This is a genomic window from Pectobacterium atrosepticum (assembly GCF_000740965.1).
GTDB classification, from domain to species: domain Bacteria; phylum Pseudomonadota; class Gammaproteobacteria; order Enterobacterales; family Enterobacteriaceae; genus Pectobacterium; species Pectobacterium atrosepticum.
In genome coordinates, this window is the sequence record NZ_CP009125.1 from 3,631,151 (window position 1) to 3,861,836 (window position 230,686).

Genomic DNA, 230,686 nt, shown 5'->3' on the forward strand with positions numbered 1-230,686 from the left:
CTATCAATGATCTGCATAGTCCGCGAGACAATATCCTGTGCCATCTTGGCATTGAGATGATACGACGCCATTTTTACCTCTGAGAGGAACATTGACAATTGCACCAGCATACCGCCACATGGCGCGCCACACATTGTGCAAATTAACAAAGAAATGGGAATTAGGTTAAATCTGTGGAAGAACTCACAAAAGCACTTTCATGGAGAAGCGAGAAATAGCCGGGCACCTGAGTACCCGGCCAGAAAATCAACGTAATAGTTTGTCTTAAAAGGTAATTATTAACTTACACGCTGAACATTTCGATTACTGAGCCAGCAGATAAATCGTGCTGTCACCTCGACGAACGTTCAACGCCAAGACTGCCGGTTTGCTGTCCAGAATTTTACGCAATTCGCCGATATTCTGAACCACCTGTTGGTTAACGCCGAGAATAATGTCGTCCTTCTTCAGCCCCACTTTAGCCGCCGCGGAACCGGGTTTAACGTTATCCACCTTAACGCCTTTTTTATCGTCAATCTGAGTATTACTCAGTTCAGCACCTTCAATGCCGGAGTAGAGATTACCGGAAGCCACCTGAGCCTGATTGCTCTGTTGCAGCGTCACATCAACCGTCAGCGGTTTGCCATCACGCAGCAGCCCCAGTGCGACTTTGCTGCCCACCGGCAGCGAACCGACCTGCGCACGCAGCGCGGAGAAACTGCTAACCGCTTTGCCATTCAGCGTGACGATCACATCGCCCGCTTTGATACCCGCCGCATCTGCCGCCGATTTCGGCCGCACCTGACTCACAAACGCGCCGCGCTGTGCATCAACCTTCATCGCCTGCGCCAGTTCGGAATTCAACTCCGTACCCGTGATGCCCAGTTCGCCACGCTTCACTTCGCCAAATTCGATAATCTGTGCGACGACACTTTTCACCATATTGCTGGGGATAGCGAAACCGATCCCGATATTGCCGCCGTCTGGCGCAAGAATCGCGGTATTCAGCCCAATCAATTCCCCATTCAGGTTCACCAGCGCCCCGCCGGAATTACCCCGATTAATCGCCGCATCGGTCTGAATAAAGTTCTCGTAGTTTTCAATATTCAAGCCGCTGCGTCCCAGCGCGGACACAATGCCCGATGTCGCGGTTTCCCCCAGGCCATATGGGTTACCAATCGCTACGGTGTAATCACCGACCCGCAGTTGGTCGGAATCCGCAACCTTAATGGCCGTCAGATTTTTAAAGTCCTTCAACTGCACCAGCGCGATATCTGAACGCGGGTCTTTGCCTAGCACTTTACCGTCATACTTGCGGCCATCACTGAGTCGAATCTGAATTTTATCGGCGTTATCCACCACGTGACTATTGGTCACCACGTAGCCTTTTTCCGCATTAATCACTACGCCCGCGCCCAGCGCCTGGAAGTTTTCCTGTTTTGGTTGCGGTTGGCCGCTGTCATCGTCGTCACTATCGCCCTGACACATCGGCGACGACTGGAACGGCGATCCCTCTTGGCAGAACGGCGAGTTTTCACCAAAAAACGGCTGAAGCTGCGGCGGTATACCTTCTTTGCCTGCATTGCTTTCTTTACCCGCATTGGTGGTATGCCCTTCCACATAGATGCTCACCACGGAAGGCATAACATTTTCCAGCATAGGGGCCAGACTAGGTAATTGACCTGATGACGCAGCAGATGCCGCTGACTCAGCCGCATTTGCCGTAGTGGAGCCCATCGCCATCGCCAGACTTAACGCCAGCGCACTCAGAACCAGTGATTTTCTTTTCATAGGAGTATGTCTCATAGTAATCAACACGCGAGTCTTACGGCCCGTGTACCCGACACCGGGTACACTCAGTGGTCGTGCTGTATGAGATAAATATGAACCAACAATGTTCCCGAGGGGAAGAGCGTGAAGCGTAAGGAAATATTGAACGGCTTTACAAAACTCGCGATTTCCGTTGCAGCCTGTTCATCGCTAATCCGCCGCCATCAGCATGCGGTATTCATCGTAGGCGTACAAATCTGTCATACCGCTGATGTAATCCTGAATCAGACGCGCCCGATAATAATATTCACGGATGATGCGCTCGGGTTCAGCGACGCCGTCCAACTCAGTGACCGCTTCACGATAGGCCAGGCAATGCTTGCTGGATAACTTGTGATAAAGCCGCGTTTCAATCGGATAACGCTTATGCGTATCAGCGCTGACAAGCTGGCTGAAATCCTGATAAGGCATGTCGAGCAGCGGGCTATAAATATCCAGCAGGCCGCGAATCACACGGTCGCCCTGTAGCTCCAGTTGCTCAACTTCATGGTGATTAAAAACGTGCTTTAAGGCGACATGCTTGAAAATGCCTAACAGGCGATTCTGCGGGCTGTCGTCCTCAAGCAACGCCTGATTGAACGATCCGGTATAGATTTCCGGCAGGTTGTCGATAAAACGCAGCGCGGCATGTGGCACCATCTGCCCCACGGTATAAACACGGAGATTCATGAAGAACTGGTCATCGTGGCTGCGCCATTGAAAGCGCTCACGCTCTTTGTAGGCACGTTCGATCGTTTTGGCGAAGATGTCTTTCTCTGCGCCTGTGCCCCAATTTTCACGCAGACGATCGTAAAGTTCTTCGATTGTAAGGATATCTTTCTCAACGGCATCTTCTAAATCCGCGATACAGTACGAGACATCATCGGCCGCTTCCATAATGTAGCTCAGAGGGTGGCGATGAAATTCGCCCATATCCAGTTCTTCACGCAGCTTGGCGACAAACGCTTCCTCTGACAGATAATAGCCTGGCTTCTTCATCAAATAGTTGTAATCTGCCGGAAGCTCGCCGTGCCAATACGCGGGGCGGGTATATTTCAGGATACAGGCCACCTGACCGTAGGTCAGATTAAGCTTCAGCAACGTATGCACCAGTCGGATCGCCTGCGCATTGCCTTCAAAATGACTCAGATCCTGTCGGATCTGCCCGCGTAGATCGTCCAGCCCATCCTGCTGCATCCGCAGCGTAGGGACTTTACAATCATCGACGCGTTCCGGAGATTCATTGTCCAGATAATGGCTATCCAGCAATTTCCTGAACCATTGATTAATCGCGGATTCGCCAAAATGGCCAAACGGCGGATTGCCGATGTCGTGCATCAGGCAAGCCATTTCAACCAGACTTTCAAACGGCGTTTCTCTGTCGGCCAGCCCGAGCGATGCCAATCGCTCATCGGCTTGCAGGCGGTGCAAAATCTCTTTTGCGATGTAGCGGCCAACCTGCTGAACTTCCATCGAATGGGTCAGGCGGGAACGGACAGCTGCATTACGTTCCAGCGGAAAGACCTGGGTTTTTTGCTGTAAGCGACGAATGGCGGCGGAGTTAATGATACGACCGCGATCGCTCTCAAACTGACGCACAATCGCATATTCACTCTCGGCCGTTTTAGGTCGGCTAAAATGCCGCTGAAAGCTCATTTTTTTGGCGAAATCGATATCAGACATACGGTTCTCCCTGTCATCCCGCTACAGCACAATAATGCACACTCCATCTCATCCCGCTAGCCATGATAGACTAGCTCCCGCGATATACACCTAATACTGGTCATTTAACGATCGACACGCACGGTGCGACCACTGGGAGAGGCATCCCTGTGTTTCCGCTAAAATGGAACTTCAGTGACCAGCATTAGGTATACATCTTCCATTTATAACAGAATTTACGGGGAACCTTATGAAAGTCGGTATTATCGGCGCGATGGAACAAGAAGTAACGCTGCTACGCGATCGGATTGAAAACCGTCAGACCTTTCAGCGTGCAGGTTGCGAAATCTACACCGGACAAATCAACGGCGTAGAAGTCGCTCTGCTGAAATCCGGTATCGGTAAAGTCTCCGCCGCACTGGGTACCACGCTGCTGCTGGAACATAGTAAGCCGGACGTAGTGATTAATACGGGTTCCGCGGGCGGACTGGCATCCACATTGAACGTCGGTGATATCGTGATTTCTGATGAAGTACGCTACCACGATGCCGACGTCACAGCCTTTGGCTATGAACCCGGCCAGATGGCGGGCTGCCCTGCCGCTTTCCCTGCCGATGAAAAGCTCATCGCGCTGGCGCAGGATGCCATTGACGATTTACAACTGAACGCCGTGCGCGGACTGGTTGTTAGCGGTGACGCCTTCATTAACGGCGCAGAGCCGTTAGCACGCATCCGCACCACCTTCCCGAAAGCAATTGCCGTGGAAATGGAAGCCACCGCGATCGCACATGTCTGCCATCAATTTGGCACACCGTTTGTAGTCGTGCGCGCGATTTCTGATGTGGCCGATAAAGCCTCACACCTGAGTTTTGATGAGTTCCTAAGCGTTGCTGCACAGCAATCAACGCGGATGGTAGAAGCCATTCTGGCCAAGCTGGCTGCCCGCTAATCGATGACCTTCAGGTTCCTCTGCTGGCTGACCGGGCTGCTGCTCTGCACCGCCGCTTATGCCATTCCGCAGCGTGTTATCAGTCTCGCACCACACGCGACGGAAATGGCCTATGCTGCTGGCATGGGCGAACAGCTGATTGCGGTTAGCGCCTGGTCAGATTACCCGCCGGAAGCGAAAAAGCTGGAACAGGTTGCCTCCTGGCAGGGAATCAACCTTGAGCGGATCCTCGCCCTCAAGCCCGATCTTATTCTGGCCTGGCGCGAGGGTAACCCGCAGCGACCGCTGGAACAGCTCGCTAATTTCTCGATTCCCATCGTCTATCTGGATGCAAAAACATTAGACGATATTCCAGCGTCATTGCGACAGTTGGCGACATATAGCCGCCATCCTGAGCAAGCCGAACGGGCCGCGACAGATTTTCAGCAACAAATAGGCGAACTACAGCACGCGGATGAGAAGCATAAGGCGGCACATACAGCGCCATTGCGGGTATTCATTCAATTCGGCACTCAGCCTCTGTTTACCTCTTCAAAAGCGACGCTACAGAGCCAGATCGTTTCACTGTGCGGCGCAGAAAATATCTTTAGTGACAGCACTGTGCCCTGGCCACAGGTAAGCCGTGAACAGGTGTTAAGACGACAGCCGCAGGCCATTATTATTGGCGGTGCGTCAGATAAAATTGCCAATACGCAGGCGTTTTGGCAGCCGCAATTAACGGTTCCGGTTATTACCGTCAATGAGGACTGGTTTAGCCGCAGCGGCCCCCGTTTGCTCTTGGCAGCACAGCAAATTTGTTCTCAATTAGCAGAATTAAAACTCGCGCCTTCATCAGCAAAATGATTGTTAATTAACACCACAGAACCATTTCGATAACAATAGCTTTATTAGTATACAAGTTGTAACACTAGCAGACTTTTATTTCGCCATAATTTGCCGATAATCTGAACATAACGATGGAATCATAGACATCAATAAAGATGTTGATTACCACTCGTAATAAATGAAATTAGAAAATTTTGAACCGGTATCGGTTCCTTTAACACCAGGTAGCTTTAAACATGAAAAATGCGTTGCTTTATGCGGGCTTGCTAATGGCGGCCTGTAGCACGGCATATGCAGGGAGTCAGGGTGGGCAAATTAACGCTCAACTGACGATATTACCGTCGTGTGGCGTAACGCCGCAATCCGGTCAATATCAAATGAACTGTAACGTAGCCTCTGTACCTCAACCTAAAATTACTGAGTCACGTATTCAGGTCGATCAGGCAAAATTTTCATCCTCCGCGACAAAAACGACGCAAGGTATGGAAACACGTTTGATTACGGTCGAATGGTAACCACAGTAAAACACAAGGCGCATTATTCTAATTAACGCTTCTTATGACAGGTTGCTTGTTACTATGCCCTAAATAATTCGAGTTGCATGAAGGCGGCAACCGAGCGAATCCCCAGGAGCTTACACAGGTAAGTGACTGGGGTGAGTAAGGGCAGCCAACGCACAAGCAGCTTGAAGTATGACGGGCATATAAAAAAACCGTGTCTTGGTAATAAGACACGGTTTTTATTTTTTAGTCGGTGAATAACCGCAATACGAGATCAGACGCTGAAAGAGGAACCGCAGCCGCAGGTAGATTTCGCATTCGGATTCGTCACGATGAAGCGGGAACCTTCCAGCCCTTCGGTATAATCTACCGCACCGCCAACCAGATATTGCAAGCTCATCGGATCAACCACCAACGCCACGCCTTGTTTCTCAATGGTCATGTCGCCGTCGTTGATTTGATCGTCAAAGGTAAAACCATACTGGAAACCGCTACAGCCGCCGCCCGTAATATACACGCGCAGTTTCAGCTCTGGGTTCTCTTCATCAGCAATCAGGTTTTTCACCTTGCTTGCCGCCGCATCGGTAAATTGCAGAGGCAGTGCTGCTATATCGTCGCTCATATTTTTACTCCCAACTCAGGGCTTATCAGGTGATAGACCCATATTCATACGCTTATTATCCGGCAGGATTAGAAAACGTTCAAGATTTGACAGCCATACCCTAAATAATCGCCGCATTATGCCGCTTCATATTCCCCCCAGCCAGTACTCTCAGTGGGTATGATGGCGTAAGTTTTCAAGTGAAAACCTGCACAGCGATTTCATAACGGCGGTCAGTTCATTAGAATACCCCTACATTTTACGATCAAGACCAGTCAGGACCGCGTAATGAACAAATCTGAAAGCCTGTATGCTGCGGCACAGCAACTTATTCCCGGCGGGGTGAATTCACCTGTCCGCGCCTTTAACGGCGTCGGCGGCACGCCGTTGTTCATCGAACGGGCAGACGGAGCCTATCTCTACGACGTCGACGAACAGGCGTACATTGATTACGTGGGATCGTGGGGTCCGATGGTACTGGGTCACAATCACCCAGCGATTCGTGATGCAGTCATTGCTGCCGCAGAACGCGGTCTGAGTTTTGGCGCGCCCACCGAAATGGAAGTGCAGATGGCGCGTCTGGTCACCTCGCTGGTGCCTAGCATGGATATGGTGCGGATGGTCAACTCCGGTACAGAAGCCACCATGAGCGCGATCCGTCTGGCGCGTGGCTATACGGGCCGCGATAAAATCATCAAATTTGAAGGCTGCTATCATGGTCACGCCGACTGTCTGCTGGTAAAAGCCGGCTCCGGTGCGCTAACGTTGGGCCAGCCTAACTCTCCCGGCGTTCCGGCCGATTTCGCTCGCCATACACTGACCTGCGTCTATAACGATCTGTCATCAGTACGCACCACGTTTGAACAATACCCTGACGAGATCGCCGCGATTATCGTCGAACCCGTCGCGGGCAACATGAACTGCGTTCCACCGCTGCCAGATTTCCTGCCCGGCCTGCGTGCCCTGTGTGACGAGTTTGGCGCTCTGTTCATCATCGATGAAGTCATGACCGGCTTTCGTGTCGCGCTAGCAGGAGCACAGTCACACTACGGCGTAGTACCGGATCTAACCTGTCTGGGGAAAATCATCGGCGGCGGCATGCCAGTCGGCGCATTCGGCGGTAAGCGTGAAGTTATGCAAGCGCTGGCACCGACCGGACCGGTTTATCAGGCGGGAACGCTGTCTGGCAACCCCATCGCCATGGCCGCAGGCTTTGCCTGTTTGACTGAAGTGGCGAAACCCGGCGTACATGAAAAACTCACCGCGTTGACCAATCAGTTGGCCGATGGCCTGCTGGCTGCCGCGAAAGCCGAAAACATTCCGCTAGTGGTTAATCAGGCGGGCGGCATGTTCGGCCTGTTCTTTACCGATGCCGAGAGCGTCACCTGCTATCAGGATGTGATGAAGTGCGACGTCGAGCGCTTTAAGCGTTTCTTCCACATGATGCTGGAAGAAGGGATTTATCTCGCACCGTCTGCTTTTGAAGCAGGCTTCATGTCGCTGGCGCATACGCCACAAGACATTGAACGCACCATCGAAGCCGCACAGATCTGCTTCTCGCGTCTGTAAACGCGAATTTACTATACGACGGCGTCACTCACTGACGCCGTCGTCTGCACATAAACCAGATTCAGTAGACCCTACAGTTAGCCTTCATTCCCCGGCCCGATACCGCTCATTTCACACGCCAGTGCACCCGCGCGCTTAAGCGCATACGTGTAGCGTTCATCAAACGGGTAGCAGCAAGACAGACGAAGCGCGTGCTTACAGCGGCCGCTCAGCGTGTAGAGTTCGCCGGGCGTGACGCAAATTTTCTCTTGCAGCAGACGATGGAATAACTCAACCCCATCTACACCGCCCGGTAATTCCAGCCAGAAGACGAACCCGCCCTGCGGCTGCGTCGCACGTGTACCCTGTGGAAAATGTCGGGCAATCAGCCCACGCGCCTCATCCATCTGCGCGGCATAGCGGCGACGCAGCGTGCGCAGATGGTGATCGTAACCGCCGGACTCCAGAAACTGCGCCAGCGTTTCCGATAGCAGCGCCGATTCCGCCATTGACGATACTGCTTTCAGCCGTGCCACCTGTGCCCGAAAACGCCCCGACGCCATCCAGCCAATACGAAAATCAGGTGCCAGCGTTTTCGTGAAGCTAGAGCAGTAAATGACCCACCCCTCGCGGTCGAAGGCTTTGACAGTAGGCGACAGCGGCCAGGTAAACTGAAGCTCGCTGTATAGCCCATCCTCAATAAGCGGCACCTGATAGTCGTTCACCAGCTTTGCCAGCCGCTTTTTATCCGCCAGCGTCATGCTACACCCTAACGGATTCTGTGCGTTTGGCATGGCGATAATCGCCTGTAACCGATTTTCTGATAGCAGCAGTTCCAGCGCATCCAGCGAGAGACCACGCTGCGGATCGGTAGGAATCTCCACCGTTTTCAAGCCCAGACTGGCTAGCAGAGGGAAGAGATAAAAATAGGTTGGCGTTTCCAACCCCACACAGTCGCCCGGCTGCGTAACCGTGCGTAGCGCCAGCTGCAGCGCTTCCATGCAGCCGTGAGTGATCGTGATGTCCTCGCGGGTCAATGTCATACCCAAATCCATTGCTCGCCGCGCCACTTCGCGCCGCAGCCGTTCACTGCCCGGCGGCAGCGCATAGCGACCAATCAGTTCAGGCTGTCGCCGCAGCAAGGACGCGGCAATACGGCTGATCTTTTCGGTAGGATAGAAATCGGTATGCTGCGGGCACGCCAGAGATATGTTGGTGTAGTCGGGGTGAGTCTGGGCAGCAAATACGGTATCAATCAGATCCAGTTTTTCACTGCCCGGCACAATCACCTGCGCACGGTGAGGCTTGCTTTCCGTTAGCGACGGCAGACGCCCCCGGACAAAATAGCCGGACTGCGGTCGTGCTTCGATCAAACCGCGATCTTCGAGAATACGCCAGGCATTCAGCACCGTATTCACACTCACCTGATGCGATCCGGCGACACGGCGAATCGACGGCAAGCGGCTTCCCGGCGCTAACGTCCCTTGATGAATGGCCGTTGCGAAGGTTTCCGCGAGCTGTTGATAGAGCGTACTTTCTTGTGAGTCGATGATGGACACAGTTCCCCCGCCAGCCAATGAGTACAGTTAACGATTAATGCATTTTGTACCCATTACAATAATCATTTTGTGTATCTGTAACCATTTATTTTTTCTGCCTACTATAGTGTTCTTCCCCATCATCAGGATAACACCATGCTCGATCCTTCTTTTTTCAGCTACGTCACCGTCATGTCGATCACACCGGGACCGAATAATCTGCTGCTGGCGACGTCAGGCGTCAATTTTGGCCTGCGTCGTACGCTACCGATGCTGATGGGTATTTTAATTGGCTGTGCGCTCCAAACGGCGCTGATGGGCGTGGCATTGGAGCTTTTGCTGAGTTGGATGAGCATGATCCGCCTCCCTCTTACCGTGTTGGGATGCGCCTATCTACTGTGGCTATCGTGGAAAATCGTGCGATCGTCGGCACCAGAATTACAAGGGCGAGTACAGCCGATGACTGTACTGCAAGGAACATTATTTCAGGCGGTGAACCCGAAAGCCTGGCTGATGTCCAGCAACATCGCGCTGCTTTATACCGCCAGCAACGGCATTTTCACCATTATGATCGCCTTTATGGCGCTCAATCTGCCCTGCATTTTAGTCTGGGCGCTACTCGGCGATCGCATCGGCAAACATCTTCAGGAGCCGTGGAAACTGAAAGCCTTCAACGGCATCATGGCGCTTTCTCTGGTGCTCACCACGTTCTGGATGCTGGTCGAAGCCATCAACGTCTCCGGCTAATCACACGGCGTCGGCGAGCTTCCCGCCGACGCTCGCGTTATTTCACCTGCTTGCGCAACAGATAAACAAAGTAAGGCGCACCGATAAACGTCGCGAGCAACCCTGCCGGAATCTGCGCCGGAAAGAGGATCATTCGACCAAACCAATCCGCAATTACCATCAGTGCTCCACCAATCAACGCAGAGCTGGCGATTTGTGGCAACACACGACTAAAGCCCAGCATCCGCGCCATATGTGGTGCCATGAGACCCACAAAACTCATCGGCCCAACCATCATAGTTGCCATTGCGGTCAGCACCGAGGCCAGCAGCAAAACCAGCAGGCGAACCGGCGTGACGGCCACACCAAGCGATCTGGCGGTTGTCGTACCAAGCGGCAGAATACGCAGCCAACGCTGACAGAACGGGACGATCAACAGCAACAGAACGGCGATCGCCGCCGTACGTATCGCGTCTACAGGTTCGACCGCATAGGTTGATCCCGACAGCCAGGTCAGCACCGTGCTCATACGTGGATCGCCACTGGCTAACAGCAGCGCGATCACCGTGGAAAACGCCATACTCAGCGCGATCCCCGCCAGCAGCATGCGCTGCGTGGAGAAACCGCCTCGTCCGGCGATAATCACCATGACCAACAACGTCAATGCCGCGCCCGCGCTACCGGCTGGAAGCAACCATACAAAAGCATTGCCGGGAATGAAGAACAGCAAAATAATGACGCCAAACGATGCGCCAGAGCTAATCCCCAGAACCTCCGGGCTTCCCATCGGGTTACCCGTCAATTTTTGGATTAGCGTTCCCGCCACCGCCAGTATCACCCCAGCAGTTAGCGCCGCCAGAACCCGAGGCCAGCGCCATGAAAGCAATTGCGCTAATACATCACCACCGCCCCACTGCCAGCCTTCCGCATCTTTTCCCAACATCAGTGCCATGAGAACGACCATTCCCAGCAGCATGATGCCGAGCACCAGCCACCTTCCCCACAGGCTACGTTCGAGCGTCGGCGTGCTATTACTGTCGACCAGCGCGTGTTGACCGCTATTACGCAGGCGCGGCAGCAGCCAGAGTAGCAGCGGCGCGCCAATCAACGCCGTCGCCGCGCCCGTTGGTACGTCAAGCCACACCCGACTCAGCCAGATAACCCCCTGATCGGTGACGCCTAGCAGCAGCGCCCCCAATAACGGTGCTAATAAGAGGCGGTGGAATAAGCGCCGCGCACCCAGCATTTTCGCCAGCAGCGGCGCAAACAGGCCGATAAAACCGATAATGCCCGCCGCGTTCACCAATTGCGCACACAGGAAAATACCCAAGCCAAGCGCGCTCAGACGCGCCAGCGACAGCCCAAGTCCCAGATTACGCGCAACGCCGTCATCCAGTCCCAACAGCGTTAACGGACGAATCAGAAGCAGCGCCAGACAGAAACACACCAAAAGGCGCGGGAGAACAAACTGCACATTGCTCCAGTCCTGCTGGTTCAGCACGCCGCTGCTCCACAGGAACAACCCCTGAAGCTGTTCATGATGGAAGAGCACCAGCAGTTGATTGACCGCGCTACAGTAGAAACTCAGCACCAGCCCCGCAAGTATCAGCGTCACTGGTGATAATCGCTTGCCCCAGGCAACGCCAAACACCAGTGCGCCAACCACTAGCGCACCGATCATCGCAGCGGCCTGCTGGATCCATTCGCCGCCGGGCAGCGCCCACAGCGTTACCACTGTGATGCCTAGCTGTGCGCCTGTGGCGATCCCCAGCGTTGACGGCTCAGCCAGCGGATTACGCAAGACCTGCTGGAACAGCACGCCACACAACCCCAGCCCTGCACCAATCAGCGGTGCCAGCGCCATGCGCGGTAACAGGCTGTAGTGGAACAGAAGCTGCTGCATATTATTCAAGGCGGGTTGTGTCAGCGCCTCAAACCACTGTGACACAGGCAATTGCTGCTGCAAATTGTAGCTACCCATCCCCAGAATCACGAACAGCAGAAAACCAATTAAAACAATGGGAAGTACCAACGGGTGCACGGCACGCTTGTGCGCGATAGACAAAGAATTAGGCATGATTTCTCGCCTCCAATGCCTGATTCAATATGCGGCAAAAGCGCATCGCCGAGAGCGTTCCACCATACAGCCAAACGGCAGGCACACGCTGTAAACGCTGTTGACGCACAAATGGCATGGCCTGCCAGAGCGGATTATTATCAAGCTGCGCGCTGATGGCGCTATCGCCATGTTCGAAGCAGAGCACATTGGCATCACCGATTTCCACCAGACGTTCAATGCCCACAATCGTACTGCCCCAGAAGCTGGTTTCACCCTGCCAGGCATTCTCTATCCCGACATGATCCATCACTTCCTGAAAAAGACTGTTCTTGGCGATGATCAGTACATGACGGCTATCGATCAGCGTGATGAGCAACAGCGGCCGCTCCGTGTAAGGCTGAAGCGTGATCTTTTCCTGCTGGAGAAACTGCGCCAACTCCGTCAGATGCCGTTCTCCGGCCGCCTTCATATTTAGCGCATCAGCCAGTTTCATCACTGAGGTCTGTGCCGATGTGAGCGGTTTTCCCTGTTCGCTGCTGAAGCCAAAGCCCAGCAACGGAGAGATACGTGACATTTTCGCGACCGAAGGACCGTAACCTTCAGAATAAAGAATCATGGACGGGCGAATCTGCGTCAGCAATTCAAGATTAGGCTCGGTACGCAGTCCCACATCAATCACCGAGTCTGGCAGCGCGGGCTCTTTTACCCACAGATTGTAATTGTGCTTATCGGCAATCGCGAAGGGCGTGATGCCCAGCGCCAGAAGCAGTTCAACAGGCAACCATTCCAGCGCCACAATACGGTTTAGATCAGGAAAAGCGCTTGTCCCTCCCCTGCTCGCCGCCGAATAAACCAGCGGTGACAGCAGTAGCGCCGTCAGTAAACGACGTCGTAGCGGATCGGGAGAACGCGGGGAAGAAAAAAATTCAGGCATCATTAGCAGGTAAACCGAGTTAACAAACGAAGCTGACCGGTGCGCCACCAGCCGGATGAGGCAGAATGCCCATGGGAATGCCGTAGATATTTTCCAGCACGTCCCCTTGCATCAGCGCAACAGGCTCACCCTGCGCAATCATTTTACCGCCGCGCAATGCCACCAGATGATCGCAGTAGCGGGCAGCCATATTGATATCATGCAACACCGCAATCACGGTGATGCCACGCTCGTGGCTCATGCGCTGAATCAGCGCCAGAACCTCAACCTGATGCGCAATATCCAGCGCGGAAGTCGGTTCATCCAGCAACAGGCAGCGGCTATCCTGCGCCACGGTCATCGCCAGCCAGGCTCGCTGCCGTTCACCGCCGGACAGGCTATCCACCAAACGATTAGCAAACGGCTTTAATCCCACCAGCGTGATGGCTTCTTCGACCTTTTCCCGATCGGCGCTACCGAAACGGCCTAATGCACCATGCCACGGATAGCGCCCCACGGCGACTAGCTCGCGCACGGTCATCCCTTCGGCGGCAGGAAGCTGCTGCGGTAAATAGGCAACCTGACGGGCGAACAATTTGCTGTCCCAGCTTCCTGTCGACTGTTCTCCCAACAGCGCGGTACCGCTGCTGGCAGGCTGATGACGACCCAGAATTTTCAGCAATGTCGATTTTCCTGAGCCGTTGTGGCCAATCAGACCACACACTTTCCCCACAGGAAACGTGATAGATAGCGGATGTAGCAGCGTGCGCCCGGCGACGGAAAAGCTGACGTCATCCAGTCTGAAGGTGGTATCAGGCAGTACAGTTTGATTTTGCATAGTGCTTTTGATTTTTAATGTCACGGACGGAAAGGGGTATTAGCGGCGATCGCTATTCCCGTAACTATCGAACCAGACCCATAACGATCAAGCTAAAAGAGAACGATAATGATTACGATAAAGGCAGCATGATAGGCGCAACGGAATGCCAATCGCAAGACTTTTACCTGTCAACGCTGGAATGGTATAGCAAGAAAAACGACATCTGAAAGGGTGTGACGGTTATCTAAAAATGACAGAGCCTAAAAATGGCAATCACCCACAAATAACCGTCACAAAAGACACCCCCCGGATTAACCGGGGGCTGTGAGAGATTATTGACCAAACATTTCTTTGATCCAGCCAGCGACACCTTCACCGTTTTGCTGGTCCTGCTGCGCTGAAGGCTGCGGCTGGCTAGCCTGACACAATGCCTGAGGGTTATCCGTCCAGACTGGCAATACGCGTCCGGCGCTGCTGCCGTTGCAGACAAAGTTGCCGCTAGCATCCACCGTCATGGTCGTTATGCCTTCCGGCGGCGTCAGCATCAACGGCAGTGGCGTTTGGTTTTCCAGATAGCGGCGATAAATCGTCAGTGCACCGTTCGCCCCGGTCAGTTTAGCCGGGCCGTTGTTATCACGTCCTACCCAGCTAATCGCCACTTCTTTACCATCAATCCCAGCAAACCAGCTATCACGCAGGTCATTGGTGGTACCGGTTTTGGCTGCCAGATGATAATTCGGGAATTTCACCGCCAGTGACCGTGACGTACCACGTTCGACCACCTGCTGCATACCGTATAGCGTCAGATAGGCCGCCTGTGCCGGAACCGCTCGTTCAGCCTGCGGGAAGCTCTGATACAGCATAGTGCCATCTTCCGCAATCACCGAACGCAGTGAGGAAAGTGGAGCACGATTGCCGCCGCTGGCGATCGTCTGGTATTCCTGCGCCACTTCCATCGGCGTTAGACTGATCGCCCCCAACAGCATCGCCGGTACAGTCTGAATCACGTTTTCGGGGATACCTAAACGCTTCAACGTTGCCGTGACCTGATCCAGCCCCACGGCCATCCCCAGATTGACGGTCGGGACGTTCAGCGAGTTTGCCAACGCATCGACTAACATGACGCGGCCACGGAATTCACGATCGTAGTTCTTCGGCTGCCACACTTGTCCGTTAGGTTGCTTGAGCGACAGTGGCTCATCCGCCAGCAAAGTATTCAGACGATAGGTATCCGGCTGGCTCAACGCCGTCAGGTAGGTCGGCGGCTTCGCCAGCGATCCGACAGGACGACGCGCCTGTAGCGCACGGTTAAACCCAGCGTACTGTGTTTGAGCACCGCCAACCATCGCGCGGACTTCGCCACTGAAACGATCGACAATCACCATTGCCGCTTCAAGATCGCTGACGTTACGGCCTGCACGCAGTGCCGGTATACCGACCTCCACCGCTCTTTCCGCTGCATCCTGCGAGACGGGATCGAGCGTGGTAAAGACCTTCACGCCGGAGAGATCGTTAACCTTGTCGCCAAGCCGCTGTTGCAGTTCTTGACGCACCATCTGCATAAATGCCGGTTGAGGGCTGATTACGCCGCCTTTCGGCTGCACGCCCAGCGGACGCGCACTCAGCATGTTGTACAGATCGGCATCAATCACCTGTTGATTCTGCAACAAGCGCAGCACCAGATTGCGTCGCTCTAACGTAATATCTGGGTTACGCCACGGGTTATACAGCGATGCACCTTTCACCATCCCCACCAGCAGCGCCTGCTGATCGAGACTCAGTTCATTCACCGGACGACCAAAGTAATACAGGCTGGCAAGCGGGAAACCACGGATCTGATCGTTACCGCTCTGACCGAGGTACACCTCATTCAGATACAGTTCAAGGATACGATCCTTGCTGTAGCGATAATCCATGATCAGCGCCATATAGGCTTCGTTGGCTTTACGCCACAGCGAACGTTCGTTAGTCAGGAATAGGTTCTTCACCAGCTGCTGCGTCAGCGTACTGCCGCCCTGTACTGCACGTCCCGCCGTAATGTTCGCTAAAAACGCACGACCAATGGAGTACAGGCTGATGCCATCGTGTTCATAGAAATGGCGGTCTTCGGTCGCCACTAAGGTATCCACTAACAGATCGGGGAAACCGGCACGTGGCACGAACAAACGCTGTTCGCCATTCGGCGACTGCATCATGGTGATCAGTTTCGGATCGAGACGGAAAAAGCCGAAGTTACGCTGATTGTCCAGATTCTGGATCTGCGACAGGCGATCGTTGGCAAAGGTCAGGCGCGCCTGAATTTGCCCTTCTTTCCCATCAGGGAAATCAAACGGACGGCGCAGCATATCGATGCTGTTACCACGCACGCTGAATTCACCCGGACGGGTAATACGGCTCACCTGACGGTATTGCATACCTTCCAACAGGCTAATCATCTCTTTCTGGCTATAGGCCATGCCAGGCTCGAGGTTGACCATGCGGCCATAGACGGCGGCAGGCAACTGCCAGACTTTACCTTCGATACGGCTGCGGATCTGGCTGTCGAGATAGACGCCATAGATCGCCATCGCCACAGCAAAGATCAGGAACAGCTTGATCGCCAGCCCCAGCCAGCGCCGTCTTCTCTGCGATTTCCGCGTCATGGTGTCATCGCCGTCATCATCATCGTCGTCATAGTCGTCCTGATAATCGTCATAGTCATCATCATAGTCGTCATCCCTGCGACGTCGTATGGCCTGTTTGCGTTCAGGCTTACGTTTTGGCGCTTTCCCTTTACGTCCGATAGGTTCGCGGTCATCCTGAGACATTACAATAACTTCTCCATCAGGTTGTTCACGGCTATCTGCTCTGCGCTCAAGCCGCCTACTCTGTTTCCAGCTCCTTTTTTGGGAAAGCGGAAACGTCTGAAATTAGTGATTCTGATATTTTTTGGTACGTCTCGTTGGAGCCGTATTTGCCGGATCGTCCGGCCAGATATGCTTGGGGTAACGCCCCTTCATCTCTTTTTGCACCTCACGGTACGTGCCTTGCCAAAACGCCGCTAAATCTCGCGTAATCTGTAGTGGACGCTGTGCTGGCGATAAAAGTTCCAACACCAGCGCCACACGGCCTTCCGCCAGAAGCGGACTCTTCTGCTCGCCGAACATCTCCTGCATCCGTACCGACAGCACCGGTGGCTTATCGTCATAATAAGCGATAGGCAAGCGACTGCCGCCAGGTGCCGTATAATGCGTAGGCAATGCGCTATCCAGCCGCTGGCGCAGCGACCAGTCCAACCGTCGCAGCAGCGCATCGCTCAAATTAATCTGGTGCAGCGCACGTAAATCCCGCACGCCGGACAGCGACGGCTGTAACCAGATATCCAGCGTCGCCAGCAGTGTGTCGTCATCCACTCGCGGCCAGTCAACCTCATTCAACCACTGGTGAGCACACTGTAGGCGAGCGCGTAACTGTAACGCTGCAGCGTCCCAGTTTAATGCCTTGAGCCCCTGCTCCCGAATCCAGGATAACATCGCCTGCTGCAATACCTCATCGGAAGGCTTGTTCAACGGGCGCCTCCGCAGAATCAGGCAACCTATCTGGTCGCGCTGGCTGGCGCGCAGAGTACCCTTTTCTTCGTCCCAGTGCACCACGTTACGCTCATTTATTAATCCAGGCAGTCGCCGTTCCAGCCGCTCAATATCCAGCGGCAACGCCAGCAGGATTCGCGCATCTGCGCTCTGCTTGTTTTGCATTAATCGATCGTTTTGTAATAGCGCGGGTGCCAGCAGCCACTCGTTACCTGACAACGCTTCATCAGCCGACATCATCGCGCCGCTACCGTTAGCGAGCTGGTAACGTCCATCCTGACTGCGCCGCCGGGCGATACGATCAGGGAAAGCCTGTGCCAGCAGCCAATCGGCTTCGCCGCTATCAATATGACCAAAATCAGCAATATGTCCCGAAGCCGTCGATAAACGGCGCGTCAGCTGTTTCGCTCGCCGCAGCCAGTGCGGTAATGGACGATGCAGCCAGTCAGCCAGATTGATCGATCCGCTACGCGGCGGCTCTTCGAGTATCGCCGCCAGACATCCAGCGGTCGCCAACGCCTCTGCACTCTGCTGTGACGCGGCATACAGCATCGTCGCCAGTCGGGCATCGCAGCCGAGTGCTGCGATTTTCCGACCCTCGGCGGTCAACCGACCTTGGTCATCGGTAATACCAAGCTGGCATAGTAGTTGTCGTGCGGCATAAAGCGCGGGGGCGGGGGGCGTATCCAGCCAGGTTAACTGCGCCACATCGGTACAGCCCCACTGTAATAAATCCAGCCAGACGCTGCTTAAATCGCTATTCAGTATCTCGGCTTCGCTTTGAGCCGCCGCACGTTCTGCCTGTTCGCGAGAGCACAAGTGCCAGCAAATACCGGGGCTTAAACGCCCCGCACGCCCCGCACGCTGCACCATTGAGGCCTGACTGATTCGTTGCGTCACCAGCCGAGTTACGCCGCTTTTCACATCGAAGCTCGCTACGCGTTCAAGGCCGCTGTCCATCACCAGTCGAATCCCTTCAATTGTCAGACTGGTTTCAGCTATGTTGGTGGCTAACACCACCTTGCGACGGCCCCGCTCCGCAGGCAGAATGGCCTTTTGCTGTTCCGCCAGCGTCAGTGCGCCATATAAAGGACAAAGGTCGGTCTCGCTCGACACGCTATTTTCCAGCAGTGCCTGCACGCGGCGAATTTCAGCCACACCGGGCAAAAACAACAGCAGCGAACCAGCCTCTTCATTGAGCAAACGTCGCACCTGTCGCGCAACGCCTTCTTCAAAGCGATCCTGGCTATTTAGCGGTGCATAACACCGTTCTACTGGATAGCTGCGACCTTCGGAAACCACGCAGATGGCTTCCGGCAATAGCGCTGATAGCCGCGCATTGTCGAGCGTCGCAGACATAATCAGCAGCGTTAAATCGTCACGCAGCCCCTGTTGCACATCCAGCAGCAGCGCCAATGCCAAATCGGCCTGCACGCTGCGTTCATGAAATTCATCAAGGATGATCAGCCCTACGCCTTGCAGTTCCGCATCCTGTTGCAGTAAACGGGTCAACATCCCTTCGGTGACGACTTCCAGCTTCGTTGCTGCACTCACGCGGCTTTCCGACCGCATGCGATAACCTATCGTTTGACCTAGCTCTTCACCCAACTGTTGCGCCAAACGCCAGGCAACACTCTTCGCCGCCAAACGGCGTGGCTCCAGCATGATGATGCGCCCATTCACGTTGCCCTGTTGCAGCAATTGCAACGGTAGCCAGGTTGATTTCCCCGCCCCCGTTGGGGCATTGAGCAGCACCTGAGGCGCGGTATGTAGCGCCGTTATCACATCATCCAACACGGCGCTAACGGGCGGTAAAATCACAGACATCTCCGTATAAGGTTAACTTTCAGCGGCGAGCATTGTAGCATCTGGATGAATGTAGCATCGGATGGAATCAGAACAGAGAGATCGCCATGTCAGCCACCCGCCGCCTGTTTTTTGCCTTATCACTGCCGGAAACCACACAGCAAGAGATTATCCGCTGGCGTGCCGAACATTTCCCACTGGAAGCAGGCCGTCCAGTGGCTGCGGCCAACCTTCATCTGACGCTGGCTTTTTTAGGCGATGTGAGTGAGCAAAAGGCGCAAGTCTTACAGACCTTAGCAAGCCGCATTCGTCAGCCCGCGTTTACCCTCACGCTGAATGACGCAGGACACTGGCCGCGGCCCGGTGTTGTCTGGCTGGGCTGCCGCCGTGCACCGCGTGGATTGCTACAGCTCGCGGAACTATTGCGCTCTCAGGCGGCGCGCAACGGCTGCTATCAAACAGCATTACCTTTTCACCCACATATTACGTTATTGCGCGGCGCGACTCGTCCCGTGGCGATTCCCCCCGCTACGTTCAGTTGGCAGGCCGACATGACACACTTTTCCCTTTATCAGTCACTTTTCGACAACGGTAAAACCCGCTATCAAAAGCTGGAAAGTTGGTCATTTATTAAATAGACGGTTAGAACAGGATACTTATGGACTATACCCCACGTTTACAGCCCGCCCGGTTGATTAAACGTTACAAACGCTTTTTGGCCGATGTCGTAACGCCGGAAGGCGAGACGCTCACGCTGCACTGTGCCAATACGGGTGCAATGACGGGCTGTGCTACGCCCGGTGATACCGTCTGGTATTCAACGTCCGATAACCCTAAACGCAAGTATCCACAAAGTTGGGAACTGACTGAAACGCAACAAAATCACTGGATTTGTGTCAATACTCTGCGTGCCAACACATTATTGTACGAAGCCTTATTGGAAAATCGCATAGAAGAGCTGGCGGGCTATTCGGACATAAAAACAGAAGTGAAATACGGTACGGAAAACAGCCGAATAGACCTGCTTTTACAGGCGCCGGACAGGATTGACTGCTATATTGAGGTGAAATCCGTCACATTATTGCAACATGAATGTGGTTACTTTCCCGATGCGGTTACACTCAGAGGGCAAAAGCATCTGCGTGAGCTGCAACAAATGGTTTCCAATGGAAAACGCGCGGTTCTTTTTTTCGCCGTTCTCCATTCAGGGATCCAGCAGGTTTCTCCCGCTCGGCATATTGACTCACGCTATGCGGAATTATTTATCGAAGCGCAACAGGCAGGGGTTGAAATTTTATGTTACGGCTCCACATTATGCCCTGACGGTATTAAATTGACGAATAAGCTACCGTTGTTGGGATGAAGCACAAGCATTACATAACACGCCGAACGTACCACCAAAGGCGTAACACATTGTTTATTATTTAATGTATGCAGGTTGTTCGTGACACTTTATCAGGCCGGTGTCAGGAAGCATTGCCAACCCCATCTTCATCTGCTATTTATAGCGGCCTGTTTTTTCCCCCCTTTGGGGGCCGATATACCCAGATAGCTGAAGTTCTGGCCAACAACGCCGCAACTTCACTGCATAAAAGGGTATTATGCGTGTCGTGTTATGTAGGAGAAGCAACATGCAAGAAGGGCAAAATCGTAAGACATCTTCTCTGAGCATTCTCGCAATTGCCGGAGTAGAGCCGTACCAAGAGAAGCCGGGCGAAGAGTATATGAACGACGCTCAGCTGGCTCATTTCAAGCGTATTCTTGAAGCATGGCGCAACCAACTCATGGATGAAGTGGACCGGACTGTATCGCACATGCGCGATGAAGCCGCTAATTTTCCCGATCCCGTGGATCGCGCAGCGCAGGAAGAAGAGTTCAGTCTCGAACTGCGTAACCGTGACCGTGAGCGCAAGTTGATCAAGAAAATCGCCAAAACCCTGGTGAAAATCGAAGATGAGGATTTCGGATTCTGTGAATCCTGTGGCGTCGAGATTGGCATCCGCCGTCTGGAAGCTCGTCCGACTGCCGATCTGTGTATCGACTGCAAAACGCTGGCAGAGATACGCGAAAAGCAAATGGCGGGATAATTCTCCTGTCCAGAATCGGCTCCTGCCACTCGCAGGGGCCGTCTTCGGATAATTTACCGCTGATGAATGACATTCATCACTCTATCTTCTGTCTGGATAAATGCTGACGAGATAGCACCAACCTATTATGTCTGTGACCGATTGTTTTACCCAAATTAATAGTTTTACCCAAATTAATCATTTTACCGAAACTCATCGTTATGTCGGGCGTTTTGCTCCCTCTCCCTCTGGTGACCTGCATTTTGGCTCACTGATCGCTGCACTAGGTAGTTATCTTCAGGCTCGTTCCCAACAAGGGCGCTGGCTGGTACGCATTGAAGACATCGATCCTCCACGGGAAATTCCCGGGGCTGCTTCCCGCATACTCGCACAGTTAGAACACTACGGCCTGTACTGGGACGGCGATGTGGTTTATCAGTCACAGCACCATGCGCGTTACCGCGAAATTCTTCAGCAGCTTCAACAACAGGGAATGAGCTATTACTGCACCTGTACGCGTAGCCGTATTCAGCAGTTGGGTGGGCGCTATGACGGCTATTGCCGAACGCGCAACCTGTCAGCCGACAACGCCGCGCAACGCCTGCGACAGACGACACCAGTATTTCACTTTCACGATAAATTGCGAGGCAACCTGTATGCCGACAAGACCCTCGCTCAGGAGGATTTTATTATCCACCGTCGCGACGGGCTGTTTGCCTATAATCTGGCCGTCGTCATCGACGATAACGATCAGGGTATTACGGAGATCGTGCGCGGCGCCGATCTTATCGAACCGACAGTTCGGCAAATTTCGCTCTATCAACAGTTGGATTATGCAATTCCCACTTATGTCCACCTGCCGCTGGTTCTGAACACCGAGGGAAATAAGCTTTCCAAACAGAATCACGCACCCGCACTGCCGGACAGCGATCCACGTCCCGTGCTGCTTGCTGCGCTGCAATTTTTAAATCAACCACTGCCGGAAAATGGCCAAGAGATGACGCTTTCAGCGCTTCTGGCATGGTCCGTCGCACATTGGTCCCTTAATATCGTCCCGTTACAGGCGGCAATAAACACATCCACGTTCACATCGGCATTCTCAAAGGGGCCTTGGTGAGCTATGATTAGCCGCTATTTTTAGTGACGCGCATCCTTAACCGTCACTTTTGCAGGCCGCCGCCGGGGCGATATCAAAGACGCCTTCCGGAAGTTTTTTACTGTGCCGTTGATTTATCCATCACTATCGAGGTGTATTATCTTTTCCCGAGTTGCTAATTTTTGTCGTAAAGTACTGAATCGTGAGAACGAAATGGTCCAATCAGAGGAACCGCGTCAGCATCTGACGGTAATCCCGCGTGACCAACATACTATTTCACGCAGTGACATCAGCGATAATGCGCTGAAAGTACTTTATCGCCTGAACAAAGCGGGCTACGAAGCTTATCTGGTTGGCGGCGGCGTACGCGATCTGCTGCTGGGTAAAAAGCCGAAGGATTTTGATATCACCACTAACGCCACGCCCGATCAGGTGCGCAAGTTATTCCGCAACTGTCGTTTGGTAGGGCGTCGTTTCCGTCTCGCACATATTATGTTCGGGCCCGAGGTGATTGAAGTTGCTACATTCCGCGGTCACCATGAACAGCATCAGGAACAGCAAGAAGCCAAAAACTCTTCTCAGCAGGCTCAGAGCGGCATGCTGCTGCGCGACAACATTTTCGGATCGGTTGAAGAAGACGCCCAACGCCGCGATTTTTCTATCAATAGCCTCTATTACAGTATTTCTGATTTCAGCGTACGCGATTATACCAATGGCCTGAACGATCTCCGCCAGGGTGTCATTCGCATGATTGGCGATCCTGAAACGCGCTACCGTGAAGATCCGGTGCGTATGCTGCGTGCCGTCCGTTTCGCTGCCAAGTTGAACATGACCGTCAGCCCGGAAACCGCCGAACCGATTCCTCGTCTGGCCGCGCTGCTGCATGATATTCCTGCGGCGCGGATGTTTGAGGAATCGCTGAAGCTGCTTCAGTCAGGCTATGGCTACCCAACGTATAAAATGCTGTGTGAATACCAGCTGTTCCAGCCGCTTTTCCCACTGCTGAGCCGCCATTTCACACCAAACAGCGATTCCACGCTGGAACGCATGGTTGCACAAGTGCTGAAAAACACCGATCAGCGTCTGCAAAACGATATGCGGGTGAATCCGGCATTTTTGTTCTCCGCCATGCTGTGGTATCCGCTGATTGAACATGCGCAAAAGCTGGCACAGGAAAGTGGTCTGGCCTACTTAGATGCGTTCGCGCTGGCAATGAACGATGTGCTGGACGAACAATGCCGTTCTCTGGCGATCCCTAAGCGTATTACCTCTTTAGTCCGCGATATCTGGCAACTGCAAATGCGCCTGTCTCGTCGTCAGGGTAAACGCGCTTATAAACTGATGGAGCATCCTAAATTCCGCGCCGCGTATGACCTTCTTTGCCTGCGCGCCGAGATTGAAAACCATCAGGAGCTGCTGCGTCTGGCTCAGTGGTGGGGAGAATTCCAAGTTGCGGCCCCGCCGCGTCAGCAAAATATGCTTAAATCGCTGGATGATGGCCCGACACCACATCGTCGCTCCCGCCCTCGTCGACCGCGTAAACCTACGACAGCACGCAGGGATCAACCCTGATGACACGCGTGTATCTGGCGCTGGGCAGCAATCTTGCCCAGCCTTTGCAACAGGTACGCGCCGCACTGGCTGCGCTGGATGCGATTCTACAGACTCGCGTCATTCGCTGTTCCTCGTTTTATCGTAGTCGCCCGCTCGGCCCGCAGGATCAACCGGATTATCTTAATGCCGTCGTTGAGTTGGAAACTACATTAGCCGCCGAGTCGTTGCTCGATTGCACACAGGCTATCGAGCTGGAACAAGGTCGCGAACGTAAGGCGCACCGCTGGGGTCCGCGCACGTTGGATTTGGACATTCTGCTGTTCGGTGATGCCATCATCCAGACAGAACGCCTGACGGTGCCGCATTACGACATGAAAAATCGTGAGTTCATGCTCTATCCGCTCGTAGAAATCGCCCCTGAACTGACGTTCCCCGACGGCGAAACACTCACTCAACGGTTAACCGATGTCGACCGCAATGGTCTGACATTGTGGGACAACAGCAATCCCGCCTAAGCCATATTAAAGCCTGCCTACAAGCAGATTGAAGCATGGCGGGTATATCGCTACACGTCGGCTTACATTAGAATGTTCCCCTTGATTCTTCGCCCTATTGACATAGGAAGACCGTCATGAAACCGACGACTATCTCCCACTTGCGCCAATGGAAACAAGAGCAGCGAAAATTCGCTACGATAACGGCTTACGATGCCAGCTTCTCTCGTTTGTTTTTTGAACAAGGCATTCGCGTGATGCTGGTGGGTGACTCTCTGGGAATGACCGTGCAAGGTCACGACTCCACACTGCCCGTGACCACACACGACATCGTTTACCATACACAGTGTGTCCGCCGTGGCGCACCGCTGGCACTGGTTCTCTCCGATATGCCTTTTATGACCTACGCCACGCCGGAACAAACATTCAGCCAGGCAGCAGAACTGATGCGCGCTGGGGCGAATATGGTGAAGCTGGAAGGCGGAAGCTGGCTTGCCCCAACGGTAAAAATGCTGACTGAACGTGCCGTGCCGGTTTGCGGTCATCTGGGTCTGACTCCGCAGTCCGTTAACATCTTCGGTGGCTATAAAATTCAGGGCCGCAGCGAAAGCGATGCCAATCAGCTGCTGGCCGATGCTCTTGCGCTTGAAGAAGCAGGTGCTCAGTTGCTCGTGCTGGAATGCGTGCCTGTCGCGCTGGCCAAACGTGTAACAGAAGCGCTGTCTATTCCCGTGATCGGCATTGGCGCAGGCAACGTCACCGACGGGCAGATTCTGGTCATGCATGATGCTTTAGGCATTACCGGCGACAGCACGCCTAAGTTTGCCAAGAATTTTCTGGCGCAAAGCGGTGATATTCGCACGGCGGTACGCCTGTATTCACAAGAAGTCGAACAGGGTATCTACCCAGCCGAAGAACATTCATTTCATTAATCTAATGCTGGTTACTGAAACGTGAATTTAGGGGGAAACACGGTAATGAGGTTCCTGCAGGGATGCCTCACACAGTGGTAGCCCCCGAGATCTCGGGCCTAAACGATCGGCATTCATTCCACTAGTCAGGCTATTGTTGTTAAGGAGTATCGGTGTGTTGATTATCGAAACCCCTCTGCTGCTGCGCCGCGAAGTCCGTCGCTGGCGTCAGGAAGGGAAACGTATTGCTTTGGTTCCCACCATGGGTAATTTGCATGATGGGCACATGACGCTGGTCGATGAAGCCAGAGCGCGCGCCGACATCGTTATTGCCAGCGTTTTTGTCAATCCCATGCAGTTTGAGCGGCCAGATGATTTAGCCCGCTACCCCCGAACGTTGCAGGAAGACTGCGAGAAACTGAACCGCCGTGGTGCCGATCTGGTTTTCGCACCGAGCCCAGATGTGATATACCCAAATGGACTGGAGTCGCAAACGTTTGTCGATGTCCCCGGCCTGTCTTCTATGTTGGAAGGTGCCAGCCGTCCCGGTCATTTCCGAGGCGTAGCCACCATCGTTAGCAAGCTGTTCAATCTGGTACAGCCGGATTTAGCCTGCTTCGGTGAGAAAGATTACCAGCAGTTAGCGCTGATTCGGCAGCTTGCCCGCGATATGGGCTATGACATTGATATCGTTGGCGTCCCTATCGTGCGAGCAAAAGACGGTTTGGCATTAAGTTCACGTAATGGCTATCTCAGTGCTGAAGAGCGCCAACTGGCACCACAACTTTATCAGTTGATGATGGCGCTTTCGGCGCAGTTGGACAACGGCGATCGCCAGATAGATATATTGCTGGAGCAGGTAGCTGAGAAGCTGCGCGAAGCAGGCTTTACGCCTGATGAACTGTTTATCTGTGATGCTGATACGCTGCAACCGCTAAGCGCTGCCAGCACGCGTGCTGTGATTTTGATGGCTGCCTGGTTAGGCAAGGCTAGATTGATTGATAACCACCAGGTCGATTTGACTGTATGAACCGAGGTAACAAAGCGATGATACGTACCATGCTGCAAGGCAAGCTGCACCGGGTGAAAGTAACTCAGGCTGACTTGCATTATGAAGGCTCTTGCGCCATCGATCAGGATTTTATGGATGCCGCAGGCATTCTGGAATACGAAGCGATTGATATCTACAACGTTGATAACGGTCAGCGTTTCTCTACCTACGCCATTGCAGGCGAAAGAGGCTCACGCATTATCTCCGTGAACGGCGCCGCCGCTCGCTGCGCCTGCGTAGGCGACAAGCTGATTATCTGTTCCTACGTGCAGATGTCGGACGAACAAGCCAGAAGCCACAGCCCTAAGGTTGCCTATTTCTCTGGCGAGAATGAGCTACAACGTCAGGCCAAAGCCATTCCGGTCCAGGTCGCCTGATCGCTTTATCGATAAGCAAAAGGCGGTGTCACCACCGCCTTCTCATTTACAGAATTGACACACTACGTCCGCAACCCACGTCCGCGTTCAATCAGCCACCAGACCAGTAAATAAAACACTACGATAAAGGCAATCAGCACCGACATCGTGAACAGTAGCGGCACATCCTGAATCCCGAGGAAGCCATAGCGGAAACCACTAATCATGTACACCACCGGGTTCAGTTTGGAAACAGCCTGCCAGACAGGCGGCAGCAGCGTTAACGAGTAGAACACGCCGCCCAGATAGGTCAGCGGCGTCAACACAAACGTCGGAATCAGGCTGATATCATCAAAGGTTTTCGCAAACACCGCATTCAGTAATCCCGCCAGCGAGAATAGCGTTGCCGTCAGTAACAGCGTCAGAACAATGACCCACCAGGCATGAACATGCAAAGGAACGAAGAACAGCGACACGGCGGTAACCAATACCCCGACGCACACGCCACGCGCGATCCCCCCGCCAATATAACCCGCAATAATCACATGAGTCGGCACCGGCGCGACCAGCAGTTCTTCAATATTGCGTTGAAACTTGGCGCTGAAAAAGGAGGAAGCTACGTTGGCATACGCGTTGGTAATCACCGCCATCATGATCAGGCCCGGCACGATAAACTGCATGTAAGTGAAACCGTGCATTTCACCAATACGTGAGCCGATCAGGTTGCCGAAAATAATAAAGTACAGCGTCATGGTGATCACTGGCGGCACCAGAGTTTGAATCCAGATCCGCCCAAATCGGGTCACTTCTTTAACCCAGATACTCTGTAGCGCTACCCAATACAAATGCATCATGCCTTTTCTCCCTTACCGTTCACCCCGTCCCCATTAACCAACGAGACAAACAGCTCTTCCAGCCGGTTAGCTTTATTGCGCATACTCAATATTGTTATCCCTTGCGCGCTTAGCTGACTGAATAACGCGTTCAGTCCTTGCTCGCGCATCACATCCACTTCCAGCGTTGACGTATCCGTCAGGCGGAACGCATAACCCTCAATCTGTGGTAGCGGGCTTTTCGCCGCCAGATCGAAAATAAACGTTTCTGATTTCAGTTGAGCAAGCAACTGCTTCATCGAGGTATTCTCCACCAGCTCTCCCCGCTGGATGATCCCGATGTTGCGGCACAGCATTTCCGCTTCTTCCAGATAGTGCGTCGTCAGGATAATCGTGGTGCCCTGCGCATTCAGCTCCTTCAAAAAGCCCCACATGGAGCGGCGTAGTTCGATATCCACGCCCGCAGTGGGTTCATCAAGAATCAGCAGTTTAGGCTCATGCATTAACGCACGCGCAATCATCAGGCGACGCTTCATACCACCGGACAACATCATCGCTTTTTCGTCGCGTTTTCCCCACAAATCCAGCTGTTTAAGGTATTTTTCCGCACGCGGCAACGCATCCTGACGTTTCACGCCATAGTAACCCGCCTGATTAACTACAATCTGCAATACCGTCTCGAAAGGATTGAAGTTAAATTCCTGGGGGACCAACCCCAGCTGGCGCTTCGCATTCACTTTATCCAGCTCAAGATCGTAGCCAAAGACGCGAACTTTACCGGCGGTTTTGTTCACCAACGAGCTGATAATCCCAATCGTAGTGGACTTTCCTGCGCCATTCGGCCCCAGTAGCGCATAGAAATCCCCCGCCTCCACGTTCAGGTCGATCCCCCGTAACGCCTTGACGCCTCCCGCATAAGTTTTGGTTAGTTGCGCCAGTTCCAGTGCATATGTCATAAGAAATGGATTGCCTTATTATCAGTGAGTTCTACAGATTCGAAGTGTGACAAATAAATACTCTAAATAATTCAAGTTTCAGGAAGGCGGCAAGAGAAGGAATCCCGATGAGCTTACTCAAGTAAGTGATTCGGGTGAGTGAACGCAGCCAACGCACATGCAACTTGAAGTATGACGAGTATAAACTATCGTTTTTCAAACGACGTATGTTGCCTTATATTACTCCCCACTGCCCCTTGTTTGTCACAGGTCATTTACTTTCATGAAAGAAATTGAAACGCTCATCGCGAACAACCAGCTTTGGTCTAAAACGATGGTGGAAGAGGATCCTGGCTATTTTGAACGACTGGCGCAGGCACAACGACCCCGTTTTCTATGGATTGGATGCTCGGACAGTCGCGTACCTGCGGAAAGTCTGACCAGCCTTGAGCCTGGTGAACTGTTTGTTCACCGTAACGTCGCAAATCTGGTCATTCACACCGATCTCAATTGCCTGTCAGTTGTACAGTATGCTGTCGAAGTTCTCGAAGTCGAACACATCATCATCTGCGGCCACTACGGCTGCGGCGGTGTTCAGGCGGCGGTGGAAAACCCAGAGTTGGGTTTGATTAACAACTGGCTGCTGCATATCCGTGATTTGTGGTACAAGCATAGTTCGCTGCTGGGGGAATTGCCTCCCGAACAGCGCCTGAATACACTCTGCGAAATCAACGTTGTCGAGCAGGTTTATAACCTCGGCCACTCCACGATCATGCAGTCCGCATGGAAGCGTGGGCAGAAAGTCACGATCCACGGTTGGGTTTACGGTATTCAGGATGGCCGTCTGCGCGATCTGGAAGTGACTGCGACCAATCGGGAGACGCTAGAACAGCGTTATCGCCGCGCGATTTCCACCCTGTCTTGATTCGCTGCCCGACGCCCACTCGCTGGGCGTCGCTCACCGCATCGGCCTTATCTTGACCATTATTCTTGCGGAACAACCTTACCGACGTAAGGTAAATGGCGGTAGTGCTGAGCATAGTCGATGCCGTAACCCACGACGAACTCATCAGGGATCGAGAACCCAACCCATTCCACTTTAACCGCAACTTCACGGCGCTCTGGTTTGTCCAGCAGCGTACAGATAGCCAATGATTTCGGCTCACGCAGTTGCAGAATTTCCCGCACTCGGCTCAGCGTATTGCCCGAGTCGATGATATCTTCAACGATCAATACGTCTTTACCGCGAATATCTTCATCCAAATCTTTCAGGATTTTAACATCGCGCGTACTGTTCATACCGCTGCCATAGCTGGATGCCGTCATAAAATCCACTTCGTGAGGGACATCGATCGCCCGGCACAAATCAGCCATAAAGATAAACGATCCGCGCAAGAGCCCCACCAGTACCATATCGCTGCCGCTATCACGGTAATGTTCGCTGATCTGTTGCCCCAGTTCGGTAACCCGCGCCATCACTTCCTGCTCAGAAATCATGACTTCCACGGTATGTTTCATCATACTGATAACTCTTTGAAGTAAGGTATTCAGCATCATCGACAAAATGACAAACTCATTATCGATGATGCGCCAATGCTGACGTTTAAATCAGTCTGGGCAGTGCCCAAGCGCGCGAAGTATATCAGAAACCACACCATGAAGGAGACATCATGAGCACACCACCCGTGGATGTTTGCTACAAAGTGAACGCCCCGCTTTCCAGCCAGCAGTTCGTTGAGCTATTAGCGAAAACCTCATTGGGACCGCGTCGCCCGCTGGATGATGAGACGGCGATTACAGGTATGCTTAAGCACGCCAACCTGCTGGTTTCCGCATGGCAAGGGGAGACACTGGTTGGCATTGCGCGCAGCGTGACAGATTTTCATTTTTGCTGTTATCTGTCCGATCTGGCGGTGTCAGACGACTTTCAGCATGCGGGGATAGGGAAGAAGCTGATTCAACAAACCGCTCAGCAGCTGGGGAAAGGCTGCAAAATCATTTTGCTGGCCGCACCGCTGGCGGTGGATTACTACCCGAAATTAGGATTTGAAAAGCACAACAGCGCCTGGCTCATGGCTGCATCAGATCTGCACTCAGAGGCGTAATCATTTCATTTCGGGGCTTTCAGCCGTATTGTTGACGGTCGGTAAAGCAGGATACAAGACTGGAGGATCCGTCTTAATGCTTAAACGCACCTGCTGTCCTGGTTCAAACCAGTTGCCGGTCTGCACCAGCAGCATCAGTTCTCCCAGCTTCACCCGATACAAGTTTGATGTGCCCATAAATAATCGATCTTCGATCGACGCAGGACCATCGGGATCGAGCGCAAGCGCCACATCTGCCGGACGCACCATCCAATCGCACGGCGAATCGATCGACTGGTTGAGCGGATGTGTCGCGTGATGATCGCCCAATGGGCTCTGCCATTGATGGTCGCTCATAATTTTCACGGGTAAATAGTTCGTATTCCCCATAAAATCAGCGACAAAGCGGCTGTTCGGGCGGTGGTACAGTTCGGATGGATAACCCTGCTGCATAATCTTCCCTTCATCCAGCAGAATTAGATGGTCGGCGCAGGCAAAGGCTTCCTCTCGGTTGTGTGTAGCAAAAACCGCCGCGACATGGCGCTGTTTGAGAACCTGCCGCAACTCAGTGATCAGGCGATAACGAGTCTGGCTGTCCAAACCGGGAAATGGCTCGTCCAGCAACAGCAGTTTTGGTTCACAGGCCAGCGCACGGGCAATCGCCAAACGCTGTTGCTGTTCATTAGATAGCTCGTGTGGATAACGCGCAGCGACATCGTCCAGTTGCAACAGCGCCAGCATCTCCGCACAGATTGGCTTCACCTCGCTTTCCGGGCGGCCATATAAACCAAACGCAATGTTGCCTTCCACGGTTAGATGCGGAAAAAGCGCGTAATCCTGAAAAATCAGTCCAACCTGACGTCGTTCAGGCAAGACGTATTCCTGCGGTGAGCTGATGGGCTCTCCCTCCAGCAAGATCTTGCCCTGAGTAATCGGCAGCAGGCCCGCGATCACCTGCAATAGCGCCGTTTTACCGCTACCGTTCCTACCCAGCAGACAGATAGTCTCATCATCGCGCACGGCAAATGAGATGTTCTCCAACACAGGAGACTGCTGCAACGAACAACTTACCGCCTGAACGCTCAGAATATCTATCGACGCGGCCATGTGATTATCCTTTTATATTCAGTGCGCGATTCAGCCAGAAAACCGGTATCAGCCCCACCGCGACTAACACCAGCGCAGGAAAAGCAAATGACGCAGCCTGCTCACTCGCCGTAAAGCGAAAAACATACGTTGCCAACGTATCAATCCCAAAAGGACGCAGCAGCAGCGAGATATTCAGCTCTTTCATGCTTTCCGTGAAGATCAACAACGCTCCGATGAACACACTGCGGCGCAACAGCGGAATATGCACGCGTGACCAGCGGCTAAGGGGAGAAGCCCCCAGAACAAGACTCGCGCTGTCCAGCGACCTTGGAATCGCTTCCATACTGCGCTCAAGACTGTCCAGCATCAGGCGTCCAAATTTAACGCTGTAGGCAACCATGAGAATAAATAGCGACCCGGCCAGCAAAGCATCCGCAGTGGGCAGCCCAGCTGCGCTGGCAAGGAAATTAATCCCGCGATCCACCAGCGACAGTAAGGTAAATAGCCCAACGGCCAGTACCGCACCAGGTAAAGCAAAACTCAAACTAACCAACCGAACTGGCGTCTGATTGGCAAACACGCCAGCCGTGCGCGTGTAGAAGATAAATGACAGTGCCATTAGCGTAATGATGATGGTTGCCGTGGCTGACGCCAACAGGCTATTCATCACCGCGTGAAGAAACGCCATATCCCATATCGACATCATGTGTCGGATAGCGAGAAAGAGTAGATATAGAACCGGGAGCAGGAACGCCAGACAAACGACACCCCAGCAATAACTGCGAACCGCCCTGCTGCGCCACCCGCCCAATGCAGGCGGAATGCTCAGAGAGGAATTTGCTTGAGCTTGATAAATTTTCTGCTTCCGACGCCAGAGATTAACCAGAAACATCAAGATAAAGATCGCGGGCAGAATCAACACACCAAGGCGCGCGGCCGCCCCCAAATCGCCCTGTCCCTGCCAGATATCCAGCACCTGTGTTGTCATGGTTGGAATACCTAGATAAGACGCCGCACCATAATCGCCCAGTGTCTCGACCACGACTAACGCACTACCGCAGGCAATCGCCGGCAGTGCAATAGGTAAACATAAGCGGCGGAATACCTGAGCGCGCGTCTGATTCAGTAAACGAGCTGAATGAATCAGACTGGCAGGCTGTTTCACCAGCGCCTCACGCACCAACAGGTAAATGTAGGGATACAACACCAGCGCCAGTACCAAACTCACGCAGCCGAGTGAAACGGGTAGCCCAGCAACGTGGAATTCTCCCCACGGCGATGCAATCAACAACCCTCCTTCCCGCAACCACAAGGAAAGATGACGTAACGCATCGGTATAAAGGTAGGCGAGCAGGAAAGCGGGCATCGCAAGCGGCAGGCAAAGCGCCCATTGCAACACGCGATGGCCGGGAAAGCGGTACATGGCGATAAACCAAGCCGAAGGCAGTCCAAACAGTAAACTGAAGAAAAGCGTGCCGATCGCGATGATCGCAGAATGTATCAGGTAGGTGGGTAAACCGAGTTGCCACAGTTGGGTAAATCCCAGCCCGCCGGCAAAAAAAGCCTGATAAAAAACCGTCGCTAAAGGAAGCAGCAACAGTCCCGCCAACAACCAACTACTGACGCGCCAGACACCGGAGATCATAGAATAAAAACTGTATTGGATGAGATCGCTGTTATTAATAACAGAGCCTGACAGCGGCGTCATCGTATCAAACAGCGATAAATAGGCTCTAATCCTGCGATTAACCCAAGATGATTTTCATCACTTAGCATCGATAAAATAAATACTATTTATTTCAACAAATTATGCTTGTACGTCTTTAATCTTCTCAGCGCGCGTTTTTTATCGCCATCGCCTAAATAATTCAAGTTACAGAGTAAAACGTGAGTATTTTGAACAACGCAAAGCGTGAGTCCGACAAGATGAGGTCCACGGATGAGTAAAGTAACAAGACCAACGCCCATACAGCTTGAAGAATAACGGGGGATATCAGATGTTTCCCGTAAGAAAATTTGGAACCTCATGGGATATCTGTGATAACGTCATCTGACGATATTTGGAACAGGTTCAACCATGAAAAACTCTGCGCTGGCTCTGCTCCTGCTAAGCCTGATGAGCTTCTCTTCCGCCAGCAAGGCGCTGAATGAATTTGAAGCGGAAGATCTGGCCGATCTGACCGCAATCTTTGTTTATCTGAAAAACCACTGTGGCTATCAAGACCTGCCGAATGAACAGATTCGTCGAACGCTGGTTGCATTTGCTCAGCAGAATCGCTGGGACCTCAGCAACTACAACGCTTACGACATGACGGCGATGGGTGAAGACAGCTATCGCGACCTCAGTAAAATCGCTATCCCGACACCGAAGAAATGTCAGTCTCTGGCACGTAATTCACTTGGTTTGCTCTCCTACGCGCAGTAATTTCCCTGCACCTCCGCACTGACTGAAATTTGACCGTGCAAGCGGCAAAAGAGTCGGCTATGATGGCGCGCCAATTTTCATGGCTGTTATCGCGGAGGAAGCCCTAACATGTCCCAGAAAGAAATTTGGTATGAAACCCTGCATGCCAACTTTGGTCAGTATTTTTCGGTCGATCGCGTGCTATATCACGAGAAGACCGATCATCAAGATCTCATCATCTTTGAAAACGATGCATTAGGCCGCGTGATGGCGCTTGACGGCGTGGTGCAAACCACCGAACGCGATGAGTTCATCTATCACGAAATGCTCACCCACGTCCCTCTTCTGTCACACGGCAACGCCAAACGCGTACTGATTATCGGTGGCGGCGATGGCGGCATGCTGCGGGAAGTCAGCCGACACCACGGCGTCGAACAAATCACGATGGTGGAAATCGATGCTGGCGTGGTGGAATTTTGTCGCCAGTATTTGCCCAACCACAGCGCCGGTAGCTATGACGATCCGCGTTTTAATCTGGTGATTGATGACGGCGTTAACTTCGTCAGACAGTGCAGCGAAAAGTTTGACGTCATAATTTCCGATTGCACCGACCCCATCGGCCCCGGCGAAAGCCTGTTCACCTCAGATTTCTATCAGGGTTGTGCCCGCAGTCTGAACGAAGGCGGGATTTTTGTCGCTCAGAATGGCGTGTGTTTCCTGCAACAGGATGAAGCCATCGGCAGCCATAAAAAACTCAGCCACTATTTCAATGATGTCAGCTTTTATCAGGCCGCAATCCCGACTTACTACGGCGGCATTATGACTTTCGCCTGGGCCAGCAATAACCCGGCGCTGCGCCAGATGGACATCGTAACTCTGCGCCAACATTTCGCGCAATCAGGCATCACCTGTCGCTATTACACACCTGATGTTCACATCGGCAGCTTTGCCCTGCCACAGTATCTGTTGAGTGCGCTACAGAATGCGCAATAACCCATCACTTAGGGTAATCACACAACCACAAGGGGGTGACGTAAATTGCACAAGCTGAAGCTACACGGCTTTAACAACCTGACAAAAAGCCTGAGTTTTTGTATCTACGATATCTGTTACACCAAAACGGCCGACGATCGCGATGGTTATATCGCCTATATCGACGAACAATATAATGCTAACCGTTTAACAGAGATCCTCACTGAAACCTGCTCAATTATCGGTGCCAACGTTCTTAACATCGCGCGTCAGGACTATGATCCACAAGGCGCCAGCGTAACCATTTTGGTCAGCGAAGAACCTATCGATCCACGTGACGTGGATACCTCAGAACACCCAGGGCCGCTGCCCAACTCCGTCGTTGCACATCTGGATAAAAGCCATATCTGCGTTCATACCTACCCAGAAAGCCACCCCGAAGGCGGGCTTTGCACCTTCCGGGCAGATATCGAAGTTTCTACCTGTGGCGTGATTTCACCGCTGAAAGCGTTGAACTATCTCATCCACCAGCTTGAATCCGATATTGTGACTATTGACTATCGCGTGCGAGGATTCACCCGTGATATCAATGGAGTAAAACATTTCATCGATCACCAGATCAACTCTGTCCAAAACTTCATGTCCGAGGATATGAAGTCGCTCTATCACATGATGGACGTGAACGTGTATCAGGAAAATATCTTTCATACCAAGATGTTATTGAAAGACTTTGACCTCAAGCATTACCTGTTCAACGTCAACCCTGAAGAACTCAGCGCTGCCGAGCGGAAAAGAATTACCGATCTGCTGTATCACGAAATGCAGGAAATCTATTACGGCAGAAACCTGCCCGTCCTGTAATCGATCGCCAAAGGCAGCGTTGCTGTCTGATACTGATGACAAAGCCTGCCGGGCGGTAATAACGGATAGATCGTAAAGACGCTGTGAATACATCCCTGTACGCTCGAACCGCGACATCCTTGTCGCGGACGCTTTACTCTTCTATTCCGTTACTACCGTTTTCGTTCGGTAAATAAGTTTGTCGACAGCCTTTGGTAAATAGATCTCCTGAGACATCCGCGGCTATCAGACATTGTCATCAACCAGAATCACGGTTTTATTCTGATAGAGCAAAAGTCGCCCTTTCCATTTCCCCCTCCCTCCCTTTTCTTTTTTTCGCACACTATTTCGTCAAGAATGATACGCATCACATTTATTTATTTCTGCATTTTTTACTTGCATTCTCTAACGGCCTTGCCACATCTGGGTTCGCGGGAATTTGTATAAGGTCAACTAAAAATCATATATCTTGTGTGGTTGAAATATTAAATATCTACATCTAGTATTCCTTGTGTAGCCCTCGCGTAACAGGTCGCTACCCAGTGGATCGGTTCGGGTGCACATGCACTAAAGATAGCCGCTCCGACATACTTATTTCACGCCAAAGGGTAAATACGAATCATGCGTATTACTATTTTCACTAAGCCAGATTGTGTTCAATGCAACGCCACATGTCGAGCGCTGGATAAGCAAGGAATTAACTATCAACTGGTGGACTTAACTGAAGATGAACAGGCGTTACAGCAGGTAAGAGCGTTGGGCTATCAGCAAGTGCCCGTCGTGATGACGGCTAATGACCATTGGAGCGGCTTCCGCCCAGATAAGATCAGTACTCTGAACGCCGCCCTGCAATTGCAGTAAGGGGGCAATATGAACCCGCTGGTCTATTTCTCCAGCCAGTCGGAAAACACGCATCGCTTCATTTGCAGGGTTGATTTACCCGCCCTGAGAATCCCGATAGCGACAGAACAGCCTGCATTGAAAGTTGATCGCCCCTATATTCTGGTTGTCCCCAGCTACGGCGGAGGCAGCACGAAAGGGGCTGTGCCGCGTCAGGTCATCATCTTTCTCAACGATCCGCACAATCGCGCTTACCTGCGTGGCGTGATTGCCGCAGGCAATACCAATTTCGGTGCAGCGTACTGCATCGCCGGTGACATCATCGCGCAGAAGTGTCAGGTGCCCTACCTGTACCGCTTTGAATTGCTCGGCACAGCAGAAGACGTTGCAAATGTGCGTAAGGGAGTAACTGAATTTTGGCAACAACAGACCACGTGAGTGCAAAGGCAACCAAGGCCGACACAGATGCCCACTCGCTCGATTACCATGCGCTGAACGCGATGCTGAACCTCTACGACGCAGAGGGAAACATCCAGTTCGAGATGGATAAGCTCGCGGCACGCCGTTATTTCCTACAGCATGTGAACCAGAACACCGTGTTCTTCCACAATCTGGAAGAAAAGCTGCGTTATTTGGTTGAAGAGGGTTACTACGAAGCCGAAGTGCTGGACCAATATCACTTCGATTTCATCAAGAGTCTTTTCCAGCAGGCTTACGCTCACAAGTTTCGCTTTCAAACCTTTCTGGGAGCGTTCAAATACTACACTGGCTATACGCTCAAAACCTTTGACGGCAAACGCTATCTGGAACGCTATGAAGATCGTGTCTGCCTCGTAGCGCTGGCCCTCGCCAAAGGGGACACCACACTGGCTAGCGCGCTGGTCGACGAGATCATCAGCGGACGCTTTCAGCCCGCCACGCCCACGTTCCTCAACTGCGGTAAAAAGCAGCGCGGCGAGCTGGTCTCCTGCTTCCTGCTGCGTATCGAAGACAATATGGAGTCGATTGGTCGAGCGATAAACTCCGCACTTCAGCTCTCAAAACGCGGCGGCGGCGTGGCCTTCATGCTCAGTAACATCCGCGAAACCGGCGCACCAATCAAGCGTATCGAAAATCAGTCATCCGGCATTATTCCTATCATGAAAATGCTGGAGGATGCCTTTTCCTATGCTAACCAGCTTGGCGCGCGTCAGGGTGCTGGGGCAGTGTACCTCAATGCACACCACCCAGATATTCTGCGTTTTCTGGATACCAAGCGGGAAAATGCCGACGAGAAAATCCGTATCAAGACGCTGTCTTTGGGGGTAGTCATCCCTGATATCACGTTTCAGCTAGCCAAGAATAATCAGGTGATGTACCTGTTCTCACCTTATGATGTCGAGCAGGTTTATGGCGTGCCGCTGTCGGAAATTAGCGTGACCGAAAAATACCACGAAATGGTCAATGACAAGCGCATCCGTAAATCTCAAATCAAGGCACGCGACTTCTTCCAGATTCTCGCCGAGATCCAGTTCGAATCCGGTTATCCCTATATGATGTTTGAGGATACGGTGAACCGCGCGAATCCGATTCACGGCCGCATCAATATGAGCAACCTGTGTTCTGAGATTTTGCAGGTCAATGACGCCAGCCTGTACGACGACGATCTCGGCTATCGCCATATTGGCAAAGACATCTCCTGCAACCTCGGTTCGATGAATATCGCCAACGCGATGGCATCGCCCGATTTCGGCCAGACGGTTGAAATGGCGATCCGCGCGCTGACTGCCGTTTCCGATATGAGCCATATCAGCTCTGTGCCGTCTATCGAAAAAGGCAACGACGAATCGCACGCCATTGGTTTAGGTCAGATGAACCTGCACGGCTATTTGGCGAAAGAGCGGATTTTTTACGGTACAGAAGAAGCCGTCGATTTCACCAATATCTATTTCTACACTGTCGCTTTCCATGCGATTCGAGCATCAAATGCGCTAGCGATCGAGCGTAACCAACGCTTCTCGGGCTTTGAACTCTCTAAATACGCCACGGGCGAGTATTTTGATAAATACATCGAACAGCAGTGGGAACCAATAACAGCCCGCGCACGTGAACTATTTGAACAGGCTGGCATCCACATTCCCAACCAGCAGGACTGGGCAGCGCTGCGCGAATCCGTCATTGCACACGGTATTTATAACCAAAACTTGCAGGCTGTTCCACCGACCGGTTCGATTTCGTATATCAACCACTCAACGTCCAGCATCCACCCGATTGTGTCACGCATCGAAATTCGCAAAGAGGGCAAGATTGGTCGCGTCTACTACCCTGCCCCTTACATGAACAACGACAACCTAGAGTATTACCAGGATGCCTATGAGATCGGGCCGCAGAAGATCATCGATACCTACGCCGCCGCAACGCAGCACGTCGATCAGGGGCTGTCACTGACGCTATTTTTCCGCGATACCGCCACGACACGTGACATCAATAAAGCGCAGATCTACGCCTGGACCAAGGGCATTAAAACTATTTATTACATTCGCATACGGCAGATGGCGCTGGAAGGCACTGAAGTTCAGGGCTGTGTATCCTGTGCGCTATAAGCCATCGCGGAAGGAAATCGAAACATGACCGCACTCGCTCGCATCCAGGCGATTAACTGGAACAAAATTGAAGACGACAAAGATTTGGAAGTCTGGAACCGGCTAACGTCTAACTTCTGGTTACCTGAAAAGGTGCCGCTCTCGAACGATATTCCGTCGTGGAGCACGCTGAATACCCGCGAACGTCAGTTGACGATTCGTGTATTCACCGGTCTGACGCTGCTGGACACCATCCAAAATACGCTGGGTGCGCCAACGTTAATGCCCGATGCAGTAACGCCGCACGAAGAAGCCGTGCTGTCTAACATCAGCTTTATGGAAGCAGTGCACGCTCGCTCATACAGCTCCATTTTCTCGACGCTGTGCCTGACCAGCGAAGTGGATGATGCTTATCGCTGGAGTGAAGAGAACCCGGCCCTACAGAAAAAGTCAGATATTATTCTGTCGCACTATCGCAGCGACGACCCGCTGATGAAGAAAGTCGCCAGCGTGTTTCTGGAGTCGTTCCTGTTCTACTCTGGATTTTACCTGCCGATGTACTGGTCAAGCCGCGCCAAGCTTACCAATACGGCGGATTTGATCCGGCTTATCATTCGTGACGAAGCCGTACACGGCTACTATATTGGCTACAAATTCCAGAGAGCACTAGCAAAGGCCGATCCCGCTCGCCAGCAGCAGGTGAAAAACTTCGCTTACGACCTGCTACAGGATTTGTACGATAACGAGGTGCTGTATACGCAGGAACTCTATGACGGCGTGGGTTGGACAGAGGATGTGAAGAAATTCCTTCACTACAACGCAAACAAAGCATTGATGAATCTGGGCTATGAAGCGTTGTTCCCCGCCAGCATGACGGATGTGAATCCCGCGATTCTCTCGGCCCTATCACCAAATGCTGATGAGAACCACGACTTCTTTTCTGGCTCCGGCTCGTCTTATGTGATCGGTAAAGCCGTCAACACCGAAGACGAAGATTGGGATTTCTAAAAAAACGGCCACTGCGTTCTGGGTGGCCATTTTTTCTTCAAGCTATTTTCTACCGCTTTTTTATAAGGGCTATAAATGAAAAAACCCTGAATCATTGCTGATTCAGGGTCTTCAATAAGTGGCGGAACGGACGGGGCTCGAACCCGCGACCCCCTGCGTGACAGGCAGGTATTCTAACCAACTGAACTACCGCTCCACTCATGCTCACTGAGCGGGGTGAATACTAAGATGATGACACTATTACGTCAATGCTTTTTATAACTAACCGTTTCTGTTTGTTTATAATTTCATCTTACTGACTATTCTCTCACCCAAGACATCATCAAACTATCCATTTTGCTATGCAAAGGGCAACACTTCAGCGACATTATTCTGTTCGCCACAGGCAACTACCGCCTTTTTTAGCAACCAAATCCAGACGTTGTTCATGCGCGAGCAGCTCTGTTTCATCAGCGTAAAGCACCTTTAACGCCGATTGAGGGCGGACAATTCTCTGGATCGTTTCATTACTCTCATTCTGCCGCTGCGCTTCACCTTCCATCGAAAAAGTCAGAGAAGTTTGACCACCGGTCATCGCCAGATAAACTTCTGCCAGAATTTCGGCATCGAGCAATGCGCCGTGCAACGTACGCTTGCTGTTATCTATCAGATAGCGATCGCAGAGCGCATCCAAATTGTTACGCTTACCGGGAAAGATCTTCCGTGCCATAAACAGGCTATCGGTGATCTTACAGAACGTCTCCGTCTTGGGAATATTCCGGTTCAGCAACCGAAATTCGTAATCCATAAAGCCGATATCAAACGTTGCGTTATGAATGACCAACTCCGCGCCGCGGATAAAATCGAGAAAATCATCCGCAACATCAGCATACGTTGGTTTATCAGCAAGAAACTCATCGCTGATACCATGTATGTTATAGGCCTCTGGATCCACTAAACGATCGGGTTTGATGTAGACGTGAAAATGACGGCCAGTCAGGCGGCGGTTAATCACTTCGACCGCACCGATCTCGATAATTTTATGCCCTTCGTAGTGAACCCCCAGCTTATTCATACCGGTGGTTTCTGTATCCAGGACGATTTGTCGCGTAATTTCAGTGCTCATCGTTTTCGTTTATGTCAGACTTGCCGTTTTTACCATAAGGGAGAGTCTACCAGAGATGCGCAAACAGGTAGAAATTTTCACCGACGGATCTTGTCTCGGTAATCCCGGCCCCGGCGGTTATGGCGCCGTGCTGCGCTACAAGCAGCACGAAAAAGCGTTGAGTGCAGGCTATCGTCTTACGACGAATAACAGAATGGAGTTGATGGCCGCTATTGCAGCGCTTGAAACACTGACCACCGACTGTGACATCGTACTCAGCACAGACAGTCAATATGTTCGTCAGGGTATCACCAGTTGGATTCATAACTGGAAAAAGCGTAGTTGGAAAACCGCTGACAAAAAGCCGGTCAAAAATGTCGATCTCTGGAAAAGGCTGGATACTGCGATTCAACGCCATTCCGTGCGTTGGGAATGGGTAAAAGGGCACGCTGGTCACCCAGAAAACGAGCGCTGCGATGAACTCGCTCGCGCTGCCGCCAGTGCGCCAACGCTTGATGACACCGGTTATCAGGCTGAATAAATCACTGTAGTCGTCGCCCTCATCTCCGATATATCCTTGTTGCGCCCACCGTGCGGCGCACAGATGCTTTCCGCAAACGCGCTCTCATCGGTGTAAACGTCAGCGGAATCGTTCGCTTTCGGGCAATAATTAGCGTCAGGCATCCCAGCATCGGAATATGTTTATTCAGTTTCCCTTTATTTCTCCGCCATGGCGTAACGTGAAAATGGGTCTGATGAATAACCTCATAGTTCAATAGTCCCAGCCAGTCTGTGATGCGCATTTGAGTAAACATACGACTGCAATAGGGATGCTTTTTATTAAGCCTGGGGATCAGTTTGCCAAGACCAACCAGACTGATCGGATTAAACGTGCTCAGTATTAACCAACCATCATCCACCAAAACACGATCAACCTCCCGCAGAATACGATGTGGATCCGACGAATAAGAGAGCGTTTGAGCGAGTAAGCAGGCATCGATCGACTTTTCAGAAAAAGGTAATTGATGGGCATCAGCCGCAACGTGAAGATTATCACCGTGTGGAGCAACGTTAACCTGATGCGCGATCGCACACCCTGTTACGTGGATTTCTGCGCTCAGCGCCCCTATCTTGATAAGATGAAAACCAAAGAGTTTTGGCCACCATGGCAACAAGGCCTGTTCAAGCGACTCACGATAAAATTGCCCACAGGTGATATCATCCCATGAATCAGGTGCAACAATAGTCTGAGGTATTTGTGCCGATTTCATCTTCTGTTGTCGTCCTCAGGCTACTAGCAAAAAGAGGTGATGAATGAATCTTATCAGTATCCCCGCACTTCAGGATAACTACATTTGGTTATTGAGCAATAAAGCAAACCGCTGTGTGATCGTCGATCCTGGTGAGGCGAGCCCAGTGCTTAATGCACTCGATCAAAACGCACTTCTTCCCGAAGCAATTTTGCTCACTCATCACCATAATGATCATGTGGGAGGCGTCAGTGAAATACTTAATCATTACCCTAACTTGCCCGTTTTTGGCCCGAAAGAAACCGCTAAATGCGGCGCAACCTATCTGGTAGAGGAAGGAAATACTGTCTCTTTGTTAAATTCGGAATTTTCTGTAATTGAGGTTCCAGGACACACATCTGGTCACATTGCCTACTATAATGCGCCATTTTTATTCTGTGGCGATACGCTATTTTCAGCGGGATGCGGTCGTATATTTGAAGGAACACCGAAGCAAATGTATGAATCAATTCAAAAAATAGCAGAACTTCCTGACGATACTGTCGTATGTTGCGCTCATGAATATACACTATCAAACTTAAGATTTTCTAATGACATATGGCCTGAAGATCCAGATATTGAGTCTTATCTTCATAAAATCAGTCAGATACGAGAAAAATCGCAGTCTAGTTTACCCACAACACTAGGTCTGGAGAGAAGAATCAACCTGTTCCTTCGCTGTCATGAAATTGATTTAAAAAGAAAAATATCAAACGAACCTGAAAATATAGAGAATTGGCAAGTTTTTAAGATGCTACGCAGCAAGAAAGACTGCTTTTGAAGGTTTAGGTTGTGCTATTCCTCTAATCAACGTATCCTTGCTCGTCTTTTAAGCAACTATTGACCAACATATGAAGGCTAAAGCGATCATCATCGCCTCAGTCTTGCTGGTCGGTTGTCAGGTCTCACCCCATGACACCTCGCAACCTAAGCAGCATGCACAGAGTTTGTCTTCGGCAAGTCAAAGTGAAGCAGGAAAGTACACAGATGGTCGAGAGACCTCCGCGCGATGGCTAGATGACGATAGCATCGCGCAACGAGATCTGTGGAACTTCATTGGCGACGAGCTGAAGATGGGGATTCCGGATAACGCACGGATCCGCGAGCAAAAAACGCGTTATTTGAAAAATAAGAGCTATCTCCACGATGTAACATTACGGGCAGAGCCGTACATGTACTGGATAGTCGAGCAGATTAAGCAACGTAAAATGCCGATGGAACTGGTACTACTACCCATAGTGGAGAGCGCTTTTGATCCAAGTGCCACATCATCTGCCAATGCCGCTGGGCTATGGCAGATTATCCCTGGTACAGGGCGTAACTATGGTTTGAAACAAAACCAGTGGTACGACGGGCGTCGCGACGTGATTGCGTCGACGACTGCTGCGCTGGATATGATGCAACGACTCAACACAATGTTTGATGGTGACTGGCTATTGACGGTTGCTGCATACAATAGTGGTGAAGGCCGCGTCATGCAGGCAATGAAAGCGAATAAAGCGAAAGGAAAACCGACCAACTTCTGGGCATTGGCGTTACCGCGTGAAACGTCAATTTATGTTCCTAAGATGCTGGCCTTAAGCGACATTCTTAAAAACAGTAAGAAATATGGCGTGAATCTACCGCAGCCCAATGAAAGCCGAGCATTAGCGAAGGTGGAATTGGGACAGCAGATAGAGTTGACACAAGCTGCTGAGATGGCAGGCCTGTCGTTAAATAAGCTGAAGAGCTATAACTCGGGCTATAAACGTAATGTTACCGCACCAAATGGGCCACATTACATTATGGTTCCTAAAGCGCACGTTGAGCAGTTGAAAGATTCACTGGCTGATGGCGATATCGCAGCGATTCAACCAACGCGCTTAGAACAAACGCCAGCATCACAGCAGTATAAGGTGCGCTCAGGTGATACCTTATCGGCGATTGCGACGCGGCTTAATGTCAGCACGAAAGATTTGCAGAGCTGGAACAATCTTCGTAGCGTAGGTGCACTCAAGGTTGGTCAGACGCTGCAAGTTGCGAAAGCTTCGGGAACTAACGGATCTATCACCTACCAAGTACGAAAGGGTGATTCGTTGGCAAGCATTGCTAAACGTCATGGCGTAAATATCGCTGATGTGATGCGCTGGAATACGGTTATCAACAAGAATGCCAACATCCAGCCAGGCGATCGTCTGACGCTATATGTTAGCAGCAATATAAAACCTGATTCTTAACGTCATATCAGAATCAGCAACGAGAAACAGCCCTCCTACAGTTGTAGAGGGCTGTTTTTTTTATGGGCATTAAATCAGGCTAAATTCGACGAGCAGTGGATTATGATCTGAGGCCTGAGTCACCAATACGGAAGATTGGTTAACAGTCATATCACGGTAAAAAACGAAATCTAACGGTCGACCAAACGCCTTTCGCCGCTGATCATCAACAAAATGCACTTCCTGCAGCCCCATTCTTGCCGCAAACCGATTAAGTGCATTGATTCGTTGTTGACTCCATGCATTAAAATCTCCAGCCATAATAGCTGGCCCCTGATGATGTAGGAGTTGCTCTCCTATTGCAGCCAGTTGCTTGGTATAAATCTCAACACCAAAGCTAAAGTTAACCGCATGGATATTGATAACCATCAGCCTCTGCCCATTCTGAAGCGCATAGACCGTTACCAAAGAGGACTTAGCTAAACGCAACAAGGGTTCCCTTTCACGTAAAGGACAGCAATATACCGGCTGGGCTGCAGATAGCGTCATCACACCTGATGGGTGTTGTGGGAGTATAATCGCAGGCACCTGATCGGCAGAGAGATAGTTAGTGGTTGCAAAACGGATGAGGTCTGGCGTACTTTGCGCTTCCTGCAACAGGACTAATTGAGTGCCTTTACCGAAATTCTGCAATACGGAAAGCCAGTTCAGTCTCTGTTGCTTGAAAATGTTCCACACCATTACGCGTAAGACATCTCCCTCCAGCAACAATGAGCCTGTCGGTAGAGCTTGTCCCGGATAATGCATTTCCCCGGGAGGAAAGATACGTTCAGCTGGTTGGCCGGCAACATACCTCATTGCATAGGTTCTTTTCCGCACGCCTCATCCACTATCAGTTTCAATACACCAAATACCCTATCAAAAAAGAGCACTCTCTGTTATAAAAATTTTATCGCAGACTTGCTGTATATATTCGCGAGCAGCGAAGGAAAAGATGAAATGGTTAGAAAACACAAGGGGAAGAAAAAAGAGGAAATCATCTAAAAAATTCTAATTTGTACAAATACAAAAATCCCTAAGCGTTAACTTAGGGATTTTGCAAATAAGTGGCGGAACGGACGGGGCTCGAACCCGCGACCCCCTGCGTGACAGGCAGGTATTCTAACCAACTGAACTACCGCTCCACCGAATTTCTCTACAACCACCAGATTGCTCCGGCTTACTGCTTAATTTGATGCCTGGCAGTTCCCTACTCTCACATGGGGAGACCCCACACTACCATCGGCGCTACGGCGTTTCACTTCTGAGTTCGGCATGGGGTCAGGTGGGACCACCGCGCTATCGCCGCCAGGCAAATTCTGTTTCATTCCAACCGTTACTTATCATGACTTTTTGTCATCTCCGTAACCATCAGAACCAATCTTCGAACAAGCTGAATATCGTTTTATATGAGTCACCCACAAAACACCTTCGGTGTTGTAAGGTTAAGCCTCTCGGGTCATTAGTACTGGTTAGCTCAACGTATCGCTACGCTTACACACCCAGCCTATCTACGTCGTAGTCTTCAACGGCCCTTCAGGGGCATCTAGTGCCCAGGGAAGACTCATCTCGAGGCAAGTTTCCCGCTTAGATGCTTTCAGCGGTTATCTCTTCCGCACTTAGCTACCGGGCAATGCAATTGGCATCACAACCCGAACACCAGTGGTGCGTTCACTCCGGTCCTCTCGTACTAGGAGCAACCCCTCTCAATCTTCCAACGCCCACGGCAGATAGGGACCGAACTGTCTCACGACGTTCTAAACCCAGCTCGCGTACCACTTTAAATGGCGAACAGCCATACCCTTGGGACCTACTTCAGCCCCAGGATGTGATGAGCCGACATCGAGGTGCCAAACACCGCCGTCGATATGAACTCTTGGGCGGTATCAGCCTGTTATCCCCGGAGTACCTTTTATCCGTTGAGCGATGGCCCTTCCATTCAGAACCACCGGATCACTAAGACCTGCTTTCGCACCTGCTCGAGCTGTCACTCTCGCAGTCAAGCTAGCTTATGCCTTTGCACTAACCTCCTGATGTCCGACCAGGATTAGCTAACCTTCGTGCTCCTCCGTTACTCTTTGGGAGGAGACCGCCCCAGTCAAACTACCCACCAGACACTGTCCGCAACCCGGATCACGGGCCTACGTTAGAACATCAAACATTAAAGGGTGGTATTTCAAGGTTGGCTCCACAAGAACTGGCGTCCTCGCTTCAAAGCCTCCCACCTATCCTACACATCAAGGCTCAAGGTTCAGTGTCAAGCTATAGTAAAGGTTCACGGGGTCTTTCCGTCTTGCCGCGGGTACACTGCATCTTCACAGCGAGTTCAATTTCACTGAGTCTCGGGTGGAGACAGCCTGGCCATCATTACGCCATTCGTGCAGGTCGGAACTTACCCGACAAGGAATTTCGCTACCTTAGGACCGTTATAGTTACGGCCGCCGTTTACCGGGGCTTCGATCAAGAGCTTCGCCTTGCGGCTGACCCCATCAATTAACCTTCCGGCACCGGGCAGGCGTCACACCGTATACGTCCACTTTCGTGTTTGCACAGTGCTGTGTTTTTATTAAACAGTTGCAGCCAGCTGGTATCTGCGACTCCCGTCAGCTCCGTCCGCAAGGGACTTCACCGACAGGAGCGTGCCTTCTCCCGAAGTTACGGCACCATTTTGCCTAGTTCCTTCACCCGAGTTCTCTCAAGCGCCTGAGTATTCTCTACCTGACCACCTGTGTCGGTTTGGGGTACGATTTGATGTTACCTGGAGCTTAGAGGCTTTTCCTGGAAGCGTAGCATTGGTTACTTCATCACCGTAGTGACTCGTCATCACGCCTCAGTGTTAATAATGACCCGGATTTACCTAAGTCATCCACCTTCACGCTTAAACCGGGACAACCGTCGCCCGGATAACCTAGCTTTCTCCGTCCCCCCTTCGCAGTAACACCGAGTACAGGAATATTAACCTGTTTCCCATCGACTACGCTTTTCAGCCTCGCCTTAGGGGTCGACTCACCCTGCCCCGATTAACGTTGGACAGGAACCCTTGGTCTTCCGGCGTGCGGGTTTTTCACCCGCATTATCGTTACTTATGTCAGCATTCGCACTTCTGATACCTCCAGCAACCCTCACAGGTCACCTTCGACGGCTTACAGAACGCTCCCCTACCCAACAACACCTAAGTGTCGCTGCCGCAGCTTCGGTGCATGGTTTAGCCCCGTTACATCTTCCGCGCAGGCCGACTCGACCAGTGAGCTATTACGCTTTCTTTAAATGATGGCTGCTTCTAAGCCAACATCCTGGCTGTCTGTGCCTTCCCACATCGTTTCCCACTTAACCATGACTTTGGGACCTTAGCTGGCGGTCTGGGTTGTTTCCCTCTTCACGACGAACGTTAGCACCCGCCGTGTGTCTCCCGTGATAACATTCTTCGGTATTCGTAGTTTGCATCGGGTTGGTAAGTCGGGATGACCCCCTAGCCGAAACAGTGCTCTACCCCCGAAGATGAGTTCACGAGGCGCTACCTAAATAGCTTTCGGGGAGAACCAGCTATCTCCCGGTTTGATTGGCCTTTCACCCCCAGCCACAAGTCATCCGCTAATTTTTCAACATTAGTCGGTTCGGTCCTCCAGTTAGTGTTACCCAACCTTCAACCTGCCCATGGCTAGATCACCGGGTTTCGGGTCTATACCCTGCAACTTAACGCCCAGTTAAGACTCGGTTTCCCTGCGGCTCCCCTATTCGGTTAACCTTGCTACAGAATATAAGTCGCTGACCCATTATACAAAAGGTACGCAGTCACCCTGATTAATCAAGGCTCCCACTGCTTGTACGTACACGGTTTCAGGTTCTATTTCACTCCCCTCGCCGGGGTTCTTTTCGCCTTTCCCTCACGGTACTGGTTCACTATCGGTCAGTCAGGAGTATTTAGCCTTGGAGGATGGTCCCCCCATATTCAGACAGGATGTCACGTGTCCCGCCCTACTCATCGAACTCACAATCTGTGCATTTTTGTGTACGGGACTATCACCCTTTACTGTGCGACTTTCCAGACGCTTCCACTAACACACAAACTGATTCAGGTTCTGGGCTCCTCCCCGTTCGCTCGCCGCTACTAGGGGAATCTCGGTTGATTTCTTTTCCTCGGGGTACTGAGATGTTTCAGTTCCCCCGGTTCGCCTCATTACGCTATGTATTCACGTAATGATAATGTGTCGAAACACATTGGGTTTCCCCATTCGGGTATCGTCGGGTATAACGCTTCATATCAGCTTACCGACGCTTATCGCAGATTAGCACGCCCTTCATCGCCTCTGACTGCCTAGGCATCCACCGTGTACGCTTAGTCGCTTAACCTCACAACCCGAAGATGTTTCTTTCGATTCATCATCGCGCTGCGATTATTTGAGAGACTCATTGACACACTGACTCATCACAACTCGCCCTAAGGCAGTCATGCATGTTCAGCTGTCATGTTTCAATTTTCAGCTTGTTCCAGATTGTTAAAGAGCAATATCGTAAACATGACTCAAAAGAATCATCTTTAAGATATTCGGTGATAATGTCTTTCACTCATTATCGGATTGGCGTCCCCAAGGGGATTCGAACCCCTGTTACAGCCGTGAAAGGGCAGTGTCCTAGGCCTCTAGACGATGGGGACACGAAAAATCCGTACCGAATTAAAAATCCGGCACTATCGCGTCAGCATGAGTCTACACTCATGACATCAACAGGTGCGCTTGCTCAGTATTTTCATCAGACAATCTGTGTGAGCACTTCACTTAACACACATCTTTATTGGTAAGGAGGTGATCCAACCGCAGGTTCCCCTACGGTTACCTTGTTACGACTTCACCCCAGTCATGAATCACAAAGTGGTAAGCGCCCTCCCGAAGGTTAAGCTACCTACTTCTTTTGCAACCCACTCCCATGGTGTGACGGGCGGTGTGTACAAGGCCCGGGAACGTATTCACCGTAGCATTCTGATCTACGATTACTAGCGATTCCGACTTCATGGAGTCGAGTTGCAGACTCCAATCCGGACTACGACGTACTTTATGAGGTCCGCTGGCTCTCGCGAGTTCGCTTCTCTTTGTATACGCCATTGTAGCACGTGTGTAGCCCTACTCGTAAGGGCCATGATGACTTGACGTCATCCCCACCTTCCTCCGGTTTATCACCGGCAGTCTCCTTTGAGTTCCCGCCATTACGCGCTGGCAACAAAGGATAAGGGTTGCGCTCGTTGCGGGACTTAACCCAACATTTCACAACACGAGCTGACGACAGCCATGCAGCACCTGTCTCAGAGTTCCCGAAGGCACTAAGGCATCTCTGCCAAATTCTCTGGATGTCAAGAGTAGGTAAGGTTCTTCGCGTTGCATCGAATTAAACCACATGCTCCACCGCTTGTGCGGGCCCCCGTCAATTCATTTGAGTTTTAACCTTGCGGCCGTACTCCCCAGGCGGTCGACTTAACGCGTTAGCTCCGGAAGCCACGCCTCAAGGGCACAACCTCCAAGTCGACATCGTTTACAGCGTGGACTACCAGGGTATCTAATCCTGTTTGCTCCCCACGCTTTCGCACCTGAGCGTCAGTCTTTGTCCAGGGGGCCGCCTTCGCCACCGGTATTCCTCCAGATCTCTACGCATTTCACCGCTACACCTGGAATTCTACCCCCCTCTACAAGACTCTAGCCTGTCAGTTTTGAATGCAGTTCCCAGGTTAAGCCCGGGGATTTCACATCCAACTTAACAGACCGCCTGCGTGCGCTTTACGCCCAGTCATTCCGATTAACGCTTGCACCCTCCGTATTACCGCGGCTGCTGGCACGGAGTTAGCCGGTGCTTCTTCTGCGGGTAACGTCAATCAGCAAGGTTATTAACCTTACTGCCTTCCTCCCCGCTGAAAGTGCTTTACAACCCGAAGGCCTTCTTCACACACGCGGCATGGCTGCATCAGGCTTGCGCCCATTGTGCAATATTCCCCACTGCTGCCTCCCGTAGGAGTCTGGACCGTGTCTCAGTTCCAGTGTGGCTGGTCATCCTCTCAGACCAGCTAGGGATCGTCGCCTAGGTGGGCCATTACCCCGCCTACTAGCTAATCCCATCTGGGCACATCTGATGGCAAGAGGCCCGAAGGTCCCCCTCTTTGGTCCGAAGACGTTATGCGGTATTAGCTACCGTTTCCAGTAGTTATCCCCCTCCATCAGGCAGTTTCCCAGACATTACTCACCCGTCCGCCGCTCGTCACCCAAAGAGCAAGCTCTTCTGTGCTACCGCTCGACTTGCATGTGTTAGGCCTGCCGCCAGCGTTCAATCTGAGCCATGATCAAACTCTTCAATTTAAGATTTGTTTGATTTGCTGAACTCGTCAGCGATGCTCAAAGAATTAGTAACTGTTCATTCATAATGAATTTTACTGTTGTTCACTCTTCAAGACTTTTTATATCGTTTAAGATACGGTCTTGTGAGTGCCCACACAGATTGTCTGATTATATTGTTAAAGAGCAGTGCCACGTCTTCCGTGGCGCGGGCCGCATATATTATGCTTTTCCGCTGTGAAGTCAAGTCATTACTGACCGCCTTCGTTGAATCTTGTCTCTGTCACCACAACCGCGTGTCGCTGTTGCCGTGTCAGTGGATGCGCATTATAGGGACTTCTCGCCCGCTGACAAGCGCTAAATGCATAATACTTTCCAAGCGTTCAAAAACAAGCCAAAAAGCAGTATTTAGCGCACTAACCATACAGAAAATGAATATAATCCGAACTTAAGGTGTGAAAACGGGGACATTTATTAGCAAATGCCCCCGTTGATTATTTACCGTTTCACATTATTCTTGCCGTGCGACTATCTGTTCACCTTCAACATCTAATGTGATCCGCTTACCGGGTATCAGTTCCCCCCCTAATATCTGCTGAGCGAGTGGATTCTCTATCAGTTGCTGTATCGCCCTTTTAAGCGGACGAGCACCATAGACAGGATCGAATCCGACCTCTCCGAGCATATCTAAAGCGGCATCCGTGATCGTGACACTATATCCACGCTCTTCAAGACGCTTGTACAGTCTCTGAAGCTGAATTTGTGCGATCGACGTAATATGCGCCCTTCCCAGGGGATGGAATACGACGACTTCATCGATACGATTAATAAATTCAGGACGGAAGCTATGGCTAACGACGTCAAGAACCATATCTCTCATTTCGGTATAGCTACGCTCACCAAAACGTTCCTGAATAAGGTCAGATCCCAAGTTTGACGTCATGATGACCACTGTATTGCGGAAGTCGACCGTTCTCCCCTGACCATCAGTAAGGCGACCATCATCCAATACCTGAAGCAGAATATTGAACACATCAGGGTGTGCCTTTTCGATCTCATCTAGCAAAATGACCGAATAAGGGCGACGGCGTACCGCTTCAGTCAGATATCCCCCTTCTTCGTAACCGACATATCCAGGAGGCGCACCGACCAGACGTGAAACCGAGTGTTTCTCCATAAATTCGGACATATCAATACGCACCATAGCGTCGTCACTGTCGAAGAGAAAAGTTGCCAGCGTTTTGCAGAGTTCAGTTTTCCCCACACCCGTTGGTCCAAGGAACAGGAACGAACCAATCGGACGATTAGGATCGGATAACCCTGCCCGGCTGCGACGAATAGAATTCGCTACCGCCTCAACGGCTTCGTTCTGCCCGATCACTCGCTGATGCAGTTCATCCTCCATTCGCAATAATTTTTCTTTCTCGCCCTCCAGCATGCGAGAAACAGGAATTCCAGTCCAGCGTGCCAGCACATCAGCGATTTCAACATCTGTGACTCGATTACGCAGCAAATGCACCGTTTTTCCTTCCTGCTGCGTTGCAGCTGCCAACTGCTTCTCTAACTCGGGGATTTTGCCGTATTGCAACTCAGACATTCTCCCCAGGTCTCCCTGACGTCGAGCCTGTTCCAACGAAATTTTCGCTTGCTCTAAAGAGGCCTTAATATTCTGCGTTCCCGTGAGTGACGCTTTTTCCGCTTTCCACTCTTCGTCTTGTCGGGAATATTCACGCTCTTTTTGGTCAAGTTCCGTACTTAGTAACTCAAGCCGCTTTTGACTGGCTTCATCAGATTCTTTCTTCAGAGCCTGTTGCTCCAGCTTTAACTGGATGATTCGGCGCTCAAGCCGATCGAGAGGCTCTGGTTTTGAATCAATCTGAATACGAATACTGGATGCCGCCTCATCAATCAGGTCAATGGCTTTATCCGGTAGCTTACGATCCGAAATATACCGATGGGACAACATTGCCGCCGCAACAATCGCCGGGTCAGTAATTTGCACATGATGATGCAATTCATAACGCTCTTTCAGCCCACGCAGAATCGCAATCGTGTCTTCAACGGTCGGTTCCGCGACAAACACTTTCTGGAAACGACGCTCAAGCGCGGCGTCCTTTTCAATATATTGACGATATTCATCCAGCGTCGTCGCCCCAACGCAATGCAGTTCACCGCGAGCCAGCGCGGGTTTTAGCATATTGCCGGCATCCATCGCGCCATCGGCTTTACCCGCTCCCACCATCGTATGGAGCTCATCAATAAACAGAATGACATTACCTTCCTGTTTAGACAGATCGTTGAGTACACCTTTCAAACGTTCTTCAAACTCACCACGATATTTGGCACCAGCCACCAGTGCCCCCATATCCAGCGAAAGTACGCGCTTGTTTTTCAGGCCTTCAGGCACTTCGCCATTAACGATGCGCTGGGCTAACCCTTCTACTATCGCGGTTTTCCCCACGCCGGGCTCACCAATTAATACCGGGTTATTTTTGGTCCGACGTTGTAGGACCTGAATAGTACGGCGAATCTCTTCATCACGCCCGATAACCGGGTCGAGCTTGCCTTGTTCCGCACGTTCCGTGAGGTCAATTGTGAATTTTTTTAATGCCTGGCGCTGATCTTCAGCCCCCTGATCGTTCACTTGATCTCCTCCTCTCACTTGATCAATCGCGTTTGTTACACCTTGCTGCGTGACACCCGCCTTTTTCAATATATCCCCCAGCGTGCCGCGAGACTCCAAAGCAGCAAGCACGAAAAGTTCTGAGGAAATAAAGGTATCACCACGCTTTTGCGCGAGTTTGTCGCACATATTCAATGCGCGGACTAACTCGTTCGAAGGTTGGACATCACCATCGGTACCTTCAACCTGAGGCAAACGCGTGATTGCTTGGTCGATTTCGGCTTTCAGGTGATTAAGATTGGCTCCTGCGACAGTCAGAAGTGGACCAACAGTTCCTCCGGCCTGATGAAGCAAAGCGCTCATCAAATGAAGTGGTTCAATAAACTGGTGATCACGCCCAAGGGAAAGAGACTGGGCATCAGCAAGAGCAAGTTGGAATTTGTTGGTAAGACGATCCAGACGCATAACACCTCCCGTACACTGGTCAAAATTGCTACTGGAGATTAAATGAGGTCATCCCTCAAAAATTTCAAGGTTATTTTGCCAGTCGTGACGGGATTTAAATGTTACTTATCTTGGATCGCCTTAATTCAATAGGTTATATCAGCCAGATTAAACTTGCCATACGGCCAGTCACGCCATCACGCCGATAAGAGAAAAATTTGTGAGGCTCGCTCACAGTACAGGAATTTCCACCAAAAATTTGCGTTATCCCTGCGGCGCGTAAACGTAAAATTGCCAGTTGGTAGATATCGGCAAAAAATTTGTTTCCTTCAGGCCTAAATGCAGAGGCCGCCGACGCATTATGCTGAATAAACGCGTCCCTAACTTCTGGGCCGACTTCAAAAGCATCAGGCCCGATAGCGGGTCCTAGCCATGCCATAATTTGCGTAGGTTTCGCTCGGAAACAGGCTAACGTTTCTTCCAACACCCCGGAGTGCAATCCCCGCCAGCCAGCATGTGCAGCAGCCACTTCATCGCCGTTGGTTGCACAAAAAAGCACAGGCAAACAGTCAGCCGTCATCACCGCACAGACCTGGCCTTTCTTATCTGTATAAGCGGCATCACCGCAAACGGACGATGGAAGTACTCCGCCAATGCGAATAACATCGGTACCATGAACCTGTTCCAACCAGTGCGGCATAGCAGGAAGATCGGCCATCGCCACCAGCGTTTGCCTGTTTGCGCTGACTAGTTCGGACTCGTCACCCACATGATTTCCCAAATTCAGCGAATCATAAGGTGACGTACTATGCCCGCCAATGCGCGTCGTACTGCAAGACTTCACACTTTCTGGCAAAGGCCAGTCGGGGTATATCAGCATAGTCCGTCACCTCTATAGTCAGCACTTATCGTATTGAATGCATTACCAGTTTAGTTGGTCCTGAAACGCCGCGGTATCGGCTTTCAACGCATCAATCAAATCGACCATATCCTGAGGTAGTGCCGCATGCCATTCCATTTGGATTCCGGTAATAGGATGGTAGAAGCGTAACATGGTAGCGTGCAGTGCCTGACGATCAAACCCACGCAACATCTCAATGAAATCATCCGACGCACCTTTTGGCGGACGAGGACGACCACCGTATAACTGATCGCCAACCAACGGATGGTCAATATGCGACATATGCACACGAATCTGATGGGTGCGCCCCGTTTCCAGACGCAACCGCAAACGGGTATGCGCACGGAAGTGCTCCATAATGCGATAGTGCGTCACGGCAGGCTTGCCCATCGGGTGCACCGCCATGTGAGTACGCTTGGTTGCGTGACGGGCGATAGGTTGCTCGACCATGCCACCTGCAGTCATCGAACCAATCGCAACAGCCTCATACTCACGGGTAATTTCGCGCGCCTGCAATGCTTCGACTAAACGCGTCTGTGCCGGTACGGTTTTCGCAACCACCATGAGCCCAGTGGTATCTTTATCAAGCCGATGCACAATCCCTGCGCGGGGCACATCGACAATCTCAGGATAGTAATGTAACAAGGCATTCAATACCGTGCCATCTGGGTTACCAGCACCGGGGTGAACGACTAAATCTCTGGGTTTGTTGATGACCAGAATGTCCTGATCTTCATACACAATATCCAGCTTGATATCCTGTGCTTCCCAGCGTGCTTCTTCTTCAATCAATGCATCAATGGCTACCGATTCGCCGCCAAGTACTTTCTCTTTTGGCTTATTGATGACATTGCCGTTAATCTGTACCCGATTATCAAGAATCCACTCTTTTATGCGGGATCGTGAATAATCAGGGAACAATTCGGCCAAAGCCTGATCTAAACGTTGTCCGAGTTGAGATTCGGCCACCGTTGCGGTGAGTTGTACTTGTTGTGCCATATTATGCAGCTTCTTCGTTAACGTTGGGTTTTGACGGCGACGCCGTTTAAAATAATGTACTATTGTAGCTGGTCTAAATCGGGAGCTTAACGGACAGCTTCCCGGAATAACATTCTGAGGATAATCAAAACGTCATGACGCGTATGAAATATCTGGTGGCTGCCGCCACGTTGAGCCTGGCGCTGGCTGGTTGCTCCAGCAATTCCAAAGATGCGGTTCCTGATAGTCCGCCATCTGAAATCTATGCCAATGCTCAACAAAAACTGCAGGACGGCAACTTTAAAGCAGCCATCACGCAGTTGGAAGCACTGGATAACCGGTATCCCTTTGGTCCCTATTCGCAGCAAGTACAGTTGGATTTGATTTACGCCTATTACAAATCCGCAGAGCTGCCATTGGCCCAAGCTTCTATTGATCGCTTCCTGCGACTCAACCCGACCCATCCAAACGTGGATTATGTCCTGTACATGCGCGGCCTTACCGACATGGCGCTGGATGATAGCGCGCTACAAGGCTTCTTCGGCGTCGATCGTTCCGATCGCGATCCGCAGTATGCCCGCACCGCATTCCGGGATTTCAGCAAGCTCATTCAGGGATATCCGAACAGTCAATACGCCACCGACGCAAACAAGCGTTTGGTTTACCTAAAAGAGCGTCTGGCCAAATATGAACTTTCTGTCGCGCAATACTACACGAAACGCGGCGCTTATGTGGCAGTAGTTAATCGCGTTGAGCAAATGCTGCGTGATTATCCAGATACCCAGGCAACAAAAAATGCCCTGCCGTTGATGGAAAGCGCCTACCGTGAACTGCAACTGGCCGCACAGGCGGACAAAGTCGCAAAAGTGATTGCCGCTAACCCAGCATAAACGGTAAATGGCACTCATTAATAAGACGGCAGCTTCGGTTGCCGTTTTTTTATGGTTCGATCAATTCGTTATGCTTCGATGAACAGAAAAAACAAGTTTGGTGGGAGTCAACAACAGCGCGGTAACGTCAATACATCCTATCAATAATGGCACAGGCCAGATGGCCCCTCAAGTACTTCCCTTCCATTCCCGATGGTGCCTCACAAATCGCGTTTTCTTGACAAAAAGTGACGAAAAAAAGCGATCAATCTCACGCTTTTTGCCACAACTCGCTGTATGCTGAAATTATCCAAGACGGACATAGGCAGAGAGGTAAGTTTATATGACTATTAATATTACCAGTAAGCAAATGGATATCACCCCCGCAATTCGTCAACATGTCGAAGACCGTCTTTCTAAGCTGGATAAGTGGCAAACCCAGCTGATTAACCCACATATTATTCTGTCAAAGGAACCACAGGGTTTTGTGGCTGATGCCACGATCAGTACGCCAAATGGTCCACTGGTTGCCAGCGCCAAACATGACGATATGTATGCAGCCATCAATGAGTTAATTACCAAGCTCGAACGCCAGTTGGACAAACTCCAACACAAAGGTGAAGCCAGACGCGCGGTAGCTGGTGTTAAAGAAGCTAATCTACAACCGACGCAAGAAGAAGAGTAATCTCCACTCTCTTCATCTCAATATAACGCGCCTGAGGGCGCGTTTTTGTATGCCAACCATCGGAATCCACGACCTAAAGAGCCAATGTTATACATGGTTTAAAATTGCGCTCGGCGATTTTGTATTGACAGGATGAAAAGCCAACAGTTACCTTACCTGTTCAGAATCTGGATATTTTTCTGACTAACCGAGTAAACATGATAAATAAACCGTTTTTCTTCGTATTCTTTTTCACCTTCCCCTGATTTGGGAGGCGATTCGTCGTAAGAGCAAGAATACGAAGACGAACAAAAAAACCTCCTGACAAGGAGGCTTTTTTTATATAAGAACATAAGACAGGTAATAGCATCATGACAGACAACCCATTACTGGTACTGCGAGAACGCATCAGCGCATTGGATCTGCAATTAATTGAACTGTTGGCACAAAGGCGAGAACTCGCGTTGGGCGTTGCCCGCAGCAAGTTGCATTCGCATCGCCCAATCCGTGACAAAGAGCGTGAACGTGATTTGCTGGACAAGCTGACAGCAGCAGGGAAAAAACATCATCTTGATGGTCACTACATCACTCGCTTATTTCAACTCATCATTGAAGATTCGGTACTGACGCAGCAGGCACTCTTACAGCATCACCTCAACCAAACAACATCGCACTCTGCCCGCGTTGCATTTCTCGGTCCGAAAGGGTCTTATTCCCATCTCGCAGCCCGCCAATATAGCGCGCGGCATTTCGAGCAATTTATTGAGTGCGGTTGCCAGAAATTTCAGGATATTTTCAACATGGTGGAAACAGGGCAAGCTGACTATGCCGTTCTCCCCATTGAAAACACCAGCTCCGGTTCGATCAACGACGTTTACGATCTGCTGCAACACACGAGTTTATCCATCGTCGGCGAATTAACCAACCCGATAAATCACTGCGTCCTCGTAGCCACCGATACGTCATTGGCACAAATCGAAACGGTTTATAGCCATCCTCAGCCATTCCAGCAGTGCAGCCATTTCATCAATCGTTTTCCGCACTGGAAGATTGAATATTGTGAGAGCACCGCTGCTGCGATGGAAAAAGTCGCGGCGCTCAACTCACCAAAAGCAGCGGCACTTGGCAGCGAAGCCGGTGGTCAACTTTATCAACTTCAAATGCTGGAACACAATCTGGCAAATCAATCGCAAAACATCACACGCTTTATTGTATTAGCGCGTAAACCGATTGATGTGACCGAGCAAGTACCTGCGAAAACCACATTGATTATGGCAACAGGCCAACAATCAGGTGCACTGGTGGAAGCACTGTTGGTATTGCGTGATAACGGCATTGTCATGACCAAGCTCGAATCCAGACCGATCAACGGCAACCCGTGGGAAGAGATGTTCTATCTTGATGTGCAGGCCAATCTGCGCGGCGATGCCATGCAGAAAGCACTAAAAGGATTAGCGCCCATTACCCGCTCGTTAAAAGTGTTAGGCTGCTACCCCAGTGAAAACGTCGTACCTGTTGATGTAAACGAATAGTCGATGTGAACGAATAATTGAAAAAGCCATCCTGATAAATATCAGGATGGCCTCTCAAGCACGACTCAAAGAACAAATGTAGTTCAACGCTCAAACGTACTTATTGGCGAATGTCGTTTGCCTGACGTAAAAGCACTCGGCTCTCCGCCTGAAAACGCTTGGCATAATCGCCGAACCAGTGTTCAACTTTTTTGAAGCTGCTAATAAATTCCGCTTTATCTGTTTGCTCCAGTAACTCAATGGCTTCGCCAAAACGTTTGTAGTAACGCTTAATCAACGCCAAATTATCCTCTGAAGACATAATAATGTCGGCATAAAGCTGCGGATCCTGCGCAAACAACCTACCAACCATGATCAATTCCAATCGATAGATTGGCGATGACAGTGCTAATAGCTGTTCAAGCTGCACATTCTCTTCCGCTAAATGCAGGCCATAGGCAAATGTAGCGAAGTGGCGCAGCGCTTGAATGAACATCATGTTCTGATCGTGTTCAACTGCGCTAATGCGATGCAGACGCGCGCCCCATACCTGAATCTGTTCCAGTAACCACTGATAGGCCTCCGGCTGTCGGCCATCGCAATAAACGACAACCTGTTTGGCAAGGCTGCCGCTGTCTGGCCCAAACATAGGGTGCAAACCGAGTACCGGACCATTATGCGCCGCCAGCATCGCCTGAAGCGGGCCATTTTTTACCGATGCCAGATCGACCAGAATACAGTCATCCGGCAAGATAGGCAGACTGGCAATAACCTGTTCGGTAACGTGAATCGGCACGCTGACAATCACCATACCTGCATCAGACAACAGCTCATCAGCGCGCGGCCAGTCATCTTGCTCCAGGATCCTCACCTGATATCCCGATAGCGTCAGCATCTTCTCAAACAAATTGCCCATTTGACCACGGCCACCAATGATGACGACCGGACGCAATTGTGGACACAGCGTTTTAAAACCTTTGTCGTTTTCGCTGGAATAGGATTCGCGCATGGTGCGCCGCAGGATATCTTCAATAAGATCCGGTGGAACCCCCATCGACGCCGCCTCGTTACGACGTGAGCTGAGCATGGCCGCTTCACGATCGGGCGCATAAATGGGCAAACCATAGCGGCTTTTCACTTCACCCACTTCCGCCACCAAACGCAACCGACGTGATAAGAGCGCGACAAGCTCCTTATCTACCTCATCTATCTGATCACGTAATGCGGTCAGTTCAGCTACCATATCTTATTACTCTCCTGAATGTTTCACACGTGCGGCACTCAGATCTTGATGAACGGAACGCAGCAACGTTTCTGTACTTTCCCAACTGATACAAGCATCCGTGACTGATACACCGTAGCGCATATCTGAACGTGGTTGTTCTGAAGACTGGCTCCCCTCGTTAAGGTGGCTTTCCAGCATCAGTCCTATAATCGAACGATTTCCCGCCTTGATTTGTTCAATCGCAGATTCAACAACCAGTGGCTGACGGCGGTAGTCTTTATTCGAATTACCGTGGCTACAATCTATCATCAGCGCAGGTCTCAGTCCTGCTTCCTGCATCTGTTTTTCACATTCGGCGACATCCTGTGCACTGTAGTTTGGGGTTTTACCACCGCGCAGAATCACATGGCCATCACCATTCCCCTGCGTTTGCAGCAGACAAACTTGCCCAGTTTGATTGATACCGACGAAGCGATGTGGCATCGCGGCAGCTCTCATCGCATTGATCGCCGTTCCCAGACTGCCATCCGTTCCGTTTTTGAACCCAACAGGCATCGACAGGCCAGAAGCCATCTCACGGTGCGTTTGTGATTCAGTCGTACGTGCGCCGATAGCTGACCAGCTAAATAGATCGCCCAGGTACTGCGGACTGTTCGGATCAAGCGCTTCTGTCGCCAGCGGCAGCCCCATATTCACCAGTTGCAGAAGCAGCCCACGAGCGATGTGCAACCCAGATTCCACATCAAATGAACCATCCATGAATGGATCGTTGATGAGCCCTTTCCAACCCACTGTTGTACGTGGCTTTTCAAAATAAACGCGCATCACAATGTAGAGACGATCGTTCAATTCAGCGGCAAGCGACTGCAAGCGGCGCGCATATTCCAGCGCTGCATCTATATCATGAATAGAGCAAGGTCCGCAGACGATCAATAACCGGTCATCACGGCCATGAATGATGTCCGCAATGGTCGCTCTCGCTTGCGCAATGTCGCGTTGCTCCACGTCGTTAAGCGGAAACTTGGCTTTCAATTCATCGGGAGTAATCAAAACCTGTTCTGCACTGATATTAATATTATTAAGCGAATCTTTTTGCATGATCCCATTCCTGAAAAGTTCGGTATGTTCGCGATCGTCTATACAACCTACTGTCTGTACAACCTATCTACGCGTGATGTTTACACCATAACATGAACCGTAAAGATTTCAATCCACTTGGTGTAAATAAAAAATTACCACCCTAAATATTGCCAGAAAAAAGATATATGCATGCCTTATAACTTCCCAACGCAACCATGCTAATCCCTGACATGAATAGTGGTAGAATCAGCCAACAAGGGGGAAGGATGCTGAAAGCCATAATCATCGATGACGAACAGCTGGCACGCGAAGAGCTCAGCCTGCTATTGGAAAATGAATCTGATATCACCATCATTGCACAGTGCAGCAATGCGCTGGAGGCAATACCGGCCATTCACAGACTGCAACCGGATGTGATTTTCCTGGATATACAGATGCCAAAGGTCAGCGGATTAGAGTTGGTTGCCATGTTGAATCCAGAAAATATGCCATACGTCGTCTTCGTGACAGCCTATGATGAGTACGCGGTGAGAGCATTTGAAGAACATGCTTTTGACTATTTACTTAAACCACTGGATGCAAAGCGGCTAAGCAAAACGCTAAATCGTTTACGTCGCGGCACGAGTGTAAATAAAAACGTACAGGTAATTTCAGAACCCTTGCTTCGCCATATTCCCTGTAACGGACACAATCGTATTTTTTTGCTCAAGATTGAGGAAGTCGAGTATCTTTGTTCGGAACTCAGTGGCGTGCACGTAGTGGGCGTCAGCCAGTCTGGCTACACTCAACTTTCACTGAAAACGCTGGAAGAGAAAACGCCTTTTGTCCGTTGCCATCGTCAATATATGGTTAACACGGAGCAACTGAAAGAAATCCAGCTCATGGAGAACGGCGCAGCAGAAGTGCTGACACATACGGGAAAACACATCCCCGTCAGTCGTCGCTACCTCAAGCTACTGAAAGAAAAGCTGGGCATCGCCTGATAACGATGTTCATTCAGGCCAATGGCCGCAAATATTGAAGGTTTGATGATGAAATACAGTTATGTCTTGGCTGTAATTCTTTTAATGACAGCGTGCCAAAGCAACACACCGTCGCTACCGGCTAAAAACGAGTCAGGATTCTGGTATGAAGCAGGCTATCAGGATGCGACCTCTGGCATGGTCGTAAAAGACGACGGCACCTTACAGGAATGGTTTGGTAATCCACAGGTCGAGCGTGAAACCTACCTGCGTGGTTATCAAGCTGGGCAATTGGCTTTTTGCCGTGCAGATAACATGGAAGAATGGGGGAAAGCAGGGAAAAATTTTCCCGCCAGCTGCGATGGCGTAGAGGCGGCGGAGACACTGCGAACCCACTGGCAACAGAATCTACCTTAACATCCTTCTGAATAACGATGATCCATACTAATACGCAACGTAGCTGACAGAAAGCTATGGCTCATCGCATCTGGTAACAATTCAACTCACTTTAGTACTCTCATAGAAATACGCCAGACATACCTCGCAACTATTATCGCCTCATCAAATAATCACTTTAAGTTACTAACAACCTGATACTGGGATAACAAAAGAGCATAGATCACAGCGAGTTAATCCCATTATTCCTGATAGCGATTGATATTATGGAGTGCTCACATGTCCGGTTCAAACAAGCCTCATAACCTGTCTCTGAATAACAGCCCAAGACTCTTGTCACACGATGCCTCATCAAAGGAAAGCCATGATGAACAGGTCGCTGCGGTAAAGAACAAAATTCTCGAGTCAGGCGATCACCTTGGAATTTCCGTAGAAGAACAGTTGGCGCTTCTGGACGCCTTTTCCCACCTTGAGCTAGGCCAGTTTTTACTAAAACATCATGGGTTAAATGCGTACTGGACGCATAATGTGATAGCACATCAGCCAGATCACTATGATAACCCGCTCGAAGAAATCATCTACACGCAGTTACCCAGCGTTTTGGCGACACGCGAACGATTCGGTATTTTCCAACGCCTGCTTCAAGAGCTCTTACGCCCCAACGCCGTCATGGTATCCGTTCCCTGCGGCGTCATGGCAGATTTATTGCTACTGGACTATGCGCGGCATCGAGATGTGAAATTAATCGGAATCGATCTGGATAAACAAGCGCTGGAAGAAGCTTACAAACTTGCCAGTCAGCAAGGGTTAGAAAATCAGATATCGTTAGTTCTTGCTGATGCCTGGACAATTGATTTAGCAGCACAAGCCGATGTGATTACCAGTAATGGACTCAATGTTTATGAGCAAGATGATGACAAAGTCACCGAGCTTTACCGCGTGTTCTACTCTGGATTGAAGCCAGGAGGCACACTGATAACCAGCTTTATGACACCTCCACCAATGCAGTCGCAAGACTCCCCATGGACAAACTCTGACCCGAAATTGCTAGCACTTCAATATGTACTTTTCTCACGTATTATTGGCGCAACATGGACAGCATTTCGTACCCACAAACAAACACAGTCGCAGTTAGAGCTGGCAGGATTCACAGATATTCAGTTTATTAACGATCGTATGCACATGTACCCAACAGTCATCGCTAACAAGCCGTTCTGAACAGAGTAGAAAATCGACACCAACGCGATACGTTGATCGTCATAACCGATCAATATTGAAAAATTGATCTGTATAAACGTTTATAAAATAACCACATCTAATGTCATCATGATACTGAAATTCAAACAATAATGATGGCACCAGGGAAAGCTAAGCCCACCAAGATGGTGGGCTTTTTACTGCAATCAAGCGAAAAAAAAGGGCTTAGCCTTTGGCTAAACCCTTATTCATAACAACTTTCGGATGTTGCGAAAGCGCTATCTTAGCTAAGACGCTCTTTGATACGAGCAGACTTACCAGTACGCTCACGCAGGTAGTACAGTTTGGCTTTACGCACGGCACCACGACGTTTAACAGCGATGCTGTCAATAACTGGAGAGTGAGTCTGGAATACACGCTCCACGCCTTCGCCGTTAGAAATTTTGCGAACAGTGAATGCAGAATGCAGACCGCGGTTACGAATAGCGATAACCACGCCCTCGAATGCCTGCAGACGTTTTTTGCTGCCTTCAACAACCCATACCTTCACTTCTACGGAATCACCCGGACGAAATGCAGGTACGTCCTGCTTCATTTGTTCGTCTTCGATTTGTTTAATAATGTTGCTCATAATATGTCTCTTACCCTAGGTAAACTGATAGTTGGGTTCGCACAGTAAACTGGCGTAACCACCTAATACTCTTGTTGCTCAGACTGATATTCACGTTGGAATTCAGCCAGCAACCTTGTTTGCTCGTCAGTCAGAGCTAGGCTTTTCAGAAGTTCAGGTCTTCTAAGCCAGGTTCGGCCAAGCGACTGCTTCAATCGCCAGCGACGTATTTCCGCATGGTTGCCAGACAGTAATACTGCCGGAACGTCCATGCTTTCTAGTATTTCAGGGCGAGTGAAATGAGGACAATCCAGCAATCCATCGGCAAAAGAATCTTCTTCTGCTGAAGCCTGATGTCCCAGAACGCCCGGTATAAAGCGGGCGACGGAGTCAATCAGGGTCATCGCTGGCAGTTCCCCACCGCTGAGTACGTAATCCCCTATAGACCATTCTTCATCGATCTCGGTTTTAATTACGCGCTCATCAATCCCTTCGTACCGTCCACAGACCAGAATCATCTTCTGGTTCGTAGCGAGTTGACGTACGCCTTGCTGATCTAATTTACGGCCCTGAGGTGATAAATAAATCACTCTCGCGCCTTCGCCTGCCGCTGCTTTTGCTGCGTGGATCGCATCCCGTAAAGGTTGCACCATCATCAGCATTCCGGGGCCGCCGCCATAAGGCCTGTCGTCCACGGTGCGATGCCGATCGTAAGTGAAATCGCGAGGACTCCAATACTGTACGTTCAGCAGGCCATTTTTAACTGCCCGGCCAGTGACTCCGAAATCAGTAATTGCCCGGAACATCTCTGGAAACAGGCTAATCACCCCAATCCACATAGTCTCGTTCCGCTGGGTACTACTGGTCGATTCAGAGTTCAAAAACCAGGATCCCAATCTACTTCAATAGTTTGAGCAGAAAGGTCGACGCGCTTAACAACCTGTTCGGTGAGGAACGGGACCAGTCGCTCCTTGACCCCGAAGGCATCTTTCAGGTTAGCCTTTATCACCATCACATCGTTCGAGCCGGTTTCCATCATGTCGATGATTTTACCCAACTCATAACCCGTTACGGTCACGACCTGACAGCCAATAAGATCTTTCCAGTAATAATCACCTACGCCCAGATCGGGCAGTTGTGACGAATCTACGACAATTTCACAATTGGTCAGTAAATTAGCCGCATCACGGTCATCAGCACCTTTCACTTTGATGATCAGATCCTGATTGTGATACTTCCAGCCTTCAATCTCGACAAGCTGCCAACCGCTTTTACTCTGGATGAACCAAGGTTGATAATCAAAAATGCTATCGGCATCTTCGGTGGATGAAAACACTCTGAGCCAACCTCGGATGCCATATGCCGACCCAATTTTCCCCATCACAATCGGGTTAACAGGAGGTTTTGGGCTAAGTTGATTGCTCATTATCACCACCGCAACAGATTATGCTGCTTTTTTAGCGTCTTTGATCAGCGAAGATACGCGATCAGACACAGTTGCACCCAGACCAAGCCAATGCTCGATACGGTCCAGATCCAAACGCAGTGCTTCTGCTTGACCAGTTGCGATTGGGTTGAAGAAACCTACGCGTTCGATGAAACGACCATCACGCGCATTGCGGCTATCGGTCACGACTACTTGATAGAAGGGGCGTTTTTTCGCGCCGCCACGTGCCAAACGAATTGTTACCATAACATCCTCTTTAGTGAATAAAACAACCGGGCCCCATCGAGGAACGGAGCCCAGTATGTCATATAAAAAGCCCGAAAATTTTACTCATTTTGGCGCAAAAAGCAATCTAAAGCGTATAATCTCGCCAAGAGTTTCTCTGCACCATCGATTTCAGTGATTAACGCCCCGGGAATCCAGGTGGCATCATCCCTTTCATACCGCGCATCATTTTCGCCAGACCGCCGTTTTTCATCTTCTTCATCATTCGCTGCATATCATCAAATTGTTTCAGAAGACGGTTCACGTCCTGCACCTGCATGCCTGAACCCTGCGCGATACGGCGTTTACGCGAGCCTTTGATGATCTCTGGTTTAGCACGTTCCTGAATCGTCATCGAATTAATGATCGCCTCCATACGTACCAGTACCTTGTCATCCATTTGTGATTTAACATTATCAGGCAGTTGGCCCATGCCGGGCATTTTACTCATCATGCTCGCCATGCCGCCCATGTTGCGCATTTGCTTAAGCTGATCCAGGAAATCGGTCAAATCAAACCCATCGCCTTTCTTCAGCTTCTTCGCTAGCGTCTCTGCCTGTGTACGATCAACCTTGCTTTCAATATCTTCAATCAGTGAAAGCACATCGCCCATGCCGAGAATGCGTGATGCGATACGATCGGGGTAGAACGGCTCCAACGCTTCGGTTTTTTCGCCGACGCCAAGGAATTTAATCGGCTTGCCAGTAATATGGCGGATAGATAACGCCGCACCGCCGCGGGCATCACCATCAACTTTGGTGAGGATCACACCGGTCAGCGGTAGTGCTTCATTAAACGCTTTCGCCGTATTCGCAGCATCCTGCCCCGTCATGGCATCAACCACAAACAGCGTTTCAACTGGTTTAATCGCCGCATGAACCTGCTTGATTTCGTCCATCATCGCGTCATCAACGTGGAGACGGCCGGCGGTATCGACCAACAGGACATCGTAGAATTTCAACTTGGCGTGTTGTAACGCACGTTCTACGATAGCAAGCGGCTTCTCCTGCGCATCTGACGGGAAGAAATCGACACCCACCTGCTGTGCCAGCGTTTCCAACTGTTTAATCGCCGCAGGGCGATAGACGTCAGCAGAAACCACCAGCACTTTTTTCTTCTGCTTTTCACGCAGAAATTTACCCAGCTTGCCCACGCTGGTCGTTTTACCTGCACCTTGTAGACCCGCCATCAGAACAACCGCTGGAGGCTGAGCAGCAAGGTTCAGCTCGGCGTTGATTTCGCCCATTGCGCTGACAAGTTCGTTTTTAACAATCTTGACGAACTCTTGTCCCGGCGTCAGGCTTTTGTTGACGTCATGCCCAACAGCACGTTCTTTTACACGATTGATAAAATCACGCACCACAGGTAACGCTACGTCGGCTTCCAGCAATGCCATACGTACTTCACGCAGCGTTTCTTTAATGTTTTCTTCAGTCAACCGCCCGCGGCCGCTGATATTGCGCAATGTGCGCGAGAGTCGATCGGTTAAATTTTCAAACATATCTCATGCTCAACGTAAGACAGGCCGCCAGCGCGACACGAATGGAAGAGATTATACACAAAAGCGAGAACGATCTCAGCGCTGCTGACGGAGAACTGTTGGTACCCACGGCGACTAACGCTATACTGATTATCTATTTTACCTAGTTGATATTTAATAACCTATTTGTATGTCTGTTTTCGCTATTGTGGCGCTTGCCGCCTACACACTCAGCCTCGGACTGATTATCCCCAGTCTGCTGCGCAAGAACAGTGCATATCGTCGGCTGGCAATACTCTCGGCCAGCGCTGCGCTAATCTGCCATGCAGTGGCGCTCTATCAACGCATTTTCGATGTTCAGGCAGGTCAAAACCTTAGCCTGTTGAATATCGGTTCGCTTGTCAGCCTCATCATCTGTACAGTTATGACGATTGTCGCAGCCCGCGATCGCGGCTGGTTTATTCTCCCTATCGTCTATACCTTTGCGCTGATCAATTTGGCCTTTGCCAGCTTCATGCCGAGTGAATTTATTACGCATCTGGAAGCGTCACCGGGTTTGATGATCCATATCGGCCTGGCACTTTTTTCCTATGCAACCTTGCTGATTGCGGCACTTTATGGGCTCCAGCTTGCCTGGCTTGATTATCTGCTCAAGAACAAAAAGCTAGGGTTTGCTGCTGACATGCCGCCGTTGATGAGCATTGAACGTAAGATGTTTCACATCACGCAGATTGGCGTCATCCTGCTCACGCTGACGCTCTGTACCGGCTTGTTCTATATGGACAACCTCATCGATAACAAAGAGAACCTGCACAAGGCTGTATTCTCCCTGTTTGCCTGGTTCATCTATATTCTGTTGCTCTGGGGGCATTACCATGAAGGCTGGCGAGGTCGGCGCGTTGTCTGGTTTAGCTTAATTGGTGCACTGATGCTAACACTTTCCTACTTTGGCAGCCGAGTTATACAGCACTTTCTCGCGGTCTAACCCCCTTCACGAGCATAAAAAAGAGAGCCAACTTTCGGCTCTCTTTTTTACTGTAGGCGTTACCCCCTCTCTAGAGGTGGTCTTTTACCTGCCCATACCCAATAAACTAGATATGTAACTCAGCCAGTTTATCTTTCGGCAACGCCAGATCGTCATTTTGGTTGATCCCGATATCATGATCCACAATGTGCTGGGCGATTTCCTGTGCTTCCTCCAGTGAATGCATATCATAGGTGCCGCACTGGTATTCATTCAGCTCAGGGATTTTACGCTGGTCGGTCACTTTCAGGACGTCAGACATCGCGGCTTTCCAGGAATCTGCAACACGCTGCTCATCCGGCGTACCGATCAGGCTCATGTAGAAACCAGTACGGCATCCCATCGGAGAAATATCGATAATTTCAACGCCATCACCGTTTAAATGATCCCGCATGAAGCCGGCAAACAGGTGTTCTAGAGTATGAATGCCACGCTCCGGCATGACCTCGATGTTCGGACGACAGAAACGCAGGTCAAATACCGTGATATTGTCGCCATGAGGGGTTTTCATGGTTTTAGCAACCCGAACGGCGGGTGCAGCCATACGAGTGTGGTCAACGGTAAAGCTATCTAGTAACGGCATAATGCCTCCTCCTCATAGAAAAAATTCATTTTTTCTCGTTTCCGGGAAACTTTTCCTTTTTATGCGAGTCTGACTTACTGAAAGACGCGCATTTATTATCATCATCCCTATTAGAGATGTTTATTTGGCCACAGTTTCTGTGGCCTTTTCTTTTTATTGCGTCGCCAGATAATCGTCAAAGCCCATCGTATCTTCAGACTCAATCTGACGTTGACGCTGCCAAGAGCGCTCGCCCTCAGCTGCCAATTGTTCTTCGGTCAACACCTGCAATGGTTCACCACTGAGCATTTGGCGGTATTCCTCCGCTAAGTTCAGACCCACGCTACCATTGCCTTCTTGCTTCATCAACGTTAATAGTCGACCAGAGAACGTCGTTTCAGGATCGTCAAAACCAACGAGCAGCTCATCACATACCTGCTGGTAGTGTGGTTGATCGTTTTCCGCGTCCAGCACTTCCGCAACACGACGTAAATCTGCAAACAGGGATTTCCCCACTTCGGCAATCGGCTGTTGGATGGTTTCACACCGCATACCTACAGTTTGCCCTGGCTTACGACCCTCAAGGATCACTCGATTCCAGTTTTTACGTGTACACAGTAGCTCATCCGCGCTCATTTCCGGCGCATCCGCCAACGCACACCAGATCAGGAATAAATCAAGGAAGCGCACCTGACTTTCACTCACCCCAGTCGGAGAGAATGGGTTGATATCCAGCGAGCGGACTTCTATATATTCGATTCCGCCACGCAGCAAGGCATCCGATGGCGTTTCACCTGCACGCGTCACACGCTTAGGACGAATCGGCGCATAAAGCTCATTCTCAATCTGCAAGACGTTCGTATTTAATTGTAGATAACGACCCTCTTTCTTCACACCAACCTGAGCATATTCCTCAGACGGCGTTTTTATCGCGCGTTTTAACGCGGCGACATAGGTATCCAGATCGTTAAACGTAATCCCCAGATTGCTCTGTGACTTATTGGTATAGCCTAAATCACTGAGCCGTAGAGAGGTCGCATAAGGCAGGTAAAGCATGCCTTTTTCCGTACGCTCAAACGGCAGTGCAGTTTCTCGCCCTCTAAGGAAAGACGAACAGATCGCCGGAGACGCACCAAACAGATAAGGGATCACCCAGCCAAAGCGGTAATAGTTGCGAATCAGTCTGAAGTATCCCGCAGATATAGCCTTTTTCCCGCTTTCTGCGTCAGCAACGCCTTCTCGCGCCTGCCAGAATGACAGCGGAAGAGAGAAGTTATAATGCACACCGGAAATGGTCTGCATCAACGCGCCATAGCGGTTTTTTAGCCCTTCGCGGTAAAGCGTTTTGAAGCGCCCGACATTCGAAGAGCCATATTGCGCCAGCTCTATATTTTGCTCGCTGTCGATAAAGCACGGCATGCTCAATGGCCACATCCGTTCATCGCCCAGGTTACGAGAAACGTGACGATGAATATCGCGTAGGAACGTCAGTAGGTGATCGACATCTTTGTCGACCGGCGTAATGAATTCCAACAACGCTTCTGCAAAATCCGTCGTAATCCACGGGTGTGCCAACGCAGAGCCCAATATTTCAGGATGCCCTGTCGTAGCAAGATCTCCGTTTGCTGTTACACGCAATGTTTCGCGTTCAATTCCACGCTGAATACCTTTCACCGCCAGTGGGTGTTTTTCCAGCCAAGAAAGTGCTTCTGAAATGTCCGGGATCAAATCGACCTCCCGTTGTTAAAATGTAATGGTTGTAAGCATAATTGAAACTCAGCGGCACTCACCAGTTTGCATTGCAATCTGGCTAAGACCACCACGCCATACCCTGTAACGTTATACCTGCCAATACGATATATCGCAGCGCTTTTCCAATTCCGATAAAAAACGCCGATTTCACCCAGGGCATACGTAACCAACCCGCTAACACGCACAATAAATCGCCTACTACCGGCACCCAACTAAATAACAATGCAGCGCAGCCATAGCGCTGTAACCAGCGCATGGCCACCTTATGCCCAGCTTGTTGTTTTGGCTGAGGGAGTAAGCGCCCTATAAAAATATTTGTTAACCCGCCCAGCGTATTTCCTACCGTTGCTACCGCGATCAACAGATAGGGTTTTGCGCTGTCAGCCAGCAATAATGTCACCAGCAGTACTTCCGAACTGCCGGGCAACAATGTTGCGCTGAGCAGGCTACTCCAGAAAAGAGAAAAAACGGCCCAGAACTCACTCACAATGTTCGGACATCAACCACGGCCATATTGGCTCGCTTAGCGGCTTCAACACCGTAGTCAGCATCTTCAAACACGATACAGTGTTCCGGTGCGACAGAAATCAACGCCGCACAACGCAGAAAAGTATCGGGGAAAGGCTTATGCTGCGTGACATCATCAGCCCCAACGATCGCATCAAAATAATCATGCAGACCCAAATGCATTAGTAATCTGTCAGCCATACCATGCGTGCTACCCGTGCCGACCGCCATAGAACGACGCCCGCGATAATGTTTAACAACATCAATCAGCGGTAGTGGTTTCACCGTATCCAGCAGCATTTCCTCAACAATGGCGGTTTTTTCTGCGGCCAGTTGGTGAGCATCAATATCAGCCTGATGGCTGTCGATAATACGCTGCGCAATACGCCAGGTAGGCGAACCGTTCAATGCGGTCATGGCACTGGCATCATAACTCATACCATATCGGGCAAGAACCAGATCCCACGCTTTATGGTGCGTCGGCTCTGTATCAAGTAGGGTGCCATCCATATCAAAGATCAGCCCTTGATAGCGATCGTACATCATGACTCCATGACCACTGAAAAGAGAGCTTACTTTATCGTAAAGTGAAAACATTGTCGCTTACTCAATAACCTTATAAAAAACAGGTTATTACCACCATAAGAGTAAAGCCGCCTTCATTTATTCGTAGGTTCAATCTCAATATATAGGCAGGAGAAGAGATAAGAGTTCATGCACGAGCGTGCTGAGAAAAATATCGGTCTGAATTGGCAGGGAAGAGAGCAATGTCGCTGTAGCGCTAAAAAGCATGGCAGAGAAGGAGTGGTAAAAAAGATGGTGCGTCTGAGGGAATTGTCTGATTAAGCATCGTATATGCTTTCGCTTATGCGAAGCTATCTCAGTTAGGAACTAGACAAGAACAGATAATAATTTATTTACATCGAAATATGGTGCATCCGGGAGGATTACTCGGCTTAGCCTCGCCCTGCGGGCCGTTGCTAAAGCAACGTTTTCCTTCCTCGTCCTTACAAACCAAGACTGTGCATTATAAGAGTAAGGAAAATATTTTTACTATATCAGAATATGGTGCATCCGGGAGGATTCGAACCTCCGACCGCTCGGTTCGTAGCCGAGTACTCTATCCAGCTGAGCTACGGATGCAGAGTGTGGTGCAGAAAAATAAGGGGTGAGCAATTAAACGAGATACTTAAGAATGGTGCATCCGGGAGGATTACTCGGCTTTCGCCTCGCCATTTGGGCCGTTGCTAAAGCAACGTTTTCCTCCCTTGTTCTTACAAACCAAGAACATCGGTTATAAGAGCAAGATAACAACCTTATCCATATCAAAATATGGTGCATCCGGGAGGATTCGAACCTCCGACCGCTCGGTTCGTAGCCGAGTACTCTATCCAGCTGAGCTACGGATGCATTACTAATTCTTCATCTACGACAAAACTTGCTTTCACTAACACTACTTGCCTTGCAAAGGCTGTCTTTAATGGTGCATCCGGGAGGATTCGAACCTCCGACCGCTCGGTTCGTAGCCGAGTACTCTATCCAGCTGAGCTACGGATGCATATTAAATGGCGGTGAGGGAGGGATTCGAACCCTCGATGCAGCTTTTGACCGCATACTCCCTTAGCAGGGGAGCGCCTTCAGCCTCTCGGCCACCTCACCTTACATTACCTGTTTCGCTACTAAGTACTTCTTGTTAGTGCTCACCGGTACTGCGTGGCGCACATATTACTTTCCCAGACTTATAAGTCAAACAATTTTTCCCACCTTGCGCTCGTTTGAGCAATTCGCATCCAAGACGCACACTTTCACAACAAAAAGTCTGTTTTATCGACAGAAAAACAGGCGGTTACCTTGCGACAAGAAGCGCATAGTAAAAGTAGATGAATCGATAAATGTGTGGGGAAATGCAGGAAATAACAATTGCGTCCCGCGAACACGAGACGCATTGTCAATCAATATGACGTCGGTTGAGATTTTTCGGCCTGAATACGCTGATAGATCTCTTCACGGTGGACAGAAACCTCTTTAGGCGCATTAACACCAATACGCACCTGGTTGCCTTTCACTCCTAATACGGTAACCGTTACCTCATCGCCGATCATGAGGGTTTCGCCAACTCGACGAGTCAAAATAAGCATTCTTTGCTCCTTGAAAGATTATAAAGAGTCGGGTCTCTCTGTCTCCCCGCCATTATCCATCATGTGCCGTGAAAACGTAAACCTAGACGATGGTATAACCACCATCACACTCCGGTGTCACTACTTGTTAGTTTAGTCGATATCAGTAGCTTGTGCTTTTGTTATCACAACAACAGGACTGAGCATATAAAGCTTCAGAATATCTGAAGGTAACATACTTTCTATCCTGTTTGCCGGATCCTTTTCCGCAGACAAAAACGCCACAACCAGAAAGTTATGGCGTTTTGTTGGATAACGCGAATAAAACGTTATCTATCCTTTACAGCTTCGCAGCAACCCAAGATTCAACGCTTGCCAGCGCAGCAGGTAACGCAGATACGTCTGAGCCACCAGCCTGAGCCATATCTGGACGACCACCACCTTTCCCGCCAACCTGTTGGGCAACAAACCCAACCAGCTCACCGGCTTTTACGCGATCGGTCAGATCCTTCGTTACACCAGAAATCAAGCTAACTCGGCCTTCTGCCGCCGTTCCGAGAACAATAACAGCAGACCCAAGCTGATTCTTCAGGTCGTCAACCATCGTGCGTAGCAGCTTAGGATCCACGTTGTCCAGTTGTGTAACCAGCAACTTCACACCGTTAATCTCTGTTGCCTTACCGGACAGTGACGAGCTTTCCTGCGCCGCTTGCTGAGCCTTCAACTGCTGAAGCTCTTTCTCCAACGCGCGGGAACGATCCAGAACAGAGCGTACCTTATCCGTCAGGTTGTGACTATCCCCTTTCAGCAGTTGCGCTATGTCTTGCAAAACGTCGCTCTGACGATGCAACGCGGACAGCGCATTCTCACCCGTGGTCGCTTCAATACGACGCACCCCAGCAGCAGTACCTGATTCAGAAATGATTTGGAACAGGCCGATATCACCAGTACGACTTGCGTGCGTTCCCCCACAAAGCTCAATGGAGAAATCACCCATCGACAGAACACGGACATGGTCGTCGTATTTCTCACCAAACAGCGCCATCGCACCTTTTGCTCTCGCATCATCCAGTGCCATGACATCCGTTTGAACGGTAAGGTTACGGCGGATTTGTGCGTTGACGATATCTTCAACCTGACGAATCTGTTCTGGCTTCATCGCCTCCGTATGTGAGAAGTCAAAGCGCAGATAGCTATCATTAACCAAGGAACCTTTCTGCGCGACATGAACGCCCAGAACCTGACGCAGTGCAGCATGGAGCAAGTGCGTTGCAGAGTGATTCAGACGAATGCGATCGCGGCGCTGATTATCAACGTTTGCATCGATACTGTCGTTAACACGCAGCGTACCCTGAGTCAGTTTGCCGACGTGGCCAATTGCCTGACCGTATTTCTGGGTATCCTGAACAGCAAAGCTGACGCCTGCATTTTTCAGTTCACCCTGATCGCCAACTTGACCACCGGATTCACCATAGAACGGTGTTTCGTTCAGAATCACTACCGCTTCGTCACCTGCCGCAATCTGATCAACCGCGTTTCCATTATGATAAAGCGCAATGACTTTCGCTTGCTGCTGCGTTTTTTCATAGCCGCAGAATGGCGTGTTTTCATCCACACGAATGAGGCTGTTGTAATCCACACCAAATCCGCTGGCATCACGCGCGCGCTGGCGCTGAGCCGTCATCGCAGCTTCAAAGCCTTCTTCATCGACTTTCAGGCCACGCTCGCGGCAAACGTCCGCAGTGAGGTCGACAGGGAAACCATAGGTGTCATACAGGCGGAAGGCAGTTTCACCATCCAGCGTATTCCCTTTCAGGTTTTTAATTTCTTCGTCTAACAGAGACAAACCACGTTCAAGCGTGCGAGCAAACTGCTCTTCTTCCATCTTCAGCGCCTGCTCAACCACAGACTGCTGCTTTTTTAACTCTTCAGCCGCTGGGCCCATGACTTCAATCAGCGGCGCGACCAGTTTGTAGAAGAAAGCATCCGTAGCGCCCAACATATTACCGTGACGCGCTGCGCGGCGAATAATACGGCGCAGAACATAACCGCGGTTTTCATTAGATGGCATCACACCATCCGAGATCAGGAACGCGCAAGAACGAATATGGTCGGCGATAACGCGCAACGATTTATTGGTTAAATCCGTCGTACCGACTGCTTTCGCTACCGCATCAATCAGCGTTTTGAACAAATCAATGTCATAGTTTGAATTGACGTGCTGCAACACGGCAGAAACGCGTTCCAATCCCATGCCGGTATCGACGGAAGGCTTCGGCAGCGGCAGCATTGTGCCATCAACCTGACGGTTGAACTGCATGAACACCAGGTTCCAAATTTCGATATAGCGATCGCCGTCTTCATCAGGACTTCCCGGCGGGCCACCCGCGATGTGCTCACCGTGATCGAAGAAAATTTCGGTACAAGGACCACACGGCCCCGTTTCGCCCATCTGCCAGAAGTTATCAGAGGCGTAAGGTCCGCCTTTGTTATCACCAATACGAATAATTCTTTCGCGCGGTACGCCAACTTCATCAGCCCAAATACCGTAAGCTTCATCATCCGTTGCGTATACCGTTACCCACAGCTTTTCTTTTGGCAGATTGAACCACTGAGGAGAGGTCAGCAATTCCCACGCATAGCGAATTGCATCATGCTTGAAGTAGTCACCGAAGCTGAAGTTACCCAGCATTTCAAAGAAGGTGTGGTGGCGTGCGGTATAACCTACGTTTTCCAGGTCATTATGCTTACCACCGGCACGCACACAGCGCTGTGAGGTTGTCGCTCGGACATAGCTGCGTTTATCCAGCCCGAGGAACACGTCTTTGAACTGATTCATACCCGCATTGGTGAATAACAATGTCGGATCGTTGTTCGGCACCAGAGAGCTGCTATCAACAACCTGGTGTCCCTTACTGTGGAAAAAATCGAGAAACGCTTGACGGATCTCAGCGGTGCTCTTGCTCATAATTGTCCTGGAATCAAGCTAGAAGAACAGATCGCGGGCAAGGTTAGTCCAGCATGCTGACATTACCGAGCAACTCACGAACAAAAAGTGGGAATAAGATAAATTTTCTTCGATGGGAAGTAAAATCCCGTGTGCGTTCAATCTGAAAAATTCGTATAAATTGACTGGATTTCTTCATGAAAGAAACCACGATAGAGCAGATATCGCTGATGTTTGACTTTGTCTTTCCATTCATCGGACAGAGGATGCCCGAATTTCCGTTCCACAACCGATTTCGCCAGCATGCACCAGTCGATATCACTCTCGTTCAATGCCGTGGTTAACGTTGCCTTATCGATTCCTTTCTGGCTTAGCTCCATTCTGATCCGTTGGACACCGTAACCTTTGCGGCTCCGGCTACTGATATAGCGGCGAGCATAGCGCGCATCATCCAGCCAACCGTGTTCTTTGCAGTAAGCAATCGCCGCTTCCACATCTTCTGCCGCAGCTTGGGCTATGGCTTCGTCTGCTTCACTTTCCGTACCTTCTGACTTATATAAATACGCCGCACATTTGCGGCGTATTTCGACTTCACTATAATCGCGAACAGAAAGCACATTCATCGCATAGTGTAATGGTTTATTCATCCATCTATCCGCTGAAGTGCTCTGTTAGAGATAATTCAGCCACTATTAAAACTCTTCTTTACCTTCGCCAGCGAGTTCATCCTCGTCATGGCTATTTCCCGCAGCAGCCGGCTTCAACTCATTGCCTTTATGCAGCAGCATTTCGCGCAATTTCTTATCCAGTTCAGCAGAAATCGTCGGATTCTCTTTCAGGAAATTACAGGCATTCGCTTTACCCTGACCGATCTTGTCGCCGTTATAGCTATACCAGGCACCCGCTTTTTCGATCAGCTTGTGTTTCACACCCAGATCAACCAGCTCACCGTGGATATTGATGCCTTCGCCGTACAAAATTTGGAATTCAGCCTGCTTGAACGGTGCTGCCACTTTATTCTTCACAACTTTAACGCGGGTTTCGCTACCGACGACTTCTTCGCCTTCCTTGATAGCGCCAGTACGACGAATATCCAAACGAACAGAGGCATAAAACTTCAGTGCGTTACCGCCGGTAGTGGTTTCAGGGTTACCAAACATCACACCAATTTTCATACGGATCTGGTTGATGAAGATCAGCAGCGTATTAGCTTGCTTCAGGTTACCCGCCAATTTACGCATAGCCTGGCTCATCATACGTGCAGCCAGCCCCATGTGAGAGTCACCAATTTCGCCTTCAATTTCAGCTTTTGGCGTCAGCGCTGCAACGGAGTCGACGATAATAACGTCAACAGCACCAGAGCGCGTTAGTGCATCACAAATCTCCAACGCCTGCTCGCCGGTATCCGGCTGCGAACACAGCAGATTATCAATATCTACACCAAGTTTTTTCGCATAAATAGGGTCCAACGCATGTTCAGCATCGATAAACGCACAGGTTTTGCCTTCGCGCTGAGCAGCAGCAATCACCTGTAAGGTCAGCGTGGTTTTACCAGAGGATTCTGGGCCATAAATCTCAACGATGCGGCCCATAGGTAAACCGCCGGCACCTAAAGCAATATCAAGGGACAAAGAACCAGTAGAAATGGTTTCAACATCCATTGAGCGATCTTCGCCCAACCGCATGATAGAACCTTTACCAAATTGCTTTTCGATTTGGCCCAGTGCTGCCGCAAGTGCCTTTTGTTTGTTCTCATCAATAGCCATTTCTGCTCCTGTCATGCGGCGTAAAGTTACTGTCTCTACGCGGCGGCTTAATCATGAATTGCTGAATAATTACTGACATTATACTGTATACACATACAGCATCAAGGTTATTTTTTCAAAAACACGTCGAGCAGCGTTTGCAGCGCAAAATGGACCGATTGCAGACGTACCGCGTTTCGGTCTCCGCTAAATCGCATTGTCCGGGCGAATGCCCCACCCTGCTTGTCGGTGAAGCCAAACCACACCGTGCCGACAGGTTTCTCTTCAGTCCCCCCGTCTGGCCCAGCGACGCCGCTGATCGATATAGCAAAATCGGCATGCGCGGCCTGCAAAGCCCCTGCGGCCATCTCATTGACGACATATTCACTCACTGCGCCATGTCGTTCCAATGTATCTGCGCTAACATTTACCAGACGCTGTTTGGCCAGATTGCTGTACGTCACAAAGCCATAGTCAAACCAGCCAGAGCTCCCCGCAACATCGGTAATAGACTTAGCCAGCCAGCCTCCAGTACAGGATTCTGCACACGTCAACGTGGCACCACGAGCTTTCAGTTTCTCGCCCACCAAAGCACTCAACCGTAGAATGTCAGCTTCCGTCATTGCCGCCCCATCTTAATCAAGGATTGTTTGGTCAGGGTAACACTTTTCCCCGAAAAAGACGCCCCGCTGCACGGTATGCGAGGCGCATAGCAAAGGCGATGAAAAAGGAATGAAAAGCGAGGGAAAACTGTATAAAACACCGTCGAATAATCAGGAAAAAAACAGCTCTATTTTAATAGATTAAGGTTCGACGGGAATACTGAAGGATTGGAGGCGTTAATAATGATAGTATAATTTACATACAACCGGCACAACTGGTGCATCGCCAGTCCTGCTTATTTATAACCTGAAAAAAAAATCTAAAATAACACTCTTCAATAGGGACGTTGTTCTCTTCAAAACTATCGGCAAGCCAGTCGATATTTCCAAGAATCCAATCATCCTCATCTAATCCGTCTCGGTAGGTTTCATCATCAGGATCAATGACAGAGTAGATCCCCATTGTTCCCATATGATTTTCTTTATATTTTTCCGGCAACATGAAATCTGTTTCGTTATAAGATATTAGCCAATGGCCGTGGCAAAGCAGGTTACCATTGCGGCTCCACTTGGCAACAAATGGGTTATTCATCTTTATTCCTACCAGCATAAAAGCTGGCTATAAACCTATCACGGCATATCTATAAAGTAAATCATCCACAATCAGAACGTTATTTATAGCCCAGAACATATGGATAAATCGCTATTACATCTTAATAGGTACAAATCTATTAACGATAAATTGACCAATATCAATTCGCATAAAAATAAAATACCTAAACAGGGAAGTACAAATAAAAAAGCCCACTAAAAATAGTGGGCGGGGTACTGCTATTATCATTATGTAAAAACCCTGGTGTTTTGCGGCACTTCATTCGGCTTTTGTCTGATACTTACAGTACCGAACGAACATTAACGCAACATTAGGCGTGTAAAAATTCTGACTATTGCTGCGATAGCCTGTGCCGACACTATCGTCACCCTCTCCAACTTTGCTTCGCTGGTCAATATCGGTCAGAATGGCGTATATATGCCCATTAAGGGGTAACAATCCAGTTTGGAGGATGACGGGTGTTTCCCTCTTTCTTAAGAAGAACCGCAGCGAAAAACGGCAGTTATGCCAATGAAATCAGCAGCAGCATTATTATCAATCGCCCGGCAGAACGCTTGTTTGATCTTTGGCGCAAACCAGAAACGTTGCCGATCCTGATGGGCCATTTCGCCAGTATAGAGATACTGAACCATACCGATTCCAACTGGCGAATTAACACACCGATTGGCTCACTCATTGAGTGGCAGGCTCGCATCATTGACGAAAAACCGGGGGAGTATATCCACTGGCGTTCTCTGGAAGGAGCACGCGTTCCCAATGAAGGCCGACTTTCTTTTCAACCTGCTGCGTCGGAAGCGGGTACGGCCGTGACGCTGACGATTCGCTACAATCCACCGGGAGGCTTGATAGGGAAAAAGATCGGCCAAATGTTTGATATGTTTTCTCGCGATATGCTGACGAAAACACTCTATCGCTTTAAGAAATTAGCGGAGGATGAGCGGGTCTAACCCGCGCCAGACACCATAGCGACAGGTCATCATTGACCGTTTTCCTGAACTGACGAAATCGCCCCAATAAAAGGAACGTAGAATGCTGGAATTGATTCAAACCATTGGCCTTGGTCTGGTGTTAATCCTGCCACTCGCGAATCCACTGACAACGGTAGCGGTATTCTTGGCGATGTCAGGCAACATGAGTCAAGGGGAGCGAAATCGTCAGATCTTTCAGGCCTCGATCTATGTCTTCATCATCATGACCGTCGCGTACTACGCGGGCCAAATCGTTATGAATACTTTCGGGATTTCTATTCCCGGATTGCGTATTGCCGGTGGGCTCATTGTGGCATTCATCGGTTTTCGCATGCTTTTCCCCCAGCAAAAGCCAGAACACGCACCTGAAGTCAAAAGTAAAAAAGAAGAAATTGACGACAGTTTCTCCGCCAATGAAGTCAATATTGCCTTCGTTCCACTGGCGATGCCCAGCACCGCGGGGCCAGGAACCATTGCCCTCATCATCAGTTCTGCATCACAAATCAAGAGCGGCGTCGACATCACGCCATGGGTTGTTACCGTTGCCCCCGTACTCACTTTTATGTTGATCAGCCTGATAGTCTGGCTCAGTCTGAAAAGTTCTGGCCTGATTATGCGTCTGATCGGAAAAAGCGGTATTGAAGCCATTTCACGGCTGATGGGTTTTTTGCTGGTTTGCATGGGTGTGCAGTTCATCATTAACGGCACACTGGAGATCGTGCATTCTCTCCATTAAGTTGAAGTAGTGGAGATATCGCATGTTGCAAGATAGTCCAGTTAGCGTCTATAACTTTGAATAGGGTGAGTTTATTCAAGGGCCGCAAGAGATGTTCAGCCCGTGTTACATAACAAGTTCTACATAACAAACTTTCATAAAAACAAGAAAGATTAATTTTGCTTACCTAGCGGAAAGTAGGTGCGAACACCATGAAAATAAAAAAGCGGTTGCCAATAAATTTACGTTCGCTCATTTTATCCCTCGCAATTATCAGCATGGTGATTACGCTGACTAATGCTTATATTGCCATTTATAACGTACAAAAAAACTCATTACCGATCAGATACTTAATTCCAATCTTAATTATTCCACCAAATAGGCTGCCACCACAGAAAGTTTTTTATCTTCCGCGCAGCAGGAACTGGCCTACAGCGCGACATGGATTGCGGATAATTTTAGTAACGATAATGCGCTGTTGGAGAAAAGCGAACAGGCATATCACATGGGCCAAAGCTTTAATTCTATTTTTGTTGCAGACAGCCAGAACCGCATACGCGCGGTTTACCCAACGTCACTCAACCTGAAAGGAAGCACGCTGACCTCAGATGCCAGCAAGTTGGCATTGACGGAGCAGAAGCCGCTAATCAGCCAGCCTTATATTTCCGTGACGGGGAATCTACTCGTATTGATTTCGTCCCCCATAAAAGATAAACAAGGAAATTATCTCGGTTACATTGGCGGGACGATTTATTTAAAAAGCAAAAGCTTCTTAAACGAATTCATGAATACCCATTTCTATAATGATTATTCCAGCGTTTATGTCATCGATAAAAACGGAGTGGTTCTCTATCATCCGGATAAACAGTGGGTCGGCAAATCCATCAGTGACAAGAAAATCAAAGAAGCATTTCAGAACAAGAAGAGTGGAACTCTTTCCATGCCCGACATGCAAGGTACTCCGTCCCTGGTTGGTTTTGATACAGTAGAGTCATCTGGCTGGGTGATCATTACCTTACATCCTTCCCAAAACGTGATCGATTCAATTAACGGCGTCATGCGTTCCGTCTTATATGAAGGTGCACCGGTAATGGCATTAACGCTTATTGCCCTCACCCTACTCGCCTTTTATATTGCCAATCCTTTACGTTTGCTGGCAGTCTCAGCTAGCAAAATGGAGGAACACGGCATCATTGAAAAAATCAAGAAAGTTCCCTCATGGTACTTCGAAGTCGATCAGCTAAAACGCGTCATTCTTTTCGGTACGGTGTTACTGCACAAGCGGATTGGAAAACTGAGTTTACAAGCCCACACCGATCCACTCACTGGATTACTCAATCGCCGTGGCATCTATGAAAATATTGAACTCATTCTGTCAAAGAGTAATCAGGTCGCAGCCATCGTGATCGATATCGATCATTTTAAACGCGTGAATGATACCTACGGACACAATATTGGCGATGACGTCATCAAGCTGCTGGCTAAAAACATAAAACAGAGCTCACGCGGATCCGACCTGATTTGTCGCACCGGTGGAGAGGAGTTCCTGTCACTTCTGCCTGATACGGACATGAAGCAAGCCGCTGAGATTGCCGAACGGCTGCGTAAAAAAGTTGAAAAAATGCCGCTGCCAATTCCTGAATACATCACGATTTCATTAGGCGTCACCTGTTTTATTCCCGGAACGGAGCAAATCGATAGCGTCTTGAAAACCGCGGATGATGCTCTCTATCAGGCCAAGCATGAAGGTAGAAACCGAGTCGTCACCAAAATAGTCCCCGATCACTCAATCAAAAATGATACGGCGTAGGCACGCCGGAACTAATCCAGCTAGTTGGAATATAAGCAAAAAAAAACCCGCACGAGGCGGGTAAAATAATTCTAATGACAGGGATGGTTAACTACACAACACTCACAGAGATGTGAGGTACTAACAAGGGATGCAAGGACTATAGCAAGCCAAATGTATAGTATTGTCATCAGCAAGTAAGGTTAATCTGTCGGTTGTAAAACAACATTGGCAATGCTTCCCTGTCGCAATATCTGGCTATTTCAGCCTGCTTTTCCGATCATAATACCGCTTTTTTCGTGTTCATCAGTGCAGCCAGCAGTGCCATTATTGCCAACGCGCTGGCAAGCCCCCCGACCATCAACCATCCTCCCTGATGCCAGGCAGCCATTGCAACCGAGGACCCACCCGCGCCACCTAGAAACATACCGCCCATGAACACCGTATTGATTCGACCTCTGGCTGCGTCGCCAAGCCCGTAGATCACATGCTGATTGGCAATTAACGCACTTTGAACGCCGAGATCGAGTAGTACAACGCCGATAATCAGGCCGATAACAGAATCGAAGCCGATGAATATCCCCCATGACAGCAGCGTCAGCAGTGCTCCAGCGATCACAACTGGACGGCTACCGATTCTATCGGCCAATCTTCCCGCCAGCGGAGCCGCAAAGATGCCCGCTACGCCAATCACACCAAATAGACCCGCTGCGGCCGCCCCCATTTGAAAGCGTCCGCTTTCCAGATACAGCGCAAGTACGCTCCAGAACGCGCTGAACGATGCAAACAGCAGTGCCTGAATCAGCGTGGCTTTGCGTAATGTGTGTTTATTCCGCCACAGCGTTACCAGCGAACGCATCAGCTCACTGTAACGAACGGTTTGATTCGAGGGCGAAGCCGGTAACATTCCTCCCATCGCCCACGCGCCCGCCAGCGCCAGCGGTACACCCAGCCAGAACATTGCACGCCAGCCTGCGCTTTCCGCCACAAGGCCCGCAATAGTACGGCTAAGCAGAATGCCGCTCAGCAATCCACTCATCACCGTCCCAACAATAGCACCACGCTGTTTCACATCCGCAAGTGCTGCTGCAACCGGAACAATCTGCTGTGCAGCAGTGGCACCAAAACCAATGAGCAACGAGGCACTTAATAAGGCGAAAGCCGATGTCGACAGTGCAGCAAATGCTGAGGCCAGCGCCAACATCAAGAATTGCCATACAATCAGCCGACGGCGATCAAATTTATCACCGAGCGGCACCAGAAGTAGCAGCCCAAGCGCATAGCCCAGTTGCGTCACGGTTGGAATCAGCGAGATTGCCCCACTCGACGTAAAGCTTTCACTAATCACGCCAAGCATTGGTTGGTTGTAATAGATATTGGCAACAGAAATACCGCTGGCAGCCGCCATTGAGAAAATCAATAATTTGCCGGGAACATGCGGTGTTCTGACATTGGCCTCGCTGGATAATGTACTCATCATCATACCTGTTTATGTATTTCCCGCCGGAAATCGGCAAGCGATGAGTGCAGCATAAGACGCCGAAATCATTCCTAGTAGAGAGGTAGAGTGGATATAAGCTATTCCGAATGGGAATGAATCAGGAAAAGAGACGCTGAACGAAGCCAGTAAAAATTCTGGCGCGGGCTGATGTCATGCGACCTCCGGGATAAACAGCCCACAAATCCATCTTACCCAACGTCCATGAATCCAGTGCAGTAACGACCTGCACGTTCTCAAGCTCTGGTGCAAACATCCATTCAGACGCCACCGCCAACCCTGCGCCAGACAGCACGGCCGCGCGCACGCCTTCCGCCGCAGAAACACGGATACGCCCATTGGGGAATACCGTGGTCTGTGTTCCATCCTGAGAAAAAATCCAGCGATCGGTTCTCTCTCCCTGCAAATAGATGACGGCAGGATGCGCTGCCAGTGCGTCAGGAGAAGCTGGTATACCATGACGTGCGAAATAGTCAGGGGTTGCCAACAGACGCATGGAACACGACGCCAACCGCTGGGCGATCAGGCTTGAATCCTTCATCTCGCCCAAACGCAGTGCCACGTCAATACCTTCAGCAATCAGATCGATCGGACGATCGTCAAGAATGACATCAACGTTTAGCTCTGGATGCTCGGCCATAAACTCATGGAGTCGCGGCATAATATGCAGTCTGGCAAAGGTAACTGGCGCACAGATACGTAGCCGACCGGACAGCGAAGCGCTCCCACTCACTATATGATCTTGAGCCTCCCCCAGCATTTTTAATGCAGGGGCGATTTGCTCATAAAAACGCTGCCCAGCTTCTGTTGGCGTCAACCCTCGGGTAGAGCGGAGCAGCAGCAGCGTTACCAGTTGGTTTTCAAGCTGCATAATCGCTTTGGAAACCGCAGGCTGCCCAATACCAAGCCTGCGGGATGCGGCGGAAAACGACCCCGTTTCAAAAACGCAGATAAATGTTTCCAACGCGCTTAGGCGATCCATTTTTTCTCTTCCGCAAAAAGGGTTACATCGCATCATACCGCAATCCAGCATGAGTCATGCGGATTCACATCGCGTCTCTCCTTTTCTTGCTCTCAGCAGAGGTGAGCCACATTCGCTTTACCGCCAACCGCATCAGGTATTATTCTGATGGTATGACTTGTCATGACCGAACTGGCAATTTTTTACCTACTTTTTCAAAATCTTACGAGGTAATACATGAAACTTTTCATTTACGAACACTGCCCATTCTGTGTCAGAGCCAGAATGATTTTTGGTCTGAAAAATCTGCCTGTTGAGCAATCCGTCATTATGGAAGGCGACGCCGACACACCAACGCGCATGGTAGGCCGCAAAGTGGTGCCGATCCTGCGGAAAGAAGATGGCAGCTTCATGCCGGAAAGCATGGATATCGTCCACTATGTTGACAGCAAGCAAGCCCCGTTAATCGCCGACAAACCGGTTGATGCTGAGATTGAAGCCTGGTGTAAGTCCGTTTCCAACGCGGTGTTTAACCTTGCGGTTCCCCGTTTCACGAAAGCCGACTTCAAAGAGCTTTCCACGCCAGAGGCACGTCATGCCTACATTCTGCGTGAAGAAAAAGCTTTCGGCGACCTGGATGGACTGATAGCGAAAACGCCGGAATTGATTGCGGAAGTGGAGCAGAAACTCGAAGCGCTGGAGTCGCGTTTGGCAAACATCAACGCTATTTCCACCACTGATTTTATTCTGTTCCCTATTTTACTATCGCTCACGATCGTGAAAGGCCTGCAGTTTGGCCCTAACGTCCACGCCTACCTTGAGCGTGTCTCAACAGCCAGCAAGGTCGCGTTGTTGACCGATAAAGCGCTGTAAAACAGTAATAATAGAAACAACAAAGGAGCGGCTTATAGTGGCTCCTTATTTTTAGCAAAATTTGGATGATGCTGTTGATTGCCCAAAGGCGATCGCGGTTATTGATTCTTGGGATTGACTTCGCATCCTTCTACGTCGTGATCAAGCTTGATCGCCGAATACGCCTGAGAGTTTCCCGTTTTCTTTATCAGGAAAGGACTTGTCGAAAAGTAACTTCCCACATGCGCATCATCCACGAAACAGGCAATTATCTCTTTTTCATTTTCCGAGACAATGCGTAGCGAATACGTCCAACTGCCATCCGTTTCTGTTGCTTCTGCCCAGTCTTTTTCCTGGCTAAATACATACTCACCGGTATCCTTCAGCAGCGTCCCTTTAGGGAAATGCTTCGGCCCAAAAGAACTGCGGAAAGTAGTCACATCCAAATGCTTCAGCAACGTCACCGCATCCGTTTTTGTTGCCGAAAAACTGGTCTGGGGAATCATCAATACCGAAAAAATTACGGCCAAAAATAGCTTCATTTACTGCAGCCCTGCGATAGAACATCCGTACACGTATTCTATTTTAAAAACATGATACGCAATAGCGTTATGGGGCACCATTTCACCCCATAACGCGTGGCTGATTTCAGAGCATAATCACGAAATAATGGCTAAGCGCGAAGCAGAGATACATCCCTGCCTGATGTTATGCCATCTTCCTTTGGCGGATATTCCTTTGGAAGATATAATGCATTAACTTCGGCATTAATCAGAGCAAACGCATCATGACTGGCATAATCTGCCTGAATCCATCTTGCTCGCTGTAGATAGCCGGGACCCTCCAATATCTCAATAACGGATTGCTTAATCTGCTGTTCACTTGGCGTACTGGTTTGCAGGTTAATCCCACATCTGGCAAACACCACGCGCGCAGCGCCCTCCTGTTTATCTTCCCCTACCCCAGCCACAATGAGTGGAACGCCATCTTTCAGCCCAGCATTAATCGAGCCATATCCACCATTGGTTATTAATATCGACGCCGTCGGCAGCCAATCGTCATAAGAGAGGAAGCTCACCACTCTGGCATTTTCAGGTAAGGATGCTTGCAGGGAATCGACTGAGCGTCCTCCCGTGGTCGCCAGCACCCTGACGGGTAAGTCAGCTAGTGCGCGTAACGTTGGCCCAATGAGTTGCTGGAGATCGACATTCGCCAGTGTGCCTTGTGAAACGATAATAAGAGGCCGACTGTCGTCCGGCGCCCACCACTCAGGAACACACTCAGTTGCAACATGGTGAGATAATGGTCCAACAAATCGCACACTTTGTGGTAAATCGTCACGCTGGTACTCAAGCTCAGTGGTGGATAGCTGTAAGAAACGATCGCAATGGCCAATCAGCGTATCCATAAAAGGTTGCTCAAGCGGCTTTCCTCCCGCCTGCACCATCGCATGATTAAATGCGTGCTGAACTTCGCTCATAAATCCCCGCGTTTCCTCATCGACAAGTTGCTCATGACTTAGATCGGGCGGCAGCAATTTAGGAGGAATACGGGGTCCATAGAAAACAGAATCTCGCGTTGAGTAGGACAATGGTGTAACACCTATAACGATGACGGGTGGCCGCAACCTGGAGAGCAACAGCGGCAAGACACCATAAAAACAGTTTTCAACCATGAGCAGGTCGGCATTGGTTTTTGTCAGCGCTTCACGCAATTGGCGATCCAGCAATGGAATCGGCGCAGCAAAGAAATTTTTCAGCGCCAGAGCCATCTGCGCGTTACCTGGTGGCAGCGTGGCTCGCAGAGGGAAATGCTGCTCAAGGTGCCTGTAGTCAAAATCAATGTCATCGCTAAAAGGAATAAATCCTACCCCAGCGGCCTCCGCCTGCTCACGGAATAGCGCGCCGCTAAACAGCGTGACATCGTTCCCCTGCGCAACCAAATAGCGAGCTATGCTCAGCAACGGGTAAACGTGCCCCGGCGTTGCCATCGCCGCCATGAGAATATGTGCCATGATGCTTTCCCTTATGCTGCGTTATCAATACAGGTATTCACGCAAATCGGGGTGCCTTGAATGTGCACACGTTGCAGGTGACGAGCCGAATGAGCCGTAAACGCTTCGCGCCCATGCAGTAGCGAGAAGTTGTCGGCTATCACAACATCGCCCTGTAGCCATTGGTGCGCATAATAATAACGGGGATCGTACAGATGCTGCCGTAACGTCTGGCTAAATGTGTTTTGTGCTTCCGGCGCAATATGATGATATTCCAGCGCATGCTGGTTAAGGAAACGCTCCCCTTTGGTCGGCGGTTCGTTATAACGCATGATCTCACCAACGCCATTAGGATGAGGAATGACCAATGGTGAAGTCACCTCACCACCGTAATGCACAACGGCCTTAATGCGATAAGTGATTGAAACACGACGCCACTCCTCGACTAACGGTGCATCGGCCCCAGCCAGCAAACGTGTGGTATCAACGAAGGTGGTGCGTCCACCTTGATCCTGCCCCGGCGCAGAAACGCAATGGAACAGTTGAAATTCGGGGATCGTTGGCTTGTACATTCCATCCCAGTGTAGCGGCACATAGCTGTTATCGAAGATGTGATCCTTGGTATCCGCATGCTCTTTTACATCCAGCACTGCCCCAAAAGGCCACATCATGATTTCCCCCCAGTGACCAGCATACTCAGTTAACGTTTCGGGATCGGAAAAGCCAGAAGAAAAACCACGTAGTACCAGAAGATGATACTCGCGAGCAAGCTCACGCAGTGTGTCGATCGGCAGTGTAGCGATGCCCTGCCCCGCTTCAACAGGGGTCAATAGCGCGCCAAAAGGAGAAAGCAGCTCGATGCTGCAATTCACTCTATTTTCCATCGTGTATATTCCTTTATAAGATGACAATATCGATGTTTTCAGCAGATCATAAGGTGAGAAAAGTGCACACTTATGCCACATCCGACTGTTTAACTAAGTAGTGGCTAGGCGTACCACGGATTTCCACAACCTCACCGGCCAACTGCTGCGCATCCGTATTCTTCATAAGCACAAACTGCCCATTAACATTGGCGGCAACACCATGCCAAGGCGTTAACCAGTCATCTTTGGTGGGCATCATATGAATACCCAGTTTCAGGCTGTCCGCAGGTTGAGGGTGAATAGACAAACGGATAGCGTCTGGGAAATTTTCAGCAAGCAGATTGCCCCACGCCCAGCTACGTTGAATAACGCCACATGCGCGTTTTTTAGCATCCTTCTGTAAGGCCGCATTAGAGCCGGTATAGTCAGGCCGCAGACTATCTTCATAGAGGAAGCGAGTTATTGAACGATAAAGCTGTAAACCTTCTTCGCTCTGCATAAGCTGCTCCTTGATCTCCTCTGCCGATTCGGCGTAATCCTCAACCAGTCGTTGGCGAAGATGGCCATAGTCAGCGGTGAGTGCCGCCATATTCTCTACATCCTTAAGATTAAAGACGCTGAGATGAACAGCTCCCAGTTCATGCAATAAGTTTTCGATCTCATCCTGATAGGTGTTAATGGTCTCGTCGCTGGTCCCAATTAGATCGCCAAATACATGCCCATCCGAGCAAATACGGATATGTGCGCCGGGCGGATAATAAAGCTGAATACGCTGACATAACGAATTCAGAAATATCAGGGACAAGCGCTCTGCCATGTCTGGCATTCTCCCCAGTACCTTATAAGGGCTAGGAGATTTAACGGGAAACGCCGGTAGAATAAGTTCAACCCGACGACCTTCGTCAACAAAAGTACGAATTCTGGGTAATTGAACCTGAGTTACCTGAGATTCCTCTTCACTCACTGACTTCGTCGAGTGGGTGAATCGACGCCGATATTGAATTAACTCCCTTAATATTAGCGATGAAACTAATTCATTATTCATTATATCCAAAATAACCTCACTCATTTACATTCATTTAAAAATAGAATTAACCACATAGCTATGGCGTAGAAACAATAGAATAAAAACCCTTCACGAGTACAAAGAAAATACTGAATAACATATTCAGTATTTTTATTTACATAGCTAATAATTAACTTTGAATATAAAACTAATATAGTAAAATGGAGAGTGGTTTGTGTATTAAAAATGAGAGATAGTCATATTACTGAGACCATTAGCGACAAGAGTAGTGCAAAAGAGATGAGTAGATAACGGAGAACTGACTATGGAGGGAGGCAGATTATATATGGGCTGACTACCCAGTCAGTCGTTGGATATTCATTGACAGAAAAGGGCGAAGTACTGGCGTCATCGACTTATGACGGATACCAACCGTAACCAAATAAGAATAAATCATCTACTTTAACTAATTATATCACGAGATCTAATTGATCGTTTTCACTCTCTACTCTTTTAACCATAAAATCGTTAGAATGTAGAAAACCAAGAAACCTCATTTTATTTATTAAATCGTCGCCTTTCACCCTAAGCTTCAGAGTGTTTATTGCAATATCGTTAATAATAATATAATCATCTGGCATTATATTCATAAAACACTTACCACCAATTAATATGGAAGTGAAATAACTTCCATTTGAATTAAACGCCACCGCGCCCCGTCCGGCAGGCTCACCCGCAACAGTCGGTCCTGCACGTCCCAGTCGAAGTACGTTTCCTTCGGCCTGAACCCCGGACGCGTTTCCCGTTTCATCGCCAGACGCCCGCAGTCATCATACCGGTACTGCGTATGGCCGCGCTCCACCACCCGACCCGCCGTATCATACCGCACCGACGACTGTACCACCGCATCCTGCACCTTCAGCGTCTCACCCAGACCCGGCGCTATCTGCGACACCTCGCACAGGTTCTGTTCGCTGTCGTAGCCAAATAGCCGTGCTTGGCGCCGCCATTGTGGCGGACGGTGGAAAAGGCAAGATTATTATTGAAATGCAGATTAATCTGTAGCGACTGACCAGACCATATAGCATTGACAATGCAATAGCACATACGATATTTTTCAAACCCACTCATAGCCAAAGCCTTATTATTCAATAGGGTAACAAATTCAGATTTAACCATGAGTGTCATTACTGACAGAGCCAAAAATCCGATGACCACGTATATAGAACGTGTTATTCAGTTAGAAATAAAAAACCTGAAGGGTCATAGATGATCTTTTCGGATTTTTTATAAATTCAAAATTGTATTTAATTAACTTTCATATCTAACAAACACCCAGCCTTTATAAGAGTTCAACTTACCTACAGGTTCACATGACTTGACTAAATTGATCTCTTGATTTTCCAATTCAGGACATGATGCCATTATTTCGCTTACAGCAACATCGATGATTTCATCATCATCAGGCTCAGTGTCCAAATACCCATACATTATGATTTTTTTATCAAAAAAATCATAAGCTAATGCTCTAACATTTTCATTAACGTTACCCAAAAGCGAATTAAATATTATTAATTTCAGTTCATTCATATTCATCTCATAACCTACCTAAATTGTATCAGGCAACGCCGGAACAATATGAGCACCATTTTTACGGCTATGGATTAGCCCCCATGATGTGGAAGTATTAGTACCATTCATATCTTTATGAGTACCGTTCACATCACCAAAATCCACTTTAATTTTATTTTCGTTAATTACCCTAGAGGTATTAACATTTCCTGCATGGTAGTTATCTAATAATTCTTGAGGCTTAGCATCTATAACACTCTTACCCTCAACGTAGTTATTATGTCCTTCTATATGTTTACCTTGTGCGCCGTCATGAATTTTTGTTGAAATATTTGGTTTTTTAACTTCTGGCTTTTGGCTGTTTTCAGGTGAGTTCGGCTGCTTACAGCCAGATTCCGTCAACCCTAGCGGATCAACCCATTCTAACGGATTATGTACGTAACTTTGTGGTTGGATACCCCCACCCAGCCCTATCGGATCCGGAGACAGATGCTGCCCCCCTCTCCGCATCATAGTAACGATGTCAGTTGTAGTAAAGCCCCGTTTCCGCGTCGTACAGCTGCCCCTGATAGCGCAGCTCGCAGTACACTTCCTCGTTTGCCGCATCACCCAGGTAGCGCCGCAGCGGGATAGGCCGTCGCTCTTCACGATGCGCCCCCCACAACCCCTGCTCGCCGCGCCAGCGGATTTCCCCTTCCTCGCTGCACAGCTCTCTCGCGGTTCCTGTCAGGTCAGTGACGATGTAGTGCAGTTGTGTGCTATCACCTTGCGCTTCCACTTGCGCAAGTGGTCGGAAGCTCCCCGGCTCGTACACCCACTGTACCTCCCGCGCCGCTGACCCGTCTGCCCGGTACTGCTGCTGACCAATTAACTGGTTTTATTATACCGTGTGATATGCCCCGCATAGTGGCAGATCCACCCCGCCTTCGGCCATTAACCTTAAAAGCCGCTGGCTCGAAGAGTCGGGCTTTATCACCGGGATGCCCGTCACCGTCACTGTGGAGCGGGGCAGGATTATTATTGAGACGCAGATTAATCTGTAGCGACTGACCAGACCATAAAATAATAAAGCCGAAAGGATCGTAAGATCACTTCCAGCTTTTTTAACGAACCATTCATGTATAAAATCTAAACATCATTAAATATGTCTATTAATTTTTCCATTCGGATTCCATATGCATTTATTTCCCCATCATTACCTATACCAACATTAGATATAGCATTCGATAGTTCATCTAAAATAACATCAACATCCTGTTCAGAAAACTCAACAAAATACCTACCAGTCGGATATACATCTTTTATTTTTATCTCCCCCGTTCCTACACTTTCTTTTAATACCCCTGCTATATGAGGGTCAGAAATAAAAACAAGAAGATCATTTATAACCTCACGATTTAGCTTAAAATTCATAGCCTCACCTTACCATTCTGGGGTTGTAACTAAAGCCAAGATCATTAGCTCGACGCTGCGCTGAACCACTTCCCGAGACTCGACTAGTTCCTTGACCCCAAATTTCTGGCCCGCGAGATTTTCCGAATGTTGTAACAACCTTACCGTCCTGATTTAATACGACAGTTGCTCTTTTACCTTGATAGCGGGTTGTTCCATTTGCATTTTCTACAACTTTTTTAGGATTCTTCACTGCATCGAGCATATCTTTAGCATTGACCCCTTTACCACCATTACGGCCAACTGCTTGGTTTAAACCATGCTTCGTATAACCAGTAATTTTTCCAGCTACTGGCTTATTCGGCTGTTTACATCCCGATTCCGTCAACCCCAGCGGATCCACCCATTCCAACGGATTGTGAACGTAGGCTTGAGGCCGGATTCCACCAAGTAACCCTATCGGGTCATAGGGACAACTCCGGTGCAGTCGTACTTTTTAGTGCACTCAACCACTTGAAGCAACAGCCTTTTTAGACAGCGTTTTCGGCCATGTTAACACGCCCGTAACCCACAACTCCCGACGCGCACTTTTGCCCGCAGACACGCTACCGCCACGCTGTGACTTCCCTGTCTGCCTGCGCCACATCATAGCAGCGGCGTCAGCCGCTGCCATTACTCGTTTTGTTGCTGAACCGGGGTTTATTGTGGCGCGAGCCGTTCCGCAGCTTGCTGTGGGACGGTGAAGCGTCTGCCGGGCGCGGGCTGGCGAGGCCCGCAAGACAAGACGTTGAACAGGGAGGCCCCCGGCGGGGGCCGCACGGGGCGAAGATGGCGAGCACGGGAACGAGCAAGGAGCTTGCGACTGCGAGCCGGGCACAGCCAGTGCAGCGGGGTTGGGGCGGGGGCGAGGTGAAGCCGTTAAGCGCCGTGACGAAGGAGCGGCTTCTGCTTTGGGGTTGACGTTGGTCGAGGGTTGACGCCGGAGCCAGTGCCGCCAGGGAGGGCGGCCACACCGTAAGAGCCGAGAACGAGTGCCGTTGCCGACAGCAGAGCGAGCGGGCGAGCTGTGCGCCACACCGCACCAAGAACCCAACCCCGGCGGCCAGCCGCTCACTGAGGTTGAGGTAGCCGCAGCGCGCCCTTAACCTGCCCGGCGCCGATATAATGTGTGTTGCGCGTTGGCCGCGTTCAGCGGCTTTCGCGTAATGCCACATTATGTTGAATGACGTTCGGCCAGCAACGATTGTTACAGAGAACGCTTTTGTCTGGTGCTGGCCGGGCGGCATTTACCGCCGGAGCGCCTTGGCTGAACAAGGCAGTAAGCCCGCAGGGACGAGGGCTTTCTGCCCTGCACCGCCCTACGGCTTTGAAGAGAGGGAGCTACTTTTTCGGGCTGTCCGGTTTGCGTTTCTTCCTGCGCCGGGGTTTCGGTTTCCGCTCTGCCGGATGGGTTTTCTCATGCACCGCCTTCAGATGACCGATAGCCACTCGGGTATATATCTGCGTCGTTTCCAGTTTCTCATGACCCAGTATCGCTTGTATGTGTCGCGTGTCCGCCCCGTTCTCTAACATCTGTGTCGCCATCGAGTGCCGGAACACATGACATGCCCCAGCCTTTTTCAGGTGGGCGTCATCCCGTATTGCCCGGCCTGCCAGTATCGTCAGCGTCGCCCGTCCCAGCGTCTTCCCCCATATCGTCACGAACAGCGCACCGCTGTCATGTTTCGTCGTCAGCCTTGGCCGCACTGCATCCAGATAGCGCTGCACCCAGACCAGCGCCCGCAGGCCAACCGGAACCACCCGGTCTTTGTTGCCTTTGCCCTGTCGCACCACCAGTACCCCGCGCCCCACGTCCACATCGGCCAGCATCAGTCCGGCCAGCTCTGAACGTCTTAGTCCCGTGCTCCACAGCATTTCCAGCACCGCGCGGTTACGTAACCCGGTCAGCGTTTCCGTGTCCTGTGCGTCCATCACCGCTTCGGTTTCTTCCTCGCTCAGTATCTGCGCCGGTAATCGCTTCTCGGCTTTCGGCAGCGTCATCTGCTCGGCGGGGTTGTACAGGATATGGTGACGGTGCAGCAGCCAGCGGAACAGCCCACGTATCGCTGACAGGCGGTTAAGCTGACCACCGAGAACCAGCAGTTTGCCGTCTGCCTTGCGGTAGCCGTGCAGGTAACGCTGATAGGCTTCCAGCACCGACAGGCTCACCTGTGCCGCCTGCGTAAGTCCCCGCTCCTCGCACCACGTCACGAACGGGCGAAGCCGTTCACCGTAGCCTTCCACCGTGCGCGGGCTGTGGCTCGTGGCCGTCAGGTATTCAAGGTAAGCGGTGGTGTGCTGGCGCAGCGTCTGTGACAGGCTGCTAAGGTAAAGGGCTTCCGAGCTGGGTAGTTTCGGTTTGGTCATGGCGGCGCGTCCTGCGAGGTGATGAGGGGTTACGATGTGATGCGTTTGTTTCTCTTCGCCGGAACAGGGCTTTTCGCCTTATCGCCACTTGCGACTGACGAACCCTTACCCCGCGTGGCTTGGCGGGATTTTCCAGACTCCAACTTGGCACCAACTTGGGGGCAACTTGAGGCCAACTTGCTCTCCTTATCCCCCAACTTGCGTGAGTCGTACTGTCCTGCCGGATTATCTTCCGGCGGATCGATAAGGCCGCACAGATGCGTATTATCATCGCTTCCGTTCCCATCCCACAGCAGTTCGTACTGCAACAAGTGCCCCCGACTGCCGCCGTGGATAAGCAGGTATTCCATTTCGACCAGCCGCAGACAGTGGACTTTCAACTGGTTATCGCTCCACTGGGTCGCGTTGCGGATATCCCGCCGGGTAAAACGTACCTCGCCCGGCTTCCTGTTTTGCGTATGTGCTAACTGATTGACCATGCCCTGTATCAGCAGCAACAGCTTGCGCGTCTGTGGCGGCATCTCGTCCAGCGTGCGGCCTAATATCTCGTGCGCTAACCGGTTGGCCAGCACGATATCCGAGCGCGCCACCTCGATATACTCGATAACCGCGCCACGGTGTTCAACCTGCTTTATCTCCCGCTGATACTGGTGCAGCAGCGTGATGCTCTGGATTAACGTCAGGTATTTCATATGGTCGCGGCGGGTACGGGTTTTGTCGCTCAGGAACGTGAGCTGGCTGGCGAACGGGTTCACCACTTTTAACGGTTTCAGTAACCGCTGGGCATTCTGGTGCAGTTCGGTGAGATAGCCTTTCTCGTTCTCCATCAGCAACCCTTCCAGCGTTTGCTTGTGGCGCTGCAAGGCGTGTATCGCTTCCGTCTGTTCGCGGGATTCGTTCACGCTGAGAACCAGACAACGGTTTAACAGCTCTTCATCCACATCGATGGCTGTCGTTGTTAACATCAACATCACCGGGCCTTTCACCGTGTACTGTTTGGTAACAAGGTTTCCCGTCGCATCATCCTTGCCCGTTGATGCTATCGTCAGTTCTCCGTCACTCTGCAACAGCTTCAGCGCATAGGCGGCTTGCCTGACGCCTTCTTCTTCCGCTATCGCCAGTATCTTGTGCTGTAAGTTCGTTTCGCCCAGATAGAACAGGCTCTGTCCCGTCATGGCCGAGTATTGCAGCCGCTCTTCCGGTGGGATGAGGTTCAGTACCGCATCCATCAGCGAGGATTTTCCCGCCGCCGAACTGCTCTGGATTAACACCGCTAACGGTCTGTCCAGCTTGCGCGATACTGCCGCCAGATACCCCGCCACTAAGTTGGTCGATTCCCCCACCACGCCACAGGCGGCAAGATCATCCGTCAGCCTGCCGATAAGGTTCGGGTCTTGCAGCAACGCCAGCGCGTCGGCTTTCGCGGCATCGTCCAGTTCTGGTGCGGTGTCACTGGCGGTTTCCGGCTGGCTCAGATGACTTTCCAGTGCCAGCAGCACCCGTCCCAGAGTGCGTTTAAGGTCACTTTCCGCTAACCCTAACTCACTCGCGGCCAGCCGCGCATACCCTGCACGCGAACGCGCACTCATCATGTCCACGCTGTCCGCGAACACCACGCCGCTTTCCGTATCCAGTACCTGCGCGTTCACCTTCATCGCGCCGCTGCCCGCTTTCACCGATGCCATGCCCCGGATGCGCCACTGCTGGCCGGACAGCGCTATCTCAAGCTCACCGTTTGGCAGGGCGTCAACCACAACCCCGGCAGCTAAAGAGGCGGCAGGTTGAGACGGTTTTTCAGGCTGTGGCACGGATTCAGGTTCAACGCTGACCGCTTCCCCCATTGGCAACGCGCCGTCAACCAGTAACCCGAACGCTGCTTCTGGTTCGGCCACACTGCATAAGTAGCCGTTCGCATCCATGCCAGACGGGAACACCACGCGGAACGGGGTGATGCCCTCAGCGGCTAAGGACTCAGCCAGTGTTACCGCCGCCGTATTGCCTGCCTCATCGTTATCGAACGCGATAAGCACCTGTTTTACCCCGTGGCGGATAAAGGCTTGTCGCATCTCATCGGTAAAGCCATTTACCCCATACGCCGCCGTCACATTACGATACCCCGCCACCCAGAACGACATCGCATCGATAAGCGATTCGCATAAGATGACCGACTTACTCGCAACCAGTGCCTGTTCGTTCCACACCCCGCCGTGTGGCCCCGGCAGGTACAGGTGTTTTGGCGTCCCGGCACGCAACTTGTCGCACAGTTTGCGCCCGTACAGCTCCCGCACCTGACCGTGACTATCGATAACAGGAACAACCAGTGAACCCGCCAGATGTTCATGGCCGCTGTCACGCATCACCCCGATGGCCTGCAACTGCGCCCGGATGGCCGCACCGTCTTTCAGCTTCTTTGATGGCAGACGATAGCCCAGCGTCCGGTTGGCGAACCCCAAGCGGAACTGCGCCACTAACTCAGGATGATTGAGGCGGCGTTTTTCCAGATAGGCGATGGCCTCCGGCGCGTTCAGCAGGGTGTGATGGTAGAACTCGGTAACACGATGCAGTAACGCCTGCCGCTCCTGTTCATCAGCGATATCCGCCACCGGTGGCAACGGTTCAGCCGCTGGCACACTACCCAGCTCACGCCGCAGCTTATCGACCGCATGAGGCAGGCTTAAGCCTTCCGTCTTCATCACCCAGTCAATGACCGAGCCGCCTGCATCACAACCGAAGCAGTGATAGAGGTTTTTGTCCGGGCTGATAACCATGGAAGGGGTGTTCTCCTGATGGAACGGGCACAGCACCACCCAGTCCTTGCCGCGCTTCACCACCGTTCTTCCCTGACCACGCACCACTTCAACCAGTGACACGGCGGCTTTCAGGTGCTGCAACTCGGATTCGGGGATGCGTGCCATAAACGGATTTCCTCTAAAAACCTGTCAATAGGGTTTGGCTAAAAATAACTCGACGCCAATATACCACATAATGTAGTATATACAACATATCGTGGTAAAACGTGAGGTAAGTTATGGCTGTCCTATTACATTCAACATCGGTAACAGCTATGGCTATCAGTAACGAAGAGCGCGATTTCTTCATGGCACTGGGTGAACGCATCACCACCCTGCGTAAAGAGCGGGGTATCACACAGGCTGAACTGGCGGAGAAGCTTGGCGTTTCCCAGCAGACGGTTCAGGCATGGGAAGCGGGGCGCAGAAGGATTAAGGTTTCATCACTCCCTTCTGTAGCACAGATTTTTTCAGTTTCGCTTGAAGAGGTATTCGGGGAAGCCCCGGAGCCTGCCAGACGCAAGCGCGGCCCGGCCCCGAAGTGGCAGCAGCAGATGGAAGAGATAGACAGTTTGCCGAAGGCAAAACAGAAGATGATTTCGGAGATGTTAAGCGCTCTGATTGCTCAGGCGCGTAACTGACGGATAAATAGCGCGGCGAAGATGAGTTTGCACCTCACCCACGCCGCTCACCACAAGCAACTATAGGAGTAGTTACCATGGCTGACGCGCATTCTACGCCAGATACCACCGTTTTTAAAATCTCTCAGGCCGAGCGCTTTACGCGGGTAGGCTATCGCCCCATCAAGGGCAACCATGACACCCCCGCGATTAACATTGCCGGGCAGTGGCTGAAGGACGCCGGATTTACCACTGGGCAATCGCTCAAGCTGCGCATTATGCCCGGCTGCATTGTCATCACCACGCAGGATATCCATGAACTGTGGGGCAACCTGCACGCCCTGAGCATCGCGCCATTTGATGAACGTGCCGCGACCCACTGGCTGAACCATTTTCCCGGCGGGCTGAACATGGAGAGCGCACGATGAGTCTTCATTATGCTTTCCAGCACGGCGACCTGCCGGAACTGACGCTGACAGGCAACGAACTGGCACAGGCGGGTTTTACCGCTGAGGCGCTGTTTCGTATTGGCCTGTACCGCAATGGATTAATGCTGACACGACTGGATGAGGATACCGACATCGCCGCGCTGCTAAACGAACTGGACGGCAGCGAGACGGAGGGCGCGGACTGGGTGGGGGACAACGGGGAACTGACGCTGGCAGGGGACTGGCTGACGCAGAGCGGGTTACTCGGCCAGTCGTTAAGCATTGAGGTACTGCTCGGTAAGATAACCATTCGGGCAGAACAAGGGAATATGCTGGCGTAATAATACCAACCGCTAAAAATAAAAAAGCCGGAAGGATCGTGAGATCGCTTCCGGCTATTATTTATTTTACTTTACCAATAACAATTGCATTAATTTGATCATATATATATTCGCAGGCTTCATCTTCTGTCGGGAAACTTACCATCCCAGTTTTAATCCCTCTTTCTGAGTAATAAACAACCCAACAACCATTTTCGTGATCAAGACATAATTTTTCATTTGGTAAGCCGCCATCCAAAGAATATAAAGTTCTCGACACTTTCTCTTTGATAAGCCTATCTTTTAGCTCTTTTTTATTCATAAAAATCACCGTCTCTTTAACGAACCATCCCTCACCAAATTTATTATCTTATCAGGTAATTCGTACTGAGTTCCGCCACCTTCATATCCGAACCAGCCTTTAATATCACCGGCATCAACAGTAATTGGCTTAACAACTTCATAAACATTATAAGGTCTACCATCTGACCCCGGTTTCAAGGCTCTATCTCTATATGGAACTCCTTCAGGAGAGGCGAATGTTCCATATTCAGTACCATATCTATCAATTGTAGAACCGGGTAATAATGTAAATTTAGATGAGTCGCCATCGAAACCTCGATTTGGTGGCCACTCATTATGATCTGAGAAATTCGATGATTCTCTGGCTCTACGGCTTGCCTCTATATTTTCGAGCACCCTTTTCCGCTGTTCACATGCAGATTCAGCTAATCCCAAGGGGTCAACACGGGTTAGCGGATTGTGAACGTAGGCTTGAGGCCGGATTCCACCCAGTAACCCTATCGGGTCATAGGGACAACTCCGGTGCAGTCGTACTTTTTAGTGCACTCAACCACTTGAAGCAACAGCCTTTTTAGACAGCGTTTTCGGCCATGTTAACACGCCCGTAACCCACAACTCCCGACGCGCACTTTTGCCCGCAGACACGCTACCGCCACGCTGTGACTTCCCTGTCTGCCTGCGCCACATCATAGCAGCGGCGTCAGCCGCTGCCATTACTCGTTTTGTTGCTGAACCGGGGTTTATTGTGGCGCGAGCCGTTCCGCAGCTTGCTGTGGGACGGTGAAGCGTCTGCCGGGCGCGGGCTGGCGAGGCCCGCAAGACAAGACGTTGAACAGGGAGGCCCCCGGCGGGGGCCGCACGGGGCGAAGATGGCGAGCACGGGAACGAGCAAGGAGCTTGCGACTGCGAGCCGGGCACAGCCAGTGCAGCGGGGTTGGGGCGGGGGCGAGGTGAAGCCGTTAAGCGCCGTGACGAAGGAGCGGCTTCTGCTTTGGGGTTGACGTTGGTCGAGGGTTGACGCCGGAGCCAGTGCCGCCAGGGAGGGCGGCCACACCGTAAGAGCCGAGAACGAGTGCCGTTGCCGACAGCAGAGCGAGCGGGCGAGCTGTGCGCCACACCGCACCAAGAACCCAACCCCGGCGGCCAGCCGCTCACTGAGGTTGAGGTAGCCGCAGCGCGCCCTTAACCTGCCCGGCGCCGATATAATGTGTGTTGCGCGTTGGCCGCGTTCAGCGGCTTTCGCGTAATGCCACATTATGTTGAATGACGACTGGCCAGCAACGTTAAGGTCAGAGTGTGACTGAGGCTGGCGCTGGCCGGGCGGCATTTACCGCCGGAGCGCCTTAGCCACATAAAGGCAAGCGGTGCGCCACGGACGGCGCGCCTTTTGCCCTGCACCGTCCTTCGGGATGGAAGGGAGTGAGCTACTTTTTCGGGCTGTCCGGCTTGCGCTTCCTGCGCCGGGGTTTCGGCTTCCGCTCTGCCGGATGGGTCTTCTCATGCACCTGTTTCAGATGACCGATAGCCACTCGGGTATATATCTGCGTCGTTTCCAGTTTCTCATGACCGAGTATCGCCTGGATGTATCGTGTGTCCGCGCCGTTCTCTAACATCTGCGTGGCCATTGAGTGCCGGAACACATGACACGCTCCCGCCTTTTTCAGATGCGCCTGTTCGCGGATAGCGCTTCCCGCCAGTATCGTCAGCGTCGCCCGTCCCAGCTTCTTCCCCCATATCGTCACGAACAGGGTGCCGCTGTCGTGCTTCGTCGTCAGCCGTGGCCGCACCGCATCCAGATAGCGCTGCACCCAGACCAGCGCCCTCAGGCCAACCGGAACCACCCGGTCTTTGTTGCCTTTGCCCTGTCGCACCACCAGAACCCCGCGTCCTACGTCGATATCGGCCAGCATCAGCCCGGCCAGCTCTGAACGTCTGAGTCCCGTACTCCACAGCATTTCCAGCACTGCACGGTTACGCAGTCCGGTTAACGTTTCCGTGTCCTGCGCGTCCATCACCGCTTCGGTTTCTTCCTCGCTCAGTATCTGTGATGGCAGGCGTTTCTCTGCTTTCGGCAGCGTCATCTGCTCGGCGGGGTTGTACAGGATATGGTGACGGTGCAGCAGCCAGCGGAACAGCCCACGTATCGCTGACAGGCGGTTAAGCTGCCCCCCTTGCGCCAGCGGTTTACCGTCTGCTTTGCGGTAGCCGTGCAGGTAACGCTGATAGGCTTCCAGTACTGCCAGACTTACCTGTGCCGCCTGTGTGAGTCCCCGCTCTTCACACCACGTCACGAACGGGCGCAGCCGTTCACCGTAGCCTTCCACCGTGCGCGGGCTGTGGTTCGTGGCCGTCAGGTGCGCAAGGTAAGCCATGGTGTACTGGCGCAGCGTCTGTGACAGGCTGCTAAGGTAAAGGGCTTCCGGGCTGGGTAGTTTCGGTTTGGTCATGGCGGCGCGTCCTGCGAAGTGAGAAGAGACGTTAAGGAAGCGGCGCTACGGTGTGATGCGCTTATCGTCTGCCACCGGAACAGGGCTTTTGGCTTTAACCCGACTTGCAACAGGTGACGCCTTATCCGCTGCGGCGTCGCGCGGTTTTGCTGACCCAGACTTAGCCCCGACTTGAGGCAGACTTGACCCCGACTTGCGGTTACCAGCCCCAGACTTGCGTGCGTCGCACCCGCCTTTTTCACTGCCTTCCGGTTCGATTAACCCGCACAGATGCGCCCCTTCCGGCACCGTGCCATCCCACAGCAGTTCGTATTGCAGCAGGTGTCCCCGGCTCCCGCCATGAACCAGCAGGTATTCCATTTCAGCCAGTCGCAGGCAGTGCAGCTTTAGCTGGCTGTCACTCCACTGCGTCGCGTTGCGGATATCCCGCCGGGTAAAGCGCACCTCGCTCGGTTTTTTGTTCTGCGCATGCGCTAACTGATTCACCATCCCCTGTATCAGCAGCAACAGCTTGCGCGTCTGCGGCGGCATTTCGTCCAGCGTCCGACCAAGGATTTCATGCGCCAGTTTGTTGGCCAGCACGATGTCCGAGCGTTCCACCTCGATATACTCGATAACCTGCCCACGGTGTTCAACCTGTTTTACTTCCCGCTGATACTGATGCAGCAGCGCGACAGACTGGATTAACGTCAGGTATTTCATATGGTCGCGGCGGGTGCGGGTTTTATCGCTCAGGAATGTGAGCTGGCTGGCGAACGGATTGACCACTTTTAGCGGTTTCAGTAACCGCTGGGCGTTCTGGTGCAGTTCGGTGAGATAGCCTTTTTCGTTCTCCATCAGCAAGCCCTCTAACGTCTGCTTGTGCCGCTGCAACGCATGTATCGCTTCGGTCTGTTCGCGGGATTCGTTCACGGTGAGGACCAGACAGCGGTTCAGCAACTCTTCGTCCACATCGATGGCCGTCGTCGTTAACATCAGCATCACCGGGCCTTTCACCGTGTATTGTTTGGTGACCAGATTCCCTGTGGCATCGTCCTTGCCGGTACTGGCAATGGTCAGTTCCCCGTCACTCTGCAACAGCTTGAGCGCATAGGCGGCTTGCCTGACACCTTCTTCTTCGGCGATGGCGAGGATTTTATGCTGGAGATTGGTTTCACCCAGATAGAACAGGCTTTGCCCCGTCATGGCGCTGTACTGCAACCGCTCTTCGGGTGGGATGAGATTCAGCACCGCCTCCATCAGCGAGGATTTTCCCGCCGCGCTTGATGACTGGATGAGTACGGCCAGCGGTTTATCCAGCTTGCGCGATACCGCCGCCAGATACCCCGCCACTAAGTTGGTCGATTCGCCGACCACGCCACAGGCCGCAAGGTCATCCGTCAGCCTGCCGATAAGGTTCGGGTCACGCAGCAACGTCAGCGCCGCCTCCCGCTGTTCATCGGTGATGTCTTGCGCGGTTTCACCGCTCGTTTCCGGCTGGCTCAGACGCGCTTCCAGTGCCAGCAATACCCGGCCTAAGCTACGTTTAACATCGCTTTCTGCTAACCCCAACTCCGAGGCGGCCAGCCGCGCATAACCTGCACGGCTTCGGGCACTCATCATGTCCACGCTGTCCGCGAACACCACGCCGCTGGCCGTGTCGATAACCTGCGCATTGACCTTCATCGTGCCACTGCCCGCTTTCACCGACGCCATGCCCCGGATGCGCCACTGCTGGCCGGATAACGCTATCTCAAGCTCACCGTTCGGCAGGGCTTCAACCACCACGCCCGGCTCTGACGCCTGCGCTGCCTTAACCACCGGAACCGCAGCTAAAGCAGAAGCCGGTTGTGGCACGGATTCAAGTTCAGCGCTGACCGCTTCCTCCATTGGCAACGCGCCGTCAACCAGTAACCCGAACGCTGCTTCCGGCTCCGAGACTTTACACAGGTATTCATTCGCATCCATGCCCGCCGGGAACACCACGCGGAACGGGCTGATGCCGTCAGCGGCTAATGCAGAAGCCAGTGTTACCGCCGCCGTATCGCCTGCCGCGTCGTTATCGAACGCTATCAGCACCTGTTTCACGCCGTGGCGGATAAAGGCAGTGCGCATCTCTTCCGTGAACCCGTTCACCCCATAGGCGGCGGTGACGTTGCGATAACCCGCTACCCAGAACGACATCGCATCAATGAGTGATTCGCATAAGATGATTGACTTACTTGCCACTAACGCCTGCTCGTTCCACATCCCACCGTGTGGCCCCGGCAGGTACAGATGTTTTGGCGTGCCGGCACGCAACTTGTCGCACAGTTTACGCCCGTACAGCTCCCGCACCTGACCGTTGATATCGATAACCGGAACAACCAGTGAACCCGCCAGATGCTCGTGGCCGCTGTCGCGCAGTACGCCCAGCGCCTGCAACTGACTGCGGATAGTGACACCGGCTTTCTGCTTGCTGGATGGCAGACGATAGCCCAGCGTGCGGTTGGCGAACCCTAAGCGGAACTGCGCCACTAACTCAGGATGATTGAGGCGGCGCTTTTCCAGATAGGCGACGGCCTCCGGCGCATTGAGCAGGGTGTGATGATAGAACTCGGTAACACGATGCAGTAACGCCTGCCTTTCCTGTTCATCGGCGATGTCCGCCACAGGGGGCAACGGCTCAGTGGTGGGCACGCTACCCAGTTCACGCCGCAGCTTATCGACCGTATGCGGCAGGCTTAAGCCCTCCGTTTTCATCACCCAGTCAATGACCGAGCCGCCTGCATCGCAGCCGAAGCAGTGATACAGGTTCTTATCCGGGCTGATAACACACGACGGCGTTTTTTCCTGATGGAACGGACACAGCACCACCCAGCCTTTACCGCGCTTCACCACCTTGCGCCCCTGAGAGCGCACCACTTCAACCAGTGACACGGCGGCTTTCAGGTGCTGCAACTCAGACTCGGGGATGCGTGCCATAAACGGATTTCCTCTAAAAACCTGTCAATAGGGTTTGGCTAAAAATAACTCGACAAGTATATACATCAGCTAGTAGTATTTACAACAGTATAATGTAAAGCATGGAGTAGATTATGGTCATCAGGTCACAAAGGATTTCAGGTAAAACGACTATGGCCGCACCGATAAGCAATGAAGAACAGGTCTTTATCACCGAACTGGGTAAGCGGATAACCGCACTGAGGAAAGAAGCTGGGATGACACAGACGCAGGTTGCACAGGCGCTGAACGTTTCCCAGCAGGCTGTACAGGCATGGGAAGCAGGAAGAAGACGGATACAGATTTCCATACTCCCAGCCGTGGCGAGAGTGTTATCAGTTTCTCTTGAGGATTTACTCGGTGAGGAAGCAGAGAAGGCCGCCCGTAAACGTGGCCCGACGCCAAAATGGCAACAGCTTATTGAAGAGATAGACAGTTTGCCGAAGGCAAAACAGAAGATGATCTCGGAGATGTTAAGCGCTCTGATTGCTCAGGCGCGTAACTGATGGATAAATAGCGCGGCGAAGATGAGTTCGCACCTCACCCCGCCGCTCACCGCAAGCAACTAAAAGAGGTAGTTACTATGGCTAACGCACATTCTAAGTCAGGCGTCACCGTTAATAAAGCAGCCAAAACAGAGCGTTACTACACCGTGGGATATGCTTCGCATAATGGCAAGCCCAACCCGCCCTCTGCCATCAACCTTAAAGGCCGCTGGCTGGAAGAGTGTGGCTTTATCACCGGGATGCCGGTGACCGTCACAGTGGAGCGCGGCAGGATTATTATTGAGACGCAGATTAATTTATAAAAACTGACCTGACCGCTAATAAAATAAAAAACCGGAAGGATCGTGTGATCGCTTCCGGCCATTAAAATAAGATGTCGTATTGCAAACCTGATATTAATTTGGCAGCAGTATTTCCTCTGCAACTATTTCTATGATATCACCCGATTGAATTTCAATTTTCATTCTTTCAAACCCATAGGAATTTCTATCTAACTCAATAACTTCATTAATACTCACGCTCTCTCCCCACTCATCACTCTTAGGTATATTAATCAACTTAACACCACTGGCTTTTATGACAACTGGTTCAGAGTTACTGTTCAATAATTTGATAACAAGCTCCCCTTTACTCCAATCAATTAATAAAGAAAGCAATGTCCAATCGTGCATATTTATATTCATCATGGGTCCATATCTAAGGGTAGATGAGCTTCAGGAGATTCGGAAGGAACGAGCTTCCCATTTATATCGAGCCTTTCTCCTGCTGGATTATTAACATGACAATGAGGACCGCAAGATGCATCAGGATGAATTAGTACCCTTTGTTTTGATGTAACAGGATCAACATAAGCTCCTTTACCTTCCATTGGGTTTGGCCCTTTAGGTTGAAGGCCCGCATCTCTTGCTACTTTATCAATTTCAGCGGGCTTTTTACCTGCTACGTCTTTAGGGTCAATATCAGGGGAAGTCGGTTGTTTACATCCAGATTCAGTCAACCCCAATGGGTCAACCCAAGTGAGCGGGTTGTGAACATAACCCTGCGGTCTCAACCCTCCCGCTAGCCCTATCGGGTCCGGTGACAGATACTGCCCACTCTCCGCATCATAGTAACGATGTCGGTTGTAGTAAAGCCCCGTTTCCGCATCGTACAGCTGCCCCTGATAGCGCAGTTCGCAGTACACTTCTTCATTCGCCGCATCACCCAGGTAGCGCCGCAGCGGGATGGGCCGTCGCTCTTCACGATGCGCACCCCACAAACCCTGCTCCCCACGCCAGCGAACTTCCCCTTCCTCGCTGCACAGCTCTCTCGCGGTTCCTGTCAGGTCAGTGACGATGTAGTGCAGTTGTGTGCTGTCGCCCTGCGCTTCTACCTGCGCCAGCGGCCGGAAGCTCCCCGGCTCATATACCCACTGCACTTCCCGCGCTGCGGAGCCGTCTGCCCGGTACTGCTGCTGACCAATCAGCTGGTCGCCATCCCACCGGTACGCCACCCGCGCTACTGCCTGCGCCGACGGCACCTGCCCCTCGCGCACCTTGTTGACTCTGCGACCAAACGCATCGTAACGATAGCGCCACCGCGCCCCGTCCGGCAGACTCACCCGTACCAGTCGGTCCTGTACGTCCCAGTCGAAGTACGTTTCCTTCGGCCTGAACCCCGGACGCGTTTCACGTTTCATCGCCAGACGCCCGCAGTCATCATACCGGTACTGCGTATGGCCCCGCTCGATTACCCGGCCTGCCGCATCGTACCGTGCCGACGACTGCACCACCGCATCCTGCACCTTCAGCGTCTCACCCAGACCTGGCGCTATCTGCGACACCTCGCACAGGTTCTGTTCGCTGTCGTAGCCAAACAGCCGCGCCTGACGCCGACGTCCCTCATCACGGCGCTCTGCCGTCACCTGACCCGCCCCGTTCAGTCGGAATGCCTGCTCACCCCAGTGGCTGTCGGTGATACCCGTCAGACGGTCCAGCACATCGTACTGATAACGACGCTCCAGCACGTCACTCACCCGCCCGTCCGCCCCTTCCAGCGCCTGACGCTGCAGCAGCCCCGTCGGACTCCACTCGTGGCGTAATGCAAACCCGCTGCCGTTACTGCGTCGCTGCTCTTCACCCGCTGCGGTATGGCTGAACTGCAACGGCTGGTGTGAACCGATACCCAGCGACGACAGCCGCCCCGACTGCCATGCCAGCTGCAGTGGTGCCAGAATGCCGTCGACAATGGCACGCTGACCGCCCGCGTCGTAACCGCTCTGCACCGCTTCGCCGTTGACCGTCTCCGACGTCACCTGGCCCGCCCGGTTATAGGCGTATTCCACCACCGCATCCGGGCTGGCGGCCTGGGTCAGCCTACCGGCAACATCATATTCCAGTTCGGTGATGCCGTCCGTTTCCCCGTCCGCTCTCCGCGCCGTGATACGCGTTATCCGCCCTGCTGTATCATGTTCATAATGAAGAGCACTGCCATCCGGTGCCATTCGCTGCACCAGACGGTCTGCTACATCGTAGTGATAGCGATATACCCGGCCGTCGTAATGCCGCTCCTCACTCAGCCGACCGCTGTGGTCAAAACCGTACGTCCAGTCCCGTCCCTGACTGTTCGTCACCCCGGCGAACTCCGCTTCCGCATTGTAGTGGTAGCGAACGGTTGCGCCCAACGGGTCCGTCGCTTCCAGCAGGTTATCAAACGCCCCATAGCGGAACTGGTAGCGCTGACCCAGCGCATCCGTCACTGCCGTCAGGTTACCTTCCACATCATAACCAAACCGAGTCTCGCTCCCGTCTTCGTACACCACCTTCGACGGTGACTCGCGCACACCGTCATATTCCCAGCGCCGGACCTGCACGCCCGCTTCATGCCCGATATGTCGCTCCGTCAGGCGGTCAAGGTCGTCATACCGGAACGTTACCGGTGGCGCATTATCCCGTTCAAGACTGCTCAGCAGGCCACGGCGGTTATAGTGATAACGCTGCAACACGCCGTCCGGCCCTATCACCGTCGACAGCTGTCCCGTTTCGCCATAAGAATACAGCCACTCACGCCCTTCCGGGTCGTTCACCTCCACAACCTGCCCGGCCGCATTACGCTGGTAGTGCCATTCGCTGCACAGCGGGTCGGTATAGGCCAACAGTTGCCCGTTGTCATCATACAAATACTGATGTGTGGCGCCGTCCGGCAAAGCAACCTCGGTCACCTGCCCCCAGTCGTTACGCTGATACGCCGTACGGCCGCCCAGCGGGTCAGTCTCCGCCACCAGTTGGTTATCCACCCACTCGAACAGGGTCTCACCACCATCTGGCGTACGCTTTAACAGAATATTATTACGCTCATCGCGCACATAGCTGATCACTCCACCAAACCCGCTATAATAATGGCTGGTCAGAGTATCATCATCATATTCAAAGCGCCCCGGCCAGTAACCTTCCGAGGTTCTATCACGAATTACACGACCTTTTTTATCGTAGTCGTGTTCAACCCAGGTCAACGCTAAATCCGACCAGCGCAGCAGCCAACCTTCAGGAGAATAACGATAATCAAAGTTACGCCCCTCATCCGCTCGCACGCTCAGTAAATGCCCGAGACTGTCATAGGTATAGCTAGCCAGTGTTTTCAAAGGCTTGCGATGAGTATCGCATAACGTTAAACAAGTAATACGTTGACGATGAGTTTCCACATGAATCAAGCGATTATCAGGCAAAGCCACCCAGCGTAATATGCCAAACTCCCAAATCAGCGAGATCTGGTTATCCTGCCGATCCTCTATTGATGTTAAGCATAATTCCATCCCTCTGGCGTGCTCAAACCGATAGCGCAAGCTACCGGCATCTTGCAAAATCAACCGTCCCTGTTGGCGGGTCAGACGCCATTGCGGGTTAGATGGCGAACGAGTGGATTCCCCCTCAATAGGCAAAACAAAGATCGCCTGATTGAACTCGCCGTCAGTCAGCGTCACCACACCGTCTTCAAGTGTAAGGCTCATATCCCAGTTACTACGCCATAGTGCGCCTAATAAACTAGGCTTCCTATCACCACCAGATCGGTAATAGCGTTTCATCACCAACGGTAAAATACTTGCCAGTTGGAAATCAGTACGCCACTCCACCATATAACCCGTGGCCATATCGACCGGTTCACCTTCACTTTTGCATTGATTTGATGTAGAGCAGGTATTTCCATCAGCTGTGTTAGCGGTAGATGATGAATGGCCGGGAGTCCCATCAACGTCTGATGGTGTTTTATCCGCTACCTTAATTTCAGGTTTTATAGCTTTTCCCTTACCTATCGCTTCTCCTGATTTTCTGGTAATTATTTTCCCAATAAATGCATTAACCTTCAGGATAATCTCATCAACAATTTCTTTAAATTTATCAATGAGTTTTTTAATAACACCACAAATCGCAGAAAAACTATCTTTTGCAAATGCAACAATCCAACTTTTTGCTGAACTTGCGGCATTATTTACCATTAATTCAATAGCAGTAATTATTTTATTGAGCAGATTTATAGCTTCTTTAGCCTCTTTATTAATTTTTTCTGCGAAGTCCATTAACCATCGAACAATATTACCATTAGACAAATTTCTAATTTCACGAACAGCCAGTTGAACAGCTTGATTATCCAACGCACTTTTTTCTAATGCTTTCATTGCACGGACAACAGATTTCCCTGCAATTTTTAGCGCATGTCCTGGACCAGGAATAACACCTACGACATTCAGTGCACCTTCAGCAAGAAAGTAGTTATCTTCCAAGTTATCTGGTTTCTTATAGGCGGCCCAGCACCACTCACCAATAAAATAAACATCGGGTGCTTGACCAACAACAGGGATAAAACCGAGAATAATTTGACAAAGCAACAAAACCGCTGTTTCTGTTGTCTGATCGGCAACCTCTGCCGACAAACTATGATGAATCTTATTAATTGCTCGCTTGAATTCACGATCCCCTGCATTAATCTGTTTTTTTAATGTTTGAAAGCGGTCATAGGCTAGCTGATATTTATCTTCAACATTAGAAAAAAATCGTCCACTCAATGTACTATCATCAACATTTACTTCATCATAACGTTCACTGTCTTCAGTGTCGTACTCTACAATCCCTTTTTCATGCAGCAGTAAATAAAGGGTAAAATACTCTCCTGCTAATGCAGCATGAGCGGGATTAGCTTGAAGTACCGGATTATTTTCTACGGTATCAGGGGAATCAAAATCATCTGAACCTTCTTTAATATCAAGTTGATAAGTACTGCATGCCATATCTTGGACTTTAAAGTACCCACTTCCATCCGTTTGCCCATCCGTTTTATTCCCTTTGCTATCGGTTAAAACAAAAGGAGCATTTGGTACAGGATCCCCTGACGAATAGACATATTGAACAAAGGTTTCACACTCACATTCTTTACACCCCCCTTGAATGATTTTATCCGTTGAAAACCTTTTTTCCGCAGCAGCACTACTTTGGTGTAATGAATCCTGTTTATCCTGACTCATGAAATGACGTCCTTTTTATTTTATGCTTCGTCCAGGTGGTCAATTGCTGCCTGATACAGGCGATCCATACGGCTTTGCGTGCCGATGTATTCTGGCTGTATCAGAATATTTTTTGCCCAGGGCTGATGAATGAATTCCGGCGAGAGCTCTGTCGCCAATGCCAGCCAGCGCACAATATCGCGGTCATTGTTAAAGCCATTGTTCCGCGCCTGTTCCGCCTGCTGGTAGGTAAATGTCTGTAGTTCATCGTCAGGCGCATGTTGCCAGCCAGCATGGTAAGCGCGCAGGTGTTCGCTATAGCGTGCCAGATTCTGATGTTCAGAAGGCACCATGATGGCTTGCCATTGTTCATCGCTCAGTTGACGCGGCAGGATGTCAGGAATGGAGTGGGGTTCGCGGGCTGTCAAATTTAAAGCACGTACGGTTCCATCAGGTGAAATATCGCAGAAGCTGGCTATAGGGCCATAGAGCGCGCAGGCTTCTTGTACAGAGCTGGCTGATAGCAGTTGATTCACCACCCGCCAGTCGCCAACGCGCAGAATGACATTCTCCCCGGAAGGTGAGGCCACCAGGCTCCACTGCCGCAGATGCTTCGTTACCTCAAGCAATTGATCGAGCGGCGAGTACGCCTGCATAAACCATTCCAGTTGCAGACCCATGCCCCAACCAGACTGGGTGATAATGTGTTCTTTCACCTGCGACCAGTTAGCAGCGTTAAGCGGGATGCAATACGGCGCTACCGACGCATGAACGCGCCCCGTTTCCCCCCAGTACAAACGCGTCTGTTCCAGGCTGCCTCCCCAGCGCTCGGCTAGCCAAGGCACCGCATCATTCATTGATGCCTCAGCAATAACAAAACAGCCACCCTGAGCGACACGCGTTTGCCAGACGGCATCATCTTCCGGCGTCAGTTCAAGGAAAGGTTGCGATACACTCACAGCGTGACCTCCGTCATGTCAGGTAACTCTCCCCGCATCCAACCGGGGCGATGGTAATTAAGCTGTACACTTTCAATACGTTCAGGCTCAGATTTAAAAATCCGAATACTGTCCGCAATCGAATAACGTTCAGTCAGATGAATAAAAATCGGGTGTAAATAGAATTCACTACCGAGTACCCAGCGATGAGCAGACCAGGCTTCACATTCCGCTTCGCTGGCTTTAGAGTAATATTTTTCAGCTAATGCAATACCGCTAATGAAGCGGGCCTTTACTACTTCGACATCCAGAGGAAAAACACATTGCGCACTGACAAAAAGAAAGAGTTCATTCGCTAATCGGTGTAATCGATTGTCATTGGCGAGAAGATAATATTGATAACTCGTTAAATTAATTTGGTACTCTTTATTAACTTCATTCTTATTTTTATTATTACCCTCTTGTTGTGCGAATAGCTGATATTCCCCTCGTTCACTATTCGCTACAGGCAAATAGATATTATTCAAAGGACCGAGAAAATCAGTTTGAGCAGCAAGGTCAAGGGTTGGCCACCAGGTCGATAAAACGTCTGGCACATAACTACGAAACAGCGCTCGTGTACCATCAGGCCAGAGACAGAAAATACGCGTCTGCCAAAAGTCAGCAACCTGCTGTAATGTCAGTGCGCTATGCGTAAGAATCACACCACCATGCCGCTCTGGCTGTGTATCGGTCAGCCAATGCAACAAGGTTTCTCCTGACTTAGCTTCTTCTACTTTCACCACAATAGGTGCCCACATCTGCCAGTTTTCAGCATCCTTGCCAAAATGCAGCTGTTGCCATATATCCGCCGCCGCAGGTTGAAAGGCCTGCCAATATTCAGGTAATTTGGGATAACTCAGCGGTGAGATAATAGCGTACAAAGGCGCATCAAACTGGCTGATTTCAAACAGAGTATAACCGTTTGCCATCATCGCTATTTGCCTGTAAATAAATGAGATAATTTTTAATACGATGAGCGACTATTTATTTTGTTAATAGTCACAGCACCGACCAGTTAATCACACTGATTATCTGGTCGGTAAGTGCAGTTTCTTTTTATGACACAAAATAGATAATAAAAACCACGAATCGAAATAAAATTACAGCGGCAGTCCTTTTTCCCAACGATCCCGAACTTCAGCAGGCGACAACGGTGGGAATTTAACACCGCGGTCCAGTAACAGTTGTTTTACCTTCAACGCCCAAGGGTAGTGAGGAGATTTAGGGGACATAATAGATAAGCTGTCTTCAACACTCCACGCTAAGCTAGCTCCCGTAGCCGAATAGGTATTAATATTAGCGCCCTGCTCAATCAGCCAATGTGAGATTTCATACTGGTTAAGATAGGCAGCATAGTGAGCACTATTGGTTTTTTGCTCATCAGGTAAATTTACGTCAGCTCCACGCGCCACAAGTAATTTTATATCGGCCCAGCGTTCTTCGTTAATAGCACTAAATATTGCTGGCTGCCCAAGGCGTCCAATTGCATTCGGATCACCCCCCGCATCCAGAATAATACGAAGCCAATCAGGATCTTTAACACCAGATACTCGATTCACCGCACTATCACCAGATCCATCTTTATAGTTTGGATCGACACCTAGCTTAAGCGCCAGCGTGACGGCTTTTTTATCCTTCGTCTCATAAATCAACCACAGTAGCGGTGTAATACCTTCTTTTCCCTTAATATTCAGGTTAACGCCCTGTGACAGTTGATGACGGGCTACTGATTCGTCACCTTTTTGAATGCTTTCCAGCACCGCCACCACTGGTGGTTCAAAAAGTTCACTCGCCCGCATACTGTGTCCTCCTGCCTGACAAGCGGTTAATAGTGGCAGACTAGCCAGCAGCCAATACCACCATCTCAAAGAGGTTCTCCTTTTTCCCAACGCTCCCGAACTTCAGCAGGCGACAATGGTGGGAATTTAACACCGTGATCCAGTAACAGTTGTTTTACCTTCAGCGCCCAAGGATAGTGAGGTGATTTAGGGGACATAATGGATAAGCTGTCGTGTACACGCCACGCCAAGCTACTGCCGGTTGAAGAATAGGTATCGAAACTTGCGCCCTGCTCAATCAACCAATACACAATTTCGTATTCATTTACATAAGCGGCATAAAGCGCACTATTTCTTTTATTTTGATCTTCTAAATTCAGATCAGCCCCTTTCTCAACGAGTAGCTTAATATCAGCCCACCGTTGCTCATTAATGGCACTAAATATTGCCGGCTGACCACGACGACCAATTGCATTCGGATCGCCACCAGCATCCAGAATAATGCGAAGCCAATCTGGATCTTTGGCTCCCGCCACGGAATTAACTGCGCTGTCGCCAAATCCGTCTTTATAGTTTGGATCGACACCCAGTTTAAGCGCCAGCGTGACGGCTTTTTTATCCTTCGTCTCATAAATCAGCCACAACAGCGGAGTAACACCTTCTTTTCCCTTAATATTCAGGTTAACGCCCTGTGACAGCTGATGACGGGCTGCTGATTCGTCACCTTTTTGAATGCTTTCCAGCACCGCCACCACTGGTGGTTCAAAAAGTTCACTCGCCCGCATACTGTGTCCTCCTGCCTGACAAGCGGTTAATAATCCCAGAATAACGACGCCTACCCATTTTATACGTGCCAACCATTGCATTATATTCCCCTGAATGTATTGGTTATCTTCCCGATATCTTCCTTTTTCTGGCTTTCAATACCCGCAACTACCTGATCCATACCGTGACGCGCAATCGGTGAACCGCCAACAGCGGGAAGCGCCATCATATCACCGCTTGCTTTCGGCAGCCCCCCTCCCAGTAGCTTTGCAACACCGATAACGCCCCCTAGCGCCGCACCGGCGGTTCCGCCAATCAATGCGCCCGCACCGGATAGCAAGCCTGGAATCAAAGCTTTACCGTAGGTTTGCACCATGGTTAATATCTCGCCATCAACCGCTTGTGTTTTAATCAATGATGCCGTTTCTGCCAATGTCGCACCACCACCTCGCAAGGCAGTATTCTCATGTAATCCTGCGGCATTGAACGTATAGCCGGGAAGTTTTGTCGCACTGACCGCTGCAGAGGCTAACCCGCCCCCCAGAGAGTGGCCAACAATAACAGGTGGAGGATTTGGCATCAGATCTTTGACTTGAGTCGCGAGATCCATTGCTTGTTTGTACTGCGCTGATTCAAATCCCATACCCTGAGTGGCGTTAGTCAACCAGTCTTTCACTCCCGTCACCGCATTATTGGTACCCCTATAGGTCAACATGGTTTCACCATTAATCGCTGATTTGAACAGGGCAGAACCAAACCCTGTTTTCTTATCCATAAAATCATTGTCCGTCAAACCAGGAAGTTTTTGGACATCCAGCAGTTCCAGACCAACCGGAGCCTTAGGCAGTTTATCCAGCACTCCTCGTCGAAATTCATCGACCGAATAAACGTACTGAGCCGCCTCCGCGCGCAAGATGCTGTCGTTATTAAACGCCAACCGCTTTGCCGCATCGGCTAATCCCGGCAGCGTCGCCGCCTCGGTCGCCAACTTGGCACGAGCCAGATAGCGCTCTTTACGCTGTGCGACAGAGAGCAGATCATCAAGAATGGGCAACTCGGCGACCGAAGCCCATTCCATTAATGTCGGCAACAGCATTGGCGTCAATGCCAACAGAGGCGCGCGGCTTTTGGCCGATTGTTCGGCGCACGGTTTAACCGGGGACTGATAAGGCGAGTCGCCAATGATCACATTCCCGCTGCCAGCAGCAACCGAGCCGCCACAGCCGATCGCATCACCGATACGCGCCGCCAGCTTTCCATTGATGATGACCGTACCGGAGCCCGCAGATATCGCTCGATTGTGTACGCCGTGAGGCATATTCGGGCAAGGGCAAGCATGGAGCAAAACCCCATCACCTTTACGGGCCGCTGGTTTGCCATTGATGATGACATCACCGCTGCCTTCAATAATTGGGGTCGCAGGAAAACAACCGTGACCTACGCAGCTGTCTCCTAAACGTGCAGCACCTGGCATAGTTCCTCCTTAACGTCTGTCTGGCGCATCCGGCAGCGTAGGCTTCGAGGGGTCTTCTGGCGTAATCGACACCGGCGCAGTCCCTACGCCAGCCGCACCACCATCGTTGATTTTCACAATCGTCCCGGAAATTGTGACACCCGCGCTATCAATCTTGATAAAACCGCCAGGCGCTTTAATAGTCAGAGCCTGCCCCGCTTCCAGCACGATATCTGCGGCTTTCAGGTAGCTGTCCGTATTGACCAGAATACGCTGATGCGCCCCGATCAGCGTCTCTTCAGAACCGGACATCGTGGTCTGGCGGCTCCCTTCGATACGGGTAATCTCTCCCCCACCGATAAAGCGCTTGAACGAAGAGCCTATTTTCTGAATAAAACTCCGGCCAATTTCCTGATGATGATCCTGACCGATATTTTCAAAGTCATCTTTGCCTATCGTTCGGTGACGGTGACGATCGACTCGTTGGAACTGATCCTGAGCGACGCTGAGATGCTGATCGCGCCCCACACTCTGCCGATGGATGTTATTGATGACACCATCCATATCTTTCTGAGCGTGATAGTAAATTTGTTCACGCGTCGCCTCATCCTCGAAACGCAGTTCGTTGAAGCCACTGCCTTTGTGCGTATCAGTACGCAGCGTCGTGCGCGTTTTATGTGCGGGTAAAACGTACGGCGTCGGGTTGGTCGCGTGGAACGTACGCCCAGTGATAATAGGCTGGTCTGGGTCACCTTCGAGGAAGCTGACGATCACTTCATGGCTGATACGTGGGATAGCGATCATGCCGTACTGGCCACCCGCCCAGCCCTGACTGACGCGCACCCAGCAAGAGCTCTGGTCGTTGCTCGCGCCATAGCGATCCCACGGGAATTGCAGTTTTACCCGGCCGAACTGATCACAGTAAATTTCTTCACCCGCCGGACCCACCACCGTCGCGATTTGCGGGCCGTCCACCATCGGTTTGTACGGCATCGCCGCGCGCCACGTCGTTGTGCCCTTCACCACCGCAAAGCTGTTGCTCATGGTCGTCGGTTCGCCGCCGCTTTCCTCTTCCAGCGCCTGCGGCTGCTGCCCGACGTGCGTCACACTCACTGTCTGCCACACTGCGTTCAGCGTCGCATTCGGATGCTCCGTCAGGGTAAAGGTATTGCCCGGCATCAGCCCCGCGCAGTTGGACTCCCCTTCGCTTGTCACCGCCCCTGAGCGCAGCGCATCCAGACGATAGCCGCTGAACGCCTTGCCGCTCGGATCTTGCTTATAACGTCCCGGATAGTCGTAATGCTGATAGCTTTCACGCTGGTGCTCCAGCTCACCGCTCATCTTCTTGTGTGACAGTCCGTAAGCCGGCGTCTTGAAGTTGTAGTCCTTCAGTTCCACTTCGGCCGTGCTCACCCGCTCCGCGTAGTGGAAACGCCGGACATATTCGCCCTCACTTAACCCCTGCGTGGCGAGATTGAAGAACAGCTCCGGCCCTTTGGTCAGCGCACCCGCATCATCGGCAAACACCACTCGATGCTTGCCCTCCTCAAACTCGTGGAAGAAGTACAGGCCTTCCTCTGCGGCCAGCCGAGTGATAAAGGCTAAATCACTTTCCCGATACTGTACGCAGTATTCCCGCACGGCGTGCTCATGGCGCAGCGCAAACGCGTAGTCGGTAATGCCTGCTTCTTCCAGCAATGTGCCGATAATCGCTTCCGGCTTCTGCGCCTGAAAGATGCGGGCGTTGGTGCGAAGACCCAGTCGCCACAGCGCCGGACGGACTTCCGCCTGATAGCGCGTGCGCCGAAATCCGGTGTCGCCTTGAGTAAACCCACTGATAATCCCGCTGACCCGACGCTTCAGTTCGCCTTCATACCAAATCATCAGTTCGCACGGCTGATCCAGCACCGCACCGAAATCGACATCCGGCAACGCGCTCGCCAGACTCAGCGACAGGCTGAAGGGCCGATTCAACCCCTCATCCAGACTGAAATCCACCACCGCAAAGGTGCCGGCCTCCAGAGCACCGACCTTTACGGTAAACTGTAATCCTGTACTGTTTGCCATCCGCCTTCTCCTTATTATTCTTGTGCTGTTACCATGGCTACCGCACGCCTCGGGTTCCCTCGGAGCGGCATGTTGCTATCCTGATTAACATGAAAACCTGAGTTGTGGTCTGAGTCTGCTCACACCACGACTCACATCAGTGAAAAAACAGAAAACCCGGGCAAGCCCGGGTTAGATAGGAATTACGCTTCGACCGGCGTACGCCAGTCATCAGAGCCAGAAGTCCCTGCAACCGTGTGTTCCCAGTCGATTTTGCGGTAAGCCAGCGACACTTCAATCAGTTGGGTGTAATCCAGTTTGGACGGGTCCTGGCAGTGTGGCATTTTGCAATCGATGTCCACGATGGTGGAATCGGTCAGTACGGTAGAGAAGAAATGCTCTTGTTTACCTTCAACTGACGTGCGGTACCATTTCAGGGTCACGGTCGGCAGCATTTCGCCAGACGCCAGGGCGTTGTACATCAACGGAACCGCTTTGTTCAGCGCGACAGTAAATTTGAACGGCTTGTGCACGCGTTGGCCAGATGGCTGACCAGACTGCGGGTCGGTCGGTACGGTTACAATGTGTTTGAATTCCTGTACCAGCATTTCGTCTTCGTGGCCTTCCACATAGATGTTGCCGACAGAATCAGATGTGAAGGCACCAGCGGTGATATTGCCCTGAGTTTTACCTTCGATGCTGATATAGCATGGAGTTGGCATAGTCTTGCTCCTTGTTGTTGAAACGGGGAATAGTTAAACGGGTTTAGTAACTTCACCGTCTGTATAGCAATCCCCATGCCAATTTTTATCTTGTTGTTTTTAATGAAAAATAACTTAACTAAAATTCCCCCTAAGCAAAATTTGAGCAATAAGTTGCGCAGACTTCTCGAATCGTTTGCAAACATTGCGCAAAAAGTGATTTACACCAGAAAGTGAGCAAGAAGTTGCGCAGAATGCGCAGTTATTCTGAAAGTTTTTATTAGTGCTGAATTAATCAAATAAATAACCAATTAAAATAGTGATCATTAATAGTAAAGAACGATATATGGCGATAATTTGTTCATTTCCTATAAGAATATAAGTAAGTAATCACTTTCATTTATGATGAAAAATAGGCGTGCAGATCGCGGAATAACAACAAAAAAGCGGGTGCTGCTATCACGCAACACCCGCCTGTTATTGTCATTACGATCTCATTAAACCGTGATGATTTATCGGTTCTACCTTAACTATTCATCAGCTATTTACCACCAACAAATCCGCAGTGGATTACTCTGTCTTTCCTGACGACCAGTGCATCGCCAGCCGCTGTCCGGCTTTGATTTCATCAGGCTGCATTGTCGCTTCCAGATCGTTACGCGCATGGATGGCTTCGCTCATCCCCTCCGTCGCCGCCATGGCATACCAGGCGTAAGCATGAATACGATTGCGGGATGCCCCCAGCCCATCCTGACGCATCATCCCCATACGATACTGAGCCATACGGTTACCGTCATTCGCCGCCAGACGATACTGCTTCATCGCTTCAACATAATCCTCTTTACCGCCTTGTCCCAGCCGCAACATCTCGCCATAGGCCAGTCGTGACTCGGCATCTCCTGCTGAAGCCGCTTTGGCATATTCTTCACGCGCACGCGCGAATTCGCTCACTTTAAATAGTCGCTCACCCAGTTCACGTTGCGCTCGGATATAGCCCGCAGAGGATGCCTGAACCAGATAATGTTCACGCTTTTCATGGGTTGTCTGACTCTGGCTAAGTAAATAATCTGCTTCGCCCGATCCTCCAGACGCAGCACGTTCCAGCCAGTAACGCGCCTTCTGCTCATCCCAAGGTAAGCGCTTACCTTCGCGGTATGCCTTGCCCAGCCAAAGCTGGGCTTCCGAATCACCTGATGACGCGGATTTTTGATACCAGTTCAACGCATTCTCACCGTCTTCATGCAGGGCCATCCACCGTTGCGCCTGTGCCTGACCGAGCGTCGCGGCACGGAAATACCAGCGCTCGGCCAGATCGCGACGGATAACCACGCCGTTGCCCTGCTCATAGCGCTGCGCTAGCTGATATTGCGCATCCCGATTGCCAAGTTCAGAAGCCTTCAGCAACCACACTACAGCCTCTTTTTCACCGCCCGCATGCGTAGCATGCCACTGAGCAACAATCAGCTGCGCGGGGGGATAGCCATTCGCCGCTGCAGACTCAAACGCATTCAGGCAGGCTGCTACCAGCTTTCCCTGATGCTGAACCTGACAGTCCATACCGAGCCGATGCCCCGCTTCACCATTTCCCAGACGTGAGGACGTTCCCCACCACTGGCGGGCAGACGGGCTATTCTTTGGCGCGCCTAACCCGGCCTGATACCAATCGCCGACCTGAAGCGCAGCAGCTGCGCGCATTTCTGCATTTCCGGGGAGTTCAGACAGCCCAGACGCCTTCTGCATCCATTGCATCGCCTCGGTGTACTGGGAACGTGTGGCTAGCGTCTTTGCCAGCTGATATTGCGCTTCACCATTTCCGCGGTTCGCTGACGCCACTAACTCCGATTCAGGCAGCGACGTCACGGGTGCCTGGCATGACGCCAGCCAGCAGGCCGACAGGACTATCAATAATTTGTTGTATTTCATCATGGGCTCAGCGGTTTTCCCTTCACGATAATCAACTGGCAGAATTACCCTGCTGCAAACGGTACAAGCGAATATTGAAGGCGCGCAGCTCATCTTCCATACCGCGTAGCTCCGCTGGCGTCAGCGATTGGCTCTTGATTTTACGCGCCTCAAGTTCCCGCAGCCGTATCCCAAAGGGGACGTCCGATATCAGATCTTTTTGCATATCGTAGAGTTTTGATTTCAGGTAGGAGATCGTCACCGTCCGCCGCTGACGCTCCAGTTCCAGCAGTTGCTGCAACGTCTCGTTGACTCTGGCACGCGCCTGTTCGTAACCCTGTGTTTTCGGTTCATCACCCTGCTGGCGTTCAAGCGCAATTTGCCACTGGCGCTCCATCTCCTTCACCGCCAGCGAATCGGGATAGAGCTGCTGCATCACGTTTTTCAACCCATTGCCGTACTGGTACAGATAGAAAGGCGACGCATTTTTCACCTGTTCCAGCTGTGCCTGATAACGGTTGATCAGTTCGCCTTCCATGCCCTGCAATTTCTGCTCACCCAGAACAATACGCACCCGGCGAATGTCATTATGGTCGGGGGCAGTAGGCAAGGCGTACGCGGGCTGTTGCAGCAATGCCAGCGCATCGGCTTTCTGTTCCTGCCAATACTGCCACCCCGTAATAGCGGCGACAGGTAGCGCGCAAGTCAGCAACCCGGAGACAAACCAGAACCAAGCTGGCTTCTGCTTTTTATGCGCCTCAATTTTCAATACCGTCGGTTTCATTTGCCCCTTCTCCCGTCCGATGAGAATGCTACCCGCGGGCAGCGCAGCCTGACCCGAGCCTGATGAACCACCGCTTTGCACCGTTGCGCCGGGTTCCATGTCTGAATGAAAGAACACCATGGGTGGAATCTGCATATCCTGCTTTCTCAGTTCCTGATCGTCCGACACAATGACAATCTCGGTTTCATCAAACAAATGGGTATAACCTTCGACGAAGTGCAGCAAATTCTCGACGCGAGGAATACGACTCAAGCCGGAATTATGCAGTTTTTCACTCATCAGTTGCAGCGCACGTTCGCAACGATAAACCAGCCGCTTGTGTTCATGGCTGATGGCGTACTGCCGCACCACCTCGCTGATGCGGGCAATGAACCAGTCCAGCATCTCGATACGTGCCCGCTCCTGATGCACCGGCGGCCAGAAGTTATCCCACTGCGTCACGATCAGGTTCGCCAGAAACTCACAGCTTTCCGTGAAGCCCGTCAATCCAGCCAGCCGTGAGCGCGCCAGAGTGAAATAGATCGCAGTCTGGAGATCCACACCCTGTTTTTCAAAGATGGTGGTGGCCATATCGTGTACCAGCATCCAATCCACATCGGGACGAGACGCGTGACTCAACTTGTTAATTTCCGCCCGAAGTGCGTCAAATTCCGGCAGCATCCGTGGATCTCGGCCCACTTTCAGGGCCTGTTGTGCATCTTGCATATCACATCATCCAGCAATAGGGAGCCTGAGCAGGCTCCCGAGAGTTAAGTTAATAAAGCGAGTCAGGCAGCGTGAATTGGCTGAACAGACCACCAGCAAACGGGTTATGGCTGGCATCGGTATATACGCGATACGTCATCGCGCCGTTTTCCAGCGAGAAGCGCACGTCGAAGGTGTTCTCATTAACCTGCGTTAGCTGGTCGCTGTTGACTAACCGGAACATCGCCCACGGCCCGCTAAAGCTCAGGCTACGTGGTGAGCGCTCACGATCGTCCGGCACCAGAGTTAGCTTGCTCTCAGCCCCATCTCGCATACTGTTTGGCCACACCAGCGGCGTTTTCTGACGACGACCGTGACTGTATTCCAGCAGTTGTCCGTCCAGATTGAGTACGCTGCGGCGCTTGTTCGCCGTCAGTTCCAGCGGCTCCAGAACAAAGTGCACTTCCAGACTACCCTGCGCATTAAACAGGGTCTGGCGGATGCGGGTAGCACGCTCCAGCTGTTTCACCAGCTCAGCCTGTAAAGGCGACGCCATCCCTTCTTCCAGCATGCCGCTTTCCATCATCGCCTTGAGGTTGGTTTGATAGAAGCTGTCCAGCGTCCCGCCAGTCATGAAGAACATTTCCATTTCCGATAGCGGCACATCCTTGTTCGATGACGGGTCGAAGGGGTAACGATCCGCCAGCTTCTCATTGAATGGCGTCACAACTTTATCCAGCCACTCTTGATTCAGCGACGACATCGCAAGCCCAGTCACCAGACTGGCGCTTTCTCCGGCTAATTGTCCTACCCAGCGATCCAGTGGCGCGGGAAGGCTACGGGCGTATTGCTGTAAGGCGAAGACTGGATCGGCAAATTTATTTCCCTGCCGCGCCTGCACCGCTTTCAACGCTGCCTGCCCTGGATCGGTCGCGTTGACGATCTGATCGAGGTAGTGATAGAGGTCGGTCAGCTTCTGATTAACCTCTTGCACCAATGGCCCCTGCTCACCACGTCCGCTCAGTGCCGCATTGATAGTCATAAACGGACGACCAGTGCGCGTGTTGATACCTTGCGCCGTGTCGTTATCATCGTCGGACAGCTTACGGATTCGGGTGTTATCACTGACCGTGGTCAACACTCGCTGGAAGGGCTGATCGTTGCCGGTAATATCCGTGAGAATATCGAGCGCCTGCTCCGGCGTATCGAGCGTCTGCACATCAATGTTCGCCAACACTTTCTGCCACTGGTTGATGTAATCCGTAATGTAGCGATCGTTCACCTGACGCAGAATTTCCCGACGGTCTGCCTCGCTAAACTGCGCACGCTCACGCTGGCCCAGAACCCAGGCGTCCAATGCCGTCAGTTCTAACAGCGCTTTGTCCTGCTTGAGGTAATAATCACTGAAACCGGGATACGTCAGCAGCCGCGGCACACTTCCCGCTTTGTCATTACGCAAGGAAAACACCGGATCAAACGTCGGGCCGACTTCATCACGGATCGCTAAATCCGGCGGCAGCACCTGCGTCGCTTTCATCACCAAACTCTGATAAACGCGCTGATACATCGGCAGCTTGCTCAGCTCCTGTTGAGCCAACGTAATCGGCTGATTAAATGGCGTAAAGGTACTGATCGCCGCCGCATATTTTTGCTCACGGGCCTTATGCCAGTCGGTATGCTCAAGGGCGTAATCCAGATGCTGCATCAGTTGTTCCTGCACATTGCCCTGTGCGGGAAACGCCTTCTGCCAGCGCTGCGCCATAAACTGTTCGACCAGCACTTTATTGCGTCCTGACGCATCATCCAACATCCGCATCACACGCAGAATCGTCAGCTTTTGCTCGCTATTAGCGGGTGCCTGATTCAAATCTTCCAACAGCCCCTGCATCACCGCAGGGAGAAAGCGCTGGTTCAGCATTTGCAGGTAAGTGCCTTCAACATAAGGCCCAATCTTACCGCCCTGATACAGGCCAAGATCGGCTAGCAGCGGCGTACGTTCGTGGTAATTACCAAAGGATAAGGTCGCATCACGAATCAAATTCAGACGCGGCAACTGCTGATAGCCATAGCCCGGCTGCCCTTCCAGCTCATTGGTGCCGATAAACGCCTGCGCTTTCGTCAGTACATTACGTCCGGCTTCTTCATTGACCCGATAGAAATGGTGCCAACTGCCGACTAGCGCCAGACTGGCGAGCAGCATACAGCCCACGCCGATACTGAGCCGACGACGACGATAGAGACTATGCAGTCGGTTTTCCCCCGCCAGACTGGCCTCCGGAAAAATGACATCAGGGAAAAGACGTTGCACAAAGAACGTGTTCGACTCACCGCGCAGCGCAGCGTTAATCGGCTCTGGCAGTTGATAGCGTCGGGAAGCCGACTGCGCAAAAGCATCGAACGGCACCCCCTGTTGATAGACAGAACTGACGTAGACGCCACGGATCAGGAACGCGCGATCCTCGCCCGTCGCTAACGTTTCCGTCAGCACTTCCATCACGTAATCTTTCACTCCAGCCAACTGGCGGACGAACGAGAACAGCGAATTGCGCACACTTCTGTCCGATTGCGTCAGCAGCATGTCTGGCAGGTTGTCATTCAGGTGCGTGACCCACTCGTCCCAGAAACGCTCTAGTTCTTCCAGCCAACCTTTGCTGTTGCTCGCCTGCGGAGTAAACGTCACGCCTAAAATGGCCTGACGCGCATCGCGGTTTAACTGGCGATAGACCTTATCGAAGCCGCTCAGCATATCCAGTCGAGTCAGCGCGATATACACCGGTAAGCGCGTATTGATGTTGACAGAAATTTCCTGCAAACGCGCGCGCATGACCTGCGCATAGGCTTTACGATCCGCGACACCGGCCTGTGCCAACCAGGAAATATCCAGCGTGAGAACCAGACCATTGAGCGGCTGGCGGCGACGATTTTCACTGAGCCACTGTAGCAGGTGCTGCCACAGTCGGGCATGGCGCAGCCCGAGCGAATCACCCGCCAGCTCAGGCTGCGCCAGTAATTGTCCACTAGGATCCCAGATGACAGCGGATTCCCCGACCCAGCTACTCACCAGCTGGCCTGCCGCTACGTCTCGCAGCGCGGCATCCAGCTTTGGATTCATTTTGTTTGCCGGATTGGCGCGATGGATCAGGCTGCTTTTGCCACTACCGGCCAGACCAATCGTCAAATACCAGGGCATCGCATACAACGCTTTTTTACCCAACTGGGTCTGAAATGCCTCCAGCCAGCGATCGAGAAACGTCTGCTGACTGTCGACATACACCTGTAAGGGATCCTGCTCAATCACCTGATGTTCATGGCGCTCTGCGCGCATCTGCTGCACGCGACGCCAGACCAGCCAGGCGCTGTAGGAGAACGCCAACCACAGCCAGACCAGCGTGAACACCACGCGGCCCCAGATTCCCTGCAACGGGCGTGACTCGCCCACCGTCAAACGCGGCCCCAGCCACCAGGCTAGAACCAACACTACGACCCACAGTAGCGCTCCCAAAAGTAGCCAGGAGGGTTTCAGTTTAGGCAACTGCTTGCGTAGAAAGGTTATGATTGTTTTAAACATAAGTGACCATTCACTCCGAATGTCTTATTTTTTACGGGCTGCCGCCAACCGCTCCACGCGGCTGACCATTCCCGGTTCCCATTGCATCAGGCCCAATTGCTGGCTTTCCTGCCACATGTGCTGATAGTGCTGTGCTGCCAGTGATTTCATCCCTTCTTCGGCGAGTAAATCCGCCAGTACCAACTCGGCATAAAAGCGATCGCGAGGCTCTTTCAAGCGACGCATACGTTCATCCAGTAACAACATCGCCGCACCGATGCCTTTCTCATCCCGACAGGAGGCAGCCTCTGTTGCCAGATCGTCCTGCCGCGCACCGCCACCGCCGCGCACTGGCTGGCTGGACTGCAACCATTGGCTGCACTTCCCAGTCAAAAATGGTGCGCCATCGCTGAACGCCAGCTCCCGCAGTTCAGGCAAACGCTGAATAAAGGCAGAAAGCTCTTCAGCCATCGCCGTGGCGACAGAGGTATGCCCCAGCCGAGATGCCACCGAAGCAGACAGCATGTGGCCATCAAACCAGTAAGGTGCCAACACCAGGCTTTGTTCTATACGTTCCCACAGCGCCAAATCGGCTTGTGCAAGCGCACTTTGGTATTCATCCACGCGGTCTGACGAGACGGGTGCCAACTGAGTTTTATGTCCCTTCGACGACATCGGCGGAGTAGCAATACCGGACCAGATAGCATGGCGTCGCAGACGATAGCCCATCGGTGAATCAGGATGACGCTCAACCAGCAATGCGGCGACGTTCAACTGAGTTTGTCGCCAACTGCGTTCATCAGATGAGTTAATCTCCACCGAACTGACTGGCGTCGAGGCAGCGCTGGCACTGGTTTCACTTCCGCCTGAGCTACCGCTGGCTGCCGAGGTTGGTTTCGCCGTCTGATTCGCCTGTTCCTGCGCCTGCTGCCGCTGCCTGGCACGCTTAAAGCTCTGCACCAGTTCATCCATCAGCGCCGCTTTGTCGCTGGCCAGTTCGCCCCAGCGGGTCGCCACCTGCTCGGTTAATTTCTGTAACTGCTCTAATTCTGCGCTGGATGCCGTCTCCGCAATACGAGGGATCGCGCCCTCAAAACGCCGAATAATCTGGATCATCAACTTCTGTTTCTGAACCGGGCTGGCAGGCCAGGCAGTAACCCAGTAACTCTCCAGCCAGCTATCCAGCAGCATCAGCGCGGTAGAAAACGGTGTCGCTTTAGCGGGGTGCTGTAAGCAGCGCAGTAGCTGAACCAGTACCCGCATGTCTTTGGTTTTGCTTTCCAGTAACGTCAGGCAATAACCCGCCACCACGTTAAGATCGACCTGGTTATGCGCAAGCGATCCTAGCTTGACCAGCTCCGTTTCTACCTTTTCCCAGAGCGGATCGTCAGCCAATACCGCCGCGCGCAACCTCTCATCCGGCAACGAGGTTTGCAGGCGTTTACACCAAGGATGTGCATGCATGAACGCCTCCTTTACCAGTGACACTGCTGACGCAGCGGCGCTAATGCTTCACCCAGACCAGTCAGTTCGATACGCAGCGCGTGACCGTCTGTGCCGTTAAGTACCAGCTCACGATGCCCAATCCAGCGCTTTAACGTATCAATCGCCGGCAGGCCGCGCCCTGACTCCAGCAGCAGCCCGCGGTTACGAATAAACCAACTGTCGGATACCGTCACACCATCAAGCTGTGACGTAACAGATTCTCCTGCCCAAGGTTCATTGAGCGTTAAGCGCAGGTGCGTAATATTGCTGGCGCAGCTAATCACCAGCGTATTGCCATCGGCCAGCACGCGGGTGAGCGTCATATCGTCGCTATCCGCTTCACGTCCCAGTTGAAACGCTCCGCTGGTAGTCGCTCTATCTCCCTGTGGGGACAGCGTACCGGTGCGTTCAGCTTCTCGGCCTAGTGCGTCATAGCAGGCCAGTCGGAGCTCTGAAGTCGTTTCATTGCGGCACTGTTCCCATAACGACTGCCAGGCGGGATCGGGCATCGCGGCAGTTGCCAACAGTAGGGGAGCCATCGTCAGAAACATCAATTCACCTCCAGCTTCTGGCATTTGTGGTCAAGAGTGCGTTTAGGGATATTGAGGCTATCGGCTACCAGCAGGCGGTTGCCCTGAAACTGGCGCAGGCGTGCCTCAATCACAGCCGCTTCATACCGCTGTGTGGCTATACGCAAATCGTGGATATGCTGATAACAATCCTGTTCCTCAGCCGTGCTGCTCGTCAGCCGGTCACGCAGTTCGGGCGGCAGCGATGTCAAGGACAGCGCTTCACCGCTCGGCGTATGTGCACACGCCACTTCCAGCAGGTTACGTAGTTCCCGCACATTGCCGGGAAAGTCGTACCCCACGAGCTGGCGCAGGAAAGCGCGACTCAATGGCCCTATGGGCTTTTGTCGTTCATCCGAAAATGGTTTATCTGCAAATTGACCGATGAAGTGCTCGCACAGCAGACGAATATCATCTGGCCGCTCACGCAGCGGCGCGACCAGCAACAGGCACTGGCAGAGGCGGTGATAGAGATCCTGCCGGAACACGCCGTCAGACACCTGCTGTTCCAGCGGCTGGTGCGTCGCGGCAATCAGACGGAAATCTGAATGAACTTCTTTCTCCGCGCCCAGAGGGCGGAAGCTATGTGTCTCCAATACCCTTAACAGCTTGGCTTGCATGGACTGCGGCATATCGCCGACTTCATCCAAAAACAGCGTGCCGCCGTTAGCCTGCTCAACCAGACCAATTTTGTTACTTTGTGCGCCAGAGAACGCCCCTTTCTGATAGCCAAACAGTTCGCTTTCAATCAGATTTTCGGGGATTGCGGCACAGTTGATAGCAATAAAGGGTTTGTCGACGCGTTCGGAACACTCATGAAGCAAGCGTGCCACCACATCTTTCCCTGAACCTGTTTCGCCCTGAATCAGCACTGAAAGACGGTGTTTTGCCGCCTGATAAATCTGCTGATGCAGCTCTTTAATCACGACAGATCGGCCAATCAGGGTGGCTTCCACCCGTTTTTCCTGCTTGCGACGACTTTGCCCTTCATCCTTAATCTGGCGGAGAGAATCTCTCAAGGCGACCTGTTCCCGTCGGGTGTGTACCAGCTCACGCAGCAGCATAAGCTGGCGGCAAAACACCTGCGCCAGCCGCTCGCATTCGCCTCGCTGATGCAGCGTTTGCAGGCGCGTCGGCGTATCCAACAGCGCTAATACCGCCAGCGGCTTACCGCTGTCCGACAACAGCGGCAGCGCGTGAAGCCCGCAACTCGTCCCGACAGAGACCAGCATCTGCCGAAATTCACGGTGCTCAATACGAGCACCGCCATAAAGAGAATCCCAGGTACGCGCCTGATTCTTATGCAGCGCATAAGCCAGCGGATGGCTAAAGTCATCAACCCCCAGACTCAGCGCCACCGGCGTCTCATGCACCCGCCCCTGACAGATCAGCTGTCTGCCGCTGACATCCACCATCCCCAGCAGCATTCCTTGCGGTTGCCAGGCGGCCTGCATCGTATCCAGCAGCCAGTCGCACAGACTGGTTTCATCATGCTGTCGGGTGAGTGCTAACGCCAGTTCGAGGGCATGTTGCATACTCAGCCCTCCACCTCAGTCTGGAACTGGCCGGCTTCGACGCGGAAATGAATACGGCTAACGGGTTCACCCGCAGACATGCGTTGCAGTAGCTGCAGCGAAACCGGTGGCAGCAAGGCTCCGTCAATCACTGATTCGAGCATACGAGCCCCGTTTTCGCTGCGGTTCGCCAACCGTAGAATCTCTTCCGGCACCTCGTCTTCAATGATGACTTCCGCACCAAAGCGCTGTTGCAGCAGAGAAACCAGACGCGACAATTTGCCCTGTACGATCTCGACCATGGTGTCATGCGCCAGCGGCAGATAAGGAATGACTTCCATACGCGCCAATAATGCAGGTTTGAAGAAGGCCGCCAGCTCGGGATAGAGCGCATCCAGCAACACATCCGACTGCTCGGCGTAGTTCACGATCGTCTGGAACCCGAGATTGGACGTCAGGAAGAACACCACGTTGCGGCAGTCGATGACACGGCCTTCACCATCGGCCAGTTCACCTTTATCAAACGCCTGATAGAACAAATTCAGAACATCCGGGTGCGCTTTCTCTACTTCATCCAGCAGTACCACGGAGTACGGCTTCTGACGGATGGCTTCGGTCAACACGCCCCCTTCGCCAAACCCGACGTAGCCCGGAGGCGAACCGATCAGGCGTGAAACCGTATGTTTTTCCTGATATTCCGACATATTGATGGTGGTCAGATAGTTACGTCCACCAAACATCAGGTCGGCAATCTGAACCACAGTTTCCGTTTTACCGACACCGCTTGGCCCCACCAGCAGGAAAGCACCTAGCGGACGCCCCGGACGACGGAGATCCGCACGCGCAGTCAGTAAATGTTTATGCAATTGGGCAATCGCTAACTGCTGCCCTTTAATCGACTCTCCCAGGAATTCAGGCAGGCGGGTGACGATATCCATTTCACCCTGTGAAATTCGGTTCAGCGGCACGCCCGTCCATTCGGCAATCACTGCCGCAATCTGCATTTTATCGACGTGGGGAGAGACCAGCACGGAAGCTTGCTGAAGTATTTCCAGTGCTTGCTCACAGGTAGCCAGTTCCGCCGCTGCCGATACCGCATCAAAGTCGACGGTTTGCTCGTCATCCAACAGCGCCGTACGCAGTTCAATCACGCGTTGAACCTGTGTTTTCTGCTGCTGCCAATCGGCTTCCAGCTGTGCCAGCGATGCCGCCCCCGCTTCGCGGGCGTCACGCAGTTCGACTAACCGCTCTTCAGTATTACCCAGACCGATGCGCGCCTGACGCTCAAGCTGGGTGATTTCCATTTTCTGCTGATGCAGGCGAGTCTGTAGCTGGCTGACTGCACGCGGTGGCGTCGTCAGGTTAATCGCCACGCGCGCACTCGCGGTATCCAGCACGTCAATGGCTTTATCGGGCAGTTGGCGACCGGAGATATAGCGCGCCGACAGCTGCGCCGCCGCCTGAAGTGCATCTTCATCAATCAGTACGCCGTGTGCTTTTTCATAGATGCTGCGCAGCCCACGCAGGATAACGGTGGCTTCTTCCGCGTTCGGTTCACCGACCTTGACGAGCTGGAAGCGACGGGAAAGCGCCGCATCTTTCTCGACGTATTTTTTGTATTCACTCCAGGTCGTCGCCGCGATCGTACGCAATTCACCGCGTGCCAGCGCAGGCTTGAGCAGGTTGGACACATCCAGCCCGCCAGCCTGATTGCCGGCCCCGATTAGCGTATGCGCTTCATCGATAAACAGAATGATCGGGCGTGGCGCATCTTTCACTTCCTGCATCACACCTTTGAAGCGTTTCTCAAATTCGCCTTTAACTGACGCACCGGCCTGCATCGCCCCCAGATCGAGCGTGAGCAGTTCTACATCCCGCAATCTTTCCGGTACGGCACCCGCCACAATACGCAGCGCCAGCCCTTCGATCAGCGCACTTTTACCGACGCCCGCTTCCCCTACCACAATCGGGTTGTTTTTACGGCGGCGGGAGAGAATGTCGATCATCAGATCGATTTCATGATCGCGACACAGCACCGGATCCAGTTGCCCCTGTCGGGCAGATTCCGTCACGTTTTGGGTATAGCGAGAGAGCTGGGTAGTCGCCGCCGCAGCCTGCTCCGCTGTAGCAGAGCGCGTCGCCACCTCCGTTTCAACGGAATCCTTGACCCACTCATCAAACTGCTGACGTAAAAGCTCACGGTTAATCTGCGCCAGCGGGCGGGATACCGCCCCTGCTACATAGCGATTTGGCGTCAGCAGCAAAACCAGCAGCAAGATGCCGCTGCGCAGCTGCGCATGTTGGAATTCAGCCGAGGCCAGCAGCCAGCTGTCCTGTAACCATTCCACCAGCAGAGGAGAGAATGAGGGATAGCCCGCATCAAATTCTTTATCCACGGAAGAAGGTAACAGCAGCGAAGACAGCTCATCCGCATCGACACCCGCACGCTTAAGGATCTGGCGCACATCACACAGCGGCGTTTCCAGCATTTTCATCAACAGGTGCTCAATACGGATTTCCGCTCCCTGATGTTGAATACAAAGTGCCGCCGCTTCTTCCAGCATATGACGGCACACGGGGTTGAGTCGTTCAACCAGTGTCGGCAGTTCAATTCGAATCACGGTGTAGCTCCTGTTATTGTAATAATTCTCCCAGCTGACGCAGCACGTCCTGGGTTTGATGAGTTAGCTCGTAACGGTACAGGCCGAATGCGGCCACTAAGACCACAAAAACGCCGATAAAAAGCGTGCGCAATGACACCTGTCTACGCAGATGGTAACGCGAGGCCTGCTGCCCCAGATTCAAGTGGAAGACCGTCGGCGAATTAGCAGGCTCAGGGCGCAGCGTGTCATGTAACTTACTCACGACGCGGTTCAACTCCTCACGCCCCTGAGTCATCACCCGATAGCGCCCTTCAAAGCCCAGACAGAGGCAAAGGTAGATAAACTCTAGGATGTCGCGATAGCGGGTGGGATCGTCCAGCAGCTTCTCCAGCAGGACAAAAACCTTTTCGCCTCCCCAGGTTTCATTGTGAAAACGGGTCAACAGGGAGTGGGCCGACCACATGCTTTGCCCGCCCCACTCCCGTCCCATCACGGCTTCATCAATGAAGGTGCAGAGGATGTAGCGGAAGGACAAAATCACGCCGTTTTCATAGCCATGAGAATGCAATTCCTGCTCGATGGCCTGAATTTCAGACACCACGCGCTGATAGAGATCCTCCACGCCCTCATAAGCAGAGAGCTGGCGTACTCGCTCCACCATGCCCAGCAGCGGCGTGACCGTATCAACCATCGGATTAATGCTTTGTCCACGCAGGCGGAACCAGTAATCGGAGTCCATATCTAGCTGTCGGGCGTGGTCAAAAAGCAGATCGCCCAGTTGATCGTTTTTAATAACCTCGATGCTCATCTCTTACTCTCCTGACTACTGACCACGGATGGCCCAAAGCTGCATATCCAGTTCCGGGAATTCACCAGCAATGTGGAACGCTAACGTATTGCCAGACACCAGCACCTGCCAAGCAGGGCTTTGTCTATCCAGTTGGAAATAGCTGTATCCCGCGTGATAAGGCAACTGGCGCGGTGCCACAGGCAGCGGCAGCAGCGGGATACCAGGCAACTGCAGGCTGATCAGTTCGCGGATCTTCTCGCTGGAGGCAATCTTCGTTTGTTGCAGCAGCTGCTTACGCAGATGCTCCTGCGGCATACGTGCGCGCACTGCCAGCACAAACTCGGCGCTGGTCATCAATTCCGCATCACCAACCATCGCCACCATCACGCCATACGGCTGTTTCTTGAGTTGAATGGAGACGGCACGCGGCGACAGCACGGTGCTCAGGGCTTGACGCAGCGCCATCATCAGCGGCTCAAAGCTGGCCTGCTGATGTTCGTGACGGTAGGCGGGAAATTCCGGTGGCAGACGCGATTCATCGGTAAACGTCATCAGTTCGCCGCATAGCTCAACCAGCGTTTCGTGAAGGCGTTCAGGGTGCAACGTACCAAGACGCGCCAAATGCGACAGCTTAGGCTGAGCGCGGTTAAGCAATTGCAGCATCATAAATTCGGCCACGTCCGCCACGCCTTGCTGTCCCGGTGCGGCAATACGCTGTGCCAGACTGCGTGCGCGTTCAGCGACCAGACCAGCGGATTCGCCCAAAAAGCGTTTTAAGGTTGGAATTGCGGTGACGCTGATGCTGCACGGCATAAAGTTAGGATCCAAGATCAAGCCGCCGTCGGGGCGTTTATCCAGAATGTTGGCAATCGCCAGCGAGGCATAAGCGCTGCGATCGTCACGATCGAGCATCAGGCGCAGGCTGACCTTGCCGACTTCCAGAGAAACGATATCACCGCCGTCGCTGTGCAGATCGCGCACGTCATGCCGATGCGATTGCAGACGACTGGCGATCCCCTGCCCCGGCTGACCGACTTCACTGACGCCATTTACCGCCAGCGGCAGCGCCAGATACACTTTCTGGTTTGCCAGCGCGACGTCGGTGATCTCCAACGGCAGCGGCAGAGCATCATCACCCGGAATATTGAACACGGTGCCGTCAGGCATCACACCGCTGGCGTTAACTAGCGCGATGCGGCCAAAATTGAGGTATTCCTCATTAATTGCCAGCGACTGCAAACCATAGAAATAATCACTGAGGGCGCTGAGACGCGCATGCAGTGCGTAATCGGTGTGTCTTTGCTGCTGTTGAAAATGCTGCGGTTTAATAAACAAACCTTCCCGCCAGATAATGCGATTGCGACTCGACATAATTATTCTTCTTCTTGGTCTTTTTTGATTTCGACTTCATCCCGGCGCAAGTGCACGAGGATCTGATACGTCTGTCCGGTATTTTTTAGCTTGATGACTTTTCGCCACTCCGCGCTTTCCGAATCTGCATACCGAGCGACCACGCCGAGGTAGTGCACCTTTTCATCCAATGCTTCTGGCGGCAGATATTTGAACTGCCCCGGCAATAGCGTGTAGTCCTGATGGCTGATGTAATTCTTGGCCAACGCTTTTTCGATATCCGTCGTGATCTGGTCGTAATCGGTTGCTAACAGACGCGAATCTTCCGCCAGCAGAACCAGTTGGAATTCGATAGGGGCGGCTTCACCGCTGTCGTTCGGATTCACGTCCGGTTCCGCCAGCAGGCTAAACCCCACGGTAGAAGGCTGATGATTGTTGCTGCCCACCTGGATATCAGGATTCGCCGCGACCTGCGCCATCTTGCCCAGTGTGGAACACCCCGACAGTAGGAACATCAGGGAAAATAAGCACAGTGCCCGCAGCATTATTTTTGCTCCTGCTGCTGACGCACGGCACGGTCATACGCCTGCGCATACACCTGATGGAACAATTTCTGGAAACCCTGCTGACGGGGTGACGTCAATTCTCGGAAGTAGTGCTGATACATCTGCCACGCCCAGCCATCATCCGCAGCCAACGGTTCGCCACTACGACGATAGTGTTCAAAACGGCTAAGCAGCGCGGCTGGCGAAAAGGCCTGAAGAATGTTTTCCAACGCCACGGCAATCGCCTGCTGATTCGCAATATGATGCACTCGCATATTGTTCAACACTTCTTCCACCGCGGCGGGCGCTGACAAATGAACTGGGCTTTTCCCCTCGGCAAACAGCACCGACAGCGTATCCGCATAACCCAGCCCCAGACGCAGCGGGTTATCTTCAATCGGGCGTAAGTGCGTGTCCGCCAGTGCCGCCTGTTCTGTCTGCAATGCCAGCAAGCCTTCAACCATGGCGCGCAGGCTTTTCCCCATCTCTTCCAGCATTTCACGCAGTCGCGCATCATCGCCCGGCTGAAGCGACAGCCCCAGCCCGCGCATCAGCGGAGCCAATGAGGTGCCGTCGCTGTACCCTTCCAGCTCATCTCCCGCATAGCGTGTGTTGATAGTCGGTAATTCGACAAATTTCTGATCCATGGTGTCCTCAGCAGAAGAAAAAGAAGAAAGAGAAGTCGTGAGTGATTCTCCGACCGTCTCACTGTCTGATAGCAAGAGTGACTGGCTCTGTTCTTTCTGTAGCGCCCACAGCGGGTCGTTCAACACGACGGTAGAGTCTGCAAGATCCGTAGAGCGCCTTTTTTTATCTTCACTTAGCCAGCCGCCCAGCACATCGTCCGTGCGCTGTCCTAATACCTGATCGATATCCTGTTCCGTTGTGGGATCGCCGATATACACGCCCAGCCGGAAAGGCCCAATCACCAGTTCATCGCCGTGCGACAGAATGACTTTACGATCTCGCCCAATCGGCGACAGGGAACCGTTAATAAAAGACTGACCGCTCAGATCGCACAGGCTGAAATAGCCATCGGTCATGTCGATACGAGCGTGTGCCGGGACCACGGAGCCCAGCCGATCCCGTAGTTGCCACTGATCTTTTTCCGATGCGCCCAGCGTGCCACCACGGTGATCAAACTGGTGCTGTACCTGAGAATTGATATCGAGCTGCTCACTGTTGAGCACAACCAACGTGAGTGGATGGGTTACGTTCACATTTACTCCTGCACACAAATCGTCACATAGGGATCCGTTGGGGGTTGCCCGAGAAAGCTGCTCCATCCCAACCGGCTGCTTTGTTCACTTCCCAGGCTTAAGCCCTTGGCTTCGCCTTCCGCAAAACCAAGACGCAGATCCCAAGCCAACTGATCGCGAAGAATGAAAGAGACAAAACGCACCAGCGGCTGAAAATGCTCGCCGTTGGGCAAAAAGCTGAGAAAGCGGCTAAAGCTGAGATTGCCGACCTTGAGCAAAAACTTGCCGGCACAGTCATTCACTTTGTCGCCGATAACAAAATCACCGCCCAGCATCATGTTTCCTTTTCCCAGACGATTTTGCTGCCCTTCATGAATAGGAACGCGGCGGTGCTGCCAGGCCATGACAGCGACGTCGTCCAGGTCAAAACAGTGAATAACCAGGCCCGCGACCACTTCCGGTGAACGGCTGGGGCTTGCCAGCACCCCAGCGTAGGAAAGCATCTTGGCGCGGTTAACCGGCAGGCTGTCGCGTACGGCGTCATTCCCTAGTCCCACAAGCGCAAACATCAACCGAGAGAATCCATCCTCCCCATCGTTCTGAAAGCGGACGTGATAGCGATATTTTCGCCATGCGCGGTGCAACAGCGTGAGTAAGCGGTGATGGAAGAAATCGAGAAATACGCCCAGCTTCTGTTCGCCCTGCGCGTACTCCCAAGCCAACTCTTCAAGGTAATAGCCGGGCATCGGCGACTGGCTGCCGTGCAGACCCAGAAACGCGACCTCCAATTCCTGACGGCCTTCTTCATCGCATCCCACCTTCAAGATATCGCTGGGGTGAAAGCCAATAGAGGCGGTAGAGCGAAAGCGCAGACGCTCCTGTTCAGGACGAAAATCCAGTTCTTGTTCCAGATCCACGCCTTCCAGTTGATTAAGCAATTCCACCAATTGGAAAAAATTAAAGCGTGAGACATCCTGACGGAACGTCACATCATTGAGTGTTGACCTATCTGTACCGGCCATCGGTAGCGCTCCTTGTTATCGATGTTGACCACTTCCAACAGGTGGAAAGCGTTAACGCTGGCGTATAGCGAGAAAAAGTGCGCCAGCACCGTACTAAACAGATAGAGTTCTCCTTCACTGGAAAACGCGGATTGCCGTACCGACAGGATTGATTTCAAGCCGCGCACCGGCATGCCCTGAACCAGACGATCGATAGGGGTGGTTTCGATAGACTCGATACCCGCCAGACGCTTACGCGAGGCTTGCTCTGCCTGCTTATCGTGCAGCGCGGGGAAATCGTAGGTACGCAGAATCTGTACCAACGCATCACGCCGCAGCAACGACACGTAGTTCAAGGACAGGTTGGAGATCAGCGTCCAATGCAGGCTGCCATCCATCGCTGGCCGCAGCGGCCGCGTCGGGCGAACCAAATTACGAAACGTTGCGAAAGACGGTGAATTCCCGGTTGGCACACAGATCGCCCCAACGGACAGCTGCGCCGCACGCGATCGATTGGTGCAAGTCAGGGTTACCGAGATGGATTCATCTAAATCAATCACTTCTTGCTCATCACCGCGCACAAAAGAGAGCATATGATCAAAACCGTTACCATTGATGGCTTCTCTTACCCGGATGCGGTAATAGAGCGCCAGCCGTCCTTTGGCTCGCTCAATTTGGTGCTGAAAGCTCTCAAAAGGCTGATACGTGCGTGGAATTCCCCGAGAACGACCTGAATTCCCTTCAACCCAGCCTTCAACCTTATCCACAGAGAAAATTTCAAAGCTATCGGCGTTACGGTAGCTGGCTTTCAGCGGGTAATCGGTCTGGCGTCCGCTGAGGTTGATCGGTTCGCTATCATGCTGGAAGAGATTAATTGCAGGCACGCAGTTGAACATGAACGAATCAGGGCGGATTTTCAGTTCCGCTGGCAACGGACGATCAAAGCAAAAATGCAGACGAAATTCCGTTACCGTTAGCGGGAGATCAGGCCATACCGCGCCAGCAAGTTGGAAAAAGAGAAAACTTTCAGGAAAACAAAAGTATTCCTGCAAAATTCGGTAGCCCGAATAGACATTACCAGGATACGGCAACAAGGCATCTTCACGCTCAAAGCCGACCGTCTTCAGCACGCTAGCTTCCTGACGGAAACGTTGGCCATCAACTTCCAGCTCAATATGCGACAGTTGGCTAGCGATCCAGAAATAGAGCTCGTAGGCGGTATAGGTATCACCGCCCAGATAAAAGCGTAGTTTGTCGAGTTGCAGATCGCTGAGTGATAGCGGGCCATGCAGCCCAATATCCAGAGTAATAGTGGAAAGATCGTTTCCGCTTTGTACCTTGATCTCACGGATATCTGCCGGATAAATCCAGGCATCGTGGCAGGTCTGAAAATGGCAAACTACATCGTCAATCGGCAGGCTATCAAGCTCACAGCCTCGCGCCACAAACGCGGGTTGGGCAATCGCACCGGGGTGTACCGAAAACTGCATAATGGTCATGCTTGGTACGGGGCGCAGGTAATTAGGCCACAGCATGCCTAGCAGACCATGTGTCAGTTCCGGAAATTCATCCTCGATCTTCGCCCGCAGGCTCCCTGTCAAAAAGGCGAACCCTTCCAGCAGACGTTCGACGTCTGGATCCGTAGTTTGTTCTGACAAAAATCGGGTAAGCTCAGGGTGCGCCTTGGCGAATTCACGCCCTTGCAGGCGCAAGTAGGTCAGCTCATCCCTGAAAAAATGTTCCAGTGACATAATCAGATCATTCTGTAATGACGGTGGCTATCCATGTGGATATTGAAAGAGGCGACCTGCTCCAGATCTTCCAATCTGACCCGGGCGGTAACCTGAAACGACATCTCCATCGGATTCGATAAATAGTCCGACGTGTTGACATCTACATGAACAATTCGAGGTTCAAAGCGACAGATACACTGTCGGATCGCCTCCCGGATTTTCCCCCGAATATCCGCACCACCCTGCGTCGCGTCATTAAAATCAATCACGCCAAGCTCAGGTGCACTGCGGCAATTTCCGGGCCGGGTGTTGAGCACGTTGTCCAGTTGACGCTTAACGGACTCGATCAGTGCTTCAACTTCCGTTTCAGGGGAGGAACGACGTTCCTCCCCACGGATACGATCAAACAGACTTGCCGCGCTTCCCCTTTCCCAGGCAGAAAGAGACGGCATGAGTCTTATTCCTTATCCAAACGCCCTACCAGCGACAGCTCAAAGTTCGCCCCCATGTACTTGAAGTGCGGGCGCACAGACATGGTGACCTGATACCAACCTGGTTCCCCTTCCACATCCAGCACTTTGATTTGTGCGGCACGCAGAGGACGACGGCTACGGACATCTGCCGGCGGGTTTTCCTGATCGGCGATGTACTGTTTAATCCAGGTATTCAACTCGCGTTCAAGATCCTGACGCTCTTTCCATGAGCCAATCTGTTCACGCTGAAGCACTTTAATGTAGTGCGCCAGACGGTTGATGATGAACATGTAAGGCAGTTGCGTACCCAGCTTGTAGTTGGTTTCCGCTTCTTTGCCTTCTTTGGTGTTCGGGAACACCTTCGGCTTCTGCACCGAGTTAGCAGAGAAGAACGCCGCATTGTCACTGTCTTTACGCATCGTCAACGTGATAAAGCCTTCTTCAGCCATTTCATATTCACGACGATCGGTGATCAGGACTTCAGTCGGGATCTTGGCCTGAAGTTGGCCCATGGCTTGATAAACATGCACCGGCAAGTCGGTAATCGCACCACCGCTCTGCGGGCCAATGATGTTCGGACACCAGCGGTATTTTGCGAAGCTGTCCGTCAGCGCCGTTCCCATCAGATAGGCGGTATTGCCCCACAGATAGTGTTCGTGATCGGTGCTGATATCTTCTTTGTAGTTGAAGCCCTTAATCGGGTTTTCAACCGGGTCATAAGGCAGGCGAGCCAAAAAGCGCGGTGCCGTCAGCCCCAGATAGCGGCCGTCTTCAGATTCACGCAGAGAACGCCATTTCGTGTAGGCTGGGCCTTCGAAAACGGATTTCAGATCTTTGATGGAAGGCAGATCGGTGAAGCGATCCACGCCAAAGAAGGTCGGTGCAACGGAAGAGATGAACGGCGCATGTGCCATCGCGCCAACGGCGCTGACATACTGCATCAGTTTGATGTCTGGCGAACTTTGCGTCATCGCATAGTCACCAATCACCCCACCGATAGGCTGGCCACCAAATTGGCCATAACCGCTGGAATAAACGTGCTTATAGAAGCCAGACTGTGAGATTTCAGGCGCGAATTCAAAATCTTCCAACAGCTCTTCTTTTGTCGCATGCAACACCAACAGTTTGATGTTTTCACGGAAATCAGTGCGATCGATAAGCAGTTTCATCGAACGCCAGGAAGATTCCAATTCCTGAAGTTCTTTCGCATGCAGAATAACGTCAATCTGCTTGCTGAGTTTTTTGTCCAGTTCGACGATCATGCTATCGACCAGCGCTTTATTCACGGGTTCTGCTGCATTACCGCTATCAAGAATGTTAGCAACCAGCGCGGCAATACCCTGCTTAGCCACGCTATAACCTTCATCGACTGGGCTAATGCGTGCTTGAGCCATGATGTCATCAAGCAGCGAGCCAGAGGTGCTGGCAGCCCCTGTCTGAGCCTGTTCTTCAATTATTGACATATTATTTCCCTATTTCGTCAGTAAACATCAATTATTCGGCGGGTTTCACCAGCTCGAGCTCTTTCAAAAGCTGCTCTCTGGCTTCTTCGCTGGACAACAGATCCTGCAAACGATTACGGAATGAGGGAATATTGCCGAGGGGGCCTTTCAGCGCGACTAATGCTTCACGTAAATCAAGCAGCTTACGTAATTCAGGCACTTGCTGGGCGATGCGGTCAGGGGAGAAATCATTCAAACCGCCGATGCTCAATTTCACTGGCAGGTCGTCCTGACTTTCTTCTTCAAGGCGATTTGGCACACTGAAATTCAGTTCCAGATTTGCTTCTTTCATCACGGAGGTAAAATTGTTTTTATCGATCGATACGGTCTGACGCTCCTCGATCGGTGTTTCCTCTGTGCGCCCTTTCATATTTCCCACGATCATCAGCGTTAACGGCAATTCTATTTCCGCCTGCTGACCACCAGTGGCCGGAACATATTTGATATTAATACGTTCCTTTGGTGCGACAGATGCACCATCAGTTCCTTTTGCCATGTGTCTATACCAACGTAAGGGCACTCGGGCCCGGAGAAGTAAAGTCGATTCCTACCAAAAGCCCGCCATAATCCATAAGCACGGCAGCGACTCGGCAAACAAATATCCCCGTCATCCTTCAAGTTGCATGTGCGTTGGCTGCGTTCAGTCATCCGAATCACTTACCAGAGTAAGCTCATCGGAATTCCTTATCTTGCCGCCTTCCTGAAACTCGAATTATTTAGGGTATAGCGTATTTGTTTTTCGACCAGCGAGATGAAATAAATTTAAATCGAATTAAAAAAACCATAATAAAACCGTAAATTTACGGTTTATATCGATGTAAAAGAGTCACACCAAGAAGGAAGTTAAATACATTTATATTTTGAGTTTAGATCATACACACAACACAAACGCATGGTCAATGCTTATATAGCAAAGCAAGTAAACAGAACAACTAAAGCAAAAATACAATAAAAACAAAAGATTAAATTAAACCTAAGTAAAAATATCCATAAAAAAACAGAATAAGTCATTGAGTTTCAATTGACTGAAAAAGAATATATTTCGTGCCTTTTAATTTCGTTAACAACGAAATACTTAACCCGCTAATAAATTAAGAAAATTAAAAACAACTCATTAATTTTAATTTAGTAAAAACATTCACTCTTTATTTTTTACTTTTGGCAGAATAAATACCTCTATCACCTTAGGAAACTATTTCCGTGTTAAGAAATAAATATTAGATAGTTTAGCAATCATTGATTTTTAATGAAAATTATTAGTTTTTTATACTATTAAAAAACACCTAACCAGTGATATTAACCAAGTGCATAAAATTAGCGGCATTTCATAACAAAAACTACCAAGCAAAGCAGTGAAATGATCTCTTAAACGACATTTTCAGGTTAAAATAGCGGTCATCCGGCTGGAGAACCTTCCAGACGATACAGTGGAGTAAGGGCGCCCTGACAGGACGCCCTTGTTTGTATTACTTTAGATTATCGTTGAAAAACGAGGTCAGCGCTTTCACTGTCTGGCACGTATGATAATTCAGCAGCAAGCTATTTAGCAGGTTACCGAATATGATTAATGCTCTTGCCGATTTTCTTCATGCCAGCCACCACCCAGCGCGCGGTAGAGTGTAGATAATGCAACTTGATGCTGTGTTCGGATATCGATAAGTTGTATCTGACTACCAAACGCCCTGCGTTGTGCATCAAGATAGCGCAAGTGGCCATCCACCCCACCGGCATATCTTGCTTCAGCCAGTCGCAACGACTCAAGATTGGTCTTCGTCAGGCTTTCCTGTGCCAACGCTTCCCGCCGTAAGGTATCCGTTGCATCCAATGCGTCAGACACTTCACGAAATGCCGTCTGAATGGTTTTTTCATAATCTGCCACAGCAATATCTTTTCGCAGATTTGCTACATCCAGATTAGCCATATTGCTTCCGCCGGAGAATAACGGCAGCGTTATCTGCGGTGAAAATGACCAAGCCTGCTGTCCGCTGCTGAAAAGATCGGATAACTCAGTACTGGCACTGCCGTACATTCCTGTTAGAGAAATACGGGGGAAAAAGGCTGCCCGCGCAGCGCCAATGCTCGCATTTCTTGATTTCAGCCGATTTTCCGCTGCTTCAATATCCGGTCGGTACGCCAACAATTGGGATGGTGTACCCGGTGCAATATTTTGCAGAATCGCCTCTTCAGCAACTGACTTCTGAGGCAGATAACGGTCAATGTCATTAGTTCCAACCAGTAAACGCAGCGCATTTTCAGATTGCCTTAGCTGCCGAGTTACCTGCTCCCTTTCAGCCCGCACTTGCTCTACAAGCCCCAGAGCTTCCTGATAATCAAGAGCGGATGCTACGCCTACAGCACGTCTTTCTGAAATGAGCCTCAGGGAGTCCTGCCGCGACTGTAATGTGCTGTTTGTAAGCTCGTAACGCTGCGCCGCACCATTGCGGGTGAGATAAGCCTGCACGACCTCCGCTATCAGCGTAATTCTCGCACCGCGGGCATTGTTCTCTGTTGCAAGATACTCTTCCATCGCGGCATCTGAGAGGCTTTTAACCCGTCCAAACAAATCAAGCTCGAATGCCGCCAGACCAACGCCAGAACGCCACTCGCTTTGAACAGCCGCTTGGCCGGTTGGGGATATATCGCCAGGAACACGCTGGCGTGAACCCGATCCCTGAGCCTCAATCCCCGGCAATCGATCGGCACGTTGGATGCGATATTGGGCCCGAGCAACATCCACATTTAACAGGGTCTGTCTTAAATCTCGGTTATTGGCGAGCGCCATATCGACCAAATGTCGTAACCGTTCATCCTGAATGAATGTCTTCCAGTCAGTTGTGGCAGATGAGTGCCGATCGCTTTTCCACTGTTCCGTTATCGGTGACGGTGGCGTGGTATAGGTGGGCGCCATAGAGCATCCCGCTAACAGAAGCGTAACCGCGATCAGACTGAGTTTATGAGGCGTTATCATTTTCCCACCTCTCGGGTATCTGTCTGGCTATCAGGCGGTGTCTTTTCTTTGCTTTTGTTCATCAAAGACATGACCCAGACATAGAAGACTGGCACAAACAGCACACCCAGTAAGGTCGCGCTCAACATCCCCCCCATGACACCCGTACCGATAGCACGCTGGCTGAGTGCCCCCGCTCCCGTTGCAATAGCAAGCGGTACCACACCAAGAATGAAAGCAAGCGAGGTCATCACGATAGGACGAAAACGCAAGCGTGCGGCTTCAATAGCTGACTGCCTGAAGGATTTCCCTTGTGCGTGGAGATCTTTTGCAAACTCGATGATGAGAATTGCGTTTTTCGCCGCAAGCCCAATGATAGTGATCAGACCCACCTTGAAATACACGTCATTAGACATACCCGCAGCCATTACGGCCGCAACAGCACCCAACGCCCCGACAGGAACAATCAGGAGGACCGAGAACGGGATCTTCCAGCTTTCGTACAAAGCAACCAGAACCAGAAAGACCACGACAAGTGCTAAAGCTAATAGCAGCGGAGCCTGAGAACCGGCGGCTTTTTCCTGATAGGACAAGCCGGTCCACTCATACCCAATTCCCGGTGGTAATTGTGCAGCCAACCGCTCAATCTCTTTCATTCCCTCACCAGAGCTCATGCCAGGAACGACATCACCGGAAAGTTTGAGGCTCGGATAACCGTTGTAGCGGACTACTTGCACAGGGCCATGCTTCCACGCTATTTCGCTAAACGCCTCCAGAGGAACCAATTCCCCATTGCGGTTGAGAATATTCAGTTTACGCAGCGTTTCCGGCGTAGCCCGACTTTCAGGTGCTGCCTGGACGATAACGCGCTGCATACGTCCCTGATTTGGGAACTCATTGACTAACGCCGAACCGTAGGCGGTCGAGATAGCATTATTAATGGCATCAAAAGGAACCCCCATTGCTTCTGCTTTCTCACGATCGATACGCAGGTCAAGCTGTGGTGCATCAGCCAATCCCTCCACCATGATGTAAGCAAAAGTCGGGGACTCATACACACTGCCCATTAGCTGTTGGCTTGCGGCAAGCAGCGCGTCACGACCAAGGCCTGCACGATCCTGAAGACGTAGCGCAAAGCCACTTGAGTTCCCCATGCCTTCAATCGAAGGCGGAACGATAGAAAATAGCGTGCCGTCTTTTATGTTCTGGAAAACGCCGCTGGATTGATCCGCTTCATTTTGTACAGATTCCTCACTGGAGCGTTCTGACCAGTCCTTGAGCATGACAAAGCCCATGCCGGCATTCTGCCCCATACCGGAAAAGCTGAATCCCTGAAGCGTCAGTACATCCGCAACCGCAGGGCGTTCAAGAAAGTAGTTTTCCATTTCCTTGGTTGATGTCATCAGCCGCTGATATGTCGCCCCCGGAGGCAGCTGAATATCCGTCATGACATAACCCTGATCTTCTGACGGAAGAAACGCTGATGGCAGCCGGGTATAGGCCACCGCAAGCACACCAAGAATAGCGACATACACCAACATCACTCTGCCTGAACGTGACAGCAATGTTGATGTGGTAGAAGAGTAACGCTCCGTCAAGCTGCTGAATTTACGGTTGAACCAGCCGAATAACCCTTTTTTCTCGGCATGGTGGCCTCTAGCAATAGGCTTAATCAAAGTGGCGCAAAGCGCAGGCGTCAGCGTTAGAGCAAGGAAGCCGGAGAAAAGAATCGAAATTGCCAGAGAAACAGAGAACTGACGATATATCACTCCAACAGAACCACTCATGAATGCAAGCGGCAGGAACACCGCAACGAGCACGAGGGTAATCCCCACGATTGCCCCACTGATTTGGGTCATCGCTTTGATCGTCGCCTCTTTAGGAGACAGCCCTTCTTCGGCCATGATGCGTTCGACATTTTCCACGACCACAATGGCATCATCCACCAGAATACCGATGGCTAAAACCATGCCAAACATAGTCATCATGTTGACGGAAAACCCTAACGGCAACATCACCGCCAGCGTGCCAAGCAAACAGATAGGAACAACAATCGTCGGAATAAGGGTGTAGCGAATATTTTGCAGAAACAACAACATGACTAAAAAGACGAGCACGACGGCTTCAAGCAGCGTCATTAATACTTTCTTAATGGCCACTTCAACAAATTTCGATGTGTCATGAGGAACGCTATAACTGATATTCTCTGGGAAGTTCATCGACAATTCAGCCAGTCGAGATTTGACGGCTTTTGCTGTCTCAAGTGCATTGGCGCCAGGGGAAAGTTGCACACCGATCCCAACCGCGGGTTCACCATTGAGCCGTGATGATAAACGATAATCCTGCCGCCCCATTTCTACTCGGCCAACATCACTCAAACGGACAGTAGATCCGTCTGCATCGGCCTTAAGCACAATACGAGAAAATTCCTCAATAGAGGACAGTTGCCCCTGAACCAGTATGTTTGCAGAGATTTCTTGATCAGGTGGACTGGGCTGCTCTCCCAGGCTCCCACCGGATACCTGCGCGTTTTGCGCTTTGATGGCATTATCTACATCATTAATAGACAACCCATAGCTAATCAGCTTCGTCGGATCTATCCATACACGTAAAGCGCGCTCTGCGGAAAACATTTGCACACGGCCTACGCCTGTGACTCGGCGAATTTCGTTGTTAATGTTTCGCGCCGCGTAATCAGCAAGGTTTACCTCATCAGAATTCTTATCTTTTGCTGTCAGAGCAAAAATCATCAGGAAGTTGGTACTCGCCTGTTCGACCTGTAATCCCTGTTGGGTTACCGAGGCAGGAAGACGGGATTCGACCTTTTTAATACGGTTCTGTACGTCAACCTGAGCGAGATCGGGGTTGGTACTCGGCTGAAAGGTAATGGTTATCTCTCCCGAGCCCGCACTGTTACTCTGAGATTCATAATAGAGCAGCCCTTTTGCGCCATTAAGCTCTTCCTCTATCAGGCTTGTGACACCGCTATTGATGACTTCAGCGGAAGCTCCGGGATAAGTTGCCGTCACCACAATTTGTGGCGGAGCAACCGCTGGGTACTGCGAAACAGGCAACGACGAAATGGCAAGCAACCCCGCCATCGCGATGAAGATAGCCACAACCCAGGCAAAGTTGGGTCTGTGAATAAAAAAGTTAGGCATGATTTATTCCGGCACGTATGATTTTTGCGGATTAAAAAAACACTGATGGTGCGAATCGAACAAGATAACGTCCCCGCCAGTGCTAAGAAGAGACATTGCCATCCTGCTGTTTTGGCGTTTGTACTTCCTGTTGGGGCGTATCAGCGGTTTTTACCGACATTCCCGGCTGAATTTTATCCACGCCACTGATAATGACCTTATCCCCAGCGCTCAGCCCTTCCGTTATCTGCCAGTCCTTACCTTCCATTACACCAGTGGTAACTTTCTGCTCAACAGTCAGACCTTCAGCATTGATGACAAAAACCTTTGCAGTTCCATCCGTTCCTCGGATTATTGCCCGCTGTGGAATGAAAATAGCCTTCTGATCAACACCCAGCTCGGTACTCACTCTCACATACATACCAGGCAGGAGCCGGTTATCCGGATTGGGGAATTCTCCACGCAGCATGATTTCGCCAGTGTTTCTGTTGACCGAAATGTCGGTGAACAGCAATTTACCCGTTGCGGTATAACCCGTTCCTTCAACATGAATGCTCACCTTCGGCGCTGAATCCTTATTCGTTGAAAGCTGCCCCTTTTCCATTGCCTCACGCAATTGCAGGACGGTATTTGCGGGCTGATTGAAATCGGCATAAACCGGATCGGTTTGCTGTATCAAAGCCATTGGCGTGGTTTCTCCCTGCCCCACCAAACTTCCTTCACTCACCAGACTTTTGCCTATCCTGCCGGAGATCGGTGCTTTGACGGTGGCATAGCTGAGATCCAGTTCAGCCGTTTTTACGTCCGCACGAGCGGACAAGCGATTAGCCTTCGCGGTCTCTAGGGCAGTATCCGCATCATCGTATTCTTGACGGCTGACAGCCTCGATTTTCACAAGCGGGGTATAGCGACGAACAAGGGATTCGGCCTGCTTTACCTGTGACTCCGACCGCGCCAAGCTTGCCTTAGCACGAGCAAGGGCAGCTTCAAACGATGCCTGTTCAATGGTGAAAAGCAGCTCCCCTTCCTTCACAACGGCTCCTTCAGTGAAGTGCCTTTTCTGAACAACCCCTGCTACGCGCGCCCTAACCTGTGCGACACGGACAGGTTCGATTCGCCCTGGCAAATCTGCCGTCATGGTTTTCACCTGCGGGATGACGGTCTGGGCTTCAACCTCTACCGATTGCGACTGCTGCTGTTCAGCTCCCGTCGTTTCATCATCACAGCCAGCCAACAGCAAACTCAAGACGAGCGCACTCATTTTTAACTTAGCCATACTACCCCCTGATCCACACTGGAACTTTTGCTTAAATTTGCGACGGAAATAATACTTTTAAGAATCAAATGAGTCAATATAGATTCATTAGACGCAAAATGGATTCTAATGAGGTGTTTTTTTTTCATTGCGGGTATGGAAAGATATGCAGCCACCCTGACGGGGCTGACAACAAGAAAAGGAGAGAAGATGTCTGAAAATATCAGTGACAAGCTGGCCGGCGCTCTGGCCCTTGCAATCGCCCGCAATCCCAGAGCAAATCTGCAACAAATAGCCAAGAAAGCGGGGATTAGCAAAGCCACTCTGTATCGTATCGCACCGACCAGAGAGGCGATCATCGTACTCTTGCTTGAACGCGCTACCCGTCACCTTGAACAGGCTCTTTTTAGCGCGGAATTAGCAAGAGCACCTTACCCTGATGCATTGATTCGGCTCACGGAGAACGTCATTGTAGGACGTGATTTTTACATGTTTTGGAATGCGGCTCAGTGGGTGCAGATGGTGGATGACAGAAAAGATGCCGTGGATGAAGCCATGCCTTCCTTTTATGGTGAAGCACTGGAAGAATTTTTCAAGAAGGGTCAAAAGGAAGGGGCGTTCCGCATTGATATGCCAGCTCGATGGCTCGCCAAAGCTTACGATTCTATGCTTTATGCTGCCGTTGATTCTGCATTACGGGGCGAAATTGCACCCGTCGATATGGCAGCGCTGGTTAATTCCATGTTTCTTAATGGGGCAAGTTCGGAGACGGAGAAGGGCTGATTGAAAAATACGGATCTCTCGATATGTAAACAACTTCGGCAAAGCGCGATTACTGGTGGGGTTAATGCTGGACTTTAACGTAGCCGATATAGCTGGAACTATTCTCTGGTGAGCTTCCGAAATTGGAGCATTTGTAACTGGCGCTGCTTTTCAAAGCATCATGCGGGAAACCAGCACTCCTCTCCATCAACGCCACGGGAACGATGTGGCTTCGTTTGGCAACGCCCAGCATGATCTGGATTGCTACTGTCTGATTAGTGCATTTGATATGCCCTGAAAATATGGCGGTCTGAGCTATCAACGCACAAGTTTAATGCCCGACCAGTATCCTGACGGACCCACTTTCTGCCTTTTCCAGCCAGCTTTCTGTAGCTCTCTGGCAACCAAAGCATTCATAAAACCATGCCCAACACTTAATACACTCCCATGTGTTTCTGCCATTTTATCCAACTCACAGGAAACGAGCTTCGCTCTTATCTTTACTGAAGAAAAAGTTTCTACTCCTCCACTACCTCCCGCCATCCAAAAAATACGAAATAAAGCAGCCCAAACAAGTGGGGCTAACTTTAGCAGGGGGATATTAAAAACTGGCAATGGCGCTTCATGCAGCTCATCAATGATGATGTCTGGCTCCAACCCAAGAGCAGCTACAGACTCAAGAGCCCGTGGCATTGGGCTAGAAACTATAAATTTCCCCTCACTAGCAGCGACTGTTGAAGCATCGGGCGAATCCAATATGCCAGCCGCATCATACTCCCCTATCCACGAGTACATATCGACCGATCTGATTGCCGTCGAACGTCTAATATCAGGCTTTCCATGTCGCAGCAAAAATAACTCCATGAAGCAGATTCTCCTGTTAAAAAAGAAACACCTATTTACCATAACATTAATTTTTCGTTGCCCAACGACCTCAGTAGCTACTGCGCCACTTACTGCAAAAGAGCGCTCTTTAAACCGCAAGATTCAGTGAGCTTCATTTGGGGCATCTCCTTTAGAACAGAATCGGAGCCGAACATAATGGTGTAACAAACTGTTTTTATTATATAATTTTTGTTATGTGAATTTCGTTTATACACATCTCACCCAATAAAATGATTTTGCGAAAAACGGTTCACCCTCTACACCTTTCATTTTTTATCTTTATTTTTAGCGAGTTAAGTGATGAACAGCGAGTGAAAAGGTAATGAGTGACTCTCACTCATGCAGGTAAGATACGCCTAGGTCGTAATTGTGGTACTCTTTGTCGCATATATATGCGGATTAAAGGTGAAAGCCCATGCGGTATGAAATGGCGGTACTCGCGGCTCTGGTACAAGAGGATTCCCCTAATACGCAATCTATCGTAGCCGCTACAGGTATCTCTGAAAGAAAAGTACAGGAAGTGTTAAACGCGCTCCAGTCAACGATGGATATCAGCATATCACGCGAAAGAAATGGCAAACGGCAAGCCTTGTCTATCTCGTCTTGGGGCGTGTTTGGTGACGGGGAACGGCTGATCGAGAAATTGAAAAATACCGATCTGTCGATATTTAAACAGCACCGGAAAATCACGACAAAAGCATTGCCAAACAAAACGCGATCCCCACATATGGTGACGCTGGAAGAAAAGCGTGATTACTACAATCAGGTGAAACTCAAAAACTATCGGGACAGTATGCGTCTTGAAGGATTTTGCGTTGAGGATACGCCGCTTCCCGCAGACAAGCAGGAAAGGGAAGCGCTGAGAAAAAGCCTGATAGCCATGTATAAAGCGAGTGGTTATGTCTGATAAATACGGCTCAGGGCAAGATCCTTATACCTACCCTAGTAGCGATGTTCTGATAAATAAGCTCGGCATCAACGATGATAGTAAATTCGACGATGCGGAGCGTCAGCTATCCGAACTGGCCGTTCTCGATATTGAATTTGAAGAACCGCCTTACGATCTACATCACTGGTGTGGGCTGCACGGAAAAATATTCGGGGATTTATTCGATTGGGCAGGAGAAATACGGCGTATCGATATTTCTAAAGGTCAAACACGTTTTTGCACCGTATCCCGTATTGAAATTGAAGCCAATAAAATTTTCACGCAACTATCCAACGATGATTTTTTACAAAGTCTTGAACGTCCGGCTCTAATAACTCAGTTAGCAGAATATTATTCAGATTTGAATGTGATCCATCCGTTTCGGGAAGGCAATGGGCGTTCTCAGCGTTTATTGTTCGAGCATATGATTATTAATTGTGGCTATGGTGTCTCTTTCGAAAATATCGGCATTCAGGAATGGTTAGCGGCTAACGTGGCGGGATACCATGGCAATACTCAGCCATTAGCCGATATTTTTGAGAAAAGCATTCTCTGAATCAGACATCAGGTTAAGTTTTTGTGCTTTACGCTATTCGCTTGGATTGATGCCCTCTAAATAGCTGTTCCAAATAGTAGATCACCAGAAGGGAACTCAGTCCGATTTAAGCGATCTGATCAATCGCTGAATATCCCAAATCACCAACCGGACTGAGTCATGCCGATCATAGCACCGATACCCGACGCCGAAAGGTGTCTGATGCAAAAAACCATCCATAAAACATGTGATAAAAACTATGCCCGCAGACTCACCGCGATGTTGATGCTTCATCGTGGGGACAAGATAAGTGACGTTGCCAAAACGCTTTGCTGCGCACGTTCATCGCTGGGGCGCTGGATTAATTGGTTCACACTTTACGGGCTGGAAGGCCTGAAATCATTACCCTCAGGTCGTGGCCGACGCTGGCCGTTTGAGCGCATTTGTGTGCTGTTGCGTCAACTGATTAAGCATTCGCCGGAAGATTTTGGTTATCAGCGTTCTCGCTGGAGTACTGAACTGTTAGCAATAAAAATCAACGAGATAACCGGGTGCCGTTTGCATGCTTCAACCGTTCGCCGCTGGCTTCCCTCTGCTGGACTTGTCTGGCGAAGAGCGGCCCCCACGCTGCGCATTCGCGACCCGTATAAAGAAGAGAAAATGGCCGCTATCGCAGAGGCGCTAAGCGAGTGTAGCGTCGAACATCCCGTGTTTTACGAGGATGAGGTCGATATCCATCTCAACCCCAAAATAGGTGCTGACTGGCAGCTACGTGGTCAACAAAAGCGAGTTGTTACGCCAGGGAAAAACGAAAAATATTATCTGGCTGGCGCGTTGCACAGCGGCACAGGAAAAGTCAGTTACGTCGGCAGCAGCAGTAAAAACTCGGGGTTATTTATCAGCTTGTTAAAACATCTAAAAAGCACGTACCGGCGAGCAAAAACGATCACGCTGATCGTTGATAACTACATCATCCATAAAAGTCGTGAAACGCTTCGTTGGCTGAAGAATAACCCAAAATTTATTGTTATTTATCAACCAATTTACTCACCGTGGGTGAACCACGTAGAACGGTTATGGCAGGCATTACACGACACAATAACTAGAAATCATAGCTGTCGTTCGATGTGGCAATTACTGAACAAAGTACGCTATTTTATGAAAACGGTAAGCCCATTTCCTGGCAGGAAGCACGGTCAGGCAAAAGTGTAGCGATATTAGGATCAGCTATTTAGTACCTGCTTACGCGCTTCAGACAGACTCCCCAATGGGTAAGCGCCGAAAAGATATCATCTTGGGTTTACCGCCGAAGCGATAGCGAAAACGCCAGTTTTTGCTGCCGCTCGGTTCAATGAGTAAAGACAGCCCTAAACCGTCACCGAGTGTATAGGGCTTTTCTTCAGGCTTCGCGCTGCGGACCTGCATATCGTTGAGTGGCATTTGTATAGGAATCCTTTATCTAACCTGTCTATACACAATCCTATACAAATTTACATCCGGATGTCACTGGACAACATTGGATACATATGGACGTAAAATCAGAAAAAATCGTTGATTTAAAATGGTTTTATTGAGTTTTTCGGAGGTGCTCGGATGAGTTAGTGGTGCGATAATAGGAGTCGAACCTACGACCTTCGCATTACGAAAATCATGAACCCCACATAAACACAATAACTTACAGTGAATTGCCGCGTTCACACACCGAAGCTCACCTGTACTTGCCTGTGCACACCAAATCCCGCCCGCGCATACCTCACCCATTGTTGTCCCACTCGCAGAGTATTGCCGCAAGCGGGTTCCGATTACTTAGTGATACGGAGTTACCTTGCGGCAATTTTTTGCCCCATACATGCCCCAGAATTTCAATAAGCCCGTGCTTCTAGTGGAACCCCCCCTCCATTAATGAGATAATTCTTAAAAACCAATATATGGCGTTCAGTCATGAACAAATCATTAGCAGCAACAATAATTGCATTTGCATTCTTTTTTTTGGGTTTTATTAGTCACAAATACCAAATAACTGAGCCAATTGTGATATTTGTCAAATCATCATTGAATATAGAATACAAAAATCCGAGCGAATATCACATTAACGACAGAATGACCTTCTTCCGCGAGTTTAACCCATCTGGCGATATTGCATTTGTTGGGGATAGCCTCACTGAGGGCGCGAACTGGGGCCAGATCTTCCCGGCCTCTCGAATAGCTAATTTTGGTATCGGTGGGAACACGCTTAAAAATATTGTCGGAATGACTGATTTGATAGTAAAGTCAGGGGCGAGAAAGGCATTTGTGATGGCGGGAGTTAATGACCTGTCAATGATGAAGTATTCAGTAGAAAGCGCAGTTGATAATTACAAAAAATTAATTAATTCTCTTGTTAATAATGACATTTCTGTATTTTTGCAATCAACAATAAAAACAAGAGACTCAATAATAAACAAAAAAATTGAAGTCCTTAATATATCAATGAAGGAATTTTGTGAGAGTGAAGGTAAATGCACGTGGTTTGATGTTAACGAAACAATGACATCAGATGGTCTTCTATCATCTGATTACACAACTGATGGAACTCACTTAAATGGCGCTGGATACAGAGCATGGTCAAGCGTCATTGCGACTAAACTGAATTAGAAAGCTCCTAATAGGATAATGCCGATCAGTTAAGGATCAGTTGATCGATCCAGTGGCTGTGTAAGAGTCCGTAGTCTTCATGGAAGATTATGGATTTTTTATGCAACTATCTCAGGCTCTCAACGTTATTTCCCAGTATGACACCCTGCGTAATCCCCTCTCCACCCTAGCTGAGGTCCTCGACCCCGAACTTGTCGCGCGCTGCCTTGAAGAAACTGGGACCGTTACGCTGCGTAAACGCAGACTCACTACCGACATGATGGTCTGGTGCCTTATTGGTATGGCGCTTGAAAGAAAAGAACCACTACATCAGATAGTTAACCGACTGGATATCCTCCTCCCCGGTAACCGTCCCTTCGTCGCACCCAGCGTAGTGGTACAGGCGCGACAGCGTCTGGGTAGTGAGGCTGTCAGGCTTGTTTTTGAACAGACTGCTGACCTCTGGAACCGGCAAACAAACCATCCCCACGGGTGCGGGCTGACCCTGCTGGCTGTCGATGGTGTCATCTGGCGCACGCATGATACGCCTGAGAACGATGCCGCGTTCATGCGGACGGTCAACTCGTCGAAGGCATCACTTTATCCGCAGGTGAAGATGGTCTGTCAGATGGAACTGACCAGCCATCTGGTCACCGCTGCAGCAATGGGGACAATCAGCGATAACGAAATGACACTGGCAGAAGAGCTGATTGACCGGGATTATTACTCCGTGGGACTACTGGATGCCTGGTGTCAGGCGGGAGAAAGCCGGCACTGGATGATAGCAGCACGGAAAGATCTTCAGTATGAGGTGGTGAGAAAGCTGGGTAAAGGTGACGCGCTGATAAGCCTGAAAACGACACCGCAGGCGCGGAAAAAATGGCCACATCTGACTGAAAAAATAGCAGTACAGATGACTGAACGTGAAATCAAAGGAAAAACAATCTGCCTCCTGACCTCAATGATGGATCCAATGCGCTGGCCGGGTAAAGAAATAACCGATCTGTACAGCTACCGGTGGGAAATAGAGCTGGGCTACCGGGAAATAAAACAGGGACTTCAGGACAGCAGGCTGACGCTGAGAAGTAAAAAACCAGACCTGGTGCGACAGGAACTGTGGGGCGTACTGCTGGCATATAATATAGTTTGTTATCAGATTATTAAGATGGCGGCGACGCTAAAAGTAATGTGGACAAATCAACTGAGCCCCAGGGAGTCGACGGCATGGATAATGAAGCTACTCTGGACGCTGGAAGGGGCATCACCGGGCAGGATCCCGGAGTTGGTCAAAGATGTGGCGAGCATAGTGCAGATGGTGAAGCTTCCGCCGTGCAGAGAAAGAGCCCTCCCCGAATAGTGAAGGAAAGGCCCCAAAAGTATGCAACGGCACGGAGAAAAATGCCAGCCAAGCTTAACTGACTGGCATTACCTAACTATAGGGGCTTTTTATTTGCACTAAACAATACCGCATGTCGCGTGCTGAAAAAACAATTAGGTCATCACCACCGCTGAGTTTTCGTGTACCGAGAAAACTGCACTAAACCTGACGGCACCGAATCCCCATCGGTTCGCAAGATGAGAACAGACAGCAACAAGGCATGGAGCGCTAAAGCGTTCGGGCATTAGCAATTTCTGATTCCATGACTTGAGGCATACATGGGCGAGTTGGCTGGTTCAGTCTGGCGTTTCTCTTTTGGCACTGAAGGAGTTGGGGGATGGGAAACGCTGGAAATGGTTCAGCGTTATGCGCATTTATCATCCGGACATCTAAGTGAGCATGCCAGTAAAATTGACGCGATTTTAGAACGCAATGGCACAAATATGGCACAAAAGGAAAACATGTTTTATATGAAAGCAAGGTAAGTCATTGAAAACTATGGTGCCGATAATAGGAGTCGAACCTACGACCTTCGCATTACGAATGCGCTGCTCTACCAACTGAGCTATATCGGCTTTGGGACCGTCGTGGCGAGAGCCAGACGTGAACTACGGGGTGACAAACTAGTGATAATGGTACAGCAAGTCAAGCGTTTGGCGATCGTCTGCTGGTTTTATCATCATCCACCCTGTGCTGATAATTTTCAGTGCTAATAACGTCATACGCTATATCTTTTCGGCTTAACAGATGCACATACAGAACCCATGGCCTAAATCTCCATTCTCTTCGGGAGAAGTACCAAAAAGATAATACCTGATTATGTGAAAACTATGCTTTCTGTGGAGATAAATATTAAGTTTTATATACAGCGTGATATTTACAATAAAAATATCTTTTTACCCTTCGACTATAACCGCAACACATAACAATACCCACCTGTACGGTTTAAGATAATTCCCTATTCTTTTTATTCTCTATTTTGCTCTACTTAAGCAGCCAAGACGAAAAGGACGTTGTCTTAACGTGAAGCTCTCAATAATACGTTGTCGACGACAAGATTATTGTTAGCGTAGTCATAACGCGCTGTAAGAGGAAATACACCATGAATATGAAACCATTGTTTTTAGGCTTAATACTGGGAACCAGTTACATTGGCATGGCGGCAGCAAATGACCTGGATTCAACCCGAGCATCGGCGGAATCTGCCTTCAGCCACGATCGTGTTGAAGCGAGAGAAAAAGCGTCAGAAGCGCGAACTAAAGCGCATGAGCATGAAACTCAGGCGCGGGAAAAAGCGAATGATTTCAAAGCCGATCTAAAATCAAGGGAGCCAGAAGCCCGAGAAAAAGCAGACAAAGTCAACGCTGATGTAAAATCCAGAGAATCCGAAGTCAGAAAAGACGCCGAAAAAAGCTGGGCTGATGCCAAAACGAAAGCAGATAATTTTAACAGCCGAGCGGAAAAACAGGCTCACGAAACTGCCAACTCAATCCATAACGCCACAGAGAAGCATCAACGTTAATATGAAATAATGTATTTTTGAAACAAAGGATAAATAATTATCCTCCGATAGCAAGACAGACTATGGATCTGTGAAATATCGCACAAAGCATAGTTTGTTACTATTGGAGGATATTTTTCTGATGCAGTTATTTTATTGCATTTATATTTTCGCATTAAATTTCAATTTAAATAACGATGGCGCAGCAGAGCAATACAGTTGAAATAAATACTTTTATCGGAATAAAAATAATTGCTGCGCATCTCTTTGAGATGCGCAGCAATTCATCGATTAGGCACGAATCAAATCATCACCATAACCAATCCACTTATAGGTGGTCAGCGCTTCCAGCCCCATTGGACCACGAGCGTGCAATTTCTGGGTACTGACCGCCACTTCCGCGCCCAGACCAAACTGGCCACCGTCGGTGAAGCGCGTACTGGCGTTGACATACACCGCTGAGGAATCCACTTCACGCACGAAGCGCTCCGCATTGCTCAAGGAGCGTGTCAGAATCGCATCAGAGTGCTGCGTACCATGTTCGCGGATATGGGCAACCGCCGCATCCAGATCGTCCACCAGCGTGACGTTCAGGTCGTTAGAGAGCCATTCATCGTTGTAGTTGGCGTCTTCCACAGCAACGACGTTAGCCGGGCCACCGGTCAGGTAAGGCATTGCTGAAGGGCTAGCGTGTAACGTAACGCCCGACGCCGCCATTTTCTTGCTCAGTTCAGGCAGGAAACGCTCGGCAATGCTTCGATTGACTAACAGCGTTTCCAGGCTGTTACAGGCGCTAGGGCGCTGCACCTTGGCACTTTCAATAACCGTCAACGCCTTGTCGAAATCGATGCTGTCATCGGCATAGATGTGACACACGCCGATACCACCAGTGATCACCGGAATCGTCGATTGTTCACGACACAGCTTATGCAAGCCTGCGCCCCCACGTGGAATCAGCATATCCACGTAGCGATCCAGCTTCAGCAGTTGATTGACTAGCTCGCGATCCGGGCTTTCAATCGCCTGCACCGCAGCAGCTGGCAGGCCACACTGCGAAAGCGCCTGCTGAATGACTTTTACCGTAGCCGCATTGGTGCGGTACGTCTCTTTGCCACCGCGCAGAATTACCGCATTACCGGTTTTCAGGCACAGGGAAGCCACGTCAATGGTGACGTTCGGGCGCGCTTCATAAATTACGCCAACCACGCCCAGCGGCACGCGGCGACGCTCTAACTTCAGCCCGTTATCCAGCATGTTGCCGTCAATCACCTGCCCTACCGGATCGGTCAAGCGACACACCTGGCGCACATCGCTGGCAATCGCACTCAGTCTTTCCTGCGTTAAAAGCAGACGATCCAGTAACGCCTCGCTCATGCCATTTTGGCGTGCATCGGCTAAATCCAGCGCGTTAGCCGCCAGAATCGTTGCACTCTCAGCTTCCAGCAAATCTGCAATTGTCAGCAGCGCACGATCTTTCTGAGCCGTGCTCAAGACCGACAGTTGATAAGAGGCCGCTTTTGCCGCTTTACCCATTTGTTCCAGCATCGCGAACTCCTTAATTGATAATCATATCGTCGCGATGGATAGCCACCGGACCATATTCGTAGCCAAGAATCTCGGCAATCTGTTGAGAATGATGTCCGGCAATCAGGCGCAGCGCATCGCTGTTGTAACGCGTCACGGCATGCGCCACATCGCGGCCCGCTAGGCTACGCACGCGAATCACTTCGCCACGAGAGAAATTGCCTTCTACCGTGCGGATACCTTTAGGCAGCAGCGAGCTACCGCGTTCGAGGATCGCCGAAAGCGCGCCGTCATCGACGGTGATTTCCCCCGCCGGTGGTGCACCAAAAATCCAGTGTTTGCGGCTTTCCAGCGGCGTATCCAGTGCATGAAAACGTGTTCCGACGGAAATATCAGCAATCACATCGCCAATCACGCCCGGTTTGCTGCCTGCGGCAATCACCACGTCGATGCCGGCGCGACAGGCCACATCGGCAGCCTGCAACTTAGTCGACATGCCGCCCGTTCCGAGGCCAGACACGCTGTCACCCGCAATACTGCGCAGCGCATCGTTGATGCCGGTCACTTCACGGATCAGTTCCGCATCAGGATTATTACGCGGATCGGCGGTAAACAGCCCCGCCTGATCGGTTAGCAACAGTAGCTTATCCGCATCGGCCAGAATCGCGGCCAGCGCGGACAGGTTGTCGTTATCGCCGACCTTGATCTCAGCGGTCGCAACCGCATCGTTTTCATTAATCACTGGAACGATGTTGTTATCCAGCAGCGCCCGCATGGTGTCACGTGCATTGAGGAAACGCTCACGATCTTCCATATCCGCACGCGTCAGCAGCATCTGCCCGACGTGGATACCGTAGATGGAAAACAGCTGTTCCCACAGTTGAATCAGGCGGCTTTGGCCCACGGCGGCCAGCAGTTGTTTGGTTGCAATCGTGGCCGGGAGTTCGGGGTAGCCCAAATGTTCGCGCCCAGCAGCAATCGCCCCTGAGGTGACAATAACAATCCGGTGCCCTGCCGCATGTTGCTGCGCGCACTGGCGCACCAGTTCAACAATGTGAGCACGGTTAAGACGGCGTGAACCGCCGGTTAACACGCTGGTGCCCAGTTTCACAACCAAAGTCTGGCTGCCGCTCATAATTTCTCTGCCGTTGGATGTCAAAAAATAAGAATAAGGAAAACGTTGTAACAGGACAGGCGCGTTATGCCAACAGGCATAACGCGAAAACCTGCGAATAAATCGGGGATCGTCAAGGAAGTATCACGGTCGTGCGACGAGGGTACAGGCGGGTTCCAGTGAGCGCAGCAATTTCTCTAGTCGAACATGGAAAGCCTGTTTGGCATTTTCTACCTGTTCAATCACGGCTTTGCCCTTAATTTTTTCCTCACGCCAGTTACCCTGTTTATCAAACAGACCATAGTGATACTCATAGGAAAAGGCTTTCCCGGTATCTTCCAAATTCAGCCACCAGCCCCAGAACTCACGCTCTTCCGGTGCTGGCTTGATATTGACGCAAACCGCCAGGCAATCAAAGAAGAATGCGGTATCCTCGCACTGCGCTTCACGGATATAAGGCCCCAACGCCGTAAAATTTTTCATCAGTCTGCTTTTGGGGTGTCCACTCGGTAACATCATCTACGATCTCCTCTGGTTGAACATTCTTTTTAGCAGAGAATGGCAATTTATCAACCACCTGGCATAAGGTTACTGTTCAGTGCTCAAGTGTTTATTCATCATGATCAACACACTTTATCCTGCAACCACCTGCTAATTTGCTGTAGTGCGCGATCAAAATTCTGATACACCGGAGAGAAATTAACCGGCATCAGCTTACCTTGTGCGGATGAATTCACAATCAGGCTGGCCTCTTCTTTCGGACATAGCAGATCGTTCTCCCAATAGCCCGCCAGCATCGGCGTCGGGCAGCGACGTCCCAGCAGCCCCTGCGTTTTCAGCGAATAACGTCCAAGCTCGGTTTTCAGCGACGCATCCGTTGAGAACGGCATACCCAACCGACTCGCCAGCACATCCATAAACATATCCGGCACCTGCTGCTGGCGATTAGGATCGCTTAACAGATGATGCACCACTGGGCCGAGACAGGCCACGCCGCGTAAGCGCTGTGATTCCAGATAAGCCAGACGCACAGCAATATTGGCACCAAAACGGAAACCAAATGCAGTAACGCGGCAGTGATCGACCCACGGGACATCCGGCAGCGCACGCAAGACTTGCTGATGAAGAAAACTGGAATCCTGAGTCAACTTCCAGCGGGAAGAGAACCCAACAGAGGGAACATCAATCGTCAACATCGCCATACCCGCTGGCGCAAAATAGTCCTGAAACAGGCGGTGATAATCGCTCTGCAACGTTTCCAGGCTGCCGCACATGAGGACGGTCGGAAAAGGGGCTTTTCCTTGCGATGGCATATGCAGAAAGCCAGTCAGCGTGCCGCCGCCAGCAATAGGAAAGGTCAGTTCTTTGAGTTCGTAAGGCAGGTACTTAGCGGCTTCTTCATAGGCGCGATTTGCCAGCGTTTGCGCCTGTTCAGCCAGCTCATCGCCTTTAATATGCGGATACGCAGCGATGCTGTAGAGGTTGGCCGCATTCAACCAAAATTGTCCGGTTTGCGCGTCATCACCACTTTCTGTTGCCCGCTGCTGCCAGTCTGCGCCTTGCTTCGCCCATTCATAAATCCAGTTACCGCCTCGGTAGCCGATCACCGTATCGAGCAACTGTTCGTTGCTTCGGTCAGCCTGGCTGGCGGCGATACGCGACAGTACGTCTTCAATTTCCCACGGGTTGACACCACGCCAAATCCACATCAGTCGGTTAATCATCCGATACCAACTGCTGGTCTTTTCTCCTTCCAGCGTAGAGTGCAGCCCCTGCGTTTCCTGATCGTGTCGCGTACGTCTGACTAACGTCGAGGTTTCTCGATGTTTGAAGGATGGTTTGAATAGCGTTTCAGACAGGTTAGCTTGCGCCACAGCAGCCTCCGTTAATGTGAACCGCCGTTAGCGGACATCAGACGACTTCTTCGTCACCTGCTAAAGTGTAACGAACTCAGGCTAGGGAAGACAAATGCCAACGACAGAAAGACACGATCGGATCAAGCCTACGCCAGAAATCATAAGAGAGTAGAAACAACAATGCCCGGCTAAACCGGGCATTGCAGGAAATCGATTGAATTATCGCTCAGGCGATTAACGGCCAGACAAAGGCGGAACAAATACCACGCACATATCCCACGGCTGTTCAATCCACGTATCCTGCGGGATATCAATGACGTAGTCGTCAACCAGTGGCTGACCAGCAGGTTTGGCGAAAATGGTCACAAAGTGCGCTTTCGGATACATATCACGAATCGCTTTTGCCGTCCCACCGGTATCAACCAAATCGTCAACCACGATAAATCCTTCGCCATCACCCTCGGCACGCTTGATCACTTTCATTTCGCGCTGGTTGTCATGGTCATAACTGGAGATGCAAACGGTATCAACGTGACGAATGCCAAGCTCACGCGCCAGCAGCGCGCCAGGAACCAGGCCACCGCGGCTTACAGCAATGATGCCTTTCCATTGTTCGGCAGGCAGTAAACGCTGTGCCAGTTTGCGGGCATGAATTTGCAACATATCCCAGGTTACGACGTACTTTTCGCTCATAAAATATATCCCAGCCGAATAAAAACCGGCTTAAGTTGAGTCTGAGAGGGGGAAAAAGGTTGCGCGAGATTATAGATAGCCAACAACATAAAAACCAGTTTTTCTCAACGCAAGAACCGAGTTTTTCCTGACAACCTGCCCCTGCCAAGCCTGCTGATTCATATTGCAACAAGAAAAGTAAGAGGAGACGACGGCAATTTCCCCTGCTTTGATGGAAAATGATATTCTCTTGTGACACGCCACGTTACGTGGCTAACTGCGATCAACTTTTAACCTCTAGCCCTTATATACTCTAAATAATTCGAGTTTCAGGAAGGCGGCAAGCGAAGGAATCCCGATGAGCTTACTCAGGTAAGTGATTCGGGTGACTGAACGTAGCCAACGCACATGCAACTTGAAGTATGACGAGTATAAGTAGGGTGCTAAAAAGGAGACTGAAATAGTGTCTGAATTGTCTCAACTTTCCCCCCAGCCTCTGTGGGATATTTTCGCCAAGATCTGTTCTATCCCGCACCCTTCTTATCATGAAGAAGCGCTGGCCGCGCACATTCTGGAATGGGCTAAAGAGAAAGGCATCTATGCCGAGCGCGATCAGGTTGGCAATATTCTGCTGCGCAAAGCGGCAACCGCAGGCATGGAAAATCGCAAACCTGTCGTGTTGCAGGCGCATCTGGACATGGTGCCGCAGAAAAACAACGACACCGTGCATGATTTCACCACCGATCCGATCCAACCTTACGTTGACGGTGAATGGCTGAAAGCGCGCGGTACCACGCTGGGCGCGGATAACGGTATTGGCATGGCTTCCGCGCTGGCGGTGCTGGCCGATCCGAGCGTCGAGCACGGTCCGCTGGAAGTGCTGCTGACCATGACGGAAGAAGCGGGTATGGATGGCGCGTTTGGCCTGCAACCTAACTGGCTTCAGGGCGAAATCCTGATCAACACCGATTCGGAAGAAGAAGGCGAGATCTACATGGGTTGCGCGGGTGGTATTGATTTCATTACCCGTCTGCCGCTGGTACGTGAAGTGCCACCAGCCGGTTACCAAACGCTGAAGCTGACGATTAAAGGACTGAAAGGCGGCCACTCCGGCGGCGACATTCATCTGGGACTGGGCAACGCCAACAAATTGCTGGCACGTTTCCTGTTCGAGCAGGCGGAAGCGTTGGATATCCGCATTCTCGATCTGAACGGTGGCACGCTGCGTAACGCGATTCCACGTGAAGCTTTCGCAACGCTGTCACTGCCTGCCGCTAATGTCGAGCAGTTGAAGACGCTGAGCCAGGACTATCTGGCCGTGTTGAAGAATGAGCTGTCTGCGGTTGAGAAAAACCTGACCGTGCTGGTGGAAGCCAACGACAGCAACGAACATCCACTGACGCAAGACAGCCGCGACCGTCTGCTGGGGCTGCTCAACGCGACGCCGAACGGCGTGATCCGTATGAGCGACGACGTCAAAGGCGTGGTGGAAACCTCACTGAACCTTGGTGTTGTCACCATGGAAGACGATCATGCGGAAATTATCTGCCTGATTCGTTCGCTGATCGACAGCGGTAAAGACGCCGTAGTCGGTACGCTGACAGCTCTGGGCCAATTGGCTGGTGCGAAAACGTCACCGAAAGGCGGCTACCCAGGCTGGCAGCCGGATGCGCATTCGCCAGTAATGGCGCTGGTTCGCGAAACGTATCAGAAGCAGTTCAATAAGACGCCGAACATCATGGTGATTCACGCAGGGCTGGAATGTGGCCTGTTCAAAAAACCGTACCCAGACATGGATATGGTCTCCATTGGGCCGACCATCACCGGACCGCACTCACCGGATGAACAAGTTCATATCGGCAGCGTCGATCTGTACTGGAAATTGCTCACAGAACTGCTGAAAGCGATTCCACCACGCGCCTAATCGTATTGCTGTAAAACCGAGGCGACGGATATCCGTCGCCTTTTTATTCCCAGCCAGTCACCATTATCCCCAATCAAACACCAGTTGGCGCTCAATTTGCGGATCGAGTAGCGTCACATGTAGCCCAACCAGCCGGACGCCTCTGGATTTACGCCGCTCCTGCCAGGTTTGTTGCGCCAACTTCAACAGATCCTGTTTATTCAACATCGGCCACACATGTTCCTGCGTCGTTTGCTGAAAATCATCAAACTTGAGTTTTACCCCCTGACGCGCAATATGCAGATCGGGTTTCACCCGTTTCAGACGAACTTCCAACTCCTGATAAAGTTGTTCGATCAGGTTTTCACACTGATCCCAGTTGTGGATATCCTGCGCCAGCGTCTTCTCTACTCCGACTGATTTCCTCTGCCGATCCGGTGAAATCTGCCGATCGTCAATCCCCTGACATCGCTCCCACAGCACACGGCCAAACTTGCCGAACGCTTTAAGCAGATCCGCCAACGCATATACCCGCACATCGGCACAGGTATGCAGGCCACGTTCTTCCAGCCGTTTCGCCGTCACTTTCCCGACGCCGGGAATCTTCTCCAGAGGCAGCGCGAGAAGGAAATCATCCACCTGCTCCGGTGTAATCACATATTGTCCATTCGGCTTATTTAACTCAGACGCGACCTTCGCCAGAAACTTGATCGGCGCAATGCCTGCTGAAGCAGTGAGATTCAGCTCATCCGCAATCGTTCGGCGGATTTCTTCCGCGATCCGCGTCGCCGAACCGTTGCAGTGCGGGCTATCGGTGACATCCAGATAGGCTTCATCCAGAGAAAGTGGTTCGATCAATGAGGTATAGCGGGAGAAAATCTCGCGAATTTGGCGCGAAGTGGACTTATACACCTCCATACGCCCCGGTAACAACGTGAGGTGCGGACACAGGCGCAGTGCGGTTGCCGTCGCCATCGCACTGCGGACACCGTAGCGTCGGGCAGGATAGTTAGCTGTACTAATAACACCACGTCGATCGGCGCTTCCACCAATCGCCAGAGGAATATCGCGCAGGCGCGGGTTATCACGCATCTCAATTGCTGCGTAGAAGCAGTCCATATCAACATGAATGATTTTGCGCATACTGGCCCTCTGACGATACTGTATGAATATACAGATCAAAGTCAGTGTAGACAAGTTGCGCGATGCTTGCCGTGTTTACTGCATGATGAGCATCACCAGCTTAACTTCCCCATGTCCGGCAGGATGGAAAGTCTGTTGATGATAGGCCACATCACCAAGCAAAGGATGATGAAAACGTCGTTCGCCGCCTTCACGGGCGGTTACCGCCTGCTGTGACCACCAGAGGTTGAACTCGCGACTTTCTTCACACAGCGCCATCACGATTTGCCGAACGGACTCAGTTGGCGCGTAGTGACTTGATTCCGCACGAAACTCTGCCACCACGCGCTTTGCTCGTTCCGGCCAGTCCACCACCAGCGATCGTGCCAGTGGATTAAGAAACATGAAACGCAGCAGATTCGATTCGGGATCGTTTCCCAACCACCCGGCAAACAGCTGTTCCGACGGCGCATTCCACGCGAGCATATTCCAGCAACCATCCAGAAGATACGCAGGGCAAGCAATGTGGTGCAGGCTAGCGGCAACCTGTGCATCCAGCGACGTTGCCCTATTCTGCTTCAGAGGATCTTTAACGCCAGCAAGACTAAAAAGGTAGTCATGCTCGGCGGGTTCCAGTTTTAATGCCTGAGATAAACGGGTCAACGCGGAGGCCGAAGCAGACACATCACGCCCCTGCTCAATCCAGGTATACCAAGTGGTGCTGATTCGGGCGATTTGCGCCAATTCTTCGCGGCGCAATCCGCTGGTGCGCCGCCGCCCAGAGGCAGGCAGACCGACCATTTCCGGCGTTGTCCGCTCACGCAGCGCCCGTAAGAAAGCCCCCAGCGCTTTTGGACCACTCAGAGAATTGGCAGACATCAGCGTATTTGTAGACATAACCAAGTGTCCTTTTCATCTCGTTCGTCTAGGTGACTTACGATGACAGTTGCATGGATGACAGCGGCATTAATGAAAAACGTGCTAATCAAACAGGGAGTATTTTATACCCGTATAAATGCTCATATTGTACCCGTATTTTTCCCTGATTATAGTGTTCCTAGACTAAGGTCTTCTTTACTGGCAGGCGCGCCGCCATTTAACCATGATGAAACGAGAACAATTCAGATAAAGCGGGAGCAATAATGGAAGAGAAACAGAATCATAATCGTCGCGTCGAACACCAGTTCGGCTCACAGGCGCAGAACTACCTGACCAGCGCGGTACATGCGCAAGGCAAAGATTTAACCCGGCTGGCCACGTTATTGGCCCCTTTCCCGCAGGCACGCGTGATCGATGTTGGCTGCGGTGCCGGACATGCCAGCTTCGTCGCCGCACAGGCCGTCGCGGAGGTTGTCGCCTATGACCTGTCATCCCAAATGCTGGACGTGGTCAGTCAGGCCGCTGCGCAAAAAGGACTGAACAATATCCGCGTTCAACAAGGCGTAGCCGAGTCTTTACCGTTCGATAACGGCAGTGCGGACATCATCATCAGCCGTTATTCCGCCCATCACTGGCATGATGTCGGGCAGGCATTACGTGAAATGCGGCGCGTGCTGAAACCGGGCGGTCGCGTGATCATGATGGATGTCGTTTCGCCCGGCCATCCGTTGTTGGACACCTATCTGCAGACGGTAGAGAAGTTGCGCGACACCTCACATGTGCGCAACTACGCGCCGGGCGAATGGCTGAGTCTGTTTACAGAAGCGGGGTTTATCGTGCGTAACGTCACCAGCGACAGGTTGACGCTGGAATTCAGCAGTTGGATCGCACGTATGCGTACGCCAGAACATTTCACTGTCGCTATTCGCGAGTTGCAGAAAACACTGGCGGACGAGGTTGTACAGCATTTTGAGGTACAGTCAGACGGTTCCTTTGTCACCGACATTATGATGATAGAAGCCACCCGCGCCTGATTCGCTTTTCTCCGCCATTAGCGACGTAAAAAAGATCTCAAATTGGGCGGCCCGCATCCTTTCGGGCCGTTTTTTGTAAATGTTATTTCTTAGCGCTTTTCAACGCTTGATTAATATGAAACCAATGATAATGTGATTCCGTTTTCGTCGTTATCTATTTGGCGACGAAATACAGAACGATAACGGTCGCCCAACATTTACGCTATAACAGCAGTAGCGCTACAGGGATGCCGCATGTATACCCTAAATAATTCGAGTTTCAGGAAGGCGGCAAGAGAAGAAATCCCGATGAGCTTACTCAGGTAAGTGATTCGGGTGACTGAACGTAGCCAACGCACATGCAACTTGAAGTATGACGGGTGTAGCACAGCAATTTTATTATCAGGAACCATAATGCAAAAAATCGCGCTGTCGTTTGCGATGTTGTTTTTTTTGCCTTCTCTTGTTGTTACCAGCGCCGCCAGCGAGATCGCACCGCCGCTTGCGCCGATAGCAAAAGAATTAAAACAGCAATTATTAGGCTCTCCGATCTATATTCAGATCTTTAAAGAAGAGCGAATATTCGAACTTTATGCGAAAGTCGGCAACGAATATCGTTTATTGGAACAATATCCAATTTGTAAATATTCGGGCGGATTAGGGCCAAAACGTGTTGAAGGCGATTTAAAAAGCCCGGAAGGCTTCTATCAGGTCGATTTGCGCCAGCTCAAGCCAGACAGCCAATATTACCGCGCGATCAATATCGGTTTCCCCAACGACTATGATAAATCACAGGGATATTCTGGTCGCTATTTAATGATCCACGGTGAATGTGTCTCGGTTGGCTGCTATGCCATGACCAACAACTATATGGATGAGATTTATCGCTATGCCGACGCGGCGCTACGCCACGGTCAGGCGAAAATTGATATCGCCATCTATCCGTTCCGCATGACGGAACAGAACATGCAACGCCACCGTAGTTCTACCTACGCCAGCTTCTGGAAGCAGCTTCAGCCGGGGTACACCTATTTTAATCAGCATAATCAGCCACCGGCCATCACGGTTTTTAACGGGCAATACGTCGTTAATCCACCGTTAATGACCAGCCAGCCGACGTTAAAGTATGCGCTCGCCGAAACAAAATAGAACGAATTCACCTGGCATAATCTGATGCCAGGATTCGTTACCCGTTAGCGGCTGCGTCGCCAGCACGGTGACGACATCATTGGGTGTCGTCTGCTGCTGGAAATCAATCTCCACATCCTGATCCAACAGCGTCGCTTTACCAAACGGCGCGCGGCGGGTGATCCAGTAGAGTTTGGTTGAGCAATATCCCATCACAAAGCGCCCGTCCGACAGCAGCATGTTAAACACGCCCTTCTCACGCAGGACATCCGCCTGTTTAGCAATATAACGGAATACCGCAGGCCAGTTACCCGGCGTGCGCGGATAGCGCTCGGACAGTTGGGACAGTAGCCAGCAGAAAGCAAATTCGCTGTCCGTCTGGCCGACAGGGCGAAACATACCCGTCTTAAGCGAATGGTAACCTTTCAGTTGCCCATTGTGGGCGTACGTCCAGTTTCGCCCCCATAGCTCGCGAGTAAAGGGATGGGTATTTTCCAGCGACACCGCGCCGCGATTTGCCTGTCGAATATGTGAAATCACCGCACAGGATTTGATCGGGTAATCCTGCACCAGTCGGGCAATCGGCGAGTTATAGCTTGGCAGCGGATCTTTGAACGTACGACAGCCGTTCCCTTCATAAAAGGTAATTCCCCAGCCATCCCGATGCGGCCCGGTGTTCCCACCGCGTTGTATCAGCCCAGTAAAGCTAAAGCAGATATCCGTCGGTACATTCGCGCTCATCCCCAGCAGTTCACACATCTGACTTCCTACCCTTCCCTTCTCGTCATATTTCAAGTTGCCTATGCGTTGGCGACCTGAAACTCGAACTATGTGGAGCCTATTAATGCGGCTTACTGATCCGCCATCTCTTTTTCAATCAGTTGAATCAGGATGTGAATCGCTTTGATATGGATTTCCTGAATACGGTCGGCATAACCGAAGTGCGGAACACGGATTTCCACATCGGCCGATCCCGCCATTTTTCCGCCGTCTTTCCCCGTTAGCGTAATGACCTTCATGCCTTTCGCTTTTGCCGCAGCAATCGCTTTAATGATATTGCCAGAATTACCAGAAGTGGAAATCCCCAGCAGCACATCACCTTCACGTCCCAGCGACTCAACGTAACGGGAGAAGACAAAATCGTAGCCAAAATCGTTGCTGACACAAGACAGGTGACTTGGATCGGAAATCGCAATGGCCGGATAGCCCGGACGATTCTCACGGTAGCGACCCGTCAGCTCTTCGGCAAAGTGCATCGCATCACAGTGTGAGCCACCGTTACCGCAGGAAATCACTTTACCACCCGCTTTAAAAGCGTTAGCCAGCAGTACCGCAGCGTTTTGAATCGACTGAATGTTTGCATCATCACTCAAGAAATTATTCAGTGTTTCTGCTGCTTCTTTCAGTTCACTACGGATTAAATCCTGGTACATGGAATCCTCTCATTTTGTCTGGTGACAGTATCATCTTCTGCATGCAGTGTAGCGGATTGAACAAATAGCGAGAAGCGCGTAATCACGGGATCGAGAGGATCGCTGATGCCCGTCAGAAAACTTACGACTGCCGCTCGGTTTGTGAAGTGAGTTGTAATTATGATGTAAACGAATTGATAAAAATAATCAGATAAACTACAACAAATATAAGCAACAGGTCAGACCTCTTACAACATTGACCTCTTACGCCTTATTTCACTAATGAAACGGTTCTCGCTTTCCACTATCACTCGGTGGAAGGGGGGAAACCCTTAATTCGATCACAATGCTGGAGACACGTTATGGTTGCTGTCAGTATCCTCCTCCTACTGATTATCATCGGAGCGATGTTTTACCATCGGCTCAGTCTGCTGCTCGGCAGCGCCATCCTGCTGGCCTACTTCGCCGCCATGTCCGCCATGCTGCTGTGGCCCATCTGGCTGATGGTTCCGCTCGTGATTCTGCTGATTCCGATTACGGTTCCCGCCGTGCGTCAAAAGCTGGTTTCCGCTTCCGCGCTGCGCATGTTCCAGAAGGTCATGCCGCCGATGTCGAACACGGAAAAAGAAGCGATCGATGCAGGAACAACCTGGTGGGAAGGCGATCTATTTCGCGGCGCGCCAGACTGGAAAAAGCTGCATAACTACCCACGCCCGCAGCTGACGGCTGAAGAGCAGGCGTTTATCGACGGGCCAGTTGAAGAAGCCTGTCGAATGGCTAACGACTTTGAAATCACCCATGAACGTGCCGATATTCCACCGGAATTGTGGGCGTTTTTAAAAGAACATCGTTTCTTCGCCATGATCATTAAAAAGCAATACGGTGGGCTGGAATTCTCCGCCTATGCACAAGCGCAGGTGCTGCAAAAACTGTCGGGCGTCTCCAGTATTGTGGCGATCACCGTCGGCGTTCCCAACTCACTCGGCCCCGGCGAGCTGCTGCAACACTACGGTACAGAAGCGCAAAAAGATCACTACCTGCCACGTCTGGCACGCGGTCAGGAAGTCCCCTGTTTTGCGCTGACCAGCCCGGAGGCCGGATCTGATGCGGGCTCGATTCCCGATACCGGCATTGTCTGCTACGGCAACTGGCACGGGGAACAGGTCGTGGGCATGCGCCTGACCTGGAATAAACGCTATATCACACTCGCGCCGGTCGCCACCGTGCTCGGGCTGGCCTTTAAGCTGTACGATCCCGACCACCTGCTAGGTGATGAGGATGACGTAGGGATTACCTGTGCGTTAATTCCGACGGATACCGACGGCGTTAAAATCGGCCGCCGCCATTTCCCGCTGAACATTCCGTTCCAAAACGGGCCGACGCAGGGCGAGAACATTTTTGTTCCGCTGGATTACATCATTGGTGGTGCGAAGATGGCAGGTCAGGGCTGGCGTATGCTGATGGAGTGCCTGTCAGTTGGGCGCGGCATTACGCTACCGTCCAATTCCACCGGCGGGTTGAAATCGATTGCCCTCGGCATCGGTGCTTACGCCCATATCCGCCGTCAGTTCAAAATCTCCATCGGTAAGATGGAAGGTATCGAAGAACCGCTGGCACGTATCGCGGGTAACGCTTACGTGATGGATGCCGCTGCAACGCTGATTACTAGCGGCATCATGCAGGGTGAAAAACCGGCGGTGCTTTCCGCTATCGTCAAATATCACTGTACCCACCGTGGTCAGCGCAGCGTGCTGGATGCGATGGATATCGCCGGGGGCAAAGGTATCTGTCTCGGCCCGTCCAACTTCCTTGCGCGCAGCTATCAGGGCGCACCGATTGCCATCACCGTGGAAGGGGCGAACATCCTGACGCGCAGTATGATTATCTTCGGCCAAGGTGCAATCCGCTGTCATCCTTATGTACTGGAAGAAATGGCAGCCGCGCAGGACAACGATGTGCCACGCTTTGACCGTGCGCTGGTTGGGCACATCGGCCATGTCGGCAGTAACAAGGTGCGCAGCTTCTGGCTTGGTTTAACCAATGGCCGCCTGAGCAGTGCGCCGGTGAACGACAAAACGCGCCACTACTACCAACAGCTCAACCGACTCAGCGCGAATCTCGCTCTGCTAGCGGATGTGTCGATGGCGGTACTGGGCGGTAGCCTGAAGCGTCGTGAGCGTATCTCGGCACGTTTAGGGGATATTCTCAGCCAGCTCTATTTAGCCTCTGCGACGCTGAAACGCTATGAGGACGAAGGACGTCAGAAAGCGGATCTACCGCTGGTGCACTGGGGCGTGCAGGACAGTCTGCATCAGGCAGAGCAGGCGCTGGACGATCTACTGCGCAATTTCCCGAATCGCGTAGTGGCAGGGCTGCTGACCTTCATTATCTTCCCACTGGGTCTACGCTGCCCTGCGCCATCTGATCGCCTCGACCATGAGGTCGCGAAGATTCTGCAAACGCCATCGGAAACGCGCAGTCGTCTGGGACGCGGCCAATATCTGGCTGCCAGTGAGCACAACCCTGTCGGGCTGCTGGAAGAAGCCTTGCGGGATATCATCGCAGCCGAGCCGATTTACCAACGCCTGTCGAAGGCCAGCGATAAACCGCTGCCATTCATGCGATTGGATCAACTGGCAGAGCAAGCGCTGATCGAAGGTCAGATTACCGCAGAAGAAGCGGGCATTTTGACCAAAGCCGAAGCCAGCCGCTTACGTTCTATTAATGTGGATGACTTTGCGTTCGACGCACTGGCCGCCAACAAGCCCACGTCCGTACCGCAGTCGGAAAGAAAAACCGAAGCAGCATAAATAGAATCAGGCCGCCAATATGGCGGCCTGATCTTTCCTTTACATACTCATCAGTTGTAAAATCGACGTCATCTTTCCTTCTGAATGAAACCCTACACATGGCTTACATCCCCAAGAACTACGCCAGACTCGAAAGCGGCTACCGCGAAAAAGCGCTCAAACTTTTCCCGTGGGTGTGTGGTCGTTGTTCACGCGAATTCGTCTATTCCAACCTGCGTGAATTAACCGTTCACCACATCGATCACGATCACGGCAATAACCCGGAAGACGGCAGTAACTGGGAAATGCTGTGCCTCTACTGTCACGACCATGAGCATTCGAAATATACCGATGCGGATATGTACGGTTCGACCGTCGTTGCAGGTGAAGATGCGCAGAAGGATGTTGGGGTTGCCACGCATAATCCTTTCGCGGATTTACAGGCCATGATGAATAAAGGGAAGAAATAGAGATAAGACATCATCGGATTGCCGCTCCCATCCGGTTCGTTGACGGGAGCGGGTCATAGAATAGTGTGCCTAATTAGGCACCGCTCTGTCGTACACGCGCCAGTAGCGCATCCACATCTGCAATATGCGGGGCTGCCAGCACCAACGTCCTGCCCAGCGAAAGAACATGACGCTGACACGCCAGACGGGCATCCGTCTCCTGAATGCTGTCCAGATCCACAACGTGCGCCAGCCCAATCGTGCGGCGAATCAGTTCGGTTCCACAGAATCCAATCGCATCCAGCCAAACCTGCTGTAAAAACAGCGCGGCATAACCCGATTCCGCCAGCGCCGGTTCGCGGCAGTCACTTTCGCTCAGTGCCAGGAAACGTGCGGAAAAGGTCTGCCACAGCGTACGGATATCTTCCAGACGCCGTTCACGCCCTGCCGCCGCCTCACGCGGGGCTAACAGCCCCGGCAGGCCGCAATAATTCAGCAGCAGGTTGCCAATGGCGGTGCCGATGTCAAAACCCATCGGCCCGTAGAAACCGAATTCAGCATCAATCACCTTTAAGCGCCCTTCCGCCACAAAGATCGATCCGCTGTGGATGTCACCGTGCAACAGCGCTTCCGCTTTACTCAGGAAGCGGTGCTTAAGCCCAGCAACCGCAAGCTTCAGCGCTCGATCGTCACGCAATGTCTGCACATCCGGCGTCAGCGCCGCATCAAACTGATTTCTTTCGTGATCGATATAAGGGTCGGTAAAGAAAAGATCTTCGGTAATCTCACACAGTTCAGGGTTAGTGAACTGGCTCACCGCTGCTTTCTTCTCATGCGGGTGCTGATAGAAATCAGACGTATGGAATAACGTTTGTGCCAGATATTCCCCTAACTGCGCCGCCGCCTGAGGATAATCCGCCCCCCTAACCAACTCGCTGCGCCAGATGCGATGATCGGAGAGATCTTCCTGAACCATCACCGCCAGTTCGGGATCGTGATAAAGCACGGTCACGGTATGCTGCGGACAAAAGCGCGCGTGCGTCAGCAACGTTTCGGCCTCAATACGGGCGCGGTCGAGCGTCAGCGGCCAGGATTCCCCGACACAGCGTACGTAGGGCAGCGCCTGTTTAACAATCACCCGGCTGATGCCCGCTTCATCTTTAATTTTAAACACCAGATTCAGATTGCCATCGCCGATCTCTTCTGCGGTTACCAGCGTTTGCGGCTGACTGACACCGCCGTACTGGCGGGCATATTCAACAGCGTCATCCGCCGTAAAAGTGCGGTAAAGTGACATTCCAACTCCTCGCTATTCTTAAATTCAAGATACGGACATAAAAACGTTCGGACGTCTATACATCTATCAGGCATCTTGGCAGAATACGAATATCGATGCAACATGGATTTAACGACCTATGCAGACACTTAACACAACCAGCCTGAAAATCGTAGATAACCAACTGTGGATCCTCGACCAGCAGGCGTTACCGCAAGAAAAAAGATGGAGCCCTTGCCCGGATGTCGCATCACTGGTTGAGCATATCCAGACGCTGCGGGTACGCGGCGCGCCGCTCATTGGCCTGTCTGCCAGCCTGCTGCTCGCGCTGCTGGCGGAGAGAGGCTTATCGCAGGCCGAACTGGCACAAGCGCTGGAGACGCTACGGGCATCGCGTCCTACCGCCGTCAACCTGATGAACAATTTGGATCGCATGAAGCTGGCGCTGGCACAGCCGCAGTTTGTCGCTGCACTGGTGCAGGAAGCGCTGCGATTGGTAGAAGAAGATCGCGCGCTGTGTGAACGCATCGCCGATCATGGCGCTGCGCTGGTGGAGCCAAACAGCCATTTGCTAACCCACTGCAACACTGGCGGTCTTGCAACCGCGGGCATCGGCACCGCCATCGGCGTGCTGCTGCGTGCACACCAACAGGGGAAAGTGGCGCAAGTGTGGGTCGATGAAACTCGTCCGCTGCTACAGGGCGGACGCCTCACGGCCTGGGAACTGGGTGAATTAGGCATTCCCTATCAGCTGATCTGTGATTCGATGGCTGCCAGCCTGATGGCGCAGGGTCAGGTCGATGCGATTTGGGTCGGCGCAGACCGTATTGCCGCCAACGGCGACGTCGCCAATAAAATTGGCACCTACAGTCTCGCGGTGCTGGCGCACTATCACCAGATTCCGTTTTACGTTGCGGCACCGCACACCACGCACGATCCGGCGTGTCCAGACGGTCGGGCAATTCCTATCGAACAACGCGCCGCCGCCGAAGTCACTGGCGTTTCCGGCAGCTTCGGCCACTGCCAGTGGGCACCGCAGAATGCATCAGTCTACAACCCAGCGTTTGATGTCACCCCCACCGCATTAATCAGCGGCTGGATACTCGACACCGGCGTAGTCACGCCACAGGACGTTCAAGAAGGGATATTTAAAGCGGCGTTGGCGTAACGACAACCCCACCTATCGACAAAAGACTCAGGATAGGCCGCACGGACGCGGCGAATCTATCATCCAATGGTAACGGTTCCCCCGCCCATCACCACGCCACCACAGCTCACTGCATCACCCGTTCTCGCCGCGGGTTTACCCTCAACGAGTACGCTGGATGAACCGCTGCTAATGCTCCGCTCATGGCCGTGAGGAGCCAAAGGATCGCCTTGTCGGGCCAACGGCATGCCGTCAACCTTAACCGTTGATGAGCCTGAAGCGACAGGCGTCGGTGGATGACTGCCGTGCCCCGTATCGCTATCGCCTACTTTAACGGCGTTACCCATTTTTTACTCCTTTTCTCTCAATAGTCAGGTTTGCAACGATCATGCTGCAACGTCGTCATCGGCAGCGACTCTCTCTATCCCACGTGGGACGAAGAAATTATTGTTCCTCAACATCGTATTCGCCTGCTCGTTCAGGGTAGCGAACTTGAGTTCCTCTGATGCAAAGTCGTGCATAAAATAATTGAAGAAGATATCCGCCTCACGCGGCACCCGCTTAGCACCATCAAAGAACTTCACCAAATTGGCCCCTTGATACATCTGCCGACGCAGTCCCCTGCTTCTCAACACATTTTCCGCATCGCGCCCGACCTGTATTAACCAGCCCCACTGCGCGTTGAGTTTATCGCGTTCGCTTCCGCTCACGTTTTGGCGGAGTATTTTATAGTCATGCAATTTTTCCCCCAGCCAAAAGCAGTAGTGGATCATGTGCAGTTCGAACACTTCCGGTGTCGGGTTCATTTTCCCAACCCATTTGCTGTAGAACTCGCTGTATGCCTTCACGGAATAGCCCAGCCGGCTATCCTGCATGATGAAATACTGGGCTACTCGTGGGTTTTTAGCATCGAGGATGGAGAAGTTAGGAAAAGGCACCTGAGCCCGACGTGCGGTTTCATACATCTGTCGTAGTGGCACCCGACACAGTTCGGCACTGGGGCGCTGTTCGTCGGGTAACAGCCCGCCCGTCACATCTTCACTGATGCCGGGGCAGAGCACTTCACGCCAGCCGGACCGTAGCGGCCCCAAGGGCAACAGAGGGCGATACTCTCGCCGTTCATGTGCCGCGATCAGGTGCAGAGCGTTTTTGACGGCGGGGTGAAGGGGCTTGTCGAATTCAATCACTTTCGCGCCAAAGGCCGTGGTAAAAATCCCGACAGCGGGATGACGGGCAAGCAGCCCCGCTCCGTCAGAGGCAGAAGCCACGGTATCCCCCATATCCATCGAACTACGGCGCGTGCAGTCGAACAGGCCAGCAAAAACCACCTCGACCTTACTGTCTGCGTAGCGGTATTCATTTCCCACTTTGCTACAGACCGACTCCAGTAACTCGTCGATAAAGCGTCGAGCCAACGCGGCACCCAGATCGGCACCGAATACCGAAATCTGGATCAGTTTGATGGGCAGTTGGTTTGCTTTTTTGATATCTGCCAGATTTTTTTTGAACTTATTTTTAGCCAAATCCACTCGCGCATCGACCCCGGTCATCAACAATTCAGCCACGATCGGGTTATCCCGAATCGGTTCGGTCGCTTCGAGCAGTGCACGGCTCGCCGCCTTTTTGGCCGCAGACACCGTGGCATCGAAACCACTCTTCATGGTCACTAAGTCGCCCAGCTTATTGGCGAGCACCTGGCTCCAGTCCCCTTTGAAAACGCCCTTGACGGTATCGACCGCCGTTTCTTTCCCCTGTTCAACCAGCGCATCGGCATAATCCTCAGGCAGCGCCTGCTGTCTGGCATCCAGAATACTGTCCAGCCTTTCAGAGGGCGTATCTTCCAGCGGGGTACCTAAACCGGGGATATAGACTTTGGAATACGAATATGAAGAGGTGAGTTCAGCCAAAATTATTTCCGGATGGGCACGAAACAAACGGCCTACGTTAGTCAGACGCTGGCTTTCTTCATCCACATTGATATTGCGTTTCAGGCCATCAAAGAAGAAGCCTATTTGTAACGCCAGAGAACAAGTGCCGATCCCTGCCTGATGACGGCTCTCTTCGCGGGCAATGCGACACCCCAGATCATCCCAATCGTTCATCGTCCTCTCCTTGTGCGATAAGGGGCAATAACATCGTCCATATCAAGATAGCAACTGCTCACCCAACGTACGACCAACTTGTTATCTGGTAAGAACAGTACACAAAAATCATTTTTGCCCTTATCACGTTTAGGCATGGGTAGGACGACAGTATGAATTTCAGGACGATAGCCAAGCTCATCATATTGTCGGCGGGTCATCGCAAGTTCCCATTTGATCTTAACAGTGTCACCATTTATTCGATAAGGACCTGCTGTACCGCCGCTAGTGTTAAGCCCATCGAATGCATCGGTATTCCCTCCCATATTGCCATTGACATACACATAGCTAATGGGGCGGTCGACCACCGAATGGACGACAATTGACGCCCCGCCGTGTCGTTCTTGAATCAGGAATGTCCAGCCCAGCCAAAGTACCAGCAGAATGCTTGCCAGCCACCGCCCCCAGCGCGGCAAGATCTGCCATATCGCCGTTATCAATCCCGAAATTGCTTTTACCAAACCGTTTGCCGCACTCATGACTGTCCCTTTGGCTCTTGCTGGTTCACTTTCCTTGTCATGCGTCGGGTAGCCATCGTGCCTGCCTGATGACGGCTCTCTTCACGCGCAACGCGACACTCCAGATCATCCCAATCGTTCATCGTCCTCTCCTTGTGCGATAGGGGGCAATAACATCATCCATATCAAGATAGCAACTGCTCACCCAACGCACGACCAACTTGTTATCTGGTAAGAACAGTACACAAAAATCATCCTGGCCTTTCTGTCGTTTAGGCATAGGTAAATTAATTGTGTGTTTTTCAAACTGATACCCCGCTTTTTCCTGTTCTTCAGTCATATCCAATTCCCAATCTATCTTGACCGTATTCCCGTCTATACGATAAGGACCTGCTGTACCGCCGCTAGTGTTAAGTCCATCAAACGCAAAGGTATTCCCTCCCATATTGCCGTTGACAAAAGCATAGCTAATGGGGCGATCCATTACTGACATAACGACAATTGACGCCCCGCCGTGTCGTTCTTGAATCAGGAACGTCCAGCCCAGCCAGAGCACCAGCAGAATGCTTGCCAGCCACCGCCCCCAGCGCGGTAATATCTGCCATATCGCCGTTATCAGCCCCGAAATTGCTCTTGTTAAACCGCTTGCCACGCTCATGTTCGTCCCTTTTGTTCTTCCAACGCTTGCTGACCACCTTCCAGATAGGCTAATGCCCACAACCGTCCTTGAGACTCTGTCGCACCAGCCTGCTCGGCTTTCGCCAATGCCTTGCGGACCATGTTCATTCTTTCACAGGGTGGGAAATGTCTGATGCTATCCCCCTCTTGCCACAGAGCGAGCAGGCGATGCTCGTCAGTCGATCCTTGTAAAGCCTGATACAATGCGGGCGTCAGTTTGACCAGAACCGGCTCCGACGGCGGGATCGACAAAGACAGCTCACGCCAACTGCCGTCGCATTCTCGCAACCACCAGCGGTCGATCCCGCCAAACAGCCCACCGAGCCACGGGGCATCGTGCTGTTCAACAAGCAGAGGCAGCGCGTGCGGTGTATAGAACCGCAGCAATTGGCTAAATTGCCCTGCGGGTTCAATCACCCTCACACCCAAAGCCAGTTGCTTTTGCAAAGCGCTAAGGGATTGGTCGCTTTCCAACAGGCCAACCACGAGCCCCTGCTGAACAAGCGTCGCCAGTAATCTTTCGTCCTCTGGTGGACAATGCCAAAGCCAGGGACCCAGATTGATCAGTTCAAACAAGTCATCATGAAAATAGAGCGGTAAAAACGGATTTTTGCTCAACTGCTCGCGCTGTTCAGCGGTGAGATTCGCCCCTTCCAGCAGAGCGATACAGGCACCCCGGTGCCAGATAGTTTCAGGTAGCATCTTATTCTCCCTGTATTAACGCATCGCCCTGCGCCATGGCACGCAGCAGACAGGGAATACAGACCGGTTTTTCAAGGGGTGGTATTTTGGGCAGTTGGGGCGGCGCAATCACCTCAACCGTTCCTGGTAATGAGGGCAGTTGGCCTGCCCAACCAGAGCCACAACCCGGGCTGCCGCCTGAATTCATCTTGATGCTGGGGCCGACCAGCGTCACGCCGCTGGGATCGATCTTCACGAAGCTTCCTCCGACTTTCAGCGTCAGCTCCGCGCCCGCTTCAAGAACCACCTTAGCCCCCGCTTTTACATGCACTTCCTCACCCGCCTCGACCAGCAAAGCCTGCCCCAGTTTCTGATGCATCGACGCATCAACGGTCAACGAGAGAGCTCCTTTCACGTGGTCACGTTTCTCGTCCTCCACCGCCAGGTGATCGTTGGCTTTAACGCGGGTGACTCGCTCATTATCAATCTCCGTGTGGGCATCATGTTTGATGTGCCAGACCACATCGTTCTCAACGAGCGCCTTGAGATCTTTCTGCCCGTGAATATAAACCTCCTCCTGACCGGCCTGATCCTCGAAGCGCAATTCATTAAATCCTTCTCCCTGATGCGTCTTCGTGCGCAGCACGGTTCGTGTCTTATTGGCAGGCAGCGGATACGGCGAGGGATTAGTGGCGTGGAAAGTACGCCCCGTGACAATCGGCTGGTCCGGATCGCCTTCAAGGAAGCTGACGATCACTTCATGGCCGATACGCGGGATGGCAATCATGCCGTACTGACCGCCCGCCCAGCCCTGACTGACCCGCACCCAGCAGGAACTCTGGTCGTTACTCGCGCCGTAGCGATCCCACGGGAATTGCAGTTTTACCCGACCATACGGGTCGCAGTAGATTTCTTCCCCCGTTGGGCCGACGACGGTGGCGATTTGCGGGCCGTCCACCATCGGTTTGTAGGGCATGGCAGCACGCCACGTCGTCGTGCCTTTCACCACGGCAAAACTGTTGCTCATGGTCGTCGGTTCGCCGCCGCTTTCCTCTTCCAGCGCCTGCGGCTGCTGCCCGACGTGCGTCACGCTCACCGTCTGCCACACCGCATTCAGCGCCGCATTCGGGTGCTCCGTCAGGGTAAAGGTATTACCCGGCATCAGCCCCGCGCAGTTGGATTCCCCTTCGCTGGTTACTGCGCCTGACCGTAGCGCATCCAGACGATAGTCGCTGAACGCCTTGCCGCTCGGGTCTTGTTTGTAGCGCCCCGGATAGTCGTAATGCTGATAGCTTTCACGCTGGTGTGCCAGCTCGCCGCTCATCTTCTTGTGCGACAGGCCGTAAGCCGGTGTCTTGAAGCTGTAGTCTTTCAGCTCGACTTCGGCGGTGCTCACCCGCTCCGCGTAGTGGAAACGCCGGACATATTCACCTTCACTCAGCCCCTGCGTGGCCAGATTGAAGAACAGCGCCGACCCTTTGGTCAGCGCCCCCGCATCGTCGGCAAACACTACCCGATGCTTACCTTCCTCGTACTCGTGGAAGAAGTACAATCCCTCTTCCGCCGCCAGACGGGTGATAAAGGCCAGGTCGCTTTCCCGATACTGCACGCAGTATTCCCGCACCGCGTGCTCATGGCGCAGTGCAAAGGCGTAGTCGGTAATACCCGCCTCTTCCAGCAACGCGCCGATAATCGCGTCCGGCTTCTGCGCCTGAAAAATGCGGGCGTTGGTACGCAGCCCCAGCCGCCACAGCGCCGGACGCACTTCCGCCTGATAGCGCGTGCGCCGGAATCCGGTATCGCCCTGCGTGAACCCACTGATAATGCCGCTGACACGACGCTTCAGTTCACCTTCATACCAAATCATCAGCTCGCACGGCTGATCCAGCACCGCGCCGAAATCCACATCCGGCAACGCGCTCGCCAGACTCAGTGACAGGCTGAAAGGCCGGTTCAACCCCTCATCCAGCCTGAAATCCACCACCGCAAAGGTGCCTGCCTCCAGCGCGCCAACCTTTACGGTGAACTGTAATCCTGTACTGTTTGCCATCGGCTTTCTCCTTATTTTTATTCTCGCTCTGCCGCCACGGCTACCGCATGCGCCATCCTGGCTAAACGCCACATGAGCAAAAATGCCACGCAGGTGAAAAGCGCAGAGCATTTAAATCGAGCAGCGATTCGGTATGTTCACGTCGTGGGAAACAAGAAGGTCGCAGGGTTGAGGCGGTGTGAAGAGTGATGAAAATGTTCCATGTGGCATCCTTGACGCTATTCCTTTTAAGAAAATACGCATAAAGGATAACAAGATGTTCATAGTGCTAATCGCGCAAAAAAAGGCCTAAAACCAAGTAAACACATTGATTAATATTAAAATAATATCATTTTGAATAAATTAGATAGCGAATCAAAAAGACTCAATCATCATATGAGAACAGGGCATTCGCCCTGTTCTCAACCTATTGATAAACCCGTCATACTTCAAGCCGCATGTGCGTTGGCTACGTTCATTCACCCGAATCACTTACCTGAGTAAGCTCATCGGGATTCTCTCTCTTGCCGCCTTCCTGCAACTCGAATTATTTAGGGTATAAACCATTTTTATTCATGGAATAAGGGCATAGCCCCCTACGCGCTAACACTCCAACTTCGGATATACATCCGCGATCTTATCGCCGGTAAAATGGGCGATCCAGCCTTCCGGGTTATCGAACAGGCGGATGGCAGTGAAATGCGGCTCTGGCCCCATATCAAACCAGTGTGCCGTACCTGCCGGTACAGACAACAAATCGTTCTTCTCACACAGAATCTGGTAAATCTTGCCGTTCAGATGCAGGCAGAATAGTCCCGCGCCTTCCACGAAAAAGCGCACTTCATCTTCGTGATGGATATGCTCGGATAAAAACTTGGTGCGCAGCTCCGCACACTGCGGATTGTCCGAACGCATGCTGATCACATCCCAGCTTTGGTAACCTTTTTCTGCCACCAGCTTATCGATTTCATGCTGATACACCGCCAGCACTTCCTCGGAGGACGGCGCGTCGCTCAGTTTTTGACTGGCTTCCCAGCGCTCAAAACGCACACCGATATCGTTCAGCTGTTTCTGAATCGCATCGGCATCCTGGCTTTGCCAAATCGGCTGGCTTGCATCACTGTCGCTAAAAATGGTTAATCCACTCATTGGGCGTACTCCGGTAAGTCGATCTGGTCAAAACGAGCCGCCTGACGGTGACGGCTTACGCTATCCGCGTCATCACGAATAAGCTGACAGGTGTGCCAACCGGCTTCCTGCGCGGCATCCAGCTCCTGACGAATGTCCGATAGGAACAACAGTTGCTCAGCAGGCAACCCGATGGCTTGTGCAATCGTGCGATAAGAATCAGTCTCCCGCTTCGCGCCGACGCGGGTATCAAAATAGTCGCTGAACAGCGGGCGCAGATCGCCCGCGTTGCTGTAACCAAACAGCAACCGCTGCGCTTCCACCGAACCCGATGAGTAAACATACAGGTGCAGGCCTTGCTGCTGCCACGCGGCGAGCTGTGCCGCTACTTCAGGATACAGATGCCCCTGAAAATCGCCGTTACGGTAGCCCGCACGCCAGATAATGCCCTGCAGCAACTTCAGCGACGTGGATTTACGGTCTTCATCCATAAACTGATTCAGCGCGGCAATCAGTGTATCGCTATCTGCATCAGGCTGAGCTAACTCCTGACGCAGCGCGTTCAGCACCTGTGCGATCTCAGGATCGCTGTCGTGCTGTCGCACCGTATCGGCCAGTCGCTCGCGAGCATAAGGAAACAGCACGCTGTGAACAAAACGGATGTCGCTGGTGGTGCCTTCAATATCAGTGACTATCGCCTTAATCATGCTTTAGCCTCCAGCAGTCGACGCTGCAATTCACACTGGAACAAGAACTCTAACCCTTCTAGATGACGACGCGCTTCTTTCACCGTCGCACCCCAGCAGTAAAGACCGTGGCCGCGCACCAGAAAACCGTAGCGTAGCGGCGTGTGGCTAGCGAACTCCGTTACTCGCTGCGCTAGCGCTGGAATATCCTGATCGTTATCGAAAATCGGGATCACCACACGATCCAAATGAGTTGTCTGCCCCGCCAACGACTTTTGCATTTCGTAGCCGTGCAGCACCAGCTCAGCGCCTTTCTCCACCCGGGACAGCACCGTCGCGTTCACCGAGTGCGTATGCAGCACAGCGCCAATAGTCGGTTCGCGGCGATACAGCAGCGTGTGCAGCCCCGTTTCCGCCGACGGCGTACGGCCACTCGGCACATGGTTAGTGGCAATATCCACCAGCAGGAAATCCTCTGTCTGAAGGCTGCCTTTGTCTTTACCCGATTCGGTAATCAGACACTGCGCGTCATCCAGCCGCACGGACATATTGCCGCCCGTCGCCGGACACCAGCCTTTCTCGCCGATCCAGTGGCAGGCCGCAACCAGCGCCGTCAATTGTTGATTTTCAGTCATGAGGCTTCCCGTTTTTGGTCTTTCTGTTTCAAAGCATACAGTTGCAAGGTTTAGATCTTTTCATTATGTCTTAGCACGCAAAGGCATTTAGCCATTTAAACGTCCAAGCGTCTTGATTGCCAAATACTAACAGCATGTTATATTACCAAGCAATACAGGCTTGCAGGAGTCCTATCCGCTATGAGCGCCGCTCTGATCCCCGACAGTAAACTGCCTTCGCTGGGCACCACCATTTTTACCCAGATGAGCGCACTGGCCCAACAGCATCAGGCCATCAATCTATCACAAGGTTTCCCTGATTTTGACGGCCCGGATTATTTACAGCAGCGGCTGGCGTATCACGTCAGTCAGGGCGCCAACCAATACGCGCCGATGACCGGCGTCTCGCCACTGCGTCAGGCCATTGCCGAGAAAACGGAAGCACTGTACGGCTGGCGACCGGATGCGGATAGTGAAGTCACCGTCACGGCGGGTGCAACCGAAGCGCTGTTTGCCGCTATTGCCGCACTGGTACGCCCCGGCGACGAAGTGATTTGTTTCGATCCCAGCTATGACAGCTACGCGCCTGCCGTTACGTTGGCTGGCGGCGTACTCAAACGCATCGCCTTGCAGCCACCCGCATTTCGCGTGGATTGGTCATCTTTTACCGACTTGCTGAGCGATCGCACTCGGTTGGTGATTCTGAACACGCCGCACAATCCGTCCGCCACCGTCTGGCAGAAAACCGATTTTGAGCAGCTATGGCAGGCGATTGCCGCGCGCAATATTTTCGTATTGAGTGATGAAGTCTACGAGCATATCTGCTTTGATAATGAAGGGCACGCCAGCGTGCTGGCACACCCGTCGCTGCGTCAACGCGCTATCGCCGTTTCCTCGTTTGGCAAAACCTTCCACATGACCGGTTGGAAAGTCGGCTACTGCGTCGCACCAGCGGCATTGAGCGCGGAGGTCCGTAAGGTTCACCAATATCTGACGTTCTCCGTGAACACGCCCGCTCAGTTCGCTATCGCCGATATGCTGCGCGAACAACCGCAACACTGGCGCGAACTGCCCGATTTTTACCGCGCACGCCGCGATCGCTTCATCAATGCGCTGGCAGGCAGCCGTTTCGAGATTCTGCCCTGCGAAGGTACCTACTTCCTGCTGGCGGACTATCGGGCGATTTCCGATCTGGACGATGTCAGCTTCTGCCGCTGGCTGACTGAGCACGTTGGTGTCGCCGCTATCCCGCTCTCCGTCTTTTGCGCCGATCCGTTCCCACATACGTTGATTCGACTATGCTTTGCTAAACAGGAAGCAACGTTGGATGCCGCGGCGGAGCGTTTATGTCAACTTTAAAGATTTCATTGCTGCAACAGCCACTCGTCTGGCGTGATGGGGAAGCGAATCTACGCCACTTCGATACGTTATTGGCGGAGATGAACGAGCGTGATGTCATTGTGTTACCGGAGATGTTCACCACCGGCTTTGCGATGGAAGCGGCCAAAGGTAGTTTGGATCAGTCGGTCGTCGAGGCGTGGTTACACCAGTGGGCGCAAAAGACCAACGCGCTGATCGGCGGTAGCGTCGCGGTGAACACGCCGAAAGGTGCAGTGAACCGTTTCCTGCTGGTCGATCCGCACGGCCACGTGTATCACTACGATAAACGCCACCTGTTCCGCATGGCGGATGAACACCACCACTATCAGGCAGGAACGGAGCGAGTCACCCTTGAGTGGCGCGGCTGGCGCATCTGCCCGATGATCTGCTACGACCTACGTTTCCCAGTATGGTCGCGCAATCGACAGGATTACGATCTGGCACTGTATGTCGCCAACTGGCCTGCACCGCGTGCAGCGCACTGGCAAACACTGCTGGCCGCGCGCGCCATTGAGAATCAGGCCTACGTTGCAGGCTGCAACCGCGTTGGCACCGACGGCAACGGCCACAGCTACCGTGGCGATAGCCTGATTATTAACGCTCAAGGGGAAATTCTGGCCTCTGCCGCCCCCAACCAGCCTGCCCAACTGGACGCCGAACTGTCGCTGGAAGCACTGCAGAGCTACCGGGAATCCTTCCCCGCGTGGCGTGATGCAGATCGGTTTACGCTGTAACAACTGCCGCCGTCGTCGGTGAGGTGATAGTTGCGGTGGGCGTTACCGTGCTGATGCGTGATGAAACACCATCTGATAGAGCGCCTGTAGTGCCAGCGCCACATCCGCCGTGATAACCGATTCGTCGGGATGATGGCTGATACCGCCGCGACAGCGGACAAAAAGCATCGCCACCGGCCAGCGCTCGGCAATCGCGATGGCATCATGCCCCGCACCGCTCGGCAGCATCAGCGTTTTCCCCTGTACCTGCGCCACCGCCTCGTTTAATGCCGACTGCAACGCGGGATCGCAGCGGGTTGCTGCAATACGATAATACTCTTCGGCGCTGAACTGGCAGCCGCGCTGGTGCGCGATAGCCTGTGCTAGCGTCAGGAGTTTTTGTAGCAACGCATCCAGTGGTGCATCCTCCGGCCCGCGAATATCCAACGTCATCTTCACTTCACCGGGGATCACGTTCGCCGCGCCAGGTAAGCATTGCAACGTGCCAAATGTAGCGACCAGATGGGGATCGCTTTCCCGCGTCACCCGTTCAGCCTGCGCCATCCAGTCGGCCGCCGCTGCCAGCGCATCCTGCCGCTGCGTCATCGGCACCGTTCCGGCATGCCCTGCCAGGCCGAGGAACGTGCAGTTGAGTCGCCGCGCCCCGTTGATTGCCGTAACCACACCTAGCGCCAGCTCCTGCTGTTCCAGACACGGCCCCTGTTCGATATGCAATTCCAGATAGGCGACGATGTCACTGACCGGGCGCGCAGCCTGTGCCACCTGTAGCGGATCCAGCCCCGCAATGGTCAATGCCTGCGCCACGCTGGTGCCTTCTGCATCCTGACATTCCAGCCAGTTTTCCGGCCAGGTGCCCGTCAAGCCTCGGCTTCCCAGCAGGGTAATGCCAAAACGCGTACCTTCCTCATCGCCGAAGCCGACGATTTCCAGCGCCACGGGCAACCGGATTCCCTGCTGATGAAACGTGCGTACCACTTCAATCGCCGTTAATACGCCCAGCATGCCGTCGTAGCGTCCGGCATTGCGCACCGTATCCAGATGCGAGCCCAGTAGCAGCGCCGGTGCATCCGGCGTCAGCCCGTCATAACGACCACAAATATTGCCCACGCTGTCCTGCCAGACGTTCATTCCGGCTTCGCGCATCCACTCCCCCACCTGCATATTGGCACGCAGGTGTTCCAGCGACAGGTAGACGCGAGTTAGTTGACCGGGCGTTTCGCTCATTTCAGCCAGCGCATCGCAGCGCGACATAATCAGTTCAGCGGCAGCCTGTGCAACAGCAGGTGACAGTAGAGGTTCACTCATGCACGCTCCTCGTTCGCCGCATAGCTGTTCCAGGCGGCCTGCATAGCCTCGCCCTGCACGGTGCGGAAGCCAAGACGGTTCAGCACCGCCTCCAGTGCAGTTAACGTTTGCATCACGCAGTCTTTACGTGCGTTGTAACCCATGGTGCCAATACGCCAGATTTTGCCCTGAAGCGGGCCAAACGAAGTGCCGATCTCAATAGCAAAGTCTTCCAACAGTAGCTTACGAACCTGCTCGCCGTGAACGCCGTCAGGAATCACCACGCCCAGTACGTTATTCATTTTGTGGCTAAGATCGCCAAAGGTTTCCAGCCCCATACCCTGAATCCCTGCCACCAGCGCATTACCATGTAGCGCATGGCGGACAATGCTGCGATCCAGCCCTTCTTCGAGGATCACCCGCGCGCACTCGCGTGCAGCAAACAACATGCTTGTCGCTTCGGTATGGTGATTCAGGCGCTCCGGCCCCCAGTAATCCATCACCATGCCCAGATCGAAATAGTTGGAATAGATCATCTCGTCGTCACCGTCCTGATGCGCGTCGGTTCTGATCCCCTGCTCGACGCATTTACGGCGGCGGATCACCGCTTCCATTTGCGGACTGAGCGTGATCGGCGAACTACCAGACGGCCCGCCCAGACACTTCTGCAATCCAGCGGAAACGGCATCCAAACCCCATTTATCGGTTTCCAGCGGATTACCGCCGAAAGACGCCGTCGCATCGGTATAGAACAGCACGCCGTGGCGGCGGCAAATCTCGCCCAGCGCCTCCAGCGGCTGCAACATGGTGGTCGACGTATCGCCCTGCACCGTCAGCAAGAGACGCGGGCGCACCGTTTTGATCGCATCTTCGATCTGGTCAGGCGAGAACACCTCACCCCACGGCACTTCAATGGTATGAACCTCGGCACGACAGCGGCGGGCAATCTCACACAGCAAATGACCAAAACGACCAAACACCGGTACCAACACCTTATCGCCAGGGCGGATTGCCGACAGCAGAATCGCTTCGATGCCGGCACGCGAGGTGCCGTCCACCAGCATCGTCCAGCGGTTCTCCGTGCGGAAAAGCTGGCGATAGAGTTCCATGACCTGATTCATATAATGGGTCATCGCGGGGTCATACTGACCAACCAGTTGGCTGGCCATTGCCCGTAATACGCGCGGATCGGCGTTGATCGGCCCCGGCCCCATCAGTAAGCGATGAGGAGGGTTAATTTGCGCGTACAGTTCGCTGCTCATGGTTATTGCTCCAGACTTTTGTTTCGACCTACACACTCGAAAAGCATTACGCTTCCGATAATCCTCGGACCGAGGCGATAAACTGTTTCAACTCGCGGGTCTGCGGGTTAGCGAACAGCGTTTTACTGTCGCCCTGCTCCCAAACTGTGCCCTGATGCATAAACACCACGCGGTCGCCCACTTCGCGGGCAAAATTCATTTCATGCGTGACCAGAATCAGCGTCATGCCTTCTGCGGCAAGCTGTTCCAGCACCTTCAACACTTCGCCGACTAATTCAGGATCGAGTGCCGACGTAATTTCGTCACACAGCAGGACTTTCGGACTCATCGCCAATGCACGGGCAATCGCGACACGCTGCTGCTGACCACCCGACAGATTGGCGGGATAATAATGAATACGTTCGCCTAGCCCGACTTTATTGAGCATCTGTTCACCTAACGCCTGACACTCCGCCGCGCTTTTACCCAGCACGCGACGCGGTGCCAGCATTACGTTTTCCAGCGCCGTCATATGCGGAAACAGATTGAAATTCTGGAACACCATCCCGACCGAGCGGCTAATTTCTCGCGCCTGCGAATCCCTGTCGGTGACCGTCATCCCGCCTAGCTTGATGCTGCCGTCCTGATAACCTTCCAGACCATTTATGCAGCGCAGTAGCGTGCTCTTACCGGAGCCGCTGCGCCCGATGATCGAAATGACCTCACCCATTTCGATATCCAGATCCACCCCTTTCAGGACATGGTTCTGGCCGTAATATTTTTGAACCTGATTAATGGTGATGAGCGGCATTGAATTTCTTCTCCAGATAGCGGCTGTAGTAAGAGAGCGGATAGCACATCAGGAAATAGCCCAACGCCACCAATCCGAACACTTTAAACGGCTGATAGGTCACGTTATTCAACATGGTTCCCGCTTTAGTCAGTTCGATAAACCCGATAATTGACGCCAGCGCAGTGCCTTTAATCACCTGCACGGAAAACCCAACGGTAGGCGCAATAGCGATACGCATCGCCTGCGGTGCAATCACCCGATAGAGCGTCTGACCGAAATCCAGTCCAAGACAGCGCGACGCTTCCCACTGCCCTTTCGGTAACGCTTCTACGCTGCCACACCAGATATCCACCAGAAAAGCGCTGGTAAATAGCGTCAGCGCCAGTGCCGCCGCCGTCCACGGGCTCACATCAATACCGAACAGCGCCAGCCCGAAAAACGCGAGAAACAGCTGCATCAGCAGCGGCGTGCCCTGAAATAACTCGGAATACAGATGGACAAAGCGCGTCGCCCATTTGCGTTTGGTCAGCCGCAACAACATGAGCGGAAACGTCACCAGCGCACCGCCGATGAAGGCCGTCAGCGACAATAGCAACGTCCAACGCGCCGCCAGCAACAAGTTGCGCACAATATCCCAGTCGGTAAATGTCATGATTGCTGATTCCCTAAGAAACGCCGACCCGCCAGCAGTAAGAGTTGCCGCATCAGAACCGACAGCACGAGGTAACACAGCGTGGTCGCCAGATACACTTCAAAGCTCAGAAACGTACGGGACTGAATCAGGTTAGCGGCAAAGGTCAGTTCCTCGTAGGAAACCTGCGACACCACCGACGATCCCAACATGACGATGATGCATTGGCTGACCAGCGCCGGATAAATCCGTTGGAGAGCTGGTGGCAAAATCACGCGCAGAAAAGTTTGCATCCGCGTCAGTCCCAGCACGCGAGCGGCTTCCCACTGACCTTTTGGCGTCACCTGAATTCCCGCGCGAATAATCTCAGTGCTGTACGCACCAAGATTAATCAACATCGCTAACAGCGCAGCCTCCCCGGCCGTCAGCTTCCAACCCAGACTCGGCAAGCCGAAGACGATAAAGAACAGCTGAACCACAAACGGCGTATTGCGAATCAGCTCGACGTAGATCCCCCACAGCCGGCTCAGCAAGCTTGGCTTGCCGCTACGCAAGGCCGCACCACAGATGCCGATGGCGATGCCGCCGAGGGTTGCCATTACTGTAAGCTCAATGGTGACCCACAGCCCCGCCAGCAGCTCAGGCCAGAACGGCAACAGCGCGGAAAAATTAAGCTGATAGGTCATGGCGTGCTCCTGTTACGCTTTGATGCTGGCTGGCAATGGCGCTTTCAGCCATTTTTCCGATAGGCTATTGAGCGTATCGTCTTTCAGCGCTTGTTCGATCAGCGCATCGACTTTTGCTTTCAGTGCGGGCTCGTCTTTCCTCAGCCCGATGTAGCACGGCGAATCTTTCAGCATAAACTTCGCGACAGGGGCTTTAGTCGGATTCTGCTCGGCGATAGCGGCAACAACCAGATTGCCCGTGGCGACAAACTCCACCTGTCCTGACAGATACGCCGACAGCGTGGTGTTGTTATCTTCGTAGCGCTTAATTTGTGCGGCCTTCGGTGCCGTCTCCGTCAGTACCATATCTTCTACCGCACCGCGTGTGACGCCAATGCTCTTCCCTTCCAGCGCTTCTGACGAGGCTAACGCGCTGTCTTTCGGTCCGAATACACCTAAAAAGAACGGCGCATAAGCACGGCTGAAATCGATCACTTTTTCACGCTCGGCATTTTTGCCCAAGCTAGAAATCACCAGATCGACCTTGTTGGTTTGCAGATACGGCACGCGGTTGGCGCTGGTTACCGGAACCAGTTGCAACGTTAGTTTCATCTCTTTCGCCAGATAGCGTGCAATATCGATGTCATAACCTTGCGGTTGCAGATCCGTGCCCACCGATCCAAACGGAGGAAAATCCTGCGGCACAGCGACACGCAGCACACCGCGCTTCTCGATATCCTGCAACTGATCGGCCATCACGCTACCGGCCTGAACCAGTAACATTGCCGCGCCCATCACCGCCAGTAACCCTTTTTTGATGCTCAGTTTATTGATCAACATCGTCTCTGCCCCCGGTTAGTGTAATTGAAACGAAAGATTCTTTAAAAACAAATACTGAAACTATCGTTACAGATACTAAGCAAGGAGCATGCCAGATTCCATTTACGCTTTTTGTGCTGTTGGTTATGAGAAAACACCATAAGGAGTCAGAGAGTTTTTCTAAAACATGGGATAGCTATGAATATGATTATGGATATGCAATATCTGTGAAAAATTTCGTGCGTGATTGCAGAGAGATAATTTATGCAACTCATGCACCACGCCCGACGTAGGGCTGCTCAATCGCCGCAGCCCTACGAACCCTGGCTTTCGGCGTGAATTATGCCGCTGCGCGGTACATTCGAAACGCGTGTCATCCTGTCGAACCGCCTGTGACGCGCTCCCGACGCGGCACAGGCTTTCGCAGCGTCCATGCTGCTCATTCGGGATGCCCCACGTTTCTCATCATAATTTTTTACGCCTATGAACAGATAACAACGAGAAACAATCCACAGCGCTGCGTCACAAAAATAATCCAGAGCTATCACGCCAGAAACAAGCCATATGACAGATAAGAACACCAATTAATTCGCACCATTAAAGTGCAACAGCACCACACTAACGCACCATTAGCGTTGCTCTAACTCATCCAGTTCACCATAAAGATCCGCGATCTGATGGATGCGTTGGCGTCCATCGCGCAGCATTTCATGCAATAACGCATTGCTGATCACATTCACCAAACTCATGGCAGACGAATAGCTGTCAAACGCTGATACGCTGTCCAGCGGAACACACAGCGACCAGGTTGCCAGCGGTACCAGCGCACTGACTTGGGGTTCGCATAGCAGTAGCACGGGCACACCGCGTTTTTGCAACTGAGCCAGCAGCGGCTGAATCAGGCGTGGACGGCGGCGAAAGGCCACCACAATCACGACATCCTGCGCGGTGAGATCGACTAGTTCTTCGGATAGCGTCTGCCCCGGTTGCGTCAGCAGCGTGACCTGTTGGCGAATCTGAAGCAGTTGTTGGCGCAGGTGCAGCGCGACCGGATAGCTGTTGCGTAGCCCAATCAAACACAGGCGCTGCGCCTGCATCAGCGCCTGAATCACGGCACCAAACTGTACGGGGTCAATCTGGTTTATCCACTGCGTCAGGTTCGCCATTTCCTGTTTGTAATGCCGCGCCAGCAGCGTATTCCCCTGCACTGCATCACGATTATCCGCCAGCGGCATCCCGCTCTGGCGCAACGTTCTGAGCTCATCGCGCATGTCACGGTAGCTGGGGTAGCCCAGTCGTTTGAACAAGCGGCTGACGGTCGCTTTTGAAGCACCGCTCAGCCGCGCTAGCTCGGCGCTGTTGTAGCTAATCAGATCGTCAAAGTGATCGAAGATGAAATTCGCGACGCGCTGTTCCTGCGGTGAAAGCTCGCTATAGCGATCCCGTAATCGTTCATCGATTTGCATCATCATCTCTCATCCATTGCGCGTGCTGTAACGTTTGTTTCATTGCGCAGAACATAGCACAGGATTGTCAGGATGATACAGATACACCTTCCAGCACGCATACGGACTTCCCATCGCACCGAAAAACTGGAACGCCGTTTGCTTATAGCTAAGGTTAATAACACTCACCCTACACAATATTAAAAAAAGGAATATCGAAATGATGCAAAGTAATACCGCCCCGCTAGGCATGGCGGTGGCACCTCATCATTTAGCCAGCGCCAGCGCATTGGCTGTTCTGCGCGAAGGCGGCAACGCCATTGAAGCCATGGTCGCGGCGGCGGCAACCATTGCCGTGGTGTACCCACATATGAACGGGATCGGCGGCGACGGTTTCTGGCTGATTGTGCCGCCACGCGGCGAACCTATTGCCATTGATGCCAGCGGGGCTGCGGGGTCGCTGGCCTGTCGCGAGTTGTATCGGGGTGAAAGCCGTATTCCACATCGAGGCCCGAAGGCGGCGCTGACGGTCGCGGGCACCGTCGGCGGCTGGCAGGAAGCGTTGGCATTCTCTCAAGAACTGGGAGGAGAGCCGCTACCGCTCGCTCGTTTGCTGTCCGATGCCATTCGCTATGCGGCGGACGGGATTCCCGTCACGCAATCGCAGGAAGATGCGCTGACCCAGCGCTACCACGAATTGACCGATTTCCCAGCCTTTAGCCAACTCTTCATGCCGCAGGGATATATCCCGCGTGCGGGCAGCCGTTTCACGCAGCCTGACTTAGCCGAGACCTTAACGACGCTGAGCATTGAAGGGCTGGACAGCTTTTATCGCGGCTCCGTCGCCGCCCAGCTGTCGGCACAGATGGCGCAGCTCGGGATGCCGCTGACGGCTGACGATCTGGCGAGCTACCGCGCCAAGCGAACAACGCCGCTGGTGCTAAAACACAGTAAAGGCGATATCTATAACCTCGCGCCGCCAACGCAGGGTCTGGTGTCCCTCGCGATCCTCGGCCTGACCGATCATTTAGAAATGGAAGATCTGAGCGATAGTCAGACAATCCATCGCATTGTCGAATCGACCAAACTGGCGTTTGGCCTGCGTGACCGCTTCATTACCGATCCCAAACTGATGACACAAAATATTCAGGCGCTGCTGGAAAACGATGCGCTTGGTGCGCTCGCTCGGCAGGTCGATACCCGAAAAGCCGCATCGTGGGGAGAAGGCAAAGGCCCCGGCGACACCGTTTGGATGGGCGTATGCGACAGCAGCGGCCTGTGCGTCTCTTTCATTCAAAGTATTTACCACGAGTTCGGCAGCGGTGTTGTGCTACCGGGAACCGGCGTGCTTTGGCAGAACCGCGGTGCCTCGTTCAGCCTCGATCCGGCGCACCTGTTGGCGTTAGAACCGGGCAAACAGCCTTTTCATACCTTAAACCCCGCCGCTGCACGTTTATCCGACGGACGCACGATGGTCTACGGCTCAATGGGCGGAGACGGACAACCACAGACGCAGGCGGCCATCTTTATCCGTCACGTCCAGCAAGGGCTGCCGCTGCAACAGGCGATTACCGCTCCACGCTGGCTGCTGGGCCGCACGTGGGGACAATCCTCCGATACCCTGAAGATCGAAGATCGCTTTAAACCCGCCACCGTAGATGCGCTGCGTCAGCTAGGGCACGACGTCGAGCTGTTGAGCAGCTTTAGCGAAACCGTCGGCCATGCAGGTGCCATCGTGCGCCACACCAACGGCATGTTGGAAGGCGCTTTCGATCCACGCAGCAACGGCAGCGCGGCAGGCTTCTAGTCTTATTTAACCGGGAGAAAACAGAATGACGATGATCGAACAAGACGCGGTGACAGCGTATCTACAGCAGATGGAAACACTGCTATCACTGCAACTCAGCCAGGAACGGCGTCAGGAACTGTTGGTGCAATTCAGCCGCATCCACGCCATGGCACAGCCGTTGATGGAGTTCCCCCTTGATGAGCATCAGGACATTGCTGGCGTTTATACGCTATGAGTTTATATGCTAATCGCGAGTCCTCATCATTATCTATCCGGCAGATTCAGCAAGGCTTGCAGGCTGGAACGTTCTCCGCCAAAGAGCTTGCACAGCAGGCACTAGCCGCGATTGAACAGACCAATCCCACGATTAATGCTTATACCCATGTCACCAGCAAACGCATGTTGGCAGAAGCAGAGCGTATCGACGCATGCCGTCAACGTGGGGAAACCTTACCCGCGCTGGCCGGTGTGCCTTATGCCGTAAAGAACCTGTTTGATGTCAGCGGCGAAACCACTCTGGCGGGTGCCGAGCTTTTCAGCCAGAAACCGCCCGCTACGCAAGATGCCTTTGCCACCCGTCAGCTTGCCAGTCAGGGTGCGCTGCTGTCCGGCATGTTGAATATGGATGCCTATGCCTACGGCTTTACCACCGAGAACAGCCATTATGGCCCCACGCGTAACCCGCTCGACACGCAGCGTATTGCCGGCGGATCGTCTGGAGGATCGGCAGCAGCCGTCGCCGCAGGGCTGGTTAACTTCACATTGGGCAGCGACACGAATGGCTCGATCCGCGTGCCGTCGTCGCTATGCGGCATTTTTGGGCTGAAGCCGACATTTGGCCGTTTATCACGCCACGGTAGCCACCCGTTTGTCGCCAGCCTCGACCACATTGGCCCGTTAGCCCGTAGCGCAGACGATCTAGCACTGGTGTTCGATGCACTACAAGGTCGCGACAAGCACGATCGTTTTCAGGCCGAGCGAGAAACGCAGCATACTGCCCAACAGCTGGAAGCAGGCAGCGATGGACTACGCTATGCCGTGCTTGATGGCTATTTTTCCACGTGGAGCAGCGAGGAGGCAAAAACCGCCGTCTACCAGATCGCACAGGCGCTGGGCGCGCAGGACTGCCTGACGTTAACCGACGCCGCACTGGCACGCAGCGCCGCCTTTATTCTGTCGGCCAGTGAAGGAGGAAATCAGTATTTGCCCGACTTACGCACTCAGTCTGAGCGTTTTGAGCCACTGTCACGCGAGCGGCTGCTGGCTGGGGCGATGATCCCCGCCGTCTGGTATGTGCAAGCCCAGCGCTTCCGTAACTATTTTCGTCAACAGACGCTGGCGTTGTTTGAACACACCGACCTGCTGATTGCCCCTGCGACGCCCTGCTCCGCCACACTCATTGGGCAGGAAACCATGCGTATTAATGATACTGACCTGCCCGTCCGCGCCAGCATGGGTATGCTGACACAGCCGATCTCTTTCGTCGGGCTACCCGTCGTGACGGTGCCAGTGGCAACCGCCAGCGGCCTGCCAATCGGTATTCAGATTATTGCCGCACCGTGGCGTGAGGATCTTTGTCTGCGGACGGCGTGGGCGCTTGAGCAGCAGGGCATAACGTATACCCGTCATACTTCAAGTTGCATGTGCGTTGGCTGCACTCAGTCACCCGAATCACTTACCAGTGTAAGCTCATCGGGATTCCTTCCCTTGCCGCCTGCCTGAAACTCGAATTATTTAGGGTATATACCCTAAGAGGAAAGAAAATATGTTGCCTGATGATGTCAACCAAGCGGATGTGCTGGCCGATGTGACTGCCGCGTTCTATCGCTACGAAAAAGCCTTAACCGGTAACGACGTTGCGGTGCTAGATGAGTTGTTCTGGCACGATGAAAAAACGGTGCGCTACGGTGCGGGAGAGAATCTGTACGGGATCGAGGAAATCCGCGCCTTTCGCCTCGCTCGTCCCTCTGCTGGTCTGGACAGAGCCCTGCGTAATACGGTCATCACGACCTACGGTCATGATATGGCCGTCGCCAGCACCGAGTTTACCCGCACAGGCAGCACGAAGATTGGCCGCCAAATGCAAACCTGGGTAAAAATGCCCGAAGGCTGGCGTATTGTCGCCGCACACGTCAGCCTGATGAGCGAATGACAAAGGGGCATTTCCCCTATCGCTACATCTCACCACATCCGGATCGTCAAGGCTGGCGGTGATATACCGCTTCAATGTTGTATCCATCGGGGTCGCGCACGAATGCGGCGTAATAATCCTGATGGTAATTAGGACGCAGCCCCGGTGGCCCATTATCTATGCCACCCACCGCAATAGCGGCAGCAAAAAAAGCATCCACACGCTCTCGCGAGGCGGCGCTGAAAGCAAAGTGCACCGCCGGACAAGGTTCGCCCTTTGACTGATAAATCCAGAATTCGCCAGCGGGATCGCTTGACTGTCCATATCCTTCCGTCACCGCAAAACTGACGGCAAACGACATGTCCTTAATCAGTCTGTAGCCCAATGGTTCAAGCGCCGCTGCATAGAATTGTCGGCTACGGGCAATATCCCGTACCGGGATGCTCAGGTGATCTAACACGATGGCCTCTTTCGATAGTCGTTATGGATAATATTTAACCATCATAACCCTATACTTTATCTGGATAACGCGATCGCGATCGGCAAAATACAAATCCACGATAGCGCATGAAGCATCTCACCAAATTGGCACATCATCTCGACTTTATTACTCTGAAAAAATGAAGAATATATTATTCAGAACACTCCTATTTATTGGTGGTAATTAACACAATCATTTTACCCATTATATCTTTGCTATACTGTATAAAATACCGACAGATATCATAAGTAAAAAATGTACCTGCGTCGGCCTATTCTAGTGTCTATAAGCCAAAAATTGTGATTTATTTACCATATTATTCGATTAGTGAAATTCACTATAAAAAGTGATTTATTCACAATCAGAAAAGGTTATATCACTCACGAATCCAATACGTAAAAACTGACAGATAACGTACTGTTATAAAAAGAATTATCATTCAGACCAAAAACCATAAAGATCACGTAAATCATGAAGATAACGTAGCGATAATCACGTTACCGCCATTGCTAATATTGGCCTAGCGAGAGGCTATTCGAAGGCAATAAAGGGTTGTCTCAGAATCTGAGTATGGTAGGGTAGATTATGTTTAATCATTATCAGGGTTGCGTTATAGAATTATAAACGGCACAGGAAAACAATAATTTCATGGCAATTAAACTTGAAGTAAAGAATCTTTATAAGATATTTGGCGAGCACCCAGACAGAGCATTTAAACTGATTGATAAAGGCCTGAGCAAAGATCAGGTATTTGAAAAAACAGGGCTTACTGTCGGGGTAAAAGATGCCAGTCTGGCCATTGAAGAAGGCGAGATATTTGTCATCATGGGATTATCCGGTTCCGGCAAATCAACCATGGTACGCCTTCTCAATCGTCTGATCGAACCCACTCGGGGTCAGGTACTGATCGACGGTGAGGATATCTCCAAGATATCTGATACCGCGCTGCGCGACGTGCGTCGTAAGAAAATCAGTATGGTGTTCCAATCCTTTGCGCTCATGCCGCATCTGAATATCCTCAACAATACCGCATTTGGTATGGAGCTGGCTGGCGTACCGAAAGTGGAACGCGAGCAAAAAGCGCTGGATGCCTTGCAGCAGGTCGGCCTTGAAGCCTACGCGGCATCTTACCCGGATGAGCTGTCTGGCGGGATGCGGCAGCGTGTCGGTCTGGCGCGTGCGTTAGCGAATGACCCCGATATCCTATTGATGGATGAGGCATTCTCCGCACTCGATCCGCTAATCCGTACTGAAATGCAGGATGAGTTAGTCAAACTCCAGTCCCGTCATCAACGCACTATCGTCTTTATCTCGCACGATCTGGATGAAGCGATGCGCATCGGTGACCGGATTGCCATCATGCACGGCGGTGAAGTGATTCAGGTCGGTACGCCCGATGAGATCCTGAATAACCCAGCCAATGACTATGTGCGCACCTTTTTCCGCGGTGTCGATATCAGCCACGTGTTTAGCGCCAAAGATATCGCGCGTCGTCGCCCAGTTACCTTAATTCGTAAAACCCCCGGCGTAGGACCGCGTTCCGCGCTGAAAATCCTTCAGGACGAAGACCGTGATTACGGCTACGTACTGGAAGGTGGGAAACGCTTCATTGGCATCGTGTCTATTGATTCACTAAAGCAGGCGCTGAAAGAACAGCAGCCGCTGGAACAGGCGTTACTGCCCGAACCTGCTCCCGTGCCCGCAGATATGTCACTCAACGAGCTGATTTCTCAGGTCGCACAGGCTCCCTGTGCCGTTCCTGTTGTCGGCGAAAACAATGAGTACATTGGCATCATTTCCAAAGGAATGCTGCTTCAGGCACTGGATAAGGAAGGAGTGACCAATGAGTAAATCAACATCAAATCCGTGGGACAACACCACGGCACAAAATCAGCCTGCCGACCAAAACGCAACGCCTGAGCAGGGTAATAGCGCCGCGCAAAGCGATCCGTGGTCTACCGGCGCACCCACTCAGGATGCACCGGCTAACGGCAGCGATGCTTGGAGCAGCACGCCAGCTCCCGATGGCTCCACCGATGCCGCTCATCAAGCTGCGCAATCCGGCAGTGACTGGTTAAACAGCGCGGCTCCTGCGACACCCGAGCATTTCAATCTGCTCGATCCGTTTAAGGATACGCTGATTCCGCTGGACAGCTGGGTCACCCACGGTATCGACTGGGTTGTGCTGCACTTCAGACCGATCTTCCAGGGCATTCGCGTGCCGGTCGATTTTATTCTGGGCGGCTTCCAACAGTTTCTGCTGGGAATGCCTGCGCCGATTGCCATTCTGGTGTTTTCACTGATTGCCTGGCAGATGTCCAGCCTCGGCATGGGCGTAGCAACCCTACTGTCTCTGATTGCGATTGGTGCAATTGGTGCCTGGTCACAGGCCATGATTACGTTAGCGCTGGTGCTGACCGCGCTGTTCTTCTGCGTGCTCATCGGGCTCCCCATGGGGATCTGGCTGGCGCGTAGCGAACGAGCCGCGAAGTTTATCCGGCCACTGCTCGATGCCATGCAGACCACGCCGGCGTTCGTCTATCTGGTGCCTATCGTCATGCTGTTCGGTATAGGTAACGTGCCGGGTGTCGTGGTAACGATTATCTTCGCCCTGCCACCGATTATTCGCTTAACGATTCTGGGTATTCGTCAGGTGCCCGCCGATCTGGTTGAAGCCGCTGAATCATTCGGTGCCAGCCCGCGCCAGATGCTGTTTAAGGTTCAGCTCCCGCTGGCCATGCCGACCATCATGGCCGGTGTTAACCAGACGCTGATGTTGGCGCTGTCGATGGTGGTTATCGCCTCGATGATCGCCGTGGGCGGTCTGGGTCAGATGGTGCTGCGCGGGATTGGCCGTCTGGATATGGGTCTGGCTGCCGTCGGTGGTGTCGGGATTGTTATTCTGGCCATTATTCTTGACCGTCTTACCCAGTCTCTGGGGCGCGATCGTCGCAGCAAGGGCAATAAAAGCTGGTACGCCAGCGGCCCAATCGGCCTGCTGACCCGTCCTTTCATCAAGCAGTAACACTCGTCTCGCTTGTCTGGCATACGTCAGACAAGCGGCGACATTCACTACTCGTTTTATCCACACGTTAATTTTATTAGCCACACTTACCATTTACCCTAAATAATTCGAGTTTCAGGCAGGCGGCAAGGGAAGGCATCCCGATGAGCTTACATAGGTAAGTGATTCGGGTGACTGACAAATCTGCCAAAGGCAGATTTGAACGCTGCTTGCAGCGGCCCCTACGGGGCGAGGTACACGCAAGTGTGCCGAGTAACGCAGCCAACGCACATGCAACTTGAAGTATGACGGGTATAAAGACAGAGGGAATCATGATGCCTAACACCAAACTTTGGGCCGCCGCCCTGACTACCGCACTGTTGAGTACGCAGGTTTACGCCGCTGACACCGCGCAACCGGGTAAAGGTATTTCCGTTATTCCGGTGCAAAGCACCATCTCCGAGGAAACGTTCCAGACGCTGCTGGTCAGCCGCGCGTTGGAAAAGCTGGGCTATGACGTGCAAACGCCTCGTGAAGTGGACTACAACGTCGCCTACACCTCGATTGCTTCCGGCGATGCGACGTTTATCGCGGTTAACTGGGATCCACTACACGCCGACCAATATAAAGCGGCTGGTGGGGATGCGAAATTCTACCGCCAAGGTGAATATGTATCCGGTGCCGCTCAGGGCTATCTGATCGACAAGAAAACGGCTGAAAAATACAAAATCACCAATATTGCGCAGCTAAAAGATCCGAAAATTGCCAAGATTTTTGATACCAATGGCGACGGCAAAGCCGATCTGACGGGCTGTACGCCGGGCTGGGGATGTGAAGCGGCCATCAACCATCACCTTCCCGCCTATGGCTTAACCAACACGGTCGAGCACAATCAGGGTAACTATGCGGCGATGATCGCCGATACCATTACACGTTACAAAGAAGGCAAGCCGATTCTGTACTACACCTGGACGCCGTACTGGGTCAGTGATGTGCTGGTTCCGGGTCGTGACGTAGTCTGGTTGCAGGTGCCTTTCTCTTCTCAACCGGGTGAAATGAAGGATATCAGCACTAAACTGCCAAACGGTGCCGATTATGGCTTCCCCGTTAACACGATGAAGATTGCCGCGAACAAAGCATGGGCCGAGAAAAATCCCGCAGCGGCGAAGCTGTTCGCCATCATGAAGCTGCCGATTGCCGATGTGAATGCGCAGAATCTGCGTATGCATGAAGGTCAGGGTTCACAGAAAGATATCGAACGTCATGTTGATGGCTGGATCAAAGCCCACCAGCAGTTGTTTGACGGCTGGGTGAAAACCGCCGCCGATGCTGCGAAATAATCCCCTGTAGACGAGCGCCCTTTCTAACGAAAGGGCGCTCGTTTTCTCCGTTCCCGCAACAACACTTCCCTCGCTGACGCCTCACCAAACCCAATCAGAAAATCATTTTATATTGTCGTCCAGAAATGCGTGGATGACGGGGATGATGTCGTTTCCATGCGTTTCTAAAGCAAAGTGCCCGGTATCGTAGAAACGGATATCAGCATGGGGAATATCCCGCTTCCACGCTTCCGCACCTGTAGGTAAAAAGTAAGGATCATGGCGGCCCCAGACAGCAAGCAGCGGCGGTTGCTGCTCACGGAAGTAGGCCTGGAATTCAGGATAACGCTGAACATTGGAGGCGTAGTCCAGCAGCAGATCCAGTTGAATATCAGCATTGCCTAGGCGGGACACATGCAGACCTTCAAGAGTGTATCCATCAGGGGAGACAAGGCTGGTATCACTCACACCTTCTAAATATTGCCATTTCACGGAGGCTGCGGTTGGAAAATCATGAAGGGCAGCTCGATTCTCTGCCGTCGGTGATTGCCAATACCGTCTGATCGCATCCCATCCTTGCGCTAAACCTTCTTCATAAGCATTACCGTTCTGCGAAATAATTGCCGTGATGCGATCGGGATGAGCCGTAGCAAGACGCCATCCAACCGGTGCGCCATAGTCATGAACCATGATCGCATAACGCGGGAGCTTCAGCTGTTCAGTGAACTGATCGATCGTCTTCGCCAGATTATCAAACGTATAGTCATACTCATCGCTTCCCGGCGATTCCGTGAAACCGAAGGACGGCAGATCGGGAGCAATCACGTGATAATTATCAGCAAGTGCCGGAATCAGTTCTCGAAACATGTACGAGGATGCAGCGAATCCATGCAGTAGCAAAATGCTGGGTGATGATGGTTTTCCTGCTTCACGATAGAAAATATTTACTTTACCCACCTGCTCATAGCGATAGTGGACTTGGGTCTCGGGTGTCATTGCTATATCAGTATTCACAGTCTCTTTCCTTTGTAACCTATAAAGTGGTTATTTGAAGGTTACAAATAATTAGTGTAACCTGTCAATATCATTTTAAGGGTTACATCAATGCACACATCACCGATAACTCAGCCTCACTTTCTCGCGAATAATCTCGCGTTGGACCTCATCAACAGTGCATTTGGAACAGGAAACGAATACCACGACTGTTTGACGGATGACGCAAGTGTCATCGCATGGCTTAAAGCGGCGAAGCAACTATCTGAAAATTTTACAGATACGCCGACCGGCCTGATTAATGAAACTCTGGCATTGCGTCAGACAATGGTTCGGACAATAGATGCCGTCCGATCGGGTAAGGAATATCACCCTGAACAAATAAACCATATTCTTGATAGTGGACGGCCGGTAAGAATGCTGGAATGGGATAGTCAGCAAGCTGGTTTTAGCGTTGTTGAATGCAGGAGGGATAATAGCTGTGCCAGCTTACTCGAACCGATAGCAATGGCGTTCGCTGCTCTGATTTCCGGATCTGAAGTAAAATATATTCGCCAGTGTGAGGCGCACGACTGTACCTTGTTCTTTCTGGATACCACCAAATCACATCGTCGGCGATGGTGCAGCATGGCGCTCTGTGGCAACAGAATGAAAGTCGCGGCATTCCGCTCGCGTAAGCAGGAAGCTGACTGACAAGGGGAAAATGAACGTTCACGCTAACCATGAGAAAACGTCAAAAGTACGCGTTATACATCCTGTAGAGGCATTCTTCCTTGTTTCTACTATGCCCCTTTCGCGGAAAGGGGCGTTTTTTATCGATGGTCGACCATTACGGCAGTTTAACGATTTCGACCCAGTTCGCGCCTTTTCCGGTCGGGTAGTGCCCTACTCGCACTAAATCTCCGCTGTCCTGATTGATGCGGTACACCGACAGCGACGTCGATTTTTCACCGCTGGCAATCAGGAATTTCCCGCTTGGATCGATCTGAATACCACGCGGCTGTGTTTCCGTCGGATAGCGAGTAATGTATTTCAACTGACCCGTTTTCGGCTCAACCCGCAGCAGCGTAATCGTGCTTTTGGTGCGTTCCGATACGTACAGGAATTTTCCATTTGGCGTCAGACGTAAATCGGCGCTCCATATCTGTGGTCGACTATCGGCGTTCTTTTTATCCGGCGCGATCGTTCCTGCCCGCATTCCCGCATCGGCTGGAATGGTGTCAGTGTAATCCAACAGAGTAAGTTGCCCAGTCTTTTCATCCAGCGCCAGACGCGCAACTTTGCCGGACAATTCGTTGCTCACGTAGAGCGTTTTATTATCGGGTGATAACACCAGATGGCGCGGCCCGTTCCCTTCAGGCAGTTTAATTTCGGCTAGCTCATTCGGCGTCAACGTTCCCGTTTTCGCATCAAACCGGAACTGTACAATTTGGTCGCTGCCCAGATTGCTGGCAAAGACGAACTTATTTTTGCGATCGGCAATAATGCTGTGTGCCTTCTCGCCTGTCGGCACCACTGTGACCGCACTTGCGTTCACCTTGCCGTCTTTATCAATGCCATTAATGGCGATTTTATTGCCGCCATACGACGCACTGAACAGCCATTTTCCCGTAAGATCCGTCGAGATGTAGGCCATGCTGTCCGGTAATTCCGCTTTGCCCAATGGGCTCAATACACCGCTCTTGGCGTCGATTTTATAGCTGACTGCGGAGTAGGGGATGCCGCGCGTAGCAGCATAGAGGAACGATTTATCTGGGCTAACAGCCAGCGGCATTACCTTCGCCCCAGCGGCCGTTTTCCCGATGGCGGTCAATTCGCCGCTTTGCGTATTGAGTGTGTAGACATCGATCGCGCCGTCAGTGGCAGCAGAGACATAAACCGCCGTGACCGCCTGTGCGCCCATAGACCACAGTGCCGCGGCTGGCAGAAGTGCACATCCCATTAGCATTGCAATGCTGTTTTTCTTAAACACCTGATAATGCTTAAACATAATATCCCCTGTCGATAGTGTTATGACTCTGGGGATAAGCTAAATCAATCCCGGCAAAAGCGAAACATCTCCGTCATATTTAAGAAGCGGAAAGATATTCTGGCATCTCACTAGGCTCTGCCGGATACTATAGACTCTGCTTTTAACATCATATTAACGTTCAAACACTATGCCTCTTCAGCAACAATCTGCATCCTCTACACCACAACCAGGGCTTAGCCTGTCTTTGACCCTGATTATGTCTATCGCGACTGGCCTTGCCGTCGCCAGTAACTATTATGCCCAGCCGCTGCTGGAGACGATTGCCAGAGTCTTTGCGCTTTCCGTTAATCAGGCGGGATTCATTGTCACCGCCGCGCAGTTGGGTTATGCCGTTGGCCTGCTGTTTTTGGTGCCGCTGGGGGATATGTTTGAACGCCGGACGCTGATTGTCGGCATGACGCTGCTCGCCGCTGGTGGAATGTTGATCACCGCTTCGGCACCCACGCTCTGGATAATGATTGCTGGCACGGCGTTAACCGGCTTGTTCTCCGTTGTCGCGCAGTTGCTGGTTCCTCTTGCCGCGACGCTGGCAACGCCGGAAACACGCGGTAAAGTCGTCGGCACGATTATGAGTGGCCTGCTGCTAGGGATTCTGCTAGCGCGTACCGTCGCGGGTGCGCTGGCTTCACTCGGTGACTGGCGTACCGTTTACTGGGTTGCCAGTACGCTGATGGCCATCATGGCGCTGATTCTGTGGCGCGCATTGCCGCGCATTCCTCAACAAAACACGCTGAACTACCCGCAGTTGCTGGCCTCCATATTCCGCTTGTTCTCTGCAAATCCGCTGCTGCGCACGCGCGCAATTCTTGGCTGTCTGTCCTTTGCTAACTTCAGCATTCTGTGGACGTCGATGGCATTCCTGCTCGCTTCACCGCCATACGGATATTCCGAAGGCGTTATCGGCCTGTTCGGGCTGGTCGGTGCGGCAGGCGCATTAGCGGCATCGCGCGCTGGTCGTCTGGTCGATCAAGGCAAAGCCAAGCCGACCACCAGCGTTGGGATTATCCTGCTTTTGCTCTCGTGGGGCTTTATCGCACTCGGTATTCATTCCGTGGCGGCGCTGCTCATTGGCATCATCGTACTGGATCTGGCAGTTCAGGGCGTGCACGTGACCAACCAGAGCGTGATTTACCGTATGATGCCCGAAGCACGTAATCGCCTGACCGCAGGCTATATGACCAGCTATTTCATCGGCGGTGCACTGGGATCGCTCCTCTCTGCTTCGGCTTATCAGCAGTGGGGCTGGCTGGGCGTTTGTGCTGCGGGCAGTATTATCAGCCTATTGAACCTGCTGGTGTGGTGGCGAAGCCATCATCACAAAACGCAGGAAGCGATGGCGGCGCTGTAGCCGCGCTTATTTGCAGCTGTCTCGATTGAAATCGTCTTATTCGAGACAGTTTCCCACGAGAAAGTTACGCACGAGATCATCACGCCCGTTCCGCAATAGCGTGAAATTCCGGTAATGCTTTGCTAGTGTTACCGGTTAATTCCCTTTAAGTGCAAAAAATATCAAGCCAGTGAAGACATTAACCACACCTGCACCGACAAAGTCTGCGTCTTTTAGAGAGGGCGTATTTGACAGTTTGCCGATTGTTATCGGCTACATGCCCGTGGCATTCGCATTTGGCATGAACGCCGTCAAGCTAGGATTTACCCCGCTGGAAGGCATTTTTCTCTCTTGCATCATTTACGCCGGTGCCAGCCAGTTCGTCATCACCGCGTTGCTCAGCGCAGGTATGTCCATCTGGGTAGCGGCGTTGACCGTCATGGCGATGGATATCCGCCATGTGCTGTATGGACCTGCGTTACGACATCGCATTGTACAACAGTTGCCGACCCGGAAAACCGCACTGTGGGCTTTCGGCCTGACGGATGAAGTATTTGCCGCGGCAGCCACCCGGCTGGCGAAAGACAACCGGCGCTGGTCAGAAAACTGGATGATAGGCGTATCGCTTTTAGCCTGGCTCTCATGGGTGCTCGGCACAGTGATCGGTGCCGTGTTCGGTAACGGCCCACTGGATAATTACCCTGCCGTCGAAGCCGCGTTATCTTTCATGCTGCCCGCGCTTTTCTTGAGTTTTTTACTCGCGTCCTTCAAGCGGAAACAGAGTCTGGTTGTAGCGTGCGCACTAGGCGGCGCGCTGCTTGGGCTGCTGCTTTCCTCCATTCCAGCCGCGATACTGCTCGGCATTCTCAGCGGCTGTCTGGCTTCGCTGGTTAACTCCGCCACGCCACAGGTGAACGCATGAGCACAGAAGTTATTCTTATCGGGCTGATTGTGGGAATGGTGAACTATCTCTTCCGCTATCTGCCTCTGCGGCTGAGCGCCTCACGCGCTTCCGGTTCGCTGCAACGCGGTAAAAAAGCCCTGTTGCTTGATAGCATTGGTATTGCTTCCATCTGTGCGCTGCTGATTGTTTCCAGCGTGCCGGATATTCTCACGCATCACGAAAAGCTGCTGCCAACACTGGTAGGCTTTATTACGCTGACCGCCTGCTTTTATAAAACCCGCAGTATCGTCTTATCGACGTTACTGGGAGCATTCTGCTACGGCATTGCTTTTAAGCTGCTTGAATCCACAGTGTAAATTATCAAATAAGATTTTGATTTAAATAAAGTAAGCGGCGAATAATTCCTACTTCAAGCTATTCTCCGCTTACGTTCTGTCACAGAAATAAGCACAATTTCCCACCTGAATGCCGTTTACCCATTTAGTAACATTAGTTACTATGCATACCGTGATTAATGAGGTTTATATAAAAAATGGACAGTTCATTCACTCCTATAGAACAAATGCTCGATCTGCGTGCTTCACGTAAACCCGGCTTCCCGCGTCAGGAAGTCTTGCTATTGCGTCTATTCATGCACGTTCAAGGCAAAATTCTGGAACACAGAAACAGAATGCTGAAAGATCAGGGAATTAACGAAACCCTTTTCATGGCATTGCTGACGTTAGAATCTCAAGAATCTTACAGTATTCAGCCATCTGAGCTCAGTGCAGCGCTGGGGTCGTCGCGCACCAATGCAACACGCATCGCTGACGATCTGGAGAAAAGAGGTTGGATAGAGCGACGCGAAAGCAGCAGTGACAGGCGCTGCCTGCACTTGCATTTGACAGAAGAAGGCAAAGCGTTTCTTGGTCAGCTGATTCCGCCACAACATGAAAGCCTCCATGTGCTTTGTTCAACACTTGAATCCGGAGAGCAGAAGCAGCTTGAAGCCCTGATGAGAAAACTCTTGGGTAGGCTGGATGAGATGGACGATTTCGGCAGCGTATAGCGGAAGAGCAACAAAAAATCACAACCGGCTCCTTTTTCACCCGGAATGACCCGATGCTTACGTATCGGGGCAGATGGGCTTCGCTTCGAAAAATACGCATGATCTTTCCGCAGCCGCAACCTGCGGCTTAGCACAACGGCAATCTCACGCTCCAGGTGGGCCATCTGAAAACTCCCCCGGACTGCACAGCAATACGAATTCATTGCGACTATCGCCAGGCGGCTCTGTCTGGTGCGATGGCCGATACAAAGAAAATAAGAAGAGAGAGAACAGCATGAGTGAAAATGTGGAAAATCAGGTGCCACAGACGCCGCAAAGAAACAAGAAACAGCAGCGTAAACGGGTCTTGTCGCTGCTGACATTTATTTTCGTCGTGATTGGCTGTGCCTGGCTGGTTTACTGGTTCCTCGTGCTCAGACATCACCAAAGCACGGACGACGCCTACGTCGCAGGCAACCAGATTCAGATCATGGCGCAGGTTACGGGTAGCGTCACCCATGTTAACGTCGACAATACCGATTTCGTTAAGCAAGGGCAGGTGTTGGTGGAGCTGGATCCTACCGATGCGCTGCAAACGTTTGAACGCGCGAAAACCGCACTGGCCAACAGCGTGCGCCAAACGCATCAGTTGATTATCAACAGCAAACAATACCAGGCCAATATCGAGCTGCGCCAAACTGAACTGAACAAAGCACAAAGCGACTTGAGCCGTCGTGAAGCGCTAGGCAATGCGAATGCTATCGGACGTGAAGAAGTGCAACATGCGCGCGATGCCGTCGCGACCGCCAAAGCGGCGTTGGAAGTCGCCAGACAGCAATATCAGGCGAATCAGGCGATGATTCTGGATACACCGCTTGAGAAGCAACCCGCCATACAGCAAGCCTCCGTAGAAATGCGCGATGCCTGGCTGGCGCTACAGCGTACCAAAATTGTCAGCCCGATTGACGGCTATATCTCACGCCGCAGCGTACAGATTGGTGCCCGTATCTCCTCGACTTCGGCACTGATGGCCGTGGTTCCTGCCAATCATCTGTGGGTCGATGCTAACTTCAAAGAGACGCAGTTAGCCAATATGCGCATCGGCCAGCCCGCTACCGTGATCGCGGATATCTACGGTGATGATGTGGTGTATCAAGGAAAAGTGGTCGGTCTCGACATGGGTACCGGTAGCGCGTTTTCTCTGCTGCCCGCCCAGAACGCTACAGGCAACTGGATCAAAGTGGTTCAGCGCCTGCCGGTACGAATTGAGATCGATCCGAAGCAGGTTGCCGAGCATCCGTTGCGCATCGGCCTGTCTGCATTGGTGAATGTCGATACCGCCAATACAGAAGGCAGTGCGTTATCAGAAACATCGCGCACCACGCCAGCCTACCAAAGTGATGCTCTGACGCTGGATCTCACCCCTGTTAACCAAGACATTAGCGCCATTATTCAGGCGAATGCCGGTTAATCGACCAGGAGAGAAACGTGCAGAGAAAACCGCTTAAAGGCGCGAGTCTGGCCTGGATGACCGTTGCTCTGTCGCTAGCAACGTTTATGCAGGTGCTGGACTCCACCATCGCCAACGTCGCTATTCCGACCATCGCCGGTAATCTGGGTGCGTCCAACTCACAGGGAACGTGGGTTATCACCTCGTTCGGGGTCGCTAACGCCATCTCTATTCCTATCACCGGTTGGCTGGCAAAACGGTTCGGTGAAGTCCGCCTTTTTCTATGGTCAACAGCACTCTTCGCCCTGACCTCTTGGCTGTGTGGTATGTCCACCAGCCTGGAAATGCTGATTTTCGCCCGCGTATTGCAGGGGATTGTCGCTGGGCCGCTGATCCCGCTGTCACAGAGTTTGTTGCTAAGTAATTATCCCCCGGCAAAACGCAGCATCGCTCTGGCACTGTGGTCAATGACCGTGGTGGTCGCGCCGATCTGTGGCCCCATTCTGGGTGGCTGGATTAGCGACAACTATCACTGGGGCTGGATATTCTTCATCAACGTCCCGCTGGGCATCGCCGTGGTGTTTATTGCCTTGCAAACGCTGCGCGGGCGAGAAACCAAAACTGAGATCAAGCCCATCGATACCATCGGGCTGGCGTTGTTGGTCGTCGGTATCGGTAGCCTTCAGATGATGCTCGACCGAGGCAAGGAGCTGGACTGGTTTAACTCGACGGAAATCATCACCCTAACCGTAGTGGCGGTGATTGCGATAACGTTCCTGATTGTCTGGGAACTGACAGACGACCATCCGGTGGTGGACTTATCCCTATTTAAGTCGCGAAACTTCACCATTGGCTGTCTGTGTATCAGCCTCGCCTATATGTTCTACTTTGGGGCGATAGTGCTCTTGCCACAGCTGTTGCAGGAGGTGTATGGCTATACCGCCACCTGGGCAGGGCTGGCATCCGCGCCAGTTGGGTTGATGCCCGTGTTGCTGTCGCCAATCATCGGTCGATTCGCGCCACGTCTGGATATGCGCAAGCTGGTGACGTTCAGCTTTATTATGTACGCGGTCTGTTTTTACTGGCGTGCGTACACCTTCGAGCCAGGTATGGATTTCGGCGCATCGGCCTGGCCGCAGTTCGTACAGGGGTTTGCCGTCGCCTGCTTCTTCATGCCGCTGACGACTATCACGCTATCGGGTCTTCCGCCTGAACGTTTGGCGGCAGCATCAAGTCTGTCGAACTTTGCCCGAACGCTGGCGGGTTCGATTGGGACATCGCTGACCACCACACTCTGGACACAGCGAGAATCGCTGCACCATGCGCACTTGACGGAATCTATCACGCCGTATAATCCGATAGCACAGGAAACGTACCAGCAGCTTCAGGCAATGGGGATGAGTCAAACACAAGCTTCGGCTTACATCGCAGAACAGATTACGGCTCAGGGGCTGATTATTTCCGCCAACGAGATCTTCTGGGCCGCTGCCGCCGTATTTCTGGTGCTACTGGTGCTGGTCTGGTTCGCTAGGCCGCCCTTTACCACCGGCGGTGGAGGCGGAGGCGCACACTAACCAAGCAGAAACACTTTGTCCCCTTCTGCCAATAACTGGCCGAAGGGGAACCTCCTTCTAATATTCCCACCTTTCCCTGATTAATCGGATACCTCTCGCTCACCCCTTATAGCGCAGTAGTGAATAAGGATTTACAGATTCGGGATAAACATATTTTCACATTCCGATTACAATGCGCCTCTTTTATTCGGGGATTGAGTGGTTCTTCTATGTCACAGGTTTTACATTTCATTTTGGCAGCGGCTGCCATTTTTTTACTAGCGTTGCTCGTCAGTCACGACAGAAAACGCATCCGACTGCGCTTTATTGTACAACTACTGGTGATTGAAGTTTTGCTGGCCTATTTCCTTTTGCATTCCAACATCGGGCTTAACGCGATTAGCGCCTTTGCCGGTTTGTTTGAAAAGCTATTATCTTTCGCCAATCAAGGAACCGATTTTGTATTTGGCGGTATGAATGCACAGGGACTTTCCTTTATTTTCCTCAATGTGCTCTGCCCTATCGTCTTTATTTCTGCGCTGATCGGGATTTTGCAGCACTGGCGAATTTTACCGCTGATTATCAAAGGCATTGGCACTCTGCTGTCCAAGGTCAACGGGATGGGAAAACTGGAGTCGTTTAACGCCGTGAGTACGCTGATGCTCGGGCAGTCAGAGAACTTTATCGTCTATAAAGGCATCATCGCCGACATGTCGCCACGGCGGATGTACACGATGGCCGCGACGGCGATGTCGACCGTTTCCATGTCGATCATCAGCGCCTACATGACCATGCTGGACGCCAAATACGTCGTTGCGGCACTGATTCTGAATATGTTCAGCACCTTTATCATTCTGTCTATCGTCAACCCTTATCTGCCTGACGACGAACCAGAACTGAAGCTAGAAAAGCTGCATGAAGACCAAAGCTTCTTTGAAATGCTGGGGGAATACATTCTTGCCGGTTTTAAAGTCGCGATGATTATTATGGCGATGCTAATCGGCTTCGTGGCCTTGATTGCCGCCGTCAATGCGCTGTTCAGCACCGTCTTTGGCATTAGCTTCCAGGCTATCATGGGCTATGTCTTTTCACCGCTGGCCTGGCTGATCGGCATTCCGTCTTCCGATATCCTGAACGCGGGCAGCATTATGGCAACCAAGCTTGTAGCCAATGAGTTCGTTGCGATGATCGAATTGAAGAAGATCGCCGCAGAAATGTCGCCGCGCGGTTTGGGGATTTTGTCTGTCTTCCTGATTTCCTTCGCCAACTTCGCATCAATCGGCATTATCGCAGGCGCAATCAAAGGGCTGAATGAAGCACAGAGCAATGTGGTATCACGCTTTGGCCTGAAGCTGGTTTATGGTTCTACGCTGGTGAGTTTGCTGTCTGCGGCAGTGGCGGGATTGGTGCTGTAGTACGTATGAGATAAAAGTCAGTCGAGCGGTGATAATGGGTAGATCGTAAAGACGCTGTAAATACATGCCTGTACGCTCGGCTTGCGCCATCCATGGCGCAAACGCTTTACTCTTCTATCCCATTATCACCGTTCTTGTTCTGTCGATGGGATTACAAACGATATGAATCAGCCCCTGAAAAAGGGGCTGATAATAAAATCAGAAGGCGACGCAGACAGGAGCATCAATCCGCATGACGGATTCCTGCGCGAAACGTGATTTGTAGGCGGTGCGCAGCGCTTCGATATCGCGCTCTTTATCAGCACCGTGAATCAACATCAGCGCCTTGCTGTTCTCTCGGGCAACCAGTCCATTGTTCCCCAGCCATTGTCCTTTGGCATCAAACACCGTTAGCCCTTCTTTAAAGCGTGGCGTAACCTCACCGTCCAAAAACGCTTTCCACTCGGCATCAGAAATCACAGGGCCAGCAGGACGATTCAAACCAAAATACAGCGTGGTCTGTACCTGCTTGTCGCCAATCTGGCACACATCAGCGGTTGGTACAGCGGCAACAGCAGTGGATGAGCGCGACAGCGAACTGCAGCCGCTTGCCAGCAATGCGCCCAACAGTAACGATACCTCGATAACCTTCTGCTTTTTCTGCTTCATCGAACGTTCTCTCATCCATGGTGATGCCTTCTCAGGGAGCAAATCCCCCCTGAGAATTCACGCGTGATATCAGGCTTGATTCTGTCGCCACCATTCGGACAGCAAAATGCCCGTTGCGACTGAAATATTCAGGCTTTCAACCTTACCAGTACCGCCGATAGAGACTTTCACGTCTCCTTGTTGCCAGGCGCTATCTGACAGACCATCACCTTCCTGACCCAGCACGATCACGGTTTTCGCCGGAAGCGTTGCTTTCGACAATACCGTACCTTTATGGCTAGAGGTGGTCACGATGGTGTAGCCTGCACTACGGAACTCCGCCAGCACGGACAGGAAATCGTCAGCGTTAATCGCTTTAACGTGTTCCGCACCGCCTTCTGCCGTGCGTACCGCAGCACCGGATTCCAACAGCGCCGCATCCTGAACCAATACACCTTTCACGCCGAAATGCGCGCAGCTGCGCATAATTCCGCCGAGGTTGTGCGGGTTACCCACATCTTCCAGCGCCAACACACAGTCATGCTCGCCAGCCGTTTTCAGGTATTCACGCACATCCATTCCCTGACGCTTTTTAATCAGGAAGCAGACGCCGCCATGGTGCTCAGTGCCGGAAGCCTTAATCAGCTCTTCTTCTTCCACAACGTGGTAAGCCTTGCGGTTTGCCGCCATCCAGCGCAGTGCATCGCGGAAACGCGGCGTCACTTCTTGCAGGAACCAGGCACGAACAATCACCTCTGAGCGGTTTTTAAACAGCGCCTGACAGGCATTTTCACCGTAAACTCGCGTTTCTTCCTGACGCTGGCGACGCAGTTGCTCAGGATCGATCTGGCTCTTGCCAGTAATACCGCCATGGTCCGGCGTGTCGCTTTCGCTTGGCGCACGAGACACGGTTTTCCACGGTGATTCATAACCACCAGAATCTTCACCACGTGGGCGACGAGTAGTGTCGCTGCCGCGTTCGTTACGATCTTTATTGCCCCACGGCGTTTTCGCACTGCTATCGCCGTCGCGGGACGGATTTTCACGGGCATAACGCGGGTTAACATCACGCGGATGCTTTGGTTTCTCACGTTGATCGCGAGAGCCACCACTATCACGTCGATCGCCACGACGATCTTTATCAGCAGGACGCTTGTTTTTATTGTCTTTCTCGCCCTCATCATCACTGCGGACGTACATCACACGGACTTTGCCGCTTTTACTATTGAATGAATCGCTCATTGTTTTCTCCACCTACGCGCTGGGCGCGAAGATTACCTTATGTACACCCGCTTAGCCACACGCTTGTGGTAAAAGAGCGCTAACAGTCAGAAGCTATTGTAGCTATTGGGCAAACCACGTTGTTGCCATAATGTCTCCCCACCATAATTTATCCACTCTTAAGCACCATGCCGTTGACCTTCCAATGCAGCATTACGCGCATTTTATCAGCGACATCTTTATTTTAGCCCTTTTATCTGAGGCCCTGTTATGAATACGGTATGTGGATCTTGCCAAACAACCAATCGCCTGCCAGAAGAGCGTGTTGATGACCATGCAAAATGTGGTCGTTGCGGAGAAACCTTATTCAGCGGTGACGTCATCAATGCCACAGAAGCGACGCTCGATAAACTGTTACAGGATGATCTTCCCATCGTGATCGATTTCTGGGCCCCTTGGTGCGGTCCCTGCGTCAACTTCGCCCCCGTATTTGAAAACGTCGCGCAAGAGCGCAGTGGGAAAATCCGCTTTATTAAGGTCAATACCGAAGCCGAACCGGCACTCAGCGCCCGTTTCCGCATCCGCAGTATTCCAACGCTAATGATCTTCAAACAGGGCCAGATGGTCGACATCCTCAACGGTGCACTACCAAAAGCACAGTTTGAGAGCTGGCTGGATGAATCGCTGTAGAGAAACGCGGTAGAAATGTGGGGCATTATTGCCCCGCCTCTTTTGGTCAACCTGTCTGTCGATTAGAATGTCGTCTTTCTGAACCAGCTTCCCAATAATTAACACGAAGCCGGTTCGTTGCAGAATCTCATGGCGTCCTTAATTTCATGATCAACCGCCCTTCCACGGTTAACAATCCTTTCATCGGCACCAATGCCGTGCTCCGCCTGCGCCAGCAACGTCTTGAGCAGTCAACCAAACCGTTTCGCGCACGCGGCTCCCGCGTAGTGCGCTGCCAACAGTGTTTATTGCCCGCGATCAACTGCCTGTGCCACACCATTCAGGCGCAGCCATCCCGCAGCCGTGTCTGCCTGGTGATGTTTGATACCGAGCCGTTAAAACCAAGTAATACCGGACGCCTCATCGCCGATATTCTGCCCGAGACGCAGGCGTTTCGCTGGTCACGCACCGAGCCCGATCCCCAGTTGCTTGCTACTCTGCAAGATCCGAACGTTCAGCCGTATCTGGTCTTCCTTGCCGATGCCGCGGAAGAAGGACGTCAGGTGTTTCAACAGCTTCCCGCAACAGAAAAGCCTGCCATGTTTGTCTTACTCGACGGGACTTGGCCGGAAGCGCGTAAAATGTTCCGCAAAAGTCCCTATCTGGACACTCTGCCGATCCTGTCACTAAATGTAGACGCGCTGTCCCGCTACCAACTGCGTGAAGCCAGCAGCCCACGGCAGCACTGCACCGCCGAAATTGCCATCGCTCTGCTTGCACAGGCGGGGGATATCGTCGCAGCCGACGCGCTATCACAGCATTTTGATCGTTTCCGGCGACACTATCTGGCGGGGAAACCACACCACAGTTTGCGGGAAATTTTACCCATCGTCACAACACAACCCGCAGAAAACGTTTAGTATCAAAGGGGATTGATGTGAAGGAGTGACGCATGAGCCAGAGCGGATTGGAAGCACTGTTACGCCCTAAGTCTATCGCCGTTCTCGGCGCGTCAGAAAAACCGGGACGGGCCGGTTTTCTGATGATGAAAAACCTGTTGGACGGCCATTTCAGCGGCCCTGTGCTACCTGTTACGCCGAAATATCGTGCCGTTTGCGGCGTGCTGGCCTACCCTACTGTCGCCAGCCTGCCAATCACGCCCGACCTTGCCGTGATTTGTACTAATGCCAGCCGTAATCTAACACTGTTAGAGGAGCTAGGGCAGAAAGGCTGTAAAACCGTCATCATCCTCTCCGCACCGCCGACTCAGTTCAGCGAATTAAAGACCTGTGCTGTGCGCTACAACATGCGCCTGCTTGGCCCCAACAGTCTCGGGCTGCTCGCCCCTTGGCAAGGCCTGAATGCCAGCTTTTCCCCTGTCCCCATAATGAAAGGCAAGCTGGCATTTATTTCGCAGTCGGCCGCCGTTTCCAACACGATACTAGACTGGGCACAGCAGCGCGGTATTGGCTTTTCCTATTTCATTGCTTTGGGCGACAACCTGGATATCGATGTCGACGACCTGCTAGATTTTTTGGCTCGCGATGGAAAAACCAGCGCGATTTTGCTGCATCTGGAACACATCAGCGATGCCCGCCGCTTTCTTTCCGCTTCCCGCAGCGCGTCCCGAAATAAACCGATACTGGTGATAAAAAGCGGTCGTAGTCAGCAGGCACAGCAGTTGCTGAATGATCAACGCCACGGTCTGGATGCCGCCTATGATGCAGCCATTCAACGTGCAGGTTTACTGCGGGTACGGGACACTCATGAGCTTTTTTCCGCCGTGGAAACCTTAAGCCACCTGCGACCGCTACGCGGTGAACGTTTGATGCTGGTGAGCAATGGCGCATCACCGGCCGCACAGGCGCTGGATCAGCTCCTCAGTCGGCAAGGCAAGCTCGCACCGCTCAGTGATGCGACTCGACAAGCGCTACAGGACGCGCTGCCGCAAACCGTCACTATCGGCAATCCGCTCGATCTGCGTGATGACGCGACCTCGGCCCGCTATCTCGCGGCCGTCTCTGTATTGCTAGATAGCGATGAAATCGATGCACTCTTAATTATTCATGCACCCAGCGCCGCCGCTCCTAGTACCGATTGCGCCGAGCAGTTGATTACACTCTTCCAACAGCATCCACGTGGGAAAAGAATTACGCTCCTGACCAATTGGTGTGGTGAGTTCTCCTCGCAGGAAGCGCGACGCTTATTTAACGATGCAGGCATTCCGACCTATCGCACACCAGAAGGCGCGGTAACGGCATTTATGCATATCGTCGAGTATCGGCGTAACCAGAAACAGCTCAAGGAAACCCCGGCACTGCCGCTGAATTTGGGTATCAACGCCAGTCAGGCCCATGCGCTGATTCATCAGGCGCTGTCGGATGGTGTGACTCAGCTCGATACGCATGAGGTTCAACCGATTCTGCAAGCCTATGGTTTGGATACGTTACCCACCTGGATTGCTGGCGACAGTGCCGAAGCCGTTCATATCGCCGAGCAAATTGGCTATCCGGTCGCGATTAAACTGAGATCGCCAGATATCCCGCATAAATCGGAAGTTCAGGGCGTCATGCTGTACCTGCAAACCGCCAGAGAAGTCCAGCAGGCGGCAGATGCGATTCTTGACCGGGTGAAACGCACCTATCCACAGGCGCGCATTTACGGCCTGTTAGTGCAGAGCATGGCAAATCGCGCGGGTGCACAGGAACTCAGGATTGCCGTTGAACAGGATCCCGTTTTTGGCCCATTGATTATGCTGGGAGAAGGTGGCGTGGAGTGGCGAGAAAAGCAGGCTGCTGTCGCGCTACCTCCGCTAAATATGACGCTGGCCCGCTATTTGGTATTGCAAGCAGTGAAAGGCGGTAAGATTCGGGAATACAGCGCTCTTCGTCCGCTGGATATTCCCGCACTTAGCCGTTTGCTGGTCCAGGTATCCAACCTGATTCTCGACTGCCCTGAAATTTCCCGGCTAGATATCCACCCTCTGCTGGCATCCGGGGATACCTTTACGCTGCTGGATGTCACGCTGCATCTGACACCGTTCAGTGGCGATCCGCAGTCAAGGCTGGCAATACGCCCCTATCCACATGAACTGGAAGAAACGGTCATCCTCAAAAATAGCGATACTTGCCTGTTCCGGCCCATTTTGCCGGAAGATGAACCGCTGCTCAGTTCGTTCATCGCAAGAGTGACGAAAGAAGATCTGTATTACCGTTATTTCAGCGAAATTAATGAATTTACTCACGAAGACTTAGCCAATATGACACAAATTGACTACGATCGTGAGATGGCATTCGTTGCCGTGCGACAGCTTGGGGAAGAGACGGAGATTATTGGTGTGACGCGCGCAATTTCCGATCCTGATAATACAGATGCGGAATTTGCCGTGCTGGTGCGATCCGATCTGAAAGGACTCGGCCTTGGCAGACGATTGTTGGAAAAGTTGATTGATTACGCCCGGACGCATGGTCTTTCCCGCTTGACTGGCATCACCATGCCGCATAATCAAGGCATGATACAGCTGTCCAAAAAGCTTGGTTTTCACATCGACGTACAATTAGAAGAGGGTATTGTGACGTTGGAATTGCCACTGAAAGACTGATCGCGGGGCGTGATATGGCTCTTGCAACGGCAAAACAGGCTCACAACGGCCGGAAAGTAATGGTACTATCGCCCATTCGGCTACTCCTTAACTTTTGATAATGACCAGAAGGTCATATACCCTAGTGCAGCTTTAAGTATGGGGGGTATAAACTGATGAGAGAAGAAACGCACTGTGATGCTGTCAAATTTTAAACGCAATAAATACCAACAGCACCTTGCACAACTGCCCAGAATTTCTCAGAACGCAGATGATGTTCAGACGTTGCATTCGCCGGAGCTTTTCCGCACGACGCTGACTAACGCCATTCTACGTGCTAAAAAGCGCGTCTATATTGTGGCCTTATATCTTGAGCGTGATGATGGCGGCATCGGTATTCTATCCGCAATTTATGAAGCCAAACGGCAGTGCCCTGAACTGGATGTCCGTGTTTTGGTAGACTGGCATCGTGCTCAGCGTGGCAGGATCGGCACAGCGGCAGAAAATACCAATGCCGATTGGTATTGCGATATGGCGAAAAAGCATCCAGATACGCATTTCCCTATCTATGGTATCCCAGTCAACACACGTGAAGCGTTGGGTGTCCTGCACCTAAAAGGGTTCATTGTCGATGACACCGTCATCTACAGTGGAGCCAGCCTGAATGATGTTTATCTGCATCAGCATCAGAAATACCGTTATGATCGCTATCAGCTGATTCATAACCCTGTATTGGCTGATACGATGGTGCAATATATCCAGACAATGCTGTCCGCACCAGCAGTGCAGCGATTGGATCATACCGATCGCCCGAAGAGCCTGGAAATCAAAAATGATATCAAGCAATTCCGTCAAACCTTACGTACCGCCAGTTATCAGGCACCGGAATGCAGCGCAAATGCAAACGAATTAACCGTCACGCCGCTCGTTGGGTTAGGAAAACAAAGCCCGCTGAATAAGACCATACATCACCTGATGTATTGCGCCGATGAGCATTTAGTCATCTGTACTCCCTATTTCAACATGCCCGCGCTGCTGGTCAGAAATATCATTCGGCTATTGCGGGACGGCAAAAAAGTAGAAATTATTATTGGCGATAAGACCGCTAACGATTTTTATATTCCAGAAGACCAGCCTTTCAAAATCATCGGCGCATTACCGTATCTCTACGAGATCAACCTGCGCCGTTTCCTCAGTCGTCTGGAGCGCTACATTGAAAACCAACAGCTTGTTGTACGGCTATGGAAAGACGGCGACAACAGTTTCCATCTGAAAGGCATGTGGGTGGATGGCAAGTGGCAGTTGCTGACGGGTAACAACCTTAACCCACGCGCATGGCGTCTAGATCTGGAAAACGCTATCCTGATTCACGATCCTCAGCAGGTTCTATTGCAGCAACGTCTGGATGAATTGGATACGATCAGGACGCACACCCACGTCGTAAAAAGCTACACGGAACTGGAGAGCATCGCGCAATATCCAGTGAAAGTCCGCAAGTTGATACGACGTCTACGCCGTATTCGTATAGACCGGCTAATCAGTCGTATTCTCTAAAACCCACGCTATACTTTGAAAAACCTCGGCTTCCGAGGTTTTTTATTATCATGGGGAAAGCTATGCGCTTACTGTGTGTTGCGGCAATGATTTGCTGTTCTGGATGTAGCCATATCGCACAAGATCGCTGGACAGGACAAGATAAAGCCCAACATTTCCTCGCCTCAGCCGCCATCAGTGCCGCCTGGTATGAATATGGCACTCACCAGCGCTGGAGTTCAGATCGTAGCGGAGGATTCGGTATTATGCTGGCAATCAGCGTAGGCATGGCAAAAGAGCTTTATGATAGTCGGGAAGGCGGAACAGGGTGGAGCTGGCAAGATCTTGTTTGGGATGTAGCCGGTGCAACCACCGGCTATGCGTTATGGCAATTATCTGAAAACTAAAGTTTCATCCCTTTGCCTCTACGATGCAGCGTTAACGACACAATAAATGCAATGGCTCCCATCGCAGATACGTACCAGAAGAAAGCCGTTTCCATACCAAAAGATTTCAGCGAAAGCGCAACATATTCAGCAGATCCACCAAACAACGCATTAGCCACCGCATAAGATAAACCTACACCTAACGCACGGACTTCAGGCGGGAACATCTCTGCTTTTAAAATACCGCTGATAGATGTGTAGAAGCTAACGATAACCAGAGAAAGCATCACCAACGAGAAAGCAAGCACAGGACTCGTTACACTCTGTAGAACCGTTAAAATGGGAACCGTCAGTAGTGCCGCAAATCCGCCGAAACAGAGCATTGAACTGCGGCGACCAATCTTATCCGACATTGCACCAAAGAAAGGTTGCAATAACATAAAGATAAACAGTGCGAGGGTCATTAGCCCACTAGCGGTTTTTGCATGCATCCCTGCCGTATTCACCAGATACTTTTGCATATAAGTCGTGAACGTATAAAAAGCTAAAGACCCCCCAGCCGTAAAACCCAGTACGGTAATAAAGGCGCGACGATGTTTCCACAACCCCACAAGGGAGCCAGCATCTTTATGTCCGCGAGTCGTTTTATCAGATGTTTCATTCAGCGAACGGCGTAAATAAAGCGCCACGATAGCCAGAACAGCGCCGAGAGCGAAAGGAATACGCCATCCCCACGCACGTAAATCTTCATCACTCAGAATCTGCTGTAATATCACGACAACTAACAGCGCCAGCAATTGACCGCCAATCAGCGTGACATATTGGAAAGAAGCATAGAATCCCTTTCTTCCTTCAACGGCAACTTCACTCATATACGTTGCGCTGGTACCGTATTCCCCACCGACAGAAAGCCCCTGAAATAAACGAGCTAGTAACAGTAAAAAGGGTGCCCAAGTACCAATAGTTTCATATCCCGGTAGACAGGCAATAACCAGAGATCCAAAGCACATCATGCAAACTGATATTAGCATTGAATTTTTACGACCATGCTTGTCAGCAATGTAACCGAAAAGCCAACCGCCTATCGGTCTCATTAAAAAGCCTGCTGCAAAAACCCCTGCGGTTTGTATTAATTGAGTGGTGGTATTTCCCGAAGGGAAAAAGATATGAGCAAAATAGATTGAGCAAAAGGAATAAACATAAAAATCAAACCACTCAACCAAATTACCCGATGAAGCGCCAACTATAGCCCGGATACGCTGACGCGTATCTTTCGCACTTTCCGTTAGATCAGTCATCTTATTTTATTCTCCTATTTTTTCGGGCATAGAACGATGCCCATTGTAGTAAAGCAGTACTTACACCCAGAGGCAAAAGGTTCCTGATTGTAATAATTTATTAATGCAACAGTGTGATCCAGCGCCTTTAATTATCCTTAATTTGAATATGGACAAATAAAATGGTGGCAAACAATACGTTATTATTAGATGGGTTAATAAGAAGGTAAGCAGAAGTTTTTATTCGGATAAAAGAAAAGATCTAATAATCTGAAATAGGAATAAACAAAAGGCCATCCTTATCGGATGGCCTTTTGTTTTAATTGAAACCTGGCAGTTCCCTACTCTCACATGGGGAGACCCCACACTACCATCGGCGCTACGGCGTTTCACTTCTGAGTTCGGCATGGGGTCAGGTGGGACCACCGCGCTATCGCCGCCAGGTAAATTCTTTTTAAGCCGAACATTAACCCAAATCACTGGTGCTGATACCCAGAGTCGAACTGGGGACCTCACCCTTACCAAGGGTGCGCTCTACCAACTGAGCCATATCAGCGCACCTGTATAAATTGATGCCTGGCAGTTCCCTACTCTCACATGGGGAGACCCCACACTACCATCGGCGCTACGGCGTTTCACTTCTGAGTTCGGCATGGGGTCAGGTGGGACCACCGCGCTATCGCCGCCAGGCAAATTCTGTTTCATTCCAACCGTTACTTATCATGACTTTTTGTCATCTCCGTAACCATCAGAACCAATCTTCGAACAAGCTGAATATCGTTTTATATGAGTCACCCACAAAACACCTTCGGTGTTGTAAGGTTAAGCCTCTCGGGTCATTAGTACTGGTTAGCTCAACGTATCGCTACGCTTACACACCCAGCCTATCTACGTCGTAGTCTTCAACGGCCCTTCAGGGGCATCTAGTGCCCAGGGAAGACTCATCTCGAGGCAAGTTTCCCGCTTAGATGCTTTCAGCGGTTATCTCTTCCGCACTTAGCTACCGGGCAATGCAATTGGCATCACAACCCGAACACCAGTGGTGCGTTCACTCCGGTCCTCTCGTACTAGGAGCAACCCCTCTCAATCTTCCAACGCCCACGGCAGATAGGGACCGAACTGTCTCACGACGTTCTAAACCCAGCTCGCGTACCACTTTAAATGGCGAACAGCCATACCCTTGGGACCTACTTCAGCCCCAGGATGTGATGAGCCGACATCGAGGTGCCAAACACCGCCGTCGATATGAACTCTTGGGCGGTATCAGCCTGTTATCCCCGGAGTACCTTTTATCCGTTGAGCGATGGCCCTTCCATTCAGAACCACCGGATCACTAAGACCTGCTTTCGCACCTGCTCGAGCTGTCACTCTCGCAGTCAAGCTAGCTTATGCCTTTGCACTAACCTCCTGATGTCCGACCAGGATTAGCTAACCTTCGTGCTCCTCCGTTACTCTTTGGGAGGAGACCGCCCCAGTCAAACTACCCACCAGACACTGTCCGCAACCCGGATCACGGGCCTACGTTAGAACATCAAACATTAAAGGGTGGTATTTCAAGGTTGGCTCCACAAGAACTGGCGTCCTCGCTTCAAAGCCTCCCACCTATCCTACACATCAAGGCTCAAGGTTCAGTGTCAAGCTATAGTAAAGGTTCACGGGGTCTTTCCGTCTTGCCGCGGGTACACTGCATCTTCACAGCGAGTTCAATTTCACTGAGTCTCGGGTGGAGACAGCCTGGCCATCATTACGCCATTCGTGCAGGTCGGAACTTACCCGACAAGGAATTTCGCTACCTTAGGACCGTTATAGTTACGGCCGCCGTTTACCGGGGCTTCGATCAAGAGCTTCGCCTTGCGGCTGACCCCATCAATTAACCTTCCGGCACCGGGCAGGCGTCACACCGTATACGTCCACTTTCGTGTTTGCACAGTGCTGTGTTTTTATTAAACAGTTGCAGCCAGCTGGTATCTGCGACTCCCGTCAGCTCCGTCCGCAAGGGACTTCACCGACAGGAGCGTGCCTTCTCCCGAAGTTACGGCACCATTTTGCCTAGTTCCTTCACCCGAGTTCTCTCAAGCGCCTGAGTATTCTCTACCTGACCACCTGTGTCGGTTTGGGGTACGATTTGATGTTACCTGGAGCTTAGAGGCTTTTCCTGGAAGCGTAGCATTGGTTACTTCATCACCGTAGTGACTCGTCATCACGCCTCAGTGTTAATAATGACCCGGATTTACCTAAGTCATCCACCTTCACGCTTAAACCGGGACAACCGTCGCCCGGATAACCTAGCTTTCTCCGTCCCCCCTTCGCAGTAACACCGAGTACAGGAATATTAACCTGTTTCCCATCGACTACGCTTTTCAGCCTCGCCTTAGGGGTCGACTCACCCTGCCCCGATTAACGTTGGACAGGAACCCTTGGTCTTCCGGCGTGCGGGTTTTTCACCCGCATTATCGTTACTTATGTCAGCATTCGCACTTCTGATACCTCCAGCAACCCTCACAGGTCACCTTCGACGGCTTACAGAACGCTCCCCTACCCAACAACACCTAAGTGTCGCTGCCGCAGCTTCGGTGCATGGTTTAGCCCCGTTACATCTTCCGCGCAGGCCGACTCGACCAGTGAGCTATTACGCTTTCTTTAAATGATGGCTGCTTCTAAGCCAACATCCTGGCTGTCTGTGCCTTCCCACATCGTTTCCCACTTAACCATGACTTTGGGACCTTAGCTGGCGGTCTGGGTTGTTTCCCTCTTCACGACGAACGTTAGCACCCGCCGTGTGTCTCCCGTGATAACATTCTTCGGTATTCGTAGTTTGCATCGGGTTGGTAAGTCGGGATGACCCCCTAGCCGAAACAGTGCTCTACCCCCGAAGATGAGTTCACGAGGCGCTACCTAAATAGCTTTCGGGGAGAACCAGCTATCTCCCGGTTTGATTGGCCTTTCACCCCCAGCCACAAGTCATCCGCTAATTTTTCAACATTAGTCGGTTCGGTCCTCCAGTTAGTGTTACCCAACCTTCAACCTGCCCATGGCTAGATCACCGGGTTTCGGGTCTATACCCTGCAACTTAACGCCCAGTTAAGACTCGGTTTCCCTGCGGCTCCCCTATTCGGTTAACCTTGCTACAGAATATAAGTCGCTGACCCATTATACAAAAGGTACGCAGTCACCCTGATTAATCAAGGCTCCCACTGCTTGTACGTACACGGTTTCAGGTTCTATTTCACTCCCCTCGCCGGGGTTCTTTTCGCCTTTCCCTCACGGTACTGGTTCACTATCGGTCAGTCAGGAGTATTTAGCCTTGGAGGATGGTCCCCCCATATTCAGACAGGATGTCACGTGTCCCGCCCTACTCATCGAACTCACAATCTGTGCATTTTTGTGTACGGGACTATCACCCTTTACTGTGCGACTTTCCAGACGCTTCCACTAACACACAAACTGATTCAGGTTCTGGGCTCCTCCCCGTTCGCTCGCCGCTACTAGGGGAATCTCGGTTGATTTCTTTTCCTCGGGGTACTGAGATGTTTCAGTTCCCCCGGTTCGCCTCATTACGCTATGTATTCACGTAATGATAATGTGTCGAAACACATTGGGTTTCCCCATTCGGGTATCGTCGGGTATAACGCTTCATATCAGCTTACCGACGCTTATCGCAGATTAGCACGCCCTTCATCGCCTCTGACTGCCTAGGCATCCACCGTGTACGCTTAGTCGCTTAACCTCACAACCCGAAGATGTTTCTTTCGATCCATCCTCGCGCTGCGATTATTTGAGAGACTCATTGACACACTGATTCATCACGACCCGCCCGAAGGCAGTCATGCATGTTCAGCTGTCATGTTTCAATTTTCAGCTTGTTCCAGATTGTTAAAGAGCAATATCGTAAACATGACTCAAAAGAATCATCTTTAAGATATTCGGTGATAATGTCTTTCACTCATTATCGGATTGGCGTCCCCAAGGGGATTCGAACCCCTGTTACAGCCGTGAAAGGGCAGTGTCCTAGGCCTCTAGACGATGGGGACACGAAAAATCCGTACCGAATTAAAAATCCGGCACTATCGCGTCAGCATGAGTCTACACTCATGACATCAACAGGTGCGCTTGCTCAGTATTTTCATCAGACAATCTGTGTGAGCACTTCACTTAACACACATCTTTATTGGTAAGGAGGTGATCCAACCGCAGGTTCCCCTACGGTTACCTTGTTACGACTTCACCCCAGTCATGAATCACAAAGTGGTAAGCGCCCTCCCGAAGGTTAAGCTACCTACTTCTTTTGCAACCCACTCCCATGGTGTGACGGGCGGTGTGTACAAGGCCCGGGAACGTATTCACCGTAGCATTCTGATCTACGATTACTAGCGATTCCGACTTCATGGAGTCGAGTTGCAGACTCCAATCCGGACTACGACGTACTTTATGAGGTCCGCTGGCTCTCGCGAGTTCGCTTCTCTTTGTATACGCCATTGTAGCACGTGTGTAGCCCTACTCGTAAGGGCCATGATGACTTGACGTCATCCCCACCTTCCTCCGGTTTATCACCGGCAGTCTCCTTTGAGTTCCCGCCATTACGCGCTGGCAACAAAGGATAAGGGTTGCGCTCGTTGCGGGACTTAACCCAACATTTCACAACACGAGCTGACGACAGCCATGCAGCACCTGTCTCAGAGTTCCCGAAGGCACTAAGGCATCTCTGCCAAATTCTCTGGATGTCAAGAGTAGGTAAGGTTCTTCGCGTTGCATCGAATTAAACCACATGCTCCACCGCTTGTGCGGGCCCCCGTCAATTCATTTGAGTTTTAACCTTGCGGCCGTACTCCCCAGGCGGTCGACTTAACGCGTTAGCTCCGGAAGCCACGCCTCAAGGGCACAACCTCCAAGTCGACATCGTTTACAGCGTGGACTACCAGGGTATCTAATCCTGTTTGCTCCCCACGCTTTCGCACCTGAGCGTCAGTCTTTGTCCAGGGGGCCGCCTTCGCCACCGGTATTCCTCCAGATCTCTACGCATTTCACCGCTACACCTGGAATTCTACCCCCCTCTACAAGACTCTAGCCTGTCAGTTTTGAATGCAGTTCCCAGGTTAAGCCCGGGGATTTCACATCCAACTTAACAGACCGCCTGCGTGCGCTTTACGCCCAGTCATTCCGATTAACGCTTGCACCCTCCGTATTACCGCGGCTGCTGGCACGGAGTTAGCCGGTGCTTCTTCTGCGGGTAACGTCAATCAGCAAGGTTATTAACCTTACTGCCTTCCTCCCCGCTGAAAGTGCTTTACAACCCGAAGGCCTTCTTCACACACGCGGCATGGCTGCATCAGGCTTGCGCCCATTGTGCAATATTCCCCACTGCTGCCTCCCGTAGGAGTCTGGACCGTGTCTCAGTTCCAGTGTGGCTGGTCATCCTCTCAGACCAGCTAGGGATCGTCGCCTAGGTGGGCCATTACCCCGCCTACTAGCTAATCCCATCTGGGCACATCTGATGGCAAGAGGCCCGAAGGTCCCCCTCTTTGGTCCGAAGACGTTATGCGGTATTAGCTACCGTTTCCAGTAGTTATCCCCCTCCATCAGGCAGTTTCCCAGACATTACTCACCCGTCCGCCGCTCGTCACCCAAAGAGCAAGCTCTTCTGTGCTACCGCTCGACTTGCATGTGTTAGGCCTGCCGCCAGCGTTCAATCTGAGCCATGATCAAACTCTTCAATTTAAGATTTGTTTGATTTGCTGAACTCGTCAGCGATGCTCAAAGAATTAGTAACTGTTCATTCATAATGAATTTTACTGTTGTTCACTCTTCAAGACTTTTTATATCGTTTAAGATACGGTCTTGTGAGTGCCCACACAGATTGTCTGATTATATTGTTAAAGAGCAGTGCCACGTCTTCCGTGGCGCGGGCCGCATATATTATGCTTTTCCGCTGTGAAGTCAAGTCATTACTGACTGCCTTCGTTGAATCTTTTCTGTCACACCAACTTCGTAAGTCGCTGTTGCCGTGTCAGTGGATGCGCATTATAGGGAGCCAATTCAGAAGCGCAAGCAAATCTAGTAAAGTTTTTTCTGTTTGCGCATCTTTCATTCGTTCCGCCTGTTAACTGCGCGTTTTTATCCATTTTGGCAGATCTGCGAGGCTTCCAAGTACACCATCAGCCAGTGCTTCACCTTGCTCGGTAACCGGTTTACCGGTACGGACCAGCAGTTTATACCCCACACCAGCACCAATTGCAGCCTGCATATCCTCTAACTTATCACCCACCATATAAGAAGCCGCCATATCAATGTGCAGTTCGCGCTGTGCGGAGAGCAACATGCCAGGCTCAGGCTTACGGCAATCACAAGTCTGACGGTATTCATTTTCGCCAGCTTCAGGATGATGCGGACAAAAGTAGATGCCATCCAGATCGACACTACGGTCTGCCAGCGACCAGTCCATCCATTCCGTCAGTTGCATAAACTGATCTTCTGTAAATTTACCGCGGGCGATACCGGACTGGTTAGTCACAACAACCAGCGCAAACCCCATGTCCTTCAACTCTCGCATGGCATCGATGACACCATCAATAAATTGAAAATGGTCAATCTCATGAACATAACCGTGATCAACATTGATCGTGCCGTCACGATCAAGAAAAATTGCTGGAATGCTTTGTGCCACTGACTTTGCTCCTTAATGGCGTAAATTACGCGGCAGTATCGCATGTTTTCCCCTATAGAGAGAATGCAGGGCAGTGACAATCCCGATTGACTTAGCCGTCTAGACGCCCTAACATCCATTTCATCTTCTGTTAATTCAGAAACTGATTTATCCAGCCATAGGCACTTACGATAAAAACATATGATTGAACTTTCTAATATTACTAAGGTTTTTCAGCAGAACGGGCGGAGCATTACCGCACTTGCTGATGTCAGCCTTCATGTCCCCACAGGGCAAATCTATGGTGTTATCGGCGCATCGGGCGCAGGTAAAAGTACACTGATCCGCTGCGTCAATTTATTGGAACGACCAACAGAAGGGAAAGTCCTGGTTGATGGACAAGAATTGACTCAGCTGTCAGATAGCCAGTTGACGCGCGCACGTCGGCAAATCGGCATGATTTTCCAACATTTCAACCTACTCTCTTCACGCACCGTTTTTGGCAACATTTCGCTTCCGCTGGAATTGGATAACACGCCGAAAGCTGACATTACCAAGCGAGTAAACGAATTATTGGAGCTGGTTGGACTGGCAGATAAGCACGATGTCTACCCAGCCAACTTGTCCGGCGGACAAAAACAGCGTGTCGCCATTGCCCGCGCATTGGCGAGCAATCCTAAAGTTCTGCTGTGTGATGAAGCAACCAGCGCGTTGGATCCCGCAACGACTCGCTCGATTCTTGAATTACTGAAAGACATTAATCGTCGTCTGGGCCTAACCATTCTTCTTATTACACATGAAATGGACGTGGTGAAACGCATTTGCGATCAGGTTGCAGTTATCAGTGACGGACGACTCATCGAGAAAGACACGGTAAGCGAAGTCTTCTCGCATCCGAAAACGCCGCTGGCACAGAAATTCATTCAATCAACGTTACACCTGGATATTCCAGACGATTACCTCACTCGTCTGTCCCCTGACTATCACCCAGATACCACGCCGTTATTACGGATGGAATTTACGGGTAAATCGGTGGATGCACCGCTGCTGTCAGAGGTTGCTCGACGCTTTAACGTCAACAACAACATTATTAGCGCCCAGATGGATTATGCCGGTGGCGTCAAATTCGGCATCATGCTGGCAGAAATGCATGGCAACAATGCGGATATCAAAGACGCAATCCAATTCCTGCAGGAAAGTCACGTTACTATTGAGGTCCTGGGTTATGTCTGAAGCAATGATGTGGTTAATGGCTAAGGGAGTATGGGAAACCGTCGCGATGACGTTTGTTTCTGGTTTCTTTGGCTTTGTGCTTGGCTTACCCGTGGGCGTTTTATTGTATACCACGCGTCCGGGCCAAATTATCGCCAATCCAAAAATCTACAGGACCGTTTCTGCACTGGTAAACATTTTCCGCTCGATTCCGTTCATTATTTTGCTGGTATGGATGATTCCTTTTACCCGCATCATTGTCGGAACCTCTATTGGCCTGCAAGCGGCAATCGTTCCTCTTACCGTAGGTGCGGCACCGTTTATTGCCCGTATGGTGGAAAATGCACTGCTTGAAATTCCGACTGGCCTGATCGAAGCCGCCCGCGCGATGGGTGCGACTCCGATGCAGATCGTCAAAAAGATATTATTGCCAGAAGCGTTACCGGGGCTAATTAATGCCGCAACCATCACGTTAATTACGCTCGTAGGCTATTCTGCTATGGGTGGTGCCGTGGGCGCAGGCGGCTTAGGTCAAATTGGTTATCAGTATGGTTATATTGGTTATAACGCGACGGTCATGAATACGGTATTAATATTACTGGTTGTTTTGGTTTATCTGATTCAATTCTGCGGCGACAGGGCAGTAAAAGCTGTCACACATAAGTAATCATCACAATACGCATTTGCCTAAAGGCATCTGCCAAGAATAGCTAATTAGGGGTACGGATATGGCGATTAAACTGAAATCTATTGCGACCATTGGCGCACTTATTGGTGCTCTGGCGCTAGCGGGATGTGGTCAGGAAGAGAAGAATCCTAATCATATTAAAGTCGGCGTCATTGTTGGCGCAGAACAACAGGTTGCGGAAATCGCACAGAAAGTGGCAAAAGACAAATACGGTCTGGACGTTGAATTAGTCACATTTAACGACTACGTGTTGCCAAATGAAGCCCTGAGCAAAGGTGACATCGATCTGAATGCCTTCCAGCACAAACCTTATCTGGATCAACAGATCAAAGATCGTGGTTATAAACTGGTTTCTGTCGGCAACAGCTTTGTCTACCCGATTGCGGGTTACTCCAAAAAAATCAAATCGCTGAATGAGCTGCAAGATGGTGCTCAAGTCGCCATTCCAAATGACCCAACTAACCTAGGCCGTACGCTGCTGCTGTTGCAGAAAGTCGGTTTGATTAAACTGAAAGACAACGTTGGCCTGCTGCCAACCGTACTGGATGTGACCGAAAACCCGAAAAATATCAAACTGGTTGAACTGGAAGCGCCACAGTTGCCACGTTCTTTAGATGACGCGCAAATTGCGCTGGCTGTAATCAACACCACTTACGCTAGCCAGATTAACTTGACGCCAACCAAA

195 protein-coding genes, 10 tRNA genes, 7 rRNA genes, 8 pseudogenes and 1 other annotated feature (2 of these 221 cut by a window edge) are annotated in these 230,686 nt (G+C 51.6%); of the genes and pseudogenes, 83 read left to right on the forward strand and 137 right to left on the reverse strand.

Translation table 11 applies throughout. The features are described from left to right. From GZ59_RS16010 to dgt, 3 genes are all read right to left on the reverse strand, one after another. Positions 1 to 71, reverse strand: partial view of a CdaR family transcriptional regulator gene (locus GZ59_RS16010; protein WP_011094817.1) — the beginning only. Its footprint begins 1,087 nt before the window's first position; 71 of the gene's 1,158 nt are visible here — the first part of the coding sequence; the start codon lies at positions 69 to 71; its stop codon lies beyond the left edge, outside the window. 232 nt (positions 72 to 303) lie between these two features. Continuing rightward, positions 304 to 1,770, reverse strand: coding sequence for a serine endoprotease DegP (gene degP, locus GZ59_RS16015; protein WP_011094818.1), 1,467 nt, complete (start codon positions 1,768 to 1,770; stop codon positions 304 to 306). A 189-nt stretch (positions 1,771 to 1,959) separates the two neighbouring features. After that, positions 1,960 to 3,471, reverse strand: coding sequence for a dGTPase (gene dgt, locus GZ59_RS16020; RefSeq protein ID WP_011094819.1), 1,512 nt, complete (start codon positions 3,469 to 3,471; stop codon positions 1,960 to 1,962). A gap of 229 nt (positions 3,472 to 3,700) precedes the next feature. Between dgt and mtnN the strand changes: the two genes are divergently transcribed. The 3 genes from mtnN to GZ59_RS16035 all read left to right on the forward strand — a co-directional run bounded on the left by mtnN (position 3,701) and on the right by GZ59_RS16035 (position 5,739). Further along, entirely contained in the window at positions 3,701 to 4,399 is a 699-nt protein-coding gene (gene mtnN, locus GZ59_RS16025) for a 5'-methylthioadenosine/S-adenosylhomocysteine nucleosidase (RefSeq protein WP_039293156.1), read from the forward strand. Between the two features lie 3 nt (positions 4,400 to 4,402). Further along, positions 4,403 to 5,242 carry a vitamin B12 ABC transporter substrate-binding protein BtuF gene (btuF, locus tag GZ59_RS16030; RefSeq protein WP_011094821.1) on the forward strand — a complete coding sequence of 280 codons (840 nt, stop codon included), beginning with the start codon at positions 4,403 to 4,405 and terminating at the stop codon, positions 5,240 to 5,242. 218 nt (positions 5,243 to 5,460) lie between these two features. Beyond that, a complete protein-coding gene (locus GZ59_RS16035) occupies positions 5,461 to 5,739 on the forward strand; it encodes a hypothetical protein (RefSeq protein ID WP_011094822.1) in 279 nt (92 codons plus the stop codon). Positions 5,740 to 5,998: 259 nt separating this feature from the next. Here the strand turns inward: GZ59_RS16035 and erpA are convergent, their stop codons facing one another. After that, a complete protein-coding gene (gene erpA / locus GZ59_RS16040) occupies positions 5,999 to 6,346 on the reverse strand; it encodes an iron-sulfur cluster insertion protein ErpA (RefSeq protein ID WP_005969047.1) in 348 nt (115 codons plus the stop codon). A 267-nt stretch (positions 6,347 to 6,613) separates the two neighbouring features. Between erpA and hemL the strand changes: the two genes are divergently transcribed. Further along, positions 6,614 to 7,894, forward strand: coding sequence for a glutamate-1-semialdehyde 2,1-aminomutase (gene hemL, locus GZ59_RS16045; protein WP_039293159.1), 1,281 nt, complete (start codon positions 6,614 to 6,616; stop codon positions 7,892 to 7,894). Between the two features lie 77 nt (positions 7,895 to 7,971). Here hemL and GZ59_RS16050 read toward each other — a convergent pair whose 3' ends face one another. After that, positions 7,972 to 9,432 (reverse strand): aminotransferase-like domain-containing protein, encoded by a 1,461-nt coding sequence (locus tag GZ59_RS16050; RefSeq protein WP_011094824.1) that lies wholly within the window; start codon positions 9,430 to 9,432, stop codon positions 7,972 to 7,974. Between the two features lie 135 nt (positions 9,433 to 9,567). Between GZ59_RS16050 and GZ59_RS16055 the strand changes: the two genes are divergently transcribed. Then, a complete protein-coding gene (locus GZ59_RS16055) occupies positions 9,568 to 10,158 on the forward strand; it encodes a LysE family translocator (protein WP_011094825.1) in 591 nt (196 codons plus the stop codon). A 37-nt stretch (positions 10,159 to 10,195) separates the two neighbouring features. Here the strand turns inward: GZ59_RS16055 and fhuB are convergent, their stop codons facing one another. The 5 genes from fhuB to hrpB form a co-directional block, all read right to left on the reverse strand. Continuing rightward, on the reverse strand, positions 10,196 to 12,214 hold the full coding sequence (gene fhuB / locus GZ59_RS16060) for a Fe(3+)-hydroxamate ABC transporter permease FhuB (protein WP_039293164.1): 2,019 nt from the start codon (positions 12,212 to 12,214) through the stop codon (positions 10,196 to 10,198). Next, on the reverse strand, positions 12,207 to 13,133 hold the full coding sequence (fhuD, locus tag GZ59_RS16065) for a Fe(3+)-hydroxamate ABC transporter substrate-binding protein FhuD (protein ID WP_039293166.1): 927 nt from the start codon (positions 13,131 to 13,133) through the stop codon (positions 12,207 to 12,209). The genes fhuB and fhuD overlap by 8 nt, the downstream gene beginning before the upstream one ends. Before the next feature lie 16 nt (positions 13,134 to 13,149). Further along, positions 13,150 to 13,947, reverse strand: a complete 798-nt coding sequence (fhuC, locus tag GZ59_RS16070) for a Fe3+-hydroxamate ABC transporter ATP-binding protein FhuC (RefSeq protein ID WP_011094828.1) — start codon at positions 13,945 to 13,947, stop codon at positions 13,150 to 13,152. Positions 13,948 to 14,261: 314 nt separating this feature from the next. Beyond that, on the reverse strand, positions 14,262 to 16,736 hold the full coding sequence (mrcB, locus tag GZ59_RS16075; RefSeq protein ID WP_039293169.1) for a bifunctional glycosyl transferase/transpeptidase: 2,475 nt from the start codon (positions 16,734 to 16,736) through the stop codon (positions 14,262 to 14,264). 102 nt (positions 16,737 to 16,838) lie between these two features. Continuing rightward, the gene (hrpB, locus tag GZ59_RS16080; protein WP_039295166.1) at positions 16,839 to 19,319 is read right to left on the reverse strand and encodes an ATP-dependent helicase HrpB; all 2,481 of its coding nucleotides are present in this window, start codon (positions 19,317 to 19,319) and stop codon (positions 16,839 to 16,841) included. 92 nt (positions 19,320 to 19,411) lie between these two features. On the opposite strand from hrpB, the gene thpR reads away from it, so the two are divergent. The 9 genes from thpR to panD all read left to right on the forward strand — a co-directional run bounded on the left by thpR (position 19,412) and on the right by panD (position 26,853). Further along, a complete protein-coding gene (gene thpR, locus GZ59_RS16085; RefSeq protein WP_039293172.1) occupies positions 19,412 to 19,942 on the forward strand; it encodes an RNA 2',3'-cyclic phosphodiesterase in 531 nt (176 codons plus the stop codon). Positions 19,943 to 19,962: 20 nt separating this feature from the next. Next, positions 19,963 to 20,667: a DNA/RNA nuclease SfsA gene (sfsA, locus tag GZ59_RS16090; protein ID WP_011094832.1), complete on the forward strand. Its 705-nt coding sequence runs from the start codon at positions 19,963 to 19,965 to the stop codon at positions 20,665 to 20,667. 268 nt (positions 20,668 to 20,935) lie between these two features. Beyond that, a complete protein-coding gene (gene dksA, locus GZ59_RS16095) occupies positions 20,936 to 21,391 on the forward strand; it encodes an RNA polymerase-binding protein DksA (RefSeq protein WP_005969032.1) in 456 nt (151 codons plus the stop codon). A gap of 127 nt (positions 21,392 to 21,518) precedes the next feature. Further along, positions 21,519 to 22,487: a tRNA glutamyl-Q(34) synthetase GluQRS gene (gene gluQRS / locus GZ59_RS16100; protein ID WP_011094833.1), complete on the forward strand. Its 969-nt coding sequence runs from the start codon at positions 21,519 to 21,521 to the stop codon at positions 22,485 to 22,487. 138 nt (positions 22,488 to 22,625) lie between these two features. Continuing rightward, the gene (gene pcnB / locus GZ59_RS16105) at positions 22,626 to 24,038 is read left to right on the forward strand and encodes a polynucleotide adenylyltransferase PcnB (protein ID WP_100675297.1); all 1,413 of its coding nucleotides are present in this window, start codon (positions 22,626 to 22,628) and stop codon (positions 24,036 to 24,038) included. Further along, positions 24,038 to 24,535 carry a 2-amino-4-hydroxy-6-hydroxymethyldihydropteridine diphosphokinase gene (gene folK / locus GZ59_RS16110; RefSeq protein ID WP_011094835.1) on the forward strand — a complete coding sequence of 166 codons (498 nt, stop codon included), beginning with the start codon at positions 24,038 to 24,040 and terminating at the stop codon, positions 24,533 to 24,535. Before pcnB ends, folK begins: the two co-directional genes overlap by 1 nt. A 116-nt stretch (positions 24,536 to 24,651) precedes the next feature. Further along, a complete protein-coding gene (gene panB / locus GZ59_RS16115; protein ID WP_011094836.1) occupies positions 24,652 to 25,446 on the forward strand; it encodes a 3-methyl-2-oxobutanoate hydroxymethyltransferase in 795 nt (264 codons plus the stop codon). 154 nt (positions 25,447 to 25,600) lie between these two features. Continuing rightward, a complete protein-coding gene (gene panC / locus GZ59_RS16120) occupies positions 25,601 to 26,455 on the forward strand; it encodes a pantoate--beta-alanine ligase (RefSeq protein WP_011094837.1) in 855 nt (284 codons plus the stop codon). 17 nt (positions 26,456 to 26,472) lie between these two features. After that, positions 26,473 to 26,853, forward strand: coding sequence for an aspartate 1-decarboxylase (panD, locus tag GZ59_RS16125; protein ID WP_005969017.1), 381 nt, complete (start codon positions 26,473 to 26,475; stop codon positions 26,851 to 26,853). A gap of 62 nt (positions 26,854 to 26,915) precedes the next feature. On the opposite strand, the gene GZ59_RS16130 is transcribed toward panD, so the two are convergent. Both GZ59_RS16130 and GZ59_RS16135 read right to left on the reverse strand, forming a co-directional pair. After that, a complete protein-coding gene (locus GZ59_RS16130) occupies positions 26,916 to 27,686 on the reverse strand; it encodes an ABC transporter permease (protein WP_011094838.1) in 771 nt (256 codons plus the stop codon). Next, positions 27,683 to 28,621 carry an ABC transporter ATP-binding protein gene (locus GZ59_RS16135; RefSeq protein ID WP_011094839.1) on the reverse strand — a complete coding sequence of 313 codons (939 nt, stop codon included), beginning with the start codon at positions 28,619 to 28,621 and terminating at the stop codon, positions 27,683 to 27,685. Before GZ59_RS16135 ends, GZ59_RS16130 begins: the two co-directional genes overlap by 4 nt. A 262-nt stretch (positions 28,622 to 28,883) precedes the next feature. Between GZ59_RS16135 and can the strand changes: the two genes are divergently transcribed. Next, positions 28,884 to 29,525: a carbonate dehydratase gene (gene can, locus GZ59_RS16140; RefSeq protein ID WP_005969011.1), complete on the forward strand. Its 642-nt coding sequence runs from the start codon at positions 28,884 to 28,886 to the stop codon at positions 29,523 to 29,525. Between the two features lie 59 nt (positions 29,526 to 29,584). Here can and hpt read toward each other — a convergent pair whose 3' ends face one another. Next, positions 29,585 to 30,118, reverse strand: coding sequence for a hypoxanthine phosphoribosyltransferase (hpt, locus tag GZ59_RS16145; RefSeq protein WP_011094841.1), 534 nt, complete (start codon positions 30,116 to 30,118; stop codon positions 29,585 to 29,587). Positions 30,119 to 30,270: 152 nt separating this feature from the next. Here hpt and GZ59_RS16150 point away from each other — a divergent pair, with 152 nt between their 5' ends. Continuing rightward, positions 30,271 to 30,705 (forward strand): GNAT family N-acetyltransferase, encoded by a 435-nt coding sequence (locus tag GZ59_RS16150; RefSeq protein WP_011094842.1) that lies wholly within the window; start codon positions 30,271 to 30,273, stop codon positions 30,703 to 30,705. Here GZ59_RS16150 and GZ59_RS16155 read toward each other — a convergent pair whose 3' ends face one another. Further along, entirely contained in the window at positions 30,706 to 31,791 is a 1,086-nt protein-coding gene (locus tag GZ59_RS16155; RefSeq protein WP_011094843.1) for an ABC transporter ATP-binding protein, read from the reverse strand. It lies immediately after the preceding gene. Positions 31,792 to 31,795: 4 nt separating this feature from the next. After that, positions 31,796 to 33,481 (reverse strand): ABC transporter permease, encoded by a 1,686-nt coding sequence (locus GZ59_RS16160; protein ID WP_011094844.1) that lies wholly within the window; start codon positions 33,479 to 33,481, stop codon positions 31,796 to 31,798. A gap of 369 nt (positions 33,482 to 33,850) precedes the next feature. Here GZ59_RS16160 and GZ59_RS16165 point away from each other — a divergent pair, with 369 nt between their 5' ends. The 7 genes from GZ59_RS16165 (at position 33,851) to nrdF (ending at position 40,398) form a co-directional block, all read left to right on the forward strand. Next, positions 33,851 to 34,198 carry a YacC family pilotin-like protein gene (locus GZ59_RS16165; protein ID WP_011094845.1) on the forward strand — a complete coding sequence of 116 codons (348 nt, stop codon included), beginning with the start codon at positions 33,851 to 33,853 and terminating at the stop codon, positions 34,196 to 34,198. A gap of 108 nt (positions 34,199 to 34,306) precedes the next feature. Next, positions 34,307 to 35,170 (forward strand): polyamine aminopropyltransferase, encoded by an 864-nt coding sequence (speE, locus tag GZ59_RS16170; protein ID WP_011094846.1) that lies wholly within the window; start codon positions 34,307 to 34,309, stop codon positions 35,168 to 35,170. A gap of 45 nt (positions 35,171 to 35,215) precedes the next feature. Then, the gene (speD, locus tag GZ59_RS16175) at positions 35,216 to 36,010 is read left to right on the forward strand and encodes an adenosylmethionine decarboxylase (protein ID WP_011094847.1); all 795 of its coding nucleotides are present in this window, start codon (positions 35,216 to 35,218) and stop codon (positions 36,008 to 36,010) included. Positions 36,011 to 36,610: 600 nt separating this feature from the next. Then, positions 36,611 to 36,850, forward strand: a complete 240-nt coding sequence (gene nrdH / locus GZ59_RS16180; protein WP_011094848.1) for a glutaredoxin-like protein NrdH — start codon at positions 36,611 to 36,613, stop codon at positions 36,848 to 36,850. A 9-nt stretch (positions 36,851 to 36,859) separates the two neighbouring features. Beyond that, the gene (nrdI, locus tag GZ59_RS16185) at positions 36,860 to 37,267 is read left to right on the forward strand and encodes a class Ib ribonucleoside-diphosphate reductase assembly flavoprotein NrdI (RefSeq protein ID WP_011094849.1); all 408 of its coding nucleotides are present in this window, start codon (positions 36,860 to 36,862) and stop codon (positions 37,265 to 37,267) included. Continuing rightward, positions 37,246 to 39,411 (forward strand): class 1b ribonucleoside-diphosphate reductase subunit alpha, encoded by a 2,166-nt coding sequence (gene nrdE, locus GZ59_RS16190; protein ID WP_043878085.1) that lies wholly within the window; start codon positions 37,246 to 37,248, stop codon positions 39,409 to 39,411. Before nrdI ends, nrdE begins: the two co-directional genes overlap by 22 nt. Before the next feature lie 24 nt (positions 39,412 to 39,435). Continuing rightward, positions 39,436 to 40,398 carry a class 1b ribonucleoside-diphosphate reductase subunit beta gene (nrdF, locus tag GZ59_RS16195; RefSeq protein ID WP_011094851.1) on the forward strand — a complete coding sequence of 321 codons (963 nt, stop codon included), beginning with the start codon at positions 39,436 to 39,438 and terminating at the stop codon, positions 40,396 to 40,398. A gap of 119 nt (positions 40,399 to 40,517) precedes the next feature. Here the strand turns inward: nrdF and GZ59_RS16200 are convergent. Both GZ59_RS16200 and dnaQ read right to left on the reverse strand, forming a co-directional pair. Next, positions 40,518 to 40,594 (reverse strand) — tRNA-Asp (locus GZ59_RS16200). A 171-nt stretch (positions 40,595 to 40,765) separates the two neighbouring features. Next, positions 40,766 to 41,503 carry a DNA polymerase III subunit epsilon gene (gene dnaQ, locus GZ59_RS16205; protein WP_011094852.1) on the reverse strand — a complete coding sequence of 246 codons (738 nt, stop codon included), beginning with the start codon at positions 41,501 to 41,503 and terminating at the stop codon, positions 40,766 to 40,768. Here dnaQ and rnhA point away from each other — a divergent pair. Further along, complete coding sequence (rnhA, locus tag GZ59_RS16210) at positions 41,457 to 42,023, forward strand: ribonuclease HI (protein ID WP_162014380.1); 567 nt, start codon at positions 41,457 to 41,459, stop codon at positions 42,021 to 42,023. The two genes, dnaQ and rnhA, sit on opposite strands and share 47 nt — an antisense overlap. 19 nt (positions 42,024 to 42,042) lie before the next feature. Here the strand turns inward: rnhA and GZ59_RS16215 are convergent, their stop codons facing one another. Then, positions 42,043 to 42,753: a class I SAM-dependent methyltransferase gene (locus GZ59_RS16215; protein ID WP_011094854.1), complete on the reverse strand. Its 711-nt coding sequence runs from the start codon at positions 42,751 to 42,753 to the stop codon at positions 42,043 to 42,045. A gap of 43 nt (positions 42,754 to 42,796) precedes the next feature. On the opposite strand from GZ59_RS16215, the gene gloB reads away from it, so the two are divergent. Further along, positions 42,797 to 43,552, forward strand: a complete 756-nt coding sequence (gloB, locus tag GZ59_RS16220) for a hydroxyacylglutathione hydrolase (protein WP_011094855.1) — start codon at positions 42,797 to 42,799, stop codon at positions 43,550 to 43,552. Between the two features lie 70 nt (positions 43,553 to 43,622). Then, entirely contained in the window at positions 43,623 to 44,987 is a 1,365-nt protein-coding gene (gene mltD / locus GZ59_RS16225) for a murein transglycosylase D (RefSeq protein ID WP_011094856.1), read from the forward strand. Positions 44,988 to 45,056: 69 nt separating this feature from the next. Here mltD and GZ59_RS16230 read toward each other — a convergent pair whose 3' ends face one another. The 9 genes from GZ59_RS16230 to rluD all read right to left on the reverse strand — a co-directional run bounded on the left by GZ59_RS16230 (position 45,057) and on the right by rluD (position 56,286). Next, positions 45,057 to 45,845, reverse strand: a complete 789-nt coding sequence (locus GZ59_RS16230) for an endonuclease/exonuclease/phosphatase family protein (protein ID WP_011094857.1) — start codon at positions 45,843 to 45,845, stop codon at positions 45,057 to 45,059. A gap of 228 nt (positions 45,846 to 46,073) precedes the next feature. Further along, a tRNA-Asp gene (locus GZ59_RS16235) sits at positions 46,074 to 46,150 on the reverse strand. 52 nt (positions 46,151 to 46,202) lie between these two features. Beyond that, positions 46,203 to 46,318: ribosomal RNA gene (rrf, locus tag GZ59_RS16240) — 5S ribosomal RNA — on the reverse strand. Positions 46,319 to 46,446: 128 nt separating this feature from the next. Then, positions 46,447 to 49,355, reverse strand: a 23S ribosomal RNA gene (locus tag GZ59_RS16245). 228 nt (positions 49,356 to 49,583) lie between these two features. Next, positions 49,584 to 49,659, reverse strand: a tRNA-Glu gene (locus GZ59_RS16250). 141 nt (positions 49,660 to 49,800) lie between these two features. Further along, positions 49,801 to 51,343 (reverse strand): 16S ribosomal RNA (locus GZ59_RS16255). The 16S, 23S and 5S rRNA genes sit together here with 2 tRNA genes alongside, the layout of an rRNA operon. 487 nt (positions 51,344 to 51,830) lie before the next feature. After that, entirely contained in the window at positions 51,831 to 54,407 is a 2,577-nt protein-coding gene (gene clpB / locus GZ59_RS16260) for an ATP-dependent chaperone ClpB (protein ID WP_011094858.1), read from the reverse strand. 133 nt (positions 54,408 to 54,540) lie between these two features. After that, positions 54,541 to 55,266 (reverse strand): purine nucleoside phosphorylase YfiH, encoded by a 726-nt coding sequence (gene yfiH / locus GZ59_RS16265; RefSeq protein WP_011094859.1) that lies wholly within the window; start codon positions 55,264 to 55,266, stop codon positions 54,541 to 54,543. A gap of 42 nt (positions 55,267 to 55,308) precedes the next feature. Beyond that, the gene (gene rluD / locus GZ59_RS16270; protein WP_011094860.1) at positions 55,309 to 56,286 is read right to left on the reverse strand and encodes a 23S rRNA pseudouridine(1911/1915/1917) synthase RluD; all 978 of its coding nucleotides are present in this window, start codon (positions 56,284 to 56,286) and stop codon (positions 55,309 to 55,311) included. Between the two features lie 134 nt (positions 56,287 to 56,420). Here rluD and bamD point away from each other — a divergent pair, with 134 nt between their 5' ends. From bamD to pheA, 3 genes are all read left to right on the forward strand, one after another. After that, the gene (gene bamD / locus GZ59_RS16275) at positions 56,421 to 57,155 is read left to right on the forward strand and encodes an outer membrane protein assembly factor BamD (RefSeq protein WP_011094861.1); all 735 of its coding nucleotides are present in this window, start codon (positions 56,421 to 56,423) and stop codon (positions 57,153 to 57,155) included. Positions 57,156 to 57,477: 322 nt separating this feature from the next. Beyond that, positions 57,478 to 57,819, forward strand: coding sequence for a ribosome-associated translation inhibitor RaiA (raiA, locus tag GZ59_RS16280; protein WP_011094862.1), 342 nt, complete (start codon positions 57,478 to 57,480; stop codon positions 57,817 to 57,819). Between the two features lie 196 nt (positions 57,820 to 58,015). Continuing rightward, positions 58,016 to 58,141 (forward strand) — a sequence feature (Phe leader region). Positions 58,142 to 58,169: 28 nt separating this feature from the next. After that, positions 58,170 to 59,330, forward strand: a complete 1,161-nt coding sequence (gene pheA, locus GZ59_RS16285) for a bifunctional chorismate mutase/prephenate dehydratase (RefSeq protein WP_011094863.1) — start codon at positions 58,170 to 58,172, stop codon at positions 59,328 to 59,330. Between the two features lie 100 nt (positions 59,331 to 59,430). Here the strand turns inward: pheA and tyrA are convergent, their stop codons facing one another. Together tyrA and GZ59_RS16295 are read right to left on the reverse strand one after the other, a co-directional pair. After that, entirely contained in the window at positions 59,431 to 60,552 is a 1,122-nt protein-coding gene (gene tyrA, locus GZ59_RS16290; protein WP_011094864.1) for a bifunctional chorismate mutase/prephenate dehydrogenase, read from the reverse strand. A 6-nt stretch (positions 60,553 to 60,558) separates the two neighbouring features. Beyond that, the gene (locus GZ59_RS16295; RefSeq protein ID WP_039293198.1) at positions 60,559 to 61,632 is read right to left on the reverse strand and encodes a 3-deoxy-7-phosphoheptulonate synthase; all 1,074 of its coding nucleotides are present in this window, start codon (positions 61,630 to 61,632) and stop codon (positions 60,559 to 60,561) included. 248 nt (positions 61,633 to 61,880) lie between these two features. Here GZ59_RS16295 and btsR point away from each other — a divergent pair, with 248 nt between their 5' ends. The 3 genes from btsR to GZ59_RS16310 all read left to right on the forward strand — a co-directional run bounded on the left by btsR (position 61,881) and on the right by GZ59_RS16310 (position 64,190). Next, positions 61,881 to 62,597 carry a two-component system response regulator BtsR gene (btsR, locus tag GZ59_RS16300; protein ID WP_011094866.1) on the forward strand — a complete coding sequence of 239 codons (717 nt, stop codon included), beginning with the start codon at positions 61,881 to 61,883 and terminating at the stop codon, positions 62,595 to 62,597. Positions 62,598 to 62,645: 48 nt separating this feature from the next. Then, the gene (locus GZ59_RS16305; RefSeq protein WP_039295176.1) at positions 62,646 to 62,993 is read left to right on the forward strand and encodes a DUF2799 domain-containing protein; all 348 of its coding nucleotides are present in this window, start codon (positions 62,646 to 62,648) and stop codon (positions 62,991 to 62,993) included. Positions 62,994 to 63,251: 258 nt separating this feature from the next. Then, complete coding sequence (locus GZ59_RS16310) at positions 63,252 to 64,190, forward strand: SAM-dependent methyltransferase (RefSeq protein ID WP_011094868.1); 939 nt, start codon at positions 63,252 to 63,254, stop codon at positions 64,188 to 64,190. Between the two features lie 262 nt (positions 64,191 to 64,452). On the opposite strand, the gene rplS is transcribed toward GZ59_RS16310, so the two are convergent. The 5 genes from rplS to ffh form a co-directional block, all read right to left on the reverse strand. Next, positions 64,453 to 64,800 (reverse strand): 50S ribosomal protein L19, encoded by a 348-nt coding sequence (gene rplS, locus GZ59_RS16315; protein WP_011094869.1) that lies wholly within the window; start codon positions 64,798 to 64,800, stop codon positions 64,453 to 64,455. Between the two features lie 62 nt (positions 64,801 to 64,862). Further along, positions 64,863 to 65,618: a tRNA (guanosine(37)-N1)-methyltransferase TrmD gene (trmD, locus tag GZ59_RS16320; RefSeq protein WP_011094870.1), complete on the reverse strand. Its 756-nt coding sequence runs from the start codon at positions 65,616 to 65,618 to the stop codon at positions 64,863 to 64,865. A gap of 38 nt (positions 65,619 to 65,656) precedes the next feature. After that, positions 65,657 to 66,205 carry a ribosome maturation factor RimM gene (gene rimM, locus GZ59_RS16325; protein ID WP_011094871.1) on the reverse strand — a complete coding sequence of 183 codons (549 nt, stop codon included), beginning with the start codon at positions 66,203 to 66,205 and terminating at the stop codon, positions 65,657 to 65,659. A gap of 18 nt (positions 66,206 to 66,223) precedes the next feature. Further along, complete coding sequence (gene rpsP, locus GZ59_RS16330) at positions 66,224 to 66,472, reverse strand: 30S ribosomal protein S16 (protein WP_011094872.1); 249 nt, start codon at positions 66,470 to 66,472, stop codon at positions 66,224 to 66,226. Between the two features lie 157 nt (positions 66,473 to 66,629). Next, the gene (gene ffh / locus GZ59_RS16335) at positions 66,630 to 67,991 is read right to left on the reverse strand and encodes a signal recognition particle protein (protein WP_011094873.1); all 1,362 of its coding nucleotides are present in this window, start codon (positions 67,989 to 67,991) and stop codon (positions 66,630 to 66,632) included. 169 nt (positions 67,992 to 68,160) lie between these two features. Between ffh and GZ59_RS16340 the strand changes: the two genes are divergently transcribed. Then, positions 68,161 to 68,955: a cytochrome C assembly family protein gene (locus tag GZ59_RS16340; protein WP_011094874.1), complete on the forward strand. Its 795-nt coding sequence runs from the start codon at positions 68,161 to 68,163 to the stop codon at positions 68,953 to 68,955. Positions 68,956 to 69,061: 106 nt separating this feature from the next. On the opposite strand, the gene luxS is transcribed toward GZ59_RS16340, so the two are convergent. The 14 genes from luxS to GZ59_RS16410 all read right to left on the reverse strand — a co-directional run bounded on the left by luxS (position 69,062) and on the right by GZ59_RS16410 (position 79,818). Further along, complete coding sequence (gene luxS / locus GZ59_RS16345; protein WP_039293204.1) at positions 69,062 to 69,577, reverse strand: S-ribosylhomocysteine lyase; 516 nt, start codon at positions 69,575 to 69,577, stop codon at positions 69,062 to 69,064. Between the two features lie 153 nt (positions 69,578 to 69,730). After that, complete coding sequence (gene gshA, locus GZ59_RS16350; protein ID WP_039293206.1) at positions 69,731 to 71,284, reverse strand: glutamate--cysteine ligase; 1,554 nt, start codon at positions 71,282 to 71,284, stop codon at positions 69,731 to 69,733. 82 nt (positions 71,285 to 71,366) lie between these two features. Continuing rightward, entirely contained in the window at positions 71,367 to 71,795 is a 429-nt protein-coding gene (locus GZ59_RS16355) for a YqaA family protein (protein WP_039293209.1), read from the reverse strand. Beyond that, complete coding sequence (gene yqaB / locus GZ59_RS16360; protein WP_011094878.1) at positions 71,792 to 72,358, reverse strand: fructose-1-phosphate/6-phosphogluconate phosphatase; 567 nt, start codon at positions 72,356 to 72,358, stop codon at positions 71,792 to 71,794. Before yqaB ends, GZ59_RS16355 begins: the two co-directional genes overlap by 4 nt. Positions 72,359 to 72,881: 523 nt before the next feature. Next, positions 72,882 to 72,958, reverse strand: a tRNA-Arg gene (locus tag GZ59_RS16365). Positions 72,959 to 73,148: 190 nt separating this feature from the next. Further along, a tRNA-Arg gene (locus GZ59_RS16370) sits at positions 73,149 to 73,225 on the reverse strand. Between the two features lie 71 nt (positions 73,226 to 73,296). After that, positions 73,297 to 73,373, reverse strand: a tRNA-Arg gene (locus tag GZ59_RS16375). Positions 73,374 to 73,381: 8 nt separating this feature from the next. Then, a tRNA-Ser gene (locus tag GZ59_RS16380) sits at positions 73,382 to 73,474 on the reverse strand. Positions 73,475 to 73,767: 293 nt separating this feature from the next. Next, positions 73,768 to 73,953 (reverse strand): carbon storage regulator CsrA, encoded by a 186-nt coding sequence (gene csrA, locus GZ59_RS16385; protein WP_005972168.1) that lies wholly within the window; start codon positions 73,951 to 73,953, stop codon positions 73,768 to 73,770. A gap of 319 nt (positions 73,954 to 74,272) precedes the next feature. Then, the gene (gene alaS, locus GZ59_RS16390) at positions 74,273 to 76,900 is read right to left on the reverse strand and encodes an alanine--tRNA ligase (RefSeq protein ID WP_039293212.1); all 2,628 of its coding nucleotides are present in this window, start codon (positions 76,898 to 76,900) and stop codon (positions 74,273 to 74,275) included. Between the two features lie 137 nt (positions 76,901 to 77,037). Next, positions 77,038 to 77,526, reverse strand: a complete 489-nt coding sequence (gene recX, locus GZ59_RS16395; RefSeq protein WP_039293215.1) for a recombination regulator RecX — start codon at positions 77,524 to 77,526, stop codon at positions 77,038 to 77,040. 45 nt (positions 77,527 to 77,571) lie between these two features. After that, complete coding sequence (gene recA / locus GZ59_RS16400) at positions 77,572 to 78,645, reverse strand: recombinase RecA (RefSeq protein WP_011094881.1); 1,074 nt, start codon at positions 78,643 to 78,645, stop codon at positions 77,572 to 77,574. A 107-nt stretch (positions 78,646 to 78,752) separates the two neighbouring features. Then, a complete protein-coding gene (gene pncC / locus GZ59_RS16405) occupies positions 78,753 to 79,247 on the reverse strand; it encodes a nicotinamide-nucleotide amidase (RefSeq protein ID WP_039293219.1) in 495 nt (164 codons plus the stop codon). 235 nt (positions 79,248 to 79,482) lie between these two features. Next, the gene (locus GZ59_RS16410; RefSeq protein WP_011094883.1) at positions 79,483 to 79,818 is read right to left on the reverse strand and encodes a hypothetical protein; all 336 of its coding nucleotides are present in this window, start codon (positions 79,816 to 79,818) and stop codon (positions 79,483 to 79,485) included. Between the two features lie 479 nt (positions 79,819 to 80,297). Here GZ59_RS16410 and GZ59_RS16415 point away from each other — a divergent pair, with 479 nt between their 5' ends. The 3 genes from GZ59_RS16415 to GZ59_RS16425 all read left to right on the forward strand — a co-directional run bounded on the left by GZ59_RS16415 (position 80,298) and on the right by GZ59_RS16425 (position 83,332). Continuing rightward, the gene (locus tag GZ59_RS16415; protein ID WP_011094884.1) at positions 80,298 to 80,786 is read left to right on the forward strand and encodes an SRPBCC family protein; all 489 of its coding nucleotides are present in this window, start codon (positions 80,298 to 80,300) and stop codon (positions 80,784 to 80,786) included. An 82-nt stretch (positions 80,787 to 80,868) separates the two neighbouring features. Beyond that, positions 80,869 to 81,543, forward strand: a complete 675-nt coding sequence (locus tag GZ59_RS16420) for a MarC family NAAT transporter (protein ID WP_011094885.1) — start codon at positions 80,869 to 80,871, stop codon at positions 81,541 to 81,543. 457 nt (positions 81,544 to 82,000) lie between these two features. Beyond that, positions 82,001 to 83,332: a sensor domain-containing diguanylate cyclase gene (locus GZ59_RS16425; protein WP_324838175.1), complete on the forward strand. Its 1,332-nt coding sequence runs from the start codon at positions 82,001 to 82,003 to the stop codon at positions 83,330 to 83,332. 259 nt (positions 83,333 to 83,591) lie between these two features. On the opposite strand, the gene GZ59_RS16430 is transcribed toward GZ59_RS16425, so the two are convergent. Both GZ59_RS16430 and GZ59_RS16435 read right to left on the reverse strand, forming a co-directional pair. Beyond that, positions 83,592 to 84,788 carry an MFS transporter gene (locus GZ59_RS16430; RefSeq protein WP_039293223.1) on the reverse strand — a complete coding sequence of 399 codons (1,197 nt, stop codon included), beginning with the start codon at positions 84,786 to 84,788 and terminating at the stop codon, positions 83,592 to 83,594. A gap of 121 nt (positions 84,789 to 84,909) precedes the next feature. Beyond that, complete coding sequence (locus GZ59_RS16435; protein WP_011094888.1) at positions 84,910 to 85,791, reverse strand: LysR family transcriptional regulator; 882 nt, start codon at positions 85,789 to 85,791, stop codon at positions 84,910 to 84,912. Positions 85,792 to 86,007: 216 nt separating this feature from the next. Between GZ59_RS16435 and grxB the strand changes: the two genes are divergently transcribed. Further along, entirely contained in the window at positions 86,008 to 86,643 is a 636-nt protein-coding gene (grxB, locus tag GZ59_RS16440) for a glutaredoxin 2 (RefSeq protein ID WP_011094889.1), read from the forward strand. Between the two features lie 98 nt (positions 86,644 to 86,741). On the opposite strand, the gene GZ59_RS16445 is transcribed toward grxB, so the two are convergent. From GZ59_RS16445 to GZ59_RS23595, 8 genes and pseudogenes are all read right to left on the reverse strand, one after another. After that, positions 86,742 to 87,164: a bacteriocin immunity protein gene (locus tag GZ59_RS16445; RefSeq protein ID WP_011094890.1), complete on the reverse strand. Its 423-nt coding sequence runs from the start codon at positions 87,162 to 87,164 to the stop codon at positions 86,742 to 86,744. 131 nt (positions 87,165 to 87,295) lie between these two features. Continuing rightward, the gene (locus GZ59_RS16450; protein WP_011094891.1) at positions 87,296 to 88,636 is read right to left on the reverse strand and encodes a glycosyltransferase; all 1,341 of its coding nucleotides are present in this window, start codon (positions 88,634 to 88,636) and stop codon (positions 87,296 to 87,298) included. An 11-nt stretch (positions 88,637 to 88,647) separates the two neighbouring features. Further along, positions 88,648 to 89,499, reverse strand: a complete 852-nt coding sequence (locus tag GZ59_RS16455) for a TauD/TfdA dioxygenase family protein (protein ID WP_039293227.1) — start codon at positions 89,497 to 89,499, stop codon at positions 88,648 to 88,650. 70 nt (positions 89,500 to 89,569) lie between these two features. Continuing rightward, positions 89,570 to 90,535 carry an L-tyrosine isonitrile synthase gene (pvcA, locus tag GZ59_RS16460; protein WP_039295182.1) on the reverse strand — a complete coding sequence of 322 codons (966 nt, stop codon included), beginning with the start codon at positions 90,533 to 90,535 and terminating at the stop codon, positions 89,570 to 89,572. Positions 90,536 to 91,190: 655 nt separating this feature from the next. After that, positions 91,191 to 91,493, reverse strand: a pseudogene (locus GZ59_RS24090) (type IV secretion protein Rhs); the annotation flags it as partial. Positions 91,494 to 91,798: 305 nt separating this feature from the next. After that, the gene (locus GZ59_RS16475) at positions 91,799 to 92,077 is read right to left on the reverse strand and encodes a MafI2 family immunity protein (RefSeq protein ID WP_226302347.1); all 279 of its coding nucleotides are present in this window, start codon (positions 92,075 to 92,077) and stop codon (positions 91,799 to 91,801) included. An 18-nt stretch (positions 92,078 to 92,095) separates the two neighbouring features. Beyond that, complete coding sequence (locus tag GZ59_RS23930) at positions 92,096 to 92,461, reverse strand: polymorphic toxin type 50 domain-containing protein (RefSeq protein WP_181023465.1); 366 nt, start codon at positions 92,459 to 92,461, stop codon at positions 92,096 to 92,098. Beyond that, a pseudogene (locus tag GZ59_RS23595) lies at positions 92,444 to 92,936 on the reverse strand (RHS repeat-associated core domain-containing protein); the annotation flags it as partial. The pseudogene GZ59_RS23595 and the gene GZ59_RS23930, both read right to left, overlap by 18 nt. 28 nt (positions 92,937 to 92,964) lie before the next feature. Between GZ59_RS23595 and GZ59_RS24000 the strand changes: the two are divergent. Continuing rightward, positions 92,965 to 93,102: pseudogene (locus GZ59_RS24000) on the forward strand (SymE family type I addiction module toxin); the annotation flags it as partial. An 85-nt stretch (positions 93,103 to 93,187) separates the two neighbouring features. On the opposite strand, the gene GZ59_RS16485 reads toward GZ59_RS24000, so the two are convergent. The 4 genes and pseudogenes from GZ59_RS16485 to GZ59_RS16500 form a co-directional block, all read right to left on the reverse strand. After that, complete coding sequence (locus GZ59_RS16485; protein ID WP_011094900.1) at positions 93,188 to 93,472, reverse strand: hypothetical protein; 285 nt, start codon at positions 93,470 to 93,472, stop codon at positions 93,188 to 93,190. Between the two features lie 4 nt (positions 93,473 to 93,476). Next, positions 93,477 to 93,917 (reverse strand): annotated as a pseudogene (locus tag GZ59_RS23070) (RHS repeat-associated core domain-containing protein); the annotation flags it as partial. Positions 93,918 to 94,831: 914 nt separating this feature from the next. Further along, positions 94,832 to 95,857 carry a site-specific tyrosine recombinase XerC gene (gene xerC, locus GZ59_RS16495; protein WP_039293231.1) on the reverse strand — a complete coding sequence of 342 codons (1,026 nt, stop codon included), beginning with the start codon at positions 95,855 to 95,857 and terminating at the stop codon, positions 94,832 to 94,834. Between the two features lie 29 nt (positions 95,858 to 95,886). Next, positions 95,887 to 98,772: a CHC2 zinc finger domain-containing protein gene (locus GZ59_RS16500; protein WP_039293232.1), complete on the reverse strand. Its 2,886-nt coding sequence runs from the start codon at positions 98,770 to 98,772 to the stop codon at positions 95,887 to 95,889. Positions 98,773 to 98,885: 113 nt separating this feature from the next. Between GZ59_RS16500 and GZ59_RS16505 the strand changes: the two genes are divergently transcribed. The 3 genes from GZ59_RS16505 to GZ59_RS16515 all read left to right on the forward strand — a co-directional run bounded on the left by GZ59_RS16505 (position 98,886) and on the right by GZ59_RS16515 (position 100,035). Next, positions 98,886 to 99,287: a helix-turn-helix domain-containing protein gene (locus GZ59_RS16505; RefSeq protein WP_011094905.1), complete on the forward strand. Its 402-nt coding sequence runs from the start codon at positions 98,886 to 98,888 to the stop codon at positions 99,285 to 99,287. A gap of 77 nt (positions 99,288 to 99,364) precedes the next feature. Next, positions 99,365 to 99,694: a SymE family type I addiction module toxin gene (locus tag GZ59_RS16510; protein ID WP_011094906.1), complete on the forward strand. Its 330-nt coding sequence runs from the start codon at positions 99,365 to 99,367 to the stop codon at positions 99,692 to 99,694. After that, complete coding sequence (locus tag GZ59_RS16515) at positions 99,691 to 100,035, forward strand: SymE family type I addiction module toxin (protein WP_039293234.1); 345 nt, start codon at positions 99,691 to 99,693, stop codon at positions 100,033 to 100,035. Before GZ59_RS16510 ends, GZ59_RS16515 begins: the two co-directional genes overlap by 4 nt. 61 nt (positions 100,036 to 100,096) lie before the next feature. Here GZ59_RS16515 and GZ59_RS16520 read toward each other — a convergent pair whose 3' ends face one another. The 4 genes from GZ59_RS16520 to GZ59_RS16535 form a co-directional block, all read right to left on the reverse strand. Next, positions 100,097 to 100,336, reverse strand: coding sequence for a hypothetical protein (locus GZ59_RS16520; RefSeq protein ID WP_039293235.1), 240 nt, complete (start codon positions 100,334 to 100,336; stop codon positions 100,097 to 100,099). Positions 100,337 to 100,341: 5 nt separating this feature from the next. Beyond that, complete coding sequence (locus GZ59_RS23075) at positions 100,342 to 100,713, reverse strand: TNT domain-containing protein (RefSeq protein WP_011094926.1); 372 nt, start codon at positions 100,711 to 100,713, stop codon at positions 100,342 to 100,344. Positions 100,714 to 101,741: 1,028 nt separating this feature from the next. Further along, a complete protein-coding gene (gene xerC, locus GZ59_RS16530) occupies positions 101,742 to 102,764 on the reverse strand; it encodes a site-specific tyrosine recombinase XerC (protein WP_039293240.1) in 1,023 nt (340 codons plus the stop codon). 45 nt (positions 102,765 to 102,809) lie between these two features. Continuing rightward, entirely contained in the window at positions 102,810 to 105,707 is a 2,898-nt protein-coding gene (locus tag GZ59_RS16535; protein WP_039293243.1) for a DNA primase, read from the reverse strand. A gap of 152 nt (positions 105,708 to 105,859) precedes the next feature. On the opposite strand from GZ59_RS16535, the gene GZ59_RS16540 reads away from it, so the two are divergent. Both GZ59_RS16540 and GZ59_RS16545 read left to right on the forward strand, forming a co-directional pair. Beyond that, entirely contained in the window at positions 105,860 to 106,231 is a 372-nt protein-coding gene (locus GZ59_RS16540; RefSeq protein ID WP_039289056.1) for a helix-turn-helix domain-containing protein, read from the forward strand. 77 nt (positions 106,232 to 106,308) lie between these two features. Continuing rightward, the gene (locus GZ59_RS16545) at positions 106,309 to 106,533 is read left to right on the forward strand and encodes a SymE family type I addiction module toxin (protein WP_039293246.1); all 225 of its coding nucleotides are present in this window, start codon (positions 106,309 to 106,311) and stop codon (positions 106,531 to 106,533) included. A gap of 93 nt (positions 106,534 to 106,626) precedes the next feature. Here GZ59_RS16545 and GZ59_RS16550 read toward each other — a convergent pair whose 3' ends face one another. From GZ59_RS16550 to GZ59_RS16685, 28 genes and pseudogenes are all read right to left on the reverse strand, one after another. Next, positions 106,627 to 106,917: a hypothetical protein gene (locus GZ59_RS16550; protein ID WP_235213961.1), complete on the reverse strand. Its 291-nt coding sequence runs from the start codon at positions 106,915 to 106,917 to the stop codon at positions 106,627 to 106,629. Between the two features lie 286 nt (positions 106,918 to 107,203). Then, positions 107,204 to 111,725: pseudogene (locus tag GZ59_RS16555) on the reverse strand (RHS repeat-associated core domain-containing protein); the annotation flags it as partial. Positions 111,726 to 111,745: 20 nt separating this feature from the next. Continuing rightward, positions 111,746 to 112,663 carry a DUF4123 domain-containing protein gene (locus GZ59_RS16560; RefSeq protein ID WP_011094931.1) on the reverse strand — a complete coding sequence of 306 codons (918 nt, stop codon included), beginning with the start codon at positions 112,661 to 112,663 and terminating at the stop codon, positions 111,746 to 111,748. After that, entirely contained in the window at positions 112,660 to 113,616 is a 957-nt protein-coding gene (locus GZ59_RS16565) for a DUF4123 domain-containing protein (RefSeq protein WP_011094932.1), read from the reverse strand. The genes GZ59_RS16560 and GZ59_RS16565 overlap by 4 nt, the downstream gene beginning before the upstream one ends. 168 nt (positions 113,617 to 113,784) lie before the next feature. Then, a complete protein-coding gene (locus GZ59_RS16570; RefSeq protein WP_080708294.1) occupies positions 113,785 to 114,483 on the reverse strand; it encodes an ankyrin repeat domain-containing protein in 699 nt (232 codons plus the stop codon). A 65-nt stretch (positions 114,484 to 114,548) separates the two neighbouring features. After that, positions 114,549 to 115,247 (reverse strand): ankyrin repeat domain-containing protein, encoded by a 699-nt coding sequence (locus GZ59_RS16575; RefSeq protein WP_039293252.1) that lies wholly within the window; start codon positions 115,245 to 115,247, stop codon positions 114,549 to 114,551. Positions 115,248 to 115,327: 80 nt separating this feature from the next. Next, positions 115,328 to 116,701 carry a PAAR domain-containing protein gene (locus tag GZ59_RS16580; RefSeq protein ID WP_011094935.1) on the reverse strand — a complete coding sequence of 458 codons (1,374 nt, stop codon included), beginning with the start codon at positions 116,699 to 116,701 and terminating at the stop codon, positions 115,328 to 115,330. A 9-nt stretch (positions 116,702 to 116,710) separates the two neighbouring features. Beyond that, positions 116,711 to 118,747: a type VI secretion system Vgr family protein gene (locus GZ59_RS16585; protein WP_011094936.1), complete on the reverse strand. Its 2,037-nt coding sequence runs from the start codon at positions 118,745 to 118,747 to the stop codon at positions 116,711 to 116,713. Between the two features lie 182 nt (positions 118,748 to 118,929). After that, entirely contained in the window at positions 118,930 to 119,448 is a 519-nt protein-coding gene (locus tag GZ59_RS16590) for an Hcp family type VI secretion system effector (protein WP_039293256.1), read from the reverse strand. 549 nt (positions 119,449 to 119,997) lie between these two features. Next, positions 119,998 to 121,353, reverse strand: coding sequence for a tetratricopeptide repeat protein (locus GZ59_RS16595; RefSeq protein WP_039293260.1), 1,356 nt, complete (start codon positions 121,351 to 121,353; stop codon positions 119,998 to 120,000). A gap of 28 nt (positions 121,354 to 121,381) precedes the next feature. After that, positions 121,382 to 122,818, reverse strand: coding sequence for a VasL domain-containing protein (locus GZ59_RS16600; RefSeq protein ID WP_039293263.1), 1,437 nt, complete (start codon positions 122,816 to 122,818; stop codon positions 121,382 to 121,384). A gap of 49 nt (positions 122,819 to 122,867) precedes the next feature. Next, on the reverse strand, positions 122,868 to 126,365 hold the full coding sequence (tssM, locus tag GZ59_RS16605; protein WP_039293266.1) for a type VI secretion system membrane subunit TssM: 3,498 nt from the start codon (positions 126,363 to 126,365) through the stop codon (positions 122,868 to 122,870). A 24-nt stretch (positions 126,366 to 126,389) separates the two neighbouring features. Continuing rightward, positions 126,390 to 127,808: a type VI secretion system protein TssA gene (tssA, locus tag GZ59_RS16610; RefSeq protein WP_039293269.1), complete on the reverse strand. Its 1,419-nt coding sequence runs from the start codon at positions 127,806 to 127,808 to the stop codon at positions 126,390 to 126,392. 11 nt (positions 127,809 to 127,819) lie between these two features. Then, entirely contained in the window at positions 127,820 to 128,380 is a 561-nt protein-coding gene (vasI, locus tag GZ59_RS16615) for a type VI secretion system-associated protein VasI (RefSeq protein ID WP_039293272.1), read from the reverse strand. Next, positions 128,380 to 129,933 carry a sigma-54 interaction domain-containing protein gene (locus GZ59_RS16620; RefSeq protein WP_039293282.1) on the reverse strand — a complete coding sequence of 518 codons (1,554 nt, stop codon included), beginning with the start codon at positions 129,931 to 129,933 and terminating at the stop codon, positions 128,380 to 128,382. The genes vasI and GZ59_RS16620 overlap by 1 nt, the downstream gene beginning before the upstream one ends. 2 nt (positions 129,934 to 129,935) lie before the next feature. Then, on the reverse strand, positions 129,936 to 132,533 hold the full coding sequence (gene tssH / locus GZ59_RS16625; RefSeq protein ID WP_011094944.1) for a type VI secretion system ATPase TssH: 2,598 nt from the start codon (positions 132,531 to 132,533) through the stop codon (positions 129,936 to 129,938). A gap of 13 nt (positions 132,534 to 132,546) precedes the next feature. Further along, positions 132,547 to 133,323, reverse strand: a complete 777-nt coding sequence (gene icmH / locus GZ59_RS16630; protein ID WP_011094945.1) for a type IVB secretion system protein IcmH/DotU — start codon at positions 133,321 to 133,323, stop codon at positions 132,547 to 132,549. A 15-nt stretch (positions 133,324 to 133,338) separates the two neighbouring features. Further along, positions 133,339 to 134,676, reverse strand: coding sequence for a type VI secretion system baseplate subunit TssK (gene tssK, locus GZ59_RS16635; protein WP_011094946.1), 1,338 nt, complete (start codon positions 134,674 to 134,676; stop codon positions 133,339 to 133,341). A 2-nt stretch (positions 134,677 to 134,678) separates the two neighbouring features. Next, on the reverse strand, positions 134,679 to 135,200 hold the full coding sequence (gene tssJ, locus GZ59_RS16640) for a type VI secretion system lipoprotein TssJ (RefSeq protein WP_039293285.1): 522 nt from the start codon (positions 135,198 to 135,200) through the stop codon (positions 134,679 to 134,681). Then, positions 135,200 to 136,420, reverse strand: a complete 1,221-nt coding sequence (gene tagH, locus GZ59_RS16645; RefSeq protein ID WP_039293287.1) for a type VI secretion system-associated FHA domain protein TagH — start codon at positions 136,418 to 136,420, stop codon at positions 135,200 to 135,202. Before tagH ends, tssJ begins: the two co-directional genes overlap by 1 nt. Positions 136,421 to 136,422: 2 nt before the next feature. Continuing rightward, positions 136,423 to 137,421: a type VI secretion system baseplate subunit TssG gene (gene tssG, locus GZ59_RS16650; protein ID WP_011094949.1), complete on the reverse strand. Its 999-nt coding sequence runs from the start codon at positions 137,419 to 137,421 to the stop codon at positions 136,423 to 136,425. After that, positions 137,385 to 139,151 carry a type VI secretion system baseplate subunit TssF gene (gene tssF / locus GZ59_RS16655; protein ID WP_011094950.1) on the reverse strand — a complete coding sequence of 589 codons (1,767 nt, stop codon included), beginning with the start codon at positions 139,149 to 139,151 and terminating at the stop codon, positions 137,385 to 137,387. The genes tssG and tssF overlap by 37 nt, the downstream gene beginning before the upstream one ends. Before the next feature lie 2 nt (positions 139,152 to 139,153). After that, entirely contained in the window at positions 139,154 to 139,585 is a 432-nt protein-coding gene (tssE, locus tag GZ59_RS16660; RefSeq protein ID WP_011094951.1) for a type VI secretion system baseplate subunit TssE, read from the reverse strand. A 5-nt stretch (positions 139,586 to 139,590) separates the two neighbouring features. Next, a complete protein-coding gene (gene tssC, locus GZ59_RS16665; protein WP_039293295.1) occupies positions 139,591 to 141,069 on the reverse strand; it encodes a type VI secretion system contractile sheath large subunit in 1,479 nt (492 codons plus the stop codon). Positions 141,070 to 141,100: 31 nt separating this feature from the next. Then, entirely contained in the window at positions 141,101 to 141,604 is a 504-nt protein-coding gene (tssB, locus tag GZ59_RS16670; protein WP_011094953.1) for a type VI secretion system contractile sheath small subunit, read from the reverse strand. Between the two features lie 1,068 nt (positions 141,605 to 142,672). After that, on the reverse strand, positions 142,673 to 144,076 hold the full coding sequence (locus tag GZ59_RS16675; RefSeq protein WP_039293298.1) for an efflux transporter outer membrane subunit: 1,404 nt from the start codon (positions 144,074 to 144,076) through the stop codon (positions 142,673 to 142,675). Continuing rightward, entirely contained in the window at positions 144,073 to 147,216 is a 3,144-nt protein-coding gene (locus GZ59_RS16680) for an efflux RND transporter permease subunit (RefSeq protein WP_039293299.1), read from the reverse strand. The genes GZ59_RS16675 and GZ59_RS16680 overlap by 4 nt, the downstream gene beginning before the upstream one ends. An 82-nt stretch (positions 147,217 to 147,298) precedes the next feature. After that, positions 147,299 to 148,471, reverse strand: coding sequence for an efflux RND transporter periplasmic adaptor subunit (locus GZ59_RS16685; protein WP_039293301.1), 1,173 nt, complete (start codon positions 148,469 to 148,471; stop codon positions 147,299 to 147,301). A 189-nt stretch (positions 148,472 to 148,660) separates the two neighbouring features. Here GZ59_RS16685 and GZ59_RS16690 point away from each other — a divergent pair, with 189 nt between their 5' ends. Then, positions 148,661 to 149,233, forward strand: a complete 573-nt coding sequence (locus GZ59_RS16690) for a TetR/AcrR family transcriptional regulator (RefSeq protein ID WP_039295190.1) — start codon at positions 148,661 to 148,663, stop codon at positions 149,231 to 149,233. Between the two features lie 297 nt (positions 149,234 to 149,530). On the opposite strand, the gene GZ59_RS16695 is transcribed toward GZ59_RS16690, so the two are convergent. Further along, positions 149,531 to 150,076: a histidine phosphatase family protein gene (locus GZ59_RS16695; RefSeq protein ID WP_039293303.1), complete on the reverse strand. Its 546-nt coding sequence runs from the start codon at positions 150,074 to 150,076 to the stop codon at positions 149,531 to 149,533. A 436-nt stretch (positions 150,077 to 150,512) separates the two neighbouring features. Between GZ59_RS16695 and GZ59_RS16700 the strand changes: the two genes are divergently transcribed. The 3 genes from GZ59_RS16700 (at position 150,513) to GZ59_RS16710 (ending at position 152,772) form a co-directional block, all read left to right on the forward strand. Next, entirely contained in the window at positions 150,513 to 151,004 is a 492-nt protein-coding gene (locus tag GZ59_RS16700; protein ID WP_039293305.1) for a YhfG family protein, read from the forward strand. Continuing rightward, positions 150,997 to 151,581 (forward strand): putative adenosine monophosphate-protein transferase Fic, encoded by a 585-nt coding sequence (locus GZ59_RS16705; protein ID WP_039293307.1) that lies wholly within the window; start codon positions 150,997 to 150,999, stop codon positions 151,579 to 151,581. Before GZ59_RS16700 ends, GZ59_RS16705 begins: the two co-directional genes overlap by 8 nt. Before the next feature lie 159 nt (positions 151,582 to 151,740). Beyond that, on the forward strand, positions 151,741 to 152,772 hold the full coding sequence (locus GZ59_RS16710; protein ID WP_039289737.1) for an IS630-like element ISPeat1 family transposase: 1,032 nt from the start codon (positions 151,741 to 151,743) through the stop codon (positions 152,770 to 152,772). Between the two features lie 26 nt (positions 152,773 to 152,798). On the opposite strand, the pseudogene GZ59_RS16715 reads toward GZ59_RS16710, so the two are convergent. After that, positions 152,799 to 153,000, reverse strand: a pseudogene (locus tag GZ59_RS16715) (Arm DNA-binding domain-containing protein); the annotation flags it as partial. A gap of 501 nt (positions 153,001 to 153,501) precedes the next feature. Between GZ59_RS16715 and GZ59_RS16720 the strand changes: the two are divergent. From GZ59_RS16720 to GZ59_RS23315, 3 genes and pseudogenes are all read left to right on the forward strand, one after another. After that, a complete protein-coding gene (locus tag GZ59_RS16720; protein ID WP_039293308.1) occupies positions 153,502 to 154,194 on the forward strand; it encodes a GDSL-type esterase/lipase family protein in 693 nt (230 codons plus the stop codon). 100 nt (positions 154,195 to 154,294) lie between these two features. Continuing rightward, positions 154,295 to 155,592 (forward strand): annotated as a pseudogene (locus tag GZ59_RS16725) (IS4 family transposase). Between the two features lie 33 nt (positions 155,593 to 155,625). Then, a pseudogene (locus GZ59_RS23315) lies at positions 155,626 to 156,036 on the forward strand (tyrosine-type recombinase/integrase); the annotation flags it as partial. A gap of 14 nt (positions 156,037 to 156,050) precedes the next feature. On the opposite strand, the gene GZ59_RS16735 reads toward GZ59_RS23315, so the two are convergent. After that, positions 156,051 to 156,126: transfer RNA gene (locus tag GZ59_RS16735), tRNA-Thr, on the reverse strand. Positions 156,127 to 156,653: 527 nt separating this feature from the next. Between GZ59_RS16735 and GZ59_RS16740 the strand changes: the two genes are divergently transcribed. Beyond that, a complete protein-coding gene (locus GZ59_RS16740; RefSeq protein ID WP_039293310.1) occupies positions 156,654 to 157,073 on the forward strand; it encodes a hypothetical protein in 420 nt (139 codons plus the stop codon). Positions 157,074 to 157,343: 270 nt separating this feature from the next. On the opposite strand, the gene proA is transcribed toward GZ59_RS16740, so the two are convergent. The 5 genes from proA to gpt all read right to left on the reverse strand — a co-directional run bounded on the left by proA (position 157,344) and on the right by gpt (position 162,239). After that, complete coding sequence (proA, locus tag GZ59_RS16745; protein ID WP_039293312.1) at positions 157,344 to 158,597, reverse strand: glutamate-5-semialdehyde dehydrogenase; 1,254 nt, start codon at positions 158,595 to 158,597, stop codon at positions 157,344 to 157,346. Between the two features lie 10 nt (positions 158,598 to 158,607). Then, entirely contained in the window at positions 158,608 to 159,711 is a 1,104-nt protein-coding gene (gene proB / locus GZ59_RS16750) for a glutamate 5-kinase (protein WP_011094971.1), read from the reverse strand. 123 nt (positions 159,712 to 159,834) lie between these two features. Continuing rightward, on the reverse strand, positions 159,835 to 160,209 hold the full coding sequence (crl, locus tag GZ59_RS16755) for a sigma factor-binding protein Crl (protein ID WP_011094972.1): 375 nt from the start codon (positions 160,207 to 160,209) through the stop codon (positions 159,835 to 159,837). 104 nt (positions 160,210 to 160,313) lie between these two features. Next, the gene (gene frsA, locus GZ59_RS16760; RefSeq protein ID WP_011094973.1) at positions 160,314 to 161,564 is read right to left on the reverse strand and encodes an esterase FrsA; all 1,251 of its coding nucleotides are present in this window, start codon (positions 161,562 to 161,564) and stop codon (positions 160,314 to 160,316) included. Between the two features lie 216 nt (positions 161,565 to 161,780). Continuing rightward, a complete protein-coding gene (gene gpt, locus GZ59_RS16765; protein WP_011094974.1) occupies positions 161,781 to 162,239 on the reverse strand; it encodes a xanthine phosphoribosyltransferase in 459 nt (152 codons plus the stop codon). A 442-nt stretch (positions 162,240 to 162,681) separates the two neighbouring features. Here gpt and pepD point away from each other — a divergent pair, with 442 nt between their 5' ends. Beyond that, entirely contained in the window at positions 162,682 to 164,142 is a 1,461-nt protein-coding gene (gene pepD, locus GZ59_RS16770; RefSeq protein WP_011094975.1) for a beta-Ala-His dipeptidase, read from the forward strand. A gap of 63 nt (positions 164,143 to 164,205) precedes the next feature. On the opposite strand, the gene dinB is transcribed toward pepD, so the two are convergent. Together dinB and GZ59_RS16780 are read right to left on the reverse strand one after the other, a co-directional pair. Further along, the gene (dinB, locus tag GZ59_RS16775) at positions 164,206 to 165,264 is read right to left on the reverse strand and encodes a DNA polymerase IV (RefSeq protein WP_011094976.1); all 1,059 of its coding nucleotides are present in this window, start codon (positions 165,262 to 165,264) and stop codon (positions 164,206 to 164,208) included. 75 nt (positions 165,265 to 165,339) lie between these two features. Then, on the reverse strand, positions 165,340 to 166,140 hold the full coding sequence (locus GZ59_RS16780; RefSeq protein WP_011094977.1) for a helix-turn-helix transcriptional regulator: 801 nt from the start codon (positions 166,138 to 166,140) through the stop codon (positions 165,340 to 165,342). Between the two features lie 42 nt (positions 166,141 to 166,182). Between GZ59_RS16780 and GZ59_RS23605 the strand changes: the two genes are divergently transcribed. The 3 genes from GZ59_RS23605 (at position 166,183) to dpaA (ending at position 168,284) form a co-directional block, all read left to right on the forward strand. Next, on the forward strand, positions 166,183 to 166,386 hold the full coding sequence (locus GZ59_RS23605; RefSeq protein ID WP_123785351.1) for a hypothetical protein: 204 nt from the start codon (positions 166,183 to 166,185) through the stop codon (positions 166,384 to 166,386). Beyond that, positions 166,386 to 167,156, forward strand: coding sequence for a class I SAM-dependent methyltransferase (locus GZ59_RS16785; protein WP_011094978.1), 771 nt, complete (start codon positions 166,386 to 166,388; stop codon positions 167,154 to 167,156). The genes GZ59_RS23605 and GZ59_RS16785 overlap by 1 nt, the downstream gene beginning before the upstream one ends. A gap of 393 nt (positions 167,157 to 167,549) precedes the next feature. Further along, positions 167,550 to 168,284, forward strand: coding sequence for a peptidoglycan meso-diaminopimelic acid protein amidase (gene dpaA / locus GZ59_RS16790; protein ID WP_011094979.1), 735 nt, complete (start codon positions 167,550 to 167,552; stop codon positions 168,282 to 168,284). Here the strand turns inward: dpaA and GZ59_RS16795 are convergent. Then, complete coding sequence (locus tag GZ59_RS16795) at positions 168,255 to 169,022, reverse strand: class II glutamine amidotransferase (RefSeq protein ID WP_011094980.1); 768 nt, start codon at positions 169,020 to 169,022, stop codon at positions 168,255 to 168,257. The two genes, dpaA and GZ59_RS16795, sit on opposite strands and share 30 nt — an antisense overlap. Before the next feature lie 92 nt (positions 169,023 to 169,114). Further along, positions 169,115 to 169,696, reverse strand: coding sequence for a D-sedoheptulose 7-phosphate isomerase (lpcA, locus tag GZ59_RS16800; protein WP_005975726.1), 582 nt, complete (start codon positions 169,694 to 169,696; stop codon positions 169,115 to 169,117). Between the two features lie 341 nt (positions 169,697 to 170,037). Between lpcA and fadE the strand changes: the two genes are divergently transcribed. Together fadE and yajD are read left to right on the forward strand one after the other, a co-directional pair. Further along, entirely contained in the window at positions 170,038 to 172,485 is a 2,448-nt protein-coding gene (gene fadE, locus GZ59_RS16805; RefSeq protein ID WP_011094981.1) for an acyl-CoA dehydrogenase FadE, read from the forward strand. Between the two features lie 98 nt (positions 172,486 to 172,583). Next, positions 172,584 to 172,934: an HNH nuclease YajD gene (yajD, locus tag GZ59_RS16810; RefSeq protein ID WP_011094982.1), complete on the forward strand. Its 351-nt coding sequence runs from the start codon at positions 172,584 to 172,586 to the stop codon at positions 172,932 to 172,934. Positions 172,935 to 173,007: 73 nt separating this feature from the next. On the opposite strand, the gene mtnK is transcribed toward yajD, so the two are convergent. After that, complete coding sequence (gene mtnK / locus GZ59_RS16815; RefSeq protein ID WP_011094983.1) at positions 173,008 to 174,210, reverse strand: S-methyl-5-thioribose kinase; 1,203 nt, start codon at positions 174,208 to 174,210, stop codon at positions 173,008 to 173,010. Positions 174,211 to 174,328: 118 nt separating this feature from the next. On the opposite strand from mtnK, the gene mtnA reads away from it, so the two are divergent. Then, positions 174,329 to 175,357: an S-methyl-5-thioribose-1-phosphate isomerase gene (mtnA, locus tag GZ59_RS16820; protein WP_011094984.1), complete on the forward strand. Its 1,029-nt coding sequence runs from the start codon at positions 174,329 to 174,331 to the stop codon at positions 175,355 to 175,357. Between the two features lie 59 nt (positions 175,358 to 175,416). Here mtnA and GZ59_RS16825 read toward each other — a convergent pair whose 3' ends face one another. The 10 genes from GZ59_RS16825 to GZ59_RS16865 form a co-directional block, all read right to left on the reverse strand. Continuing rightward, positions 175,417 to 175,683 carry a type VI secretion system PAAR protein gene (locus tag GZ59_RS16825; protein WP_011094985.1) on the reverse strand — a complete coding sequence of 89 codons (267 nt, stop codon included), beginning with the start codon at positions 175,681 to 175,683 and terminating at the stop codon, positions 175,417 to 175,419. Between the two features lie 39 nt (positions 175,684 to 175,722). Beyond that, on the reverse strand, positions 175,723 to 177,438 hold the full coding sequence (locus GZ59_RS16830) for a DUF2235 domain-containing protein (protein ID WP_011094986.1): 1,716 nt from the start codon (positions 177,436 to 177,438) through the stop codon (positions 175,723 to 175,725). Then, positions 177,435 to 177,956, reverse strand: coding sequence for a membrane protein (locus GZ59_RS16835; protein WP_011094987.1), 522 nt, complete (start codon positions 177,954 to 177,956; stop codon positions 177,435 to 177,437). The genes GZ59_RS16830 and GZ59_RS16835 overlap by 4 nt, the downstream gene beginning before the upstream one ends. Further along, a complete protein-coding gene (locus GZ59_RS23960) occupies positions 177,953 to 178,078 on the reverse strand; it encodes a hypothetical protein (RefSeq protein ID WP_258042081.1) in 126 nt (41 codons plus the stop codon). Before GZ59_RS23960 ends, GZ59_RS16835 begins: the two co-directional genes overlap by 4 nt. After that, positions 178,075 to 178,593, reverse strand: coding sequence for a membrane protein (locus GZ59_RS16840; protein WP_011094988.1), 519 nt, complete (start codon positions 178,591 to 178,593; stop codon positions 178,075 to 178,077). Before GZ59_RS16840 ends, GZ59_RS23960 begins: the two co-directional genes overlap by 4 nt. Beyond that, positions 178,590 to 179,315: a DUF4123 domain-containing protein gene (locus GZ59_RS16845; RefSeq protein ID WP_011094989.1), complete on the reverse strand. Its 726-nt coding sequence runs from the start codon at positions 179,313 to 179,315 to the stop codon at positions 178,590 to 178,592. Before GZ59_RS16845 ends, GZ59_RS16840 begins: the two co-directional genes overlap by 4 nt. A gap of 1 nt (position 179,316) precedes the next feature. After that, positions 179,317 to 181,344, reverse strand: coding sequence for a type VI secretion system Vgr family protein (locus GZ59_RS16850; protein WP_039293313.1), 2,028 nt, complete (start codon positions 181,342 to 181,344; stop codon positions 179,317 to 179,319). Positions 181,345 to 181,926: 582 nt separating this feature from the next. Continuing rightward, positions 181,927 to 182,472, reverse strand: coding sequence for a 1,2-dihydroxy-3-keto-5-methylthiopentene dioxygenase (locus GZ59_RS16855; protein ID WP_011094990.1), 546 nt, complete (start codon positions 182,470 to 182,472; stop codon positions 181,927 to 181,929). Next, entirely contained in the window at positions 182,469 to 183,158 is a 690-nt protein-coding gene (mtnC, locus tag GZ59_RS16860; RefSeq protein ID WP_011094991.1) for an acireductone synthase, read from the reverse strand. The genes GZ59_RS16855 and mtnC overlap by 4 nt, the downstream gene beginning before the upstream one ends. Continuing rightward, positions 183,155 to 183,772 carry a methylthioribulose 1-phosphate dehydratase gene (locus tag GZ59_RS16865; protein ID WP_011094992.1) on the reverse strand — a complete coding sequence of 206 codons (618 nt, stop codon included), beginning with the start codon at positions 183,770 to 183,772 and terminating at the stop codon, positions 183,155 to 183,157. Before GZ59_RS16865 ends, mtnC begins: the two co-directional genes overlap by 4 nt. Before the next feature lie 180 nt (positions 183,773 to 183,952). Between GZ59_RS16865 and GZ59_RS16870 the strand changes: the two genes are divergently transcribed. Both GZ59_RS16870 and GZ59_RS16875 read left to right on the forward strand, forming a co-directional pair. Beyond that, the gene (locus GZ59_RS16870; RefSeq protein WP_011094993.1) at positions 183,953 to 185,110 is read left to right on the forward strand and encodes a pyridoxal phosphate-dependent aminotransferase; all 1,158 of its coding nucleotides are present in this window, start codon (positions 183,953 to 183,955) and stop codon (positions 185,108 to 185,110) included. Next, positions 185,098 to 185,865 (forward strand): amidohydrolase, encoded by a 768-nt coding sequence (locus GZ59_RS16875; protein WP_011094994.1) that lies wholly within the window; start codon positions 185,098 to 185,100, stop codon positions 185,863 to 185,865. Before GZ59_RS16870 ends, GZ59_RS16875 begins: the two co-directional genes overlap by 13 nt. 42 nt (positions 185,866 to 185,907) lie before the next feature. Here the strand turns inward: GZ59_RS16875 and hpxK are convergent, their stop codons facing one another. From hpxK to GZ59_RS16910, 7 genes are all read right to left on the reverse strand, one after another. Continuing rightward, complete coding sequence (gene hpxK, locus GZ59_RS16880) at positions 185,908 to 187,170, reverse strand: allantoate amidohydrolase (protein ID WP_039293315.1); 1,263 nt, start codon at positions 187,168 to 187,170, stop codon at positions 185,908 to 185,910. Next, positions 187,167 to 188,411: a pyridoxal-phosphate-dependent aminotransferase family protein gene (locus GZ59_RS16885; RefSeq protein ID WP_039293317.1), complete on the reverse strand. Its 1,245-nt coding sequence runs from the start codon at positions 188,409 to 188,411 to the stop codon at positions 187,167 to 187,169. The genes hpxK and GZ59_RS16885 overlap by 4 nt, the downstream gene beginning before the upstream one ends. Before the next feature lie 46 nt (positions 188,412 to 188,457). Continuing rightward, entirely contained in the window at positions 188,458 to 189,201 is a 744-nt protein-coding gene (locus tag GZ59_RS16890) for an amino acid ABC transporter ATP-binding protein (protein ID WP_039293319.1), read from the reverse strand. Next, the gene (locus tag GZ59_RS16895; protein WP_011094998.1) at positions 189,182 to 189,835 is read right to left on the reverse strand and encodes an amino acid ABC transporter permease; all 654 of its coding nucleotides are present in this window, start codon (positions 189,833 to 189,835) and stop codon (positions 189,182 to 189,184) included. Before GZ59_RS16895 ends, GZ59_RS16890 begins: the two co-directional genes overlap by 20 nt. Continuing rightward, positions 189,832 to 190,500: an amino acid ABC transporter permease gene (locus GZ59_RS16900; RefSeq protein ID WP_039293321.1), complete on the reverse strand. Its 669-nt coding sequence runs from the start codon at positions 190,498 to 190,500 to the stop codon at positions 189,832 to 189,834. The genes GZ59_RS16895 and GZ59_RS16900 overlap by 4 nt, the downstream gene beginning before the upstream one ends. A gap of 12 nt (positions 190,501 to 190,512) precedes the next feature. Further along, complete coding sequence (locus GZ59_RS16905; RefSeq protein ID WP_080708295.1) at positions 190,513 to 191,319, reverse strand: transporter substrate-binding domain-containing protein; 807 nt, start codon at positions 191,317 to 191,319, stop codon at positions 190,513 to 190,515. Positions 191,320 to 191,927: 608 nt separating this feature from the next. Then, entirely contained in the window at positions 191,928 to 192,767 is an 840-nt protein-coding gene (locus tag GZ59_RS16910) for a MurR/RpiR family transcriptional regulator (protein ID WP_039295203.1), read from the reverse strand. 196 nt (positions 192,768 to 192,963) lie between these two features. Here GZ59_RS16910 and GZ59_RS16915 point away from each other — a divergent pair, with 196 nt between their 5' ends. Genes GZ59_RS16915 through hpxZ form a run of 4 tightly spaced genes read left to right on the forward strand, consistent with a single transcriptional unit; the run spans position 192,964 to position 196,684 of the window. Further along, complete coding sequence (locus GZ59_RS16915; RefSeq protein WP_011095002.1) at positions 192,964 to 194,550, forward strand: gamma-glutamyltransferase family protein; 1,587 nt, start codon at positions 192,964 to 192,966, stop codon at positions 194,548 to 194,550. Positions 194,551 to 194,575: 25 nt separating this feature from the next. Next, positions 194,576 to 194,767, forward strand: coding sequence for an oxalurate catabolism protein HpxX (hpxX, locus tag GZ59_RS16920; RefSeq protein ID WP_011095003.1), 192 nt, complete (start codon positions 194,576 to 194,578; stop codon positions 194,765 to 194,767). Then, complete coding sequence (locus GZ59_RS16925; protein WP_011095004.1) at positions 194,764 to 196,254, forward strand: AtzE family amidohydrolase; 1,491 nt, start codon at positions 194,764 to 194,766, stop codon at positions 196,252 to 196,254. Before hpxX ends, GZ59_RS16925 begins: the two co-directional genes overlap by 4 nt. A gap of 43 nt (positions 196,255 to 196,297) precedes the next feature. Then, on the forward strand, positions 196,298 to 196,684 hold the full coding sequence (gene hpxZ / locus GZ59_RS16930; protein ID WP_011095005.1) for an oxalurate catabolism protein HpxZ: 387 nt from the start codon (positions 196,298 to 196,300) through the stop codon (positions 196,682 to 196,684). Between the two features lie 46 nt (positions 196,685 to 196,730). Here the strand turns inward: hpxZ and GZ59_RS16935 are convergent, their stop codons facing one another. Further along, entirely contained in the window at positions 196,731 to 197,123 is a 393-nt protein-coding gene (locus GZ59_RS16935) for a VOC family protein (RefSeq protein WP_011095006.1), read from the reverse strand. A gap of 669 nt (positions 197,124 to 197,792) precedes the next feature. Here GZ59_RS16935 and proV point away from each other — a divergent pair. The 3 genes from proV (at position 197,793) to proX (ending at position 201,488) form a co-directional block, all read left to right on the forward strand. Next, a complete protein-coding gene (gene proV, locus GZ59_RS16940) occupies positions 197,793 to 198,995 on the forward strand; it encodes a glycine betaine/L-proline ABC transporter ATP-binding protein ProV (protein ID WP_011095007.1) in 1,203 nt (400 codons plus the stop codon). After that, a complete protein-coding gene (gene proW / locus GZ59_RS16945; protein WP_011095008.1) occupies positions 198,988 to 200,169 on the forward strand; it encodes a glycine betaine/L-proline ABC transporter permease ProW in 1,182 nt (393 codons plus the stop codon). The genes proV and proW overlap by 8 nt, the downstream gene beginning before the upstream one ends. A gap of 314 nt (positions 200,170 to 200,483) precedes the next feature. Next, positions 200,484 to 201,488 (forward strand): glycine betaine/L-proline ABC transporter substrate-binding protein ProX, encoded by a 1,005-nt coding sequence (gene proX / locus GZ59_RS16950; RefSeq protein ID WP_011095009.1) that lies wholly within the window; start codon positions 200,484 to 200,486, stop codon positions 201,486 to 201,488. 102 nt (positions 201,489 to 201,590) lie between these two features. On the opposite strand, the gene GZ59_RS16955 is transcribed toward proX, so the two are convergent. Continuing rightward, on the reverse strand, positions 201,591 to 202,481 hold the full coding sequence (locus GZ59_RS16955; RefSeq protein WP_039293322.1) for an alpha/beta fold hydrolase: 891 nt from the start codon (positions 202,479 to 202,481) through the stop codon (positions 201,591 to 201,593). Between the two features lie 90 nt (positions 202,482 to 202,571). Between GZ59_RS16955 and GZ59_RS16960 the strand changes: the two genes are divergently transcribed. Beyond that, on the forward strand, positions 202,572 to 203,153 hold the full coding sequence (locus tag GZ59_RS16960) for a CGNR zinc finger domain-containing protein (RefSeq protein ID WP_011095011.1): 582 nt from the start codon (positions 202,572 to 202,574) through the stop codon (positions 203,151 to 203,153). A gap of 136 nt (positions 203,154 to 203,289) precedes the next feature. On the opposite strand, the gene GZ59_RS16965 is transcribed toward GZ59_RS16960, so the two are convergent. Continuing rightward, complete coding sequence (locus tag GZ59_RS16965; RefSeq protein ID WP_011095012.1) at positions 203,290 to 204,450, reverse strand: lactonase family protein; 1,161 nt, start codon at positions 204,448 to 204,450, stop codon at positions 203,290 to 203,292. 169 nt (positions 204,451 to 204,619) lie between these two features. Here GZ59_RS16965 and GZ59_RS16970 point away from each other — a divergent pair, with 169 nt between their 5' ends. The 7 genes from GZ59_RS16970 to GZ59_RS17000 all read left to right on the forward strand — a co-directional run bounded on the left by GZ59_RS16970 (position 204,620) and on the right by GZ59_RS17000 (position 212,168). Continuing rightward, positions 204,620 to 205,840 carry an MFS transporter gene (locus GZ59_RS16970; protein WP_011095013.1) on the forward strand — a complete coding sequence of 407 codons (1,221 nt, stop codon included), beginning with the start codon at positions 204,620 to 204,622 and terminating at the stop codon, positions 205,838 to 205,840. 169 nt (positions 205,841 to 206,009) lie between these two features. Continuing rightward, positions 206,010 to 206,741, forward strand: coding sequence for an AzlC family ABC transporter permease (locus tag GZ59_RS16975; protein ID WP_011095014.1), 732 nt, complete (start codon positions 206,010 to 206,012; stop codon positions 206,739 to 206,741). Next, entirely contained in the window at positions 206,738 to 207,079 is a 342-nt protein-coding gene (gene ygaH / locus GZ59_RS16980) for an L-valine transporter subunit YgaH (RefSeq protein WP_011095015.1), read from the forward strand. The genes GZ59_RS16975 and ygaH overlap by 4 nt, the downstream gene beginning before the upstream one ends. Before the next feature lie 176 nt (positions 207,080 to 207,255). Further along, the gene (mprA, locus tag GZ59_RS16985; RefSeq protein WP_039293325.1) at positions 207,256 to 207,771 is read left to right on the forward strand and encodes a transcriptional repressor MprA; all 516 of its coding nucleotides are present in this window, start codon (positions 207,256 to 207,258) and stop codon (positions 207,769 to 207,771) included. 274 nt (positions 207,772 to 208,045) lie between these two features. Then, positions 208,046 to 209,221, forward strand: coding sequence for a multidrug efflux MFS transporter periplasmic adaptor subunit EmrA (gene emrA / locus GZ59_RS16990; RefSeq protein WP_039293327.1), 1,176 nt, complete (start codon positions 208,046 to 208,048; stop codon positions 209,219 to 209,221). 17 nt (positions 209,222 to 209,238) lie between these two features. Then, positions 209,239 to 210,774, forward strand: a complete 1,536-nt coding sequence (gene emrB, locus GZ59_RS16995) for a multidrug efflux MFS transporter permease subunit EmrB (RefSeq protein WP_011095018.1) — start codon at positions 209,239 to 209,241, stop codon at positions 210,772 to 210,774. 209 nt (positions 210,775 to 210,983) lie between these two features. Next, positions 210,984 to 212,168, forward strand: a complete 1,185-nt coding sequence (locus tag GZ59_RS17000) for a NupC/NupG family nucleoside CNT transporter (protein ID WP_039293335.1) — start codon at positions 210,984 to 210,986, stop codon at positions 212,166 to 212,168. 198 nt (positions 212,169 to 212,366) lie between these two features. On the opposite strand, the gene GZ59_RS17005 is transcribed toward GZ59_RS17000, so the two are convergent. Together GZ59_RS17005 and GZ59_RS17010 are read right to left on the reverse strand one after the other, a co-directional pair. Next, positions 212,367 to 212,816 (reverse strand): DUF3574 domain-containing protein, encoded by a 450-nt coding sequence (locus GZ59_RS17005; RefSeq protein WP_039295210.1) that lies wholly within the window; start codon positions 212,814 to 212,816, stop codon positions 212,367 to 212,369. 69 nt (positions 212,817 to 212,885) lie between these two features. Continuing rightward, positions 212,886 to 214,037 carry a tRNA/rRNA methyltransferase gene (locus tag GZ59_RS17010; RefSeq protein WP_011095021.1) on the reverse strand — a complete coding sequence of 384 codons (1,152 nt, stop codon included), beginning with the start codon at positions 214,035 to 214,037 and terminating at the stop codon, positions 212,886 to 212,888. Between the two features lie 249 nt (positions 214,038 to 214,286). Between GZ59_RS17010 and trxC the strand changes: the two genes are divergently transcribed. The 5 genes from trxC (at position 214,287) to GZ59_RS17035 (ending at position 220,205) form a co-directional block, all read left to right on the forward strand. Further along, a complete protein-coding gene (gene trxC, locus GZ59_RS17015) occupies positions 214,287 to 214,706 on the forward strand; it encodes a thioredoxin TrxC (RefSeq protein WP_011095022.1) in 420 nt (139 codons plus the stop codon). Positions 214,707 to 214,852: 146 nt separating this feature from the next. Continuing rightward, positions 214,853 to 215,605 carry a tRNA-uridine aminocarboxypropyltransferase gene (locus GZ59_RS17020; protein WP_048018323.1) on the forward strand — a complete coding sequence of 251 codons (753 nt, stop codon included), beginning with the start codon at positions 214,853 to 214,855 and terminating at the stop codon, positions 215,603 to 215,605. A gap of 32 nt (positions 215,606 to 215,637) precedes the next feature. Then, on the forward strand, positions 215,638 to 218,286 hold the full coding sequence (locus GZ59_RS17025) for a bifunctional acetate--CoA ligase family protein/GNAT family N-acetyltransferase (RefSeq protein WP_039293338.1): 2,649 nt from the start codon (positions 215,638 to 215,640) through the stop codon (positions 218,284 to 218,286). A 177-nt stretch (positions 218,287 to 218,463) separates the two neighbouring features. Beyond that, the gene (gene pssA, locus GZ59_RS17030) at positions 218,464 to 219,819 is read left to right on the forward strand and encodes a CDP-diacylglycerol--serine O-phosphatidyltransferase (RefSeq protein ID WP_039293341.1); all 1,356 of its coding nucleotides are present in this window, start codon (positions 218,464 to 218,466) and stop codon (positions 219,817 to 219,819) included. Positions 219,820 to 219,881: 62 nt separating this feature from the next. Further along, complete coding sequence (locus tag GZ59_RS17035; protein ID WP_039293343.1) at positions 219,882 to 220,205, forward strand: YfiM family lipoprotein; 324 nt, start codon at positions 219,882 to 219,884, stop codon at positions 220,203 to 220,205. On the opposite strand, the gene GZ59_RS17040 is transcribed toward GZ59_RS17035, so the two are convergent. The 8 genes from GZ59_RS17040 to gmhB all read right to left on the reverse strand — a co-directional run bounded on the left by GZ59_RS17040 (position 220,202) and on the right by gmhB (position 228,122). Next, on the reverse strand, positions 220,202 to 221,482 hold the full coding sequence (locus tag GZ59_RS17040; RefSeq protein WP_011095027.1) for an MFS transporter: 1,281 nt from the start codon (positions 221,480 to 221,482) through the stop codon (positions 220,202 to 220,204). The genes GZ59_RS17035 and GZ59_RS17040 overlap by 4 nt on opposite strands. 307 nt (positions 221,483 to 221,789) lie before the next feature. After that, a 5S ribosomal RNA gene (gene rrf, locus GZ59_RS17045) occupies positions 221,790 to 221,905 on the reverse strand. Between the two features lie 36 nt (positions 221,906 to 221,941). Then, positions 221,942 to 222,017 (reverse strand) — tRNA-Thr (locus GZ59_RS17050). 18 nt (positions 222,018 to 222,035) lie between these two features. After that, positions 222,036 to 222,151: ribosomal RNA gene (rrf, locus tag GZ59_RS17055) — 5S ribosomal RNA — on the reverse strand. Between the two features lie 128 nt (positions 222,152 to 222,279). Continuing rightward, a 23S ribosomal RNA gene (locus GZ59_RS17060) occupies positions 222,280 to 225,188 on the reverse strand. Between the two features lie 228 nt (positions 225,189 to 225,416). Next, positions 225,417 to 225,492, reverse strand: a tRNA-Glu gene (locus GZ59_RS17065). A gap of 141 nt (positions 225,493 to 225,633) precedes the next feature. Continuing rightward, a 16S ribosomal RNA gene (locus GZ59_RS17070) occupies positions 225,634 to 227,176 on the reverse strand. Positions 227,177 to 227,558: 382 nt separating this feature from the next. Further along, the gene (gene gmhB / locus GZ59_RS17075) at positions 227,559 to 228,122 is read right to left on the reverse strand and encodes a D-glycero-beta-D-manno-heptose 1,7-bisphosphate 7-phosphatase (RefSeq protein ID WP_011095028.1); all 564 of its coding nucleotides are present in this window, start codon (positions 228,120 to 228,122) and stop codon (positions 227,559 to 227,561) included. A 180-nt stretch (positions 228,123 to 228,302) separates the two neighbouring features. Here gmhB and metN point away from each other — a divergent pair, with 180 nt between their 5' ends. The 3 genes from metN to GZ59_RS17090 all read left to right on the forward strand — a co-directional run. Continuing rightward, positions 228,303 to 229,334 carry a methionine ABC transporter ATP-binding protein MetN gene (gene metN / locus GZ59_RS17080; protein WP_011095029.1) on the forward strand — a complete coding sequence of 344 codons (1,032 nt, stop codon included), beginning with the start codon at positions 228,303 to 228,305 and terminating at the stop codon, positions 229,332 to 229,334. Next, the gene (locus GZ59_RS17085; RefSeq protein WP_011095030.1) at positions 229,327 to 229,980 is read left to right on the forward strand and encodes a methionine ABC transporter permease MetI; all 654 of its coding nucleotides are present in this window, start codon (positions 229,327 to 229,329) and stop codon (positions 229,978 to 229,980) included. The genes metN and GZ59_RS17085 overlap by 8 nt, the downstream gene beginning before the upstream one ends. Before the next feature lie 61 nt (positions 229,981 to 230,041). Further along, positions 230,042 to 230,686, forward strand: partial view of a MetQ/NlpA family lipoprotein gene (locus GZ59_RS17090; protein WP_011095031.1) — the 5' portion only. 171 nt of this gene lie beyond the right edge of the window; the window shows 645 of its 816 coding nt (coding positions 1-645); its start codon is at positions 230,042 to 230,044; its stop codon lies off the right edge, out of view.

Excerpts from the sequence above, each read along its gene's own strand:
- degP (WP_011094818.1), bottom strand. The coding sequence starts at position 1,770 with ATGAAAAGAAAATCACTGGTTCTGAGTGCGCTGGCGTTAAGTCTGGCG.
- dgt (WP_011094819.1), bottom strand. The coding sequence starts at position 3,471 with ATGTCTGATATCGATTTCGCCAAAAAAATGAGCTTTCAGCGGCATTTT.
- mtnN (WP_039293156.1), top strand. The coding sequence starts at position 3,701 with ATGAAAGTCGGTATTATCGGCGCGATGGAACAAGAAGTAACGCTGCTA.
- btuF (WP_011094821.1), top strand. The coding sequence starts at position 4,403 with ATGACCTTCAGGTTCCTCTGCTGGCTGACCGGGCTGCTGCTCTGCACC.
- GZ59_RS16035 (WP_011094822.1), top strand. The coding sequence starts at position 5,461 with ATGAAAAATGCGTTGCTTTATGCGGGCTTGCTAATGGCGGCCTGTAGC.
- erpA (WP_005969047.1), bottom strand. The coding sequence starts at position 6,346 with ATGAGCGACGATATAGCAGCACTGCCTCTGCAATTTACCGATGCGGCG.
- hemL (WP_039293159.1), top strand. The coding sequence starts at position 6,614 with ATGAACAAATCTGAAAGCCTGTATGCTGCGGCACAGCAACTTATTCCC.
- GZ59_RS16055 (WP_011094825.1), top strand. The coding sequence starts at position 9,568 with ATGCTCGATCCTTCTTTTTTCAGCTACGTCACCGTCATGTCGATCACA.
- fhuB (WP_039293164.1), bottom strand. The coding sequence starts at position 12,214 with ATGCCTAATTCTTTGTCTATCGCGCACAAGCGTGCCGTGCACCCGTTG.
- fhuD (WP_039293166.1), bottom strand. The coding sequence starts at position 13,133 with ATGATGCCTGAATTTTTTTCTTCCCCGCGTTCTCCCGATCCGCTACGA.
- fhuC (WP_011094828.1), bottom strand. The coding sequence starts at position 13,947 with ATGCAAAATCAAACTGTACTGCCTGATACCACCTTCAGACTGGATGAC.
- mrcB (WP_039293169.1), bottom strand. The coding sequence starts at position 16,736 with ATGTCTCAGGATGACCGCGAACCTATCGGACGTAAAGGGAAAGCGCCA.
- thpR (WP_039293172.1), top strand. The coding sequence starts at position 19,412 with ATGTCAGCCACCCGCCGCCTGTTTTTTGCCTTATCACTGCCGGAAACC.
- sfsA (WP_011094832.1), top strand. The coding sequence starts at position 19,963 with ATGGACTATACCCCACGTTTACAGCCCGCCCGGTTGATTAAACGTTAC.
- dksA (WP_005969032.1), top strand. The coding sequence starts at position 20,936 with ATGCAAGAAGGGCAAAATCGTAAGACATCTTCTCTGAGCATTCTCGCA.
- gluQRS (WP_011094833.1), top strand. The coding sequence starts at position 21,519 with ATGTCTGTGACCGATTGTTTTACCCAAATTAATAGTTTTACCCAAATT.
- folK (WP_011094835.1), top strand. The coding sequence starts at position 24,038 with ATGACACGCGTGTATCTGGCGCTGGGCAGCAATCTTGCCCAGCCTTTG.
- panB (WP_011094836.1), top strand. The coding sequence starts at position 24,652 with ATGAAACCGACGACTATCTCCCACTTGCGCCAATGGAAACAAGAGCAG.
- panD (WP_005969017.1), top strand. The coding sequence starts at position 26,473 with ATGATACGTACCATGCTGCAAGGCAAGCTGCACCGGGTGAAAGTAACT.
- GZ59_RS16130 (WP_011094838.1), bottom strand. The coding sequence starts at position 27,686 with ATGATGCATTTGTATTGGGTAGCGCTACAGAGTATCTGGGTTAAAGAA.
- GZ59_RS16135 (WP_011094839.1), bottom strand. The coding sequence starts at position 28,621 with ATGACATATGCACTGGAACTGGCGCAACTAACCAAAACTTATGCGGGA.
- can (WP_005969011.1), top strand. The coding sequence starts at position 28,884 with ATGAAAGAAATTGAAACGCTCATCGCGAACAACCAGCTTTGGTCTAAA.
- hpt (WP_011094841.1), bottom strand. The coding sequence starts at position 30,118 with ATGAAACATACCGTGGAAGTCATGATTTCTGAGCAGGAAGTGATGGCG.
- GZ59_RS16150 (WP_011094842.1), top strand. The coding sequence starts at position 30,271 with ATGAGCACACCACCCGTGGATGTTTGCTACAAAGTGAACGCCCCGCTT.
- GZ59_RS16155 (WP_011094843.1), bottom strand. The coding sequence starts at position 31,791 with ATGGCCGCGTCGATAGATATTCTGAGCGTTCAGGCGGTAAGTTGTTCG.
- GZ59_RS16160 (WP_011094844.1), bottom strand. The coding sequence starts at position 33,481 with ATGACGCCGCTGTCAGGCTCTGTTATTAATAACAGCGATCTCATCCAA.
- GZ59_RS16165 (WP_011094845.1), top strand. The coding sequence starts at position 33,851 with ATGAAAAACTCTGCGCTGGCTCTGCTCCTGCTAAGCCTGATGAGCTTC.
- speE (WP_011094846.1), top strand. The coding sequence starts at position 34,307 with ATGTCCCAGAAAGAAATTTGGTATGAAACCCTGCATGCCAACTTTGGT.
- nrdH (WP_011094848.1), top strand. The coding sequence starts at position 36,611 with ATGCGTATTACTATTTTCACTAAGCCAGATTGTGTTCAATGCAACGCC.
- nrdI (WP_011094849.1), top strand. The coding sequence starts at position 36,860 with ATGAACCCGCTGGTCTATTTCTCCAGCCAGTCGGAAAACACGCATCGC.
- nrdF (WP_011094851.1), top strand. The coding sequence starts at position 39,436 with ATGACCGCACTCGCTCGCATCCAGGCGATTAACTGGAACAAAATTGAA.
- dnaQ (WP_011094852.1), bottom strand. The coding sequence starts at position 41,503 with ATGAGCACTGAAATTACGCGACAAATCGTCCTGGATACAGAAACCACC.
- GZ59_RS16215 (WP_011094854.1), bottom strand. The coding sequence starts at position 42,753 with ATGAAATCGGCACAAATACCTCAGACTATTGTTGCACCTGATTCATGG.
- gloB (WP_011094855.1), top strand. The coding sequence starts at position 42,797 with ATGAATCTTATCAGTATCCCCGCACTTCAGGATAACTACATTTGGTTA.
- mltD (WP_011094856.1), top strand. The coding sequence starts at position 43,623 with ATGAAGGCTAAAGCGATCATCATCGCCTCAGTCTTGCTGGTCGGTTGT.
- clpB (WP_011094858.1), bottom strand. The coding sequence starts at position 54,407 with ATGCGTCTGGATCGTCTTACCAACAAATTCCAACTTGCTCTTGCTGAT.
- yfiH (WP_011094859.1), bottom strand. The coding sequence starts at position 55,266 with ATGCTGATATACCCCGACTGGCCTTTGCCAGAAAGTGTGAAGTCTTGC.
- rluD (WP_011094860.1), bottom strand. The coding sequence starts at position 56,286 with ATGGCACAACAAGTACAACTCACCGCAACGGTGGCCGAATCTCAACTC.
- bamD (WP_011094861.1), top strand. The coding sequence starts at position 56,421 with ATGACGCGTATGAAATATCTGGTGGCTGCCGCCACGTTGAGCCTGGCG.
- raiA (WP_011094862.1), top strand. The coding sequence starts at position 57,478 with ATGACTATTAATATTACCAGTAAGCAAATGGATATCACCCCCGCAATT.
- pheA (WP_011094863.1), top strand. The coding sequence starts at position 58,170 with ATGACAGACAACCCATTACTGGTACTGCGAGAACGCATCAGCGCATTG.
- tyrA (WP_011094864.1), bottom strand. The coding sequence starts at position 60,552 with ATGGTAGCTGAACTGACCGCATTACGTGATCAGATAGATGAGGTAGAT.
- GZ59_RS16295 (WP_039293198.1), bottom strand. The coding sequence starts at position 61,632 with ATGCAAAAAGATTCGCTTAATAATATTAATATCAGTGCAGAACAGGTT.
- btsR (WP_011094866.1), top strand. The coding sequence starts at position 61,881 with ATGCTGAAAGCCATAATCATCGATGACGAACAGCTGGCACGCGAAGAG.
- GZ59_RS16305 (WP_039295176.1), top strand. The coding sequence starts at position 62,646 with ATGAAATACAGTTATGTCTTGGCTGTAATTCTTTTAATGACAGCGTGC.
- GZ59_RS16310 (WP_011094868.1), top strand. The coding sequence starts at position 63,252 with ATGTCCGGTTCAAACAAGCCTCATAACCTGTCTCTGAATAACAGCCCA.
- rplS (WP_011094869.1), bottom strand. The coding sequence starts at position 64,800 with ATGAGCAACATTATTAAACAAATCGAAGACGAACAAATGAAGCAGGAC.
- trmD (WP_011094870.1), bottom strand. The coding sequence starts at position 65,618 with ATGTGGATTGGGGTGATTAGCCTGTTTCCAGAGATGTTCCGGGCAATT.
- rimM (WP_011094871.1), bottom strand. The coding sequence starts at position 66,205 with ATGAGCAATCAACTTAGCCCAAAACCTCCTGTTAACCCGATTGTGATG.
- rpsP (WP_011094872.1), bottom strand. The coding sequence starts at position 66,472 with ATGGTAACAATTCGTTTGGCACGTGGCGGCGCGAAAAAACGCCCCTTC.
- ffh (WP_011094873.1), bottom strand. The coding sequence starts at position 67,991 with ATGTTTGAAAATTTAACCGATCGACTCTCGCGCACATTGCGCAATATC.
- GZ59_RS16340 (WP_011094874.1), top strand. The coding sequence starts at position 68,161 with ATGTCTGTTTTCGCTATTGTGGCGCTTGCCGCCTACACACTCAGCCTC.
- luxS (WP_039293204.1), bottom strand. The coding sequence starts at position 69,577 with ATGCCGTTACTAGATAGCTTTACCGTTGACCACACTCGTATGGCTGCA.
- yqaB (WP_011094878.1), bottom strand. The coding sequence starts at position 72,358 with ATGTACGATCGCTATCAAGGGCTGATCTTTGATATGGATGGCACCCTA.
- csrA (WP_005972168.1), bottom strand. The coding sequence starts at position 73,953 with ATGCTTATTTTGACTCGTCGAGTTGGCGAAACCCTCATGATCGGCGAT.
- alaS (WP_039293212.1), bottom strand. The coding sequence starts at position 76,900 with ATGAGCAAGAGCACCGCTGAGATCCGTCAAGCGTTTCTCGATTTTTTC.
- recX (WP_039293215.1), bottom strand. The coding sequence starts at position 77,526 with ATGAATAAACCATTACACTATGCGATGAATGTGCTTTCTGTTCGCGAT.
- recA (WP_011094881.1), bottom strand. The coding sequence starts at position 78,645 with ATGGCTATTGATGAGAACAAACAAAAGGCACTTGCGGCAGCACTGGGC.
- pncC (WP_039293219.1), bottom strand. The coding sequence starts at position 79,247 with ATGACGGAAGCTGACATTCTACGGTTGAGTGCTTTGGTGGGCGAGAAA.
- GZ59_RS16410 (WP_011094883.1), bottom strand. The coding sequence starts at position 79,818 with ATGAATAACCCATTTGTTGCCAAGTGGAGCCGCAATGGTAACCTGCTT.
- GZ59_RS16420 (WP_011094885.1), top strand. The coding sequence starts at position 80,869 with ATGCTGGAATTGATTCAAACCATTGGCCTTGGTCTGGTGTTAATCCTG.
- GZ59_RS16430 (WP_039293223.1), bottom strand. The coding sequence starts at position 84,788 with ATGAGTACATTATCCAGCGAGGCCAATGTCAGAACACCGCATGTTCCC.
- GZ59_RS16435 (WP_011094888.1), bottom strand. The coding sequence starts at position 85,791 with ATGGATCGCCTAAGCGCGTTGGAAACATTTATCTGCGTTTTTGAAACG.
- grxB (WP_011094889.1), top strand. The coding sequence starts at position 86,008 with ATGAAACTTTTCATTTACGAACACTGCCCATTCTGTGTCAGAGCCAGA.
- GZ59_RS16445 (WP_011094890.1), bottom strand. The coding sequence starts at position 87,164 with ATGAAGCTATTTTTGGCCGTAATTTTTTCGGTATTGATGATTCCCCAG.
- GZ59_RS16450 (WP_011094891.1), bottom strand. The coding sequence starts at position 88,636 with ATGGCACATATTCTCATGGCGGCGATGGCAACGCCGGGGCACGTTTAC.
- GZ59_RS16455 (WP_039293227.1), bottom strand. The coding sequence starts at position 89,499 with ATGGAAAATAGAGTGAATTGCAGCATCGAGCTGCTTTCTCCTTTTGGC.
- GZ59_RS16475 (WP_226302347.1), bottom strand. The coding sequence starts at position 92,077 with ATGAATGAACTGAAATTAATAATATTTAATTCGCTTTTGGGTAACGTT.
- GZ59_RS16485 (WP_011094900.1), bottom strand. The coding sequence starts at position 93,472 with ATGAATTTTAAGCTAAATCGTGAGGTTATAAATGATCTTCTTGTTTTT.
- xerC (WP_039293231.1), bottom strand. The coding sequence starts at position 95,857 with ATGACCAAACCGAAACTACCCAGCTCGGAAGCCCTTTACCTTAGCAGC.
- GZ59_RS16500 (WP_039293232.1), bottom strand. The coding sequence starts at position 98,772 with ATGGCACGCATCCCCGAATCCGAGTTGCAGCACCTGAAAGCCGCCGTG.
- GZ59_RS16505 (WP_011094905.1), top strand. The coding sequence starts at position 98,886 with ATGGCTGTCCTATTACATTCAACATCGGTAACAGCTATGGCTATCAGT.
- GZ59_RS16510 (WP_011094906.1), top strand. The coding sequence starts at position 99,365 with ATGGCTGACGCGCATTCTACGCCAGATACCACCGTTTTTAAAATCTCT.
- GZ59_RS16515 (WP_039293234.1), top strand. The coding sequence starts at position 99,691 with ATGAGTCTTCATTATGCTTTCCAGCACGGCGACCTGCCGGAACTGACG.
- GZ59_RS16520 (WP_039293235.1), bottom strand. The coding sequence starts at position 100,336 with ATGAATAAAAAAGAGCTAAAAGATAGGCTTATCAAAGAGAAAGTGTCG.
- xerC (WP_039293240.1), bottom strand. The coding sequence starts at position 102,764 with ATGACCAAACCGAAACTACCCAGCCCGGAAGCCCTTTACCTTAGCAGC.
- GZ59_RS16535 (WP_039293243.1), bottom strand. The coding sequence starts at position 105,707 with ATGGCACGCATCCCCGAGTCTGAGTTGCAGCACCTGAAAGCCGCCGTG.
- GZ59_RS16540 (WP_039289056.1), top strand. The coding sequence starts at position 105,860 with ATGGCCGCACCGATAAGCAATGAAGAACAGGTCTTTATCACCGAACTG.
- GZ59_RS16545 (WP_039293246.1), top strand. The coding sequence starts at position 106,309 with ATGGCTAACGCACATTCTAAGTCAGGCGTCACCGTTAATAAAGCAGCC.
- GZ59_RS16550 (WP_235213961.1), bottom strand. The coding sequence starts at position 106,917 with ATGATGAATATAAATATGCACGATTGGACATTGCTTTCTTTATTAATT.
- GZ59_RS16565 (WP_011094932.1), bottom strand. The coding sequence starts at position 113,616 with ATGATGGCAAACGGTTATACTCTGTTTGAAATCAGCCAGTTTGATGCG.
- GZ59_RS16570 (WP_080708294.1), bottom strand. The coding sequence starts at position 114,483 with ATGCGGGCGAGTGAACTTTTTGAACCACCAGTGGTGGCGGTGCTGGAA.
- GZ59_RS16575 (WP_039293252.1), bottom strand. The coding sequence starts at position 115,247 with ATGCGGGCGAGTGAACTTTTTGAACCACCAGTGGTGGCGGTGCTGGAA.
- GZ59_RS16580 (WP_011094935.1), bottom strand. The coding sequence starts at position 116,701 with ATGCCAGGTGCTGCACGTTTAGGAGACAGCTGCGTAGGTCACGGTTGT.
- GZ59_RS16585 (WP_011094936.1), bottom strand. The coding sequence starts at position 118,747 with ATGGCAAACAGTACAGGATTACAGTTTACCGTAAAGGTCGGTGCTCTG.
- GZ59_RS16590 (WP_039293256.1), bottom strand. The coding sequence starts at position 119,448 with ATGCCAACTCCATGCTATATCAGCATCGAAGGTAAAACTCAGGGCAAT.
- GZ59_RS16595 (WP_039293260.1), bottom strand. The coding sequence starts at position 121,353 with ATGATGAAATACAACAAATTATTGATAGTCCTGTCGGCCTGCTGGCTG.
- GZ59_RS16600 (WP_039293263.1), bottom strand. The coding sequence starts at position 122,818 with ATGCAAGATGCACAACAGGCCCTGAAAGTGGGCCGAGATCCACGGATG.
- tssM (WP_039293266.1), bottom strand. The coding sequence starts at position 126,365 with ATGTTTAAAACAATCATAACCTTTCTACGCAAGCAGTTGCCTAAACTG.
- tssA (WP_039293269.1), bottom strand. The coding sequence starts at position 127,808 with ATGCATGCACATCCTTGGTGTAAACGCCTGCAAACCTCGTTGCCGGAT.
- vasI (WP_039293272.1), bottom strand. The coding sequence starts at position 128,380 with ATGTTTCTGACGATGGCTCCCCTACTGTTGGCAACTGCCGCGATGCCC.
- GZ59_RS16620 (WP_039293282.1), bottom strand. The coding sequence starts at position 129,933 with ATGCAACATGCCCTCGAACTGGCGTTAGCACTCACCCGACAGCATGAT.
- icmH (WP_011094945.1), bottom strand. The coding sequence starts at position 133,323 with ATGAGCATCGAGGTTATTAAAAACGATCAACTGGGCGATCTGCTTTTT.
- tssK (WP_011094946.1), bottom strand. The coding sequence starts at position 134,676 with ATGTCGAGTCGCAATCGCATTATCTGGCGGGAAGGTTTGTTTATTAAA.
- tssJ (WP_039293285.1), bottom strand. The coding sequence starts at position 135,200 with ATGCTGCGGGCACTGTGCTTATTTTCCCTGATGTTCCTACTGTCGGGG.
- tssG (WP_011094949.1), bottom strand. The coding sequence starts at position 137,421 with ATGGCCGGTACAGATAGGTCAACACTCAATGATGTGACGTTCCGTCAG.
- tssF (WP_011094950.1), bottom strand. The coding sequence starts at position 139,151 with ATGTCACTGGAACATTTTTTCAGGGATGAGCTGACCTACTTGCGCCTG.
- tssE (WP_011094951.1), bottom strand. The coding sequence starts at position 139,585 with ATGCCGTCTCTTTCTGCCTGGGAAAGGGGAAGCGCGGCAAGTCTGTTT.
- tssC (WP_039293295.1), bottom strand. The coding sequence starts at position 141,069 with ATGTCAATAATTGAAGAACAGGCTCAGACAGGGGCTGCCAGCACCTCT.
- tssB (WP_011094953.1), bottom strand. The coding sequence starts at position 141,604 with ATGGCAAAAGGAACTGATGGTGCATCTGTCGCACCAAAGGAACGTATT.
- GZ59_RS16675 (WP_039293298.1), bottom strand. The coding sequence starts at position 144,076 with ATGATAACGCCTCATAAACTCAGTCTGATCGCGGTTACGCTTCTGTTA.
- GZ59_RS16680 (WP_039293299.1), bottom strand. The coding sequence starts at position 147,216 with ATGCCTAACTTTTTTATTCACAGACCCAACTTTGCCTGGGTTGTGGCT.
- GZ59_RS16685 (WP_039293301.1), bottom strand. The coding sequence starts at position 148,471 with ATGGCTAAGTTAAAAATGAGTGCGCTCGTCTTGAGTTTGCTGTTGGCT.
- GZ59_RS16690 (WP_039295190.1), top strand. The coding sequence starts at position 148,661 with ATGTCTGAAAATATCAGTGACAAGCTGGCCGGCGCTCTGGCCCTTGCA.
- GZ59_RS16695 (WP_039293303.1), bottom strand. The coding sequence starts at position 150,076 with ATGGAGTTATTTTTGCTGCGACATGGAAAGCCTGATATTAGACGTTCG.
- GZ59_RS16700 (WP_039293305.1), top strand. The coding sequence starts at position 150,513 with ATGCGGTATGAAATGGCGGTACTCGCGGCTCTGGTACAAGAGGATTCC.
- GZ59_RS16705 (WP_039293307.1), top strand. The coding sequence starts at position 150,997 with ATGTCTGATAAATACGGCTCAGGGCAAGATCCTTATACCTACCCTAGT.
- GZ59_RS16710 (WP_039289737.1), top strand. The coding sequence starts at position 151,741 with ATGCCGATCATAGCACCGATACCCGACGCCGAAAGGTGTCTGATGCAA.
- GZ59_RS16720 (WP_039293308.1), top strand. The coding sequence starts at position 153,502 with ATGAACAAATCATTAGCAGCAACAATAATTGCATTTGCATTCTTTTTT.
- GZ59_RS16740 (WP_039293310.1), top strand. The coding sequence starts at position 156,654 with ATGAATATGAAACCATTGTTTTTAGGCTTAATACTGGGAACCAGTTAC.
- proA (WP_039293312.1), bottom strand. The coding sequence starts at position 158,597 with ATGCTGGAACAAATGGGTAAAGCGGCAAAAGCGGCCTCTTATCAACTG.
- proB (WP_011094971.1), bottom strand. The coding sequence starts at position 159,711 with ATGAGCGGCAGCCAGACTTTGGTTGTGAAACTGGGCACCAGCGTGTTA.
- crl (WP_011094972.1), bottom strand. The coding sequence starts at position 160,209 with ATGATGTTACCGAGTGGACACCCCAAAAGCAGACTGATGAAAAATTTT.
- gpt (WP_011094974.1), bottom strand. The coding sequence starts at position 162,239 with ATGAGCGAAAAGTACGTCGTAACCTGGGATATGTTGCAAATTCATGCC.
- dinB (WP_011094976.1), bottom strand. The coding sequence starts at position 165,264 with ATGCGCAAAATCATTCATGTTGATATGGACTGCTTCTACGCAGCAATT.
- GZ59_RS16780 (WP_011094977.1), bottom strand. The coding sequence starts at position 166,140 with ATGTCTACAAATACGCTGATGTCTGCCAATTCTCTGAGTGGTCCAAAA.
- GZ59_RS23605 (WP_123785351.1), top strand. The coding sequence starts at position 166,183 with ATGACAGTTGCATGGATGACAGCGGCATTAATGAAAAACGTGCTAATC.
- GZ59_RS16785 (WP_011094978.1), top strand. The coding sequence starts at position 166,386 with ATGGAAGAGAAACAGAATCATAATCGTCGCGTCGAACACCAGTTCGGC.
- dpaA (WP_011094979.1), top strand. The coding sequence starts at position 167,550 with ATGCAAAAAATCGCGCTGTCGTTTGCGATGTTGTTTTTTTTGCCTTCT.
- GZ59_RS16795 (WP_011094980.1), bottom strand. The coding sequence starts at position 169,022 with ATGTGTGAACTGCTGGGGATGAGCGCGAATGTACCGACGGATATCTGC.
- lpcA (WP_005975726.1), bottom strand. The coding sequence starts at position 169,696 with ATGTACCAGGATTTAATCCGTAGTGAACTGAAAGAAGCAGCAGAAACA.
- fadE (WP_011094981.1), top strand. The coding sequence starts at position 170,038 with ATGGTTGCTGTCAGTATCCTCCTCCTACTGATTATCATCGGAGCGATG.
- yajD (WP_011094982.1), top strand. The coding sequence starts at position 172,584 with ATGGCTTACATCCCCAAGAACTACGCCAGACTCGAAAGCGGCTACCGC.
- mtnK (WP_011094983.1), bottom strand. The coding sequence starts at position 174,210 with ATGTCACTTTACCGCACTTTTACGGCGGATGACGCTGTTGAATATGCC.
- mtnA (WP_011094984.1), top strand. The coding sequence starts at position 174,329 with ATGCAGACACTTAACACAACCAGCCTGAAAATCGTAGATAACCAACTG.
- GZ59_RS16825 (WP_011094985.1), bottom strand. The coding sequence starts at position 175,683 with ATGGGTAACGCCGTTAAAGTAGGCGATAGCGATACGGGGCACGGCAGT.
- GZ59_RS16830 (WP_011094986.1), bottom strand. The coding sequence starts at position 177,438 with ATGAACGATTGGGATGATCTGGGGTGTCGCATTGCCCGCGAAGAGAGC.
- GZ59_RS16835 (WP_011094987.1), bottom strand. The coding sequence starts at position 177,956 with ATGAGTGCGGCAAACGGTTTGGTAAAAGCAATTTCGGGATTGATAACG.
- GZ59_RS23960 (WP_258042081.1), bottom strand. The coding sequence starts at position 178,078 with ATGAACGATTGGGATGATCTGGAGTGTCGCGTTGCGCGTGAAGAGAGC.
- GZ59_RS16840 (WP_011094988.1), bottom strand. The coding sequence starts at position 178,593 with ATGAGCGTGGCAAGCGGTTTAACAAGAGCAATTTCGGGGCTGATAACG.
- GZ59_RS16845 (WP_011094989.1), bottom strand. The coding sequence starts at position 179,315 with ATGCTACCTGAAACTATCTGGCACCGGGGTGCCTGTATCGCTCTGCTG.
- GZ59_RS16850 (WP_039293313.1), bottom strand. The coding sequence starts at position 181,344 with ATGGCAAACAGTACAGGATTACAGTTCACCGTAAAGGTTGGCGCGCTG.
- GZ59_RS16855 (WP_011094990.1), bottom strand. The coding sequence starts at position 182,472 with ATGAGTGGATTAACCATTTTTAGCGACAGTGATGCAAGCCAGCCGATT.
- mtnC (WP_011094991.1), bottom strand. The coding sequence starts at position 183,158 with ATGATTAAGGCGATAGTCACTGATATTGAAGGCACCACCAGCGACATC.
- GZ59_RS16865 (WP_011094992.1), bottom strand. The coding sequence starts at position 183,772 with ATGACTGAAAATCAACAATTGACGGCGCTGGTTGCGGCCTGCCACTGG.
- GZ59_RS16870 (WP_011094993.1), top strand. The coding sequence starts at position 183,953 with ATGAGCGCCGCTCTGATCCCCGACAGTAAACTGCCTTCGCTGGGCACC.
- GZ59_RS16875 (WP_011094994.1), top strand. The coding sequence starts at position 185,098 with ATGTCAACTTTAAAGATTTCATTGCTGCAACAGCCACTCGTCTGGCGT.
- hpxK (WP_039293315.1), bottom strand. The coding sequence starts at position 187,170 with ATGAGTGAACCTCTACTGTCACCTGCTGTTGCACAGGCTGCCGCTGAA.
- GZ59_RS16885 (WP_039293317.1), bottom strand. The coding sequence starts at position 188,411 with ATGAGCAGCGAACTGTACGCGCAAATTAACCCTCCTCATCGCTTACTG.
- GZ59_RS16890 (WP_039293319.1), bottom strand. The coding sequence starts at position 189,201 with ATGCCGCTCATCACCATTAATCAGGTTCAAAAATATTACGGCCAGAAC.
- GZ59_RS16895 (WP_011094998.1), bottom strand. The coding sequence starts at position 189,835 with ATGACATTTACCGACTGGGATATTGTGCGCAACTTGTTGCTGGCGGCG.
- GZ59_RS16900 (WP_039293321.1), bottom strand. The coding sequence starts at position 190,500 with ATGACCTATCAGCTTAATTTTTCCGCGCTGTTGCCGTTCTGGCCTGAG.
- GZ59_RS16905 (WP_080708295.1), bottom strand. The coding sequence starts at position 191,319 with ATGTTGATCAATAAACTGAGCATCAAAAAAGGGTTACTGGCGGTGATG.
- GZ59_RS16910 (WP_039295203.1), bottom strand. The coding sequence starts at position 192,767 with ATGATGCAAATCGATGAACGATTACGGGATCGCTATAGCGAGCTTTCA.
- GZ59_RS16915 (WP_011095002.1), top strand. The coding sequence starts at position 192,964 with ATGATGCAAAGTAATACCGCCCCGCTAGGCATGGCGGTGGCACCTCAT.
- hpxX (WP_011095003.1), top strand. The coding sequence starts at position 194,576 with ATGACGATGATCGAACAAGACGCGGTGACAGCGTATCTACAGCAGATG.
- GZ59_RS16925 (WP_011095004.1), top strand. The coding sequence starts at position 194,764 with ATGAGTTTATATGCTAATCGCGAGTCCTCATCATTATCTATCCGGCAG.
- hpxZ (WP_011095005.1), top strand. The coding sequence starts at position 196,298 with ATGTTGCCTGATGATGTCAACCAAGCGGATGTGCTGGCCGATGTGACT.
- proV (WP_011095007.1), top strand. The coding sequence starts at position 197,793 with ATGGCAATTAAACTTGAAGTAAAGAATCTTTATAAGATATTTGGCGAG.
- proW (WP_011095008.1), top strand. The coding sequence starts at position 198,988 with ATGAGTAAATCAACATCAAATCCGTGGGACAACACCACGGCACAAAAT.
- proX (WP_011095009.1), top strand. The coding sequence starts at position 200,484 with ATGCCTAACACCAAACTTTGGGCCGCCGCCCTGACTACCGCACTGTTG.
- GZ59_RS16960 (WP_011095011.1), top strand. The coding sequence starts at position 202,572 with ATGCACACATCACCGATAACTCAGCCTCACTTTCTCGCGAATAATCTC.
- GZ59_RS16965 (WP_011095012.1), bottom strand. The coding sequence starts at position 204,450 with ATGTTTAAGCATTATCAGGTGTTTAAGAAAAACAGCATTGCAATGCTA.
- GZ59_RS16970 (WP_011095013.1), top strand. The coding sequence starts at position 204,620 with ATGCCTCTTCAGCAACAATCTGCATCCTCTACACCACAACCAGGGCTT.
- ygaH (WP_011095015.1), top strand. The coding sequence starts at position 206,738 with ATGAGCACAGAAGTTATTCTTATCGGGCTGATTGTGGGAATGGTGAAC.
- mprA (WP_039293325.1), top strand. The coding sequence starts at position 207,256 with ATGGACAGTTCATTCACTCCTATAGAACAAATGCTCGATCTGCGTGCT.
- emrA (WP_039293327.1), top strand. The coding sequence starts at position 208,046 with ATGAGTGAAAATGTGGAAAATCAGGTGCCACAGACGCCGCAAAGAAAC.
- GZ59_RS17000 (WP_039293335.1), top strand. The coding sequence starts at position 210,984 with ATGTCACAGGTTTTACATTTCATTTTGGCAGCGGCTGCCATTTTTTTA.
- GZ59_RS17005 (WP_039295210.1), bottom strand. The coding sequence starts at position 212,816 with ATGAAGCAGAAAAAGCAGAAGGTTATCGAGGTATCGTTACTGTTGGGC.
- GZ59_RS17010 (WP_011095021.1), bottom strand. The coding sequence starts at position 214,037 with ATGAGCGATTCATTCAATAGTAAAAGCGGCAAAGTCCGTGTGATGTAC.
- trxC (WP_011095022.1), top strand. The coding sequence starts at position 214,287 with ATGAATACGGTATGTGGATCTTGCCAAACAACCAATCGCCTGCCAGAA.
- GZ59_RS17020 (WP_048018323.1), top strand. The coding sequence starts at position 214,853 with ATGATCAACCGCCCTTCCACGGTTAACAATCCTTTCATCGGCACCAAT.
- GZ59_RS17025 (WP_039293338.1), top strand. The coding sequence starts at position 215,638 with ATGAGCCAGAGCGGATTGGAAGCACTGTTACGCCCTAAGTCTATCGCC.
- pssA (WP_039293341.1), top strand. The coding sequence starts at position 218,464 with ATGCTGTCAAATTTTAAACGCAATAAATACCAACAGCACCTTGCACAA.
- GZ59_RS17035 (WP_039293343.1), top strand. The coding sequence starts at position 219,882 with ATGCGCTTACTGTGTGTTGCGGCAATGATTTGCTGTTCTGGATGTAGC.
- GZ59_RS17040 (WP_011095027.1), bottom strand. The coding sequence starts at position 221,482 with ATGACTGATCTAACGGAAAGTGCGAAAGATACGCGTCAGCGTATCCGG.
- metN (WP_011095029.1), top strand. The coding sequence starts at position 228,303 with ATGATTGAACTTTCTAATATTACTAAGGTTTTTCAGCAGAACGGGCGG.
- GZ59_RS17085 (WP_011095030.1), top strand. The coding sequence starts at position 229,327 with ATGTCTGAAGCAATGATGTGGTTAATGGCTAAGGGAGTATGGGAAACC.